Here is a 222774-nt window from a genome sequence, read left to right on the forward strand (position 1 = left end):
CGCTCGCGGCCCTCGCCGTTCTGCTGGGCGAGCTGCTTCTTTATGCCCAGGCTGTCGGTGTCGAGAATGGGGACGACGGTCACGCTGTGAACCGGTCGGAACTGGCAAGCGAGCCGCACATTGTCCGGCGCGCCGATCCGGGTCAATGTCGCCAGTTCCGCGGCCTCCGGTGCCGGCTGGCCATCCAGGCCCTGGATTACGCGGACCCGGCACGTCGAGCAGCGGCCACGTCCGCCGCAGACGGAGACATGGGGAATTCCCGCGGCGCGGCTCGCCTCGAGAACGCTGAAACCAAGACTGACTGCCGCGACACGGCCGTCGGGATAGCGGACGCGAATGCGACCGCGCGCGGGCAGGGCGCGAAGGGCGAACGTGCCGGCGATCAAACCACCGAAACCGGCGTAGAGCGCGAGGCGGATGTTTTCCATCAGGGCCGGATCGACCCGCAGTTTCGCCTCGCTCACATAAGCCTTGTCGCCATAACCGCCATGTTCGGCATAGTCGCGCTCAAGCGATCGCGCACCGTTGATGAAGCCGAGCAGCGCGAAGATCGGAACGAGCAGGGCAATCGTATAGAGCAGGATTTCATAACGCGGAAACCAGGGGCGGCCGCGCATCCAGAACCAGGCGCCGAGACATCCGTGGCCCCAGGCAAGGAGAAGCGCCACCGTTTGTCGGGTGGTGTTGATGGAACTCGACCAAAGCGATCGAAGGATTTCGGGATAAGTGGCTTCGATCCCTGAGAAGATCGGTTCCACCCGGGCGGCGACCACATGCGCCATCAGCACAAAGGGCAGGCTGAGACCGAAGACGATCTTCAACGCTTCACGGGCGGGCATTCTGAGCGTCTGCCGCCGGTAAAGGCTGTCGAGCGCCATCATGAAATGCAGGAGCAGTGCGCCGTAGAGCAGTATCGTCCCGGGCACGCTGTGCCAAAGGAGGGTGAACGTCCGCCTTCCGGCTTCCATGGCGTCGATGGAGATGAGGCCGAGCGAATGATTGAAGAAATGGCCGAGGATGAATGTGCCGAGCACGGCCCCGGAGATCAGGTGTGTCTTCTTGCGTGCATTGGTGGAAAAGATCGTCAAGCACTCTGCCCGGTGTCTGTCGGCTGCGGCCGGCTATTGCTGATTCCGTCCCTTATCAACCAGATCGCCGGTACCGACAACTTACGTTTTCGATACAAACTGTTTCGTTTTCGTGACTTGTACGAGTCGTTGGCGGCGTTACTCGAACGCGTCCGGAGCCCTTGCGCGGCAACCTCTCGGCAAGTTTGTCGATCACCACCCGGAGCTTTGGCAGCGTATGCGCGATAGACGCGGCGATCGTGCGCGCCATGAGGCGCGGATCGCGTCCGCTGAATCGTTGCGGATGGGCGGGATCGACAACGGTATTGATCGGGTTCCAGCGCACGCAAACGCGAAGGCCGCCGGGGTCTCTCCCGGCGGCCTTCCCGTTTATCGGCGCTCCGTCATTCGGCGGCCTGGCGGGCCATCGGATTGTTCGGATGCGTCGTCCAGTTGGCGTAGTTCGGATCGACAGCCTTGCCGGTGCGCCTGTCAACGGTGCCGGCGGCAAGCGGCTCCATGGTAATGCAGTTGTCGACCGGGCAGACGTTGACGCAGAGATTGCAGCCGACGCATTCCTCCTCGATCACTTCGAAATGACGCACGCCGTTGACGAACTGAGTGATCGCCTGATGCGAGGTGTCCTCGCAGGCGATGTGACAGCGGCCGCATTTGATGCAGGCATCCTGATCGATCTTCGCCTTGGCGATATAGTTGAGGTTGAGGTATTGCCAGTCGGTGACGTTGGGCACGGCGCGGCCGCAGATATCGTCGAGCGTGCGGTGGCCTTTGGCGTCCATCCAGTCGGAAAGGCCGGAGATCATTTCCTGGACGATCTTGAAGCCGTAGGTCATCGCCGCCGTGCAGACCTGCACGTTGCCGGCGCCAAGCGCCAGAAATTCTGCCGCATCGCGCCAGGTGGTGATGCCGCCGATGCCGGAGATTGGCAGCCCACGGGTTTCGGGATCGCGGGCGATCTCGGCCACCATGTTGAGCGCAATCGGCTTGACCGCCGGGCCGCAATAGCCGCCGTGGCTGCCCCGGCCGTCGATCGACGGCTCGGGCGAGAAGGTGTCGAGATTGACCGAGGTGATCGAGTTGATCGTGTTGATCAGCGACACCGCGTCGGTGCCACCGGCGTTGGCGGCGCGGGCAGGCTTGCGGATGTCGGTGATGTTCGGCGTCAGCTTGGTGATCACCGGCATGCGCGTGTACTGCTTGCACCAGCGCACCACCATCTCGATATATTCCGGCACCTGGCCAACTGCCGATCCCATGCCGCGCTCGGACATGCCGTGCGGACAGCCGAAGTTGAGTTCGATGCCGTCGGCGCCGGTTTCCTCGACGAGCGGCAGGATCGCCTTCCAGGCATTTTCCTCGCACGGCACCATGATTGAGGCGATGAGCGCCCGATCCGGCCAGTTCATCTTCACCTGCTTCATCTCGCGCAGGTTCACATAAAGGTCGCGGTCGGTGATGAGCTCGATATTGTTCAAGCCGAGCAGGCGCCGGTCCGCGCCCCAGATCGCGCCGTAGCGCGGCCCGTTGACGTTGACGACCGGCGGTCCTTCCTCGCCAAGCGTCTTCCAGACGACGCCGCCCCAGCCGGCCTTGAAGGCGCGTTCGACGTTATAGGCCTTGTCCGTCGGCGGCGCCGAAGCGAGCCAGAACGGGTTCGGGGATTTGATGCCGACAAAATTGTTGCGAAGATCAGCCATTGTTTCGTCCTCTCGATCCTGTTCCGCTCTTCACGCGACGGCACTCGCCAGCGGCTGAGCCGCGGCGAAAGCCTTGTCGATCGATTCGGCGGCATCGCGCCCCATGGCGACGGCGGAAACGGTGAGGTCCTCCCCGCCAAGCACGCAGTCGCCGCCCGCCCAGACACTGGCGAGCGACGTGCGGCCTTCCGCATCGATGACGATGCGTCCGCCCTCCAGCTGAAGCGCGCCAAGGCCAGAGGCTTCGAAGGTCTGGCCGATGGCCTTGAAAATCTGGTCGGCTGCGATGATACCCGTTTCCCCTGTTGTCGTCAGCTTGCCGTTGTCGAGCGTGGTGTACTCGAGTTCGATGCCCGCGACCTTGCCATCCTTCAGCGCGATGCGCTTCGGCTGCAGCCAGTGGCGGATGGTGACGCCCTTGGACGCCGCGAGATCCTGCTCGAACTCGGAAGCATTCATGTGCTCCTTTCCGCGGCGGTAGCAGATCGTCACTTCTTCCGCCCCGAGCAGCTTTGCCTGGACGGCCGCATCGATGGCGGTCATGCCGCCGCCGAGCACCACGACCCGGCGGCCGACCGGGATGTCGGCCTTGGTCTTCGACTGGCGCAAGGCTGCGATGAAGTCGACCGCGTCTTCGACGCCCTCGGCATTTTCGCCTTCAATCCTGAGCGCATTGACACCGGTAAGCCCGAGGCCGAGGAAGACGGCATCATATTGCTCCGTCAGGTCAGCCAGCGAGAAGTCGCGGCCGAGCGCCTGTCCGTGGCGCACCTCGATGCCGCCGATCGAAAGGACGTAATCGACCTCCTTCTGGGCGAAATCGTCCACCGACTTATAGGCGGCGATACCATATTCATTGAGGCCGCCGGATTTCTCGCGGGCATCATAGATGACGACGTCATGGCCTTTGACTGCAAGCCGATGTGCGCACGCAAGCCCCGCGGGGCCGGCACCGACCACGGCGACCTTGCGACCGGTCGAGGCGGAGCGGGCATAGAATTGCTTGTTCTCCTTCACCGCGATGTCGGTCGCGTAACGCTGCAGCCTGCCGATCTCGACCGGCCGCTCCTCGGCCGTGTTGCGCACGCAGGCCTGCTCGCAGAGCGTTTCGGTGGGACAGACGCGGGCGCACATGCCGCCGAGAATGTTCTGGTCGAAAATCGTTTTCGCCGAGCCGATCGGATTGCCTGTTGCAATCTGCCGGATGAACATCGGGATGTCGATCGAGGTGGGACAGGCCGTCATGCACGGCGCATCATGACAGAAGTAACAGCGGTCGGAAGCGACCAGAGCCTCGTGTTTGTCGAGCGGTGGATGAAGGTCGGAGAAATTGGCTTCGTATTCCTTGAGCGGCAGGCGGCCGCCAAGGATCCCAGATTGCGTCGTTCCCATTTTTTGCTCCCAATGTTTTCTCAGGATGAGAGAACGGTAACACGCTTTATTTTTTTATCAAACGGTAAAAGTTTACTTCGGGAATTCCCGAACGCCTTGAGAATTGAGGCTTTGTCTTCGCGCATCCTACTGCATGTTGCCTTAAATCGGAGTCGATCGGCGAAATACGCAGCAATTCAAAGCACTACAGCGGCCTTTGTGCGTCTGAAAAGATGCACGGCGCTGCAGTCGACCTCCACGTTTGTTTGACAGGATAGGGCAAATAGTGGCAGCAAATCGAAGGGGAAGGAGACAATCGCATGGCGCGCAGGCCGGAGACCAATAACAGGCTGGACGATGCCGCCCGGGCTGGCTGGCTATACTATGTCGCCGGTCGGACGCAGGACGAGATCGCCTCGATCATGGGCATTTCGCGGCAATCGGCGCAGCGCCTCGTCTCCCTCGCCATGGCCGAGCGGCTAATCAAGGTGCGGCTCGATCATCCGATTGCCGCCTGTCTCGAAGCCGCCGCCCGGCTTAAGGAAAAATTCGAGCTGAAGCACGTCGATGTGGTACCGAGCGATCCGGGCTCTAACTCGATGACCGTCGGTATCGCCGAGGCCGGCGCGGTGGAGATCGAGCGCTGGCTGAAATCGACGGACCCGGTGGTTCTGGCGATCGGGACGGGGCGGACGCTGAAGGCAACCATCGACCAACTGCCCTCGATGGAGTGCCCGCAGCATCGCATCGTCTCGCTGACCGGCAATATCAGGCTCGATGGCTCGGCCGCCTATTACAACGTCATCTTCAGCATGGCGGATACCATCAAGGCACGCCATTTTCCCATGCCCCTGCCGGTTCTCGTCTCATCGCCCGAAGAGCGCGAGGTTCTTCACAAGCAGAGCCTGGTGAAACTCGCGCTCAAGCTCGGCGCGGAGGCAAATGCCGCCTTCGTCGGCGTAGGCGAACTCGGGCCGGACGCACCGCTCTGCGAGGACGGCTTTCTGGCGCGCGAGGAAATGGCGCGACTGATGGCAGCCGGTGCCGCAGGCGAGATCTGCGGCTGGATGTTCGACCACGAGGGCGAACTGCTCGCCGGCAGCATCAATGAGCGCGTCGCCTCCATTCCGCTGCCGCCGCGCGACCGCGCGTCGGTCATCGGTATTGCCAAAGGCAAGCGCAAATACCAGGCGCTCCGCGCGGCGCTCAAGGGCCGCATCATCAATGGCCTTATCACCGACGAAACCACTGCCGACTTTCTGCTCGGTGCTTGAATCGGTCGAAATCGACTCGTTCGAAATCTGCCCGGGCGCGCTCGACGTTTTTAGAACGGCGCGGCGGCGCCGTCGCGGCTGGCGTTCGTACACCCGCTCGATAAAAATCCATAGCTAAAACAGTTCATTAGAATTTTGCGTGCGTCGCAGCAACGAATGCGCATTGACATTTTGCGTCAACGGGTGAGTAATTGCTCATGAGCAAGGCAAATGCTCATTTTCTTCTGGGAGGAAGTCGATGAACTTGAGAACTTTCCTGCTGGGCACATGCTCGGCAGTCGCTTTGGCGGGTCTGGCCCAAGCAGAAACCCTGACCATCGCGACCGTGAACAACGGCGACATGATCCGGATGCAGAAGCTGACGGATGATTTCACCTCTAAAAATCCGGACATTCAGCTCGAGTGGGTAACGCTCGAGGAAAACGTGCTGCGCCAGCGCGTGACGACGGACATCGCGACGAAGGGCGGCCAGTACGACATCATGACAATCGGCACGTATGAAGTGCCGATCTGGGCCAAGCAGGGCTGGCTGCTGCCGCTCGACAATCTTGGCGCCGACTACGACGTCGATGACCTGCTGCCGGCGATCCGCAGCGGACTGACGATCGATGGCAAACTCTATGCCGCGCCCTTCTATGGCGAAAGCTCGATGGTGATGTATCGCAAGGACCTGTTCGAGAAGGCCGGCCTCACCATGCCCGAAGCTCCCACCTGGGACTTCATTGCGGACGCCGCCCGCAAGATTACTGACAAGGGGAATGAAATCTACGGCATCTGCCTGCGCGGCAAGGCCGGCTGGGGCGAGAACATGGCCTTCCTGACGGCGACCGCGAATGCCTTCGGTGCGCGCTGGTTCGACGAGAAATGGACGCCGCAGTTCGACCAGCCGGAATGGAAGAACGCACTCGACTTCTACGTCAAGCTGATGAATGACGCAGGCCCGCCCGGCGCCTCCTCGAACGGCTTCAACGAAAACCTGTCGCTCTTCCAGACCGGCAAGTGCGGCATGTGGATCGACGCGACGGTTGCCGCTTCCTTCGTGACCAACCCGAAGGAATCGACGGTTGCCGACAAGGTCGGCTTCGCGCTTGCGCCCGATACCGGCCTTGGCAAGCGCGGCAACTGGCTCTGGGCCTGGAACCTGGCGATCCCTGCAGGCTCGCAGAAGACCGAGGCGGCCGAAAAGTTCATCGCCTGGGCAACCGGCAAGGACTATCTGAAGCTGGTCGCCGAGAAGGAAGGCTGGGCAAACGTTCCGCCCGGCACCCGTACCTCGCTCTACGAGAATCCGGAATACCAGAAGGCGGCGCCATTCGCGAAGATGACGCTCGACTCGATCAACGCGGCCGATCCGAAGAACCCGGCGGTCAAGCCGGTGCCTTATGTCGGCGTGCAGTTCGTGGCGATCCCGGAATTCCAGGGACTGGGTACGGCTGTCGGCCAGCAGTTCTCGGCCGCACTTGCCGGTCAGATGAGCGTCGATCAGGCGCTTGCGAGCGCGCAGCAACTGACGACCCGCGAAATGACCAAGGCAGGCTACATCAAGTAGGGCTCCCAAGGGCCGGGGCGCTGGCCGGAAACGGCTGGTGTCCCGGCAACTCCCAGGGCGGGAGGGGAAAGCGTCAGGCGGTTCTTCCGCCGGCTTCCCGCTCTGTCTTTTTTGGATCGACAGCGGGCGCGTCCGGCATGCGCGGCAAACTGCGCAAGCCCTTTCATGGAACAGCGTTGACAGTCACAGGGGAACGCCATGGCGACCTTGCACACCCGCTCCGCCGCGCGGCTGATGATCGCGCCTTCGGTGCTTTTGCTTTTGGCCTGGATGATCGTTCCGTTGGCCATGACCATCTATTTCTCGCTTCTGCGCTACAATCTGCTGATGCCGGGAATGGAAGAGTTCGCCGGCCTCTCCAACTACACTTATTTCCTGAGCGATCCGGCCTTCTTCCAGGCGATCTTCAATACGCTCGCCATCGTCCTCGGCGTGTTGTTCATCACGGTGGTCGGCGGCATCGCCCTCGCGCTTCTTCTCGACCAGCCGATGTTCGGGCAGGGGATCGTGCGTATCCTGGTGATCGCGCCCTTCCTCATCATGCCGACCGTTGCGGCGCTGGTCTGGAAGAACATGTTCATGAATCCGGTGAACGGGCTCTTTGCCTGGGTCGCCAAGCTCGTCGGCCTCCAGCCCTATGACTTCCTCGCAAATGCGCCGCTTGTCTCGGTCATCATCATCGTCGCCTGGCAGTGGCTGCCCTTCGCGACTCTCATTCTTCTGACGGCGTTGCAGTCGCTCGACGAGGAGCAGAAGGAGGCCGCGCAGATGGATGGCGCCGGCGCCTGGAGCCGCTTCTTTTACCTGGTGCTGCCGCATCTTTCTCGTGCGATCACCGTCGTGATCCTGATCCAGACGATCTTCCTGCTCTCGGTCTTCGCCGAGATCCTCGTCACTACCAATGGCGGTCCCGGTACGCAAAGCACGAATCTCACCTTCCTCGTCTATGCGCAGGCTCTCCTGCAGTTCGACGTGGGCGGCGCTTCCGCCGGCGGCATCATCGCGGTCATCCTCGCCAATATCGTCGCATTCTTCCTGATGCGCATGATCGGCAAGACATTGGAGGCTTGAGCCATGGCACGCAATGTTTCGACCCGACGCAAGCTGGTTGTCACGGTCGTCGCCTGGACGATCGGCATTCTGATCTTCTTCCCGATCCTCTGGACGTTCCTGACGAGTTTCAAGACCGAAGCGCAGGCGATCGCCTCGCCTCCGTCGCTCCTCTTCTTCGATTGGACGACCGAAAACTACCATGAGGTGCAAAGCCGTTCAGACTATTTCAAGCACTTCATGAATTCGGTCGTCGTGTCTTTCGGCTCGACGCTGCTCGGCCTCGTCATCGCCATTCCGTCGGCCTGGGCCATGGCCTTCGCGCCGACGAAACGGACCAAGGACGTGCTGATGTGGATGCTTTCCACCAAGATGATGCCGCCCGTCGGCGTGTTGGTGCCGATGTATCTGATGTTCCGCAACACTGGGCTTCTCGACACGCGCACCGGCCTGGTGATCGTCCTGACGCTGATCAACCTGCCGATCATCATCTGGATGCTCTACACCTACTTCAAGGAAATCCCCGGCGAGATTCTCGAAGCGGCACGCATGGATGGCGCCTCGCTCTCCAAGGAGATCATCTACGTGCTGACGCCGATGGCGATCCCCGGCATTGCCTCGACGCTGCTCCTCAACATCATTCTCGCCTGGAACGAGGCGTTCTGGACCCTGAACCTGAGCGCGGCGAAAGCGGCACCGCTGACCGCCTTCATCGCCTCCTATTCGAGCCCGGAAGGCCTTTTCTACGCGAAGCTCTCGGCCGCCTCGACGATGGCGATCGCCCCCATCCTCATTCTCGGCTGGTTCTCGCAGAAACAGCTTGTACGCGGCCTGACCTTCGGCGCGGTCAAATAAGGATACGACCATGGGAAACATCACACTCAAGAACGTATCGAAAGTCTTCGGCGCCCACGCCGTCATCCCTTCGATCGACCTCGACATCAATGACGGCGAATTCGTCGTCTTCGTCGGGCCGTCCGGCTGCGGCAAGTCCACGCTGCTGCGATTGATCGCGGGGCTGGAAGATGTGAGCGACGGCGAGATCGTCATCGACGGCAAGAAGGCGACCGACCTGCCGCCGGCAAAGCGCGGCCTCTCGATGGTGTTCCAGTCCTATGCGCTCTATCCGCATATGAGCGTGCGCTCCAACATCGCCTTTCCCTTGAAGATGGCGGGCGAGGACAAGACCGTCATCGACAAGAAGGTGGCGGACGCCGCCCGGGTGCTGAACCTCACCGACTACCTTGACCGCAAGCCCCGCCAGCTTTCCGGCGGGCAGCGCCAGCGCGTCGCGATCGGCCGCGCCATCGTCCGCCAGCCGGAAGCCTTCCTGTTCGACGAGCCGCTTTCGAACCTCGATGCGGCGCTGCGTGTCAACATGCGGCTCGAGATCAGCCAGCTTCACCAGCAGCTGAAGACGACGATGGTCTATGTCACCCACGACCAGGTGGAAGCCATGACAATGGCCGACAAGATCGTCGTGCTCAACCGCGGACGGATCGAGCAGGTCGGCTCGCCGCTCGATCTTTATCACAAGCCGGACAATCTCTTCGTCGCGGGCTTTATCGGCTCGCCGAAGATGAATTTCATTTCGGGGGCGCCGGCGGCTACCTATCAGGCCCATACGATCGGCATCCGCCCGGAACATCTGGTGCTTTCGAAGGACCAGGGAACGTGGAGGGGAACGGTTGGTGTGGCCGAACATCTCGGCTCCGACACCTTCCTGCACGTGAACGCCGACAGCATCGGCACATTGACGGCGCGCGTCAGCGGCGATTTCGCCGTGACACATGGCGACCAGGTCTTCCTGACGCCGGACGTTCAGCGCCTGCACAAGTTTGACGAAAAGGGATTGGCAATTCGATGAAACGTCTCGAAGGGAAAAGCGCGCTGATCACCGGATCCGCGCGGGGAATCGGCCGCGCCTTCGCAGAAGCCTATGTGCGTGAGGGCGCGACGGTCGCGATTGCCGACATCAATATCGATCGGGCGAAGCAGACGGCCGCGGAAATCGGACCGGCAGCCTACGCCGTCGAAATGGATGTGACCCGACAGGATTCGATCGATGCAGCGATCGCCGCGGTCGTCGAGCGCGCCGGCGGTCTTGATATCCTGATCAACAATGCCGCTCTCTTCGATCTGGCGCCGATCGTCGAGATCACCAGAGAAAGTTACGAAAAGCTATTCTCCATCAATGTTGCCGGCACGCTCTTCACGCTGCAGGCGGCCGCCAGGCAGATGATTGCGCAGGGGCGCGGCGGCAAGATCATCAACATGGCGAGCCAGGCGGGCCGCCGCGGAGAGGCGCTGGTGGCGGTCTATTGCGCGACCAAGGCTGCCGTCATCAGTCTCACGCAATCGGCCGGACTCGATCTCATCAAGCACCGCATCAATGTGAACGCCATTGCCCCGGGCGTCGTCGACGGCGAGCACTGGGAGGGCGTCGATGCGCTCTTTGCCAAGTACGAGAACCGTCCGTTCGGCGAAAAGAAGCGGCTGGTCGGCGAGGAGGTCCCTTACGGACGGATGGGCACAGCCGAAGATCTCACCGGCATGGCGATCTTCCTCGCCTCGCCGGAAGCAGACTACATCGTCGCACAGACCTACAACGTCGATGGCGGCAACTGGATGAGCTGAGGCTTCGTCGCAGGACGGGTTCTCGAAAGGAACGATAGGATGACGACCAAACTCTCCCTCGCCACACTCGACGCCGTCAAGGCCAAGGCTGGCGTTCCGAAGTATGATCGGCACGATCTCCGGGCCGGCATTGTCCATTTCGGTGTCGGCAACTTTCACCGCGCCCACCAGGCCGTCTATCTCGACGATCTCTTCAACCTGGGGCTCGACCACGACTGGGCGATCATCGGAGCAGGGGTGTTGCCGTCTGACGAGGTCATGCGGGCCAAGCTCGAAGCGCAGGATTTCCTGACGACGGTGGTGGAACAGGACAACAACCGCACCGGCGCGCATGTCACCGGCGCGATGATCGCCTATCTGAAGCCCGGCGATACGCCGGCCATCGTGGCGCAACTTGCAAGCCCGTTCATTCGCATCGTGTCGCTGACGATCACCGAAGGCGGCTATTTCATCGATCCGGCGTCGGGCGTTTTCAATCCGGCCCACCCGGCCATTGTCGAGGACGCGCGCAATCCGACCTCGCCGAAGACGGTCTTCGGTTTCATTGTGGCTGGCCTCGCCGAGCGCAGAGCCAGGGGCATACCGCCCTTCACCGTCATGTCCTGCGACAATATCCCGGGCAACGGCGAGGTGACGCATGCGGCCGTTTCCAGCCTCGCGCGCCTCTCGGATCCGGCATTCGCGGATTGGATCGACTCCAATGTCGCCTTTCCGAATGGCATGGTCGACCGCATCACGCCGGCGACCGGTTCCCGGGAAATCGGCATCGTCGCTTCGGACTACGGCATCGACGATGCCTGGCCGGTCTTTTGCGAAGAGTTCAAGCAATGGGTGCTGGAGGACCATTTCCCGCAAGGCCGCCCAGCATTGGAAAAGGTGGGCGTGCAATTCGTGCCGGACGTCGCGCCTTATGAGCATATGAAGATCCGCATTCTGAACGGCGGCCATGCGGCGATCGCCTATCCGGCCGCGCTGCTCGACATCCATTTCGTCCACGAGGCGATGGAGGAGCCGCTGATCCGCGCCTTTCTCTCAAAACTCGAGCACGACGAGATCATCCCGGTCATTCCGCCGGTTCCGGACACGGATCTCAAGGATTACTACAAGCTGATCGAAACCCGCTTCGCCAATCCGAAGATCGGCGACACCATCCCGCGACTGGCTCAGGACGGTTCGAACCGCCAGCCGAAATTCATTCTGCCTTCGACGGCTGATCGGCTCCGCCGCGGCGAGGACGTCGTGGGTCTTTCGCTCGTGTCCGCCCTCTGGTGCCGCTACTTCGCCGGCAAATCGGACAGCGGCAAGGATATCGTCTTCAACGATTCGAGCGCCGACCGGCTGCAGGCCGCCGCCCTTGCGGCCAAGGACGATCCGATGGCCTTTCTTGCGCTCTCCGACATCTTCGGCGATGTCGCCCGATCCGACCTTTTCCGGCGGCGCTTCGGACATGCATTGAAAACACTCTGGGAAAAGGGCACACGCGCAACGCTCCAGCTCTATCTGGATGGCAAACTCGGGGAATAGAGCCGATGGCGGACGGCCCTAGCTTGGTCATTTTCGACTGTGACGGTGTCCTGGTCGACAGCGAGCCGATCTCGCTTGCGGTTCTGGTCGAGGCGCTGGATGCGGCCGGCGTATCGATGACGACGGCGGAGGCGAGCGAACGCTTTCTGGGCCGCAGTTTGAAGACTATGTCCGCCATCCTTCGCGACGAACACGGCCTTGCGACCGACGACGCCTTTCTGGAAGGGATGCGCACGCGCCTTTATGCACGCTTCCGCGAGGAACTGAGGCCCGTTGACGGCATTCGCCGGGCGGTCGAGCAGCTCGACGGTGCCTGCTGCGTCGCTTCGTCGAGCCAGCCCGAGCGCATTCGTCTTTCCCTGACAGTGACCGGACTGATCGACCTCTTCGATCCGCACATCTTCAGCGCAAGCATGGTGACGCACGGGAAACCGGCACCCGATCTCTTCCTCTATGCGAGCGCGCAAATGGGCTACGTCCCCGCCGACTGCATCGTCGTGGAGGACAGCCCGGCCGGCATCGAAGCGGCTAAAGCGGCCGGCATGCGCGTCTTCGCCTTCGCCGGTGCAAGCCACGCGCGAAACGACCTGCACCGGCAGGCGCTGGCCAGACTGGATCCCGATGTGCTGTTTGACGACATGGGCGAATTGATACAGTTTGTCCGGCAGTAATTCAGAACAGGATCGCGGATCGTGCAGCGGTTTTCCGTCCGTATCCCGCTCTGAGCTCTCTAAAATCATCGGGACGGGGACTTCCATTGATGCGCGAATTGGTCGTTGCGGTCGATATCGGAACCGGTAGCGCCCGTGCCGGCTTTTTCGACCGGAAAGGCAAGCTTCTTGCGCGGGCCGACAGGCCGATTGCCATGAACCGGCCGGAAGAAAACCACGCCGAGCATGACTCTGAGGATATCTGGGCGGCCGTATGCGGGGCGGTCAAGGTGGCACGAGACAACGCCGGGGTCCGGCCCGAAAGCGTGGCGGCCATCGGTTTCGACGCGACCTGCTCGCTTGTCGTGCGCGACCGCGATGGCGCACCGCTTTCGGTCAATCGCGCCGGTGAAGCGCGCTGGGACACGATCGTCTGGCTCGATCACCGGGCGCTGGCGGAGGCCGATTTCTGTACGTCGACGGAGCATCCCGTTCTTCATCATTCCGGCCGCGTGATGTCGCCGGAGATGGAGATGCCGAAGCTGATGTGGCTGAAGCGGAACCTGCCGCGGCAGTGGGAGAGGGCGGGCTATTTCTTCGATCTTGCGGATTACATGTCGTGGCGCGCGACAGGCAGCGCGGCTCGCTCGCGCTGCACCCTGACGGCAAAATGGAATTATCTCGCTCACAAGGAGAGTGGCTGGCAGCAGGACTATCTCGAACGGATCGGTCTCGGGGACCTTCTCGACCGGGGAAGATTGCCTGAGGAAACCCTGCCCGTCGGAGGTGCCGTCGGGCGCTTGAGCGCGGCGGCGGCGGAGGAACTTGGGCTCGATACGGAATGCCGCGTTGCACCGGGGCTGATCGACGCCTATGCCGGCGCGCTCGGCGTGCTCGGTGGATTTGCCGCCGAGCCCGCAAATCTCGAACGGCAGCTGGCCCTCATCGGCGGCACGTCAAGCTGCATCGTCGCCTTTTCGCGCGATATGAAGCCTGGCTTCGGCATGTGGGGGCCGTATTTCGAAGCGGTGTTTCCGGGCTGCTGGTTGGTCGAGGGCGGGCAATCGGCGACGGGCGCGCTCCTCGACCATATCGTCCGCGTGCATGGTGCCGGGTGCGAGCCGACCGCGGAGACGCATGGGAAGATCATCGAGCGCGTCCAAGAATTGCGTGCGCTGCACGGCCCGAGCTTCGCCGATCGACTGCACGTCCTACCTGATTTTCACGGCAACCGGTCGCCGCTGGCCGATCCGCATGCGCTCGGCGTCATCAGCGGCCTCGCGCTCGATTCATCCTTTGACGCGCTTTGCCGTCTCTACTGGCGCACCTGTGTTGCGATTGCGCTCGGAATTCGGCACATCCTCGAGATGATGAAAGAGGCGGGATACAACCTCGATACGCTGCACGTGACCGGCGGCCATGTGCGCAATCCGTTGCTGATGGAGCTCTATTGCGACGCTACCGGTTGCCGCGTCGTTGCGCCCGAGACGCCCGATGCAGTGCTGCTCGGCACCGCGATGGCGGCGGCTGTGGCCGGCGGTCTTTATTCCGGTCTCGCACAGGCCGGATCTGGGATGGCGTCCGGCGGCGAGGTCCGTCTTCCCGATGCTGCCTCGCGCGACCTCTACGACCGCGACTATCGGCGGTTTCTCACGCTTTACCGGCATCGCGCCGAGCTGGAGGCGATGCGATAACGGTGCCGCGTCGATGTCATTTTTTATTGGAACCTTTTTTTCCTTCGCGCGTTTTTGCGTACAACCGGACGGTGGCGCACATCGCCCCCAATGTGACGCCGGAGGCATACCGCCGGTTGCCAACTCACATCCCCTCTGTGAGTTGATTCAGCTCAGCCAGTGCCCTTCCCTCGGCACTGGCTGTTTTGCGTTTGGCACTGTAGGCTTTTCAGAAAGATCTCAGGAAGATCGCCGTTCTTCGCGGCTCAGGCGGCCGCTTTCGTCGACTCGTTGAAGAAGAGTGCCTGGCTGATAAGTGCCTTGACCATATCAGGGTTGAAGGGCTTCGTAACAAGGAATGTCGGTTCGGGCCGTTCGCCGGTAAGCAGCCTTTCGGGGAATGCGGTGATGAAAATCACCGGGATGGCACTGGTCTTCAGAATCTCGTTGACGGCATCTATGCCGGAACTGCCGTCGGCCAACTGGATGTCGGCGAGCACCATGCCCGGCTTGGTTTCCTTGTAAAGAGCGATTGCCTCGTCCCGGGTGCGTGCAATGCCGGTGACGCGATGGCCAAGGCTCTTGACCATCTGTTCGATGTCGATCGCGATCAGCGGTTCGTCCTCGATAATCATGATATCGGTGGCAACCTGGCGGGAGATTTCCTGCGAGGCCCGCTCGAGAAGATCGCTCAATCTGGTTGAATCGACGTTAAGCACTTCTGCAGCCTCGGATGGGCTGAAGCCCTCGACCGACACGAGCAGGAAGGCCTGGCGTGCAAGCGGTGATACCGCCGCCAGGTTGACCGACGCCCGCTGTTCCCAGGCAAAGGGCGAAACCGGTTCCGGGATCAGGACCGAGGAAGAACCAAACAATGAAGTGTAGAGGCGAAACAAGGCGACCCTGTCGTTGCTTGCTTCTGGAAAGATCGTGGTATCGGCGATAAGAGCTTCAAGAACCGCGGCTACATAAGCATCGCCCGACGTTTGCGAGCCGGTCAGCGCGCGAGAGTAACGGCGCAGATAAGGCAGCAGTGGAGCGATCCGGTTCGACAGTGTCATGCAGGACTCCCTCGGTCATTCTTTGTATTTCTGTCACCACGCGGAAACGCCCCGCCGAAAAAAAGGTTCCGCGCCGGAACATTTCATTTTTCCTCTGCGTTATGGTGCAGGCGAACTCTCGAAGGTGACGATTGTAAAATGAGGTATAATTCAGGGGCAGGGCGGCCGATTGGCACAAGCTCGTCGACCGACGATCCGAATGCACAGATCGCGGCGAAGCTGAAAGCGCTCTATCAATCAGTACAAGAGGAGGCGATTCCAACCCGCTTTCTCGATCTGCTGGAAAAGCTGGACGCAGCGGAACAGCACTCGACTCTGCAAGGCCGATCGGTTCTGCAAGGCAGGGAGTAACCGCCGGAATGTCGTCCGAAAACCAAGAATTCAAGCGTGAGATGCTTGCTGCACTGCCAAGCCTGCGCGCATTTGCCATGTCGCTTATCGGTCGCCACGACCGTGCGGACGATCTCGTGCAAGACACGATCATGAAAGCCTGGGCCAAGCAGGATCATTTCGAGATCGGTACCAACATGAAGGCCTGGCTTTTTACGATCCTGCGCAACGAGCTCTACAGCCAGATGCGCAAGCGCGGCCGGGAGATCCAGGACAGCGACGGCCATTTCACCGATACCCTTGCCCACCACCCCGAGCAATATGGTTCGCTTGATCTTCAGGATTTCCGGCGCGCTCTGGATCAGCTGCCACCGGACCAGCGTGAAGCCATCATTCTGGTCGGCGCATCCGGCTTTTCCTACGAAGAAGCCGCCACGATCTGCGGCTGCGCACTGGGCACCATCAAGAGCCGTGTCAATCGCGCCCGCCAGCGCCTGCAGGAAATTCTCCAGGTGCAGGGCGAGAACGATTACGGCCCTGATGAGACCTCGGCGCCCATCACCTCGCGCGCCTTCGTTTCATGATATTCCCGCGCGCTCTTGACGTCAGACTGTTGCAAGTCGAAGGCGGTCCTGCTTTTTTGCTGCGAGCACCGGTCACCGCGGTGATGGCGGGAACTTCTAAACCCTGATTGGTTCTGCTGCGGTGCGCGAGTTGGAGTTGGACCGGATGCGCGAGAAGACCGAGGCGATGCTTCCAGCGGTAGCGCAGGTGCTCGACACCCCCGAAAGACTTGGCGTGCTGCATGCGGTCGTACCCGACATGGCGGTGCCGGACGGCGACTTCGATGGTCTTGCGAAGCTCGCGGCAAGCCTGTTCGGCGCGCCGATCGCGCTCGTCAGTCTTGTTGACAGTGAATGGCAATGGTTCAAGGCGGCCGTTGGAACAACGGAAACGCGACAGCGTTGCGACGAATCCTTCTGCCTCCACACAATTGCGGACCCCGGCAGCGTCCTCGTGGTGCTCGATGCTTCCCGGCATCCGTTATTTCGTCATCGGCCAAGGGTAACTGATGCGCCGTTCCTGCGGTTCTACGCAGGCGCCTGCATTCTTTTGGACGGCCAGGCAGTCGGTACCGTCTGCGTCTTCGATGTGGCACCGCGCCAGGAGATCGCCCCGAAACTGGTCGATGACCTTCGCCGGGTCGCCGATATTGCGGCCTCGCTGCTCAAGCTGAAGGACGAGGCGCGCCGACGTGCACTCAAGGAAGCGGCACTTTCGCGCGAGGAGCAGCGCCTCGCCATGGCGCTTGACGCGGCAAATGTCGGCAGTTGGCTCTGGGACATCCGTGCCGGCGTGGTTGCGGGCAACAGCGCGATGATGCGCATGTTCGGGCTTCGGGCCGAGCGTTCCGTCGGTGCCAAGACGATTTTCGCCGCCATTCATCCCGACGATCGCGTCGCGACATTTTCCAAGCTCAGGGAGGCCATGGCGGCGAACGAGGAATATGACGGCATGTTTCGCATCCGCGACAGCGGGCGCTGGCTGCTTGGCCGCGGCAGGGTGCTCGACCGCGACGGCAAGGGTGCTCCACTGACCTTCCTCGGCATGACCATCGACGTCACAGATCAGCAGGAGTCGGTGCAGCGGACGCGACTTCTGCTCAAGGAACTGAATCACCGGGTCAAGAATACCTTGGCAATGCTGCAGTCGCTGGCCCGTCAGACGCTTCGACAGACGAGCGATCCGGTGGAATTCATGGCGGCATTTGCGGGCCGGCTCCAGGCCATCTCGGACGCACACGGGTTGTTGTCCGACTACGAATGGGGCACGATCCACCTTTCCGAGCTGATATCGAAGCAGTTGCGCCCCTATGTCAGCGACTACGCTGAACAGGTCGAGATCCACAAGGACGAGATCCTGCTGGGGCCGGACCAGGCGGTTGGCCTTGGGCTGGTGCTGCACGAGTTGGCGACGAACGCCGTGAAGTACGGCTCGCTTTCGGTGCCGAAGGGCAAGGTCGTCCTGACGGCGCGCGGCGTCGTCGAAGACGGCGGTGCCGTCTTGCACCTGACCTGGACGGAGGTGGGCGGTCCCCCGGTTCGCGAACCGAGACGACGGGGCTTCGGCTCGATCCTGATCGAACGCAGCCTCGACAAGGTCATCGGCAGTTCCGTCAAGGTGGAATACCTGCCGGCCGGCGTGACCGCGCTGATCCGGCTGCCACTATAGGCATGATTGCCGTAACGTTCCCGTAGTAGGCGAGAGTGGGGAATTGAGAGACTGTGGTTTGCCGGGAGAAGGTGGCCGGCAGGCCGATTGAGGTGGCGTTTACCGCGCGAGATCATACCGCCTCGGCGCGAAATCAGCGCTCTTCGCTGCGACGGCGGCCCCTGCCGACACCAAGCAGGGCTCCCACCGCGATGGCTGTCGCGGCAGCGAGCAGCGGCTGCTTTCGCACGATGCTTCCGGCGGCAACAAGTGCCAGATTCGCCTGGAGCGCCGCGCGACGCTTGCGCGCTTCGGCGATCCGTCTATCGCGGGCACGAAGCCCTGCCATGACGCCGATAAGGATCAACGCCGTCACGAACAGAACGACGGCTATCGTCGTAGCGGCTGCCACGGGCGAATAGCGTGCCGCGAGAAACAACGCGACCGCTGCCAGCGCGAAGACGTAAGCGGTGCCGAGCAAGATCGCGATGATCGCCCATAAAAAAACGTTGCGCCTGTAGCGTGAGGCGGTGGCGGTCACGTCGACTGCGAGCAAGGCGGACAAGGCGGCCCCGAGGGTTCCCATGCAAGCTACTCCGATCACCCGTCAAGCGGTGCAGGAAACGCGGGCTTCCTGGCTGTTCACCCCTATGGAAATGTTATCGGCGTAGAAGCGCAGCCGCGATAAGACCTATCGCCGCCGCAGCGCCGAGCGTTGCGATCGGATGCTCGCGCACCGCCCTGCGGATCTCCCGTTCCGTTCCGGAATAGCGGTCGCGCAAATCCGAGAGCAGTTGCTCGCCGCTGGCCAGAAGATTTTCAAGATCGGCTTCGGCCCGATCGCGCGCGCCCATCGCCTTGGCTTTCGCGTCGTGGGAAACGGCCGCCCCGCGCTCGCTGAGAAGTCCGACGAGCGCCGCTATGTCCTCGCGAATTTCGTGGAGTTGATCTTCGATGGGGGATTCGCCATGTCCGCCGTTGCGTTTCCTGGTGCTCGAACTCGAGAAGAGGCCCGTTGCCATGATATGAAGCTCCCTTTCGCTGCAACGCCGGCCAAGACAGCCGGCGCGTGTTCAACCCCCATCGGCGAGGCACGCCTCGGCCGACATTCAGCGGAACAACGCACGAAGACGAGTTTTGTTTCGATAAATCCTGCCCTTGTCGCAAACAGCTGCCGGCAGCAGTAAAAACGGCGCGCAGGCGGCCGATCGGGATCAGATCGCCACCGATTGCGGCAGTACAAAGGGAATGTCTCTTGCCGGGGTCACATTGACCTGCATCCGGCATCCGAACACGGCCTCCATGGTTTCGTCGGTCAAGACGCTTTTTGGCGGCCCGCTTGCGCGGACACGGCCGGCCCTCATCATGACCATCTGATCCGCGAACATGGCGGTCAGATTGAGATCGTGCATGACCGCGACCACGCCGCCTCCGCGTTCACAGAATTGGCGTGCCAGCTGCATGATCGTCAGCTGGTGGCGGATGTCGAGGCTCGATACGGGCTCGTCGAGCAGGAGATAACGGGGCTCGCCATCGCTGACCGGCGCCGAGATCTGGCAAAGGACACGCGCAAGCTGGACGCGCTGCTGCTCGCCACCCGAGAGCTCCTGATAGAAGCGTCCGGCAAAGCCCGCCAGGTCCACGGCTTCGAGCGCATCATCGGCGACGCGGTCGTTGGCGGCATGGCTGCCCGTGCCGCCGGCAGAGAGGCCGAGACGGACGATTTCGCGTACCGTGAAGGGGAAGGAAATAACCGTCGATTGCGGCAGGACGCCGCGTTTCAGCGCAAGCTCCCATGGCCTGAGGCCGGCGAGATCATGCCCGTTGATGGTGACCCTGCCGGAGACGGGCGACAGTTCGCCCGAAACCGCCTTCAAGGTGGTTGTCTTGCCCGATCCGTTCGGTCCGACGATCGCGGTCATCGTACCGGCAGCGGCGGCGAACGAGACGCCGTGGAGGACCTGCCTGCCCCCAAGGCGGACGGAGATATCGGAAACGGTGATCATGACGCGCTCTCAAATTCCCATGTTCGATCGCCCGCGCAGCAGGATCCAGAGAAAGAAGGGCGCGCCAACGAAGGCGGTGATGATGCCGATCGGCAGTTCGGCGGGGGCGACGATCGTCCGGGCCAGCATGTCGGCAAAGATCAGCATCGTCCCGCCGAGGAGGGCCGAGGCGGGCAGCAGGTAGCGGTGGTCCGGACCGATGACGAGGCGCAGAAGATGCGGCACGACGATGCCGACGAAACCGATGCCGCCGCTGACCGCAACGGACGCACCGGTCGCGGCCGCAACGCTCAGGATCGCGACGTTCTTCAGGCGCTGCACGGGAACGCCCATGTGGAATGCCGCCGCTTCGCCGAGCGTGATCGCGTTCAAGCCGCGTGCCAGAAAGGGGACCACGGCAAGCGACGTGAGGATGATTGGGGCGGCGGCGAGAATTTTCGTCCAGTTGGCGCCGGCAAGCGAACCGAGCCCCCAGAAGGTCAGGTCTCGCAGTTGCTTGTCATCGGCAATAAAGACGAGGACGCCCGTGACCGCACCGGTGAGCGCGCCGAGCGCAATGCCCGCAAGCAGCATTGTCGCCACCGACGTCTGGCCGCCGCGCGTCGCAATGCGGTAGAGGAGGAGGGTCGTGACGAGGCCGCCGAAGAAAGCAGCGATCGGAAGCGCGTAGAAACCGACGAGTGCAAAGAGCGGGCCGAACAGGCTGGCGCCGAGCACGATCAGCAGAACGGCGCCAAGACTCGCGCCGGACGAAACGCCGACGAGACCGGGATCGGCGAGCGGATTGCGGAACAGGCCCTGCATGACCACGCCGGAGACGGCGAGGGACGCGCCGACCAGCAGGCCAAGCACGGCCCGCGGCAGGCGGATATCGAGGATGATGATGCGGTCGCGCGCACTCAGCGCCTGGTCGGCGCCCTCTGCACCGGAAAGCCAATCGAAGACATTGGAGAGCGAGGCGTCGGCGGCGCCGGTCATGATCGACGTGACGAATGTTGCCGCCGCAAGGACCGCGAGCACAACAATCAGCAGGCGCGCAAGCCCCGAACGGTTCCCCGCGCGCCATTCGCTGACGATATTGGCGGCGAAGGCAGGCGCGCGCATGCTGCCTTCCATCGCCTCACTGCGGGGCATTGGTCTTCTTTCCGTAAATTGCGGCATTCAGTTCACGGATCGCGCCCGCGGTGCGGGGGCCGAAGCCAAGCAAGTGCAGCCCGTCCATGCGGATCAGCGCCTTGTTTTTCGCAGCCGGCGTCAAGCTTAGGGCCGGCATGGCGAACAGCTCGTCGACGCCGGTCGAATGATCGCCGCCCCGGGTCATCATCAGGATCACATCCGGCTTGGCCTCGATGATCGCCTCGTCGGTCAGTGCCTTGTAGCCCGGAAATGCGCCAGCGGCATTGACCGCGCCAGAAAGCTCGATAATCCCGTTTGCGGCCGTGCCTGTGCCGGAAGCCAGGATCTTGCCGCCCTGGGTGCTGAGAATGAAGAGGACGCGTTTGCGGTCGCTCTCGGGGCGCTTTGACGCCTCCGCGAGCGCGGCATCGAGGTCCCGCTCCACGGATTTTGCAAGCGCCTCCGCCTTTTCCTCAACTCCGAGAAAGGCCCCTACCGCGCGGATCTTCGCGACGATACCGTTCCTGTCGAATGTCTCGGGAACGCTGGTGAAGGGAATGTTTGCCTCCTTCAGCACCGCAAGCGCCTCCGGCGGTCCGCTGCCGTCGACTGCCACGATCGCCGTCGGGTTGACGGCGATGATGCCTTCCGGCGCCAATTGCCGCATATAGCCGACATCGGGGAGCTTCGTTGCCGGTTCCGGGTAGGTGCTGGTGGAATCGCGACCGACGAGGCGGTTTTCCTCGCCGAGCGCGTAGATGATCTCGGTAACCGCACCACCGACCGACACGACGCGGGAAACGTCCGGTCGCTGCATGTCCTCGGCCATTGCCGGGGGCAGGAAGGAGGGGCCTCCGGGGGCCAGCGTCGGCAGCAGCAGCGGCGCGGAAAGCGCGAAGGCGGCAAGCGCCAGCTCCCAACGGCGAAGGCGGCGGAAATCGAGACCGGTGATCATGATCGTTCCTCAGGCTGCGGCAGTCGTGTTCAGCCGGGGCAGGCCTTCTACGAGGCTGCGCCACTCGGGCCGTTCGGCCAGACCTTCCTTGCGCTTGCCGAAGAACTGAATGACCATCTCGCCCTTGGCGTCGAGCGCCTCAAGCGAGGTCACATGCCCGTCCGTCGTCGGTTTGCGCACGGCCCACAATTCGGCGATATGATCCGTGCGCAGATGAAGATGAAACGTCGGATCCATGACGTTGAGCCACGGACCCATCACCCCGATGCGGGCAACCGGACCGGAATGGATCTGGATGACGCCGCGGTTGCCAACGAAGCACATGATCGGCAGTTCGATTTCGGCGCCGCCGCGCATCATCGTCTCGACGCCGGTCGGATCGAGGCGCCACGCCAGGTCTTCGCCGACGGTATGCAAGGCTTGGCGCCGGCCGATCTTCAGGTTGCGCAACATTCCGTGGAACTGATGAGTGTCGGTCAGCTTCGTCCAGCGCTCCCTGAGTTCCGTGGCATCGACCGCGACATCGTGCCCGTCGTCGCTCGTCGGTGCGCTCGAGTCGGCAACGAAATCCTGCGACTGGTCAGGGAGACGGAAGTCCTCGACGATCCTTTCGTAGGCGGCGAGGTTCGAGGCGGGGCGCAGGTGAACCTTGTGGACGGCATTGCCCCACTTGTCGAAGAATTGCAGGCTGCGGCGGATTTCACCGTTGGAGTCTGTCTTGCTGACGGCAAAGCCGTGAGCCCAAGCGCTGGGGAAGATGCGAAGGTCGATTTCGGACCCAAGCACCAGGGCAGCGGCCTTTCCTGCCTTGATGTTTTCGTAGACGCCGATCTTCTCGTGGACCGCACTTTCGTTTCGGGTGAGCGCCAGCACTTCGCCCAGTTCCTCGACGCGCGCGAGGAAGCGGTTGGCGTCGCTATCGATGCGGACCGTGGTGAGGCCGCATTCTGCCGCAACGAGCGCGGCTTCCGAGACGCCGAGCTGCGCTGCGATATCGCGCTCGCGCAGCTTCGGGTTTGCTGCGCGATAGGCGCGGATTTCGGAAGGGGTTGGGCGAATGCTGTCGATCATTGTCGTCTGCCTATTTATTCAGGATCAATTTGCCCTGACGGGTGATCTTCATCCGGTAGATCGTGCCGTCGTGCGAAATGAGGATCTCGCTTTCGCCGCGGAAAAGGTCGCGGCTTTCCACGACTCGCTCGGTTCGACCGGCAAGGGTCGGCTGCGAGGGGCGCGCGTTATCTGTATCGTTAGGTGTCACGGTCTCGGCCAGTTCGCGAGGGACGAACCGGCTGTTTCCCGAATTCCTCCCACGTATTCCTATTAGTATCTTGACTTCATTACTCATATTTATTTAAGGACGCAATACCGGATTATTACAGTCAAGTTATGAGCGCGAAGCCTTCGGGAATGCCGGGCAAGACGCGCAGATGTCGAGTGGTGTTATGATGACGCGTCTTTTCCGTTTCGCTTTTTCGGCCGCATTCTTGCTCCTTCCCGCTGCCGCGCCAGCCATCGCGCAGGAGGCTGCGGCTTCGGGTGGGCTCGCCATCGAGCTGAACGACGTCGCTCCATCGGAGAAGGGCTGCAAACTGACGTTCGTTGCAGGCAACGCGCTGCCGCAGTCGCTCTCGAAAGTCTCCTTTGAATTCGTCCTCTTCGATCAGCAGGGACTGGTGGAGCGCATGGCCGTGCTCGACTTCCGTGATCTGCCTGCCGGCAAGACGAAGGTGCGCCAATTCGATCTGCCGGGCACGAAATGCGAGTCGGTGAAAAGTCTCCTGATCAATGATGCACCGGCATGTGTCGGCGATGGCGTCGACAAGAACGCCTGCATGACGGGTCTCAAGACCGGTTCCAAGTCGGCGGTCGAGCTCAAGGGCTGAGGCGATGCCGGCCGGTCGGCGATGAAGGTACGCATTGATGAAGCAGACGGTGAAATGGACGGGGGCGATCGCACTGTCACTTCTTGCGCACGCAAGCGGCGCGATGCTGTTCAGCCCAGATAAGGAGGTCGTCCAAACTGCAGGCGGCGCTGCTACGGAAGTGACGCTGCTTGGCGACGCTTTCGAGCAGACGCTCCAGGCGGGTGATCCCTCTGACATCGTCGAGCCGACCGAAGACATGCCGGAAGAACTGAAACCGGACGAGATTCAGCCGACTGAGGAGCTCAGCGAGGAAGTTCCGCCGAGCACGCCGGAGGTGGCTTCGCAGCAGCCGTCCGACATCACGCCGACGGAGGCGGACGTCATTCTGCCGGCGGAGGAGATCCCCACCCTTCAGCAGGCGGAGGCCGCGGTAACAGCCAGCGTGGCGCCCGTCGAGACCGTCGTTCCGGAAGAAAAGCCGGAGCCGGAAAACGTCGAGAAGCCAAAGGCGGAAAAACCGGAGCCGAAGAAGGAACTGGTGAAGAAAAAGAAAGTCACGCGGAAAAAAGCCGGTGACGGCGGCGAGCAAGCGAAATCGCAGATCCGGGGCAAGGCCGACGGCGTCGAAAATGCCGCGGCAAGCGCCGCCGCGGGCAACAAGGGGAGCATTGCTCAGCAATCGGGCAATGCCGCAGCGTCGAACTATCCCGGCAAGGTGCGCAGCAAGCTCAATCGCGCCTTCCGCTATCCCTCCGAGGCAAAGCGCCAGCGGTTGCGCGGCGTCGCCCACGTTCGCTTCACCGTAACCTCCGGTGGTGGCGTGGCGGGCGTCAGCCTGGCAAAGAGCGCAGGTTCACCGATCCTCGATGAAGCGGCACTCGACACTGTACGCCGCGCGGCTCCCTTCCCGGCGATTCCTGCCGGTGCAGGTCGCGACAGCTGGGTTTTCACCATCCCGCTGACGTTTACCACCCGTTAAATGCCGTTCGCACGCCTGCGGAAGAGGCGAATCCCACCGTTTTTTACTTTCGCCATGCGCCCGTAATTGGCCGGCGAACGGCGGGTGTGTGGTGGCAGCGGAGGCCCGACAATGGTCTAAAAAAATATGAACTTGAAACTCATGTTTATACTTTACTCTGATTATCAAGTTTAATAGGTTGCCGCCATCACGCAACCGTTCGGTGTGTGCTCTGAATCAATCCCGGGGGTGATCGACGGCGAAGTGCCGCGTGCCACGGAAGCAAGATGGAGAGGAATGCATGCGCGGCAAGCGGCAGAACGCAGGCAAGGGCAGCAAGGGCAAAGCGGCGAACGCAGCGCCCGAACCGAGGCCTGATGCCGGCAAGGCGACGCTCGAGGGTCGCAGCTTTCTCTATGTCGGTGGCCGGGACTGCCAGGTTGCCCATCTGCGTGAGATCGCCAGTTCCTTTGGTGCAGAGTTGATCCATCACGACGGGGGCCTGCGCGAAGCGGTGTCGCGCATCGACCGCGTCCTTCCTTCAGTCGACTGCGTCTTCTGCCCCATAGATTGCATCAGCCACGACGCGTGTCTTCGCGTGAAGACCGGCTGTAAGAAGTGGGGCAAGGCCTTCGTGCCGCTGCGCAATGGCTCGAAATCCAGCCTTGAGCGGGCGCTGCAGGATCTCACCACCAGCAGCCGAGACGGCTGACTTATCCGAAGAACATGCCACGCACGCGTGCGCATGGCGCGCCGTGCCCGGAGAATTGACGATGAATGATGAGCGCCCGGATCAGATGATGATGATCGGCCTTCACAAGTTGGCCTCGCAGTTCGGCGATGGACTGGTGCCCGAACTCTATGAACTCATGACCCGCCGTGCCCGCTTGCTGGAGGAAAATGCGAATGTTGCCGAGTTTCCCACTTGGCAGGCACGGCAGCCGGGCAGAGATCCTTTCGGGCTTGTGTCACCGCTTGAGGGGGTTATCCTGCCTTTCCCGAGTGCCGGGATCGATGCCACGTTGAAAAAAGATCGTGCATAGGGAGCGATGAGATGTACTTCGCGATGAACCGTTTCCGTATTGCGATCGGCCAGGAAGAGGCTTTCGAAGCCGTCTGGAAAGGCCGGGACTCGAGCCTCGCCGAAATGCCCGGTTTCATCGCGTTCCATCTCCTTCGCGGAGAGAGCGTGCCGGAAGAGGGCTACACACCCTTCATTTCGAAATCGACCTGGGAAAGCAAGGACGCCTTCATCGCCTGGACGAAGTCGGAAAATTTCCGAGCGGCGCACAGCAGCGCCGGCGACAACAAGGCGATGTATCTCGGTCCGCCGAAATTCGAGGGTTACTCGGTGGTCGAGGGCGCCTAGATCATTCATTGAACAATGAAATGATCCGACTCTTCGAAACTACACAATTCCGGGGGGAAAGCCGTTACACACCTTCCCTGGAGTTGCTCTGAGAGGCGCCCATTCCGGCAGCCATCAGCTTGCCTTCGACGGCAGAAATATCCCGAGCGCCACGGCGAGCCAGCCGGCCATCATCGCCAGTCCGCCAAGCGGCGCCGACATCGGGAAAAGACCGTGGCCGAGAGCATGGCGGGCGGTGAGATCACCCGCGAAGAGCGCGGTGCCCGCGGCCAGCAACAATGCCGCGATCGCAGCCGTACGGAAATGCGTCCACCCCGCATGGAGCGCGACAAGCGCCGGCGCGTGGGCGAGGCACATGGCGGAAGCGCCGCCGAGAAGCCGCGGATCGGCGCCATGCGACGCCGCTGCTGCGGCGGCGACACCGGCAACCCCCATCAGCCCGGCGACGAAAAGCACCGTCCCCCGCGTTCCGCTGTTCGGCATCGAAGACTATTCCTTGTTCTGCATGTGATGGGCGAGCCGCGTGATCGGTTCGAGAATGATTGCCTGCAACTTCGGATGGGCAACCGTCTCCTCGAGCGCGCGCGTGAAGCAAAGAAGCCATTCGTCGCGCTCAGCCGGACCGATTTGCGCGATGAAATGCCGACGGCGCAGCATCGGATGACCGCGCTTTTCTATGTAGATTGGCGGTCCGCCGAGCCAGCCGGTCAGATATTCGTAAAACTTTTCCTCGCTGCCTGAGAGGTCTGGCGGATGGACGGCCCGGCACCGGGCAGCCTCCGGGAGGCTGTCCATGAGCGCATAGAAGCGTCGTGTGAGCGCGCGAACCGTGGCGTCGCCGCCGATCGCTTCATAGAGTGTCGTCGTCTTGGTTTCCGGCATATCGTCGTCCTTCATCGATCTGTTATAACGCGATCCGTCTTCCGACAATCTCTTTCACCATTTCCGTTTGCGGCCTTTCATCGCGCCGCGCACCATGACATGGGCACTTGACAAACCGTCCAGACGGTATCTTTATGAGGCATGTCAAACGCCTATCACAGAAAGAAACAGCCCGAGCGGGTTCGTCAGCAACTGCTGGATGTCGCCGCGCGCCTCTCGCTGGAGCAGGGGATCGGTGCCGTGACGCTGGACGCCGTGTCGCAGGCGGCAGGCGTCAGCAAAGGCGGGCTCCTGCACCATTTTCCGAACAAGCTCGCCCTGCTCGACGGCCTGTTCGACGAGCTCGTCGCGCGCTTCGATCGGGCGATCGAGGAGGCGATGGCGGGCGACGATGTCGAGCGGGGGCGGTTCACGCGCGCCTATCTGACCATCTGCCTTGCACTGGAGGCGGAAGCGGACGGGAAGGGATGGCAGGTGCTGACGATTGCATTGCTCGCCGAACCGCATCTCAAGGCGCGTTGGCGCGATTGGGTGGCACAGCGCGCGGCCGAGTTCGCCGAGACCGATTCCTCGCCGAACTGCCTCCTCGCCCGTTTTGCCGCCGACGGCATTTGGCTTGCGGACCTGCTTGGGAGCCATGAACTCGATGCACAGACGCGGTCATTTCTGCTCCAGAGGCTCAAGGCGCTCTCACTGCAATAGTACAGCAAAGAAGTCGGAGCAGATCGCTCTCACCTATCACCGGAGACATCCCATGAACCCCGCCATGCTCTATACGGTCCTGGTGATCGCAATCGTCTTCGAGGTTCTTGGCACCTCCGCGATGCAGGCGGCGCAGCATTTCTCGCGGCTGGCGCCCACGGTGGTCATGGTGCTGTGCTATGCCGTCGCGTTCTTTTTCCTGTCCTATACGCTGCGCTATATTCCGGTCGGCATCGCCTATGCGCTGTGGAGCGGTCTCGGCATCGTGCTGATCTCGCTCGCCGGCTACCTCGTCTTCGGCCAGAAGCTCGACTTGCCGGCGATCCTAGGGCTAACGCTCATCATCGCCGGCGTGCTGGTCCTCAATCTCTTTTCCAAGTCGACGTTTCACTGAGCGCTTGAAGGGCCGCGCAAAGGGCCGTGCTCAAGACAGTGTTCGCGCTGCCCTCAGGGCGTAACGGCTGAGCCGACCGTATTTTCCATGGATTGGCCGAAGCGGCGAACCTGGTCATCGTAGTTCTCGCGTGTGCGCGGATCGAAGATCATGATCGGCGTCGAGACCGCGATACTGGCAGCGCTGCCGACGGTCTGCGCGGTGCCGAGCGCAACGGCTCCAACACGTTCGCCGAGCCCGACATCGGAATCCGTTACCGTCTGGCCGGCAATGAGCCGATTGCCGAGGAGCTGCACGACCTCCGGGCTCTCGGCGAACTTGCCATGGTTGAGCCTGTCCCCGCCTTTAAGCGCGGTCAGATCGAGCACCGTTATGCCTGCCTTCTCGAGCTGGCTCCTGTAGGGCTCGACCGACGGGTCGATCTGCCCGAGCCTGTCGATATTACCTGAGATCCGCCGGGAGATGGTAAGTGCGCGGTCATCGCGCGAAACGAAGAGCGTGAACTTGGGCCTCGATTTGCCCATGGCCTCCAACTGCTTGGCGAAGACGTCGACGTCGAGATCGGGCGAGGCGAGGATGACATCGGTGATCTTGGGGGCGATGCGGCCGTCGCGGATCGCCATCTGCCGCAGGGCCTCGACCGTCAGCCAGGATCCCATCGAATGCGCCATCAGCGTAATTTGGCCGACCGACGGGTCCTTTGATGCGCGGTGCAGGAGCTCCTCGAGGGCGTCGCGGGAATAGTTGGTGCTTTCCTTGTCGTAGTTGTAGTCGAAGATGCTGGCCCGCGACGGCCAGGTAAAGATGATCGGAGCGACATCGGCGCCCGAATCGTGGACGATCTGGACATAACGGTAGACCGCATCCTCGAACCGGTTGTTGAAGCCGTGAACGAAGATCAGGACGCGGCGGTTCTCCGGCATTTGCGCCTTGAGCCAGCCTTGCGCTTCCGGGCCGGGCTTCAGCGGCTTGACACTGACCGTCGAGAATTCACGCGTCGGATCGGCCGGCAGCTTCTTTGGCCACTGGACCTGACCGACCTTCCGGTTGCTGGCCGGAGGAATCGAGACGACGATTTCGGTCAGCGACAGTTGAGGCGCGCGCTCGCCGGTGTAGAGAATGCCGGGATCGGCCGACGGAGCGCGCGTCGTTGCCACCAGCAGGTCGACTTCCGATGCGCCGGCCGCCGTACCCGAGGGAACCAGAACCCCGACGGGGCGACCGCCGCAGCCGGCGACCGACAGCATCAATCCCAGGCAAAGCAGCGTGCGGCGCGACCGCGTTCTCAGACTCATAAACCGGATTGACGGCAACCTCGACACTCCCCGCACAGCTTTCGACGGTCGTCGTAACCGAAGATGATCGTACGCAAGCTCGCGTTCAGCGAAAGCCATGGCAGATTTTCTGCCTGTGGACACCTTTCGAATGGCGTTTTTCTATGGCGCTCCGGTCTCGTCGGCCTTTCCGCGGTGCATTCATGCAACATTTCGCTACATGCCGCGCTGGGAAAAACCCCTGAAATTCATTGAAATGGTCGATGGGTTTCAATAGCATCGCCGCGTCCCTTCTTTGGATGAGGCATGGAAGCACTCCATCCGATCTCCCTGATAATGCGAAGGAATTCTAAGGAATGCAGGCGGTTTTCGACGGCCATAACGACGTGCTTCTGCGCCTTTGGCAGCACAGCCGCAGCGGAGGCGATCCGATAGCCGAATTCGTCGAGGGAACCGACAAGGGCCACATCGATGCGCCGCGTGCCCGCATTGGCGGCCTCGCGGGTGGTCTCTCTGCGATTTATATTCCGTCGGGCGATCTGGTGCTGAAGACGCCGGATGAAAGCGGCCACTATGCTACCCCTTTGTCCGCGCCGCTTGATCGTCTGCCTTCGCTTGCTACGGCTATGGAGCTTGCAGACATCGCGATCAGGCTCGATAGCGCCGGAGCCTGGAGGCTCTGTCGTTCGACTGCGGAAATCCGCTCGGCGATCTCCGACGGTGTCTTCGCCTCCGTCCTGCATATGGAGGGGTGCGAGGCGATCGGCCCCGATCTCTCGGCGCTTGAAACCTTCTACGCCGCCGGGCTTCGGTCGCTGGGGCCGGTTTGGAGCCGGCATAACGTCTTCGGCCACGGCGTGCCGTTCGCCTACCCGATGTCGCCGGATACAGGCCCTGGCCTCACGGAGGCCGGGTTCGAGCTGGTGCGAGCCTGCAACCGGCTCGGCATCCTGATCGATCTGGCGCACAGCACCGAGCAGGGCTTCTGGGATGTGGCCAAGACCACCGACCAGCCGCTTGTCGCCAGCCATTCCAATGCCCATGCGCTGACGCCGGTCGCGCGCAATCTCACCGACAGGCAGCTCGATGCCGTGCGCGAAGGCCGTGGGCTCGTCGGCCTCAATTATGCGACGACGATGCTGCGCCCCGACGGGCAGGAGAACGCGACAACGCCTCTTTCCGATATGGTGCGCCACGTCGACTACATGGTCGAACGCATGGGAATCGATTGCGTCGCGCTCGGATCGGATTTCGACGGTGCGACAATACCGGAGGAAATAGGCGACGCGGCGGGTAACCAGAAGCTCGTTGCCGCACTGAAAGACGCCGGATATGGTGATGCCGAACTGGCAAAGATATGCCGGGAGAACTGGCTGAGAGTTCTGGGACAGGCATGGCACGAAGCTGCCTGACCTATGAAGAAAGCCCGGAAAGGGCATAAAACGAGGGAACTGCAAAAATGATGCACAAGCTCAATGGACGTTTTCGACTGCTTGCCGCTTCGGCAGCACTTGCAATGGTAATGGGAGCCGCGCAGCCTGCATTCGCAGAGACGCCGAAGGACACGCTGGTCGAAGCCTTCGCTATCGACGACATCATCACCATGGATCCGGGCGAAGCCTTCGAGCTTTCGACCGCCGAGATGACCAGCAACACCTACAGCCTGCTTGTCCGCCTCGACCTCAACGACACGACCAAGGTCGTTGGCGACCTCGCGGAGAGCTGGACGGTCTCCGATGACGGCCTGACCTATACGTTCAAGCTGAAGTCCGGCCTGAAATTCGCTTCCGGCAATCCGATCACGGCAGAGGACGTCGCCTATTCGTTCGAGCGCGCTGTGAAGCTCGACAAGAGCCCGGCCTTCATCCTTACCCAGTTCGGCCTCAACGGCGACAACGTCACCGAAAAGGCGAAGGCAGCCGACGAAACGACCTTCGTCTTCACCGTCGACCAGCCCTATGCGCCGAGCTTCGTCCTGAACTGCCTGACCGCGACGGTTGCTTCGGTCGTCGACAAGAAGCTAGTGCTCGAGCACGTCAAGCCGGTGACGCCAACCGAGGATTACAAGTACGACAATGACTTCGGCAACGAATGGCTGAAGACCGGTTACGCCGGTTCCGGCGCGTTCAAGCTGCGCGAATGGCGGGCGAACGAAGTCGTCGTGCTGGAGCGCAACGACAACTATTACGGCGAACCGGCGAAGCTCGCCCGCGTCATCTACCGGCACATGAAGGAAAGCTCCGGCCAGCGGCTGGCACTCGAAGCCGGAGACATCGACGTCGCCCGCAACCTGGAACCGGGCGACTACGAGGCCGTGGCGAAGAACAGCGATCTGGCGACGACCAGTGCAGCGAAGGGTACCGTCTATTACATCAGCCTCAACCAGAAGAACGAAAAGCTCGCCAAGCCCGAGGTGCGCGAAGCCTTCAAGTATCTCGTCGACTACGACGCGATCGGCTCGACGCTGATCAAGGGCATCGGCGAAATTCACCAGAGCTTCCTGCCGAAGGGCGTTCTCGGCGCGCTTGACGAGAATCCCTACAGGTTCGACGTTGCCAAGGCCAAGGAATTGCTGACGAAAGCCGGTTATCCGGACGGCTTCTCCGTCACCATGGATGTTCGCAACGGTCAGCCGGTCACAGGCATTGCCGAATCCTTCCAGCAGACGCTGGGACAGGCGGGCGTGAAGCTCGAGATCATCCCCGGCGATGGCAAGCAGACGCTGACGAAATACCGCGCCCGCAACCACGACATGTATATCGGCCAGTGGGGCATGGACTATTTCGACCCGAACTCGAACGCCGAAACCTTCACCAGCAACCCGGACAATTCCGACGAAGGCAAGAACAAGACGCTTGCCTGGCGTAATGCCTGGGACGTTCCGGAGCTGACGAAGAAGACCAAGGAAGCGCTCCTCGAGCGTGATAGCGCCAAGCGCGCCGAGACCTACAAGGAACTCCAGAAGACCGTTCTCGCGGAGAGCCCGTTCGTCATCATCTTCCAGCAGACGGAAGTTGCGGGCCTTCGCGGCAACCTGAAGGGTCTCAAGCTCGGTCCGAGCTTCGACACCAACTACGTTTGGAACGTCTCCAAGGAATAGGCCGAAAGGAACGTTCCCTTGAGCATGAGCGGAATAGAACGACCGAGCGGGCGCAGACGCGCCCGTTCCCGAAAGGCTGTGGCCTCGGCGCTGCAATTCCTTGTCGTCGTGGCAACCACCTATCTCGGCCTTCTCGCCGTCACCTTCTTCATCGGCCGGGTGATTCCGATCGATCCGGTGCTCGCCGTCCTTGGCGACCGGGCGCCTTCGCATGTGGTCGAGAGAACCCGTGAGGCGATGGGGCTCAACCTGCCTCTCTACCAGCAATTCTTCATCTATGTCCGACAGGCGCTTTCCGGCGATTTCGGCGTTTCGGTGCTCACGACCAACCCGGTCATGACGGACATCCGCCGCGTTTTCCCGGCGACGATCGAGCTTGCGACCCTCGGGACGCTGATCGGCGCCTTCATCGGCGTGCCGCTTGGAGTGCTTGCAGCGGTCAAGCGCGGCAGCATCGCCGACCAGATCGTTCGTGTCATCGGCCTTGTCGGCTACTCGGTTCCGATCTTCTGGCTCGCCTTGCTGGCCCTGCTCGTCTTTTACGCGCGGCTGCAATGGGTCGCCTATCCCGGCCGTATCGATGTCGTCTACGAATATACGTTTTCGCCGATCACCGGCTTTTATCTCGTCGACGCGCTCTGGCAGGGGCAGTGGGATGTTTTCCGCGATGTCTTCCGCCACATCATTCTGCCGGCCTCGCTGCTCGGCTATTTCTCGCTCGCCTATATCAGCCGCATGACCCGCAGCTTCATGCTGAACGAGCTGCAGCAGGAATATATCGTCGCCGCGCGCGCCAAAGGCCTTTCGGAAGCGCGGATCATCTGGGGCCACGCGCTCCGCAATGCAGCCGTGCCACTCGTGACGGTGATCGCGCTTTCCTATGCGGGCCTGCTTGAAGGCTCGGTGCTCACCGAGACCGTGTTCGCCTGGCCGGGCCTCGGCCTCTACATCACCAATTCGCTGCAGAATGCCGACATGAACGCCGTGCTTGGCGGAACGATCGTTATCGGGTCGGTCTTCATCGGCATCAATCTCCTGTCCGATCTCCTCTACCGGACGCTCGATCCGAGGACGCGCGCACGATGAGCCTTGCCACCGAAACACGACCGATGACGCGCCGCGAATGGCTGCTGTCCGACCGGCCACAGTCGCGCACCCAGGCGCGTCTCGGCCGCGCCTACATGACCTGGCGCCGTTTTTCGGCCAATCGTCTTGCGGTTCTCGGCCTGATCATTCTGCTCGGGCTGGTCTTTGTGGCAGCCTTTGCCGATGTGCTGGCGCCGCATTCGCCAGTGGTCGGCAATCTTGCGGGAGCGCGGCTGTTGCCGCCCGGCAGCGAGGGATATCTGCTTGGCACGGACGACCAGGGCCGCGATATCCTGTCGCGACTGATCCACGGGTCGCGGCTGACGCTTGCGGTGGTCGTGCTCGTCGCGGTCATCGCCGCGCCGGTCGGCCTCATCGTCGGTGCTGTCGCCGGCTACTCCGGAGGCTGGATCGACGCCGTGCTGATGCGCATTACCGACATTTTTCTCGCTTTTCCAAAGCTCGTGCTGGCGCTCGCCTTCGTTGCGGCTCTTGGACCCGGCATCGAGAATGCCGTTATCGCCATCGCGATCACCTCCTGGCCGCCCTATGCGCGCATCGCCCGGGCCGAGACGCTGACGGTGCGGAACTCGGACTATATCGCCGCCGTGCAGCTTATGGGGGCATCGCCAGCGCGCATCATCTTCCGCCATGTCATGCCGATGTGCCTGTCGTCGCTCATCGTGCGCGTCACGCTCGACATGGCCGGCATCATCCTGACGGCGGCGGGTCTCGGGTTTCTCGGCCTGGGGGCGCAGCCGCCGCTGCCGGAATGGGGCGCGATGATCGCCTCCGGCCGCCGCTTCATTCTCGATCAATGGTGGGTCGCCACGATGCCCGGCATCGCCATCCTGATCGTCAGCCTCGGCTTCAACCTGCTCGGCGACGGCCTGCGTGACGCGCTTGATCCACGGGAGAGCGGCCAATGACAGCGCTCTTGACCGTTGACGACCTCAGGGTTCGCTTCCCGACGCGCACCGGTGTCATCGAGGCGGTCCGCGGCGTCTCCTTCACGCTCGGGCGCGAACGCCTCGGCATCGTCGGCGAGAGCGGGTCCGGCAAATCGCAGACGGGGAGGGCGATCATGGGGCTCACGCCCTCGCATGCCGAGGTTACTGGGACACTTTCGTTCGGCGGTATCGATTTGCTTTCCGCGCCGCCAAAAATCCGCAGGGATCTCCGCGGCAAGCGCATCGCAATGATCCTGCAGGATCCGAAATATTCGCTGAATCCGGTGATGAGTATCGGCCGGCAGATCGTCGAGACGCTGAGGCGTCACGAGAAGATCGGCCGCGCGGAGGCCCGGGAGAGGGCGCTGGATATGCTCGCGGCCGTGCAGATTCGCGACCCGGCCCGCGTCTTCGACTTGTACCCGCACGAGGTCTCGGGTGGCATGGGTCAGCGGGCGATGATCGCCATGATGCTCGTCGCCGGGCCGGAGCTTCTGATCGCCGACGAGCCGACGTCCGCTCTTGATGTCACGGTGCAGCTGGAAGTGCTGTCGATCCTCGACAAGCTGGTTGCGGATCGCGGCATGGGACTGATCTTCGTCTCGCATGATCTCAGGCTCGTCTCGTCCTTCTGCGATCGGGTGCTGGTCATGTATGCCGGCAGGATCGTCGAGGAAATCGCCGCATCGGATCTTGGCAACGCCAAGCATCCCTATACGCAGGGCCTCCTGAACTGCATGCCAGTCATCGGGGCGGATCGCCATCCCTTGCCCGTACTCGACCGCAAACCGGAGTGGGCGCTATGACGACTTCCGTTTCCGTTCGAAACCTCACGGTCAGCTTTGACGAGTTCAAGGCGCTGGACGCCGTCGACGTGGATGTGGCTCCTGGCGAGTCCTTCGGTCTCGTCGGCGAGTCCGGCTCGGGCAAATCGACTCTGCTGAGGGCGGTCGCCGGACTTGCGCCGGTAACCGAGGGTACGATCCGCGTCGAGGACCGGCAGCTTCTGGGCGCTCGCCGCGACAAAGCCTTCTACCGCTCGGTGCAGATGGTATTCCAGGATCCCTACGGCTCGCTGCATCCGCGCCAGACGGTCGACCGGCAATTGCTGGAGCCGCTGGCGATCCACCGCGTCGGCGACGGCGAACGCCGCATCCTGAAGGCGCTGGACGAGGTGGGGCTCGGTTCGGGCTTCCGCTTCCGCTATCCGCACCAGCTTTCCGGCGGCCAGCGCCAGCGCATCGCCATCGCGCGCGCGCTCATTCTCGAACCCTCGATCCTTCTGCTCGACGAGCCGACGTCGGCGCTCGATGCATCTGTCCAGGCGGAAGTGCTCAACCTTCTCGAACAGGTGCGTCGCGACCGCAAGCTGACCTTCATCATGGTCAGCCACGACCTCGGGGTCGTCACCCATATGTGCGACCGGCTGGCGGTCATGCAGAACGGACGCGTCGTCGAGCGGCTGTCGTCGGCTGATCTCGTCGCGGGACGGATCGGCGAGGACTATACGCGCAACCTGATGGTGGCGAGCAAGGGATTTCGGCGGGGCTGAATATCGATCCGGGGTTCTGGTCGCTCCTCACCCTGACTGCTTCTGAAACAACAAAAAACGCCCCGAAAAGAGCTTCGGGGCGTTGTTCTGGGTCCTTGCGGATCATTTGCGCCGCAGGAAGCCGTCGGGGGCAACGGTAATCATCAGCTTCCGATCGATGGAGCGGTCAATCTCGAATTCGCGATGCGATTCGAGATATTTCCACACGGCCGTCTTGGGGTTGTTTCCCTTGCCCCAGGGACGATCGGGATAGGCTTCTTCCGGTAGATCTTCGATGACGGTATCGAACACGACGCAATAGCTGTCCTTCGTGATCAACGGCGCGTAGGCCTCCAGTTCCGCCAATACGTGATCATGGGTGTGATTGCTGTCGAGGCAGACGAGAACGCGCGAAAACGGCTTTGCAAAGTCGTAAACCCGCTCGACGACGTTCCGCTCGATGCTCGACCCCTGGATCATGTGGATCCTGGACGACATCGGGTGAGCCTCGATGGCCTCGCGGTTGTGGGCACGGATGTCGATGTCGACGCCCAGAACCTTCCTGCGCGGAGCGCGGGGATCGAATGTCGTGCCGGCCTCGATCGCATCGCTCATGTCGAGAAGCGCCAGGATCGATGCGCTCATGATGAGCGAACCACCGTGAGCGATGCCGGTTTCGATGATGAGATCCGGCCGGGTCTGCCAGATGATCTCCTGCATCGCGACGATGTCTTGCGGATACTGGATGATGGGCCGGCCCATCCAGAAGTAGTTGTAGGAGTATTTCGGACCGATCGACTGACGCAGGAAATCGGCGGCACTCTTCCGGAATTCGCTGTTTGCCTCGATTTCGGAGATGCGCGCAGCAACCTCCTCTCGGAAATCAGTCATGATCGACCTCAATATAGGTGTATGCGTTGTTGGACATTCGCTTGATCTCTTCGAGATAGTTGCGGTTCATCACGTAGATGCTTGAACCAGGGGGCAAATCCGCCAGGACATCCTCAGGCGCGCGGACCGGTAGTCCGGTAATCGGCAGGTATTTGCCCTGCTTGGCCGGGTTGATGTCGATGACCGCCTTTACCGGCAATCCCGCACGCGTGCGGAGCAGCGAGAAGATTACGCCCTTCGACGCTCCGCCCCAGATCACAGCCGGCTCCTGGTCCGCCGTATCCAGCGCCTCGATCTTGCGGGTGAAATCCGTGGGAAGGCCCGCCCGGTCGTTCTCATCGATGGCGGGTCTGCGCAACGAATTCAGTTCCGCGACGACGAACAGATACTGGCCGCCGAAGACCCGGCCGCTCGAGATGACGTTGCCGAAGATCCGGTGAAAGTCGGAAAGTCTGAAATAATTGACGTGCTCGTAGAAGATATCGAACCAGGCCCGGCGCTCGCAGATCCAGTCGAAGCAGGGAACTTCGATATAGATCTTTCCTTGGCCGCCATTCGCCTGTTTCAATTGCTCGAGAAAGGCGACGGGATCCGGAATATGCTCGAGCACATGGCGCAGGATGAGGCCCTTGGCCTCGATGCCGGACCCGGGCTGGAAATATTCCCTGCGGACGCGCGGGTTGTCGCCCTCATAGGCCGGATCGAAACCGGTGATATCGACGCCCTGGCCGAGAAGTTTCTCAAGGAAGAAAGCCTTCCCGCATCCAACTTCAACGAGCTCCTGGCGGCCCATCGTATCGAGAATGATCCTGGTGACATCATCCAGATGACGCTGGAACGAAGGGCTGACGGCCTGCTCGTTCTGATAGCTCGTATCGTAGATCATCAGTTCCGGCCTGAAGGCCGCATTGCGCACCAGGCCCGTGCCAAGATCCTCCACCAGGCGCATCTCGCCGCGCGGAGAGGATATTGCCTCGTCGGCGCTGTCGTACATCTTGTTCTGAAAAATCGGCAACTCGCGTTGCTCGTAAAGCACCCGCGTGGCGTTTCCTGATGCCATAAGTGGTTCCTCAGCCTGTCGGTTCACCTGACGCCCACGACATGAGGTGGGTCGACGAGGTTTTCAGCTCGACCTCCGAAATTGAGCAGGTCCCGCCTACCATGTTCGTCGGCGATTCTCTCAGCAAATTCTCGGATCGTTACCGGTACGCCTGAACAGATATTGACCGCTCCTTGCGCGGTGCTGACCGAAGCGGCCACGATCATCCTGGCTGCCTCGCGAACGTCAAGAAAATCGCGGACCTGGTGACCTTGGGTCAAATCCGCCCTCTGCCCGGAGGCAAGGGATTTTCTGAGATAGGGAACGAAGCGCCGCTCGTCTTCTCCTTCGCCATAGAGATAGAACAGCCGGCACCAGGCAAATTCGACGCCTGCCTGCGGCAGCCATTGCGAAAGCGTCATGAAGGCCGCCGCCTTGGCGCCCGCATAGGGCGTCAGGGGCTTGAGCGGCGTATCGGTCGTCAGGGGGCGGCCGGTGAGTTCGTATTCGAAGCATGTGCCTATACCGACAAAGCGCCTGACGCCCGCGGCGGCAGCGCCCTTGGCGATCGCCAGAGTGCCGGTGAGACAATCGAGATTGATGGGTGACGTGAGGTATTTGCCGGGTTCGGCGTACCAGGCCAGATGGATGATCGTATCGATGCCGGCGAGTGCTTGCGCCCACCACTCCGCCGATTCGGAAAAAAGCGCGTCGGTTGAAAGAATGCGCCCGATTCCGGCCATGCCGAGGAATCTGTCCTCGCTTGCCGGGCGGACCACAGGGCACGCGACAATGCCGCGTTCGGTCAATTCGCGTAAAACATGGCGGCCGACAAAACCGGTGGCGCCGGTGAGAAGGACTTGTTTGGTCAAGCGTTTTCCAGTCGCGGGCGAGGGCGATTTTTGCAAGGCATGGCGTTCATGGGCCTGATATCAGGTTTCCGCGCAACAACGGCTTTCGATCGCACGGAAATGATGGTACCGCCCTCCAAGGTCGTCGCCCTGATGAACCCTTCGGCCAATTGAGAGGACATGCCATGCAGCGCTTCAGGCGCATCCATACGGAACTTCCCGGCCTGACGGTGGTCGAGCGCATGCAGTTCGGTGACGAGCGTGGTTTCTTCTCGCGTTTCTTCTGCCAGGAGGAGCTTTTCGGGTTCGGTTCGACCGGCGCGATTGCGCAGATCAATCACACGATGACCCGCACCAAGGGCGCTGTTCGCGGGCTGCATTTCCAACGGTCTCCCCATGAAGAGGCGAAGTTCGTGTCGTGCCTGGCCGGCGCGATTTTCGATGTCGCCGTCGACATGCGTCCGGACTCGCCGACCTATTTGCGTTGGCACGGTGAGGTTTTGAGCGCCGAGAACGCGCGGTCGATGATGATTCCGGGCGGCTTTGCCCATGGGTTCCAGACCCTCATCGAGAACTGCGAGCTGATCTATCTCCACGACAAACCCTTTGCGCCGGAGGCGGAAGGCGGATTGAACGCGCTCGATCCGCGCATGAATATCGCATGGCCCATTGAAATCACCCAGATGTCCGAGCGCGACCGAAGCTTCGCCTTCATCTGACCGCCGGCGTGAGGCGGGGGAGCGCCCGCCTCAGATCACCCGCACTTCCGGAATGGCAACCACGAAACGGCCGCCCCAGGAGCGAACATGATCGTTCGCGGCAACGATTTCGTCCGTTAGATTCCAGGGAAGGATCGCGACATAGTCCGGCTTGGCGGCCGCCAGTTCGTCTGGCGCGTGGATCGGGATATGGCTGCCGGGCGACAGCTTGCCCTGTTTCAGGTCGTTACGGTCGACAATAAAGGCTATGTCATCCGAGGTAAGGCCGCAAACATTCAGGAACGTGTTGCCCTTGGCCGCCGCACCATAAGCCGCCACGGTCTTGCCCTCAGCCTTTGCGTCCGCAAGGAAGGCCCGGAACTCTTCGCAGACTGCTGCGATCCGCTTCCCGAACGCCAGGTAGGTCTCCATGCGCATCAGTCCGGCCGCCGCTTCGTCGGAGCGCACCTTCGCGAGACCGGCGGTCTCCGGCCTTTTGCCGCCCGCCAGTTGCGCATAGACGCGAAGCGAGCCGCCATGGGTCGGCAGTTCCTCCACGTCGAAGACGTGCAAGCCGCAGGTCTTGAAAATACGCTCGACGGCGACGAGCGAGAGATAAGAATAGTGCTCGTGGTAGATCGTGTCGAACTGGATGCCTTCGATCGTGTGCAGCAGATGCGGGAATTCGAAGGTCGCCACGCCGTCCGGCTTGAGCAGGATCGGAAAGCCGCTGACGAAGTCGGCGATATCCGGCACGTGCGCCAGAACATTGTTTGCGGCCGTCAGGTCGGCGCGGATGCCGCGGGCGACCAGTTCACTCGCGGTGATCTGCCCGAAGAAGGCGACGTGGGTCGGAACGTTGCGTTCCTCGGCGATCTTGGCAGCGTTGGCTGCCGGTTCGACACCAAGCACGGGAATATTCTTCTCGGCGAAATATTGCAGCAGATAGCCATCGTTGGAGGCAACCTCCACCACCTGTGACGTGCCGTCGAGATTGAAACGACCGATCATCTTTTCGGCATAGCGGCGGGAATGGTCCAGCCAACTCGTCGAGAAAGAAGACAGGTAGTGATATTCGGCGTTGAAGATCTCGTCGGCGGGTACCGTTTCGGTGGTCTGGACGAGCAGGCATTCCGAGCAGACCATCACCTGCAAGGGAAAAGCCTGCTCCCGCGCGATCGCTTCTTCGGTCGGCTCGAGAAACGAGTTGGACCAGGGCGTCGCACCCAGGTCGGCAACCAGGGTCGCAAGCGGGGTAGAGCAGAAGCGGCAGTGATGAGGCATTATCATGGGCGACCTTTCGTAAATGCGGCGATCTGGCCGAGCGTGAGCTGGCGAGCGGTCTCGCCCCGGCGCCAGCCGTTGTACCAGTGTGCGGTCCACTCGATGGCCTGTCGCTGCGTCAGTCGCGCGCGCCAGGCGAGGGTCTCGGCTGCGAGTGCCGGATCAAGACCGAGTGTTTGCATTTCGCGCGGTTGCGCGAGCGAGGAAACATCGTCCCATTGCGGGGAGAGGCCCATTGCAGCCTGAATGGCGTTCGCCACGTCGCGCACGGCAATGGGCTGCTCGGTGGGCGAAGGGCCGAAGTTCAGTGCATCGACGCTGGCTTCGCCCTTGTAGAGCGATTCGGCGAACAGGAAATAGCCGTTGAGACAGTCAAGCACATGCTGCCACGGGCGCGTCGCCAGCGGACTGCGGATATGGAGTCTTTCACCTGAAAGCGCTGCCCGCACGATATCGGGCACCAGCCGGTCGGCAGAAAAGTCGCCGCCGCCGATGACGTTACCGCCGCGCGCCGTGGCAATGCGGATGCCGCGCCCGTTGAAATAGGAACTGCGCCAAGTCGCGACCGCAATCTCGCACGCGGCCTTCGAGCCTGAATAGGGATCATGGCCGCCGAGGGTGTCGGTTTCCCGAAAGTGGCGGCCGCTCTCGTCGTTGCGGTAGACCTTGTCCGTCGTCACCACGAGAATGGCCTTGACCGACGGAGCGGCGCGGGCGGCCTCCAGGAGCCGTACCGTGCCCATGACGTTCACGTCGAAGGTCTCAGCCGGCGCTGCATAGCTCTCACGCACGAGCGGCTGTGCCGCCATGTGCAGAACGATTTCCGGCTCGCTCGTCCGCAGGGTCTCGGCAAGTGCTTCGCGATCGCGAATGTCTCCGAATTTCCCCTCCGGCAATTCGTCCTCATGCAGCAGGGCGTAGAGCGATGGCTGCGAGGCCGGCGCCAGGGCGTAGCCGGTCACATGCGCCCCCATCTCTCGCAGCCACAGTCCGGCCCAACTGCCCTTGAAGCCCGTATGGCCCGTGAGAAGGACGCGTTTTCCCGCCCAGAACTCTGGATCAGGCAGACCGGTCATGACCAGACCTTCCAGGGTGCGCGATCCTGCTGCCAGAGTTCTTCGAGCTGGTTCTTGTCGCGCAGCGTGTCCATCGGACGCCAGAAACCGTCATGCTGGAAAGCCATCAACTGGCCGTCGCGCGCCAGGCCTTCGAGCGGCCCGTCTTCAAACGGGGTGTGGTCGCCTTCGATCCGGTCGAGCACCGAGCGGTTGAGCACGAAGAAGCCGCCATTGATGCGGCCGTTATCTCCCGCAGGCTTTTCCGTAAAGCTGTAGACTTGGCCGGAGTCGATTGCGAGCGCACCGTATCGTCCCGGCGGCACGACGCTCGTGACAGTCGCGTCCCGTCCATGTCGGCGATGGAAATCGGTCAGTGCGCGGATGTCGATGTCGGCGACGCCATCGCCGTAGGTGAGGCAGAAGCTATCGCCGAGATAATCGGCGACGCGCTTCAGGCGCCCGCCGGTCATCGACTCCGCGCCGGTTTCCACGAGGGTTACCCGCCAAGGTTCTGCTTTGCTTGTGTGAAAAATGGTCTCGCCCGTCGCCATGTTGAAGCTGACGTCCGAGGAGTGCAGGATGTAGTTGGAGAAATACTCCTTGATCATGTAGCCGCGATAGCCAAGGCAGATCACGAAATCGGAAAAGCCGAAATGGCTGTAGATCTTCATGATGTGCCAGAGGATCGGACGGCCGCCGATCTCGATCATGGGCTTGGGGCGCAGGTGGCTCTCTTCGGAGATGCGTGTGCCGTATCCACCGGCGAGAATGACGACTTTCATGCCCGATCTGCCTCCCACGTGCGCGTTGCGCTCCGTTTTTTCGTATTCCAGCCTTGCCCGGGGCTTGATTGGCGACGTTCTCCCTGGGGAATCGGCACAACCCGTGGATGAGCCCGCGCGTCGCCGGCGCTCCTTGGAGTATTTTCGGGGCAATTGCAACCATGAGGCGTCCTGAGGCTGGCCAATGCAGCCGGGCCGGCTGCTTGCGCGGGTTTGGGGAAAGGCGCAAGATGCCGCTCGCTGGGGCATGGTTCACCGCGGGAGGAGCGAATCATGGATGAAATGAGCCTCACTAATCTGCAAGCGGGAAAGACGACGATTAAGGCCGAGGCGGTCGAGGCGCTGGCGGGGCAATTGCGGGGCCGCGTGCTCACTGAGAACGACGCGGCCTACGACGAGGTGCGCGCGATCTGGAATGGGATGATCGACCGCAAGCCCGCGCTGATCGTGCAATGCGCCGGCGCCGCAGACGTCATCAACGCGGTTCGTTTCGTGGCCGAAAACGGCCTGCTCGTCGCCGTGCGTGGCGGTGGACATAACATTGCAGGCAACGCTGTCTGCGACGGCGGCCTGATGATCGATCTGTCACCGATGAAATCGGTGCGGGTGGACGCCACGGCGAAGAAGGCTTGGGTCGAGCCGGGTGCGACGCTCGCCGACGTCGACAAGGAGACCCAGGCTTTCCGACTGGTGCTGCCGACCGGGATCAATTCGACGACCGGTATTGCCGGATTGACGCTTGGCGGCGGTTTCGGATGGACCACGCGCAAGTTCGGTTTGACGCTGGACAGCCTGCTTTCGGTCGATGTCGTGACGGCGAATGGCGAGCTGGTCCGCGCAAGCCCGACTGAGCATCGCGATCTGTTCTGGGCGCTGCGCGGCGGCGGCGGGAATTTCGGCGTCGTCACAGCTTTCGAATTCCAGCTTCACGACCTTGAACCGCAGGTCCTGGCGGGGCTCGTCGTTCACCCCTTTGCGGACGCGCAAGCCGTCCTTCAGCAATACCGCCAGGCGCTCGAGACGGCGCCCGACGAACTCACCTGCTGGGCGGTAATGCGGCAGGCGCCGCCGCTGCCATTCCTTCCGGAAGAGTGGCACGGCAAGGAAATTCTCGTTCTGGCCATGTGCTACTCAGGCGATATCGCGGCCGGGGGGCAGGCGACCGCTGCCCTGCGCTCGATCGGCAATCCGATCGCCGATGTCGTCGGTCCCAGTCCCTTTGTCGGCTGGCAGCAGGCGTTCGATCCCTTGCTCACGCCCGGCGCTCGCAACTACTGGAAGAGCCACGATTTCATGGAACTGTCCGATACGACGATCGGCATCCTGCTGGAAGCCATTCGTCAATTGCCGGGACCGGAATGCGAGATCTTCATCGGCCACGTCGGCGGTGCCGCCGGTCGTATTGCAGCCGAAGAAACGGCTTTCCCGCAGCGCAGCTCGCATTTCGTCATGAATGTTCATGCCCGGTGGCGCGAACCGGAAATGGACCAGGTCTGCATCGACTGGGCGCGCCGTCTTTTCGAGGCGGCAAAGCCTTATGCGGCCGGAACAGCCTATATCAATTTCATGCCGGCCGACGAGGTCGACCGCGTCGAGAGCGCCTATGGCAGCAATTACGGACGGCTTGTCGAGGTCAAGCGGCGATACGATCCGCAAAACCTGTTCCGCATGAACCAGAACGTAAGGCCGATAGAGGAACGGGGGGCGGCATAATCTCCGCCTTGGTAGAAGGCAGGCTCCGGCCATGCGCGAACAAGCACGTGGCCGGTCGAATGCTGCAAACGGCAGAACGGGTGACCAGAGAGTTGCCATTGCGAATGGCCGAGGGCGATGTGGCGCCTTGGCAGGGAGGGGTTACATGGGGGAACGGTCGGTCGATGGCCTGTTTCGGCGCGCGGCAGAACATGCCATGCGTTTCCGGGACGGAATATCCGAGATTCCGCAAAAGCCGCAGGTTTCCTATCTCGCATCGCTCAAGGGATTTCGCGAGCCGCTGCCGATCGAGGGGTGCGCCGGTCCTGGTGTGATCGACGAGCTTGTGGCGAAGGCGGAGCCGGGACTTCACACGATGACGGGCCCGCGCTTTTTCGGCTGGGTCATTGGCGGGTCGCATCCGGTGGGCGTCGCCGCTGACTGGCTGACGAGCGCCTGGGGCCAGAACACGGGCAACCATCATGCAACGCCGGCAGCGGCCGCCGCAGAGGCGGTTGCCGGCGGCTGGCTGCTCGATCTTCTCGATCTGCCGAGAGAAAGTTCCATCGGTTTCGTTACCGGCGCGACGGTCGCCAATTTCGTCTGCCTCGCTGCAGCACGCGGCGCCGTCCTGCGAAGGGTCGGCTGGGACGTCGAAGGGCAGGGCCTGTTTGGTGCCCCGCCGATTGCGGTCCTGATTGGCGATGACGCGCACGCGACGGTCTTCTCTGCGCTGCAGTTTCTAGGCCTCGGGCATGACCGGGTCGTTCGCGTGAAGACCGATGGTGCGGGACGAATTCTCACCTCCGATTTCGCCGAGGCGGCCGGCAAGGTCTCCGGGCCGTGCATTGCCATCCTTCAGGCGGGGCAGATCAATACCGGCGCCTTCGACGATTTCGAAGGCATCATCCCCATCGCCAGAGATATCGGCGCCTGGGTTCATGTCGACGGCGCGTTCGGCCTTTGGGCGCGCGCCTGCCCGCAGAGGAGCGGACTTGCCAAGGGTGTCCACGGGGCCGATTCCTGGGCGACCGACGGACACAAATGGCTGCAAACACCCTATGACTGCGGCTATGCCATCGTTCGCAACGAAGAGGCGCATCGCCGTGCGATGACGACTGCGGCAAGCTACCTGCCGCCGAGCTTTGAGGGCGAGCGCGATCCAAGCCATTTCGTTCCGGAACTGTCGCGTCGTGCCCGTGGCTTTGCCACCTGGGGGATGATCAAGCATCTGGGGCGTGACGGGATCGCCGCCATGGTCGAGCGTCACTGCCGGGTCGCTCATGCAATGGCCGAAAGGCTGAGATCGGAAGAGGGAATAGAGGTCCTGAACGACGTCGTGCTCAATCAGTTCCTCGTGCGGTTCGGTGCGAAACACGCGGGCGATGAGGCCGACCGGCTCACGCAACGGACGATCGAGCGAATACAGACCGATGGCGTCTGCTTCTGCGGCGGCGCAACCTGGCGCGGTCGCAAGGTCATGCGCGTATCGGTGATTTCATGGCTGACCGATGATCTCGCCGGCGATGTTGCGGCAGACGCGATCATCGCGGCCTGGCGGGCGGTCCGGGCGAATGAGGCATCAGTCTCGGCTTAGGGAACGACATTCCGAGCGTTTGCGGGGCATAGCTAGGCAGGTGGAAAGTCTTATGAGTTCGCTGACACTGAAGCGTGTCTATGAGGCGCCGGAGGCAAGCGACGGCGCGCGCATCCTCGTCGACAGGCTGTGGCCACGCGGGATCGCCAAGGACAAGGCGCGGATTGATCTCTGGCTGAAAGACATCGCGCCGAGCGATGCCTTGCGCAAGCGCTTCCATGGAAACCCGGATGCATGGGACGAGTTCTGCACGGCCTATGCGGGGGAGCTGGAGGACGCGACGGCCCAGGCGGCGGTCCACGAGCTCCGCGAGCATCTCGCAAAGGGTCCCGTGACGTTGCTTTATGCGGCGCGCAACGAGGAGAGGAACAATGCCGTCGCATTGAAGGCATGGCTGGGGCGCCGTGTCTGAGGCGTCCTTAAGGCAGTAAGCGCCGTGACGACCATGCGGTTCGGGCGCGGAGGGCCTGTTTGCCGGCCCAGTTACACCCGCATCGCTTCGATCACGGCCCGCAGCCCCGCGGATATGTTCCGGCGGCTCGGGTAGTAGAGGTAGAACCAGTCCTCCGGCGGGCACCATTCGTCAAGGCAGCGGATCAGCCTGCCGTCGATGATCTCGCGTTGTGCGCGATTTTCCCAGACATAGGCGAGCGCCACGCCGGAGAGCGCCACCTGGACCATGAGGTCTTGGTCGTCGAGCGCGATCGGTCCGCTCGGGTGGAAGGCGACAGCTTCGCCGCTGTGTTCGAATTCCCAGGGGTAGCGCACGCCGCTCGGATACGTGTTCTGGACGCAGACATGGTCCTTCAACTCATGCGGCGTCTGCGGGATGCTCCGTTCGCGGAAGTAGTCCGGTGCGCCCACGACCGCGAAGCGAAGCCGAGGCCCGATCTTCACCGCCACCATGCCTTCCCGAAGGCTCTCGCCGAGGCGGATGCCGGCGTCGAAACCTTCCTCGACGATATCCACCAGCCGGTCGGTCGCCGAGATCTCGAGTTGCAGATTGGGATTGTCCCGAATGAGCGGCCCCATCACCCGCCCCAGAATGAATGGGGCAACCGAATTCGGGACATTGATGCGCACCTTGCCGAACGGCGTATCGCGAAACCTGTTGAGCGCCTCGAGCGCCGAGCCGATGTCGCCGAAGGCGGGAGTAAGATGCGCTTGAAGCATGGTGCCGGCATCAGTCAGCGAGACGCTGCGGGTCGTGCGATTGAGCAGCCGAAGTCCGATCCGCTCCTCCAGATTGCTGACGGCATGGCTGATCGCCGAGGCCGTGACCCCGCGTTCCTCGGCCGCTTTCCGGAAGCTCCGGTGTCGGGCGACGGCGTCGAAGGCCGCGAGCTCTGATAGGTCGGTTGCGCGCATAGATGAATCTTGCTCAGCATTATTGAGAGAATTTCCATTCTAATCACGCAAATCGAATTGCGCCATTCTCCCCTTGTCGTCACGGGCAAGGCAGCCCCGGCCTCGAGGATCTGATCCTCATCCGATCAAGGAAGGAGTTCGCAATGGCACAGACATGGTTCATCACAGGCTGCTCGACCGGCTTCGGCCGCGCGCTCGCACAGCACGTCATCGCGCTCGGCCATAACGTCGTCGTCACCGCTCGTGATGCGACGCAGGTTGCCGATCTATCGGCCATCGCGCCGGACCGCACGCTCGCTCTCGCGCTCGATGTGACGAAGGCAGATGACATTGCCGAGGCGACACGCGCCGCCGAGCAGCGCTTCGGCCACATCGACGTTCTCGTCAATAATGCCGGTGTCGGTTACTTCGGCGCCTTCGAGGAGAGCGACATGGATGCGGTCCGCGCCATGTTCGAGGTCAACGTCTGGGGCCTCGCCAACATGACGCGCGCGGTCCTCCCCGGCATGCGTCGACGCCGCTCGGGCACAATCGTCAACATCTCTTCGATCGGCGGCCTGCGGTCGGTACCGTCGCTCAGCTTCTACGCGGCCTCGAAATTCGCAGTCGAGGCATTGTCGGAAGGGCTGTCGAAGGAGGTCGAGCCGCTCGGCATCAAGATACTCATTGTCGAGCCCGGTCCTTTCCGCACCGATTGGGCGGGACGTTCCGCCGGCGAGGCCACCGTCTCGATCAACGACTATGAGGACACGGCAGGGGCGGTGTGGCGGAGGATCAGGGGCTACAGCGGCGAGCAGCCGGGCGATCCGGAACGGGCCGCGCGTGCGATCGTGATGGCGGTCAATGCCGCCGAACCGCCGCTGCGGCTGCTGCTCGGCCGCGAGGCTCTCGCCGGCGCCCGGGCGAAGCTCGATGCCTTGCGCAAGGATTTCGACGCCTGGGCCGAAGTGACCGAAGGGGCAGATTTTCCGGCTGCCAGTTCGACCTGATCGAACTCGAAAAGAACTTTCAACTCAACTCAACTTGACTCAAGAAAGGATACTGCCATGCGCATCTGGTTCATCACGGGCGCTTCCCGCGGTTTTGGCGCGCTCATCACGAAGGAGGCACTCAGCGCCGGAGACGCGGTGGTTGCCACAGCGCGCCGCCTCGAATCCCTCGATGTCCTCGGCCGGCACGAAAATCTCCTGACGCTGGCGCTCGACGTCACCAACGAAGAACAGGCCAGGGCGGCAGCCGCGGCAGCGGTGGAACGCTTCGGCCGGATCGACGTCCTGCTCAACAATGCCGGCTACGGCCTGCTTGGAGCCGTCGAGGAAGCAACGACAGAAGAAATCGAGAAGATCTATCGCACCAACGTGTTCGGCCTTCTTGCGGTGACCCGGGCCGTCTTGCCGCAAATGCGGCGCCAGCGGTCGGGCCATATCATCAATATCTCCTCGATCGGCGGCTATTCGGCCTTTACCGGGTGGGGCGTCTACGGGTCGACCAAATTCGCGATCGAGGGACTGACCGAGGCACTTGCCAAAGAACTTGCGCCGCTCGGCATCAAGGCGACGGTGGTCGAGCCGGGCTTCTTCCGCACCGACTTCCTCGACGAGCAATCGCTGGCGGTCAGCCCGTTGTCGATCTCGGACTATGGCGAGACCGTCGGCGCCATGCGCGAATTCGCCAAGACGGCAAATCATGCCCAGCCGGGTGATCCGGCACGGCTCGCAAAGGCCATGGTGCAACTCGCCCATGCCGACAACCCGCCGCTGCGCATGCCGTTCGGAAGCGATACGGTCGCGGCGATCGAAGCCAAGAACGCCCATGTCGCCGGTGAACTCGCCGCCTGGCGCGAACTCGCGGTCTCGACGGACTTCCCGAAGGAAAGTGCGTCCGCCCATTGACAAGGGCTCAATTGCAGAAGGCCGGTGGCTGCGCAAAGGCGGCCGCCGGCCCTCTCTTGCGACCCGAGCAAGGCACCCGAGCGCCGCCACGGGCGCCGTTCGCATCTGCCATTCGTCGTTGACTTCGCAGGTGATGAGAGGAAAATGTCTCTCCTGATACGTCACTACGCAACATCAAGGGTGCCTACGATGACGATCGCAAGAAAACTTCAAGACTATATTGAAGGCGAGGGTGTCGCCTACGACACCGTCGCTCATCACCGCACGGCAACCACCAGCCAGTCAGCGCAGGCGGCCCATGTTCCGGGCAGCAGGTTGGCCAAATCCGTGGTCGTGCATCACGAAATGGGATACGTTCTCGCCGTTGTTCCGAGTACGCATCGGATCGAACTTTCCACATTGCAGGAAGTGATGAACAGGCGCCTTGGCCTCGCCTCGGAGGAGGAGGTCAGCACGCTTTTCGCCGATTGCGACACCGGTGCGGTGCCGCCGATCGGATCGGCCTATAATGTGCCGGTGATCCTCGACGAAAGCCTCGGCAACGTCAGCGACGTCTATTTCGAAGGCGGTGACCACCGGACATTGGTGCATGTCAGCGGCCCCAACTTCCGCAACCTGATGAAGGATGCGAAGGTCGCTCGCTTCAGCCATCCGTCGTAAAAGGTCACCGTCCCCGGTGAGCCCTCGCAACCGGACGCCGAGGTGGCGTTTTCGGAAGATTGTCTGTGCGCCCCGGCATCAAAGTCGCGTCATCAGTCGATCATGACGTCCGGAAATCAAATGGGCATTTTTGAGCGCCGCCTTTCGAGGGCAGCGCCATTTCCGTCACAGCAGCAGTTCCCAGTTCTGCCCGACCAGGTCGTGCCCGAAGCTGTGGTGCTTCTCCTCCTGCACGAGATGAAAGCCTGTCGTTTGATAGATGTGCCGCGCCGCGGTCAGGATGTCGTTGGTCCAAAGAGTGATCTTGGAATATCCAGCCTGCCGCGCAAAACGGATGCATTCCTCGACGAGCCGGCGACCGATCCCGAGACCTCGAGCGCTCGGCTCCGTGTAGAGGAGACGGAGCTTGCCGACGCTCGCTGACTCTTCAACCAGGAAGATAGAACCGACGATCCCACCTTCGCGCTCCGCAATCCAGCAGCGCTCGCGGTTCGGTTTGAAGTTTTGAATGAAATCTGCCGTGATCTGGGCAACGAGAGCCTCAAAAGTCTCGTCCCATCCATACTCCTCGGAATAGAGCACGCCATGACGATGGACAATCCAACCCATGTCTCCGGGCTGATGTGTGCGCAGGATATAGGGGACGCGAGCAGGCTCGGAGGGTACACCCCCGAGCAGACGCTCGGCCTCGGCAAGCGCCACGGCGAGCTTGCGCCGTTCAGGCAGGGAGAGGCGATCGAGCATGGCGCCCACTTCTTCGCGCGAACGAGCGTCAATGACGGCGAAGCTGTCGCGGCCCGCCGGGGTCAGCGAGAGCAATACCTGCCGCCCGTCCTCGGGCGACGGACTTTTCAAGACGAGGCCGCGCTCTTCCAGGCTCCGTAGGAGACGGCTGAGATAGCCGGAATCGAGTTCGAGCTCTGCCCCGAGTTCCTTGGCCGTGGATGTTCCCCGCTGCGCGAGCTCGTAGACGAGGCGGCCTTCGGCGAGAGAAAGCGGACCTCCAAGCAAGCCTTCGTGTAGCAGACCGATCCGGCGTGTGTAGAAGCGGCTGAAACGCCGCACAGCGGCAACATGATCGTCCTGATCGACCTGCGGCATCGGTTCATTCCTTGGCCCTGCTAGATGTTGTCTGATTTTGTCATATAAATATCTGACGATGTCAACTATCTATGCGGAGACCGAGTCGGCTGGTCAGCTTCATCGATTATGAATTGGGAAGTTCCGACTTGGAACAGAGGACCTTGCAAAGCATCGACAACCGTACGGCAAGGGATTGTCACCCTTGTCTTAGGGACAAGCTGTTACCTATGTCTCCGGTATGGACATCAGTAAAATGGCGCACCCGACATCCGCCACGTTGATCGTGTAGCTTTTTATTTTCAAATAGTTAGCTTGCGTGAGTGCTGCATTTTGTGCAGCAAAATGTGCAGCAAATTTTCTGCGCCCTTCCACAATTCCGAAACGAGACGCGCCGCCCCGGAGGACGACCGGAGCGGCGCTGAAACGCAGCCGTGCGTAGGACTATTTGCCCGGGAATCCCGGATTCAGCAACTTCAGAAAGGAACCAAAGGTGCGGTACTCTGATACCACGCATTTCTTTGATGAGCAAGACGATTTGGTCGGTTCGCCGACCTTGGACCGGCCGATCCGCATGACACATTTCCCGACCATGGCCGCGACGAAGAAGAAGGATATGCGCTTGTCGCTCCGCCAGCTTGCCGCGCTGATCGAACGGACGGAAGCCGACGACAAGTCGAAGCTGCCGTGGTTCAAGATGGCCGTCTTCGGCAACGATCGCGCCGCCTCGCCGTCGGGCCATTCCTTCCGCAGCAACGGCAATGTCGTCGCCGTGAGCGGTATTGAAGCGGATTATGACGGCGAAGAGATCATGCCCGAAGACGCCCGCGACATGCTGGCCGAAGCAGGCATTGTGGCGGCCGTCTACACGACGCCTTCGCATTCGCCCGACGCGCCGCGTTGGCGCGTGTTCGCTCCCTTCAGCGAAGAGCTTCCGCCGGACGAGCGCGAACGTCACATGGCACGCCTCAACGGTATCTTCGGCGGGGCGCTCGACGACGCGTCCTTCACCTTGTCGCAGAGCTACTACGGCGGCAACGTGACCGGCCGTCCGAAGGTGCGGACCTATCTCGTGGATGGGCGGCATGTGGATACCGCTTCCGATTTAGACGCGACGGCGAAGTGGAAGCGCGGCCGCGAGAAGGGGGCGGCCAATGACAACGGCTTCGACGAGGCCGCCTATCTCGATGCCATCGCGACCGGCGAGTCCTATCATCCGGCGGCCATCGCCTTGGCTGGAAAATGGGCCACCGCTGGCGTGTCCTATATCGAGGCCATGAAGCGGCTCAGGGCGGCTTTCGACCGCGTGCCCGAAGAGGGCCGGGACTCGCGCTGGAAAGAGCGCGTTGCGTCCCTGCCGTCGATCCTCAACCATGTCTACGGCAAACAGGTCGAAGAGGACATCGCGGAAGAGAAGCGCCGCGAAGAAGCTTTTGACGAAATCCCGACTGCCGAAGAACAGGCGGAAATCGACGCCGACATTGAAGAGCTTGTCGGCGGCAATGCGAAGACCGAAACCGACGGGCTGACCTTCCTGAAGCCGTCCGAATGCGAGGCCAGCGACGCCCGCCGCTATGTGATCAAGGGCCTTGTCGCCGAAGGCGACGTGGCGTGCATCGTTGGCGCTCCGGGCGTCGGCAAGTCGCTTCTCGCGCCGCGCCTCGCCTATGCCGTTGCGCAAGGGCAAGACATCTTCGGGATGCGCGTTCGGCAAGGTGGCGTGCTCTATGTCGCGGCGGAAGACCAGCATGGAATGCGCGCCCGCGTGGCGGCGCTCCGGCGCGAACACGGCGAAGCCGACGACTTCGCTCTTGTTGCTGGCGTGTCCGATCTATTGAGCAAGGGCAGCGAGCACCTGAAGCGGCTGAAGGCGGCCGTAAAGGATCGGCGGCCGTCGCTGGTCATAATCGACACGCTCGCCATGGCGTTCCCCTGCCTTGAAGAGAACAGCGCCGAAGGCATGGGCCGCGTTGTCGCCGTCGCCCGTTCCCTGACCCAATGGGGCGCGGCCGTGATCCTGATTCACCACGACACTAAGGACGGGCAGCAAGGACTCCCGCGCGGCCACTCGCTCTTGAATGGCGCGCTCGACGTGTCGCTGCACCTGTCGCGTGGCGAGGACGGCATTGTCCGGGCAAAGCTGACCAAGAACCGCAACGGTTCGACCGAACGGGATATTGCCTTCACCATCGGCACGCAAGCGCTGGGGCTCGACGACGACGGCGACCCGATCACGGCGGCCGTTTGCCGTGAACTCGATCCCGGCAGCGCACCGGAGCGCAAGGACCACCTGTCGCCTAGCGAGAAATCCGCGTTCCGCATCCTCGCCGATCTGATCGAAGCCGAAGGCGTCGAGATCAACCGACGGCGGGGCATTCAGAAGGATAGGTGGCGAGACGTGTGTATCGCAAGCGGCGAATTGTCGGCGGCGGATGATCGCGACGGTCATAAACGCGCATTCAACCGTGCCCTGAAAAAGCTCCGGGACAAGCGCCGCATCGAGTTCATTGACGGCCACTACTGCATGGCCGTGATCGCTGGCGAGGATTCGTTCGCAACCGATAGTCACCACGGAGGCGATGATGATGACCTCGTGTAACCGGGACAAAGCGGGACTGTCCCGGGACAGTCCCGCTTTGTCCCACCGGCATATCGCATCGGAATATCGCATCGGGCTACCGGGACGGACCGGGACATATCCCTTTAGGGATGTCCCGTTGTCCCGCCCTCCGATGCACTGGTTTGTCTTCATTCGAGGCGCGCACGCGCCCGCTAACAAAGGGGTCATGCCCGTTCGCAACCGGGTCCTTTGCGGCGGGCGGCCGTCGCGGGGGACGCGGAGCCCCGGCTTTTCGATCTGCGAGGAAAAATAGAAAATGGACTCTACGATTTTATCGGACATCGAAGAGCTAGTCGGCGCTGTCAGTAAGCAACCTGCCGATAGGCTGGTCACGGCCGAAGAGCTTGCCGAATGGCTCGGCTTGACCCGCCGCCGAATCGACGAATTGACCGTGGCGGGCGTACTGACCCGCGCCGCCCGCGCCCGCTACGCGCTCCGGGCATCGATCCTCGCCTATTGCGCCGACCAGCGGTCCAAGACTTCCGGGCGTGGCCGTGGCGACCCCGCCTATACGGCGGCGAAGACCCGCGCGGCCGAAGCCCAAGCGGAGAAGCTGGAAACCGCGAATGCTGTCGCCCGCCGTGAACTTATCCCGGCCGCCGAAGTCGAGCGCGAATGGTCCACCATTCTCCGGGACGTGCGCGCCGCCATGCTCGCCCTGCCGTCGCGAATCCAGCAACGGCTTGGGCACCTGACGGCGCACGACGTGACGACCATCGATCGCGAAATCAGGGACACGCTTGAAGGAATCGGATCAGAATAGCAATCTGGGGCAGTCACTCGGAAGGGGGTACAAATGGCGGCAGGTAAGAAAACGGATAGCTCGCATAAGGATATCGATCCTCACATGCAGGAGATGCAGCATCTAATTACGCTGGGTTTAGCGGGTGGAAGCTTCGCTGGAATGTTGGCGGTGTGTTCCTTCGCGAATATTGATATGGCGAGGAAAATCGCATTAGCATTATTCTCTATATCGTTGCCAACGAGTATAACTGTTTTCTTTTTGTCGCACAAATCTACCGAAGAGATTGTTCCAAAAAACAATCTTGTTGCAAACATATTAGGGTCAGCGTTTGCAATAAGTTTCTTGTCTACGGTATTCGGTCTGGCGGCAATGTTGTTTTCTGTATCAGTGTATATCAGTGCGATTTCTGTTATTTCTAATTTAGGCATACCGATGCTTATATTGTTCATGCTTTCTAAACTGGACTCAAAAGAATGAATTATTTTAGCACGGAACGGGTGCGTCGCCGTGCGCTCCGAGCGCTTATCCCACCGCCGCACCTTCGCCTGTCCGAATGGATCGAAACGCACATGCGCCTGCCGGAAGGCGTGTCGGCACTGCCCGGCCGCGTGAGCCTGTGGCCGTACCAGCGGGAAATCGCCGACGCCATTTCCGACCCCGAGCTAGAGCGCGTGACGCTGGTCAAGCCCGTGCGTGTTGGCTTCACGACGCTGTTGACCGGGGCGCTCGCCTCCTACGTCGCCAATGAGCCGTCGCCGATCCTCGCTCTTCTGCCGACGGAAGCGGACTGCCGCGATTACGTCGTCAGCGACCTTGAACCGATCTTCGAGGCGACGCCCGCGCTCCGGGGCCTGTTATCGGCCGAAGCCGACGAAACCGGCCGCAACACGCTTCTGTCACGCCGCTTCGCGGGCGGGTCGCTGAAGATAGTCGCGGCGAAGTCGCCCCGCAATCTCCGGCGACACAACGTCCGCGTCCTGTTGATCGACGAAGCCGACGCCATGGAGCCGGGCGTTGAAGGTTCGCCAATCACGCTGGCGGAACGGCGCACGCTGTCTTTCGCAAATCGTAAGATCATCTTGGGCAGCACGCCGACAATCGAAGAGACCAGCAATGTGCTGCGGTCCTACGCCCGGTCGGATCGGCGTGTCTTTGAAGTCCCGTGCCCGGAATGCGGGCACTGGCACGAAATCACCTGGGCCGATATCCAGTGGCCGGAAGGCGCGCCGGAGCGGGCGCACTATGTTTGCCCGGAATGCGGTTCCATCGTCGAGGAACGGCACAAGGCGGCCATGGTTGAAAGCGGCCGCTGGCGGGCGACCGCGCCGCATGTGCGTGGCCATGCCGGATTCCGACTCAACGCGCTTGTCTCGATGCTGGCGAACGCCTCTTGGGGCAAACTGGCGGCGGAGTTCGTCGAGGCGAGGAAGAGCCCGGACACGCTTCAGGTCTTCGTCAACACCATCCTCGCTCAAGGCTGGCGCGAAGCTGCCGAAGAGATTGACGAAGCCGCGCTTGCCGCCCGTGCAGAGCCGTTCGGGCTCGACGCCATTCCGCCGGACGTGCTGGTCATCACGGCGGGCGTGGACGTACAGCGCGATCGGTTGGAAATCGTCTTCCTTGGCTGGTCACGCGATGAAGTTTTCGTGCTGGGGCAAAGCGTCATCTATGGCGACCCGGCGAGCGATGACGTGTGGTCGGAACTCGACGACGCTTTGCGCACCGTTTGGAAGCATCCGAAGGGCGGAATCCTGCGCGTGGACGCGGCGGGAGTGGACGCGGGCGATGGGGAGACCATGGACCGCGTGATCGCCTTCACACGGGCTCGTATGGCGAGGCGTACATACGCTTTGAAGGGTGCGACCGGGAACCGCCCGGCGATCCGGGCGAGCGACACGAAAGGGACGAAGCTTTTCATCGTCGGCGTGGACGGCCTGAAGGGGCAGCTTGCCAGCCGGTTGACGCGCGGCCGCACCGTCCGCTTCAGCGACCGTTTGGAAGCCCGGTTCTATGAGGAACTGGCGTCGGAACGCCTGATCATGCGCTATGTGCGGGGCGCGCCTGTCCGCCTATGGGAACGAATTCCCGGCCGTCGGGCCGAGTCGCTCGACTGCACCATCTACGCGATGGCCGTGCGCGGACTGGTCACGGCCAATCTGGATCGGCGGGAAGAGGAAGTCGCCAGCGCGACCATGCTCAAGAAAGCTCCGACCGTGATAAAGTCCGCGTGGCTGAATCGGTAGGGGCGGAATGATGTTCAAGGTCGGGAATCAAGTGGTCCACAAGGACAACCCCAACAAGGGGCTTATCGTTGAGGCGGATGAAAAGGACGGGACCGTGCTTTGCCGCATTCCGGGCACCGGAAAAATTGTGATGCATAAGGCGGCCGATCTTCGGAAGGTCGATTCGGGGCCTATGCGCGTTGGGTTCTAAGCAGGGACGAGCTGCGCTACACCTTGAAGGGGGCGAGGAAGTCGCCAGCGCCACCATGCCCAAGAAAGCGCCTTCTGTCATAAGGTCCGCTTGGCTGAATCGTTGATCAGCCTTCGCCGTATTTCGGCGGCAGCATGTTTCTCCCGCCGGTCGAAAAATCAGATAGCACTTTGCCGTAGCTGACCTTCGGTGGCTTGCGATCTTCTGCGGCTAGGGAGATCAGCCGGATGTAGTGTTGACCCCAATGCACCATCAATTGCCGGACAGGTAGCCACCCCTGACGCCGGAAATTGCCCGCCAGCGAACGCCGCACGGCATTGACCAATATATCAGCCGCTTCAAGCCCATATTCAGCGTCCCAAGAAAAGCGAAAGTCTTCCTTCAAAAGCAGCTTTAGGTCGAATGCGTCCCCTTTTTCAGGGTCCTTCATAAATTGCTTTTTGTACTCGCCGGGCTCGGTTCGGAACCGTTCATGAGCCCTGTAATCGCCTCCTTCGGCGGCAGCGAAGGGTTCCCTGAATGACCTCGACTCGATCATCGGCAATATGACCGTTGACCACCAGTCTTCCCAAGCCGTCACCTTATCGCGATTCTTAGCATCGATTACCCAATGGTACTCCCCAAGCTCTTTAGGACGCCGAAACGAGTAATATAGGTTCGCATGATAGATGGAATTGTATACAAGATCTGCCATCGCGCATGACTGTACATAAAGTTGTAGTGAAGTAGCTTCGAGTTGTTTTCTCAACCCCCAAACCGCATTGACGAGCGTCTCATGGTGTTCGTCCGTTAAATGCATTGTAATGTGTTCTTCTTGACCGGTCTTATGCCTTTTCACTTCATCTTCGGTGTGACAGGCGGAGTCGACCGCTACCACTTCAAATAGGCAATTTAGCTTGCGGAGGATAGCGACAACCTCGCCAATATGCTCTTCACAGAGCAGACGCCCTTTCACTTCGCCTTTTTCTTGGGGAAGCTTGCGGCGCAAGCGACCATATAGCTTTTCGAAGCCCTTGAAGTTTTGATCTGGGATGATCAGCGCCCCGACGGCAGAAATATTGTTTTGTCCGCTGAATGTGCCGGACTCATCAATGAAGATTCGCATACTATCCCGCCCCGATTCGATCGGCTGGCAGTATATCATTCCCGGAAGTTCCACTCCGCCCCTAGCGTGAGTTTACTTGCACTGTACCACGCCAGATCGGCGGGCATGTCGTATTGGATACGAAAGTCCCTGTAGCGCCGTTCCCATTGCCGTCGCACTTGCCGTGAAAGCCCTTCAGGCGGCTTCGTAAAGTCCGGCAGGTCTTCCGGCGCGACCGGGACAACCCGGCCGTCTGGCATCACGTCAAGCGCGAAAACTCTGTGCATTGCTCGTCCTTAGCAAAGAGGCCGGGGCAGTCGCCCACCCCGGCCCAGTATAAGGGAGCCTGACAGGGGACAACTCCCGCCGGGCAGACTGGAAATAAACCGACACAAAGTCTCAAGTCAAGTATAATTTCTTTAGTTCTTATGTTGTTCTGCATTGCCAACTGTTAGTTGCTTATGGCTACTGGTAGTAGCTTATTTACAATACTTTAGATTTCAGCAACTCTCCGACTCGATACAAGCCATTGGGAGTTCCTGACATGCTCGACGAAAACAATCATGCGTTCGTTTCCAAGCCGATTCCGCGCAACCCCGGTTACTTTCTCACCATCGCGGACGTGGCGGAAACCATCGCGGAGCCGGGCGAGGACAAGGTGAAGATGATCGCGGCCCTTCGGCAATTCGCTTCGCAGGGCTATCTGTGGGCACCGTTCTACGAAACCGAATCACGCGGCGCTTACCTCTACGCCCCGGCGACCTGCATCGTCTGCGCGGTCCTTCTGCGCATGATCGAAATGGGCATTCGCGACAAGAACGCCTGCCATATGGCCGCTAAGGCGCTCTACCAGTGGAATCCGAAGGACTTCAACGGCGACGCGCCCGACTACTCGCCCGGCGCGCTGGTCATCAAGCATTACGTGGAGGACGTGTCCAACTGGACCTTGGAATTGTGGTCCCTTCGGCACGATAGCGGCAAGATCGTTCACGACGCTCGTATCTATAACCCCGCCGCAGGCGGCGGCCCGTCGCTGACCTATGACCTTTCGAAATTCGCGCAACGGGCAGTTCTCGCAATCGATCTTGGCGACGTGCTCGACCGGATGCATTCGCGCGTCCGGGTGAACTGACCATGCCCGTTCGGTTGCCCAATCCCTTCAATTTCTTCCGCCGCACGACTCGGCCGCAGCACGTCCGCCGGTTCGACGGCGCGGCGGGCGGCCGTCGCGGCTGGGCCATGGGCACCTTCGGCCGGATCAACCCGGAAGTGGCGGCCGCCGGGGCGAGCCTTCGCGGCCGTGCGCGCTACCTCGCCAACAACAATCCGTGGATTGCGAACGCCGTCGGAAACTGGACCGGCGCGCTTGTCGGCTCCGGCATCATGCCGACTTCCCAGCATCCCGACGCCGCCGCCCGGAAGGCGCTGTCGACGCTCTTCAATACCTGGGCGGAAGAGTCGGACACCGACGCTCGCACGACCTTTTGGGGCCTTCAGGCGGACATCGCGCGGGGGCTGGTCGTGGATGGCGAAGCCTTCGTCCAGTTCCTCGATTCCGACGGCCTCCGCGTCCGGCTGATCCCGCCGGAATTGATCGACGAGTCCATGACGCGCGAATTAGGTAATGGCGGCGTGATCGTGCAGGGCGTCGAGTTCGACGCCGACGGCCGCCGCGTCGCCTATCACGTCTTGTCGTCGCGCCCCCACGACCAGTTCGCCACCTATGCGCCACCCGTGCGGATCGACGCTTCCGAAATCTTGCACGTCATGAAGCCACTGGCGGCCGGGCAGGTCCGGGGCGTCTCTTGGCTTGCGCCGGTCATCCTGCCCGCCAGTGAGCTAGACCAGCTTCTCGACGCTCTGCTTGTCGGTGTGAAGGTGGCGGCCATGCACGCGGGCTTTCTGATCGATCAGAACGGCACGTCGGGCGAACCGTTCGACGGCACGGGCGAGGGCGGCGTGTTGGAAGCCGGACTCGAGCCCGGCACGTTGCGCCGCCTGCCGACGGGCATGGACATCAAGTTTTCGACGCCCCAGCAGACGGCGGAAGTGGCCGCCTTCCTTCGGCTCAACCTTCAGCAGCTTGCCGCCGGGCTGGGCCTGCCGACGCATTTCGTGGACGGCGACTTGACCGGGGCGAACTATTCAAGCCTTCGCGCCGGGCTTCTGCCTTTTCGCCAGCGCGTTGAGCAAATCCAATACGGCACCTTCGTTCCGCAGTTCCTCGCTCCCGTGTGGCGGCGCGTGATCAGCTATGCAGTGCTATCCGCCGAACTCGACGCGGGCGACTTCGGCCGCGAATGGCTGGCGGTCGAATGGTTGCCGCCGAAGCCGCTTCAGGTCGATCCGCTGAAGGACACTCAAGCGACTGTCGCCGAAATCGAGGCTGGGCTTACCAGCCGCCGCAAGGCGGTGGCCGAACGCGGCTGGTCTATCGAACAGCTGGACGAAGAAATAGCCGCCGACACGCGGCCGATGCAGAAGGAGTCCACCAATGCCGAAAGCTAGGAAGCGGGAGGTATCGCCGGAATCGCAAGACGCGATGACCCGCCGCGCGGTCATCTCGCCCGAGTCGTTCGACGAAGCCGCGTTGACCGTGGAAGCGACCATCTCGACGTTTTCCGATGTCCAGCGCCGCGACCCGCGCGGGGCCTATGTCGAACGGCTGGACCCGGCCGGGCTCGACACGTCGCGGCTGATCGGCGCGCCCGTTCTCGACGGCCATCGGCAGGCCAGCGCCCGCGACACCATTGGCGTCGTGACCGCCTTCCGCACTGAAGGCAACGCGCTGATTGCCACCATTCGTTTGCTTCAGTCCGATGACGTGAAGCCGATCGTCGAGCGCATCCGGCAGGGCGTCATTCGGGGCGTTTCTGTCGGCTACCGCGTCCAACGCTGGCTCGATTCTCTCGAAAACAAGGTCCGCGTCCGCACGGCGGCGGCGTGGTCGATCTTTGAAGTTTCCGCCGTGCCGGTCCCGGCCGATCCGGGCGCAACCTTTCGGAGCGAAACCATGGAAGACGAAGTGATCGAAACCCCGAACGAAGAAACCCCGGCCGCGACCCGTGCAGCCATCCGCACTATCGCCCGCGCGGCAGGCATGACGGCGGAACAAGCGGACGACATGATCGACCGCGACCTGTCCGTCACGGAAGCCCGTGCGGAAGCATTCGAGGCGATGCAGGCACGGACTCGCAACACGCCGCGCATTCGCGTCGTGAGCCCGTTGAGCGAAGACCCGGCCATGATCCGTACGCGGCGCGAAGAGGCGCTTTACGCTCGCGTGAGCGGCACCCCGCCGACCGACGAAGCTCGCCCCTTCATAGGCGACACGCTTCGCGACCACGCCCGCGCGTTGGTCGAAGCGGCGGGCATCTCGACGCGCGGAATGGACCCGGACGCGCTCTTCCGGGCGGCGATGCACACGACCAGCGACTTCCCCCAGCTTCTGACGGGCGTCGGCCGCCGGACTTTGATGGCCGCCTATCACGTCGCAGGGTCGCCGCTGAAGACCGTGCTGGCGCGGCAGACGACGCTTCCCGACTTCCGGGCAGCGTCCAAGCTGAAGCTGTCGGACATCGGCCTTCTGGAAAAGGTCTCGGAGTCGGGTGAAATCAAGAGCACGACCCGGGGCGAGGCGACCGAGTCCTACGCACTCGATACCTACGGAACCATTTTCGCACTGTCGCGCAAGGCGCTGATCAATGACGATCTTGGCGCATTCCGGGATTGGGGCGCGACCGCCGGCCGCATGGCGGCCGAAACAGAAAACAACCTGCTCTTCGCGCTTTTCCGCCAGTCGAGCGGGGCAGGGCCGGTCATGGGCGAGGACAACAAGCGCCTCTTCCACGCGGATCACGGCAACCTTGCCGGTTCGGGCACGGCGCTGGACGAAACAAACCTGTCCGCTGCCCGCCTCGCCATGCGTGGCATGAAGGCGCTGGACGGCAAGACGCCGATCAACGCCGCCCCGAAATATCTGGTCGTCGGGCCGCAGCTTGAGACCAGCGCCGAAAAGTTGCTGGCGGCGATCTATGCGGCCACGGTTGCCACGGCGAATCCGTTCACGGGGAAGCTGGAGTTGCTGGTCGAACCGCGCATCACAGACAAGTCGTGGTACGTCTTCGCCGATCCGGCCGTCCTGCCAGTGCTTGAATATGCTTACCTGTCCAGCGCCCAAGGTCCGCAGATGGCGAGCCGCGAAGGCTGGGATGTGCTGGGGCAGGAGTTCCGCGTCGTGCTGGACTTTGGTTGTGGCGCAACCGACTTCCGGGGCGCTTACCGCAATCCGGGTCTCTGATCGTCATGGCCGCATCGCTGCAACAGCTTCAGGCTTGGCGGGACGCCCTCTTTGCAGCCCGGCTTCAGGGCGTGCGGGAGTTCCGCGATCAGAACGGCGAAGCCGTGTCCTACAAGTCCGACGCCGAAATGGCGCGGGCGCTCGCGGCCGCCGACGCGGCGATTGCGGCGGCGCAGACCAAGCCCGTCAACACCATCCTCTTCAAGACTTCGAAAGGAATCTGACCATGAAGAACTTTGTGCAGAAGGGCGAGAATCTGACCCTTCCCGCGCCCTACGCCGTGTCGAGCGGCGACGGCGTATTGAAGGGCAGCATCTTCGGTGTGGCCGCTGGCGACGCCGAGTCGGGCGCTGAAGTCGATATCGTGACCGTCGGCGTCTTCACGCTGCCCAAGGTTTCAACGGACGTGATGGCCGTCGGCGATCCGATCTATTGGGACAATACGGCGAAGCTGGTCACGACGACGGCGACCGGCAACACCAAGATTGGCGTGTCCCTCGCCACGGCCGTCAATCCTTCCGGCACGACCGACGTGCGCCTCAACGGGGCGTTCTGACCCATCCCGCAGGCGAGCGTGATCCTGACCGCTCCGCTCGCTCGCGTTCTTCAACGGGACCACGCCCTTGAGGGCGTTCCATGGAAAAGGACGAATTGGTCCGCTTGCGGGCGGCCGTCGCTAAACTCGTCGTCGAAAATCCGATCTATGCGCCGATCTTCGAACGACTCGAAATCGAAATTGCCAGCTTAGAAGCCTCCGACCCTATAGCACGGGCGCGGGCGATAGTAGCTGGTCAGAAGGCAATCGCCTGAAGGATGTCCCGCTTGTGTTCGAGAGTTGCGCCCGCCCCATACCGTTCCCGGTCAAGCCGATGGCCGAAGATGTCACGGCGGATTCGTTCGTCGACTCCGGCTGCAAGCATCCGGTCTTCAAACGAATGGCGCAAGCTGTAGAGCACATGGTCGGGCGTTTCGAGAAGCCCGTTTTCCCGCATGAATTTGTTCACCGTGGCGCTAAGGCTGGCGCTGGTCTCCTGATAGCGCTGGAATCCCTTCGGGCACTGCCGGAAGGCTTCGAGGCTGACGCCAGTGAGCGGGATGACGCGCTTCGACTGGTCAGTCTTCAGTTGCCGCCCGACCGGCTCAATCGAGATATGCGGGATATCATGTTCGAGTCGAATGTGCTCTGGCAGGAGCCCGGCCGCCTCGCTTGGGCGATAGCCCGTGTTGACCATGCCGAGCAGGATGCAGCGCGCTTCTGTATTGAGTCCATCGAGCGCGCCGGGCGCGAGCAACTTGGTCTTGATCCATTCCGTAGAGAAAGGGGGGCGCTCGCGCTTGTGCTTCTTTCCGTCCTTGAAGGACAGATTGCCGACGGGCAGCACCAGCCCGAGCCGCTTCATCTTGTTGACGGTCTTCAGCGTGTCGGCGACATGGATCAGGTCTTTGTTCGCGCTATTCGGGGCCAGTCCTTCCGACGCCACCCGGTCAACCCACCAGTCGCGGAAGTCGAGCATGTCGTCGGCCGTGATCTCGGCAATGTTCTTGTTGCCGACGACCTCAACGAAGTTGCGAATTGCCTTCATGCGTGGATTCTTCCATCGACGAAGTTGGTCTTCGCTTTTGCCGAGCGTCCGGTCCTTCGCCAGCGTCCAGAACAATTCAAGCGCCCGCTCGACCGTGATCGGCGGTTCCTTCGCCCCGCCAAGGACGGCCGCAGCTTCTATCCGATCCGGCTCACCGTCGGGCCGTACGGCGGCGCGAACCCGTTCAAGGAACTCTTCGCGCGGCAACTTGGCGACACGATCTGCCGTGAGGTAGCGGAAGCCCCGGACTTGGGCGAGTTCCCGCGCCGCCTCGAAACGGCGTTCGGCGTCGTCGCTGTCGCCCGCAAGTCGGGCTTCCCACGCCTCAACCATGTTCTGCCATGCCGTCGGGGCCTTCTGCCGTGCAACGGACTCGGAATCAGTGTGCAGGCTGATCCACACGACTTTGCGGGACTCGATTGCCTCGTAGCGTTTCGGAACGCGCTTGATCAGGTGGAAGGTCTTGTTGCGGCGCTTGATGTTCATGGCGGAACTCCCTTCGGTTCCAAAACCATGCCTGACGCTTTGATGTATAGCAATATGTGCAGCAAAAGGTGCAGCAGAATCGCAACATGCGGCGTCGGATCCCGTGCAAAATCTCTGGAAAACGTAATTAAATCAAGCGCTTGCGGGACAATTATTGGGGAGGAAAATGGCGCACCCGACAGGATTCGAACCTGTGACCTTTGGAATCGGAATCCAACACTCTATCCAGCTGAGCTACGGGTGCATCCGTTGGCGGCAGGGCCGCCGAAGCAGGCTGTGAGCGGTTCTTAGCCTAGCTTGCGCGTCGCTTCAATGGTCAATTGCAGGAGATTGTGGGGGAAATTCGTTTTCCTGGTCCGCGCTGAAGTCGCTTCGCATCGCCGATGGGCGATATGGATCCAAAGAAAGACGCCGCATCTTGAGGGATGCGGCGCCGGATTGATCGGGGCGGATGCGGTCACAGGCCTTGGTGCCGTCACGCCATCTGCATGGCGCCGGGGCCTGGGATCGCCTTCGGCGGCACCTTGCCCATGATGATCATGCCGAGCACCTCGTCCTTGGTCACGTCCTCGGTGCGGGCGTGGCCGACGACCTGGCCGTTCTTCATCACTGATACGCGATCGGCGAGGTCGAAGACGTCGTGAATGTCATGGCTGATCAGAAAGATGCCGATGCCTTCGCGCTTCAGCTGCTTGATGAGCTCGCCGACCTGGGCGGTTTCTTGCGGTCCGAGGGCCGCGGTCGGCTCGTCCATGATAAGGATGCGGGCGTTGAAGAGGATCGCCCGGGCGATCGCCACCGATTGCCGCTGGCCGCCGGAAAGCGCCTTCACCGGTTCCTTGAAGCGCTGGAAGTTCGGGTTAAGGCGGCCCATCACCTCGCGCGCCTTCGCCTCCATCGCCACATCGTCGAGCGTTCCCCAGGGGGTGCGGAGCTCCCGGCCGAGATAGAGATTGGCGGCAGCGTCGACATTGTCGGCGACGGCGAGCGTCTGGTAGATCGTCTCGATGCCGTATTTCTTGGCGTCGCGCGGATTGTGGATGTCCGCCGGTTCGCCATTGATCAGGATCTCGCCGGCATCGCGCCGGTAGGCGCCGGAAAGAATCTTGATCAGCGTCGACTTGCCGGCGCCGTTGTGGCCGAGCAGGGCGACCACTTCACCCGGATAGAGATCGACGGAAGCGTTGTCCACCGCGTGGATGCCGCCGAAGGAGATGGAAATGTTCTTCATTTCCACAAGCGGAGTGCGTTGTTCACTCATCATTCGTACTCCTGATTATTTTGCGCGGGCGCGATAGACGGTGTCGAGCCAGACGGCGGTCACCAGCACGACACCGACGACGATCCGTTGGAGCGGGCTGTCGATGCCGACGAGCACCATGCCGGACTGCAGCGACTGCATGACGAGTGCGCCGAGCATGGCGCCCGCGATCGTACCCATGCCGCCGGCAAGCGAGGTGCCGCCGATGACGGCCGCGGCGATCGTGTAGAGTTCATCGAGCTCCCCTTGCGCGTTGGTGGCGGCGTTGAGGCGCGCCGTGGAGATCGCGGCGGCAACGGCACAGAGCATGCCCATCAGCGCGAAAATCCTTACCGTCACCCAGCGCGTCTTGATGCCGGCAAGCTCGGCGGCTTCCGGATTGCCGCCGATTGCGAAGACGTAGCGGCCGAAGCGCAGACGCGTGGCGATGAAGGTCATGACGATGCCGATCAGGATGGCGATCAGCACCGGAATGGCGATGCCATGGGCGATGAAGAGGCCGCCTTCCGGCCAGGCGATGCCGTTGGCTTCGGCGTATTTACGGGCGATGTTGGCCGGCCAGGGATAGCTATTCGCGACCGCCACTGCGCCGAGGACGAGGGCGCAGCCAATTCCCGACAGGAAATACTCGGCCCAGACCGGGCGGCGCGGAAAGCCGAAGCGTTTGCGCTGCTTGCGCGAGTGGACAATGCTGGCGACGATTGCGACGCAGGCGAGAAGGCCGACGATCCAGCTGGCTGTCGCGCCGATCGACCCTTCGGTGCCGCCGCCCATCAGGCGGAAGGTGGCGTCCATCGGCGCGACGGTTCGGCCGCTCGTGACGAACCAGGTGGCACCGCGCCAGACGAGCAGCCCGCCGAGCGTGACGATGAAGGACGGGACGTTGAGGAAGGCGATGATCATGCCGTGGAGCGCACCGATTGCCGCGCCGAGCGAAAGGCCTGCAAGGAGCGTGATGATCCAGGTAGCCGGATGATTGAAGCCGAGGAGCTGTGGGAGAAGCTCCGCCTGCAACACGCCCATGATCATGCCGACGAAACCGAGGATCGAGCCGACCGACAGGTCGATGTTACGCGTGACGATGACCAGCACCATGCCCGTCGCCATGACGGCGACCGACGCGGTCTGCACCGACAGGTTCCAGAGGTTTCGCGGCGTGAGAAACAAGCCACCGGACAGGAAATTGAAGCCGATCCAGATGATCAGCATCGCGCCGACCATGCCCAAGAGGCGGGTGTCGATTTCGGTGGCGCGGAAGAAGCGCTTCACCGGATTTTCCGCCGCGCTGCGCGCGCGATTAAAATGTGCGGTATTCGTCGTGTCGGCCATGGCCGCCGTCCCCCACTGTTTCCATTTGCCTATGCGGTCGTTCTACGCGCCGCGCGTCGTACCAGACGCGCAAAGGATGCTGTAGCACGTTGAATTGCTGCATGTTTTTGTCCTTGGATCGGCTACGATTCAAGGAAACATGCAGTAGCGTCGCGTTGCCGCGATCTTATCACCCGCACGCAAGACCGTCCCGACCTCGAGCAAACGCCGCAACGGGTCACGTTGCGGCGTCTGGAGGTCAATTCAATTGCCGAGCCGTCAGTTACACGCGCCGATGGTGCCGGCAGCAACGCCCTGGCAGGCCGCGTCCTTGGAAATCCAGCCGGCGTCGATGACGACGTTCAGATTGTCCTTGGTGATGGCGAGCGGCGCCAGGAAGACCGACTTCATGGCAACACCCTTCGGTCCGCCGTTGAAGGTTTGAACGCCCTCGATCTCGTCCATCGTCTTGCCGCTGGCGAGAGCCGAAGCGATTTCAGCGGCCTTCTTGCCGAGTTCACGCGCGTCCTTCCAGACGGAGACCGTCTGGGTGCCGAGCGCGACGCGGTTGAGTGCCGCAAAGTCTCCGTCCTGACCGGAAACCGGTACGGAGCCTGCGAGACCCTGTGCCGAAAGCGCGGCGATCGCGCCACCGGCCGTGCCGTCGTTCGAAGCCACGACCGCGTCGACCTTGTTGTCGTTGGCGGTCAGGAACTGCTCCATGTTCTTCTGCGCATTTTCCGGCTTCCAGCCATCGGTGTAGGCCTCGCCGACGTTCTTGACCTTGCCGCCGTCGACCGCTTCCTTCAGCACTTCCATCTGGCCGGCAAAGAGAAAGTCGGCATTCGGGTCGGACGAGGAGCCCTTGATGAAGACGAAGTTGCCCTCAGGCTTTACCTTGAAGACTTCGCGAGCCTGCATGCGGCCCACTTCCTTGTTATCGAAGGTGATGTAGAAGGCGTCCGGGTTCTCGATCAGGCGGTCATAGCCGACGACCGGAATGCCCTCGGCGGTGGCCTTTTCGATCGCAGGGGCGATCGCATCGGAATCCTGGGCGAGCACGATCAAGGCGTTTGCGCCCTGCGCGATCAGCGACTCGATGTCGGTCAGCTGCTTGGCGGCGGAAGACTGGGCATCGGCGGAGATATATTTGTCGCCGGAAGCTTCAAGCGCGGCCTTGATGGCGGCTTCGTCGGTCTTCCAACGCTCTTCCTGAAAGTTCGACCAGGAAACGCCGACGACAAGGTCTTTGGCGATCGCGGCCGAATGCATTGACGCGATGATGGCAACCCCCGCCATCAGCTTCAAAACGGATTTCATTTCATCCTCCCAATTGGTTGCGCCGTGCGCACGAACCTCCCGCACGCCTCCTCGGCCAACCCTGAAGTGCTGTCGTAAACGGGCCGCAACCAGTGCGGACTTTTTTCTCGACAGTCGAGAAAATAAATGTCAGAGTTTTAGCAGGCTGTCAACAAGGCTCCCGGCAGCGCCGCGCGTCTTTTCCGAGGTGCTCGAAAATCGCTGTAGCACTTTGAAATGCCGCCTGTTTTCATCCTTGAATCGGCTTCGATCCAGGGAAACAAGCAGGGCGCCTTGTCTTGCCGCTCAACAGATGCTTTGGAGGAGGCATGTGGTTGAAGGATCCGCCATCGACAGGGATGTGTAATGCTGACCAAGTCCAGTACTGAACTTGTACGTCAGCAGAACAGCATGCTTGTCCTTGCGGCGCTCCGCCGGAGAGGCTCCTTGTCCCACACGGAAATCGCGTCGGAAACCGCTCTCGCCTCCGCCACCGTCTCCGCCATCACCGCTGAGCTGGAACGCGCCGGGATCATCGCCAGGAGCGAACAGCATGTCCAGGGTGGCCGTGGCCGGCCGCGCGTGCTGCTCATGCCGAGACGCGACTACGGCTATGTGATCGTCGTGCGTATCTCGTCCGATATCGTGCAGTATTCGCTCGCCGACTATGGCGGCACGCTGCTCGACCGGTTCGAAGAAGCCAGAAACCACGACCTGAAGGGTACCGCGGCCTTCGGACAGATATTTGCCGCCGCGCTTGAACGGCTGCTCCAGCGCTCGCGCATCACGAAAGAAGAGGTGCTCGCCATCTCGATCAGCAGCAAGGGTCTCGTCGCCGGCGACGGGGCGCGGCTGATCTGGTCGCCGGTCTTCGGCAGCGAGGAACTCGATTTCCAAAGTCTGCTCCGGCCGGAGTGGCGGGCCAAGATCATGCTGAGCAACGAAACGCTGCTGGTCGCCCAGGCGCTGGCAGTCCGGGCCGAGGAGGGGAGGGACGACTTCAAGGCGCTTGCGGCCATATCGCTCGGCCACAGCATTGGTCTCGGCCTGGCGCGGAAAGGGCATTTCGGCGAACTCGACGTTTCGGCGCCGAATTTCGGGCACATGCTGCACACGAGTTCCGCCGGGCTCTGCCGGTGCGGTAGCCGTGGCTGTATCGAGGCAGCCGCCGGCTTCTATGGAATCCTGCGCACGGCCTTCGAGGTGCCTTCCGACACGATCCCCGCGAAATTCGTGCCGCTTTCGGAAATGGACAAGATCGCGGCCAGTGCGCGCCAGGGCCATCGGATGGCTGGATATGCCTTCCGCCAGGCCGGGATCGCTCTCGGCAACGGCATTTCCCGCCTGCTGAGCCTTTATGAGCCGATGCCGATCCTCGTCACCGGACCGGGGACGCGCTACTTCGACCTCCTGCAGAAGGGGGTGGAGGAGGGGCTTGCCCAGTCCTTGCAGGTGCGCCTGATGGGTCCGCCGGAGATCACGGTCGTGGCCGACGAGCAGCGGCTGGTTTTCGATGGTCATCTCAATCGGGCACTGAGCACGATCGATGGCGGCCTTGCCGCCGGGCACGACTAGAGGCGAGTCCCGGTACTTTTGCAATTTACAGTTATTTAGCGACTCCTTGCCAAGCTGTCCCAGGAGGCGGGGGCAGCCATGTTTTCAGTGATTGCATGCATACGCAATGATCATGACTGGCGTCTGATCGCCGTAGCGGCGATCGTTTGTCTTGCCGGCAGCATCGCCACGATGCTGCTGTTGCTGCGTGCGCAGCGCAGCGAAGGCACCCAGCGGCGCCTTTGGACCGCGGCCTGCGCCTTTGCATCCGGTGTCGGCATCTGGTCGACGCACTTCATAGCGATGCTCGCCTATGACGGGGGTATACCGATCGCCTATGAGATCCGGGGAACGACACTCTCCGTGCTGGTGGCGATCGCGGCGTCCTGGATCGCACTTGCCGTCGCACTGACCGGGACCTCCCGTTACGCTTTCGCCGTCGGCGGTTTGCTGCTTGGCCTTGGCATCGCAGCGATGCATTTCACCGGCATGCGCGCGGTCGAAACGCAAGGCCAGGTCACCTTCGATTTTACATCGACCGTTACCGCCGTCATATTCGGCACGCTCATCGCCGGCGGTGCGCTTCATGCGTTTTGGACAATGTCCGGTGTCGGGAGGCTGGTCGTGTCGACGCTCCTGCTGGTTCTGGCGATATGCGCGATGCATTTCAAGTCGATGAGCGGTGTCAGCCTGGTGCCGGATCCGAGCATTGCGGCCGCGGATGTATTCGATCCCGCCTGGCTTGCCGGGGGCGTGATCGCCGCATCGACGACACTCATCCTCATGGCTTTCGGCGCGCTTTTTCTCGACAGGCACCTCACGGATCTTCGCGGGCTCGTCAACGCGTCGCTCGACGGCATGATGATCGTGCGCGATGACGAAATCATCGATGTGAACGAGCGCTTTGCCGATCTTTGCGGCCGGAGTGCAAGCGAATTGGCAAGAACAAGCCCAGCGGAGCTGTTCGTGCAGGATTGCGAGCGGCCGGTGGATCGCCCGGCGTTCGGCGGATCATGCGAACTCGAGCTGCTTCACGCGGATGGGAGGCGAATCCCCGTCGAATATATCTGCCGCACGATCGAATACCGGGGCCGGGAGTGCGACGTGATTTTCGTGCGCGATCTCAGTCAACGCAAGGAGGCGGAACGCACGATCGAGCACCTTGCGCATCATGATGCGCTAACGGACCTTTCGAACCGCAGTTCGTTCGACCGCCGCATGGCGCAGGCAATCGCCGTGGCGAGTGCGAGGAACGAACCACTGGCCGTTCTCTGTCTCGATCTCGATCGCTTCAAGGCCGTCAACGACATTTTCGGTCACGGAGAAGGCGATCGCATTCTGCGCAAAGTGGCCGACATCCTGCGTGCAGCATGCGGGGAAGGCGATACGATCGCGCGGCTCGGCGGCGACGAATTCGCGATCATACAGCCTTCCGTCGCGCAGCCGGAGGCCTCGCGGCAATTGTCGGACCGCATTCTCGGCCTTTTCTCCGAGGAAATGGATACCAACCGCGATCCGATGGCCGTCGGCGTCAGCATCGGTGTGGCGATCTATCCGGCCGATGGGGTCACGGCGGACCGGCTTTGCAACAATGCCGATACGGCGCTTTACCGGGCGAAGCAGACCGGCAAGGGTATAGCCTGCTTCTTCGACGCCGAGATGGACGCAGCCGTGCGCACACGCCGGCAGATTGAAAACGATCTCCGGCACGCGGTCGTCAGGCGGCAGCTTTTCCTCGAGTACCAACCGCTCGTCGACGTGCGTGACGACAGGGTTGTCGGCTACGAGGCGTTGTTGCGCTGGAGGCATCCCGATCGCGGCCTCGTCAGTCCCAGCGTTTTCATTCCGATCGCCGAGGAAAGCGGCTCGATCATCCAGATCGGTGAGTGGGTGCTCGAGCAGGCCTGTTTTGAAGCAGTCCGGTGGAACGAACCGCTGCCGATTTCAGTCAACATATCGCCGGTCCAGTTTCTGCTTCCCAACCTCTTTGATCAGATCGAAGGGATTCTGAGGCGAACCGGTCTTGAGCCGCGCCGGCTGGAGCTGGAGATCACCGAAGCAGCCTTGATGCACAACAGAGATGACGTGCTGACGACCCTCGTCCGGCTGCGGTTGCTCGGTGTGCGCATCGTCATGGACGATTTCGGAACGGGGCATTCCTCGCTCAGCAATCTGCAGACCTTCCCCTTCGACAAGCTGAAGATCGATTGTAGCTTCACCGCCGCCCTCGACAAGGATCCGGCGGCGCATGCCATCATCCGCGCGATCATCGCTCTCGGCCAGAGCCTCAACCTGCCGGTGGTGACCGAAGGCGTCGAAACCGAGCGACAGAGGCAGATCATCGTCGAAGAGGGATGTCAGCAGATACAGGGCTTCCTCTCCGGTCGCCCGGGGCGCGCGCCGAGTTCCAGCCAACAGCCCGCGCGCCACCGGTTGAAATCGGCCGAAGCGTGATTTTTCGTTGCGTGAAAACAAAGCCGGGCGTTGAGCCCGGCTGCACGTATTGTCGACGTGTCGGCCTCAGGCGATGCTGATCTGACGCTTTTCAGCAACCGACTTCACGGCCGCGTCTGCCAGCGCCAGCGCGGCGAGGCCGTCCTTGCCGGAGGGGGTGATTTCCGCACCTTTTTCGACTGCGGCGATGAAGCTCTCGATCTCGTTTGCGTAGGCTTCGGTATAGCGCGTCATGAAGAAGTCATGCAGCGGCGGGCGCGTATAGCCTTCGCCGGTAGCGATTTCGATTGAAACCGGGCGCTGGTTTTCCGCCGAGACGACACCCTTCGATCCGTGAACCTCGATGCGCTGATCGTAGCCATAGGTGGCGCGGCGCGAATTCGAGATGATCGCCTGCCTGCCTGAGGCCGTCTGCAGGATGACCGAAACGCTGTCGTAGTCGCCGGCCTCGGCGATGGCCTTGTCCACGAGCACGGCGGCGGTGGCGGTGACCGTGACGGGCTCCTCCCCGAGCAGGAAGCGCGCCATGTCGAAATCGTGGATCGTCATGTCGCGGAAGATGCCGCCGGAGCGCTTGATGTAGTCGACCGGCGGCGCACCCGGATCGCGCGAGGTGATCGTCACCATCTCGACATCGCCGATGCGGCCGTCGTCGATCGCCTTGCGCACCGCCATGAAATGCGGGTCGAAGCGGCGGTTGAAGCCGACCATCAGCTTTGCCTTGGTTTTCGACACGACCTTGAGGCAATCCTTAACCCGCTCGACATCAAGATCGATCGGCTTCTCGCAGAAGATCGCCTTGCCGGCGCGGGCGAAGCGCTCGATCAGGTCGGCATGCGTATCGGTCGGCGTGCAGATGACGACTGCATCGATATCGGCGGCGCTCTCGATCGCCTCGATCGTGCGCACCTCGCAACCATAAGTCTTGGCAATGGCGTCCGCCGCAGCCGGGAAAGCGTCGGCAACCGCCACGAGGACGGCGTCGGGATTGCCGCTGACGGCTTTCGCGTGAACCTTGCCGATACGCCCGGCGCCCAGAAGACCAAATCTCACAGTCATTTTCGTCTCTCTCGAAATCCGGTCGCAACCGGAAGGGGGCGCGATGATTGACGCTCATTGCGCAAAGGCGTCGCGGGCCGTGTGGCCCGCGTATGTGTCAAGGAGTGTAACGATGATTGAAGTCGCCGCAGACCGCGGCGAGGTGCGCCTCTCTCCCTTGCCTCCGCCCTGATTCTCCCGCTTGCGCCAATTTCGCGCGTAAAGCGGAATGAAAAGGCCAAATTCTTTAGTTACGGAATTTTTATTCTATTTCTGCTGCGGCCGTCAAGAGCTGGTTTGTGGCGGACACTTGCGGGCGCGGCCAATTTGCCCCTACAAGGGAGGCCAATTGCACGTCGGCTGAGAGACAGGATGCTCAAATTCATCGATCCGGACCACCCTTTTTATCGGCCCTTGTGGATCCGTCTGTTGATCGTCGCCTTCTGCGCCGCGTGGACGGCGGTCGAGTTCAGCAACGGACAGACGGTGTGGGGCATGATCTTCCTGGCCGTAACCGCCTATGCCGGCTGCGCCTTGCTCGTCTTCTACAAGCCGAAGCAACCAGCCGATGACAAGACCGACACGGGTGACGCCCCTAAATGAAGGTCATGTCGACCTGTTGTCGCGCGGCAATCTTCGCGACGCTTCGTCGATCAGCATGTTGGCGAGCTTCATCCGGGCGGTGGCGTTGGCCCTGAACTCCGCCGGCAACCGGTCCGGATGGTTTGCGGCGGCGAAACGCCGTCGTTTGGCAGCAAGCGTCGTCGCGGTTTCCTGCTCCTCAAACGCAAGTTCGGCCGCGACCTCGGCAAGGCTGGTGCGTTCCAGGTACTCGGGCATCACCGGTGGCTGCGTCATCTCGGCCGGTGCAATCTCACTGTAGGCATGCGCCACGGCGTCGAATGCGGCTACGGACGGCGAGGTGTCGATGACGAAACCTTGCGGGAAGCCCGCTATTCCGTGCCGGAATGCCTGTTCGCCGACGTCCTCGTCGGAGGTTCCGGCCTGCTGCTCCGCCTTCAGTCTCTCGAGCACCGACTGGAACACCGACATGCCGAACATGACGTCGCCTTCTCAAAAACACATTCATTCAAGGCGAACCGCTTTGCGGGCGCCCGGACGAAGCACCGGTTTTGGCGATCCTGCCCGATGAGGGTTATGCGGGCCTGATCACGCTCTGCTTTGTTTCAGGATGAGGTCGTAAAGCAGCTTTGCGCTCGGGGGCAGGGCGCGGCCTTCTGCGGTGATGAGCCCGTAGGGCTTGATGCGGATGGGGAATTGCGTCTGCAGCACGCGAATATCGCCGGCGGGCGTCCCGTTACCGGCCACGAGGTTCGCGACGTCGAGGGCGACAGGGGCGATCGCGTTGGTGTTTCGGACGATCGACAGCGTCAGGATGATCGACGACGTGTTGATGACGGTCGCCGGCAGCCGGACGCCGGCGGAGACGAAGCTGTCCTCCACGGCACGGCGCAACAACGTGCCCGGCGGCTGGAAAACCCAGTCGTAGCCCGGCAAGTCGTCGGCATTGGCGGATGGCTTGTCGAGCAGGGGATGGCCCTCGCGAACGATAAGGCAGACTTCCTCGAAGCCGATCTCAACCAGATTGAAGAGACGCGGATTGAGATCGTCCGGGATGCGGCCGACGACGAAGTCGTGGCGTGCCGCCAGGAGCTCGCGTGTCAGCACATTGCTGTTATCGATCTGCACATTGATCTCGATGCCGGGATAGGCGGTCGAGACCTGGCGGATGGCTGGTACGGCTAGATTGAGGGCGGGGCCGGTCACCGAGCCCAGCGATACCGAACCGCCGCTGCCGGTCTTCAATTCATTGATCTCGCGGGCGGCCTCGCGCAGTTCGAGAAAGATCGTGCGTGCCCGCCGTGCAAGCGCCTCGCCATAACGGGTCAGTTCGACGCCGCGCGCGACGCGTTCGCAGATCGGCGCCTTCATGATTGCTTCGATCTCGGCCAGCATGCGCGATGCCGCCGGTTGCGAAATGCCGAGCGAATCCGCTGCCGTGCTGATGCGACGGTGATCTTCGATCGCCAGGATGAGTCTCAGATGATTGATCTTCAGCCCGGACCGCAACAGGCCGGTATCGAGGAGCTCGTCCGCCATGCCGATGGCGTTCGCCCTGCTGTCCACTGTCACGACACGGTTCCGTTTTCATAAAGTTTCAATAATCACACTCTTTTTGCGTGGTATACCAATTATGATATGCATGCAAATCGATATTGTATTTGACAGTTATGTCGATTGATTCCAGTTTCCCTTCGATGCGCCAGTGCATGCGGGAGTATGTGGGGCCGGGAGGGCTTTCCTTCACCTTGAACCACCGCCGGGGACCAGCTCTCCGCGCCGGTGGATCGCTGCGCATAAGACGGGGCCTGCCGGCTTCAACACTTAGGGAGAGATCTGATGAAATTGATTACTTCGCTTCTCGCAGCCGCGGCGATTTCCGTCGCGTCCTTCGCTGCGCCGGTTTTCGCGCAGGACAAGGGGACGGTCGGCATCTCCATGCCGACCAAGACGTCGACGCGCTGGATCTCCGATGGCGAGACCATGGAGAAGCTTTTCAAGGAAGCCGGCTACACGCCGGACCTGCAGTTCGCCGATGACGATATTCCGAACCAGCTCGCCCAGATCGAGAACATGGTCACCAAGGGCGCCAAGGTCCTCGTGATCGGCGCCATCGACGGCACGACGCTCTCCGACATCCTGCAGAAAGCAGCCGACGCCGGCGTCAAGGTCATCGCTTACGACCGTCTGATCCGCGACTCGGGCAATGTCGATTATTACGCGACCTTCGACAACTTCCAGGTCGGCGTGCTCCAGGCGACGTCGCTCGTTGAAGGCCTGAAGCTCGACGGCGCCACCGAGCCGAAGAACATCGAACTTTTCGGCGGTTCGCCGGACGACAACAACGCCTTCTTCTTCTATGACGGCGCGATGTCGGTTCTGCAGCCGCTGATCGACAGCGGCAAGATTGTCGTGAAGTCCGGACAGGTGGGTATGGATCAGGTCGGCACCCTGCGTTGGGACGGTGCCGTTGCTCAGGCCCGCATGGAAAACCTGCTGTCGTCCACCTACACCGATGCCAAGGTCGATGGCGTTCTCTCGCCCTATGATGGCCTCTCCATCGGCATCATTTCGGCTCTGAAGGGCGTCGGCTATGGCTCCGGCGACATGCCGATGCCGATCGTCACCGGTCAGGATGCGGAACTGCCGTCGGTCAAGTCGATCCTTGCCGGTGAACAGTATTCGACCGTCTTCAAGGACACCCGCGAACTCGCCAAGGTCACGGTCAACATGGTCAACGCGATCATGGATGGCAAGGAGCCGGAAGTGAACGATACCAAGACCTATGAAAACGGTGTCAAGGTCGTTCCGTCCTACCTCTTGAAGCCTGTTTCGGTGAACAAGTCCAACGCCAAGGAAGTCCTTGTCGGCTCGGGCTATTACACCGAAGACCAGATCAACAACTGATCCCGTCGAACATGGAGGGTCCGCGATCCGTTGCGGACCCTTTTATCTGGGCGAGGGAGTATGTAATCTCTCGCAGACTGCCGCTGGAATGCTGAACATGGACAATATCATTCTCGAAATGCGGGGTATCACCAAGACGTTTCCGGGCGTCAAGGCGCTGGACAATGTCAGCTTCAAGGTCCGCGAAGGTGAAATTCACGCCCTCGTCGGAGAAAACGGTGCCGGCAAGTCGACCTTGATGAAGGTGCTGAGCGGCGTCTATCCCGCCGGAACCTACGAGGGTGACATCCACTATGACGGCGAGGTGCGCCGCTTCAGCACGATCTCGGACAGCGAGCACCTCGGCATCATCATCATCCATCAGGAACTGGCGCTCGTCCCGCTGTTGTCGATCGCCGAAAACATCTTTCTCGGCAACGAGATCGCCAGCAAAGGCGTGATCCAGTGGCCGCAGACCTTCGCCCGCACGCAGGAACTCTTGAAAAAGGTGGGCCTGAACGAGTCGCCGGCGACGCTCATCACCGACATCGGCGTCGGCAAGCAGCAACTGGTTGAGATCGCCAAGGCGCTTTCCAAAAAGGTTCGGCTGCTGATCCTCGACGAACCGACAGCCTCGCTCAACGAGAACGATTCCGACGCGCTTCTGAAGCTGCTCATGGAATTTCGCAAGCAGGGCATGACCTCGATCATCATCTCGCACAAGCTGAACGAAATTAAGAAGGTCGCGGACCAGATCACCATCCTGCGTGACGGCGGCACGGTGGAAACGCTCGACTGTCACAAGGAAGACATCAGCGAGGACCGGATCATCAAGGGCATGGTCGGTCGCGCCATGGAAGATCGCTATCCGCCGCGCGAGCCGACGATTGGCGACACGCTGCTCGAGGTCAAGAACTGGAACGTCTACCACCAACATCACCGCGACCGGCAGTTCCTGCACGATGTCAGCTTCAACGTCCGCGCCGGCGAGGTCGTCGGCATCGCCGGGCTGATGGGCGCCGGCCGCACCGAAACGGTGATGAGCATCTTCGGCAAATCGTGGGGCCACAAGATCACCGGCGAGGTGAGCATGCGCGGCAACCCGGTGGACGTGAGCACGATTCCGCGCGCTATCAAGGCGGGCCTTGCCTATGTCACCGAAGACCGCAAGCAACTCGGTCTCGTGCTGATCAACAACATCAAGGATAACACGACGCTTGCCAACCTGAGCGCGGTCGCGTCGAGCGGCGTCATCGATGAGCGCAAAGAGCGAAAGGTCGCTGCAGACTATCGCGCGAAGCTCCGGATCCGCTCGCATTCGATCTATCAGGAGACGGTCAACCTGTCGGGCGGCAACCAGCAGAAGGTGGTGCTTTCCAAGTGGCTGTTCACCAACCCCGAAGTTCTCATACTCGATGAGCCGACACGCGGTATCGACATCGGCGCCAAGTATGAAATCTACACAATTATCAACCAACTCGCGGCCGAGGGCAAAGGCATCCTGATGATCTCGTCGGAGATGCCGGAACTGCTCGGAACCTGCGATCGCATCTATGTCATGAACGAAGGGCGCATCGTGGCAGAGCTTTCCAAGGAAGAAGCAAGCCAGGAATCCATCATGCGCGCCATCATGCGTTCAGGGGAGAAACACTAATGGTCGCCGATACGAGCACCCACACCACCAAACCGTCGATCGGGGACTATCTCAGGAACAACATCCGCGAATACGGCCTCCTGGTCGCACTCGTGATCATCATGTTGTTCTTCCAGTTCGTGACCGACGGCGTTCTCTTCAGGCCTGTCAACATCACGAACCTGGTACTGCAGAACTCGTTTATCGTCATCATGGCGCTGGGCATGCTGCTGATCATCGTCGCCGGCCATATCGACCTTTCCGTCGGCTCGATCGTGGCCTTCATCGGCGCGATCTCGGCGATCATGCTGGTCAAATGGCAGGTGCATTTCGCGATCGTGGTGCCCGCCTGTCTGATCCTCGGCGGCATCATGGGGGCCGCGCAGGGCTACTGGGTCGCGTACCAGAAGATTCCATCGTTCATCGTCACGCTTGCGGGCATGCTGGTTTTCCGCGGTCTCACCTATGTCGTGCTCGGCGGACGCCCGATCGGGCCGTTCCCGAAGGAGTTCCAGCTGCTTTCGACGGGCTTCATTCCGGACTTCCTGTCGCTTTCGGATCCGGCGACCAGCCTCATCAAGAACTATGTGGCGCTGATTGCGGTCATGGCGCTGGTGGCCTATGCCATCTATGCCGGCTTCCGCAATCGCCGGATCAACGAGCAGCACGGAACCGAGAACGAGCCCTTCGTCTTCTTCGCGATCCAGATGGCGGTCATCGGCGTCGTGGCCCTGTTCCTCGGCTTCCAGCTCTCAACCTATCGCGGCCTGCCGAACGTTCTCATCGTCATGGGCGTGCTGATCGCCTTGTACACGTTCATCACGACGCGTTCGACGATCGGCCGCCGGATCTATGCCATGGGCGGCAACGAGAAGGCGGCCAAGCTCTCCGGCATCAACACCGAACGGCTGACCTTCTATGCTTTCGTGAACATGGGCGCGCTCGCTGCCCTTGCCGGCATGATCATCACGGCGCGGCTGAACTCGGCGACCCCGAAGGCCGGCGTCGGCTTCGAACTCGACGTGATCGCTGCCTGCTTCATCGGCGGGGCATCGGCATCGGGTGGCGTGGGCAAGATCACCGGTGCGGTGATCGGCGCCTTCATCATGGGTGTGATGAACAACGGCATGTCGATCATGGGCATCGGCATCGACTACCAGCAGTTGATCAAGGGCCTCGTGCTGCTCGCAGCCGTGTTCTTCGACGTCTACAACAAGAACAAAGGCAAGGGCTGACCGGGTCTCCGATCAGCCTTCACCAGAAACAGAAACGGGCGGCTCAACGCCGCTAGGTTGGGTGGCGCGAGTCACCCTCGGACAGCGCATTGCCTGCGTCATGAATGGGTGCAGCAATTCAAAGTGTCACAGCGACCCTTGTGCTTCTGGCACGGCGCTGTAGGTCGAGAGGAAGGACAGGAACGTGCTAATTTCTCAGGTCAGGAAGGAAGATGGATCGATCGCCGTCGCGGTTCGCTCGCCGGGTGAGATGGCTCGCGCCGTCAAGGGAGCGGAAAGCGTCTATGCGTTGGCAATGGAGGCGGCCAATGCCGGCAAGAGCCTCAAGGAGGTGCTCGACGCCCGCGGTTTGGGCGACGAGATCGATCTCGAGAAGGCCTATGCGGAAGGCCGGCTTCTTTCGCCGATTACACATCCCGATCCGGCGCATCTTCATCTGACCGGCACGGGCTTGACCCATCTCGGATCGGCCGCGACCCGCGACGCCATGCACAAGAAGACGACCGAGGCGGCGGAAGAGACGCTGACCGATTCGATGAAGATGTTCCGCATGGGTATCGAGGGCGGCAAACCGAAGCCTGGTGAAACGGGCATTCAACCGGAATGGTTCTACAAGGGCAACGGCACCTCGGCCGTTGCGCCCGGTCACGCCCTGGTTTCCCCGGCCTTTGCCGAAGATGGCGGCGAGGAGCCGGAAATGGCCGGCATCTACGTCATTTCCGACAAGGGTATGCCTTACCGTATCGGCTTTGCCGTCGCCAACGAGTTTTCCGACCACAAGACAGAGCGGGTCAACTATCTCTGGCTCGCCCATTCGAAGCTGCGCCAAGCGAGCTTCGGGCCGGAAATTCGCATCGGTATGGCGCCGGAGGATATCCGGGGCACGTCCCGCATCCTGCGGGGCGGCAAGGTCCTTTGGGAGAAGCCGTTCCTTTCGGGCGAGGCGAACATGTCGCACAGCTTCGCAAACCTCGAGCATCATCATTTCAAGTACGAGCTCTTCCGCGTGCCGGGCGATGTCCATGTGCATATGTTCGGAACGGCGACGCTTTCCTTCGGCGACGGTATCCGCACGGAGGAGGGGGATATTTTCGAGATCGAGGCCGCCGGTTTCGGCCTGGCGCTCCGCAATCCGCTGGCGATCGCCGGCGATAAAGAGATCACCATACATCAGCTCTGATATATCTGATATAGGAGCCCGAGACCGCGACGGGCGGTCGAACGCGACAGAAGACAAGGAGGCTTAAGGCCCATGACACTTCACCAGAACCTGATTGCCGGCGAATGGGTCGGCACGGACGGCGTTGCCAATATCAATCCGTCGAACACCAACGACGTTATCGGCGATTACGCCCGGGCGAGCGCCGACGACGCGAAGGCCGCGATCGCTGCGGCGAAGGCAGCGTTCCCGGCCTGGTCGCGCTCCGGCATCCTCGAGCGCCACGCGATCCTGAAGAAGACCGCCGATGAGATCCTGGCGCGCAAGGATGAGCTTGGCCGGTTGTTGTCGCGCGAAGAGGGCAAGACGCTTGCCGAGGGCATTGGCGAGACGGTGCGCGCCGGCCAGATCTTCGAATTCTTTGCCGGCGAGGCCTTGCGGCTTGCCGGCGAGGTACTGCCGTCGGTCAGGCCGAATATCGGCGTCGAGATCACCCGCGAGCCGGTCGGCGTCGTCGGCATCATCACCCCGTGGAACTTCCCGATCGCCATTCCCGCCTGGAAGGTCGCTCCGGCGCTCTGCTATGGCAACACGGTCGTGTTCAAGCCGGCAGAGCTGGTACCGGGCTGTTCGTGGGCGATCGTCGATATCCTCCACCGCGCGGGTCTGCCGAAGGGTGTGCTGAACCTCGTCATGGGCAAGGGCTCCGTCGTCGGGCAGGCGATGCTCGACAGCCCGGACGTTCAGGCGATCACCTTCACCGGTTCGGTCGGCACCGGCAAACGCGTGGCAGCCGCCTCGGTCGAGCACAACCGCAAATTCCAGCTCGAAATGGGTGGCAAGAACCCGTTCGTCGTGCTCGACGATGCCGATCTTTCGGTCGCCGTCGAGGCCGCGGTCAATTCCGCCTTCTTTTCGACCGGCCAGCGCTGCACCGCCTCCTCGCGGATCATCGTCACCGAGGGCATCCATGACCGGTTCGTCGCAGCCATGGGCGAGCGGATCAAGGGTCTCGTTGTCGACGACGCGCTAAAGGCCGGCACCCATATCGGCCCCGTGGTCGATCAGAGCCAGCTCAACCAGGACACCGACTATATCGCCATCGGCAAAAAGGAGGGCGCCAAGCTCGCCTTCGGCGGTGAGCTGATCTCGCGCGACACGCCCGGCTTCTATCTGCAGCCGGCGCTGTTCACCGAAGCTACGAATGAGATGCGGATCTCTCGCGAAGAAATCTTCGGGCCGGTAGCGGCGGTGATCCGGGTGAAGGACTACGATGAGGCGCTCAGCGTCGCCAACGACACGCCGTTCGGGCTCTCCTCCGGCATCGCCACCACCAGCCTCAAGCATGCGACGCATTTCAAGCGCAATGCCGAGGCCGGCATGGTGATGGTCAACCTGCCGACGGCGGGCGTCGATTTCCACGTGCCCTTCGGCGGCCGCAAGGGCTCGTCCTACGGTTCGCGCGAGCAGGGCAAATACGCCGCTGAATTCTACACAACAGTCAAGACAGCCTACACGCTGGCTTGAAGACTTAGAGCGGGATGCGGGCGGAAAACCGCGCACACTTTTCCTCATCCCGCTCTCAAGCCCACGTGATTTCGCCCGCTGACATGCGGGGTTAAAGAGGAAACGATGAAGAAGAAAGCTGAGTGGCCGCGCAAACTCCGTTCGCAGGAATGGTTCGGCGGTACGGGCAAGAATGCCATCATGCATCGCTCCTGGATGAAGAACCAGGGGCTACCCGCCGATACCTTCGATGGCCGGCCGATCATCGGCATTTGTAACACCTGGTCCGAGCTCACGCCGTGCAACGCGCATCTGCGTGACCTTGCAGAGCGCGTAAAGCGCGGCGTCTATGAGGCAGGCGGCTTCCCGGTGGAATTTCCTGTCTTCTCGACGGGGGAAAGCACACTCAGGCCGACGGCGATGATGTTCCGCAACCTCGCGGCCATGGATGTCGAAGAAGCGATCCGCGGCAACCCGGTCGATGGCGTCGTGCTGCTCGGCGGCTGCGACAAGACCACGCCCAGCCTTCTGATGGGGGCGGCGAGCGTCGACATTCCGGCGATCGTCGTCTCCGGCGGACCGATGCTCAACGGCAAATGGCGTGGCAAGGATGTCGGCTCCGGTACCGCCGTCTGGCAGTTTTCCGAAATGGTCAAGTCCGGCGAGATGTCGCTTGAGGAGTTCATGGACGCCGAGCAGGGCATGGCCCGTTCGGCGGGAAGCTGCATGACCATGGGTACGGCCTCGACCATGGCGTCGATGGCCGAAGCGCTCGGCATGACGCTCTCCGGCAACGCCGCCATCCCAGCAGTCGACGCGCGCCGTCGGGTAATTTCGCAGCTCACCGGCCGGCGCATCGTCGAGATGGTCAAGGAAGACCTGAGGCCTTCCGACATTCTGACGAAGCAGGCCTTCGAAAACGCCATCCGCGTCAATGGCGCGGTCGGCGGTTCGACCAATGCCGTGTTGCACCTGCTCGCCCTTGCCGGGCGCGTCGGCGTCGATCTTTCTCTCGATGATTGGGATCGGCTCGGCCGCGACGTGCCGACGATCGTCAACCTCCAGCCGTCGGGCAAGTACCTGATGGAGGAGTTCTATTACGCCGGCGGCCTGCCGGTCGTCATCAAGGCCGTGGCCGAGATGGGGCTTCTGCACAATGACGCAATCACGGTCAGCGGCGACACCATCTGGAACGACGTCAAGGGCGTCGTCAACTACAACGAAGACGTGATCCTGCCGCGCGAAAAGGCGCTGACGAAGTCGGGCGGCATCGCGGTGCTGCGCGGCAACCTTGCCCCGAGGGGAGCGGTGCTGAAGCCCTCCGCCGCATCGCCGAACCTCATGCAGCACAAGGGCCGCGCGGTCGTCTTCGAAAGCATCGAGGACTATCACGCGCGCATCAACCGTGAAGATCTCGACATCGACGAGAACTGCATCATGGTGCTGAAATATTGCGGTCCAAAGGGATATCCCGGCATGGCCGAGGTCGGCAACATGGGCCTGCCGCCGAAGGTCTTGAAGAAGGGCATCACGGACATGATCCGTATTTCCGATGCGCGCATGTCGGGAACGGCCTACGGCACGGTTATCCTTCACACGGCACCCGAAGCCGCGGAGGGGGGGCCGCTGGCGCTCGTCGAAAACGGCGACCTGATCGAAGTCGACATCCCGAACCGCACGCTTCACCTCGACGTTTCGGACGAGGAGCTTGCCCGCCGCCGCGCGGCCTGGGTCTCGCCGGTTCAGCCGCTGACTGGCGGTTACGGCGGGCTCTACATCAAGACCGTTATGCAGGCGGACACCGGTGCCGACCTCGACTTCCTCGTCGGCGCGCGCGGCGATCGCATCCCGATGGACCGCGACAGCCATTGATGGGCCTGCTGGCGCGTTCTGGTTTGCCCCTCACCCTAGCCCTCTCCCCGCAGGCGGGGAGAGGGGACTGGGAGGTTGCGACGAGTCTCCTTCGCCCCGCTTGCGGGGAGAAGGTGGCCGGCAGGCCGGATGAGGGGCAAACGCGGACGTCACACCCGCAATGCCTCGCCAGCTATTGGCTCTGACTCTGGCTCTGCGTCTGCACCTGCTTCTCGACCGTTACGGCCACCTTCAGCGTTTCGCTGGCCGCGCCGTGCACCAATCCGGAAATCGGCGCGGCATCCCGGTAGCATAGGCCCGAGGCGATGCGGACATAGCGGTCGTCCGGGCAGACCTTGTTTGCGGCGTCGAAGCCAACCCAACCGAGGCCGGCGAGATGGACCTCCGCCCAGGCATGACTCGCCGTCTGCTCGGGATGGCCTTCCATCATAAGATAGCCGGAGAGATAACGGGCGGGGAGGCCGAGCGAGCGTGCGGCGGAAATCAGGATATGGGCATGATCCTGACAGACACCCTTGCCGCGCTCCAGGGCCTCTTCTGCGGTGGTCTCGGTTCGCGTGTCGCCGGGCTTGTATTCGACCGTTTCGTGAATGATCGCCATCAGTGAATGCACGCGCTCGAGGTCGGTTTCGCCTTCGGCCGATTTCGCGAGATCGCGGATCAGCTTCCCCGCTCTGCTGAGCGGTGTTTCGCGCGCATAGAGCCACAGCGGCACGTAGGAGTGATGCGGACCGAAAACACCGGCGCGATCCTCCGTCTCGACCTCGCCGCTTGCGACGATCCGAATGGCCGTGCGGTCTCCTTCGATGCTGACGAGATGCGTGCGATTGCCGAAGTGGTCGTCGTAGGATACCTCGACCGCCGCGCCCTCGACGCGCGTCTGCCAGTTCAGGACCGTCTGGCCGACCTGCGTCGTCGGTGTCAGACGCAGCCGCTGCAGGGCATATTGCACCGGTTCATCGTAGTGGTATTCGGTCGTGTGGCTGATTTTCAGGTGCATCTTCTTCTCCTGAAGCTCAGTGGTAGAACCGATAACCGTCGGAGATTTCCTGCCCCAGACGGTTGTTGTCGCTGATGAACTCCTCGAGATATTCGTGCAGCCCATGGTCCATGATGTTGGTGATCGAGCGGCTGCGCAGCGACGCGAGCGTCTGTTCGGCCGTCGCGTGGGCGGCGTGCGTTTCGCCGTACTCCCGCGCAAGATAGCCGAGATTGCTGACGATCTTCTCGTAGCAATAGGCGAGCGAGCGCGGCATGCGGCCATTGGAAATCAGGAAGTCGGCGATGTTCGATGGCCGCAATTCGGCGTCGTAGACCCAGCCATAGGCGCGATGGGCCGAGACGGAACGCAGGATCGATTCCCACTGCACATTGTCCATCGAAGAGCCGACGGCGGCGACGGCCGGCAGCAGCACATAATATTTCACGTCGAGAATGCGCGCCGTATTGTCCGCCCGCTCGATGAAGGTTCCGATGCGCGAGAAGTTGAAGATCTCGTTTCTGAGCATGGTGCCATGGAAGGCCCCGCGGATGAGACCGGCGCAGCGCTTGATCGTGTCGATGATCTCCGGCAGATCGGCGGGCCGCGCCTTCTTCGCCAGCATCGCCTTCATCTCGATCCAGCATTCGTTGGTCGCCTCCCAGGTCTCGCGCGTCAGCGCCGTGCGGACCATGCGGGCGTTGTGGCGGCCCGCCTCGATGCAGGACATGACGCTCGACGAATTGGCGCGGTCGCGCAGCAGGAAGTCGATGGCATCGCTGCTCGTCAGCGTGTCGTGCACCTCGTCATAGAGTTCGCGCACACCGGCGCTCTGCAGCACGCCGTCCCAGTCATCCTCGGTCGCTTCGCTGCGGGTCAGCGACATGCGCAGGCCCGCATCGATCAGGCGGGCGCCATTCTCCGCGCGCTCGATATAGCGGAACATCCAGTAGAGGCCGTTCGCAGTTCTTCCCAGCATCGCGTCAGTCCTCCAGTACCCAGGTGTCCTTCGTGCCGCCGCCCTGGCTGGAATTCACCACCAGCGAGCCGGCCTTCAAGGCGACGCGCGTCAAGCCGCCGGGGATGATCTGCACCTTGTCGGAGACGAGCACGTAGGGACGCAGGTCGACGTGGCGAGGGGCGATTCCCTTGTTGACGAGGATCGGAACGGTGGAGAGCGACAAAGTCGGCTGGGCGATGTAATTGCCCGGGCGCGCTTTCAGCTTCTCGGCGAAGATGGTCCGCTCCTTTCTTGTCGCCGTCGGGCCGACGAGCATGCCGTAGCCGCCGGAGCCGTGGACTTCCTTGATTACGAGTTCCTCGATGTGTTCGAGCACGTATTTGAGGCTCAGCGGCTCCGAACAGCGCCAGGTCGGCACGTTTTCGAGTAAGGGCTTGCGGCCGGTATAGAATTCGACGATCTCCGGCATGTAGGAATAAATCGCCTTGTCGTCGGAAATGCCGGTACCGGGCGCATTGGCGATGGTGATGTTGCCAGCGCGATAGACGTCCATGATGCCGGGAATGCCGAGTGCGGAATCCGGGCGGAAGGCGAGGGGATCGAGGAAATCGTCGTCGACGCGGCGGTAGAGCACGTCGATCGCCTCGTAGCCGCGCGTCGTGCGCATCTTAACCTTGCCGTCGATGACACGGAGATCCGAGCCCTCAACCAGCTCGACACCCATCATGTCCGCAAGGAAGGCGTGTTCGTAGAAGGCGGAATTGTAGATGCCGGGGGTAAGCACAGCGACGCGCGGCTTTCCGCTGCAGCCGGGCGGCGCCAGCGAGGCGAGGCTTTGGCGAAGCAGATAGGGATAATTCTCGACCGGCCGCACGCGGTTCTGATGAAACAGTTCCGGGAACATCTGCATCATGGTTTCCCGGTTTTCCAGCATGTAGCTGACGCCGGACGGTGTGCGGGCGTTGTCCTCCAGGACGTAGAACTGATCTTCGCCGGTGCGCACGATATCGGTGCCGACGATGTGCGTGTAGACGCCGCCCGGCGGCCTGAAGCCGATCATTTGCGGCAGGAAGGCGTCGTTCTTTTCTATCAGTTCGCGCGGGATGCGGCCGGCGCGGACGATCTCCTGCTTGTGGTAGATGTCATCGAGGAAGGCGTTGAGGGCGATGACCCGCTGTTCGATGCCTTGCGCCAGCTTGCGCCACTCTCGGCCGGAAATGATGCGGGGGATGAGGTCGAAGGGGATGAGCTTTTCGGAGGAGTCTGCGTGTCCGTAGACCGCGAAGGTAATGCCCGTCTTGCGGAAGATGTTCTCTGCTTCCCTGGATTTCGCTATGAGCCGATTTCTGTCCTGGCTGGCATACCATTCATTGTAGGTCGAATATGGCTGGCGCGGACTGCTGTCCGCATTCATCATTTCGTCAAATGCCAAAGGCGTGGTCCCCTTATTTTTGACCATTTGAGTACAATGGTTGATGCAATGCAAGAAGCGTGCACATTCGCGGATCAAGAATTTTCGAGCTGCCTTCGATGTCTTTCCCGACGCGCTTGCCGCCGTCGCGAACGGCCGAAAATCCGCAGCCGGCGGTGGTTTTGTTCCGGGCGACTCTCCGCGAGCGTCAGGAAATCAGCAGATGCTTGAAATTTGAGCATTTCGGCGGGCAGGCGATGGGAGGAAGCGACATGGTGATATCGTTCGAAATCACGGAACGGCCGGCGCAGAGGATCACCGGTCACCTCTGGGAGGGCACCTTTGTCGAAGCGGCCGACGGCGCCGTCCGCCGCCTGATCGCCGAGACGCAGGAACGTCGCCGGCGTGCTTATCCGCACGATCATTCGGCGCTTATCGGCCTCTCCTGGAACGACCGGTCAGACGGATTCCGCTATCTTATCGGTTATGTGGGCGAAGACGACGGAACCTTCACCCAGCCGCAGCATGTGGACCTGCCGGCCATGCGTCTGGCGACGACGATCCATCGTCCTGAAAGCTCGGACGTGTTCGTGGATTACCGGAAGATGTTCGATTGGATCGCCGCCGAGGGGCACGTCGTCGATACGACGCATCTCCACTATCGCGAGGAATACGAGGCTGGTTTCGTTTCGCCCTCGACATCATCGCTGCGGCTGATGGTTCCGATCCGCTGATTTAAGCATCAGAAAAATTGCTTTGACCGATGGCGGCCTGCACTTTATCGCGACTCGCGTATCAGCATTGCGACCTTCTGCATCCGGATGATTCGTCGCGATAGTCCCCGGCCCACGGAAAAATCGATGACGCTTGCCCGTCTGGCTCCGGCCATCTTCGTTCTGCTCTGGTCCACCGGCTGGGTTGTCGCCAAATATGCGGCCTTTTTCGCCGATCCGCTCACCTTTCTTGTGCTGCGTTATGCCTTTGCGATCCTGCTGTTCATCGGCTTCTGCGTCGCGACGGGCGCGCGCTGGCCGCGCTCCTGGCCGGTGATCGGGCATGCCATCGTGTCGGGAATGTTTCTCCACGGCCTCTATCTCGGCGCCGTGTGGTGGGCGATCGGGCAGGGCGTGCCGGCGGCGATTTCCGGCATCATCGCCGGATTGCAGCCGTTGATGACCGCGGCCGTCGCGCCGCTCCTGATTGGTGAAAACTTGACGCGGCAGCAACAGATCGGGCTGGTGCTCGGCTTTTTCGGCATTGCGCTTGCTGTGCTGCCGAAGATGGTGGCGATCGATACCGCAACGACACCGATCCAGATCCTGCCCGTCGTCATCAATGTTCTGGGCATGGCGGCGGTCACCTACGGCACGCTTTACCAGAAACGGCATCTCCAAAATGGAGACATCCGTGCGATCGCGACGCTGCAATATGCCGGCGCCCTGATCGTCACCATTCCCCTTGCGCTGGCGCTTGAGGATCTGCACGTGACCTGGAACCTGCAGCTTGTCGCCGCGCTCGCCTGGTCCGTGCTCGGCCTGTCGATGGGCGCGATTGCGCTCCTCCTCTATCTCATCCGCCGCGGACAAGTATCGCGGGCCGCGTCGCTGATCTACTTGGTTCCGCCGCTTGCGGCCGTCCAGGCGGCGCTTTTCTTCGGCGAGGCGCTAACGCTGCCGATGGTTGTCGGCACGGTGATTGCCGTCGCCGGCGTCTATCTCACCAATCGCAAACAGCGGGCATAAAAAACGGCGGGCCTCAACGACCCGCCGTGCTTTATCAAATAGCGCCTTGTCGATCAGCCCTGATGGCCGCGATTGCTGCCACCGGCGCCGCGACGCATGCCTTGGCCACGGTGCTCGCCGCCCTGACCCTCGGGGCGTCCGCCCCTGTTGCGGTCACGCCATTCGCCCTGCTTCTGGCCGGGACGACCGTGGTGCTTCTTGCCTTCGTGATTGCGGTTGCCTTCCGAACGGCCGTCGCTGTGAGGCTGGCCGGCGGTACGCTGGCCACGGCGTTCCTGCTGCGGACGGTCGTCGCGCAGCAGGTCGTCGCCGGCAAAGCTGCTCGGAGCCAGCGCCGACTGGCGTGCCGGACGTTCGCGATGCGGGCGCCCTTCCTGGCGGTGACCGCCGCCGTTGCCACGATGCTGGCCATTACCGCGGCCACCGCGTCCCTTGGAAGGACGCGCCTGGTCGGCGGGTGCCTCGCCGCTGGCTACAGCAATGTTGATGCCCATCAGCTTCTCGATGTCGCGCAGAAGGCGGATCTCGTCCGGCGCGCAGAAGGCGATGGCGATGCCGTCGCGGCCGTTGCGGGCCGTTCTGCCGATGCGGTGGACATAGGCGTCCGGAACTTCCGGCAGGTCGTAGTTATAGACATGCGTGACGCCTGGAATGTCGATGCCCCGAGCGGCGACGTCGGTTGCAACGAGCACGCGGATTTCGCCGTCGCGGAAGGCTTTCAGCGCACGCTCGCGCTGGCCCTGGCTCTTGTTGCCGTGGATCGAGGCGGCCTTGAAGCCGACGTGGTCCAGATGCTTCATCAGCTTCTCGGCGCCGTGCTTGGTGCGGCTGAAGATCAGCGACAGGCCGTCGGGATTGGCCGTCAGCGTCTGCTTGAGGATTACCGTCTTCAGGTCCTTGCCCGGAACGAAATGGACATATTGCTCGACCTTGTCGGCGGCCTTGCCCGGAGGCGTGACCTCGACCTTGACCGGATCAGTCAGGTACTCGCCGGCAAGCTCTGCGATCTGCTTCGGCATGGTTGCCGAGAAGAGCAGGGTCTGGCGGTTCTTTGGCACGAGCTTCGATATCTTGCGCAGGTCGTGGATGAAGCCGAGGTCGAGCATCTGGTCGGCCTCGTCGAGGACGAGATAGCGGCCCTGCGTCAGCGTGACCGCCTTGCGGGCGACGAGATCGAGCAGGCGACCGGGGGTCGCGACCAGAATGTCGACGCCACGGGCGAGCTGTTCGGTCTGCTTGTTGATCGAGACGCCACCGACGACGACGCCGATCTTGAGCGGGCTCTTCTTTACAAAAAGCTTCAGGTTGGCGGCGATCTGGTTCACCAGTTCGCGGGTCGGTGCGAGCACGAGAGCGCGGATGTTACGCGGATCGGGACGTTTACCGTCGGCAACGAGCTTCTCGATCATCGGCAGGCCAAAAGCAGCGGTCTTGCCGGTGCCCGTCTGTGCGAGGCCGATGAGATCATGGCCTTTCAAGACCAGCGGAATGGCCTGCGCCTGGATCGGCGTCGGCTTTTCGAAACCATTGGCGGAGAGTGTCGCCAGAATATGCTCGGAAAGACCAAGCGCTTTAAAAGTGGACAATGCATATACCTTTCGGGGCGCCAAGCGCTCTCGCCGGAACAGCAGGATGCGGTTCCGGTGTCGTCTGGCGTCAAGAACCCCGCGTGAATTGGGAACTTGTGGGTTAAAGAAAAATCGTCAAGCGCCTGTGCTGCCGCCGATTTCGGCGAATGTTTGCGCTTTTCCTTCTTCACGGCTTGAAAGTGGTTGCCGAGGGCGCGCTCACGCGGCGGCCGGAAGGTGACGCTGCGACCATGTCGTTGTTTTGGCCGAAAAAGTCAAGGTCTAACTTTTCGCACGTGCGAAAAGCGGTTCGATTTCAGTCGATCACCAGTTCGAAATCGGCGTCGGCCATCGGTTGACCATTGATCAGAACGACAAGCTTGTGCGTGCCGGCATAGTAGCGCCGCGTCGTGATCGGGCGGATCGGATGGCGTTTTTCGATTTCGAAGGTCGCACCCGGTTCGAGCGTCATTGTCGCCCACTTGAATACTTTCGGTGACATCGAGCCGTTTGCCTTCTGGTGATGCACGGCGTAATCGATCATCACTCGTCGTTGGGCGATGCCGGAATTGCGTATTTCGAGATCGAATTGAAGATGCTGGCCGAAGCGGACGAGCGATGTTCCGAGCGTCAGGCCGGTATCGATGCCCGACAGAGCACCGAAACCGAAATTGGCCAGTGCTTCCGCATGCCCTTGCTTCAGCAGGGTGCGGGAAGCATGGCGGAGCAGCCTCAGGCGTTCCGGCGATGCGCCGTCAATATGCGCGGCGACGAAATGCGCGACGAGATCCGGATGATCCTTGGCGTGTCATTGAGGCTGTTGGCGACGGAGCGGCGAACGTACTCTTCCGGGTCGTCGATCAGCGCACCGAGGATCGGAAGGATAGGTTGCGGATCGCGGATGAGTTCGGGCAGTCGCATGGCCCACGGCAGGCGCGGGCGCGTGCCCTCGCTCGCCAGCCGCCGGACATGATGATTGCTGTCGCCCGTCCAGCCGGAGATCGTCGCCAGCGCTCGCTGCTGATCCCGATGGATGAAGGCGCGGATGCCGAATTCCGCAGTGAAATGCGGCGTCAGGCGGCGCAGAAGCGAGAGCGAGAGTTCGAAATGGTCGAGGCCGCGGGCGGCGATGAACTGGTTGACCGGAAGAAGTGCCCAGCCGGTCAGCCCCGGCGTGATGTCTCGCGGCAGCGCGTGTTGCAGAATCTCGGCGGCGGCAGGGAAATCTTCGGGCAGCGTTTGAAAAAGGGCGTCGCGGATCCGCAGCGATCGCTGCATTAGTTCGAGCGAATCGAGGCCGTCGCTTGCAAGCGCGATGAAGCGGTCGTGGTCGAATGCCGGCGCATACCGGCCCAGATGCTTGGCGAGTTCAAGAACGACGCCTGGATGCAGCAGGTTCTTCAGAGGGTCTGCCATAGGTCGGGGCCGTCTTCTCTGCTCAAATCTGCCGTTCGGTGACGAAGTGCTGCATCAGTCTTACCCGCGTGATCGCCGCCATATACGGAGTAAATTCCGGGTCATTCAGCACCCGCTCGCCGGCGGCCTCGGCGGCATCGAGAGTTTCCCATTCGACCAGGTCGGCGAGCAGATCGTTCATTTCGCAGGCAGTCACGGCGCGCCACGAGACGAAGCCGGGATAGCGGGATACGGCCTGCATGGCGCGGCTGCGAGCGACGAGTGCTGCCTTCTTGTCCCTCACGGTGCAGAGTGCGAGTTCGAGAACACGTTGGGCCGTCATCGTTGCCTCCTTTTTCAACACAGCTTGACTAAACCACACTCCAACTGCCAGCCTTATGGCCATAGTGTTTGTGGAGGTGAAATCATGCGGCCCGCAGATCGGCTGTTTCGCATTATTCAACTCCTGCGTGCGTCTGGCAAGGCTATGACGGCGCGGGAGATCGCTGAAAAAATGGAAGTCGCGCCGCGCACCATCTATCGCGACATGGAACACCTGATGGCATCGGGGGCGCCGATCGATGGTGAGCGCGGCGTGGGTTACCTGCTGCGCGAGGCTTTTGATGCGCCGCCGCTCACCTTCACCTTCGAGCAACTGGAGGCAATCGCATTTGGCGCCCGCGCCGTTCAGATGCTTGGGGACAGGCGTCTGGCGCAGGCCGCCCGTGAAGCGATAGAAAAGATCGGACATGGATTACCGCCAGATCATGCAAAAAGGTTGAGGGAAGCACCGTTGAGGGCCTTCCGCTCGGCAGTGCAGCCCGATCCGCCTCTGCTGCTCGGCGAAATACGTCAGGCGGTTGCGACCAGGCGGAAGCTGCACGTGACGTACGAAAGCCTTGCAGAACTTACGTCGGAGCGTACAATTTGGCCGCTCGGCCTTAGCGTTTTCGGGCACAACTGGCTGCTCACGGGTTGGTGCGAATTGCGCCAGGACTTCCGTGATTTTCGGGTTGATAGGATCACTTCGCTCACGATCGAGCGGGAGCAATACGAACCAACACCGGAGCGCAGCTTCGACGCCTATCTTGCCCGAATATAGTCCGGTCGCGCGCACTGCGTGTGAAAGATTTCAGCAGAAGGGAACTTGGAACGGCTTCGGTCGTTCTGCCCTGATGACCTTCACCGACCTATCTGCCATCGACGACACGGGGAGAAAAGAGTGCGGAACCGGATTTGGATACTGGCAGCCGACGGAAACACGGCGCGCATCGTCAAGGATGTGAACCTGCTGAAGGACGGACGACAGCAACCGGAAGTGGAGATGTTTCAGATCGAAACCAAGCGTGCCAAGGACATTATGGCCGATAAACCCGGCCGCAGCCATTCGTCGGTTGGCTATGGTCGTTCGGCGATGGAATACAGCAGCGATCCGGTCCGCGAGGAGCAGCACCGATTCGCCATGGAGATCGCCGGGAAACTCGACCACTATGCGCTCGAGCACGCCTTCGAGAACCTCGTGATCTGCGCCGCGCCCAAGACGCTGGGCGACCTCAGGAAGCTGCTTTCCCACCAAGTCAAGGAAAAAACCCTTGCGGAGATCGATCGCAACTGCGTCGCCGTGCCGACGGACCAACTGATCGCGACCGTCCGTTCAGTGGTATTTCCTTAGATCATTTCATTGTCTCGTTGAAACATTGAAATGACTTAAGTTACTGAAACTGCGCAGTTCCGGAGGGAAACCGTTAGACACTTTTCCTGAAGCTGGATCAGCGCAGCCTGCCGGTAGTTCTGCCACCGCGGCGTTCCGTCAGAAATCCGTCGGGACGCCGCCTTCCTGCTTGCGCCTGGCGACGAAAGCATCGAGCTCTTCTTCTATCGCCGGATCGAGCGGCGGGCGCTCGTATTCGTTGAGCTTCTGCTTGAAGACACGGTTGGCATGGTCGTAGGTGGTCGGTCGGCCCGCTTCCGTCCAGGTCTCGAAATTCCGCCAATCGGAAAGGATCGGCGAGTAGAACGCCGTTTCGTAGCGCTGAAGCGTATGCATCGTGCCAAAGTAATGTCCGCCTGGGCCGACGTCGCGTACGGCATCGAGACCGAGCGCATCGTCGCTGACGTCGAGCGGCTGGAGGAATTCGGCAACCATCTGCAGCATGTCGACATCAAGAATGAACTTCTCGAACGAGGCCGTCAGGCCGCCCTCGGTCCAACCGGCGGCGTGCATGACGAAATTGCCGCCGCCCTGTGTCAGCGCCCAGAGGGAAAGCGCCGATTCATAGGCCGCCTGCGCGTCGAGCGTGTTCGCGGCGTTGGTGTTGGATGTACGGTAGGGAATGTTGTATTTGCGGGCGAGCTGCCCGCCGGCGATAACGGCTTTCATGTATTCCGGTGTTCCGAATGCCGGTGCACCGGTCTTCATGTCGACGTTCGAGGTGAAGCCGCCATACATGACGGGCGCGCCTTTGCGCACCATCTGGGTAAAGGCGATGCCGCAAAGCGCCTCGGCGTTCTGCTGCACCAGCGCCCCGGCAATGGTGACCGGGGCCATGGCTCCGGCAAGTGTGAAGGGAGTGACGACGACCACCTGGTTGCGCGACGACATCTCGATGATACCCTGGAGCATCGGGCCGTCGAGGCGAAGCGGCGAAGATGTGTTGATGATGGTGAAGAGCGACGGCTCCCGCTCCATCTGCTCCATGGAGACGCCGCGGCCGATGCGGGCGATTTCGATCCCGTCGGTGTTGCGCTGGCGACCGAGCGAATAGACATGAAAGACCTTGTCAGTCAGCTTCACCATGTCCGAGAGGCAGTCCAGGTGACGGACCGAGGCATGGAGGTCGACCGGCTCGACCGGATAGCCGCCGGTGGTGTGGACGATGTCGTAGGACTGCGCCAGCTTCACCAGTTTGCGGAAGTCCTCTTGGTTGCCGGTCCGCCGGCCGCCCTCGCGATCGGCAACGAAAGGGGCGCTGGCGATCTGCGCGAAAACGAGGTTGTTTCCGCCGATCTCGACATTGCGCGCGGGATTGCGTGCATGCATGGTGAACGCGGCGGGAGCCGAGGCGACCATCTCCATGATCAGACCGCGATCGAAGCGGACGCGATCGGTGCCCGGCGTCACATCCGCGCCGGCGGCTTTCATGCGATCGCGCGCCTCAGGCAGGATGATGTCCATGCCGATTTCTTCGAGGATGGTCAGGGAAGCGTCGTGCACCGATTCGAGTGCATCTTCCGAGAGCACCGTCGACTTTGCCAGCGTATTGACAAGGTTGAGATATTTCGTGGCCGCCGGCTTTCGTGTCCGTTCCGCGCCGCGGCCGCCGGGCCGACGCCGCCGCTCCAACGGTGAAGTGTCGCCTGCCGCAGCATCCCGGACGTGATTGTCGGTCATGAAAGATCCATCCCGCGTTTCCGATGAATCTCTGTCGCAGATTTTTGTGCTTCGTGCCCCCGCCATTTGCGACAGTTCACTTCGTCGGACGGGGCCAAGGCTGAAAAACACGGCTGCCGCCGGCGTGGCCGCGATCAGCGCTTGTCGCCGCGCAGCATCTCGCGTTTGCCAGCAAAGCCCGGCCGACGTTCCACGATGAAGCCGGCTGCCTCGAGGTTCCTTCGGACGAAGCCGGCCGCGGCATAGGTCGCGAAGGTGCCGCCGGACGCGGTCCTGTCGAACACCATCTGCATCAACTCCTGTGACCACATGTCCGGATTGCGGGAGGGCGCGAAGCCGTCGAGATACCACGCGTCGAAAGTGTGTTCCGATGCGCCGAGACTCTCGAGCGCCGGCCCGCAGACCACCGTCAATAGCACCCCATCCGAGAAGTCGAGATCGACGCGGCCTCCTGGCGTTTGCGGCCAGTTGGCGACGAGCGCCCGTCTTTCCTCGGAAATTTCCGGCCAGTGAGAAAGGGCGCGATCGGTATCGGCCGCTCGCATCGGAAATCGCTCGAAGGAGATGAAGTGGAGGCGCTTGCCCGCGGCCGGCGCCTTTTTCCACCGCCGCCAGGTTTCGCAGAAATTGAGACCGGTGCCGAAGCCGAGCTCGCCGATCGTGAAGGCGCTGCCCGCGTGCCAGCGCGCGGGCAGTCGGTTGCCGTCAAGGAAGACATGGCCGCATTCGAGCCGCCCGTCCGTTCGGCAATAAAAGTGATCGCCAAATTCCTTTGAATAGGGCATATCGCCGTCATGCCATTCGAGGCTTTGCTGCGATGGCGGATGGCTCTGGCGGAGTTCGGTTCCAGTCATGAGATGCCGATAGTTCTCCGACCCGAAAAGGTCAACCGATGAGCGAAGTTTTGATAGTCGGCGGCGGCATCATGGGGCTTTGGGCCGCATTGACGGCTGGTCGGGCCGGCATCGCAACTTGCCTGGTCGAACGCAAGAGCATGGGCGCTGGCGCAAGCGGCGGCCTGCTCGGCGCCCTGATGCCGCATATGCCCGACCGATGGAACGCAAAGAAACAATTCCAGTTCGATGCGCTGGTGTCCCTCGAAGACGAGATCGCCGAATTGCAGGAAACGACGGGTCTCTCCGCGGGTTACCGGCGCTGTGGCCGGGTCATGCCGCTCGGCAAGCCACATTTGAGAGAGATCGCTCTCGGTCACGAGCAGGACGCTGCGAGGCACTGGGTTTCAGGTGAGCGCCGGTTCCACTGGCACATCGGGGATGTGGACGCTGGCTGCGACTGGCCGGCGGCGGAGGCGGCGCCTTTCGGTATCGTCCACGACACGCTCGCCGCGAGAGTGGCGCCGCGACGCCTCCTGCGGGCGCTCGAAGCAGCGCTTACGCGTTTGCCCCATATTCGGGTGGAACAGGGGGCCGAGATTGCATCGCTCGATCCTCGTCGCAGGCGGCTCTCGCTCGCTGACGGCAGAGCAGTATCCTTCGGCCATTGCATTCTCGCCGCCGGGGCCGAAAGCTTTGGCTTGATCGACCGCCTGGCGCTTTCGGCACAGGCGCCGAGCGGCAACGCAGTCAAGGGGCAGGCGGCGTTGCTCGGCGCAGACGTAGATCCCGCCATGCCGATCATCTTCACCGATGGGCTCTACATCGTTCCGCATGAAGATGGTCATGTGGCGGTCGGCAGCACCAGCGAGAACCGGTTCGACGAGCCGTTCTCGACCGATGCTCAACTGGATGCGCTGATACGGCGCGCCGAAGCCTTGGCGCCCGCCTTGCGCGGCGCGCAGGTGATCGAGCGTTGGGCCGGGCTGCGCCCGAGGGCGACGGGACGTGAGCCGATGGTCGGTCGCCATCCGGATTATGACAATCTCTCCGTGCTGACCGGCGGCTTCAAGGTCAGCTTCGGTATGGCGCATGTCCTGGCGCGGATCGTGGTCGACGAGATGCTGGGACGGCCGACCAACGATCTCCCGGAATCGTTTACGTGCGCCCAGCACATCACAGCGCTGCGGCAGCTTGTATAAAATGCTCTTAACCCATTGCTCGCCGTATGGTTTTTGACAGCGCAGTCAGGAACGCGGGGCGGGATGATGCAACGAGCTTCCAGGAGAGCACCGATGTCGCCGCCTGCCGTGGAAGCAGGCCGACTGCAAGGAACCAAAGCGCTTCGACAGCGCGCCTGCGGATCGAGTAATTCATCGCAAGACTGGCAGTTGCCCCGGCTGTCGCCAGGCGCAGCCGAGAGTCGCCTCTGACCGGGTGCCGAGTCTGCTCGATGCACAAGGACGCAAGCCGCTCTTCAAGGTGGGTCGGGTCGTGCAATGCGATTCCGGGCTGCAATTGCGATCCGGCGGCCGCGGCCTGAGTAGAAAGAGCCTCGAGGCGGCAGAAATCATGTTGCACGCGCCAACGGGCACGTTCGGCCAGTTTTTCGGCGAAAAGCGAGTGATTGGAACCATGCATGCGGTACGCGCCGAGACAGACGTCGGTGGCCTGAACCCGCCCATGCAGCGGCGCCACAGTTGCAAGATAGCCATCGGCTCCCTGCCTGAATTTCGCTTCGGGCATCGGCATGACCGCTTCCAGGGCGGAACGGGCAAAGGCAAGGCCGCTTGTCACCGTCGTCTGATAACGCCCGCGATGAAACAGCTTCGGCGTCACGTCGCCCGTATCGAACGGCTGCTCCGGTGGCGGGAAGATATCCATGATCTTTTCTCGTTCATCAACGAGATGGAGCCTGAACTGAAATTGCGCGGTCGAAGCCTCCCAAGCGTTGACGACCTCCGACACGGCGTTCGGGTAAAGATAATCGTCGGCATCCAGGAAGAACACGATGTCGCCAACGCTCGCGGCGAAACCGGTGTTAAAGGCGGCCGCATGTCCGCCGTTTGCCGCTCTGAGACAGGGACGGATCCTGCTGCCGTATGACCTGATGACATCGGGCGATTCATCCGACGAGGCATCGTCGACGACAATTACCTCCGTGCGCGGATAATCCTGAGCCAGGGCACTGTCGACACAGCGCCTGAGAAAGCGCGAATAGTTATAGTTGGAGATGATGATTGATACAGAAGTTTGGTCCAGCAAAGCTTGCCCTCGCTCTGATCCCCGCTTTTCGCTTCGGTTACTCATGCCTGAGTGTAAGCGGTCGGTCGCCGGGATCTCGCCTGGAGACTACAAGGCATTGGTCCTCCCACGGGCGGCCGGTGCCAACCTTCAAAGGAAACCGCGGGTGGATTTCCTTCGGCGCGGCGGTGCTATGAACGGCAGGCTGCTGCCTTGCACCATTTGCGCGATTTTTCCGCGCTTCAAAGTACGCGCTGCTTAGTAACTGCACTCATTGTGTTTACAATAGGGCCCCCCGCGCATTGGCGCCGGACACGGGTGCTGCTTGAGCGGGTCCGACGCCGCGTGTTCCATTGTTCGTCTTGCCCTGCATAACAGGTGCCGCAGAACGCCAGCTTGTTTCCTCGGCCGCTTTTGAACGACCGATTCACGACCTCGTGCCGAACCTCCAACTTCGTCAATCTGTCACGCAAATCACCTAATAGGCGGGCCATCGACGGACTTCCGGAGCTTGCGCCATGCGTTACGCCATTTGTTTCACCCCGCCTATAGGGGACCCGCTGTCGGCAGTTGCCGCCAGTTGGCTCGGGCGTAACGTCTATTCGGATGAGCCGACGGAACTGCCTTCCGTCGCCGGATTGAGCGTCTCGGAGATCGCCTTCCACACGGCGGTGCCGCGCCGTTTCGGCTTTCATGCGGTGGTCATGGCACCGTTCTGCCTCAACCCGGATACTGACGAAACCGAGTTGCTGAAGGCGCTGATGCACTTCGCCGGCGCCGAGGCGCCTTTGGAAATCGCGGGGATGGAGGTCGCGCGCTTCAGCCAATGCTGGGGACTGGTGCCGCAGGTGCCGAGCCAAGAGATGCACCTGCTCGCCGCCCGCGTCGTGCAGGCGTTCGACAGGTTCCGCGCGCCGATGAGCGAGGACGAGATCGAGCGGTGCGACCCGGATCGCCTGACGGCGCCGCAATTCACCAACCTTCATCGCTGGGGCGATCCCTATGTTATGGACGAGTATCGCTTTCACATAAAGCTGACCGGCGCCTTGAACCCGGAGACTGCCCGGCGCATGGAAGCGCCGCTCCGGGAACTTTTCCAGCCGCATCTCGAAAGGCCGCTGGCGATCGGCAGTCTTGCCTTGTTCGTCGAACAGGGTCCCGGCGCGCCGATGCGGGTCCATTCGCAACATCCGCTCGGCAAGATCTCCGCCCGTTCGCGCGACGGCGGGGCGAAACGGCCGGTGGTGGAAAGCCTGGCCGAAGGGCGCGCTGTCGCACCGATCCCCTTCATCATGGCCTCCTTGCTCGCGGGGCGCTAGGCGCCTCTTGCGGACGTCAAATTCATCTCGACAATCCGGTTCGCGGTGCTACCGTTCCGGAAAAGTCGAAGGGTGATTTGATGGCAGAGACTTCCTATCCGCGCGATCTTGTAGGCTACGGACGCACGCCGCCGCAGCCACGCTGGCCGGGCGATGCGCACATCGCCGTGCAGTTCGTCCTGAACTACGAGGAGGGCGGCGAAAGTTGCATTCTCGATGGCGACCCGGCCTCCGAATGCCTGCTGTCGGAGATCGTCGGAGCGCAGCCCTGGCAAGGGCAGCGCAATCTCAACATGGAGTCGATCTATGAATATGGCTCCCGTGCCGGCTTCTGGCGGCTGTGGCGCATGTTCACGAGCCGCGGTGTGCCGCTCACTGTCTATGGCGTGACGCTTGCAATGGCGCGCAATCCGGAAGCGGTCGCGGCGATGAAGGAGGCAGGCTGGGAGATCGCCAGCCACGGGCTGCGCTGGCTCGAATATAGGGATTTCCCGGAAGAGGTGGAGCGCGAACATATCCGGGAGGTGGTTCGCCTGCACACGGAGCTGACCGGCGAGAGGCCGCTCGGCATCTATCAGGGCAAGCCGTCGGTCAACACATTGAAACTCGTGCTGGAGGAGGGTGGTTTTCTCTATTCCTGCGATTCCTATGCGGACGAGCTTCCCTATTGGGTTCCCGGATTGGCCGCCGACAAGCCGCATCTCATCATTCCCTATACGCTCGACGCCAACGACATGCGCTTTGCGACCAATCAGGGATTCAATTCCGGCGACCAGTTCTTCACCTATCTGAAGGACACGTTCGACGTGCTCTATGCGGAGGGCAGGGAAGGCAGCCCGAAGATGATGAACATCGGCCTGCATTGCCGCCTCGTCGGCCGGCCCGGCCGCGCCGCCGCGCTCGCGCGCTTCATCGATTACGTGATATCTCACGAGAAGGTCTGGGTGCCGCGCCGCATCGACATCGCGCGTCACTGGTACGATCACCACAAGCCGGAAAGCCCATGCTGATGTCCGAAAGGGAGGCCTTCGTCAGCCGCTTCGGCGGTGTCTTCGAGCATTCGCCGTGGGTGGCGGAGCGTGCCTATGACCGCGCGGCCTCCGTCGGGTTGACGGCCGGCAACGTCCACTCGGCGCTGTGCAACGCATTCCGCGCGGCGTCTCCGGCTGAGCGCCTTGCGGTTCTGCGAGCCCACCCGGATCTTGCCGGCAAGCTCGCAATTGCCGGCAAGCTCACCGCCGATTCGCGGGCCGAGCAGGCGTCCGCCGGACTGGACCGGCTTTTACCCGAGGAGCATGCGCGGTTCACCGCGCTCAACAAGGCCTATACGAAGAAATTCGGCTTCCCCTTCATCATTGCGGTCAAGGGGCTGACGAAGGACGATATTCTCGCCGCCTTCGAAACGCGGATTGACAACTCGGCGGAAGAGGAATTTGAAATCGCCTGCGCGCAGGTGGAGCAGATCGCCCGGCTGCGGCTCAGATCCATGCTGCCCGGAGATGAAAATGCCTGAGCGTGCCGTTGCTGTCTTGTCCGTCTGCGCGTGGGCGTCGTGCCACCCGCCTGTACGCTTCGGAGCCGAAGCCTGATGGCGCGCCTGCTTTCGATCGAGCCCCTGACGAAACAGACTTTCGCCCCGTTCGGGAGCGTCATCGAGGCCGATCCGGCCTCCATGCGCTACATCAATGGCGGCAACACCGAGCGGTTTCATGCCCTCGCGCGGGCCGAGGTGACGGGCGAGGGCGCCGGAGTAATCATCAACATCTTTCGCGGCCAGCCGCGCGCCTTCCCCTATGCCGTCACGATGATGGAGCGCCACCCACTCGGCAGTCAGAGCTTTTCGCCGCTCGATGATCGGCCCTGGCTCGCGGTGGTGGCGGAGGATGAAGGCGGGCGTCCGGGCCGGCCGCGTGTTTTTCTGGCGAGCGGGCGACAGGGCGTCAATTACGGCCGCGATGTCTGGCATCATCCACTGATGTCGGTCGGAGCGGCGAGTGATTTCATCGTCGTCGACCGCGAAGGGCCGGGCAACAATCTGGAAGAATTCTTCTACGACGAGCCCTTCGTCATCCCCGATCCCTTCTGAAGGAACCGAATCGATGAGCAAGACCGGGCGACTTACCACCCACGTGCTCGATACCGCGCTCGGCAAGCCGGCAGAGGGCCTCAGGATCGATCTCTATTGGCTGGAAGGCGAGGAGCGGCAACTGATCCGCACGGTCCACACGAACAGCGACGGGCGCGTCGACGGGCCAATGGTCGAGGGCATCGGCTTCATGCCGGGCAATTATGAACTGGTCTTCCACGCCGGCGACTATCTCAGGACAACCGGCGTCGTGCTTCCGAGGCCGGCCTTCCTTGACCTCATCCCACTGCGTTTCGGGATCGCCGACCCCGAAAGCCACTATCATGTGCCGCTGCTGCTCTCGCCCTACGGCTATTCCACCTACCGCGGAAGCTGATCACTCGGCGAGAATGTCGCGGCTCACGTCGGTGATGTTGCGCTTGCCGCAGAGTGCCATGGTGACGTCCATCTCCTTGCGGATGATGTCGAGCGCGAGTGTCACGCCCGCCTTGCCCATGGCACCGAGGCCGTAGAGGAAGGGGCGGCCGATAAAGGTGCCCTTCGCGCCGAGGGCAATGGCCTTCAACACATCCTGGCCGGAACGGATGCCGCCGTCGATATGGACTTCGATGTGATGCCCGACCGCATCGACGATGCGCGGCAGCATGCTGATCGACGACGGCGCGCCGTCGAGCTGGCGGCCGCCGTGGTTCGAGACGACGATCGCGTCGGCACCGGTCTTGGCGGCCATCTTCGCATCCTCGGGATCCAGAATCCCCTTGAGGATCAGCGGGCCGCCCCAGCGCTCCTTGATCCACTCGACATCCTTCCAGGAGAGCTGCGGATCGAACTGCTCGTTGGTCCAGGCGCCCAGCGAGGAAAGATCGGTCACGCTTTTGGCGTGGCCGACGATATTGCGGAAGGTGCGCCGCTTGGTGCCGAGCATCTTCATGCACCAGCGCGGCCGCGTCGCCATCTGCCAGAGGTGCTTCGGCGTCATCCGCGGCGGCGCCGAAAGGCCATTGCGCAGGTCCTTGTGGCGCTGGCCGAGGATCTGCAGATCGAGTGTCAGGACCAGCGCCGAGCATTTGGCGGCCTTTGCGCGGTCGATCAGGTTCAGCACGAATTCGCGCTCGCGCATCACGTAGAGCTGGAACCAGAAGGGCTTGGTCGTGACCGAGGCGACATCCTCGATGGAGCAGATGCTCATGGTCGAAAGCGTGAAGGGGATGCCATAGGCCTCCGCCGCCTGTGCGGCCAGCATCTCGCCGTCGGCGTGCTGCATGCCGGTGAGGCCGGTCGGGGCAAGCGCAACCGGCATCGACACCTTGTGGCCGATCATCGTCGTTTCCAGCGAGCGGTTGCTCATGTCGACCAGAACCCGCTGACGCAGCTTGATCTTGGCGAAATCCTCCTCGTTGGCGCGATAGGTTCCCTCCGTCCAGGCGCCGCTGTCGGCATAGTCGAAGAAAAGCTTCGGAACACGCCGCTTGGCGAGCGCCTTGAGATCGCGGATTTCCAGGATTTGCGTCATGGGAACAGCCTTCATCAATGCATGATTGTGCAGCCATTATCATGTTTTGGAGAGGCTTGTAATAGCTGCCACGGAGAAGAGGTCAAAAAAATTGACCTCTTCTCGAAGAGCTTTTTTGCTCAGTTTGCGTCGAGCGACGACTTGACTGGCTTGCCCGCAACATAGGTTTCAACGATCGCCCGATCGTCGCCCATTGTCTGGAGCAGGAAGAGCTCATCGGCCAGCGAATTGACCACTTCGGCACGCAGCGCCATCGCCGGCGTCGCCGCCATGTTCAGCACTGTCAGGTCGGCATCGGTGCCCGGCTCCAGCGTGCCGATGCGATCGACGAGCGACAGCGCTTCGGCATTGCCGCGGGTCATCATGTAGAAGCTGTCGAACGGGTTCAGCCGCTCGCCCTGCAATTGAAGGATCTTGTACGCCTCGTCGAGCGTCTTCAGCATCGAGTAACTGGTGCCGCCGCCGATATCGGAGGCGACCGAAACCCGCACCGGCCTCTGCCGCCGCGTGAGCGCCCGCAGCGGGAACAGGCCGGAGCCGAGGAAGAGGTTCGACGTCGGGCAGAAGACCGCGACGGAGCCGCTCTCGCTCATGGCATCGGCCTCGCGATCGGAAAGATGGATGCAATGGCCGAAAAGGCTTTTCGGCCCGAGCAGGCCGTAGCGGGCATAGACGTCGGTGTAGTCCTTCGCTTCCGGATAGAGTTCGCAGGTGAAAGTGATTTCGTCGCGGTTTTCGGAAAGATGCGTCTGGATATGCAAGTCGGGGAATTCGCCGGCGAGCGATTTCGCGACCTCCATCTGCTCCGGGGTCGATGTGATGGCAAAGCGCGGCGTGATGGCGACGTGGTTGCGGCCCTTGCCGTGCCAGTCGGCGATGACCGCGCGCGTCTCGTCGTAGCTCATCTGGGGCGTGTCGAGCAGGCCCTGCGGTGCGTTGCGGTCCATCATCACCTTGCCGGCGATCATGCGCATGTCGCGCTTCAGGCTTTCGGCGAAAAAGGCATCGGCGGAGGCCTTGTGGACAGAGCAATAGGCCGTCGCCGTCGTCGTCCCGTGGCGGATCATCTCATCGAAGAAATGAATGGCGATCCGTTCGGCATGCGCAGTTTCGACGAAGCGGCATTCCTCGGGAAAGGTGTAGGTGTTCAACCATTCGAGCAGGTTGGCCGCATAGGAGGCCATCACCTGCATCTGCGGGAAGTGAAGATGCGTGTCGATGAAGCCGGGCGTGATCAGGTGCGGACGGTGGTCGATCTCCGTGACACCGTCGGGCGCTGCGGCCTTGACTACCCCGTACGGGCCGGACGCCTTGATCACTCCGTCCCCGATGAGCAGCGCGCCATCGCTCTCGTAGGAATAGGCAGCGCTGTCGTCGATGGCGTGCGGGGCACGGGTGAAGCTTAGCAGGCGGCCGCGAATGAGGGTGGATGTCATCGTGTCTCCCCGACGGCGCTTTCGAACCAGGCAGTCAACAGCCTGCGTTCGTCCGCCGTCATATCGGTTATGTTGCCGGGCGGCATGGCATGGCTGCGCCCGGCCTGGATATAGATTTCGCGGGCACGGGCGGCAATCTCGGCGTCGCTTTCGAGTATGACGCCGTTCGGCGCCCGGGCAATGCCTTCGTAGACGGGTTCGGCCGCGTGACACATGCTGCAGCGGGTCGAGATCGTATCCTTCACCGCCGGAAAATGCGCGTTGTCGGCGAAGCGCTTGAAGGCCGGCGCGGCCTCGGCCCGGTCCTCGCCGGTCAACACCTTAGGCACCGTCGAGAGCCACATAATCAGGATGAAGAGGATCACGGTGACGATCCAGGTCCAGGTCGGCTCGCCTTTGCGCGCATGGGTGGTGTTGAACCAGTGGCGGATGGTCACGCCCATCAGGAAGACGAGCGCTGCGATGATCCAGTTGAAGGCCGTCGCGAAGGCGAGGGGGTAGTGGTTCGACAGCATGAAGAAGATGACGGGGAGTGTCAGATAGTTGTTGTGGAGCGAGCGCTGCTTGGCCTGGGCGCCGAGCTTCGGATCCGGCGTGCGGCCGGCGATCAGGTCGGCGACGACGATCTTCTGGTTGGGAATGATGATGAAGAACACGTTCGCCGACATGATGGTCGCGGTGAACGCGCCAAGGTGCAGGAAGGCGGCGCGGCCGGTGAATACCTGCGTATAGCCCCAGGCCATGGCGACCAGCACGACGTACAGCAGCGCCATCAGCCCCCACGTGTTCTTGCCGATCGGCGATTTGCAGAGCAGATCGTAAAGGACCCAGCCAATCCCGAGCGAGGCGAGCGAGATCACGATCGCCGTGGTCGCCGAGATATCCAGCACATGGCGGTCGATCAGGAAGAGATCGGCGCCGCCGTAATAGACGATGCAGAGCATGGCGAAGCCGGAGAGCCACGTCATGTAGGATTCCCATTTGAACCAGGTGAGATGCTCCGGCATCGTCGTCGGTGCGACGAGGTATTTCTGGATATGGTAGAAGCCGCCGCCATGCACCTGCCATTCCTCCCCATAAGCGCCTGGCGGCAGGTGGTCGCGCTTCACCAGGCCAAGATCGAGCGCGATGAAATAGAAGGATGAGCCGATCCAGGCGATCGCCGTCACGACGTGCAGCCAGCGAGCGGCGAAGGCCAGCCATTCCCAGGCAATGGCGAATTCGTACATTCAGGTCCCCTTTTTTCTCTCCGTTGACGTACCTTGCGAAAAAAAGCGGAAACGGGGAAGGGGCGTTCTCGGCGATCCAGCGAGCCTTTGCGAAGGTCGACCTCAATGCTCGTCGTGCATTAAGTGTGCATTCCGAAAATATGTATGAAAACAATGTCCCAACATCCGCGCGTGAATTCCTTGCCGCGACAGGCTTTAGGCGCCGCCATCCTGTTTGAACTCCGCGAGGATCCAGTCGCGAAAGTTGCGGATCTTTGCGACGTTGCGCCGTGCATGCGGGTAGACCAGCCAGTAGTCGTGACCATCGCTGCCGCGCAGGTCGAAAGGCTGATAAAGCCGACCGAGCGCGACGTCATCGGTGTAGAACTGGGGAGTGAGGATCGCCACGCCTTGCCCCGCGATTGCAGCGCCCGCCTCGAAGGCCTGGGCGCCGAGCCGTGTCGGAACCCGGCTCTTGAGATCCGGATCGGGGACGCCGGCAGCGCGAAACCACTGTGGCCACCAACGATCTTGAGGGTCGATGATGCGAAGCTTCAAGAGGTCTCTCGGTTTGTTCACTCCGCCGATCGTCGAAGCGAGCGCCGGACTGAGCATCGGCGTAAACTCCACTTTCATCAGTCTATGGCTGACGAGACCCGGCCAATCGCCCAACCCGGACCGGATCGCCAAGTCCACTGCCTCTTTGCTGAAATCGATCATCGCATCGTTCGCCGACAGGCGGACGGCAATGTTGGGATGGGCGAGTTGGAACGTGCCGATATGGCGGGCGAGCCATTGCGATGCGAAGGTCGCGGTCGAACTGATGAGCAGGGCGGACGCTGCATCGCCGCGTGCCGTGGCAACCGCCTCCTGCAGCATCTCGAACGCCTCCGTCAACCTGGGCGCCAGCCGTTGGCCGACTTCCGTCAGCGTGATTTGGCGCGGGCGTCTCAGAAACAGCGGCTCGCCGATATTCTCCTCGATGAGCTTGATCTGATAGCTGACGGCCGTCTGGGTCATGCCGAGCTCGTCGCCCGCTTTGGTGAAGCTGCCGAGGCGGGCGGCCGCCTCAAAGACCCTCAGCGCATTGAGCGGGAACTGCTTGGACATCTTCATGGATAAGTTCTCTTGATGCATACAGACGGATGTTCGATTGGAATTCGAGCATCTTTGGCGCCATGCTGCAAGTCAAATTCAGCAATTCCTAAGGTGCCAAAATGACTTGTGACGCATTGGAACATCCTGAAAGAAAAGTGTTTCTTTCCATCGACCCGATTTCGCGACTGGCTTCGGTCCTCTTTCGCCCGAATCCGGAACTGGACATCAGGATCTTATCCGATCACATGAAAAGAGACATGGGTTTCATGGATTGGGGCGCGCCCCGACGGGAGGACGAGATGCTCCGGTAGGAGCAAGATTGGTCGCCCCTCATCCGGCCTGCCGGCCACCTTCTCCCCGCAAGCGGGCGAAGGGGACTCGCGGGGCCGCCTTAGTTCCCTCTCCCCGTCAGGACGGGGAGAGGGTTAGGGTGAGGGGCCGTCTTCGGACGCCTCACATCCGTCTCAGCCGTTCTACCGCCATCAAAATCCGTTCCGGCGTCGCCGGCGTATCGAGGCGCGGGCACTCGCGGTAATCGGCGACGCTGGCGACTGCCATGGATAGCGCCTCGAGCACAGAGATCGGCAGCATGAAGGGCGGTTCGCCCACAGCCTTCGATCGCCCGATGGTCTTTTCGGCATTCTCGGACCAATCGGCGAGACGGACGTTGAAGATCTTGGGCCGGTCCGAGGCGAGCGGAATCTTGTATGTCGAGGGCGCATGCGTCCTCAAACGTCCCTTTTCGTCCCACCAGAGCTCTTCCGTGGTCAGCCAGCCCATGCCCTGGACGAAACCGCCCTCGATCTGACCGAGATCGATCGCGGGATTGAGCGAGCGGCCGACATCGTGCAGCACATCGACGCGGTCGACGAGGTATTCGCCAGTCAGCGTGTCGATCGAGACCTCGGAGACAGCGGCGCCGTAGGCGAAATAATAGAAGGGCGTGCCGCGCCCGGTGGCGCGATCCCAGTGGATCTTCGGCGTCTTGTAGAAGCCGGCAGCAGATAGCTGGATGCGTGCCATGTAGGCCTGGCGGATGAAGTCCGCGAAGGGCACGAGCTCTTCGCCGATCTTCACGTGGTTCGCCACGAAGGTGACCCGTTCGGCGGTCGTCTGCCAGCGCTCGGCGGCGAAGGCGACGAGGCGGTCCTTGATCTGGCGGGCCGCGTCGAAGGCAGCCATGCCGTTCAGGTCCGAGCCGGAAGAGGCGGCGGTTGCCGACGTGTTCGGCACCTTGCCTGTCGTCGTCGCGGTGATTTTCACCCGGTCGATATCGATCTGGAAACTGTCGGCAAGGACCTGGGCCACCTTGGTGTAAAGGCCCTGGCCCATTTCTGTGCCGCCGTGATTGAGGTGAACGGAGCCGTCCTGATAGATGTGGACAAGGGCGCCAGCCTGATTGAAGGCAGTCATGGTGAAGGAGATGCCGAATTTCACCGGAGTGAGGGCAATGCCTTTTCGGATCACCCGGCTCGATTTGTTGAAGTCGATGATCGCTGCCCGGCGCGCCTGATAGTCGGCGCTGGTCTCCAACTCGCCGACGATCCGGTGGATAATATTGTCTTCGATCTTCTGGTGGTAGGGCGTGACGTCGCGGCCCGAGCCCTTTTCTCCGTAGAAGTTGAGCTTGCGGATTTCGAGCGGATCCTTGCCAAGGGCATAGGCGATCTCCTCGATGATGCGCTCGGCGCCGACCATGCCCTGTGGCCCGCCGAAACCGCGATAGGCGGTGTTGGACACCGTATTGGTTTTAAGCGGCTGCGACGTCAGCTTCACATGCGGATAGAAATAAGAGCTGTCCGCATGGAAGAGCGCCCGGTCGGTCACCGGACCGGAGAGATCGGAAGAGTAGCCGCAACGGGCGGCATAGTTCGCATGGACGGCATGGATGCGCCCTTCGTCATCAAAGCCGACATCGTAATCGACGAGGAAGTCGTGGCGTTTGCCGGTCGCCATCATGTCGTCGTCGCGGTCCGGACGGAATTTCACGGCGCGGCGGAGCTTCCGCGCAGCAACGGCAGCGAGTGCGGCGAACTGGTTGCCCTGCGTTTCCTTGCCGCCGAAGCCACCGCCCATGCGGCGGACGTTCACCGTCACGGCATTCGACGGCACGCCAAGCACATGCGCGACCATGTGCTGGATTTCGCTTGGATGCTGCGTCGAGGACCAGACGGCCATCTCGTCGTCTTCGCCGGGAATGGCCAGGGCTATGTGACCTTCCAGATAGAAGTGCTCCTGGCCGCCGATCCGCATCTGCCCCTTCAGCCGGCGCGTTGCGCGCTCCAGTTCCGCTTCCGCGTCGCCGCGCTGTAACGTCAGCGGCTGAGTCACAAGCTCGCCACCCTGGGCCATGGCGTCGGTAACGTCGATCAGGTGCGGCAGGTCGCGATAAGTGATCTTGGCAAGTCGTGCGGCGCGCCGCGCGATGTCGCGCGTTTCGGCGATCACGGCGAAGGCCGGCTGGCCATGAAACTGCACGCGTCCGTCGGCCAGCACCGGCTCGTCATGCAGGTGGCTCGGGCTGATGTCGTTCGAATGCGGCATGTCGCTTGCGGTCAGCACGCAGACGACACCGGGCAACGCGGCGACCGCCGAGAGGTCCATCTCCAGGATCTCGGCATGAGCGCGATCGGTGAGGCCCAACGCACCATGCAGCGTGCCGGCTGGCTCCGGCATGTCATCGATATAGTCCGCCGTTCCCGCGACGTGCTTGTGGGCGCTGTCGTGGCGCAGCCGTGTGTGCATCGGGCCCGCGATGGTGGTCTGCTCTTCGAAGGTGGACTTATCCATGCCTCGGCCTCCGTTCGAAGCGCTCGCCCCTCATCCGCCTGCCGGCACCTTCTGCCCGTAAGACGGGGAGAAGGGACATCCCGGCAGCTCCGTCATCCCTCTCTCGTATCAAGGAGCAGGCGGCAAAACTCGCGTCCCCTCTCCCCGCGAGCGGGGAGAGGGCTAGGGTGAGGGGCAACCCCAGCCCAGAAAAATCGAAGCTAGCACTCATGCCACCTCCTCGAACCGCCGCAACTGAGCCTTCTCGCCGGTGCTTTCGAGGAAGAAGCGCATCAGCAGGTTCTTTGCCGCCAGCATGCGATAGGCGCTCGTGGCGCGCCAGTCGTTAATCGGCTGGTAGTCGGTATCGAGAGCCGCCTGTGCAGCGCGAATGGTTTCCTCGCTCCAGCGCTGCCCGATGAGGGCAGCTTCCGCGGCCTTCGCGCGCTTCGGCGTGGCGGCCATGCCTCCGTAGGCGATGAGGGCGGTGCGGACGTGATTGTTCTCGTCAAGCGCGACGCGGAAGGCGCCGAGCAGTGCGGAGATGTCCTCGTCGCGGCGCTTGGAGAGCTTGTAGGCGGCGAAGTGGTCACCGTGCAACGCAGGAACGAAGATGCTTTCGACGAATTCGCCCGGCTTGCGATCCTGCCTGCCGTAGGCGATGAAGAAATCCTCGAGCGGCAGCGTGCGTGTGCCGTCCTTCGAACCCAACGTGACCGCTGCCCCGAGGACGATCAGCGGCGGCGGGCTGTCGCCGATCGGCGAGCCGTTGGCGATGTTGCCGCCGATCGTGCCCATGTTGCGGACCTGTTCGCCGCCGATGCGGTCGATGAGTCTGCCGAAGGCTGGGTAGGCGCTGGAGAGGGCGTCGAACGCGGCCGTATAGCTCACGCCGGCGCCGATCGTCAGGCCGGCTTCCGTGCGGTCGATCCGTTGCAGCTCGGCGATGCCGTTGATGAACACCGCCGGATTCAGCGTTCGCATCTGCTTGGTCACCCAGAGACCGACGTCGGTTGCGCCTGCGACGATCGTCGCGGTAGGATGTTCCGAGAGAACGGTGGCGAGACTGGCAGCGTCGGCGGGCACGATTAGACAGTCTTCGCCCTTACCGACAACGATCGTTTCCTGCGGCTGCAAAGCCTTCAGCCGCGCGGTGACCGCTTCCCGGGTGCGCATGATCGGATCGAAAATCGCGGATGGGTGTTCGCGCGCCGCGGCTTCCGCCGCGCGCACGATCGGCTCATAGCCGGTGCAACGACAGAGATTGCCTTGCAGCGCCTTCTCGATCGCGGCTCGGCTCGGGTTGTCGTTCGTCAGCCACAGGCCATAGAGCGACATGACGAAGCCCGGCGTGCAGAAGCCGCATTGTGAGCCGTGAAGATCGACCATTGCCTGCTGCACTGGATGGAGCGTGCCGTCCTTGGCCGCGAGGTGCTCGACGGTCACGACATGCGTCGCGTTCAGCGAACCGACGAAGCGGATGCAGGCGTTGACGCTTTCATAGACGAGCCTTTCGCCGCCCTGGCCGTCCTTCGCGAGGCGGCCGACGAGCACGGTACAAGCGCCACAATCGCCTTCGGCGCAACCTTCCTTGGTCCCGGTCAGCCGGCGCTCCAGCCTGAGAAAGTCGAGCAATGTCGCGGTCGGCGCGACTTCCGAAACGGCGACTTCCGTGTCGTTCAGGATGAAGCGGATGCTGTCGGCTGCCTGTGCCATGCCTGTCATTCCGTGGCTACTGCATGTTTTCTCAATCGTATAACCGATTTAAGGATAAAACATGCAGCAATTCAAAGTGCTGCAGCGTCCTTTGCGCTTCCGATAAGAAGTGCGGCGCTGTAGACCGGCGGAGCGGGGTGCGAGCCGAAAACCGCCCACACTTTTCATCCCGCTCTATTGCGCGGTCCAGCCGCCATCCATCGAGACATGCGTGCCGGTGATCTGCGCGGCATCATCGCTCGCAAGATAGAGCGCCAGCGATGCCACCTGCTCGACGGTGATGAATTTCTTGGTCGGCTGGCCCTTGAGCATCACGTCGTTCACCACCTGCGCCTCGGTAATGCCGCGCGTCCTCGCCTGGTCCGGAATCTGCTTCTCGACAAGCGGTGTCAGTACGTAGCCGGGGCAGATCGAGTTCGCGGTGATGCCGTTTTCCGCGACTTCCAGCGCGACCGTCTTCGTCAAGCCCATGACACCATGCTTGGCCGCCACATAGGCGGACTTGAACGGCGAGGCGACGAGCCCATGCGCGGAGGCGATATTGATGATACGCCCCCAGCCTTTCGCCTTCATGCCCGGGAGAGCGGCGCGGATTGTGTGGAAGGAGGAAGAGAGATTGATGGCAATGATCCGGTCCCATTGTTCGACCGGAAAATCCTCGACCTTCTCGACGTATTGCACGCCGGCATTGTTGACGAGGATATCGACGCCGCCGAAGCGTGCCGCCGCAGTCGCCATCAGATCGGCTATCTCGTCCGGTTTGGTCATGTCAGCCGGATGGTAGATGGCGGTGCCGCTTCCGAGACCGGCGACCTCGTCCGTCACCGCCCTGATCTCGTCCGGCGCCCCGAAGCCGTTCAACACGATATTGGCGCCGGTTTTCGCGAAAGTCTTGGCAATCGCCAGCCCGATGCCGCTCGTCGAACCCGTTATGACCGCAGTTTTCGTCATTCTCGTTCTCTCCCTCGCGATGCCGCCCGATCTCATCGGTTCGAGCGGTTGCGGGCGGAGGCCGCTGCGCCTTCCTCGTTCCGCCCTCGGCCCGGTTCTGCAATGCAACAGCGTCAACCTACGCGGAAAAATATGGGAGTGACAATTGTGTTTTTCAGATTGCCGACGCAGATTTGGCACCGTTCGCAGGGGCGATGAAGTTGCGTTTCGTTTTCGTTTGACATTCGTTTTTTCATCGTATTGAAGTTTTGCGAATGTCGGCTTTGAGGAAGGCGCGACGTCGAGGTAAGGCCGGGGAGGGGCGCATGGGCGAATATATTCTCGCGATCGATCAGGGCACGACATCGAGCCGGGCGATCGTTTTCGACCGCAAGCAGAAGGTCGCCGGCGTCGGCCAGAAGGAATTCAGGCAGCATTTCCCGAAGTCGGGCTGGGTCGAGCACGACCCGGAAGAAATCTGGCAAACGGTTCTCTTCACCGTCAAGGAGGCGATCGGAAACGCGGGTATTTCCGCAAGCGAGATCGCCGCGATCGGCATCACGAACCAGCGCGAGACGGTGGTCGTCTGGGAGCGGGAGACCGGCAAGCCGATCCACAATGCGATCGTCTGGCAGGATCGCCGCACGGCGCCTTTCTGTGAAAAGCTGAAGAAGCAGGGACTCGAAAAGACCTTTGCGAAGAAGACGGGTTTGCTGCTCGATCCCTATTTCTCAGGCACGAAGCTCAACTGGCTGCTTTCGAACGTGAAGGGGGCGCGGGTGCGCGCGGCAAAGGGCGAGCTTTGCTTCGGCACGATCGACACTTTCCTCATCTGGCGGCTCACCGGCGGTAAGTCCTTCGCCACGGACGCGACCAACGCATCGCGCACGCTCCTCTACAACATCGCCGACAATGCCTGGGACGACGACCTGCTCGATATTCTGCGCGTTCCGCGGGCGATGCTGCCAGAGGTCAAGGATTGCGCCGCCGACTTCGGCGTGGCTGATGCAGCGCTCTTCGGGGCGGCGATCCCGATCCTCGGCGTTGCCGGCGACCAGCAGGCGGCGACGATCGGTCAGGCCTGCTTCATGCCCGGCATGCTGAAATCGACCTATGGCACCGGCTGCTTCGCCCTGCTCAACACCGGCAGCGACATCGTCCGCTCAAAGAACCGCCTGCTTACCACCATCGCCTATCGTCTCGATGGCGAAACCACCTACGCGCTCGAGGGTTCGATCTTCGTTGCCGGTGCGGCCGTGCAATGGCTGCGCGATGGTCTCAAGGTGATCAAGGCGGCCCCGGACACCGGCACGCTTGCCGAGAGTGCAGATCCCTCGCAGGACGTCTATCTCGTTCCGGCCTTTACCGGCCTCGGCGCGCCGCACTGGGATCCGGACGCGCGCGGCGCGATCTTCGGCATGACCCGGAACACGGGCCCGGCGGAGTTTGCCCGGGCCGCGCTCGAAGCTGTCTGCTACCAGACCCGAGATCTGCTCGAGGCCATGCACAAGGACTGGCGTAACGGCGGCAAGGAAACGGTGCTGCGGGTCGACGGAGGCATGGTCGCGTCCGACTGGACGATGCAGCGCCTCTCCGATCTGCTCGACGCGCCGGTTGATCGTCCCGTGATTCTCGAGACGACGGCGCTTGGTGTTGCCTGGCTCGCCGGAAGCCGTGCCGGTATTTGGCCAAGCCAGGAGGAGTTCGCGAGGTCCTGGGCGCGCGACCGGCGCTTCGAGCCGACGATGGACGAGGTGACACGCAAGGGGAAGCTCAAGGGCTGGCGCAGCGCGGTCAAGAGGACGTTGATCGCGGCTTAGGTGGCAGCGTTTCGCCTGTGCTTCTGCCGGGCTCGTTTACAAAACGCGTAACGCGGACATCTGCGGATGGCAGCAATAAGGCGCTGCTGCCGAGCATTGATGATTCGATGCATCTCCGATGGGATATGGGAATTTCAAGAATGCCCTTGGTGCTGCTTGCGCAATCCGAACTCCCGGGCATTGCGCGAGAAGGCGCGCCAGGTCTCGGTAACGCCGGCCTGTAGACGGTCGCTTGCTCTATCGAACATCGTCACGTCGGCGGTTGGGACTTGACTCACGTATAGCTCGATAGCTATACGTTGATCAATAGCCAGCAGGGTATCGATCCCAGATGTCGAACACTCACGACATGCTCTTTAGAACGCTTGCCGATCCGACTCGGCGGGCTCTCTTTGAACGCCTATGCCGCGAAGGGGAAAGGACCGTCGGAGCCCTGACGGCGCGGGCCGGGGTCTCGCAACCGGTCGTCTCAAAGCATCTCGGGGTCCTGAAGCAGGCCGGATTGGTGCGCGACCGCCACGAAGGTCGCCACACATACTACAGCGCCCAACTCGGCGCGCTTGCCCCTCTGGTCGACTGGACGAGCCAGATGGCCGGTTTCTGGCAAAGCCGCTTCGACGACCTCGAAGACCTACTGAAAAGGATGGACCAATGAACGAAACGTCCGAAACGCGCTCTGTCGTGGTCGAACGCGAGATCCCTCATCCGCCGGAAAAGATCTGGCGTGCGCTCACCCAGCCACACCTGGTCGAGGAGTGGCTGATGAAGAACGATTTCAAACCTGTCGTGGGCCACCGTTTCAATCTTCGCGGAGACTGGGGTGGAGTATTGGACTGCGAGGTCCTTGCCGTGGAGCCGAACAAAAAGCTGACCTACACCTGGAATTTCGCCCACGAGGATCCGGCTTACGATTTGAAGAGCGTGGTTACTTTCACACTCATCCCAACGAGCACGGGGACCCAGCTGCGCATGGAGCAGTCGGGCTTCCGACCGGAACAGCGGCAGGCGTACGGAGGCGCCAACGCGGGATGGCAGCAGTTCCTTGCGAATCTGGAGCAGGTCCTGGCGAGGATGGATTGAAGTCTGCCGCACCGTCCGAAATGGGCCCGTGAGGCCCGATTCACTGCGCTTCATGCTAGTGGGAGGTCTCAATGAACTGGAATATGTGGATTCGGCAAATCCACCGCTGGTTGTCCATCGCCTTCACGGTGACCGTGATCGCCAACTTCGTCACCATGGGCCTGGGGGAGCCTCCTGTCTGGGTGGTCTATTCGCCACTGCTCCCGCTCTTCCTGCTGCTGTTCACCGGCCTCTACATGTTCATGTTGCCGTACGCTATGAAGTGGCGTGGCGGTCGGCCTACTGCTGCAATGAAGTGAACACTCCCGTTGGAAACGGTGCGTTTCCTCAACGCGCATTTGCGGCTCGATGTGATGCCAACTATTTCTGTGCAAACAGCAACAGGAAGGCATCATGGAACTCGGGCTTTACACATTCGCGGACGTCGATCCCAATGCGATCGACAAGGGTGCCGAAGGACGGAGACGCCTCGCCAACCTCCTTGAAGAGATTGAGCTTGCCGACCAGGTCGGGCTCGATGTCTTCGGGCTCGGCGAGCATCACCGGCCGGACTATGCGGCCTCGGCGCCGGCAGTCATCCTGGCAGCCGCTGCGTCCCGCACAGCCAAGATCCGGTTGAGCAGCGCGGTAACGGTGCTGAGCTCGGACGATCCGGTACGGGTCTTCCAGCAGTTTTCAACGCTCGACCTCCTCTCCAACGGCCGCGCCGAGATCATGGCGGGCCGAGGCTCCTTCATCGAGTCCTTCCCGCTCTTCGGCCAGTCGCTCGACGACTATGACCAGCTCTTCTCCGAAAAGCTGGATTTGCTGCTGGCGATCCGGGAGACCGAGAAAGTCACCTGGTCGGGCGAGTTGCGTCCGCCGATCAACGACCGTGGCGTCTATCCGCGTCCGCTGCAGGATCCGCTGCCGCTCTGGATCGCCGTCGGCGGCACGCCGCAGTCGGTCGCTCGGGCCGGCGCGCTCGGCTTGCCGATGGCGCTTGCCATCATCGGCGGCGAACCCCGCCGTTTCGCGCCGCTCTTCGATCTCTATCGCGAGGCGGCGCGCCGCGCCGGTCAGGACGTCGCGAAGCTGAAGACGAGCATCAATGTTCACGGCTTCATCGCCGACACGACGGAGAAGGCGGCTGACCAGTTCTACGGACCGCAGGCGGAAGTCATGAACCGGATCGGCCGTGAACGTGGCTGGGGACCGACGAACCGCGCCCACTTCGACCAGGCGCGCAGCGCGACCGGCAATCTCTTCCTCGGCGATCCCGAAACCGTGGCCGAGAAGATCGTCGCGCACCAGAAGCTGTTCCGCAACGACCGCTTCCTGCTGCAGATGGCAATCGGTCCGATGCCGCATGACCAGATCATGCGTGGCATCGAGCTTTATGGAACCAGGGTGGCGCCGCTGGTCAGGAAGGCGTTGGCCGAGGAAGGCGAGCGGTCTCAACCAGCGAGCGCGTGAGTGCGCACCGCCGACGCTGGAATATTCGGCTTCGACACGCTACATCTACGCGCGAAAGCGAGACACCATGACCCTCAACAATGATGAAGACCTGCTCCGATTGAAGGAGATCGGCCGCATCTGCGCCAATGCGCTCCAGGCAATGGGCGAGGCGCTTGAACCCGGCATCACGACGGCGGAACTCGATGCGATCGGCCGCAAGGTTCTGGAGGATGCCGGCGCGCGCTCGGCGCCGGAGCTCTGCTACCGCTTTCCCGGCGCGACCTGCATCAGCGTCAACGAGGAGATCGCCCATGGCATTCCGGGCACCCGCGTGATCCGCGCCGGCGACCTCGTCAACATCGATGTTTCGGCCGAGAAGGACGGCATCTTCGCCGATACCGGCGCTTCCTTTCCGGTGTCGCCGGTGACCGCAGCAGTCGACAGGCTTTGCCGTGATGGCAGGCGCGCCATGTGGGTCGGATTGAAGCAGGTACGTCCGGGTCAATCCCTGGCGGCGATCGGCAATGCCATCGGCGACTTTGCCCGTAAGAACCGCTATTCGCTCGTGACCAACCTTGCGAGCCACGGCATCGGCCGTTCGCTGCATGAAGAGCCGGGCGAGATCGCCACCTGGCCGGACCCGTCCGAGCGGCGACACATGACCGATGGCATGGTTTTCACCGTGGAGCCGTTCTTGTCGACGGGCGCCCACTGGGCGGAAGGCGGAGACGATGACTGGACGCTCTACAGCGAGCCGCGCGCTCCGACGGTGCAGTATGAACATACCGTCGTCGTCACGCGCGGCGGGCCGCTGGTCGTGACTTTGCCGGGCTGACGCTCGCCCGATCCCGTGGACCGTTCGATTCCTTCAATAGGACCTTCAATTATAGTCATTTGTCGTCTTCTTGCTGCGGTGCAATAAGAGACCATGAGCACGCTTCACAAAATGCCGGACCGCGATCATCTCTCTGCGAAGCAAACCGGTGGCGGCTTTCATGACGTGAAGCACCGCGGGGGCGAAGAGACGCCGTCGTCCATCGCGTATCCAGCCCCAAGCGGCAACCTCGCGGCAACGGCGGTTGCCGGCGCCATTGCCATGGCGGTTGCCATGGGCTTCGGCCGGTTTTCCTACACGCCGATTCTCCCGGCGATGATGGCGGATGCGGGGCTCTCGCCGCGGGACGCTGGGCTGATTGCGTCGGCGAATTTCGTTGGCTATCTCGCTGGCGCCGTGCTTGCGGCCTATGGCTGGGCTCATGGTCGCGAACGGTGGATCGGCCTCGCCGCGCTCGCGGCGACGACGCTGTTGCTCGCCGCCATGGGGATGACATCCTCCGTGCTCGCTTACTCGGTCATTCGTTTCATCGCCGGCCTCGCCAGCGCCTTTGCGATGATCTTCATATCGGGAATCGTGCTGGGCGAGGGGCTGCGCGCCAGATCGGAGCATGTGCCGTCGGTGCATTTCGGTGGCGTCGGCCTCGGCATCGCCCTTTCCTCGATCTGTGTCTGGGCCGCGCCGCTTGCGGCCGCCGGCTTCTCCACGTCGCAAGGAGACTGGTTCACCGGTGCGCTGGTCGCGCTTGTGGGCACGATCGTCGTGGGGGCGCTGCTGCCGCGCGGTCATCTCGCTGCGAGCGGGGGGAAACGCGAAGGGCCGCTGACGTGGACGCGGCCGTTGACGGTCGTGACGCTCAGCTACGGCTTCTTCGGCTTTGGCTATGTGATCACCGCCACGTTTCTCGTCGCCATGGCCCGGGATGCCAGCGGCGGTCACAGCGTCGAATTCCTCGCTTGGCTGCTGACGGGCGCGAGTGCCGCAGTCTCGATTTACCTCTGGCGCTTTGCCGTGCCGCGCTTCGGGCTTGCGGGCGTCTACGCCATCGGCCTGCTGGTGGAAGCCGCCGGGCTGGTTCTGACCGTGTCGTTGCCCTTGCCCTTCGCTCCGCTCGTAGGCGGCTTGATGCTCGGCGCTACCTTCATGATGATCACAGCTTACGGCCTGCAGATCGGCCGGCGCCTTGCCCCGGAAAGCCCGCGCCGGGCGCTTGCCTTGATGACCGCAGCCTTCGGCATCGGCCAGATCGTCGGGCCGCTCGTCGCCGGTTGGCTTGCCGAACGGACCGGCGATTTTACCTTGCCGACGCTGGTCGCGGCCGTAGTGCTGTTTTGCTGCGGAACCGTAGTCGTGCTTGAACTTCGCAAGATCAGCGCCGCCCTGGAACGCTGATATTCGCCGCCGTTCGGTTGATTTTGCGGAAAATTGTGAACAAGCGCAGCTTGATGAAATAACAGTAACATTCACATTACCTAATTGTTGCCTAGGGCGATTTGCCCTAGTTTCGGCACATCAGGGGGCAAGTCATTGTCCCTCATCAGAAGCGAGAGTGCCGCACCTTGTTCCAATCCTTTTTCCCCAAGCCGAAGCAATTCTTCATTTCCGTCACCGTATGGTCGCTGTTAACCATTGCCTTCTGGTATAGCTGGGGCGAAAGCATGGGAGCAGCTTTTGGGCTCCCGCCATTGGCGATTGACGCGCCGCCCATTGTCGGCATTTCCGCGTTCTGGTCGCCGGCCTTCCTGTGGTTTTACATCTACTTTGCCGTCATCGTCGGGCTTTTCACCGCGTTCTGGTACGTCTATTCGCCGCATCGTTGGCAGACCTGGTCTATCCTGGGGTCGGCTCTGATCCTTTTCGTCACCTATTTCCAGGTTCAGGTGAGTGTCGCGATCAACAACTGGTACGGCCCCTTCTGGGACCTGGTGCAGGCAGCGGTTTCGAAGTCGGCAGTGGTGACCGCCGAGCAGTTCTACGGCGAGATCGCCACCTTCCTGGCGATTGCAATGGTGGCCGTCGCTGTTGCGGTCATGACGCGCTTCTTCGTCAGCCATTACATCTTCCGCTGGCGCACCGCGATGAACGAATATTACATGGACAACTGGGGCAGGCTTCGCCATATCGAAGGTGCCTCGCAGCGCGTCCAGGAAGACACGATGCGTTTCTCGACCACCGTCGAGGGGCTCGGCGTCAGCCTGATCGACAGCGTCATGACGCTGATCGCGTTTACGCCGGTGCTGATCCGACTGTCGGCCAACGTCACGGAGCTTCCGATCGTCGGCATCATTCCCTATCCGCTGGTAACGGCCGCCGTGCTCTGGTCGCTGTTCGGCACGGTGTTCCTGGCTCTCGTCGGCATCAAGCTGCCGGGGCTGGAGTTCCGCAATCAGCGCGTGGAGGCCGCCTATCGTAAGGAACTCGTCTACGGCGAGGATCACGCCGACCGCGCCCAGCCGCCGACGGTCGCCGATCTGTTCGACAATGTCCGCCGGAACTATTTCCGGCTTTACTTCCACTATCTCTATTTCAATATCGCCCGCATCTTCTACCTGCAGATCAACAACATCTTCTCGTTGCTGATCCTGGCTCCGTCGATCATCGCCGGCAAGATTTCCCTCGGCGCCCTGAACCAGATTTCCGGTGCATTCGGCCAGGTAACGTCTTCGTTCCAGTATCTCGTCAACTCGTGGCCGACGATTGTCGAACTGCTCTCGATCTACAAGCGCTTGCGCGCCTTCGAAGCGATCCTCGACGAGGAGCCGCTGCCGGAGATCGATCAGCAGTTCATCGAGGTCGGCGGCAAGGAAGAACTGGCGCTCTGAAGGACGGCAATCAGAAGGCGGAGCGATCCGCCTTCTTTTTTGCGTCCTCGATAAGGGGATGCGCCTCCGCGTAGCTGACGCAGGCGACATCCGGCTTGCCGCAGGTCTCGGTCAGGAACCGGTCAAGCGCGCGCCAATAGGCGCCGCCATTCATCTCGACGAAATGGAAGCCGAGCTGAAGTGGAACGCGGCCGCCGTCATATTCCTTGCGGAAAGCCTCGCGGTAGGCCGCAAGCGTCCGTTCTTCGAAGACCGCGCTGTTCTTCTTGTTTTCGACGCCCATCGAATGACGGACGAAGAGATTGTAATCCATGCCGATCACCGGCCGATGCGACGGGCCTTCGGGAATGAGGGGCAGGCCGAAACGCGGCAGGCCGTCCTGCACCGACGGCCAGCCGGGGCCTTTGGTGACGAGGCTTGCGTCATAGGTGAAGCCGAACGCCTTCAGCGCCGGCAGCAGACCGTCGCTCAATGAGAGATAGGGCGCGCGGAAGCCCTTGATGCCGGTTCGCGCAAAGTCCGCCCAGCCTTGCGGCTCGGCTTCCGCCTTGCCGGCCTTCTTCCAGGCGCCGGCCACTGCCTCGCGGAACGCAGTGAATTCGCGCTGCCAATCGGTCTCGCTCCAGCCCTTCCCGTCGAAATGGCCGCATGCGTGGCTGCCGATATCGTGTCCTTCGAGGCGAGCATGCCAGATATGGCCGGCGCGAACAGCGATCTCCTCGCGGCTTTGCGCAAAGCCGACATTGGAGCGTCCCGCCTTCTGCCCCGGCGCCTTGTAGATCTCTTTTCCGTCGGCCTTCGTCATCAGGAAGGTGCAGGAAAGGAAATAGGTGAAGTGGGCGCCGGTGCGCTTTGCCAGGGCGAGGCTCTTCTCCCAGAGCGCATTGTCATGCGCGCCGTCGAACGAGACGATCACGAGCTGCTTGTTCGCCGGCGCCGCTGCCTCGGGTGTCGGAGGCGGGGCGGCTGCTGCGAGGACGGGAAAGAGACAAAGGGAGAGCGTAAGGGCGTTGCGGGTCATTTCCGGGGCATCTTGGGAGAATCAGTAAAGGATTTGTTCGTGTCGTCCCTTCTTCAACAATGCGGCAATCCTTTGATCCATCTGGCAATTCGCGATCGATACCGCTATGCCTTGGTAAACAAATGGATAATTGCGGCGGGTAAAACATGGCGCTTCTGGTTCTAGGCATTGTGATCTTTATGGGCATCCACCTCGTTCGAAGCTTCGCGCCCGGCGTTCGCGCAGCGGTGATCGAGCGAAGCGGTGTCGGAACCTGGCACGCGATCCACGCGATCTCGGCGATCGTCGGCCTCGGTCTTATCGCCGTTGGCTTCGACCAGGCGCGCGCGACGACCGGTGTCCTCTACACGCCGCCGGTCTTCCTTGCTCATATCGCCCTGACACTGATGCTGATCGCCTGCATCTCTCTCGCCGCCGCCTTCCTGCCGCCCGGCAAGATCCGCGTCGTAACCAAGCACCCGGCCATTCTCGCCATCAAGATCTGGGCGCTTGCTCATTTGCTTGCCAACGGCGAGACGTCCTCGGTCCTGCTCTTCGGCGCCTTCCTGGCCTGGGGCGTCATTCTCCGGATATCGATGAAGAAGCGCTGGCGGGCCGGCGAGATCAGCTATCCGACCTTTGTTTCCTATCGCTACGATGTCGGCGCGATCCTGATCGGCGCGGCGCTCTTCGTTGCAATTGTCTGGAAGCTGCACGAACTGGTGATCGGCGTAGCACCCATCGCCATCGGCTAAATGATCTTCTCCCCCTTACAAGCGGCGCAAAATCGGGTAGAAGGCGCAAAATTCTCAGCATGAAGGCCGGGCAGCCGGAACACAGGACATGGCGAACCAAGACGACAGCTTTATCCGCGAGGTCAATGAGGAACTCCGTTCGGACCAGATGAAAGCCATCTGGACGCGCTTCGGCGGGCTGATCGTTGCGCTGGCCGCCCTGATCGTTCTGGGCACCGTCGGCAAGGTCGGCTACGATTACTGGCAGGAAACGTCCTCGTCGCGGTCCGGCGATGCTTTCCTCGCCGCGCTCAATCTCGCCCGCGAGAACAAGTCGGACGAGGCCTTTGCGGCGCTGACCACTCTGGAGAAGGACGGCTACGGCTCCTATCCCGTACTAGCGCGGCTCAGGACCGCAACCCTGCAGGCGCAGAAGGGCGAGACCGATGCGGCGATCGCCGCCTTCTCCGACATCGGCAAGGATACCCGCATTCCGCCGGCGCTGCGCGATGCGGCGCGCCTGCGCGCGGCCTATCTGCTCGTCGACAACGGAACCTACGAGCAGGTGTCGTCCGAGGTCGAGCAACTGGCAGTTCCGCAAAACACGATGCGCCATTCTGCCCGCGAAGCGCTCGGTCTTGCCGCTTACAAGGCAGGCGACTTCGCCAGGGCGAAGAGCTGGTTCCAGCAAATCACAGACGACAAGGAGAGCCCGCGCGGCGTCATGGGTCGTGCGCAGATGCTGCTTGACGTAATCGCTGCGGGCGGCAAAGCCTAGCGCATCGGCCCGAAAATCGGACCCGATTTTCGGAAAGCACGATGCGTAGACTCAAAGAGTTACAGCGTCCTTTGTGCGTCCTAAAGGACGCACGGCGCTGTAAGAGCGGAAACGGATATTTCAAGATGAGCTTTACCGTCGCCATCGTCGGGCGCCCCAATGTCGGCAAGTCCACCTTGTTCAACCGCCTGGTTGGCAAGAAGCTGGCGCTCGTCGACGATACGCCGGGCGTCACCCGCGACCGCCGTCCAGGCGACGCCAAGCTCGTCGATCTCAAGTTTCGTATCATCGATACGGCCGGTCTCGAACAGTCGGCGCCCGAGAGCCTGCAGGGCCGCATGTGGGCGCAGACCGAGGCGGCGATCGACGAGGCCGACCTTTCGCTTTTCGTGATCGATGCGAAGGCTGGATTGACGCCCGCCGACGAAACGCTCGCCGAAATGCTGCGTCGCCGCGGCAAGCCGGTCATCGTCGTCGCCAACAAGGCCGAAGCGCGCGGCTCCGATGGCGGCTTCTACGACGCCTTCACGCTCGGTCTCGGCGATCCTTGCCCGATCTCGGCCGAACATGGCGAGGGCATGCTCGACCTGCGCGACGCGATCGTTGCCGCGCTCGGCGAGGAGAGGGCATTTCCGCCGAAGGACGACGTGGCGGTAACCGACGTCGATATCCGCCCGACCGCTCCGGGCGAGGGGGCGGAGGACGAGGACGCAGAGCCCGCCTACGACGAAACGAAGCCGCTGCGCGTGGCGATCGTCGGCCGGCCGAATGCCGGCAAGTCGACGCTGATCAACCGCTTCCTCGGCGAGGACCGGCTGCTGACCGGGCCAGAGGCAGGCATCACCCGCGATTCGATCTCCGTCGAATGGCAATGGCGCGGCCGGACGATCAAGATGTTCGATACGGCCGGCATGCGCCGTAAGGCAAAGGTCCAGGAAAAGCTCGAAAAGCTCTCGGTCGCCGATGCGCTGAGGGCGATCCGCTTTGCCGAGACCGTCGTCGTCGTTTTCGACGCCACGATCCCATTCGAGAAGCAGGACCTGCAGATCGTCGACTTGGTGCTTCGCGAAGGGCGGGCGGCTGTGCTCGCCTTCAACAAATGGGATCTGGTCGAGGATTGGCAGGCGGTTCTGGCCGATCTTCGTGAAAAGACCGAGCGCCTCTTGCCGCAGGCACGCGGCATCCGCGCGGTACCGATTTCCGGCCATACGGGCTATGGCCTCGACCGGCTGATGCAGGCGATCATCGACACCGACAAGGTGTGGAACCGGCGCATCTCCACGGCGCGGCTCAACCGCTGGCTCGAAGCGCAACAGGTACAGCATCCGCCGCCGGCCGTTTCCGGCCGCCGGCTCAAGCTCAAATACATGACGCAGGTGAAGGCCCGTCCGCCGGGCTTCATGATTTCCTGCACGCGTCCCGATGCGCTGCCGGAATCCTACACCCGATATCTCATCAACGGGCTTCGTAACGATTTCGACTTGCCCGGTGTGCCGATCCGCGTGCATTTCCGAGCGTCGGAGAATCCTTACGAATCGAAGGCACGCAAGAAGCGCTGACCGCCTGACCGGTCATCGAAACGGTGGATTGTCTTGCCGGCGGCGAACGGGACGATCGTCGTTTACTCGAAGAATTCCCAAATATACATCTGCATGGGGACAGCCGAAACGAGGGGATTCGCCGATGGCGACAGCATCGAGGTCAGGTGACGACTGGTGGCGCGGCGCGGTGATCTACCAGGTCTATCCGCGCTCCTTCCAGGACACCGACGGCGACGGCATTGGTGATCTTCGCGGCGTCACGCGGCGACTTCCGCATATCGCCTCGCTCGGCGTCGACGCGATCTGGCTGTCGCCCTTCTTCACCTCGCCGCAGGCCGACATGGGCTATGATGTCTCCGACTATTGCGGCGTCGATCCGATGTTCGGCACGCTTGCCGATTTCGACGCCATGCTGGCCGAAGCGCATCGCCTCGGGCTGAAAGTGATCATCGATCAGGTCATTTCGCACAGCTCGGACCGCCATCCTTGGTTCGTCGAGAGCCGGTCGAGCAGAAGCAATTCCAAGGCTGACTGGTACGTCTGGGCGGATCCGAAGCCGGATGGGACGGCGCCGAACAACTGGCTTTCGATTTTCGGCGGCCCGGCCTGGGAATGGGACGGCGTGCGCAAGCAATATTACATGCACAATTTCCTCTCGTCGCAGCCGGATCTGAATTTCCACAATCCGGAGGTCCAGGAAGCCCTGCTGTCGACCGTCCGCTTCTGGCTGGACCGGGGCGTCGACGGCTTCCGACTCGATACCGTGAACTTCTATTTCCACGACCGGCATCTGCGCGACAATCCTCCGCTCGTTCCCGATCCCGAGGCGACCAGCAACGATGCGCCGGACGTCAACCCCTACGGCATGCAGGACCATCTCCACGATAAGAGCCAGCCGGAAAACATCGCCTTCCTCACGAGGCTGCGGGCGTTGCTCGATGAATATGGCGGCCGCACCACGGTGGGCGAAGTGGGGGACGGTGCCCGTTCGCTGAAGACGGTCGCCGCCTATACCAGCGGCGGCGACAAGCTGCACATGTGCTACACCTTCGATCTTCTCGGACCGGAGTTCACCGCAACGCATATCCGCCGATGCGTCGAGAACTTCCAGGCCGTGGTGACCGACGGCTGGGTCTGTTGGGCCTTCTCCAACCACGATGTCATGCGCCATGTCAGCCGCTTCGTGCGGGATGAGGCGGAGAGGGAGCGGGTGGCGAAACTGGCGATCTCGCTGCTTTCGGCCCTGCGCGGCTCCATCTGTCTCTATCAGGGCGAGGAACTGGGCCTGCCGGAGGCAGAACTTGCCTTCGAGGAACTGCGCGATCCCTACGGAATCCGCTTCTGGCCGGCCTTTAAAGGCCGTGACGGTTGCCGCACGCCGATGGTCTGGGAGGGGGATCTCGCCAACGCCGGATTTTCCGCTGGGATCCCCTGGCTGCCGGTGCGCGGCGAACAGCGGATGCTGGCCGTCGATGCGCAGGAAAACATCTCGGGATCGGTCCTGGAACATTATCGCTCTACGCTCGCCTTCCGGCGCCTGCACGCACCGCTTCTCGACGGCGACATGGGGTTTGTTGCCTCCAATCAGGACATTCTGGCCTTCATACGGGAGAAGGACGGTGAGCGGCTGCTCTTCGTCTTCAATCTCACACGGGAGCCGCAGACCGTTCAGCTTTCGACCGGAACGACTGTCGCAGAGGTGCTGCCGATGCCCGGATTTGCGCCCGCCTTCGCAGAGAGCGCAATCATGCTCTCCGGCCTCGACGTCTTTTGTGGCAGGCTGCGAGCCTGAGGCTCACCCGATCAGCGTGAACTTATCCACGTCGACCAGCCCACGATCCGAAATCTTCAGGTGCGGGATCACCGGCAGCGGCAGGAAGGCAAGTTGCAGGAACGGTTCCTCGAGTGTGGCGCCGAGCGCGAAGGCGGCATGGCGCAGGTGATGCAGGATGTCGCGCACCCGTTCGTAGCATTCGAGGCTCATCAGGCCGGCAATCGGCAGCGCGATCTCGCCGGTGACCCTGCCGTCCTCGACAACGACGAAGCCGCCCTTGATCTCGCCGAGGCGGTTTGCGGCGAGCGCCATGTCCTCTTCGTTGACGCCGACCACGCAGATATTGTGGCTGTCGTGACCGACCGTCGAGGCAATTGCGCCCTTCTTCAGGCCGAAGCCCTGGACGAAGCCGTTCGCGTGGTTGCCGTTGACGCCGTGGCGCTCGATGACGGCGACCTTGATGATATCTCGGCCGAGGTCGACTCCGGTTTGGTTTCCTTCGGCGGGCAGGTGGAAGCGCCGGTGTTCCGTGATGATCTTGCCGGGCAGGACGCCGATCACCGAGGTGTGACCTTCAGCATAGGGAACCGCGAAGACGGCCGCCTTGACCTCACCCGCCTTGACACTGTCGAGCCCGACCGGCTCGACCGGCTTGCGCGTGGCGAAGAGCGCATCCGTTACCCGCCTCCCGGCGGAAAACACGATCTCGGCCTTGCAGTTTTCGAGGCTGTCGATGACGACGAGGTCGGCGCGCCAGCCCGGCGCGACGAGGCCCCGATCCATAAGGCCGAAGGCGCGAGCGGCGGAAATCGAGGCGGCGCGATAGATCGCCAGAGGCTCGACGCCGGCCGCGATCGCGGTGCGGATCATGTGGTCGAGATGGCCCTGTTCGGCGATATCGAGTGGGTTACGGTCATCTGTGCAAAGCGCAAGGTAGGGCGACAGCCGCTCGGTGATGATCGGCATCAGGGCATTGAGGTCCTTGGAGACGGACCCTTCGCGCACGAGAATGTGCATGCCCTTGCGGATCTTTTCGAGCGCCTCTTCCGCGGACGTGCATTCATGATCGGTGCGGATGCCGGTTGCGAGATAGCCGTTCAGTTCCTTGCCGGAGAGAAGCGGCGCGTGGCCGTCGATGTGGCCTCCCTGGAATGCATCGAGCTTCGCCAGGCAGACCGGATCCTTATGGACGACGCCTGGAAAGTTCATGAACTCGGCCAGGCCGATAACCTTCGGATGATGGCGAAAGGGCACGAGACGCTCGATCGGCAGGTCGGCGCCGGCCGTTTCGAGATGTGTCGCCGGCACGCAGGACGAAAGCTGGACGCGGATGTCCATGATCGTTTCCACCGCTGAATCCAGAAAGAACTGGATGCCGTCTGTGCCAAGCACGTTGGCGATCTCATGCGGGTCGCAGATGGCCGTCGTGATGCCGAGCGGTAGAACGCAGCGGTCGAATTCGTGCGGGGTGACGAGCGAGGATTCGATGTGCAGATGCGTATCGATGAAACCCGGAACGACGATGCGCCCGGTGATGTCGATTTCCTCGCGTCCCTGATAATCGCCGTAGGTGCCGACGATGCGATCGCCGCAAATGGCGATGTCGGAGGCAACGAGTTCACCGGTGACGAGATCGAAGAAGCGCCCGCCCTTGAGCACCACGTCTGCCGGGGCGCGGCCCACGCCCTGATCGATGATACGTTCCAACATCTCGGACATGCGCGCGCTCCGCTTCTTTGCTTCGATCATAAGAATAGCCCTCTCCCCGCGCCGGGGGAAAGGGTCGAGAAAGCATGATGTCGAAGCTCAGATGTTGTTCTTCAGAACGTCTCGCAGCTTGTCGAACAATTCGTCGATCTGCTGCTTCTCGATGATGAGCGGCGGTGACAGCGCGATGATGTCGCCGGTCGTGCGGATCAGCAGCCCCTTCTCATAGGCTTTCAGGAAGGCGGAGAATGCCCGCTTCGTCGGCTCTCCTGCGATCGGTTCCAGTTCGATCGCGCCGATCAGGCCGATGTTGCGGATGTCGATGACATGCGGGCAGTCCTTGAGCGAATGCAGCGCTTCTTCCCAATAGGAGGCGAGCTCAGCGGCGCGTGTCAGCAGGCCTTCTTCCTTGTAGGTATCGAGCGTGCCGAGCGCCGCGGCGGAGGCGATCGGGTTGCCGGAATAGGTATAGCCGTGGAAGAACTCGATCAGATGTTCCGGCCCGGTCATGAAGGCATCGTGGATCTCCGACGTCACGAAGACGGCACCCATCGGGATCACCCCGTTGGTGAGACCTTTCGCGGTGGTGATGATGTCCGGCTTCACGTCGAAGTACTGCGCGGCAAAAGGCGTGCCGAGGCGGCCATATCCGGTGATGACCTCGTCGAAAATCAGGAGGATGCCGTGCTTGGTGCAGATTTCGCGCAGCTTCTGCAGATAGCCCTTCGGTGGGATGAGGACGCCGGTGGATCCCGCAACGGGCTCGACGATGACGGCGGCGATCGTCGAGGCGTCATGCAGGGTGACGATCCGCTCCAGTTCGGTTGCGAGATCGGCGCCATGCTCCGGTTCTCCACGGGTGAAAGCATTCTTGGCCGGAAGATGGGTATGCGACAGGTGGTCGACGCCGGTCAGAAGCGTGCCGAACATCTTGCGGTTGGCGACGATGCCGCCGACCGAAATACCGCCGAAATTGACGCCGTGATAGCCGCGCTCGCGGCCGATCAGCCGGAAACGGGAGCCGTTGCCTTTCGCGCGATGGTAGGCAAGCGCGACCTTCAGGGCCGTATCGACCGATTCGGAACCCGAGTTCGTGTAGAGAACATGGTTCATGCCTTCGGGCGCGATGTCTACGAGCCGGTTGGCAAGCTCGAAAGCTTTCGGATGGCCAAGCTGGAAAGCGGGCGCATAGTCGAGTTCGCCGGCCTGCGCGCGGATAGCTTCGGTGATTTTCGGGCGGCAGTGGCCCGCATTGACGCACCAGAGTCCCGCCGTCCCGTCCAGCACCGTGCGACCGTCATGGGTCGTGTAGTACATGTCCTTGGCGCCGACGAAGAGGCGCGGCTCTTTCTTGAATTGCCGGTTGGCCGTGAACGGCATCCAGAAGGCGCGCAGATCGTTCGGCGTGGTGTTCAATCGGTTCGACATGTCCTGTTCTCCTCGGCGGATCTGATTGCTGGCGGTGCCCAATGACGGCCAGGTCGGATTCTTTTACCCGTTGGTCAAACTATCAGCGCGCCCGATAGCGTCAAGCCTGCGGCTTTTGCGTCCCGGCGCCAAGTTTTTCGAGAGAACGATGGGCGGCGCCTCCCGGCTCGCCAAAATATAAGCCCCCCGCGTGATTGTTCGTGGGGGGCTTCTCAGAATGTCCAGCGTGGCGGACGTATTGGGAGTTTACGCCGATTTGCGGACGAGGATTTTTTCTTCCACGGCATTGTTGTCTTCACCGTAGATCTCTGCGAGGGCGCCCAAAATCTTCATGACCGCGCCAGAGGAACTCGAATAATAGATCGTCTGGGCGTCACGACGGGTGCTTACCAGATTCTGGGCACGCAATTTCGAAAGATGCTGAGAAAGAGCCGACTGGCTCAGCCCAACCTTGTTGGCCAATGCGCCGACCGCCAGCTCTTCCTTTGTGAGAGAGTCGAGGATGAGGAGGCGTTTCGGATTTGCCATGGCCGAAAGGAAACCGGCTGCTATTTCGGCTTCCTCGTGTTTTTCAGGCGGAAGAGGCTGCATTGCGTGCTCCATGCGAAAATTACATCACACGTAGTTATGATTGACGAAGCACGATAATTAGCCGTGATGCATAAAAGGGCAACCACCCAGTGCGAAAAATGGGGGTAGCTTGGCGCCGATTAACCGTAAAGTTTTTTCAGAAGCGGCCGCAATTCCCCCGGATACTGGATAGATGCCTCGAATTCGAGGCGCCTCAGCCGCTCCCCGTCGGAAAGGTCGAGGCCGGCTGCGTCGAGGCCAACGATCTTCCAGTCGCCGTCCGGCGCGCGGCAATGGACGGTCGCGTAGTGCTTCACGGCGCCGGCATGGTCGGCATTCATGTGCTCGATCGCGCTCTCCTCCATTTCGGCGAGCGCGGCCGCGGCCGGTGAAGCGATGGCGAGATCTTCGGCCGTCAGCACATAGGCGCGGCCGAAGCCGCCGTTAAGGCTTGCCCTGAGCGGCTGCAGGCGGAAGAAGCCGAAATCGGGAAAGTCGACATAGAGCTTGGCCTTGGGGTGGCGGCGGACGAAGCGCGCGCGAATGCGGGCATGAGCCTCGGAATCGTGCGGAACCTCTTCGGCTTCGCATTGGACGGTAAGGCGCGGGTGGGCGAGCGGATCGCCCTTGCCGGGCTCGCCCGCCAGTAGCGACGCGCGCCGGTCGGCGAGCAGCGCCTGCGTGTGCGTTGCAAGCCGCGAGACGAGTACCACCGGCGCGCCATCGATGTCGATGCCGATCAGGATGCGGCTTACGAAGGGGAAGCCGCTGCTTTCGGGCTCGATGACGGCGAGCGCGCCACTTTTCGCCGAGCGAAGCAGTACCCGGGCAAGCTTGCGCGCCTCATCGTCGGTTTCGCGCAATACGTTAGGTTTGTCGCTCATGACTCGCCTCCTTTCGCTGCCTGCCACCCCGAACAATGAAAAGCCCGGAGCGGTCGCTCCGGGCTTTATTGGCCGTTCGGCGCGTTGCGTCAACTTTTGTTGCGGTGACGCGTCAGGCCCTCGACGACGTTTTGCGCATCGATCGTGCCGACCACCGAGCCGTTGTCGACGACGCCGATGCTGCCCGGCTGTCGGGACATGGCATCCAGAATGTCGACGAGTGGAGTGGTCAGCTTCGCCGTTGCAGTCACGCCGGCAATTGTGGCGCCTCGTTCGACGCCGGTTCGCATGACGTCTTTCGCCGTCAGCATGGTGATCGGGTTCATATGCTGGACGAAGTCGGCCACGTATTGGTTCGCCGGGTTTTTCACGATCTCCTGAGGCGTGCCGCACTGGATGATGCGCCCGCCCTCCATAATGGCTATGCGGTTGCCGATGCGGAAGGCTTCATCGAGATCGTGGCTCACGAAGATGATCGTCTTCTTCAGTCGCCGCTGGAATTCGAGCAGTTCATCCTGCAGGCGGGTGCGGATCAAGGGATCGAGCGCCGAGAATGGCTCGTCCATCAGAAGGATGGGTGCACCGGTCGCAAAGGCGCGGGCAAGTCCGACGCGCTGCTGCATGCCGCCTGAAAGCTCGTTGACTTTGCGGTCCGCCCATTTCGTCAGATTGACCAGATCGAGCTGTTCGCCAACGCGTTTTTTTCGCTCCGCCTCCGGCATGCCTGCGAGTTCGAGACCGAAGCCGACATTGTCGGCGACGGTCCGCCAGGGAAGAAGAGCGAACTGCTGGAACACCATCGAGACCGTATGCATGCGGAAGTCGCGCAGCAACTTCGCGGTACAGCGATAGGGGTTCAGCGAACCGTTCCCGGTCTTGATCTCGACTTCGCCACGCACGACGGGCGCAAGGCCGTTGACGGCTCTAAGCAGGGTCGACTTGCCGGATCCGGAGAGGCCCATCAGGACCAGGATCTCGCCTTCGTTGATCGTCAGCGAAGCGCCGGCGACGCCGAGCACCAAGCCTGTGGCCGCGCCGATTTCGTCGCGACTTTTCCCCTGGTCGACCATCTGCAGGGCGGCTTGCGGGCTCTTGCCGAAGATGATGTCGACATTCTTGAAAACGACGGCGTCGGTCATGCGCCTTCTCCTTCGTCGGACGAGCGGAACAGACGATCGAGAACGATGGCGAGGATGACGATGCAGAGGCCGGATTCGAAACCCCGGGCGATATTCACCGTGTTCAGCGCCCTGAGGACCGGCACGCCGAGGCCGTCGGCACCCACCAGGGCGGCGATCACGACCATCGAGAGTGACAGCATGATTGTCTGGGTAAGTCCGGCCATGATCTGCGGCATAGCGAAAGGCAGTTCCACCTTGCGCAGCACCTGCCATGGCGTGGCGCCGAAGGACTCGGCTGCCTCGACCAGGGACGGCGGCGTGGAGATGATGCCGAGGCGGGTCAGCCGGATCGGTGCGGGGATGGCGAAGATGACCGTGGCGATCAGGCCCGGCACCATGCCGAGCCCGAAGAGGATCAGCGCCGGAATGAGATAGACGAAGGTCGGGATGGTCTGCATGAGATCGAGGATCGGACGCATGATCGAGTAGATCCAGGCGCGCCGCGCCGCCGCAATGCCGAGAGGAACGCCGACAGCCATGCTGACGAAGCTCGCCGCGAGCACCAGCGCCAGCGTTTCAGTCGTCTCCTGCCAATAGCCCTGGTTGATGATCAGCAGCAGCCCGAGACAGGTGAAGAGAGCAATGCCGATCGAGCGGCGGAACCACCAGGCAAGCGCCGTGACGACGACGACAACGATGAGCGGGTGAGGCGTCTGGAGGATATAGAGCAGGACGGCCACGACGGCCGACAGGAAGTTTGCGAGCTGATCGAAGAACAGTTCGAAATTCGTTGTCAGCCAATCGACGAACGCCTTGGCCCAGCCCCCGATGGGGATGCGGTATTCAGTCAGAAATTCCACGAACTTGGATCCCTCTCGTCAGGGTCAAAAACCGGATCGCGCTAAGCGGTGAAAAAAGGCGGGGTGGTCCCCGCCCGCTGCATGTTTCGGTAATCGGAGCCGACAAAAACACGCAACAATTTTAAACTGCTACAGCGACCTTTGTGCGCCGCCGGAACGCATGGGTGCTCCAGCCGATCACAGACCAAGAGCGGTCTTCACCGCGGCCAGTCCGTCGCCGCCATCCTTGGTGGTGACACCGGCAAGCCAGGTATCGAGAGCCGTCGGATTGGCCTTGAGCCATGCCGCCGCAGCTGCCTCCGGCTCTTCGCCGTCGTTCAGGATCTTGCCCATGATCTCGTTCTCCATCTGGAGCGAGAATTTCAGGTTCTTCAGCAGGGCACCGACGTTGGGGCATTCGGTCGTGTAGCCGGCGCGCACGTTGGTGTGCACCGTCGCTCCGCCGAAGTTCGGGCCGAAGATGTCATCGCCGCCGGACAGATAGCTGAGCTTGAAATTGGCGTTCATCGGATGCGGCTCCCACCCGAGGAAGACGATCGGCTCGCCGTCCTTTTCGGCGCGGGCGACCTGCGCCAGCATGCCTTGCTCGGAGGATTCGACCACTTCGAAACTCTTGAGATCGAAGGTTCCCTTTTCGACCATGTCGATGATGAGACGGTTGCCGTCATTGCCCGGTTCGATCCCGTAGATCTTGCCTTCCAGCGCGTCCTTATGCGCCGCGATATCCTTGAAATCCTTGATGCCGAGTTCCGCGCCCTTGGCGTTGGTCGCGAGCGTGTACTTGGCGCCTTCGAGGTTCTCGCGCACGGTTTCGACCGACTTGTCCTCGCGATAGGGCGCGAGGTCGGCTTCCATCGTCGGCATCCAGTTGCCGAGGAAGACGTCGATGTCCTTGTTCTTCAGCGAAGTATAGGTAACGGGAACCGACAGGACCTTCACATCCGTCTCGTAGCCGAGGCCCTTGAGGATAGTCGTCGCAGTTGCGGTCGTTGCCGTAATGTCGGTCCAGCCCACGTCGGAGAAACGGACGGTGCTGCAGCTTTCCGGTTCGGCCGCGGCCACATTTCCGGCGGTCAGGGCGGCCATGCAAACGGCACCAGCCAGCATGAATTTGATCGAGTGCATCCTTATCATCATTGTCGTTCCCCTGCCTCTGATTATTGTTTTAGCCAAACACCAATGGAGCCTGAATTCAAGCGCCTTGATGTCGAAGGAAGTGTATTGCGTCAATACATTGAGGGGATGCACAATGCGACGCCGGATGTCGCAATGTTCATGAAATAGGAGCCTTTTGGCGTCGCGCGCTTGCGTCAACACGCGGGCGTTTCGCTTGGCTGCCCGGTTTGGGGAACCACGTGGGAGATGAAAATCTGTGGGTCACGCCGACGTGCTCTGGTCATCGGCCACAAGCCCCGTCATGAAGCGGATTATGAAGTCCGGAGACGGGAAACATGGCCAAACTCTATTTCAGCTATGCGACGATGAATGCGGGCAAGAGCACGCTGTTGCTGCAGGCCTCCTACAATTATCAGGAGCGCGGCATGCGCGTGGTGATGCTCATCGCCGCCTTCGACGACCGCGCCGGCGCCGGCCGCATCTCTTCACGCATCGGGTTGACATCGGAGGCGATCCCGTTCAACGCGGATGACGACCTCTACGCGCTTGTGGAGAGGCTGAACGTCGACGGTTCCGGCGAGATCGCCTGTGTTTTCGTGGATGAGGCACAATTCCTTGGCGAGAACCAGGTCTGGCAACTCGCGCGCGTCGCCGACCGTCTCAGCATCCCGGTTATGGCCTACGGCCTCAGAACCGACTTCCAGGGCAAGCTCTTTCCCGGTTCAATGGCGCTGCTTGCAATCGCGGACGAGTTACGCGAAGTCAGGACGATCTGCCATTGCGGGCGCAAGGCGACGATGGTCGTGCGCCTCGATGGCGCCGGTAACCTCGTGCGCGAAGGCGCGCAGGTGGATGTCGGCGGCAACGAAAAGTACGTTTCCTATTGCCGCCGTCACTGGGAAGACCGGATGCATGACGGTTGACGCTGTCCGTTGTCTGCGCGCTGAGCGCCGTAGTCACGCGCGTTTGCTTCCTACAGCGCCGCGCGCCTAGTCAGACGCGCAAAGGTCGCTGTAGAACTTTGAGTTTTTGCATGATTTTGTCCTTATCGATCCGATTTAAGGAATCATGCAGGAGGGAATTCAAGCTCATGCATCGGTTTGGCGTTGTCGCCTTTCTTCTTTTTTATCTCGGCGCATCAGATGGGTTCGCTGGCGGGGATGCAAAAGCGGGAGCGGCGGTCTTCAAGAAGTGCGCCGCCTGCCACACGGCAACCGAGCCCGCACACCGCGTCGGCCCCACGCTGATGGGCGTGGTCGGTCGTCCGGCGGGCTCGCTCGCCAACTACGACTATTCCGACGCGATGAAGGCGCTTGGCGCCGAAGGCAAGGTGTGGGACGAGGCGACGCTTTCAGAATATCTCCTCAGTCCCAAAGCCATGGTTCGCGGCACGAAGATGAGCTTTCCGGGCCTGAGAAAGCCCGCCGAAATCGCCGACGTGATCGCCTATCTCAGGGACCCTTCGGCTGCACGATAGACGGTCGCTGCCATCGCCTGTCCTTTCTTCGGCAGTTTGGGTGAAAAAGCCTGCCTGCGACACTTGTTCTGACCGGCTAAACATCCTTTATATAACTGCAATCGAAGGCTGAATAATCCGGCATGCCGATGCGGCTGCCCGTCCCGATCGAAGGGAGGCCGGATTAAAGGGGGATGGAATGGCAACTCTTCAGAATTTTGACGCGGAAATCGAAAAGACGAGGGGTGTCGTCGAAGAGATGCGCGGCAAGCTCGAACAATCTGGCGTTGTCCTCGAGCAGTTCGCCAAGGCCGACACCAAACTCGGCGACGTCAACTTCGATATCGAAAACGCCCGCATCCAGGATGTGATCAACCAGCAGAAGGTGATGGAAGCCAACATCGCGGATCTTATCATCGGGCTGGAGGATGCGACCAACGTCTTTGGCTCCGAATTCGAAAGCATGAAGAGCTATACCGGCTACGAGAAATTCATCGGCATGTTCTCCAAGCAGAAGATGCAGCGATTGCGGACCGATCGCGTGCGCAACATGTCGCTTGCAGGCAACCTGCAGGAACTTCTCGTCAAATCCGATACCATCGTCGGTATCCTCAAGGACCAGAGAGCGATCCTCGACCAGCGCTACAAGACGTCCGAGCAGAGCCTCATCAAGGTGATCGACCGCCGCAAGGGCACGATGGCGGCGCTTGAGCAGGTTCAGAAGCGCATCGAGGAACTCAACCCGCTATTGCTCGACATCGAGAACCGGATCGCCGCTTCGACTGACCAGAAGACGAGAACGGAGCTGGAAGGTGAGCGGTCGACGCTTGCGACGGAATATAACGAGAAGCAGGCGAAGGAGCAGGAACTGCTCGCCGAGAGCCAGACGCTCGAGCGCTACACCTCGATGTTCCAGACCTTCGTCGATTCCCTCAACAACCAGATCGCGGCCCAGAACACGTTGATCAACAAGCTGACGATCGATACCGAACAGCGCATCGTGCTTTACAAGTCGCTGGAGGATTCGTTGAAGACCGCGGCTCAGCAGGATGTCGCGCACAAGATCAACACGCTCGGAAGCCAGGTCGATACCGCCGCCGAAGAGACCATGGCCGGCATCGGTGCGGCGGCGCAGCGTCACATCGGCGACCTGCTCGAAATGCATGAAAAGAACATGCTCGCCACGCAGGATATCCAGCGGCGCAAGAAACTGGCCGACGATGCCTTCGCCCGTCGCTTCCAAACGGTGATGGACAAGCACAATGCGGCAAACTACGTGAAGCAGTGATCGGCAAGGCGGCAATGACCAGATTTCCGACCGCCTTTCGGCGCCTGCCGAGGGATTAGGCATGAACACCGCCGCATCCGTAGCCGTACGGCAATATTTCACCTCCATCCGGTCCGCGCTCGCGGGGCTCGAGCTGTTTCTCGGCGACCGCAATTCACCGCTTTACCGCAACACGGTGGTGGGCGAGGTCATCGTTCCCTATCTCGCCCGGTTGAAGTCCTCGATCGCCTGCTGGGAGAATCGCATCGGTTTCGTCGAACGGTTCCGGATTTCACGCGCTGAAAGCGGCTTCCCGGTGTTCCAGAATGTGCTGGAGCTGGAAAACGACCGGCAGAGTGCGGAAAAGCGTCTGGCGAGCATTCCTCCTGCCGATGCGCTCCGCGAGGAGATGGCCGACTTCATACTCAGGCAGAAGGCGTTTCCGGAGGTGCTGCAAGCCCGCATGGCCGAAAGGCTCTACCTCGAGCAGATCGGCAAGGGCGATATATTCTCGCCCTTCATCCTGCCGGAGACGATCCGGGTCGCGGTCAACCCTAAGACGATGAGGCCCTATTACGTCGTCTCCTGGGGCGCCTTCGACGGCACCCAGACGCTCCCCATGGTTTACATGGCGACGATCGAGGATTCGTCGGAAAAGATCGTCGAGATGTTGGTTACGCGTGACGGCAAGCTCAATCCGGACATCGAGATTCCACTGCCGGTCGGCGGTCTGCTCAACCCGGAACTTGCGAGCCGCTTCGATGACTTCGCCTCGAAGAACAGCGCCTATTCGCTGACGCCGGTGACGATCGCCACGAATCTCGACAAGGATTTCCCGGAACTCCATCCGAAACAGCTTCGGCGCATCGTGCTCGGCCCCTTCTATTCGGCCGGGATCACCGAGAATAATGCCAGGATCAACGACATCCTTTCCAAAGTGCGCAAGACGGAAAATGCCTGGCTTTTGACCTGGACGGTGCAGGAGGTTTTCTCCAAGGCCGAGCGTCCGGCGGAGCGCGGCTTCTGGTCCTCGACGCCGGCGCAGGAGGAGTTTCACATCGATACGGACAATCTCGAGGCTGCCCGGATGGGCGTCAGCTCTTACGAAAAGCATGCGCTCGTGCCGCACGATGCCTATCAGGCGCTCTACGCCGCGGGCGAAGCCGGTGAGGTTTTCGGGGACTACAAGGTGCACGTGATTTCCGGCAACCAGGTGGTGAGCGAGGTTTGACCATGACGCTGAATACCGGCCTGACGACGCTGCACGAGGACGATATCGCGAAGCATCAGGCGACAGCCCAGAGCCTTGTCACCAAGCTGGTCATCCTCGAACGGGACGACGCATCCGGGGGAACGCCGCTCGCCGGCACCGGCCGTCGCTTTGTCTCGACCGTTTCGACCGGCGGGCAGCGCCGCACGCGCGAGATCGAGCTTCAGCGCACGATCCAGTCGGTGCGCGGTGCCGATCCGCTCTTTTCGCCGGCCCAGCATGCCGTCCTTTACCGGACGCGCCGGGGCATTCAGGTCGCGCTTGCCGTCGCCGACGTCTTCGGGCGGCAGACGAATCTCGAGCAATTGCAGGCGCGCAACGCCACTGCGCCGCTCGGCGGCGAGGAGGCGAGCCAATTCAAGCGGTTGCTTTCGGCCGCCGCCTATGTCGCCGCCTTCACGCTCGCGGCCTATCTGGGCGCGACGCTGCAGGGAGAAGGCGAGCCTGTCGATGATGCGTCAGAGCCGGATTTTCTCTTCGATACACCACAGGATGCGCTGAAGAGCATGGTTGCGGGGCTCGACCGCAGCATTGCCGGCGCCCCGGACGATCTTGCCTTGACCGCACGGACGCGCGCCTTTTCACGCGTCGCCATCGAAGGACTGATCGCCCGCAAGGCGCGGTTCACCGGTCTCCAGAGCTTTGAAAACGTCCATATCCGGCTCGACCAGGATGACTTCACCCTGAACGGTTTCGATGTCGCGCCGGGACAGAAGCGCAAGCCGTTGGTGATGACCTTCAAAAAACCGGAGGAAATCATCGGCAACCACATCGCCAAGTATCAGGCGCTGAAGCTTGCCAAGATGCTGATGGCCTATGATTTCGACCGGCAGATGAATCCCTTCGTCGAACTCGGCGGCTTTCTCTTCACCTTCATCGGCGACGGCATGCCCGGCACCGGCAAGACGATCCTGATACAGATGCTGGCCGGAATGCTCCACGATTACTGCGGTGTCGCCGGTTATGCCTTCCACTACGAGAATTTCGGCGTCGACCAGATTTCGTCCTACCAGGGCAAGTCCGGCCAGAACTGCAAGGAGTTCGTCAACAATGTCATGAATCCTCGGGCGATCGGCTTCGGCACGATCGACGATGTCGACCAGGTGGCGGCCAGGCGTTCCGATGACCGGGCGTCGGCCGGTCAGCATGAGGTGACGGCGGTTCTGATGGAGAGTTTCGCGGGTGCCTCGACCGTCGTGCGCGGCAACTGCACCTTCGGCATGTTCTCGAACTACCCCGAGAATGTCGACGATGCGCTGCGTCAGCGCGCCGGTGCCCGCTGGCTCGTCGATGGGCCGCAGACGGAAGGCGATTACATCGACATTTTCGCGCTGCTCGTCGGCAAGAACCACAAGATCCCGCTGGGCGAGCACGATCTCTATGCCGGTCAGGAGATCAAGCGCGCGGTCTCGCAGTCCTATGAGGCCCATTCACGGCCAAAGGAGGAGGGGCTTACCGCCGTTTGGGCGCGCTACGAGAAAGAAAAGGGCAAGATCGCCACGCTCGCCGACGTCGGCGCCTACCTGCACATGATCAAGGAAGCCGAACCGCGGTTCACCGGCCGGGCGATCAGGAACATCACCGACGCGATCAAGATGCGGGCGATGGACGTCGAACTGCCCGACGACTGGTTCAAGGATGCGGGCGCTTTCATGCACAAGTCCTACGACGAGAAGAAGTCGATGATCGAGGACTTGCGCGGCCCGATCACGATCGAGATGGTGCTGCAGGAGATCAATCGGTATGCCGACAGCGAATTCCGCTACACCGACAAGTCGGACGATGCCGCCGTCAGCGACATCATTCGCCGCGAGCGCCAGCGCGAAAAGGCGATCCGCGAAATCGAGACGATGAAGCGCGAGGGCAGGTGGCAGGCATGACCGGTGAGCATAGAGAGTGCTCAAGTGCCGCAGCGAGGAGCATTCTCGCATGAAACGCCTCCTCGAAGCCGAGCTGATCTATGGTCGGCTGCTCGACATTTCGGAGCCACATCTCGTGGCGCGTTACAACAAGGCGTTGGAGGGCTTCGGCCTGAAGCCGACGGCGCTCGATCGCTTCAGCATCGACATGACGGGTTTTTCGCCGGAAATCGCCGATGAACTCGGGGATCGCGACTATCTCGACCCGAACCGGGTCAACCGACGCTTCATCGTCCTGACCCCTGCACAGGTGGACCTTCCCGTCGTCCATACGAGTTTTTCCAATACTGCGGCGCTGATGCATGAATTCTTCAACGCCAACAGCCGGGCGATCAACGCCGTGACGATCAAGGATGCGCTTTACGGCGAGATCGAGGACTCGGTTTCGGTGGTCGAGGACATCGACGACCTCCTGTCGATCAACGAGGTTCGTTTTCGAGTCCTTTCGGCGGAAGACATGCTCGGCAAGGCAACTGAACTCAGGGAACTGGTGGACCGGTTGAAGAAGGTACCAACGGCCTGGGCCGACGACGCCATGCTGAACCGGATGGTGGAGCTCGCGAAAGTGACCGGCGACATCCGGCAGAACGCGCTGGTGCCGAACGAACTCGTTTTCCGCCATGAGGCCTTCTGGGCCAATCACTTCGGCGGCGTGTATGTCTTCCTCGACGAGAAGACGACGACGGTGATCTGCGATCCCTCGGTACCCGGTTTCAGGCGGTCGCGGCCGTGGCAGGTGAGCTACATCGCCATCAACGATCACGCCCGTATCTACGAGTTTCTCGCCCGGACCAGCCGGCTGCAACTGCCACAGGCTTCCTGGGTGCAGGAATCCGGCCTGTTCCAGCACCGCGCGGATATGATCATTCGCGGACTGATCAACGATACCGATCCGACTGCCGACCTCATGAATGCCGACCGGATCTGGCTGCAGACCTGGATCCACCGCAACGCAGCGCTTGTGTCGCGCGACGGAACCTACCCCTTTCTCCAGGAAATGACCCGGACGATTGCCGCGACGGGCACGATCACCATGGCGGAGGTGCCGCCGGAAAATCGCTTCCTGCTGGTGCGCGCCGCACCGATGCACCCGGATCAATGGCTGGTGAATCGTCTCATCTCACAGCTCGTTCCCCGCGATTTCGTCTCCCGCTTCGTGTTCGACAAGCAGGGATTCTATGACGCTTACGAGCGCTACAGCGAAAAGTTCCGGGAATATGTTGTGGCGACATTGACCAGTACGTATCTCAAGGACAAGGCCGCCTTCCGGCACAAGCTCTACGGCCTCAAAGAGGAATAGGACATGTTCGATCCGATCGTTGCGTTCTTCCAGCGGGTTTTCACGGCGATCGGCCGTGGCATCGGCCTTGCTGTTGCCTGGCTCCTCTGGCCTTTCGTGGCAATGGGCAACTGGTACCGGCAGCGAAGCTGGATCATCAAGGGTCCGATCGGCCTTATCCTGCTCGGTCTGATCCTGTTCTACGGCTATTTCGTCTGGCAGACCCAGGCATGGACCAATTTCAATCCTGACTATGTCGACCGCTACAAGCTTGCCGACCGCAAGGTGCCGGCCGGTTCGCCGGTCAGCGGTCCCGGTGCCGCCACGACAGGGCAGGTCGGTGCCGCAGGCGCCACGAACCAGGCAACCGCGGCCGCCCCGCCGGCTGAAGGCGAGTCCACGGAGGCACTTGCGGCAGCGCAATTGCCCGCTGGAACCGTGTGTCAGACCTCGGCGATCGTCGATGTCGCGGCCGATCTCATCGATGTCAGTGTTAACCAGAATGCCTGGATATCGTCGATGCTGCTCTACAAACTGGGCTTTTTCGGGCTCGATTGGGACGACACGCCCTGGCTTGACAACAAGGCATCATTCCAGCGCGGCATCAACCAGGCCGTGCGCCGTACCGCGGTCGAGCTCGTCGATTCGCTTGGCCGCGTTCGTGGGACGTCAGGCGTCAACAATGATCTGCAGAGCGCGCGCGGCAACATCCAGTTCGACGAGGAGACCTGGTATTTCGGTATCAATCCGTTCGGGCCCAAGACCCCGACACCGAGCTTCTATCGCGCGGCCATGCGCGATCTCAGGAAATTCAACGTTTCGCTCGGCAAATGCGAGGCGATCTTCGACGGCCGGTCGGACAACATGGTCGAATTCCTCGACCGCGTCGCTAACGATCTCGGCAACACCTCGGCCATCATCCGCGAGCGCTCCGAATTCCACAATGGCGGCTGGTTCGACACGCGCGCCGACGACCGCTTCTGGTTCGCCTTCGGCCAGCTCTACGGTTACTATGGCATTCTCTCGGCGGCCGGTGCCGATTTCGAGAATGTCGTCGCGCAGCGCGGGCTGACGCCGATCTGGACTGAAACGATGAAGCAGCTTCGCGCCGCGTTGAACATCCAGCCACTCATCATCTCGAACGGCCGCGAGGATGGCTGGATCATGCCGACGCATCTGGCGACGATGGGCTTCTACATTCTTCGCGTGCGGTCAAACCTCGTGGAAGTGCGCGACATTCTCGCCCGCTAGGCATTTCACCGTTCCATTGAAACAGTGAAATGCTCTAACTCTTTGAAACTACCCAATTCCGGACCGAAAACCGTTACACTTTCCTGGAATTGCTCTAACGGGCGGAACATTCGGAACAGACTTTACATGCGCTCCGCCAAGAGGAGGGCGGAGTGGAAAAACATAAGCTGAGGGGGAGCAGCCATGGCGGAGATAAGGTCCGATATCGAGATCGCGCGTGCCGCGACGAAGAAGCCGATCCTTGAGATCGGCGCCAGACTCGGCATTCCGCCGGAGGCGCTTCTGCCCTACGGCCATGACAAGGCGAAGGTCGGCGCCGATTTCATTGCCGCGCAGAAGGAGAAGAAGAACGGCCGGCTGATCCTGGTGACGGCGATCAACCCGACGCCGGCCGGCGAGGGCAAGACGACAACCACGGTCGGTCTCGGTGACGGTCTCAACCGCATCGGCAAGAAGACGATCGTCTGCATTCGGGAAGCGTCGCTTGGTCCCTGCTTCGGCATCAAGGGAGGGGCGGCCGGCGGCGGCTATGCGCAGGTCGTGCCGATGGAGGATATAAACCTCCATTTCACCGGCGATTTCCACGCCATTACCTCGGCGCATAACCTGCTCGCGGCGTTGATCGACAATCATATCTATTGGGGCAACGAACAGAACATCGATGTCCGCCGTATCGCCTGGCGGCGGGTGATGGATATGAACGACAGGGCCCTGCGCCATATCGTCGGATCGCTCGGCGGTGTCGCCAACGGCTATCCGCGGGAAACCGGCTTCGACATCACCGTCGCATCCGAGGTGATGGCGATTCTCTGTCTTGCGCAGGACCTCAAGGATCTCGAGACGCGTCTCGGCAATATCATCATCGGCTATCGGCGCGACAAGAGCCCGGTCCACGCCCGCGACATCAAGGCGGACGGGGCAATGACCGTGCTCCTCAAGGACGCCATGCAGCCGAATCTCGTACAGACTCTCGAGAACAACCCGGCCTTCGTTCATGGCGGCCCCTTCGCCAATATCGCTCATGGCTGCAATTCGGTCATCGCCACCACGACGGCTCTGAAGCTTGCGGATTATGTCGTGACCGAGGCCGGTTTCGGCGCCGATCTCGGCGCGGAAAAATTCTTCGACATCAAGTGCCGCAAGGCCGGATTGAAACCGGATGCAGCGGTCGTCGTCGCCACGGTGCGAGCGATCAAGATGAATGGTGGCGTAAAGAAGGACGATCTCGGCAAGGAGAACATCGACGCCCTCAGGAAGGGGTGCGCCAATCTCGGACGCCATGTGCAGAACGTCAAGAAATTCGGCGTCCCGGTGCTTGTCGCGATCAACCATTTCACCTCCGACACGGAAGCGGAAATCCAGGTGATCAAGGACTATGTCGCGACGCTCGGCTCCGAGGCGATCCTCTGCAAGCACTGGGCTGAAGGCTCCGCAGGGATCGAAGATCTCGCCCGGAAAGTCGTCGAACTGGCCAATGCCGGCCACTCGCAGTTCTCACCGCTCTATCCCGACGACATGCCGCTCTTCCACAAGATCGAGACGATCGCCAAGGATATCTATCACGCGAGCGAGGTCATCGCCGACAAGCTGGTTCGGGACCAACTGAGGACCTGGGAGGACCAGGGTTACGGCCGCCTCCCGATCTGTATGGCGAAGACGCAATATTCCTTTTCGACGGACCCGAATCTCCGCGGCGCGCCGACCGGTCACGCCGTGCCGATCCGCGAAGTCCGGCTCGCCGCCGGCGCCGGCTTCATCGTCGTCATCACCGGCGAGATCATGACCATGCCGGGCCTGCCGAAGGCGCCCTCGTCGGAGAGGATCTACCTCAACGAGCAGGGTTATATCGAGGGCCTGTTTTGAAAGTGGTGCAACGGGCGATGCGCGTCTGTCGCCCGCCGCATCCTCGACGATCTCAGCCGAGGCCGCCGATGTAATCGCCCTTGCCGATCGGAACGCCCTTGTGGCGGAGAATGTCGTAGGCGGTCGTGATGTGGAAATAGAAGTTCGGCAGCACGAATTGCAGCAGGTAATCCTCGCCGGTGAACGTCACTTTGAGCTTGGGGAAGTTAAGCGTCACTTCGCGGTTTTCGCTGCCTTCGAGATCGCCGGGCCGGATCGTCCCAAGGAAGGCGACCGTCTTGGCGATCCGCTCGCGTAATTCGGCGAAGCTTCGTTCCTCGTCCGGAAAGCGCGGCGGCTCGATTGTCGTCAGCCGCCCGATCGCGTTCTTGCTGGTGTCGCTCGCCCGTTGGATCTGTCCGGCGAGCGGCAGCATATCCGGCGCAAGCCGTGCCTCGAAGAGTTCCGTGAGCGGTATGCCCTTCTCCGAAGCGAAGGCTTCGGCTTTGTCGAGCATGCCGCCAAGGGCGGAAAAGCCGCGGATGAAGGCGGGTACGGAAAGCTTGTACATGGTCAGCGGCATGGATTGTTCCTTGAACGGTGGCGGGCAATGGTGCGGCACAGTTATACTGTTCGCCATAGATCGTGCCTGGGAGGAACGATTTCAATCGCGGCGCTCCTGCGAGCGTCGCTTGGCCCCAATAATCAACCGGCGCCGACCCGGCTTGATCGCCGCCTATCGACAGTAGCGATAGCCGTTCTTGCGTTCGATGACATCGAGATGCAGGTGCGTCTCGTGGGCTGGATCGCTGCCTGGATCGAGGACGGTGGTGAAATAGAGGCAGGCGGTTGCCGTGACGGCGCGCTGGAACGCGCCGGTCAGGGTGCCGTCCTCGTCGCGCGGCTGAATGGCGATGGTCCTGCCGTCGGCGAGCGTAAAGGAAGCGATGTCGACCGCGTTGCCATGGGCGTGTTCCGATATCTTGCCGGTCGTTGCGTTGTTGCGCCGGCGGCAGACATAGGCCGAGGCCTGGTTCAACGCGGTGATCCGGGTGTCCGGTCCGAAAGCCGCACCGGCGGTGGGGATCGCCGACTCCCTGGTCCAGCGGGCAAGTGCCAGTGCCGTTGCGCAGCGCATCGTTCCCTCGGGCTTCAATGCGACGCCCGGCAAGACCGCGCTCACGCGAAGCGGTTTGTCGATGCCGCAGCCCTTGCCGTCGTCGATGCGCTTAGCGTCAACAAACGTGCCGCCGAGCGCCTTGAGGGCGGCGAGGCAGGATGCGTGCGCCTCGGGGTTTTCGTCTTGCACCGGGATGATGGGTTCTTCTGCGTCTTCGCCAGCCGGGGCTCCGTCCTGGGAGACACCGTCTTTCTCTTCCTGGTCAGGCTCGGCACTTGTCTCGCCCCGCTCATCAGCGTCGCCTTCGTCGTCCCTGGGCGGCGGGGCAGGCTTTGGCTCCGGTGTCGCCTGCTCGCCGGCGACTCCGGGTTTCTCGGCCGGTATTGGCCCCTTCTTGGGAAGGCTTACGCCCGAAAGAATCAAGACGGACAGCAGTATGATACCGGCGGAGTGGCGCATGCAGGTCCTTCCCATCCGTTGCGGCCGAAGCACTCAAAACGCATGAGAAGCAATCCTGTTTCAAATTGTGCTGAAACTGAGGACGAGGCCGGCCGAAAGCTTGAGTGGGACGCGCGCCGGCACCCCTAGATTTATATTGACAATTACACTCATGTTTTTTTATGTGGCCTAAATGAGGCGACGCACCGACACGTCGCAGGCATCCAAACCGCCCAGCCAGCCCCTTGAGTTTGCCGCTCAACAGCAAGCCCGGCCAACATCTCAAAGGACTGGTCCATGCTCAACCGGCATCATCGCCTGGCTCTTCTCGCGTGCACGGCGTTTGTCACTCTGGCGGGCGCCGCCGCTTCCCATGCACAATCGATCACAAGCAACGAAACAGCGGCTGCCGAGAAGCAGGGGCGCGTAACGCCGCTGAAGACGCTGACGGTCAGGACAGGAGAGCAGGAGGGTGTGGCCGATACGCCGCTGGCCTCGCAGGTAACCGAACAAGAACTCGACGACAATCAGATATCGAGCTTCGAAGATCTCGGCAGAACGCTCGAGCCGGGCGTGTATTTCAACCGGGACAACGGCAGCGTCAACATTCGCGGCCTGGACGGGCCGCGGGTATTGACGCTTATTGACGGTATCGCGATCCCCTATCTCGACGATGGCGCGAGGGATGCGGACGGCGGCATCGACAGTTTCGATTTCAGCGAATTGTCGACCGTCGACATTGTTCGCGGGGCGGATTCGAGCCGTGCCGGCGGTGGCGCGCTGGGCGGGGCAGTGGTGTTGCGCACGCTCGATCCTGAAGATCTGATAGGCGAGGGCAGGACCTGGGGCGGCATATTCAAGTTTGCCTATGACGGCGAAGACGAAAGCCTTGGCGGTTCCGCTGCCGTGGCGGCGCGCTATGACAACACGGCCGTCCTCTTTCAGGGCGGCTACAAGAAGGGGCACGAACGCCAGACCGGCGGCGACAACGGCGCCTACGGCACCGGTCGGACCGAGGCCAATCCGGCCGATTTCGACCAGAACAACGTTCTCGTCAAAGTCAAGCAATACACCGACAGCGGGCATGGCTTCACGCTGACCGGCGAGCGTTTCGATCGCGACGAAGACACCGATCTTCGGCATGCGCAGACCGGCGCGACCTATCGGCCGGGCGAGTGGGATGGCACGGAAGTCAACAAACGTGATCGAATCTCGCTGAACTACGAGTTCGAAGCGACCGACGACGACGCGCTCTTCGACGCGGCGAACGCCGTGTTCTACTGGCAGGACCTCATCCGTGAGAGCGGTACGCACGGGGTGCGCTATGCTACTCCGGCAGGTGATTACCAGCGTCTGAGCGAAGTCGAGGATCGCGGTTTTGGTAGCGCGGGTTATGTCGAGAAGGGGTTCGACGCCGGTTACTTCCACCATACGGTGACGCTCGGCGGCGACTTCTACGTCAACACCACGACGCAATATTCGTCGGGCAAGGATAGCTGCGGGCCGGGACCCTATCCGCCTTTCAGCTCGTGCAACTTCCTGCATTCCAACCAGTCGGACATGCCGGACGTCGAGAGCAAGCGCTTCGGCATATTTGTTCAGGATGAGATCGCCTTCGGAGAAACCGGTTTCTCGCTTACGCCGGGTCTCCGCTACGACTGGTACGAGCATTCTCCGCAGGAAACGGCCGCCTATACGCGTAATCCGAACTACAATGGTCTGCCGGATGGGCAGGACGGGGATGCCTTGTCTCCGAAGTTGCTCGCCAAGTATCAGGCAACGGACAATATCGAACTGTTTGCCCAGTGGGCTATGGCGTTCCGCGCTCCGACCGCAACCGAGCTCTATCTCGACTACGGTGCCCCCGGCACCTATCTCCGTCTCGGCAATCCGGATCTGAAACCGGAAACGAGCAGCGGTGTCGAGATCGGCGCCAATCTCGGCGATACGGATTTCGGAGGCCGTATCACGGGCTTCTACAACCGCTACCGCAACTTCATCGATTCCGTGGACGCGCCGGTCCAAGATCCGATCAATTATCCCTTCGGCGTCACGCAGTACATGAACCGCAACCGCGTGCAGATCTCCGGCGTCGAGCTCGCGGCTCACAAGATCTTCGATTCCGGCGTTACGCTCCGCGGTTCGGTCACCTATGCGCTCGGCAAGGATCTCGACACCAACGAGCGCCTCGGTTCGGTTGCGCCTCTCAAGGGCGTGCTTGCCGTCGGCTACGAGACCGAAACCTGGGGAACGGAGCTGGCGATGATCGCGGCGAAGGACGTGTCCGAAAAGTCCGATGCCAGCTTCAAGGCTCCGGGTTACGGCATCTTCGACCTCACCGGTTGGTGGAAGCCGGAGAAGGTCGAGGGCCTGACGATGCGCGCGGGCATCTATAACCTGTTCGATAAGGAATACTACGACGCGATCTCCGTTCGCGACGTCACCCTGACGTCTACGGGTCCCGGCAGGGCGTTCTATTCGGAGCCTGGAAGAACCTTCAAGTTTTCGCTGACACAGCGTTTCTAGCCGGTTCTCCATCGCAAAGAGGAAGGGCGGCGGCAAAGCGGTGCCCTTCCTCGCGTGATTGGCAAACAGCGCGCCGTTTTCCCGCTTGCTAAGCCCCGCAAGCCGCGCTAACACTTTCGCCCATGATGAACGCACGCAACATCTCGATCTGGTGGTGGGCTCGCTGAGGCGGCCTTGACCAGTCATGCGTGATTGAGACATGAAGCCGCCCGGAGATTTCGAGGCGGCTTTTTCGTATTCAGAGCCGTGTGGAAAGACCGGGCTTTTACGGAGCGAGGCGAATGGCAACGGTAATTCTGGAAGACGGCGCGGAGAGCTACACCACCGAAGGCGGCATTGTCGTCACGCGCAGGCGGCGCGATGCGTCCTACACGGACGCGATCTCGTCCTGCGTCGACAAGCTCGACGAGCGGCGCGGCGCGGTTTTCTCCTCAAACTACGAGTATCCCGGCCGTTATACCCGCTGGGATACCGCCGTCGTCGATCCTCCGCTCGCCATCTCTTCCTTCGGTCGCTCGCTCTGGATCGAAGCCTATAACGGTCGCGGCGAGGTGCTGCTCGCGGTCATCGGCGAGCATCTGAAAACCGTGGCGGATATCACGCTTGGCACGTCGACGGCCCGTCGGCTCGATCTCGTCATCAACGAGCCGGACCGCATCTTCACCGAGGAGGAGCGCTCGAAGATGCCGACCGTCTTCACGGTCCTTCGCGCAGTGACCAGCCTCTTCCATTCGGCCGAGGATGCCAATCTCGGCTTCTATGGCGCCTTCGGCTACGACCTTGCCTTCCAGTTCGACGCGATCGACCTCAAATTGCAGCGGCCAGACGACCAGCGCGACATGGTCCTCTTCCTGCCCGACGAAATCCTCGTCGTCGACCACTATGCGGCGAAGGCATGGATCGACCGCTACGACTTTGCCAAGGATGGCCTTTCGACCGAGGGCAAGGCGGCGGACATCGCGCCGGAGCCGTTCCGCACGGTCGACAGCATTCCGCCGCATGGCGATCATCGGCCGGGCGAATATGCGGAGCTCGTGGTCAAGGCCAAGGAAAGCTTCCGTCGTGGCGATCTTTTCGAAGTCGTGCCGGGACAGAAATTCTACGAGCGCTGCGAGAGCCGCCCTTCGGAGATTTCCAAGCGGCTGAAGGCGATAAACCCGTCTCCCTATTCCTTTTTCATCAACCTCGGAAACCAGGAATATCTCGTCGGCGCCTCGCCGGAAATGTTCGTCCGGGTCTCCGGTCGCCGCATCGAGACCTGCCCTATCTCCGGCACGATCAAGCGGGGTGACGACCCGATCGCCGACAGCGAGCAGATCCTGAAGCTCCTGAATTCGAAGAAGGACGAATCCGAACTCACCATGTGCTCGGACGTCGACCGCAACGACAAGAGCCGCGTCTGCGTTCCGGGTTCGGTGAAGGTGATCGGCCGGCGCCAGATCGAGATGTATTCGCGGCTGATCCACACGGTTGACCATATAGAGGGCCGCTTGCGTGACGACATGGACGCCTTCGATGGCTTCCTCAGTCATGCCTGGGCGGTGACGGTCACCGGCGCGCCGAAGCTCTGGGCGATGCGCTTCATCGAGAGCCATGAGAAGAGCCCGCGCGCATGGTATGGTGGCGCAATCGGCATGGTCGGCTTCAATGGCGACATGAATACCGGCCTGACCTTGCGAACCATCCGCATCAAGGACGGGATCGCCGAGGTGAGGGCGGGCGCTACGCTGCTCTACGATTCCAATCCGGAAGAAGAAGAAGCCGAAACCGAACTGAAGGCATCCGCCATGATTGCAGCCATCCGCGACGCCAAATCCGCCAACAGCGCCAAGGTCGGGCGTGACGTTGCGCCGGTCGGCGCGGGCGTCAATATCCTGCTCGTCGACCACGAGGACAGCTTCGTCCATACGCTGGCGAACTATTTCCGGCAGACGGGCGCGACCGTCACCACCGTTCGCACGCCGGTTGCCGACGAGATCCTCGACCGCGTCAAGCCGGACCTCGTCGTGCTCTCGCCCGGTCCGGGCACCCCGAAGGACTTCGACTGCAAGGCGACGATCAAGAAGGCGAGGGCGCGCGAGCTGCCGATCTTCGGCGTCTGCCTCGGCCTGCAGGCACTTGCCGAGGCCTATGGCGGCGATCTCAGGCAACTGGCGATCCCGATGCACGGCAAGCCTTCGCGCATCCGCGTGCTGGAACCCGGCATCGTCTTCTCCGGTCTCGGCAGGGAAGTGACGGTCGGACGCTACCATTCGATCTTTGCCGATCCCTCCAGCCTGCCGCGCGAGTTCATGATCACGGCAGAGAGCGAGGACGGCACGATCATGGGCATCGAGCACATGAAAGAGCCGGTGGCGGCGGTGCAGTTCCATCCGGAATCGATCATGACCCTTGGCGGTGACGCCGGCATGCGGATGATTGAAAACGTGGTGGCGCATCTCGCCAAGCGGGCGAAGACCAAGGCCGCCTGACGCCCTTTGAACGGCGTTGGCGCTACAGCGCCGCGCAGCCCTTTGACAAGAGGGTCGTTATTGCCCATATGGTCTTTGGAACCCGCCTGCGCGAAAATTCGCGTGGGCGGTTTTGCGTTTGAATGGGCTTGCATTTGCAACTCGTTTGCATCTGCACGAGGAATGAAGATGACCGCATCCGACAATCGAAGCGTCCAGAGGCTCGCCTTTTGGGGCATACCGCTGTCCCTAGGCGTCATGGGGCTGAAGATGTTCGCCTGGTGGGTGACCGGTTCGGTGGCGCTTCTGTCCGACGGGCTGGAATCTTCCGTCAACGTGATCGCTGCGGTGATCGCCTATGCGATGATCGGCTACGCCGCAAAACCGGCGGATGCTGGCCATCCGTTCGGGCATCACAAGGCGGAGTATTTTTCCGCGGTCATCGAAGGCGTGCTGATCGTCGTGGCAGCGCTTCTGATCATATGGGAGGCCGTACCCGAGATGATGGCGCCCGTCCTGCTGAATGCGCCGGCGCTCGGCCTTGCCATCAACTTCGTCGCCGGTATCATCAATGCGATCTGGGCCTACCTGCTGATCCGCGCCGGCACGCGACATCGCTCGCCGGCGCTGAGCGCCGACGGACACCATATTCTCTCCGACGTCGTTACATCGGCGGGCGTGCTCGCCGGCCTTCTTCTTGCCATCGCCACCGGCTACGCGATCCTCGATCCGCTGCTGGCGGTGATCGTCGCCGGGAACATCCTCTTCCAGGGTTGGAAGGTCATCTCGCGTTCGGTCGACGGATTGATGGACAAGGCCGTGCCAGCGGAGGAGGAAGAGGCGATCAAGCAGGCAATCGCGGCAAATGCCGGCGGCTCGCTCGGCGTTCACGATCTGAAGACGCGGCAGGCGGGCCCGGCGATCTTCGTCGATTTCCACATGGTCGTACCGGAAGCCATGCCCGTCGGCGACGCCCATGACATTTGCGACCGTATGGAGGACGCTATCCGCGTCGTTCATCCGGGCGCGAGAATAGCCATACATGTCGAGCCGGAAGGCGAGAAGGCGCACGGCGTGCGCGTGAAAATCAGTGGAGCAGTAAGGAAATGACAAAAACGGACGTATCGGGACTTTCACAACTCGGGGCAAAGGTCGACCTGCCGCAGAGCCCGGACGAGGCGGTGCTCGAAAGGGTACCGAGCAATCATGCGGGCACGGACTTCGTCGTCCGCTTCACAGCGCCGGAGTTCACTTCACTTTGCCCGATGACCGGGCAGCCGGATTTCGCGCATATCGTCATCGACTATCTACCGGACGGTTGGCTCGTGGAGTCGAAGTCACTCAAGCTCTTCCTGCACTCCTTCCGCAATCACGGCGCTTTCCACGAGGATTGCACCATCGACATCGCCAAGCGGCTGGTGTCGCTGCTTTCGCCGAAGTGGCTCAGGATCGGCGCCTATTGGTATCCGCGCGGCGGCATTCCGATCGACGTCTTCTGGCAGACCGGCGCGCCGCCGGAGGGCGTCTGGTTGCCGGATCAGGGTGTGCCGACCTATCGCGGCCGCGGGTGAATTCACTAAAGCGCGTCGCATTCAATTGGAGTCACGCGACGCGCTTCAAGTCTTCGTTTGCATGCATGTCGTTGTCCCGAAACCGCTGCACACTTGCGGGCGACATGTATTAGAGGGACTTCGACAGGCCGATCTTCTCCAGATCGGTCTCCAGTATGGGATCGAAAGTGATCTTCTTCCAAAGCTGTCGATATCCAAGGTTCTGATAGAGCCGAAGGGCTCGTTCGTTTGCTGCAGCCACGTGGATCCGCGCCTCAGTGTGTCCCCGCTCAGCGATTTGCGCCTCAAGCGCAGCTATGAGGGCTGATCCGGCGCCTCGCCCTTCGAAGGCGGGGGCTACCCAGATGTCGCTGATGGTGTCGTCTGCGTGCTCGCAAGCGCCGATGCCGGCCGGTTCTCCATCGATCTCAGCGATCAACACGCGCGGGCCGAGCTCCCGGAGGAACGGAACGAACGGATTGCCGTGCTCGATCTTCGCCGTAACGGGCTTTGGAACAAGCGGCTTTATTCCCTTGCGCCACGCAGATAGACCGATCTGAGCAAGAGCTTCCAGCTCGTGCGGCATGGCGGTGCGGATCACCAGCATTCAGATTTCCTTTGTACAACGGTCATGGTCGGTTCGGCTGAAAGCCAAGCCGCATGTCCCTACGCCGTTCTCATGACGTACTGATCTTATTGGGCTTTCGCGCGCTATCCAACCAGCGTTTGCAGCTCCAACATTTACCATGGCGGCAGCGCCTGCCATCCGAACCCATCTTCGAGTGCCTGTTGCATTGTCTTCGCCGTCGAGTCGCATTATCTGACTTAAAGACATTTCATGAGGAGTCCGAAGAATGCGGAACGACGACGAACAGGAAGAAAAGAAGACCGAATTGCCGCTCGGCAAGGAAACGGAGGCGAACCTTTTCAAGTCGCGTTCGATTTTCATCTACGGCACGATCACCCAGGAACTGGCGCAGAAGGTTTGCTCGCAGCTCGTGGCGCTCGCTTCCGCCAGCGATGACGATATCCGCATTTTCGTCAATTCTCCCGGCGGTCACGTCGAATCCGGCGACAGCATTCATGACATGATCAAGTTCGTGAAGCCGAAGGTCTGGACGATCGGGACCGGGTGGGTCGCTTCCGCCGGCGCCCTGATCTATGTCGGTCCGCCGAAGGAACGGCGGCTCTGCCTGCCCAACACGCGCTTCCTGCTTCACCAACCGTCCGGTGGCACACGCGGCATGGCGTCCGATATCGAGATCCAGGCTCGCGAAATCCTCAAGATGAACGAGCGCCTGAACAAGATCTTCTCCGAAGCAACCGGCCAACCGGTCGAGAAGATCGCCAAAGATACCGATCGCGACTACTGGCTTTCGGCCGAGGAAGCGCAATCCTACGGCCTCGTTTCGCGGATCATCACGTCGATCGCCGACGTCTGAGCCCGGCAAGGCCAAAAGCATCGAGGGCATCGGCCGCGCGCCGGTGCCTTTTTCTTTGCTTCCTTTTTCGCTTTCTCGGATGAAGCGGCTTCGGCGCGATGTCTCCCTTGCCCTGTTTCGGCAAGCCGTGTATAGGCTTTCCCCATGACTGGCGCGAACGTACATAAGATCGCAGCGATCTTCTCCGGACACGATGACAATCGTGCGCCGTCCCGCGCCTTTGCCTCGCTTCTTCTTCTCGGCCTTATTCGCGGTTGCCGGGTTCGCTGAGGAGCGCCCGGCGGCCGAAAAGCCTCGCCGGCAGATGCTCCTCGAATCCCTAAAAGAGCTGAAACAAAAGGCGCGGCCGCGCGGCGTTAGCGATCGCAATGACTTCGATGATCGGCTATTGCATACGGCAAGCCACGCCCAGTGACGAAGAGAAGCTGCACATGATTCTGAAATCGCATTCCATCAAGGCCGGCATGCCCGACGCGGCGGTGAAATATCAGCCTTACCCGCAGATCGCGCTGCCTGACCGGACCTGGCCGTCCAAAACCATCGCTCAAGCGCCGATCTGGTGCTCGGTGGATCTGCGCGATGGCAACCAGGCGCTGGTCGATCCAATGGGCCACGACCGCAAGGCGCGCATGTTCCATCTGCTGCTGGACATGGGCTTCAAGGAAATCGAGATCGGCTTCCCGTCCGCCTCGCAGACCGATTTCGACTTCGCACGCTGGTGCGTGGAGGAGGGCAATGTCCCCGCCGACGTGTCCTTGCAGGTGCTGGTGCAATGCCGGCCGGAATTGATCGCCCGCACATTCGAGGCGCTCGAGGGCGCGCACAAGCCGATCGTCCACTTCTACAATTCGACGAGCGAATTGCAGCGCCGCGTGGTGTTCGGCAAGGACGTCGCCGGCATCAAGCAGATCGCGACCGATGCGGCCAAGATGATCACCGACATGGCGGCGAAGGCGGGCGGCGGCTACCGTTTCCAGTATTCGCCGGAGAGCTTCACCGGCACGGAACTCGAAGTGGCGCTGGAGATCTGCAACGCCGTCACCGAAATCGTCAAACCGACGCCGGACAACAAGCTGATCATCAATTTGCCCTCAACCGTCGAGATGGCGACGCCGAACATCTATGCCGACCAGATCGAGTGGATGTGCCGAAATCTCGACAACCGCGAGAACCTGATCATCTCGCTGCATCCGCACAACGACCGCGGCACCGGCATCGCCGCGACCGAGCTGGGCCTGATGGCGGGCGCCGACCGCGTCGAGGGGACGCTCTTCGGCAACGGCGAGCGCACCGGCAACGTCGATGTGGTGACGCTGGCCCTGAACATGTTCACGCAGGGCGTCGACCCGAAGCTCGACTGCTCGGACATCGAGCGGATCAAAGAAGTCTACGAATATTCCAACCAGATGGTCATTCCGGAACGCCATCCTTATGTCGGCGAACTGGTCTACACCGCCTTTTCCGGATCGCACCAGGACGCGATCAACAAGGGCATGAAGGCGATCAAGCAGGCAAACAAGCCGCTCTGGGAGGTGCCCTATCTGCCGATCGACCCGCGCGACGTCGGTCGCAGCTACGAGGCGATCATCCGCATCAATTCCCAGTCGGGCAAGGGCGGCATTGCCTATATCCTGCAGGAGGACTACGGCATCAACCTGCCGCGCAACCTGCAGGTCGAGTTCCGCGAGGACATCCAGCGCATAACCGACGAGGAGGGGAAGGAACTCCCGTCGAAGCGGATCCATGCCCGTTTCCTCGAACGTTACGTGGAGCAGCCCCACGCGCGGCTCAAATTCGTCGACCACCAGACCTATCCCGCCGGAGAGCACAAGGGCGGCCTGCGTGTCGTTGCCGCGGAGATCACCGACAAAGGCGAGACCAAGCGGATCGAGGGCAAGGGTACCGGCCCGATCGATGGCTTCATCAACGCACTGTCGATCTATCTCGGCATCGAGCTTTCGGTGGCGGACTACTCGGAGCATTCGCTGCAGCATGGTTCGAATGCCGCGGCCATTGCCTATGTCGAGGTCGAATATCCCGGCGGCACGCTGTTCGGCGTTGGCATCAACACCAACATCGTCGCCGCCTCGCTGGAGGCTATCGTGTCAGCGGCCAACCGGGTGCTGGAGATGAAGGCGGCATAAGGACCGCCAACATCAGCCTATGCAGAAAAGCCGCGCCGGTTCTTCGGACCGCGCGGCTTTTTCATTTTGCAAACCCGTGCCTTACAGCGCCGCTGTAGTGGTCAGATGCTCGCCGCCACAGCTTCTGCGAGCTCGCGGAGCCCTGCATCCGCGGACGGGCCGACGAGCACCAGGGATGCATCGCCTTTCTGCCAGGAGATCAGTCCGAGGTTGTCGCGTATATCCTCGCGGAACTGATCCGTTTGCGGTTTGTCTCCGCCCTTGAGGAAGCAGATCGCGTAGATATCGCCCTCGCGGTCACGGTAGACGAGCTGGCCGACGGGCTTGCCATCAACCACCAACAGCCTTGCACCCTCGAAGGCGAGGCCCTTGCTTGCGAGATCCGGGGTCTTGAAGCCGATGCCGACGCTGGAGGCGAGCCAGGTCTCGATCTTCGGCCCGTCCGACGCAGGCGCCTCGACAAGGTGCTCCTTCTGCCGGGAATAGATGCGATGGTAGTCGGCGATCTCATCGATCCATGGACGCGTGGAGGCGCTGCCTTCGGGTTCGGCCACGTACTGCGTGCTACCAACGATGAAGCCGACAGCGCCGCCGAGAAGCAATAGTGCCACGGCCGCGGCCATGACCCGCGGCCAGACGCGAATGGTGGGAGCCGGCAGGTTGGCCGTTGCTACGCGCTCGGACCTCGGATTGATGCCGGGCCCCTGCTTGATCTGGCGCACCAGCGCCAACGGCACTGGATCATGAAGGAAATCCTCGAAGGCCTTGTTGCCAAAGGCGCTGCCGGCTTTGAGCTTCTCGAGCATGACCTTGGCGTCCTCATCACGCGCCAGCAACGCGTCGAGTTCGGCCCTCTCGGCCTCGCCGAGCTCGCCGTCGATATAGGCGGATAACCGAACCTCAAGCGCTTGACCTGTCGTCTGCTGCAATGGTCAGGCCCTCCTTTCGGTATTCTCGGACAGCATGGCGGCGAGCCTCAGGCGGGCGGTGGACAGCCTGCTCATCACGGTCCCGATCGGCACGCCGAGAATATCTGCGGTCTCGCGGTAGCTGTGCCCTTCGACATTGATCAGGAGGAAGACGCTGGCGAGGCCTTCCGGCATGGACAAGATCATCTTCTGCAGTTGGTTAGCATAGACCGCCTTTTCGGCAACGGCTTCCACACGCAGTTCGCTCTGATCGAAAATGTCGACCGCGCCGCCGCCGGTGCGGACCTTGCGCTTGCGGACTTCGTCGACCCAGAGATTGCGCGTCATGGCATAGACCCAGCTTTCCAGCCGGCCTTCCCCGTTCCATAGATGGCTGCGCGCGATGGCCCGCTCGCAAGCCTCCTGGACAAGGTCATCGGCGTCGTTGGCGTTGCGCGTCAGCGTCATCGCGAAACGGCGCAATTTGGGCAGCAGGCTGACCAAATCCCGTCTGAAGTCTTTCGTCTCTGCCGCTGGGCGCATTGCTCTTCCAATGAGACGTACCGGATCGGGCATCTATTCACCGTGCGAAACGCACTGCCCAATGATATGAAACATTTGATCCGAAGTCTGCAAGGGAAGAGCCGGAACGGAAACAGGTTTTTGCATTCCGGCGTCGTTTCCGGCTGCCTGCTCCCTTCCGCCGCAGGCGGGCGGCGGCAGAAGGCGGTGCTACACGGCGTAGAAAGTGGGCCGTCGCGGTCAGTAATGATGGCGGGTGCCACCGAGGGATTGGAGCAGAGCCTTGTAGGCCCAGGTATTTTCACCGCCGCGATCACGAATCTCGACGAGTTGCACCTTTGCTTCCTCGATCCGGCCTTGCTCGACCAGGGCCAGGCCGAGGTAGGATCGGGCGAGGATGTAGTTCTCGTCGGCCTGAAGGGCGCGTTTGTAGAATTGCATGCCGAGTTCAATGCGCCCGGCCTTGCGATTGGCGTAGCCGAGATAGTTGAGGACGCGGGCACCGCGCTGATCGCTTACCGCGCCGAGCACCTTGATCGCATTCTCGTACTGGCCGGCATAGGCAAGTTCGCGCGCGGCCTCGAACAGAATATCGTCGCTGAGACCGCTTTTCTTCGCGTTGACGCACTGGCCCTTGCGCGCATCCCAGATCTTGCCGTTCTTGCACTGGGTGGTCGTCTTGGTCTTGCGCGGCGGCTCGCTGGTATCTTCACCGATGGCCATGGCCGACTGGCTCGCGATCGAAGCCATGAATGCAGCAAGGACAAGGAAAGTCGTTTTTCGATACATCGTGCCTGTCTCCCTCGAACGTCGCGCAGCACGGCCGGTGACCCCACCGACGCACGTGCGTCTCGCAGGCTGCCGCACCCGAACCGCAATATGACGCACAGGCATGACGAATTATTCGTCCCCGTAGGATTTTTCTTTGACGTTGGTCCTTATCGCGGACGGCCGAGCCTAGAAACGGGTGGTTTCGGCGAGTTCGACGCCGGTCGCGTCGGCATTGAGCGTGTAGCGCTCGCGGCTGAGCTGCCAGTTGCCCGGCTCGCCTGCTATCGAGAAGAGATTATAGGCGGCTGCCGGCTTGCTGCCGCCCGGCCCCTGCGACGCCGAGGCAATGCCGACGACCGGGACCGGCGCAGTCGGCCCTTTCAACCAGTAAACCGTGTTGAGATGGGTATGGCCGTGAAGTACCAGTTCGGCGCCGCCCGACGAGATGGTCGCCGCAAAACGGCGAATGCCGATCATGCGCTTGTGCATGGAAGTCGCGCCACGGATCGGCGGGTGGTGGATCAGCACGACTCGGAAGAGCCCAGCCTCGCCTGCCGCCCGCAACAGGTTGACCGTGGCGCGCGCCTGCCGCTGGCCGAAGTAGCCGCTTGCGGCGAAGGGCGGCGTCGCGACGGCTGTCGAGCAGCCGATAAGTGCCACCGAGCCGCGCACGCGCACATAAGGAAAGCAGTGATGACTGCGGGCCCAGCCGGGCGGATCCTCGTCACCCCGCATGTAAGCGTACCAGGCGCGCGTCGTCTTCTCGTAGGCTCCTGGCACATAGGCATCGTGATTGCCCGGTACGATGGAGATATCCCCGGGGTCGCCCGCTTGCGAAAGCCACGCCGTCATAGCCTCGATCTCCAGGGATGAAGCGAGGTTCACGAGATCTCCCGTGATGGCGAGATGGTCGGGATTGCGCTTCTCGATGTCGTCCATCAGGCACGCGAGCGTGCCGGGAAAGAGATGGCGCGCCCGGTTTCTGTGCCAGTTGACGAAGCCGGTGATCCGCTTGGAAGCAAGTTCCCTCAGGGACAGATCCGGCAAGGGTCCGAGATGAACGTCCGAAATATGCGCGAGTTTGAACATCGCCCCCGTCTAGCGCATATTCCGCCAGAGTGGAATCACCAGTTCGTAACGATTTCGCGTGAGAACCGCGGCCCACAGGAGGACGTGTTTGGAGCAGGACCGACCGGCGGAATTGCGCAACTGGCGAATTCGCCTGCTGACGCGGTTCGCACATGTCTATTTCGCGCTCTCGCGCGGCATGACACTTGGCGTGCGCGCCGCCTGCTTCGACGGCGAAGGGCGGATCTTCCTCGTCAGGCATTCCTATCTTCCCGGATGGCACCTGCCGGGTGGCGGCCTCGACCGCCATGAGACCGCGGTGGAGGGGCTCGCACGCGAACTGAGGGAAGAAGGCAATCTGGAACTGACGTCGCCGCCGCTACTGGTGCAGGTCTATTACAACCGGGGCACCAGCAAGCGCGATCACGTCATCTTCTTCCGTTGCGACAATGTCCGCCAGCAACAACCGAAGGTTCCTGATCTGGAGATAGCCGCTGCCGGCTTCTTCGCGCTCGACGAACTGCCGGCGGACACGACGCCCGCGACGCGCCGGCGGATTGCAGAACTCGCGGGAACGGAGGAGCAGGACACGTTCTGGTGAGCGTCAATGCGTGCCGGCGGCCGCTCGCCTTGCGGTCTCGCTTGTACGTCTCGCATCGTCAAGGCGATCGCGTCCGTGCGGCGTCGTAAGGTCCACCACCGGGCCGGCCGGCACGACGCCCGTCGGGTTGATCATCGTGTGGCTGCGGTAATAGTGCTCCTTGATATGGCGCATGTTCACCGTGTCGGACACGCCCGGCACCTGGTAGAGGTCGCGCAGGTATCCGTAGAGATTCGGATAGTCGGCAATGCGCCGGATGTTGCATTTGAAATGGCCGACATATACCGGGTCGAACCGCACCAGCGTCGTGAACAGGCGCCAGTCAGCCTCCGTGGTGCGATTTCCGGTGAGATACCGCTGTGAGGCGAGGCGATCCTCCAGTTCATCCAACATGGCGAACAAGGCCGTCACGCTCTCGTCATAGGCCTGCTGGCTGGTCGCGAAGCCGGCCTTGTAGACGCCGTTGTTGACGGCGTCATAAATGCGCGCGTTGAGTTCGTCGATTTCACCGCGCAGTTCCGCTGGGCAGAAATCCTCGGTCGACCCGGTGAGATGATCGAAGGCCGAATTGAACATGCGGATAATTTCGGCCGATTCATTGGAGACGATCGTGTTCGTCTTCTTGTCCCAGAGCACGGGCACGGTCACTCGGCCGGAATAACCGGGGTCGGCGCGAACATAAATCTGCCAAAGGGTCTCGGAACCGAAGAGATGGTCGACCGTGCCGCCATTCTCGCCTTTGAACTCCCAGCCGTTGGACAGCATCAAAGGATCGACGACGGAGACCGAGATGATGTTCTCAAGCTTCTTGAGCTTACGGAAAATCAGTGTGCGGTGAGCCCAGGGGCATGCAAGCGAGACATCAAGATGATAACGGTTCGGCTCGGCCACGAAGCCGCCTGCGCCGGAGGGGCCAGGCGATCCGTCGGCGGTGATCCAGTTGCGGAACTGCGCCTCGCTGCGCTTGAAATGGCCTTTCGTCGCCTTGGTGTCGTACCAGACGTCCTGCCAGACTCCGTTCACCAGTCTGCCCATACAACCAACTCCTTCACGTTTTCTCTCATCGTTTATAGATAACGCAGCAGTGGAACGGTAATAGGCGTCAATTTTTGAACAGTGCGTTTTGGGCTTTGACAGGCGGCGATTTTCTGCTATCGCGAGTCCGGAAATTTTTCGTGTTCGGAACGACCGTAACCATGATCCTGTCGGGAAACCTGCGACGACGCTGATGCTGCCACACGCCCTTTTCGGGGCGAGCCATCCTTATTGTCCGTTCGCATGCTTGGTTCCCGATATCCATGAAAAAGCACGACATCGTCTATCTGACTGAAGACGCGTCACACGACGCAGCCATCGAAATCATCAACGAAGAAGCCTTTGGCCCCGGGCGGTTCGTGCGCGCCGCTGCCCGTATTCGCGAGCAGGGTCCCCATGATCGTTCGCTGTCCTTCATCTGTGCCGACGATGGCGAGACGATCGCCTCCGTGCGGATGACGCCGGTCACGGCCGGGCCTGTGAAAGGACACCTGCTTGGCCCGCTCGCGGTGCGGCCGTCGCACAAGAACCGGGGCATCGGTCGCGAACTCGTGCGCATTGCCGTCGAGGCTGCGCGGCGGAAGGGCTCCGAGGCGGTGATCCTCGTCGGCGATCCGCCCTATTATCAGCCGCTCGGGTTCGAGAAGGTCCACTACGGTGCGCTCGAATTTCCAGGGCCGGTGGATCCAGCGAGAGTTCTCGTCGTGCCGATGGCGGCGGACGTCCACGCGCGGCTCAGCGGCGTAATCCGCTGGCGGAACGACAGCGCCGCTCCGGTGGCCGAACTCGCCGTAGAGGCGCAGGCCGAAGGTGCTGCCGCCTGATTTGACAGACAGGCAATCAGATCGGCTTGAGCGTGAACACGTCGAGCCGGTGGTCTCCCACATCCTGCTCATGCAACGACCAGCCAAGTCCTTGGTAGAAGGCACTTTTTGCTGGCACGGCGCAGAGGTAGGCGATATCGGCGCCCGCTGCGAAGGCGGCGCGCGCGGCATGGCCGACGATGATGCCGCCGATGCCTTGCCGCCGAAACGTCGGGTCCACCCAAACGGCGGCGACCCAGGGTGTATATTGAGGCCGCTCCTCCATGTCGGATGCGATAACCGAGGCGGTTCCGACGAAGGTTGAACCCCGATGGGCGACGATCGCCAGGGGTAGCGGACCGCTTCCGAGATTCTCGCGGACCAAACCGGCGACATGCTCCAGAGGGAATCCTTTCGGTTTCCACCAAGCTCGCCAGACGCGATCGGCAATCGCATCCGCAAAGTGCGGGACGGCGCGAAGATCTGAAATTACGATGTTTCCGTCGGTCACCGGTCCTCGCATTTTCAACTGACAGTATCCGAAGAAAATTGGTGTCATCAGAAGCGGCAACAGCGATCCGGTGGTGCCACCGGATCGCTGTCTGAGACTGCAAGCGCAAGCTTGCACTCTTTCCGTTTTTGGATCAATCAGCCGCGTAGTTGACCGGTACCCAGTCGTAATTCGTGTCGTCGGTGCGCAGGTGACCGATACCGGGGAAGGCAATATGCGCGCCGGCGACCCAATAACGTTCCGATGCTGCTTCGACGAATGCGGCTCGGCGTGACTCGACAGCCTTCTGCTGATCGACATCGAATTCGATGGCGACGCCCGGTTCGTCGAACTGCAGCACATCGCCGTGCGTAATATCTCCCCAGAAGACCATCTTCTCTCCTTCGCTTTCGATCACCAGCGAGCTATGGCCCGGCGTGTGGCCCGAGCGCAGGATGGAACCGATGCCCGCGACCGGCGCGGCATCGTCGTCGAAGGTCTCCAGTCTACCTGCGTCCAGATAGGGCGCGAGGCTTTGCTGCGCTTCGACAAACTGGTTCTTAAGCGGACCGGTTGCGCCTTCCCGTTTGGCGGGGTCGAGCCAGAAATCGGCGTCGCGCTTGTTGACGCGCACAATGGCGTTCGTGAAGAGCCGCTCGCCGTCAGCGGAAAGACCTCCAGAGTGGTCGGTGTGGATATGCGTGAGGATCACGTCATCGACATCACTTGCCTTGTAGCCTGATGCCTCGATGTTCCGGATCAGCTTGCCAAGCTTCGGGCCGAGATAGCTGCCTGTCCCCGCGTCGATCAGGACGAGACGTTCGCCGGTGTTGATCAGAAATGCGTTCACGGACGTTTCGGTCTCCGTGCCCTGAAAGGCTGCGGCAAGCGCGGATTGCGCATGTTCGTCGGTCGTATTGGTGTAAAGGCTGGCAAGCGGAATCGGGATCGTGCCGTCGGAAACCGCCGTCACCTCGATCGAGCCCACCTTCATGCGATAGAAAGCGGGAGCCTGGACCTTTGCGAAGGGCGCTTTGGCCGCGGCGCGGGTCGAGATAACCGGCATCGAACTCGCCGCGACGAGAGCAGAGGCGGTTCCCTTGAGGATCGATCGGCGCGTATGCATAGGTTCAACTCCTGATAAGTTGGAGCGGGATGCGGGCGGGAGACCGCTCACATTTTCCTCATTCCGCTCTGATTGCTGATCTGGCTCTTGCAAGACCTCAGGCAGAAGCTATGTATGGAGCAGTCAGCAATCAAATCGATACGAGTCATGGAAGTCATCGATCATTTCAATCTGCGCTCCTTCGACCTCAATCTGTTGATCGCCTTCGATGCGATGATGGAGGAGGGCAGCGTGACCAAGGCGGCTCGCCGCCTCAAAATCCAGCAGCCGGCCATGAGCCACAACCTGTCTACGTTGAGGGTTCTGTTTCAGGACGATCTTTTCGTGAGGATTGGCCAGGTTATGCAGCCGACCGCGCGGGCGCGGGCATTGGCCGGGCCGATCCGCCTGGCACTGAAGCAGGCGCAGGCCGCACTCCTCGCTGCCGACGTGTTTGATCCGGCAACGGAACGGCGAATTTTCCGCCTGGGCCTATCCTGCGAGGCCGAGCTTCTGCTGCTTCCGGATTTAACGGCGCTGTTGCGACGCATGGCCCCCGGTATCCGGCTTCTGGTGCGGACGTGCACTCCGGACGAGGTGGATGCGATGCTGAGCGCAGGTACGATCGACATGGCCGTCGGCTGCACTTACGCGCCCACCTCACGCTACATCTCCGAAGTGCTCTACGAGGCGGAGGTGCTTTGCTGCTTCAATCGCGGTCTGTTGCCCTTGCCGAATCCGGTGACCCTCGATACCTATCTCCAGGCCGACCATGTGGTGATCTCGCAATCGGAAAGCCTTCATGGGTGCGTGAAAGATGCACTTGAACATGCCGGGACCGAGCTGAACGTGGTCGCCGCCGCCCCTGATTTCATGTCCGTCCTGGCGACCGCGAGCTTGTCGCCCGTGATTGCAACGGTGTCTTCGCGCATTGCCGAGCGTTATGGTCCGTTGCTGGGGCTGGAGGTTAGTCCGGTCCCTTTGGCGCTGCGGTTTCCGCCGGTTACCATGGTCTGGCCGCTGCATTCCGACAATGATCCGGCCGGCGTCTGGCTGCGGCAGCACATTCGCGCGTGTCTCTCCGCCAGTGTCCCGCAGCTTCCGCATCCGCTCGCTGCGGAATAGGCATCATCGGTGTGGCCGAAGCGTCGATCGGTTCTAATAAGTTAGAGCGGAGTCCGGGCGGAAAACCGCTCACACTTTTCCTCACCCCGCTCTATCGACCCTCGCGATACCAGGTGGAGGAGATCAGGAAGAGCAGGGCGGCGAGCCCGAAGAGGCTGGAGAACAGAGACAGCGAATTGATGCCCTTCAGCACGGTCTCGTCGGTCATGCGCAACGAAAGGCGCTCGTTGTCCGCCACCCGGACAGCGCCATGAACCGGCAGGATCGAAGGAAGGTCGACCGGGCCGTCCGCATCCGCCAGCCGCCGCACGAGTCCCTTGGTTTTTTCCGCCCAGGGACGGAGCTTTTCCTCCGTGGAGATTGCCGCCTTGAACTCCGGCGCATCGACGTTGCCGACATGGACAAGCGTCGTCAGCTCGTCGTTGGCGACTTCGAAGAGGCCGGTTTCGGTCGTCTTGACCTCGGCCTTGTAGAGACCCGGTTCGCGTTCTGTGAGTGTGACCTCCTCGGTCTTGCCCGATGGATAGGTGAGCGTCGCCTGGCCGGGGTCTCCTTCGATCGTCTGCCGGGTAATTTCCAGCGTACGGCCGGAGGCGCGCGCCGTCAGCGCCTCTTCCTCGAGCGCCGGTTCCTGCATCAGCCAATGGGCCGTGCGACGATAGAGCGAAACATGCGGTCCGCCGCCTTCGAAGCCGCGCGCCCACAGCCAACCTTGGTCGGACAAAAGCATCGCGACACGCCCCTTGCCGACGCGGTTGAGGACGAGCAACGGCTTTCCGTCTGCCGCTTCCATTACCGTCTGCCCGAGGGGGCGGTCGACGTCGACCGTGCGGAACCATCGACCCCAGCCCGGAGGTTCGCTCGCTGCGCCTTCGAGACCGCGCGTCACCGGATGCTTCTTTCCCTCCTCGGAAAGGCGGGGGAAGAAAGCCTTCTCATTCATGGCACCGGTGGGGCTCGCGGGAAGAACCGCCGAAAGCGGCGTGGCGGCAATCGAGTCGTCGCCGGCGTGTTCCGGGCCGGCGGCGATCAGCAGGGCGCCGCCGTTCTGCACATATTGCGCGATGTTGTCGTAGTAGAGGATCGGCAGCACGCCGCGATGCTGGTAGCGATCGAAGATGATCAGATCGAACTCGCTGATCTTGTCGACGAAGAGCTCGCGCGTCGGGAAGGCGATCAGCGAAAGTTCGTTGATCGGCGTACCGTCCTGTTTTTCCGGCGGACGCAGAATGGTGAAGTGGACGAGGTCCACCGCTGCATCGGATTTCAGCAGATTGCGCCAAGCGCGCTCGCCCGCGTGCGGCTCACCGGAAACCAGCAGTACGCGTAGGTTCTCCCGGATCCCGTCGAGCACGTGGACGGCGCGGTTGTTGACCTCCGTCACTTCGCCCGCGATGGGGTTCACCGCGAATTCGAGGATGTTGTTGCCGCCGCGCGGGACGGTGAAGCTGAAGGGCACATCCGTGCCCGGCTCGGCTTGCTCGGTGGCGATCTCGTTGCCATTGAGGCGGATCGTCACTTCGGCGCCACCCTCGGGAGCCGCTCCGTCGTCAACGACGCGGAAGGTCATTTTCTGCTGTTCGCCGACGATGCCGAACCGCGGTGCGCTGACGATTTCGATACGCCGGTCGAATTCATCCGGCTTGCCGCTGATCAAGCCATGGATGGGCGCATCCAAACCGAGCTTCTGATTGACATCGGGAACGTCATGGATCTGGCCGTCGGTTATGAAGACGGCGCCACCGACGCGGGCCGGCGGCACGTCGGCAAGCGCTGTTGTCAATGCACCGAAGAGCTTCGTCGACGGCGCTTCGCTTTCGGCGTCGTCTGCGGCCTCGACGATGCGGGTCTCTATCTGCGGAAAGTGGGCGAGGCGATCCTTGAGGTCGGCAAGCGCCCTGTCGGTCTGTTCTCGCCGATCGGCATTGTCCTGGCTTTGGCTGCGATCGACGACGATCGCAACGATGGTCGAGAGCGGCTCGCGCTCCTCCTGGAAAACAGACGGATTGGCAATCGCCAGGCAGAACGCTGCTAGCGCGGCCGTCCGCAACCAGGCGCCGCGAACGCGACGCCAGAGGCCGAGCGCCGCGAGCGCGGCCGCGACGAGCGTCAGCGCCGCGAAATAGGGCCAGGGAAGAAACGGTGCAAAGTCGACGGTCATCGAACGATCCTCACTGACCGAGCCGCTCGAGCAGGGCGGGCACGTGCACCTGGTCGGCCTTGTAGTTGCCGGTCAGCATATACATCATGATGTTGACGCCGGAGCGGAAGGCATATTCGCGCTGCATCTCGTCCGGCGGAACCGTCGGCAGGAGCGCGACGCCATTCGTATCCACGGCCCAGGCGCCGGCAAAGTCGTTACCGGTGATCATGATCGGCGTGACGCCGTCCGCGGACCTGGCTGGGCGGTCGCTTACCTCTTCACGGTTGTCGAGCTGCGCCTCGATCCAGAGCGGACTGCCGGTGTAGCGCCCTGGAAAATTCGAGAGCAGATAGAAGGCCTTGGTCAGCACATGATCACCCGGAACGGGCTCCAGCGGCGGAATGTCGAGATTGCCCAGAATCGCCTGCAGCCGTTCGGTGTTCGCGCTCGTCCCGCTCGAAGAGGCGCCCAACGAGGAAAACTGGTCGCGCGTATCGAAGAGCACCGTGCCGCCCGCGCGCATATAGGCGTCGATGCGGCTTACAGCCTGCGGACTCGGCATCGGCGCATTGGCGGAAATCGGCCAGTAGATGATCGGGTAAAGGCTGAGCTCGTCCTTGGAAATGTCGAGCCCGACGGGCGCGCCCGGCTCGAGCGTCGTGCGATAGGTGAGGAAATCCGTGAGGCCGATGAGGCCGCGTTCGGAGAGGCGGTCGACCTCGTCTTCGCCGGTGACGACATAGGCGAGATGGGTCGTGTCGAGGCGTTCGAGGACGCGTTGGTCATCCGGACGCGCGTCATCCGCGAACGCCTGCGGTGGAAGGAGGACAAGGGTGCCGCACAGCACGAAGAGTATTGTGGCAGCGGTCCTTGCTATTCGAACGCGCGAAAAGGCACCGCTCATGAAGAGGACGACGACGGCGTCGGCAAGGAGCAGCAGCAGTGCCAGCGTCAGGAGAGCAGGCTTCAGCGACCAGCTTTCCGCGCCAGTCAGCCGTTCGGAGGTATGCGGGCCTGCAGCCACCATGTCGATCTTTTTGAGTTCGGCATCGCGGGGGAGCAGGTTCAACGCCGTGAAGCCGTCTTCGGAGCCGTAAAGCCCCGGCGGGTTTTCCGGAGTTGCAAGCGGTGCCTTGCCCGGGACGATGTCGAGCGGCCGCGCATTGCCGGTTTCGGCGACGAGGACACCGTCGGCGTTCAGCAGCCGGTAGGGCGCCAATGTCTGCGCCTGTGTCTTGCCTTCGCTCGCGACGCCGCCGCTGCGCGAAAGCTGCACGCTGCGGCGAAGCATTTCCACGAAATGCCCGGAAATCGGCAGGTTCGACCAGGTTGCCTCGGCGCTGACATGGAACAGGATGATGCGTCCGGCCCCTTGTCCGGCCGTCGTCACCAAAGGCGTTCCGTCGGCGAGGTTTGCCCAGGTCCGCTCGACCAGATCCGCTGTCGGTTCGGCCAGGACCTGCCGCTTGATCAAGATGTCGGTGGGACGGGCCATGCCGGCAAAGGGGCTGTTGCCAGGATAGGCGGCGAGCGGCTGCGGCTCCGACCAGGAAAGCGCGCCGCCAAGCGCCCGCTCGCCCTGCCTCAGCGTCACGGGCACCAGCGGGTCGTCGGCCGGTGCTGCTGCAAGGCGCGGCCCGGCAAAGCGGATCAGGGTGCCGCCGTTGTCGATCCACTTCTTCATCAGCGGGTACATCTCTTCCGGCAGGCGGCCGATATCGGCCATGATCAGGACCGAAGGTCGTTGTTCCAAAAGTTCCGGAATGGCGACGGCAAGGTCGGTCTCGCGGGGTTCGACGAGATCGGCATAAGGGGCGAGCGCCCGGTTGATGTAGTAGAGCGGCGAGAGCAGCGGTTGGGAAAGGTCTCGGGCCTCGCCGCTCAAGAGGGCGACACGGCGGCGGCGGAAGCCGTCGTCGAGCAGGTGGACGCCGCCGGCGGTCGCGGCACCCTCGATGCCGATGCGCGCGAAATCGTTGCGCAGCTCGAAAGGCGCGGTGATCGTTCCCTTTGCAACCGCTTCATTGGGCGCGAAATCGATCGTGCCGTCCGCGATCGCGCGGCCACGCGTATCGTAAGCGACGATCGACACGGAACGGCGATCATCGGTTTTCAACCGGCTCGCCGTCACCGACATGCCTGCGGATTCGTTGCTGCTGTTGGTGAGGGCAATTGCTTGACTGCCGTCGGCCTCGATCAACCGAAGGTTGGCGGCGCGAATTCCCGCGAGCGCCTCCATCGTCTTGCCTTCCGTCGCTTCTATGCCGTCGGTGACGAAGGCGAGCGTTCCGGGTGCGGCGCTTTCGAAGGCCGTTTGCATTGCCGCGATCGCGGAGCGACGGTCGGCCGGAAGCGGTTCAGGCGATGCGGCGGCGAGGCGGTTGCGCGCGGCCCCTGCCGATCCCGGCGTCGCATCGTGCTGCCGATCGCCGGTGAAGACGATCGAGACCGCAAGGTCTCTTGCCTCCGCGTCGTCGATCAGCGCCGAGGCGGCTTCGATGCGGCGCTCCCAATCGGGCGCCGTCGCCCAGCTGTTGTCGATCAAGAGCGCGAGAGGGCCGGAGGAGGCGAGCGTATTGCTGCGCGGGTTGAAGACCGGGTCGGCAATTGCAAAAATGACGGCGGCCGCCATCAGCATCCTGAGAAGCGTCAGCCACCAGGGGCTTTTCGAGGGGGTCTCCTCGCGCTTCAGAACCGAGGCGAGAATGCGCAGCGGCGGAAAGACCTCGGCCGCCGGCCGCGGCGGCGTCATCCGCAAAAGCCACCAGATGACCGGCAGCGCTACAAGCGCGGCCAGCATGGCGGGATTGGCGAAGACGAAGGCGAGACCGCCGATCATAGCAGGCCTCCATGCGTTGCCCTTCCGGGCATTCCTGAAAGATACATGTGCACGGCTACCAGTGCCTCGGACGCGGGGCGGTCGGTCCGATGCGGAATGAAGGTCCAGCCGAGGTGCCGGAGGCTCGAGCCGAGGCTGTCGCGGCGGGCGAGATAGGCGCGCTGATAATCTTCTTGCAAAATCTCGGCGCGCCCCGCAGTCAGTTTTTCCCCGGTTTCCGGGTCGGTGAATTCGGTTCGCCCGGCATAGGGGAAGACCTCTTCCGCAGGATCGGCGATCTCGACCATATGTCCGCGGAAGCCGCGGCGCGCGAGCGGCGCAAGGCGCTCCATCACCTTTTCGGCGGGGTCGAGAAAATCTCCGATCAGCACCAGATCACTGGCGTTGCGGATCATGCCGGTCTCAGGAAGTCCCTCGGCGAGCGGGCTCAGCATGATCGCGGTTGCCAGCCGTTCGGCGGCGTTGCGCGCCGACACCGGTTCCATGACGCCGGGGCAGCCGATCCGTTCGCCGGAGCGGGCGAGAATTTCGGCAAGCGCCAGCATCAGCACCAGCGCACGGCTTTCCTTGGAAACGGCGCCGAGCGTCGACTTGTACATCATCGAGGGCGAGAGATCGGCCCAGAGCCATATGGTATGGGCGGCCTCCCATTCGCGATCGCGCACATAGGTATGGTCGTCGCGGGCCGAGCGCCGCCAGTCGATACGCGACAGGCTTTCGCCTTCGCTATAGGGGCGGAACTGCCAGAAATTTTCGCCGATGCCGCGTTTGCGCCGGCCATGCCAGCCTGAAATCACCGTGTTGGCAATCCTGCGCGCCTCGACGAGGCAATCCGGAACGAGCATTGCGCGCTGCTGCGCGCGCGACAGGACCTCGCCGGAAGGGGTACGCGCGACTATGTGCCCGATGGCGGCCATGCATTAACCCTTGGCTCGTTTCACCAGGCCGGCGATGACGTCGCGCACGGTCATGCCCTCCGCACGGGCCGCGAAGGTGAGCGCCATGCGGTGCTGCAGCACGGGTTCGGCAAGCGCCAGAATATCGTCGACAGAAGGCGCCAGCCGGCCGTCATAAAGCGCCCGCGCCCGAGCACACAGCATCAGCGCCTGGCCCGCACGCGGACCGGGCCCCCAGGCGACATTCTTGTCGGTCGTCGAATTGCCGTTGCCGGGGCGGGCGGAACGCACGAGCGACAGGATGGCATCGACCACCTTTTCGCCGACCGGCATCTGGCGGATCAGGCTCTGGATCTGCAGGAGGCGCTGTGCGTCGATCACCGGCCGGGCCTCGGTCTCGACCACGCCGGTCGTCTCCAGCAGGATTTGCCGTTCGGCCCCAAGCTCGGGGTAGCCGACATCGACCTGCATCAGGAAACGGTCGAGCTGCGCCTCTGGGAGCGGGTATGTTCCCTCCTGCTCGAGCGGGTTTTGGGTCGCCAGCACATGGAATGGCTGGGGCAGGTCCTTGCGGGCGCCGGCGACGGTGATGTGATATTCCTGCATGGCCTGCAACAGTGCCGATTGGGTTCGCGGCGACGCACGGTTGATCTCGTCCGCCATCAGCAGCTGCGTGAAGATCGGGCCGGGGATGAACCGGAACGATCGGTAGCCCGCCGCGTCCTGATCCATCACCTCGGAGCCGAGAATATCTGATGGCATCAGGTCGGGTGTGAACTGGATCCGGCTGTTGTCGAGCCCGAGGACTGTACCGAGGGTGGCGACGAGCTTGGTCTTGGCGAGGCCCGGTACGCCGACAAGCAGTGCATGACCGCCGGACAGCACGGCAAGCAGCGTCTGCTCGACCACGCTTTCCTGACCGAAGATCACCTTGCCGACTTCGGCGCGTATAAGCGCGATCTCCCCAAGCGCGGCTTCCGCGGCCGCGACGATCGCCTTCTCGTCGGCCGCATCGACCGCGCTTTTCATAACACTCATCGCCATTCTCTCCGATCGTCGCTGCTGAACCGAATCAGCCATTGCGCAGTATTCAGTTCCTGTTTTTCAATTTAGACCCTGGCGGACGGCTGACAAGCCGGCGCCAACGCACTATGTCGTGAGCTTGCAGGACGCTCGCCGTGCATCCCGCATTCTCATCGATGCGGACGGAATGCCCAAAACCGAAGGCTGGCGCATCCCTCGCACGTCGTCTGAACGCGTTATGCTTCAGAAGCAAGATCGGGACCAAACAGGACAGAACGATGGCAGAGGCCAAGATTCAGCAAACGGGCGACGCGGCGGGCCTTGCCGCGCTGATCGCCCGCGCCGCGGGCGAAAGGGGCGGTGAAGCGAAGGGACTGCCGCCGGTAGACCGTTGGAATCCGCCGTTTTGCGGCGATATCGACATGGAAATCCGTGGCGATGGAACCTGGTTCTACATGGGCACGCCGATCGGCCGTCAGCCACTCGTCCGATTGTTTTCCACCGTCCTGCGCAAGGACGAGGACGGCAAGACCTATCTGGTTACGCCGGTGGAAAAGGTCGGTATCCGCGTCGCCGATGCCCCGTTCATCGCCGTCGAAATGAACGTTACTTCCAAGGAAGGCGGAAATGTCCTGACGTTCCGCACCAATGTCGGCGACGTCGTGGAGGCGGGGCCGGAGCATTCGCTGCACTTCGTCGTCCACGGCGAAAATCGCGAGCTGAAGCCCTATCTCCACGTGCGTGGGCGACTTGAGGCGCTCGTATCGAGGCCCGTCATGTACGACCTTGTCGAACTGGGCGAAACGGTCGAGATCGACGGCATCGATATGTTCTGCGTAAAGTCGGCCGGCGCGGTGTTTCCGATCATGCCGGCGGCTGAACTGGAAGCCCTGTCGCAATGACAAATCATCCCTATTCCGCCGACGAGTTTCGCCGCCGGGCGCTTACCCAGACGGGCGGGCCGATTGAGACGTCCTGGCGCGATCACGGCGATTTTTTGCTTAATCCGGGTATCGTTCCCTATCTCGAGTCCCTGCATCTGAAAGATGCGGCGGTGCTCGTCCCCGTGGTCGACGACGGCGAGGATGCGAGCGTCATCTTCACGCAGCGCACCTCGACATTGCGCAAGCACTCGGGTCAGGTCGCCTTTCCGGGCGGGGCCGTTGATCCCGAAGACCGGTCCATCGAAGTTGCGGCCCTGCGCGAAGCCCAGGAAGAGATCGGCCTTGATCCCCGCTTCGTCGAGACGATCGGCCGTCTGCCGCATTATATGGCCATGTCGGGCTTCCGCATCACACCGGTGCTCGCGGTGGTGCAGCCTGGATTCGAGCTCATGCCCAATCCGGAAGAGGTGGAAAGCGTCTTCGAAGTGCCGCTCTCCTTCCTGATGAACCCCGTCAATCACGGGCGCGGGCGCAGCCATTGGCAGGGCGCGGAGCGGCAGTTCTATCGCATGCCCTATGGCGAACGGAATATCTGGGGGATTACGGCGGGCATCGTCCGCATGCTCTATGAAAGGCTTTATGCATGACTTCCGTTGCCGCTGAGGCCTGGTTTCAGGCTCCTTCGCTCCGGCGCGTTTTCGATGTTCTGAACGCCGATGGTCGCGAGGTGCGCGTTGTCGGCGGCGCGATCCGCAACAGCCTCATGGGTCTGCCTGCCGGCGACGTCGACATGGCGACCACCTGGCGGCCGGAGGACGTTGCCGAACGGGCGAAGGCTGCGGGTATCAAGGTCGTGCCGACCGGCGTCGACCATGGAACGATCACGCTCGTTATCGACGGAACGCCCTATGAAGTGACGACGCTTCGCCGCGATGTCGCAACGGACGGGCGCCGCGCCGAAGTGGCCTTCGGGACCGATTGGCGGGCGGATGCGGAGCGCCGCGACTTCACGATCAATGCCCTCTATGCGGACAGCGACGGTAAGGTCTTCGATTATGTCGGCGGCCTCGCCGACATAGAGAGCCAGACATTGCGGTTCATCGGCGATGCCGCCGAGCGCGTCCGGGAGGATTATCTGCGCATTCTGCGTTTCTTCCGTTTCTTCGCCTATTACGGCGCCGGCCGTCCGGACGCCGACGGGCTCAAGGCGTGTGCTCAGGCGCGCGCAAAGCTCTCCACGCTTTCGGCGGAACGGGTCTGGTCCGAGACGAAGAAATTGCTTGCCGCCGACGATCCAGGCCGCGCGCTCCTGTGGATGCGCCAGGCAGGCGTGCTCACCGAAATCCTGCCGGAAACCGAGAAATGGGGTATCGATACCATTCCCGGCCTGATTGCCGCCGAGAAGGCCTTTTCCTGGAAGCCGGATCCGCTGCTGAGGTTGGCGGCGATCGTCCCCCCGGATTCGGAACGGCTTGCGGCCATGGCAGCGCGCCTGCGCTTGTCGAAGGCGGAGGCAGCTTATTTTGCACGCTTTGCGGGCGCTCCAGCAGTCCCCGCGACGCTTGCGGATGCGGCTCTCGACCGCCAGCTTTACCGGCATGGCGTCGAGGGGATTACCACTCGCCTGCGGCTCTCCCTGGCGTCCGCGCGCCGTCTGTCCGAAAACGATCCGTCGCTTCTTTCTGAAACCGCGGCGCTTCAGCGGCTACTGTCGCGCGCGGAGAAGTGGCATCGCCCGGCATTTCCCTTGACCGGCGCCGATGTCCTGAAGGCCGGCGTTCCGGCCGGCCCGAAAGTCGGGGAAGTGCTTTCCGAACTCGAAAATTTCTGGATCGAGCGCAATTTCGCCCCCGACCGGGCAGCGCTCGCGGCCCGGCTCGAGTTGATGGTGCCCAAGTGATCAGGGATGGCGGGAACTGCTGTTTGCCTTTCCTCATCCCGCTCGACCTGAAAGCGGCAAAGACGGCCTTGCCCCGCTCCGGTCAGGCGGCCTTGCTTTCGTCGACGATCCGAACCTTGATATTGTCGATCATGTTCTCGCGTATCGTCGTTTCGCCATGGGTCACGCGCATGTGTTCCACAACGCGACGGACGATTTCTGCATCATTGTCAGCGCGGGTGTGCCATTCACAACCCGGGACGAGCGAACCGCATTCAAACAGGCGCATGGCCTCCTCCTTCCTCTTGCTGCTGGCTCCTGGAGCCTCCCGCTTTCACATGGAACCACTGAAAGCGGATAAGACGCTAGAATCAAAGTGCTAAGTCCGTTTGTGCGTTCATTTGAACACACGGCGCTTTGGTGCAGTAACGCCCCAATTGGCTGCCCTGCAAAATTCAAGTTTAACACAACACCTGGCAAGCCAAATTGTTCCCGCGCACCTGCGGAGATTTCAAAGGATTGCCGCGGGTGCGGTGGGAAGCCCGGCCTTGTGACTGCAGTGCGAAGAAAATTCTATAGAATTGCACGTCGTTGATGTTATGGCTTTGGCTTCATTGAGACTCGCAGAGGCTGTTTTCCCATCATGACCGCGACCGTTCAATCGGAACTGATTTCCGCCATCCGGAGCATTCCGGATTACCCGAAGCCAAGCGTCATGTTTCGCGATATAACGACCTTGCTCGGCAATCCGAAGGCTTTCCGCCGGGCGATCGACGAGCTTGTCCACCCCTATGCCGGCACCAAGGTGGACAAGATCGCGGGCATCGAGGCGCGCGGTTTCATCCTGGGCGGCGCGATCGCCCACCAGCTTTCGGCCGGCTTCGTCCCGATCCGAAAAAAGGGCAAGCTGCCGCACGATACCGTCCGCATCGCCTACAGCCTCGAATACGGCGTGGACGAGATGGAAATGCACAGGGACGCGATCCAGCCGGGCGAGAAGGTGATCCTGGTCGACGACCTGATCGCCACCGGCGGAACCGCAGAAGGCGCCGTCAAGCTTCTGAAGCAAATGGGGGCGGACATTGTGGCCGCCTGCTTCATCATAGATCTGCCCGAACTCGGCGGTCGCAGGAAACTCGAAGCTCTCGGCGTCAATGTGCGCACACTGATCGAGTTCGAAGGGCATTAACCGCCCGGCGGTTTCGCGCGCTATCTCAGGTGAATTCGATAACCTTACTTTCGAACTGGATGACGGTCTCGCCGTGCTGGTTCTCGCCCTCGCAGAAGATGGTGTTGATCCGCCACCCCGGTCTCGACGCGACGACCCGTGCCTCCAGAAAGGTGACCGCGTAGGTTATCGTGTCCCCGGCATAGACCGGCTTCAGCCATTTTAATTCGCGAAAGCCGGGTGAGGGGCCGAGTTTCGGCGCATGCAGCCCTTCGGCCGCCAGGCGTCGAATTTCATCCTTCCAGAACCGCACGAAGCATTGCATCCAGCCGGCGCTCGTGTGCCAACCGGAAGCGCAAAGGCCGCCGAACAGCGAGTGCTTGGCGTCCTCCTCGTCGAGGTGGAATGGTTGCGGGTCGAAGTCGCGTGCAAAGCGAATGATGTCGTCCGCTGAGAATGTCAGACTGCCGATCACCGTTTTTCGGCCGGCCGCGTAGATTTCGCCCAAGGTCATCATCGCCGCAGCCCCCAGTCGCGGCGGCGGAAAAGCACGGAACATTCCGAAACCGCGATCGCCTCGCCCGTCTGGTTGTCGATCTCGTTGCGGAACTTGACGATGCCGACGCCAGGTTTCGAATTCGATTGCCGCGCTCCGAGCACTACGCTGAAGCCTGTCAGCACATCGCCGGCGAGCACCGGCTTCTTCCAATCCATGAAGTCGATGCCGGGCGAACCCTGAGAGGAGGAATCGCCAAGAAAGGCGTCGATCATCATGCGCATGCCGATCGCGCTCGTGTGCCAGCCGGAGGCAGAGAGCCCGCCAAGAATGCTGCGCTTCCCGGCTTCCTCATCCAGATGCATCGGCTGCGGGTCGAACTCACTGGCGAAGGCGATGATGTCAGGCGCCTGCATTACGACCGGCTGATAGTCGAAGCGCCGGCCTGGCGTGAAATCCTCGAAATATAGCATGCCGGCCTCCCTCGCTGCCGGAGATGTTTAGCTATGCGGCTCTGCTACATGCAGAGCCGCCACCGCATCAGGTGTTGAAGCGGAAATGGATGACGTCGCCGTCCTGGACGACATACTCCTTGCCTTCGTCGCGCGCCTTGCCGGCTTCCTTCGCGCCGGTTTCGCCGCCGAGCGAAATATAGTCATCATAAGCGATGGTGTTCGCGCGGATAAAGCCCCGCTCGAAATCCGTGTGGATGACGCCCGCGGCTTGCGGCGCCTTGGTGCCGCGCGGGATGGTCCAGGCGCGCGTTTCCTTCGGGCCGACCGTGAAGTAGGTGATGAGGTCCAGCAGCTTGTAGCCGGCGCGGATCAGCCGGTCGAGACCAGCCTCCTCGAGGCCGAGCGCGGCAAGAAATTCCTTGGCTTCCTCTTCGGGCAGCTGCGCCACTTCGGATTCGATCGCGGCCGAGATGACAACGGATTCGGCGCCTTGGGCCTTTGCCATTTCGGCAACGGCGCGAGTGTGTTCATTGCCGGTAGCTGCGTCGCTTTCCGCGACGTTGCAAACGTAGAGCACGGGATGGGAGGTGAGGAGGTTGAGGCCCTGGAGGATGCGCAGTTCTTCGGCGTCGAGCTTCGACAGGAGCGTGCGTACCGGCTTGCCTTCCTGCAAGAGCTTCAACGAGGCTTCCATTACGGGAAGCTGCGCCATCGAATCCTTGTCCTTGCCGACGGCGCGTTTGCGCGTCTGTTCCGTACGGCGCTCCAGGCTTTCGAGATCGGCAAGCATCAATTCAGTCTCGATCGTCTCGGCGTCGGCAACCGGGTGGATGCGGCCTTCCACATGGGTGATGTCGTCGTCCTCGAAACAACGCAGCACGTGCACCACGGCATCCACCTCGCGAATATTGGCGAGGAACTGGTTGCCGAGACCTTCGCCCTTGGATGCGCCGCGCACAAGGCCGGCGATGTCGACGAAGGAGATGCGCGTCGGGATGATTTCCTTCGACTTCGCGATATCGGCGAGCTTGCGCATGCGCGGATCCGGGACCGCAACTTCACCGGTGTTCGGCTCGATCGTGCAGAAGGGATAGTTTGCCGCTTGCGCTGCCGCGGTCTTGGTGAGCGCGTTGAAAAGTGTGGACTTGCCGACATTCGGCAGCCCGACGATACCGCATTTGAAGCCCATGGCTGAAACCTGTCGTTCTCGGAATTGCTTGGCGGTGGCTATGGGATAAAGGAGAGGAGCGGTCAAGGTCTTCGCGCGCTTCTGCGCGTTATGACACGGCTTTCCCTTGAATGCCGATGCCCGACGCGCAATATTGTTCAGCGACCCTGCTGCATGTTTTTGTTCTTAAATCATTGTCGATTTAAGGACAAAAGACGCACCAGTTCAAAGCGCTACCGCGTTCTTTTGCGCGTCCTATAAGACGCGCGGGCGCTGTAGTTCCTTTTTTCATGTCATCAACGGGTGGATTCCGATGAGTGACAATGATGTTGCCGCAAAACCGAAGATCAAGTCGAAGCCGAAACTGGAGCGGCCGAAGCTCTACAAGGTAATGCTCGTCAACGACGACTACACGCCGCGCGAATTCGTCGTCGTGGTGCTCAAGGCCGTGTTCCGCATGAGCGAGGAAGCCGGCTACAGGGTGATGATGACGGCACACAAATTCGGGACTTCGGTCGTGGTCGTCTGCGCCAGGGACATCGCCGAGACCAAGGCCAAGGAGGCGACCGATCTCGGCAAGGAAGCGGGCTATCCGCTGATGTTCACCACCGAGCCGGAGGAATGACGCAGCAACGCTGCCTGATCTGAAAGCCGGTCGGGATCTAATCGCCTTTCGAGCCGAACATCTTCTTCAGCATCTCGGCCATCGGTCCGGTGGCGGGAAGCTTCTTCGGTTGCGCGGCGTTGCGGGCTTGGTGAATATGGGATTGCGCGGCCTGCTTCTTCGCCGCCTGGGGCTTTTCCTCGCTCGCCTTGCCGCCGGTCGCAAGCGCGATCTTGTTCATGAGTTGCGAATCCTCGCCCTTCACCAGCATGTCCGCATTATCGGCGATGGCGTCGAGAAGCGGTGACACCCAGACCTGATCCGCCTTGGCGAAATCACCGAGCACATGGGCATGCACCAGGTCCTTCACACCCGGATGGCCGATGCCGAGACGCAGGCGGCGATAGTCCTTGCCGCAGTGAGCGTCGATCGATTTGATGCCGTTGTGGCCGCCATGGCCGCCGCCGGTCTTGATCCGCGCCTTGCCCGCCGGAAGATCGAGCTCGTCGTAGATCACGACGATATCCTTCGGCCCGAGCTTATAGAAGCGCATGGCGTCGCCCACAGCTTCGCCCGACAGGTTCATGAAGGTCTGCGGCTTCATCAGGAGCACGCGCTCGCCGGCGATCTCGCCTTCGGAGATTTCCGCCTTGAACTTCTTCGACCACGAGGAAAAGCTCGGGCGCCGCTGTATGGCGTCGACGGCCATGAAGCCGATATTGTGGCGGTTGCCGGCATATTTCGAACCTGGATTGCCAAGTCCCGCGATAATCAGCATGTCGCCATTCTCCTTGGGCTTCCGCCAGCGTCCTTAAATCGATTCCGATTTAAGGAATCATGCAGTAGCGGGGCGAAGTGACAAGCGGCGCCCCTTCTCGTCCGCTCTCCTGCGAGCGGCGAGACGGCTAGGTTGAGGGGCATCCAAATCCCGCTGACAAACCCAAAATCACTGAGGCCGCGGCAAGTCAATCCTTATTTCGCCGCCTGCTCGATGCGGTTCGGACGCAGGCCGTAGCGTTCGAATATCCGGTCCTGCGTGCCGTCGGCGATCAGGCGGTCGAGTTCGGCTTGCATGCGGGCAACGATGTCGTCCGGCATGTCCCGGTGGCAGGCGATCCCGTACTGCTTGCCTTCGAGCACCAGTGCCGCCTCGACCGGTTTGCCGCCGGCCCGCATGCTCTCGAAGGTCTTTTCCGACGTTATGAGCAGATCGATGCGCCCGGCGGCGAGCTTCTTCATTGTGGAATCGAGATTGGCGGCATAGTCGATCCGCTCGAAGCCATGCGACTTCAGATAGGTTGCGGAGAAATCCTCCCGCTGTGTTCCGACGACGAACCGGGTCGCCTCATCGATCGTTTGCGGCGCGATTGCCGAACCCTTGCGTCGCAGCAGGATCATATGATCGACGAGCAGTGGCTCGACCCATTTGAAGTTCTCGTGTCGCTCGGCGTCGTGACCGGTGGTGAAAACGCAATGGAAAGGCTGGCTTTCGGCAAGGGCGAGGGCGCGCGCCCAAGGCAGGAACTCGATATCGTGAGGGAGATCGACCGCCTCCATGATCAGCGCGATCTGTTCGACCGACGCGCCGTTCGGACCGCTGCTGGTCGAGAAGTTGTAGGGCGGATATTCCTCGGTTACGAAATGGATCGTCTCGGCGCGGGCAGTGGCGGAAAGACCTAGGAGGAATGCCAGGATCAGATGCTTCACGCCCATTTCTCCTTTTCGACGGCACTATGCCGGGTTGGCCGCCTTGGCTTCTGAATCGTTTTCCAGGAGGGCCAGCATGCCGTCGATGGGCATGGGGCGGCTGAAGAGATACCCCTGGCCATTATCCACGCCGAGCTTGCGCAGAAGCTGCCATTGCTCCTTCGTCTCGATGCCTTCGGCGACAACCGTGCATCCCATCTGATGCGAAATGGTGCGGATGCCCTTGATGAGCATGCGGCTCTTGCGTCTGACGTCGGCGGTCCCGGAACTCAGCGATCGGGTGAAGGACTGGTCGACCTTGACGATATCGACGGGGAAACGGTTGAGATAGCTGAGCGACGAATAACCGGTGCCGAAATCGTCCAGCGCGATGCGGCAGCCGAACTCGTTGAGCTGTTTCAGGACGGCGTGGACCTCGGGATTGTCGAGCATCAACACCGCCTCGGTGATCTCGATGACGATCCGTTGCGGCGAAATATGATGCTTGAGCAGCAGGGCGGCGAGCTTATGGGGCAGGGACAACTCGAACTGCAGCGGCGAGAAGTTGATTGCCAGATAAGTGTTCTGTGTTCCGTCCAGCTTGGAGATCGCGGCGAGATGGCGGATTGCCTTGTCCAGCACGCGGTCGCCGATACGGCCGATCGTGCCCGTCTCCTCGGCAATCCCGATGATCTTGCCGGGCGGCATCAGCCCTTTTTCCGGGTGATCGAGCCGCATCAGTGCTTCGAAGCCGACAATCTGGCCATCGCCGAGACCGACGATCGGCTGCAGCCAGGCCTCGAACCGATCCTCTTTCAGACCGGCTTCTATGCATTGCTCGATCTCGTGGCGCTCGCGTGCAGTGTCGAGCATGCTGGCGTCGAAGATTCGCAGGCCGTTCTTGCCGTCGCGCTTGCGCGCATACATCGCCATGTCCGCATTCAAGAGCAGGTCGGAGGCGTTTGCGGCATGGGTCGGGTAGACGGAAACGCCGACACTCGCGCTGACCGACAGCTCGTTGCCGGCAATCGGCATCGGCTCGCGCAGTGCGGCGACGATGCGCTCGCCAATCTCGCTGGCGAGAGCGGCGACATCCGTCGCCGCAACGAGAATGGCAAACTCGTCGCCGCCGAGCCTCGACATCACGTCATCGGCACCGAGCGTCGTGCGGATCAGTTCGACGGTCCGGCGCAGAACGGCGTCGCCGGCGGCGTGGCCGAAATTGTCGTTGATCCATTTGAAGCGATCGAGATCGATGAACAGGCAGGCAAGCTGCATGCCGCACGCGTCGGCGTTGCGGATCGCGTCATCGAGAGCGCTTTCAAAGCCCTGGCGATTGAGCAGTCCAGTCAGGTGATCGGTGATCGCCTGGGCATGGTTGCGGCTCTCCGCCTGCTTGAGCGCGGTGACATCGGTCATGACGGACAGCGAGAGCTCGCCGCCATGGGTCGTTTCGGTTTCGAGGATCAGGACAGTCATGAACTCGCCGTCGGCCTTGCGGAACGGCAGCGTCACTTCACTGATATTGTCATTGTCGATCGCGGTCGTCTTTGCGCGAAGGCGATAGGCTTCGTGCCACAGCGGGTCGATGAAATCGGTGAAATTCCGGCCGATGACTTCTTCGCGGGCATAGCCCGTCGCAAGCAGCCAATAGTCGCTGACAGCGCTCAGCCGGTTTGCCGCGTCGAGCGAGAAGAGCATCGCCGGCGTGAGATTGTAAATCTCGGTTGCGCGATCATGCGCGATCTTGAGTTCGGTTTCCTCCCGTTCCAGCCGATCCTGCATTTCGTTGAAGTTCGCGGCGAGCGCGCCCATTTCATCGTCCGAGGTCCAGTCGACCCGGTGGCGCGAACCCAGCCGCCGCGTCGCCTCGATCGCGGCGGTCAACCGCATCAGCGGGCGGATCACGGTGAAACGATTGCCGACGAAGGCCGCCGCAAAGACGATCGTGACTGCAAAAAGAAGGATGGCGAGGACGGTCCATTCGTCCTTGCTGAAGCGCGAAAGGATGCCGGGAGTCGGAACGACCACCTCAAGCGCTCCGACTTCCTTGACACCATCGATGCTGTCAAAGGCGATAGCGGTTTTCAAGGAGCGGTTTGCGGTCGTGCCGGCGATGCCTCCCACAGGGAGTTGAGCAAGGATATTTCCGCCGGCGTCGCGGACGGTAACGGCGCGGATCTCGGTGGCGTTCATCAGGGATCGGGCGATGCGGTCGATGCCTTGCTGATCGAAGTCCCAGATCGGCTTGCCGAGCGCTTCGCCGCTTGCCTCCATCAGAAGCTCGATGTTCTGCAGGCGCTCGCGCGCCACACGTTCGCTCGATATCGTGAGGAAGAGTGCGAGCAACGGAGCGACGAATACAAACATCGCGCCGCAGATGATGGCAATAAACCGGTTTTCCACCGAGTGCATCACCGCATGCCCCCCTCGGCAGTCGTTGCCACTTCATTCATCGTCAATTCTCTTCGACTGCCACCGATAGGCTCCCCGGTCGGCAGGACATCATCTAATCCTTAAATGTTACTGAAACTGCACGCCGAGATTTCATGATGGTGCGGGGAAGACCTGGCTTGCATGGGGCGATGATGCGTTCTGATGAGGGCCAAGTCCGGGCGTCGGGAAATGAGCCGTGGGTCGCCGGCCGAAATGAAAAAACCCGCCCCATGCGACATGGAGCGGGTTTGTCATGTAGGCGTCGACGTGGCTGGCGGGCCGGCCCAAGGAATGAGCCCTGATCCGCGTCCCGCGCCCGTCGCCGGCCGATTGACGAAAAGCAGATTATTCTTCTGCTTCGCCCTCGGCTTCTTCCTCTTCGCCTTCTTCCTGAAGGCCGCCGGCCGGAGCCGCGATCGTCGCGATGGTGAAATCGCGATCGGTGATGACCGGGGTCGCGTTCTTCGGCAGCTTGATGTTGGAGATGTGGATGGTTTCGCCGGCCTTCAGGCCAGTGAGGTCCACGGTCAGGAATTCCGGAATGTCGTCGGCCGGAACGTTCAGCTCGACATCGTGGCGAACGATGTTGAGAACGCCGCCCTGCTTCAGACCCGGGGACTTCTCTTCATTCTCGAAGTGAACCGGAATGGCAACGGAAACCTGGCTGTCCTTGGAGACGCGCAGGAAGTCGACGTGCATGGTGAAGTCGCGGACCGGATCCAGCTGGTAGTCCTTCGGCAGGACGCGGATCTTCTCGCCGTTGACGTCGATGATCGCGACGGTGGTCATGAAACCGCCGGCGTGGATCTTCATCGTCACGTCCTTGGTGGAGAGCGCGATGGAAAGGGGGGGCTGCTTGTCACCATAGATGACAGCCGGGATAAGACCGTTGCGGCGAAGTTCACGGGAGGACCCCTTACCAACCCGTTCGCGCGTCTCGGCCTTGAGCTCGTAAGTTGCGTGGCTCATGGATAGACCTTTCTGGTTATTTGGAGAGTTTGTCCGTCAAGAAGCGGAGAAACCTGAAGCTGATGGCAGCTTCATCCGCGTTGCCTCCAAGGGTGTCTGCGCGGACGCGGGGTCCATAGCGGAGAATGGGTGGAAATGCAAGGCAGGCGCGGCCGTTCACGCCTTTCGCTTGGAAAACCGGGCGAGCGCGAGCATGAGGCCTCCGGCGATCAGGCCCCAGAAGGCGCCGGAGACGCCAGCGAAACCGACACCCGATGCTGTTACCAGAAAGGTGATAGCGGCAGCTTCGCGCGTCTGCGCTTCGCTGAAGGCGGCCATGGCCGAGCTTGCAAAGGCGCCGACCAGCGCCAGACCGGCGACGGCCTCGATCAGCACCGGCGGCGCAAGACTGACGAAGGTTGTGACAGCGCCGGCGAGAAGCCCGAAGAGGATATAGGCAATGCCGGCATTGATCGCCGACCAATAGCGGCGGGCACGGTCGGGGTGGGAATCGACGCCAGCGCACATGGCCGCGGTAATCGCCGCCAGATTGACCGCGTGGCCGCCGAAGGGCGCGCTCAGCATCGAAAAAAGGCCGGTCGCTGCAAACAGCGGACCGGGATTGGGATGGTAGTCGTTGACCTTCAGCACGGCGATGCCGGGAATGTTCTGCGACGCCATCGTCACAATGAAAAGCGGCAGGGCGATGCTGACCATGGCGGCGGCGCTGAAAACAGGGAAGACGAATTCCGCCTTGGGCGCAAGGGCCGACGAGAGCTTTGCAAAGGTGCCGTCGGGCATGTCAATGCCGAAGGCGATAACGAGGACGAAGGCCAGAAGGGCGGCGGGAACGGCATAGAGCTTGTTGACGCTGCCGACCAGTGCCCAGGCGAGAACGATCGGCAGGCCGAAGAGAGGGTTGAAGGCGATCGCCTTGACCGGCGCGAAGCACAGCCCGATGAGCACGCCGGCAAGCATCGCATTCGCCAGGGCCGAAGGAATGGAAGAGACCATCCTGCCCAGCGGTTTCCAAAGCCCGGCAATGACGATCAGCACGCCGCAGACGAGAAAGGCGCCGACCGCGGCATTGAAGCCGCCCTCGACGGCGCTCGAACTCGCCAGCAATGCCGCACCTGGCGTCGACCAGGCGATGCTGACCGGTAGCCGCGTCACCATGCTGATGACGATCGCGCACACGCCCATCGAAATCGACAGCGCCATCAGGCCGGAGGCGGCCTGGGTTTCGGTAGCGCCCACGCCGGCAAGTCCGTTAAGGATGACGGCGAAAGAGCTCGCAAAACCGACAAAGGCAATCAACAGGCCCATGAACAGGCTTTGAAGGGAAAAGTCGCGAAGCATAGTGGACAACCGGGTGTTGCGGGGCGTGGCGCGAAGTGAAGTAGCATATCCTGCTGCATGTTTCCTCAAATCGTAGCTGGTTCAAGGATAAAAACATGCAGCAATTCTGAGTGCTGCAGCGTCCTTTGCGCGTCTGACAGGACGGGGCGCTGTAGGCCGATGTCGATACCGCCCGGCTGAAGGCATTCGATGGCGCGACCTTCGTCTGGCTGGACCCGCTGCGCAATCGATGCCTATAGTGCGCCAGCCGCAGGTATGCCGACCGGAGATCCGGCAAACCTGTCTCCGCCGGAGGACGCTTTCAGGGAGGGGGCGGATGCCTGCTGTCAGGGATCATACCGAACACGTCTACAAGATTGCGCATCAATCGTCGGCTGCGGCGAGTTCGCCGGTCGCAGCATCATGGCGCCGCTGCATGACGCTTCACGGGTTGGCTCCAGAGGAGGCGCGTACGCCTTGGCGACTCGCGGAAAGCGAATTCCGGCAGGCGCGCGAGCGTTCCGGCGTGTTGATTGCGGAGGCGGCCGGAGAACTCGACCGGCTGTTCGCTGTGATCGGTAGGGCCGGGTGCTGCCTTCTGCTCACGGACGACAAGGGCGTCGCGCTCGAGCGCCGCGGCGCGGTCGGCGACGATGCCGATTTTCGCGATGTCGGTCTCTGGTCGGGAACCGTGTGGAGCGAGGCGAGCGTCGGCACGAATGGCATCGGCACGGCAATCGCCGATGAGCGCGCCGTCGTCATCCAGCGCGATCAGCATTTCCTGAGCCGCAATATTGGCCTCAGTTGCGCCACCGCGCCGATCCGGGACGAGGCCGGGCGCCTTGCGGCGGCGATCGATATTTCCACCTGCCGTGACGATGCGTCCGAGGTAACGCTGTCGATCCTCTCCCAGGCCGTGCGCGACGCTGCCTCGCGGATCGAGGCGAACCTTTTCCGGCGGGCCTTTGCCGGGGCCCGGATCGTGCTCGTGCCCGCCGATCGGGCAGGGCCGGCACTGCTTGCGGTCGACCGTGACGACCTCGTCCTTGGCGCGACTCGGGCCGCGCGGCAACGGCTCGGCCTCGACGACGCGCGCATTGCCGCGGGCGTTCCGGCGTCCGACCTGCTTCAGGAAGACGCGCCAGGTGAGGGCGGCGAACTGCCGGATGCCGAGAGGGCGGCCTTGCGGCGCGTGCTCTCGCGCGCCAATGGCAATGTTTCGATGGCCGCCGACCTGCTCGGCATCAGCCGCGCCACGCTTTATCGCAAGATGAAGCGGCTTTCGCTCAACTGAGCAGCGTCGCCTGGCCCCTCCTGCAGGTCGGGCGAGGGAACTGGGAGGTTTTACTCCTCCTTCACCCGCGCTTGCGGGAGAAGGTGCCTGCCAGGCAGGCCGGATCAGGGGCGCTTTCGAGCCTCATTGCTGCGCTGCAGCACGCCGAGGCTGGCCGACGTGTCTCAATTCTGAAACAGATCGCGCTGCCGGCTGCCGCGGCCGGCTATCGGAAATCCGCATTCGGCCGCACCCTTCCTCGCACAGCAATCGGACTGCTGTTCGAAGGGAGGAAATCATGCTGCATCAGAAGATCATCGAGAACCCATACAAGCAGAAATACGGAAACTTCATCGGCGGCGAATGGCGGGAGCCGGTCGCGGGCCGTTATTTCGACAACACGACACCGGTCACCGGCGGCACGCTTTGCCAGATCGCGCGCTCGGATGCCGCGGATATCGAAGCCGCGCTCGATGCGGCGCATGCGGCACGGGAAAAGTGGGGGCAGACGTCGACGACGGAGCGCTCCAACATCCTGATGAAGATAGCCGATCGGATGGAGGAGAATCTCGAGCTTCTCGCGCGGGCGGAAACCTTCGACAACGGCAAGCCGATCCGCGAGACGATGGCCGCCGACATTCCGCTGGCGATCGATCATTTTCGCTATTTCGCCGCCTGCATCCGGGCCCAGGAAGGCTCGATCGGCGAGGTCGACCACGATACGGTTGCCTATCATTTTCACGAGCCTCTCGGGGTCGTCGGCCAGATCATTCCCTGGAACTTTCCGATCCTGATGGCCGCGTGGAAGCTCGCGCCGGCGCTTGCGGCCGGGAACTGCGTGGTGTTGAAGCCGGCGGAACAGACGCCTGCCTCCATCCTTGTCTGGACGGAACTCGTCGGCGATCTCCTTCCGCCGGGCGTGCTGAACATCGTCAACGGCTTCGGCCTTGAAGCCGGCAAGCCGCTCGCCACCAGCCCTCGCATCGCCAAGATTGCCTTCACCGGCGAGACGACGACCGGACGGCTGATCATGCAATACGCCAGCCAGAACCTCATACCGGTCACGCTCGAGCTCGGCGGCAAGTCGCCGAACATTTTCTTCGCCGATGTGCTGAACGAAGACGACGACTATTTCGACAAGGCGCTCGAAGGTTTCGCGATGTTTGCGCTTAACCAAGGCGAGGTCTGCACCTGCCCGAGCCGCGCGCTGATCCAGGAAAGCGTCTATGACCGTTTCATGGAGCGGGCGCTGAAGCGGGTCGAGGCGATCCGCCAGGGTAACCCGCTCGACCAGGCGACAATGATCGGCGCACAGGCGTCGAGCGAGCAGCTCGAGAAAATCCTCGCCTATATCGAGATCGGCAAGGAGGAGGGCGCCGAGGTGCTGACCGGCGGTGGGCGCAACGTGCTCGAAGGCGAACTTTCCGAGGGGTACTACGTCAAACCGACCGTGTTCCACGGGCACAACAGGATGCGGATCTTCCAGGAGGAGATCTTCGGACCCGTCGTTTCGGTGACGACCTTCAAGACTGAGGCGGAGGCGCTGGAGATCGCCAATGACACGCTCTATGGCCTCGGTGCCGGCGTGTGGAGCCGGGATGCCAACCGTTGCTACCGCTTTGGTCGCGCCATCCAGGCGGGTCGCGTCTGGACGAATTGCTACCATGCCTATCCGGCGCATGCCGCCTTTGGCGGCTACAAGCAGTCCGGCATCGGCCGCGAGACGCACAAGATGATGCTCGACCATTACCAGCAGACCAAGAACATGCTGGTAAGCTACAGTCCGAAAGCGCTCGGCTTCTTCTGATCCCGCGCCGGCCTTGCCGGCGTCCTCCCGGCGGGCTCCCGATCATTCATCGGGAGCTTGCTGGTTTATCGCATGTTTCTTTAAATCGTTGCCGATTGAAAACAAAAACATGCAGTAATTCAAAGTGCTACAGCGACCCTGCGCGTCCGATTGGACGCGCGGCGCTGTAGGTGTGAAGCTGGAGGCTGTGATGACGGATGAAGAAAAGGAGCCGCGCGTGCTTGCGACCGATGCGGCAATCGACCTCATCCGCGAAATCCGGCGCGATCATCCGGATATCCTGTTTCATCAATCGGGCGGCTGCTGCGACGGCTCCTCGCCGATGTGTTATCCGGCCGGCGAATATATCGTCGGTGACAATGATGTGAGGCTCGGTGAGATCGATGGCGTGCCGGTCTATATCAGCGCCAGCCAGTACGAGGTCTGGAAGCACACCCAGCTCATCATCGATGTCGTGCCGGGCAGGGGCGGGATGTTCTCGCTCGATAACGGTCGGGAGAAGCGTTTCCTGACGCGCTCGCGCCTCTTCGGCGGCGGTGAGGCCTGCGCCGTAACGGGCAGATAGCGCGGCCCTCCAGTCATTTCCGCCTTACGCGGGCCGGGCTTTCACCGTTCGATTTACACTCCAGAGACGAAATACTTTTCATCAACGTATTGAGGTTCTTGTATCCGTAATTTCGGGAATCGAAGCCCGATATCCGTTTTCCGAGTGCGGTCCCGACTGCGCTGAGGTGGGCCCAGCCATCCCCTCGCGCTACCTCCTTGATCGTCGCGAGAATTTCTGCCTCAGGCAGCTTCAGCTTCTGCTCCGATGTTTCCTGAACAAGGTGGTCGCAATAAAAGAATTTATCGCAAGCTTTCACATAGGGATCAGGCGCCTTCTTCTCCCCAAAGCCGTAAACGGGCAGACCATCCTCTCGGATGCGACCTGCGAGAGAGGTGAAATCGCTGTCGCTCGACGCAATGCAGAAGCCGTCGACTTGCCGTCGATGCAGGATATCCATTGCATCGACCGCCAGCTTCAGATCGGTGGTGTTCTTGCTCTTTGCAGCCGGTACGACGTGGACCGGCGACAGCGCATGTTTATGCACGAGCGGCTGCCAGCCTGTCATCGCAGCACAGCCAAAATTGCCGTAAACGCGTTTGATGATGACTGTGCCGATAGCCGACGCTTCGCGAATGACAAGTGGTACAAAGTCCGGGCGAATATTATCGGCGTCTATCAATATCGCGAGGCGATCACTCTTCCTCCCAGAGCTAATTCCCATTTTACATACGCCTATACATCTAAAATCCAGAAATTTCTCGAACTATGCAGTGTACGCCTCAAAATTGTCAATCTTGGTGGACTTTAGGCTTGGTTGTGGGCACGGGCTTTATTTCGCCGCGCGTCCGATCTTTGTTGCCAAATCGAACCGGCACGCCGCTGACGCAGGCTGGACTCTCTCGCCGCCACATTCTCTGGTCTGTGGACCGGATCCTGAAGCGCCCGGCACCGATTGGGTCGACGTCTACGTCGTTCACAAGGAAGGATCCCTGCACGCCGCTCGGCGCCCAAGCGGCATCAGCTTAAAGACGATCCTAGCGGCGCCGAGCTTGCGTTGAACGAAGGCGAGGGCGCGGCACGCGATGCCGACACTATGCCAGCGGCGGTCTATCCGAACTGGTTCATCGACAATCTTGCCGACGAGCCGGTGGTGCAGGTGCTGGAGAAAAGTCGATAAGCTGAAACAAGAACGCCGGCGCCTCGGGACGCCGGCGTTGAACGGGTTCACGTTCGGATTGGGCGACCTCAGTCGAAGAGGCTCGAAACCGACTCTTCCTGGCTGGTGCGGCTGATCGCTTCGCCGATGAGAGCCGCGGTCGAGATCACGCGGATATTGTGCGCGGACTGGACGGCGGTGGTCGGCTGGATGGAATCGGTGATGACCAGTTCCTTCAGCATCGATGAGGCGACACGGGTAACCGCACCGCCGGAGAGAACGCCGTGGGTGATGTAGGCGGTGACGCTGGTGGCGCCATTCTTCAAAAGTGCCTCGGCGGCGTTGCAGAGCGTGCCGCCCGAGTCGACGATGTCGTCGATCAGGATGCAGTCCTTGCCGCTGACATCGCCGATGACGTTCATGACTTCCGATTCACCGGGGCGATCGCGGCGCTTGTCGACGATCGCCAGCAGACAGTCGAGCCGCTTCGCAAGTGCGCGCGCACGCACGACGCCGCCGACGTCCGGGGAAACGACCATGACGTTCCTCAGGTCGTAGTTCTCCTTGACGTCGCGCGCCAGGATCGGAACGGCGTAAAGATTGTCGGTCGGGATGTCGAAGAAGCCCTGAATCTGGCCGGCGTGAAGGTCGAGGGTGAGAACGCGGTCGGCGCCTGCCCTGGTGATGAGGTTGGCGACCAGCTTGGCCGAGATCGGCGTGCGCGGCCCGGGTTTGCGGTCCTGTCGGGCGTAGCCGAAATAGGGGAGAACAGCGGTGATGCGGCGGGCGGAAGAGCGGCGCACCGCGTCGATCATGATGAGCAGTTCCATCAGGTGATCGTTGGTGGGAAAGGAGGTGGACTGGACGATGAACACATCCTCGCCGCGCACGTTTTCCCCTATTTCGACGAAGATTTCCTGATCGGCGAACCGCCTGACTGTGGCTTTGCCGAGGGGCAGATTTAGATAGTTGCAGATCGCTTCGGCAAGCAGCCGGTTCGAATTGCCTGCGAAAACCTTCATTGACGGTCCGCCTTGAGCTGGCGCGGCCACCGTCCGGGTGCAGTCCGGGGCGGCTTTTTCCGCGCGAAATCCGTGAGCCATTCCGATCGCGGGCAATCTTTACGGACGGCCGCTATTCAGAGCTGATCGGCCGCTTTTTAGCGCCCCTGAACTCGAATGCAAGTGGGAATGCTGCGGCGCAAAGGCCATTATCCTAAAAACTTTGCGTCATCAGGCCAAGATCACGATGATTATGGGTCGACCGACCCATGATCATAGATCGTGATCGGTTCTCGCAAGTCGGAGCTGCATGCGGGCGGAAAACCGCGCGCACTTTTCCTCATCCCGCTTTAGATTGGCGCCAATCAAGATAGGCCCTGATCGTTTTGGTGGCGATTGCTTGCATGATTTCCGGCGGAATCGCGCTCCAGGGCTCGGCCGCGGTGCTCCTGACGGTATCCTGTCCCTGGATACGGTGCAGGCGGTTGCCGCTGCCATCGAGAATGTCCCAGACATAGACGACCGTCGTTTTTCCGCCGTCGTTGAGCGCCGAAAAATAGCCCTTGAGGATATGCTCGCTGGTCGCGTCCCCGGAGCCTTTGATCGCCAGCCCCTGCGCGCGGGCATCGGCGCCGAGCTGCTTCGAAAGCGGGGTCACCGCCTGGACCGGTGCGCCGATGATCGGCAGGAAGCGAATGCCGCCCGAGCCGGACGTTGCCGCGGCGGGCGGCACGGCGGCCTGCTCTGGCTCTTCCGGAGTCGCAGTGGCAGTTTCAGCCGGCGCCGATTGCTGCCGGACCTCCTCGGCTTCAGGCATCGCGGTGGCATCAGGCATCGCGTTGGCGTGAGGCATTGTATTCTGAATCGGCGTTTCGCCTTGGGCGAGGCGGTTTGCCTGGGCGTCGAGCGTGCCGGCTGGATCCGTATAGGTGGCGTCGCCCGTTACATATTGCGTCGGCGGGCTGGAGACGTTCGGCTGTGCGGAGAAGGCGGCCGTGCGGCTTGGCGGCACGCTTTGTATCGGAACGATGGCCGTTTGTGTGGACATCGTGTCGAGATCGGATTGCGTCACCGGCGGGGAACGGAAGGTCCCTCCGCCCACGTCCACCTGGGGTATCAGCACATCCGTGCTGTTGCAGGCTGCAAGTGCTGTTGCAAGACCAAGGCTTGCGATAGGCATGATCGGTTTACGCATCGTTCCCACCGTCCGTCTCGACTCTACAGTTGGAGCGGGATGGGTCGGAAAACCGCTTTCGCACTTCCTCATCCCGTTCCGGCTCGCGGCGGTTCTATGAAACCGTCGCCGTTCGTCCGTCTCGGGCGGGGATCATAGGCCGATTTTCTTACGCAGAAATGAAGTCCAGTCCGTAGCGTGAGAGCGCGCGCGGCGTATCCGGTGTCGTAAGATAGGTCTGGCCGAGGGTCATGGCCGTGCCGGTGTCTGAATCCATGATGATCATGTGCACGAACAGTGACATGTCCGACTCGATCTCCTGGGGGTTGCCGACATGGAACATCTGGTGCTCCATCCAGGAGGGCGAAAAGCGCGCGCCGAGCGAATATCCGCACGCGTTCAGCCGGTGGCGGGCGAGGCCGCGTTCGTCCATGATCCTGGCGTGGACGTCGAAGACAGTGCCAAAAGTATTGCCGGGCCGGAGCACCATTTCTATCGCCTGGATCGTCTCGCGGCAGGCGCTGTAGAGCTCGCGGTGGCGATTGCTCGGCTCGCCGATCACAACTGTGCGCATCATCGCCGCATGGTAATGGGCGCTGACGCCCGCCCATTCGAGGGTCAGCTGGTCGTTGGCGTCGAGTGTGCGCCGGCCCGATTTGTAGCGGCAGAGCAGGGCGTCGGCACCCGAGCCGATGATGAACTCGTTGGCCGGATAATCGCCGCCGCCGGCAAAGATCGCGCCCTGCATGGCCGCGAGAATATCGGCCTCGCTGCCGCCGGGGCGGATCAGCGGCAGGGCCGCCTCAAGCGCGTCGTCCGCGAGGCTCGCGGCCGTTTCGACATAGGCGATTTCCGCCGGGCTCTTGATCAGGCGAAGGCGGCTTACAAGCAACGAGGCATCGATCATTTCGCCGAAGTTGGCGAGTTGATGGTCGAGAAGCCGGGCTGTCCGGCCGGTCATGCCATGGGTGTCGTATTCGACGCCGATGCGGCAGCCGAGAAGATCGAGTTCGCTGAGGAGATTCTTGAGGTCCATGGCCGGATCGGCGTTGACCCGGTCCACCCAGATCTCGATGCGTTCTATATTTGAGGTATGGCGGGCCTGGCGCAGGTCGGCCGAGCGGGTGAGCAGCACCATCGAGCCGTCCTTCTTGACGACCAGCGTCTGGAAGAAGCAATAGCCGAAGGTGTCGTATCCGGTCAGCCAATACATGCTCTCCTGGGCAAAGAGCAGCAGGGCGTCGAGCTTCTCTTCCTGCATCCTCGCCGTAAGCCGCGCAAGGCGGGCCGCATATTCCTCTGCCGCAAAGTGAAGCGCCATCTCAAACCTCCCGTATGCAGATCGCCGACATCTGCCGGCCGTAGTCTGGCTCCTGTCTGTGCGTCGTGCGCCGATAGGAAAAGAAACGGTCCTCGTCCGCATAGGTGCAGATGTCGAGGTTTTCCGCCGTCACGCCGGCTTCCGCCAGTCGTTGGATGGTCAGCCCCGGCAGGTCGAACATGGCATGACCGTTCCGTCCGGAAGGGCTGAAGAAAGATGTGTTGTCCTTGTCGGCGGCAAGGAACCGCTCGACGAATTCGGCTCCCACCTCATAATGTGTCCGGCTGATCGACGGACCGAGGCAGGCGATGATCCGCTCACGGCGCGCGCCGAGCGAAATCATCGCCTCGATGGTGCTTTCAAGAATGCCGCCGAGGGCGCCTTTCCAGCCGGCATGGGCCGCCCCGATCACGCCGGCTTGCGGATCGCTGAAGAGGACAGGCCCGCAATCGGCCGATAGAACGCCGAGCACAATGCCGGGGGTCGCGGTCACCAGCGCGTCGGCGTCGGGACGCGCGCCGTCATAACTGTTGTCGACGACGACGACCTCCGGCGAGTGGATCTGGTGGACGGTTGCAAGGCGCCGCGGTTCGGCACCAAACCAACGCGCGACCCGGGCCCTGTTCTCGCCGACGCGCTCGCGGTCGTCATTCGAGCCGAGGCCGACATTGAGGCCGCGATAGATACCTTCGGAAACGCCGCCCTTGCGCGTGAAATAGCCATGTGCAATCGCCGGTCCCGCCTTGGCGCTGAAGAGCGGACTCTGAACCGGGGAAAGCGAGGCATCGTCCTGCATCGGTGTTCTCGCCCTTGTTATTTTAAGGTTTCATTGGAATTGAGGGCGCGTCGCGGCCCGGTGACTTGCGGCTGATTTGCCGGCGCGATGTTGACCCGGCATGCCGATACTGTCAATCGCCGAACCGCTGCCGGCTTGCTCCATATTCCCTTACATCGAAACCGATATTCGGATGAAACATACAGCAATTCAACGTGCTACGGCGAGCTTCGGGCGTCTGAAAAGCTGGGCGCCGCAGAAAGCGGATCGTCATTGCGCCTTTTTCTGGAAGGGTGCCAGCCTGACTTCGGGACTGCTGACTGCCAGCACCTTGAACAGCTCGCCCATCTTGCCGGAGCCTGAGCCCGCGAGCCGTTCGACGGCGGAGCGAATACCTTCCTGCATCAGCGTGTCCTTGGCGCTGCCGAGTGCCGCGGCGCGCTCGAGCAGGCCGAGGCCGACGAGGAAATCCCCCTGGTGGGCAAGACCGTTGACCTGCACTCCCTCCATTTTGGCGCGATGGGCAAGCTGCTCGAAATCGACATGGCTCGTGAGATCCGCCCGGCCGGGATTGGCGAGCGGAGGATCGTAGCGATGTTCGCGGACCGCCTGCAGCGTGTCCCCATAGCCGGTCGCCAGATGTCCATAGTCGATGATGATCGCCGTGCCGCCGCCCGCGCGGAGGCGCTCGCAGAGTGCGGCCATGACGGCATCGCGCGCGGGGGCGATCTCGAAAATCGTGCCTTCGCTCACCGATTGCGCCGGCGACGGCAGAAACGACGGATCAATGCCGGCGACCCCCGCTGCAAAGGTCAATTCGCCACCTGCGTCGAGGCCTACCATGCGCTCGCGGAATCCCTGCGTGGTGCGCACGAATTGCCGGATGGGGATAGCGTCGAAAAGCTCGTTTGCCGCGAGCAGGAGAAAGCCTGCGGGCAAGGTTTCGAAGCTCGCGTGCCAATGAACCTTGCCTTTGTGGTCCGCGAGCGTTTCGGCCTGCACCTTCTGCAGGCGCTCGCTTGTCTCGACGAGATGCACGCTTCCAGACTGATAAAGATCTGGCGCAAGGCGACGGATGACGCGCAGCATATCGGACATCATCGTGCCTCGGCCGGGGCCGATCTCGGCGATGATCGCGGGCTCGGGGCAACCGTGCTGCTGCCACGCATGCACCAGGAAGATGCCGATCATCTCGCCGAAAAGCTGGCTGATCTCGGGCGCGGTGGTGAAATCGCCGGCCCGGCCGAAGGGCTCGCGCGTGCGATAGTAGCCGTGCTGCGGGTCGGCGAGGCAGAGGGAAAAATAGTCGGTGACGCTGATCGGCCCGTTGGCCTTGATCAGCGCCTTGATCTTGTCGGCGAGAGGATTCGTCATGCACTCGTCCAGTTATGCGGTGGCTGCCGCCGCCCGGCGTGCGCGCGCAATCGCCCATATGCCTGCGAGCGCCATCGGCAGTGAAAGCACCATGCCCATGGTCAGCCAGCCGCCGGCCAGATAGCCGATCTGAGCGTCCGGTTCGCGGAAGAATTCGACAAAAATGCGGCTTGCGGCGTAGCCGCAGACGAATATGCCGCAGATTAGGCCGGGTATCTTCAACGCCTTGCGGCGATAGACGAAATAGCCAAGCACCAGAAGGAGCAGAACGCCTTCGAGCGCCGCCTCGTAGAGTTGGCTCGGATGGCGGGCGAAGGGACCGCCAGTCGGAAAGGCCATTGCCCAGGGCATCGAGGACAGGCGTCCCCAGAGCTCGCCATTGATGAAGTTGGCGATGCGGCCGAAGAAGAGCCCGATCGGCACTACGGTGGCGACGACGTCGAACAGGCTCCAGACCGCGATGTCGTTTCGCCGAGCGAAGACGATGATTGCGAGCGTCGTACCGAGAAGCCCGCCATGGAACGACATGCCGCCGTTCCAGATTTCGATGGCGCGGATCGGATTCTGCAGGACAGAGCCCAGGTCGTAGAAGAGGATGTAGCCGATGCGCCCGCCAAGCACGATGCCGGCCGCGGCCCAGAGCAGAAAATCGTCGAGCTGCGTCAGGTTGAAGGCCGGGGTATCGTTGCGCCAAAGCGAAGCGTTCTGGATGATGCGGCGCGCATAGAGCCAGCCGAGGAGTATGCCCGCGACATAGGCGAGGCCATACCAGTGGATGGCAAGCGGCCCGATCGTGAAGATGACGGGGTCGATTTCCGGGAAAGGGAGGATGGCGAGGCGGGTTGCGATTGTTTCCAAGGTCTTGTCTCGTGCCGGCCGGTTGTTTTGGCGGAACATGGCGATCGAAATCGGGCGGGTCAAGCTGGCAGGTGCCGGTCCGTCATCTCCTTGCCGTCTTATTTTTCTTGCATCCTTCCGCCGACGATCCTACCTGAATTTCAAGACCGCGCTGCTACGCGCGATGCTGAAATGGAGATCTGGACGATGAGCACTGGAGCCAACCGCATTCTGGACGATTTTGCCAAGCTGATGACCGATGCGGCGGGCGCTGCCCAGGGCGTGCGACGCGAGGTCGAAACGGCTTTCCGCGCACAGGCCGAAAGCTGGCTGAATTCGCTCGATGTCGTCAAGCGCGAGGAATTCGAGGCCATCAAGGAGATGGCTGTCAAGGCGCGCGAGGAAAACGACACGCTGCTTGCCCGCATCGAAGCGCTGGAAGCGCGCCTCGCGGAGGCCGGCGAGAAAAAGTAGCGGCCGAAGGGGGTAGCGCTCGCCGCGGCTCGGCTCGCCCCGCTTCGCCCACTTGATTGGAGCGAACCGCGAGCGTCGCATCGCTTCCTGCGGGGATTTCGCTCGCAGGTGAGTGATTCCATCAATCGTTTCCCGATTTGAAGCAACGGCCGTTCAAAGTGCTACGGCGACCTTTGTAGGTCCGAAAAGATGCACGGCGCGATAGGGTTAATAAAATCTCGAAAGTTTTCCACCTGTGGACACTGCCAAAAAATCCTTATGGCAGAGTCGTTTATGCATCTGCGCTGAATCAAAATCACAACGCGGCCCTGGTTCTTCGCCGCAATTTTTCGCCTGAGGGGCTGGCAGGCTGACTCTGCCGTTATACACTGATTTTAAATGATGATTCGAAACGGATCACGTAAGCTCCGGGCAGGGTAAGTAAGCCAGGATGGCCGTGCGTCCAGCAATCATAGTGTGTCCGTATCTGGTATTGGGTTTGCAGCGTTGCGTTTTGTGAACGCGATCATGCGCGCCTGTGCCGCACCGTTAGGGTGATGCATGAGCCTTTTGGAAATGGAAGTCGAGCGCCAATCCAACCCGGTCGATATGATCGAGTTCGTGGCCGCAAACAACGACTGGTCGTTCGAGCGATCCGGCGAAGACGAGATCGCCATGACGGTCGAAGGTAAATGGGCGGACTATCACGTTTCCTTCTCCTGGATGGAGGAGTTCGAGGCGCTGCATCTGGCCTGCGCCTTTGACATCAAGGTGCCGGAAGGTCGCGTCAACGAGGTGATCCGGCTCCTCTCCCACATCAACGGTCAGGTGCTGATGGGGCATTTCGACCTCTGGCGCCAAGAAGAAGTCATCATCTTCCGTCAATCTCTCTTGCTCGCGGGCGGCGCGGAGCCGACGAACCAGCAGGTCGAGGTGCTGTTGTCGAGTGCGCTCGATGCTTGCGAATCCTATTTCCAGGCGTTCCAGTTCGTCGTCTGGTCCGGAATGGATGCGCAGCGTGCAGTCGATGCGGTGCTGTTCGAAACCGTCGGGGAGGCGTGAGGTGGCTGTAGCCGTTTCCGGTCCAATCGTTCTCATCGGTGCCGGCAATATGGGCGGCGCGATGCTCGGCGGCTGGCTGAAGAGCGGCGTCAAGGGCGCCGACGTCCTCGTCATCGATCCGGGCCCCCAGCCGGCGATGGCCAAGCTTATCGCCGACAATGGCGTCAGCCACGCCACGTCCGCGCCGGAAGGCGTCAAGGCAGGCGTGATCTTCCTGGCTGTCAAACCCCAGGTCATGGATGCGGTATTGCCGCCGCTCAAAGGGCTCGTCGGTCCCGAAACGGTCATCGTTTCCGTCGCCGCCGGCAAGACGCTCGGTTTCATCGAAAGCCATCTGGGCGAAGCTGCAACCGTGCGGGCCATGCCGAACACGCCGGCGATGATCGGCCGCGGCGTGACGGGCGCATACGCGAATGCTCACGTGACGGACGCGCAGCGTGCGCTGGTTCACGACCTTCTTAAGGTCAGCGGCCCTGTCGAATGGGTCGAGACCGAAGCCGACATCGATGCCGTCACGGCCGTTTCCGGCAGCGGACCGGCCTATGTGTTCTATCTCGTCGAGTGCATGGCGGAGGCCGGGCGCAAAGCCGGTCTCAAGGCGGACCTCGCCATGCGACTCGCTCGGGAAACCGTCGCGGGGGCTGGTGAACTCCTGCATCAGTCCCCCGACGAAGCCGCGCGGTTGCGCCAGAATGTGACCTCTCCCGGTGGAACCACCGCTGCCGCGCTTGCTGTTCTTATGGCGGACGACGGAATGCAGCCGCTCTTCGACAAGGCGATTGCCGCTGGGCGCAAACGCGCCGAGGAACTGGCCGGATAATTCAGAGTGCAATCATGACCGAAACGATCTCCTTCGCCGATTTCGAGCGCGTCGACATTCGCGTCGGCACCATTATCGAAGCCGAACCGTTTCCGGAGGCGCGCAAGCCCGCCCTTAAACTGAAAATCGATTTCGGCCCGGAAATCGGCATAAAACGGTCATCCGCACAAATTACGGCGCATTACAAACCGGAGGATCTCGTCGGAAGACAGGTGCTGGGCGTGGTCAATTTTCCGCCACGTCAGATCGGTCCCGTTCGCTCCGAAGTGCTGACCCTCGGTTTTGAAGACGAGGCCGGCGCGATCGTGCTGGCGGCGACCGACAGGCCGGTTCCGAACGGCAAGAAGCTGATGTGAGTGTGATGATATTGAGCGGCGATCTGATCCATGAACGCGTCAAGGTCTCCTGCCTCTGGAGGGCGGCGGACGCAGCGCGAGAATGGCGGGCGAGCCACGTGCTTTCGCTTCTCGATCCGGAACTGCCGGAAGTGGATGTGCCGGTCATCTCCGAAGTCGCCCACCGCGTCGTGCGCATGCGTGATCAGGAAAATGCCGGTGCGACGCAGCATTTCCCCGATCTCGTTCAGGAAGTCTTCGCCGCGATGAGGCCGGTGGCCGACGATCGATCGAGCCGCATCCTTGTCCATTGCCATGCCGGCGTCAGCCGCTCGACGGCCTTCGCCTACGGCCTCATTGCCCATCAGTTGGGAGAGGGCAGGGAAGAGGAAGCCTTCGCCGCGCTGCTGACGATCACGCGCAAGCCCTGGCCGAACCGCCGAATAATCGAAATCCTCGATGCGTCCCTTGGGCGTGAGGGCAGGCTCCTTGCCCCGCTCGATGCGATGCGTGCTCGTTATCCGCTCCGGATCGAGGCTTGGCATCGCTTCAACCGTCGGCGCGGCCTGACCTCTACCTATTCGCGGTAATCCGGATCCAGAGACGACGCTTCTAAGCGGCTGCTATCCGGCGCGGCGCGGTGACTGATCACGTCGGCACGCGTACCGTTGCGCGCAAGCCACCGAGCGGGCTGTCGCCAAGAATGACGTTTCCGCCATGGCTTCGCGCGATATCGCGGGCGATCGCGAGACCGAGCCCGGTGCCGGAGCTGTCGAGATTGCGCGCCTCGTCGAGGCGGAAGAACGGCTTGAAAACATCCTCCCTGGAGCGCTCGGGGATACCCGGGCCGTCGTCGTCGACTGTGATCGTCAGCCATTTGGCACTGTGGCGCGCCTCAATTCGCACCGAGTTCGCATAGCGATAGGCATTCGAGGCCAGATTGGCGATGAGACGCGTAAAGGCCGCAGGCCTCACGCGGATGTCGTCTTCGCCTTCGATGGAGGTCGTCAGTGTCTTGCCGTATAGCTCCGCCTCGGCCGCGAGACGGGCCATGAGATCGCTGAGTTTCAGCTGGCCGACGTCCTCTTCTGCTTCGCCACGCGCGAAGGACAGGTAGCCTTCCAGCATGTTCTGCATGTCCTCGACGTCCTGGTTGAGACTTTCGAGGTCCGGATTGTTGCCGGCGAGCGCGAGCTGCAGCTTGAAGCGCGTGAGGATCGTGCGCAGATCGTGGCTGACGCCTGTCAGCATTGCAGTCCGCTGCTCGATCTGGCGCTCGATGCGCTCGCGCATCAGGATGAAGGCAAGACCGGCGCGACGGATCTCCTCGGCACCGCGCGGCGCGAAGTCGTCGATCTTCTGGCCTTTACCGAAATTTTCGGCGGCGCTCGCCAGCGCCAGGATCGGCCTGATCTGCCCGCGCAGGAAGAGGATCGCGATCGTCAGCAGCACGAGCGAGGCGCCGACCATCCAGACCAGGAAGATATGGGTGTTGGATGCATAGGCCTGGTTGCGCCGCGCATAGACCCTGAGGATACGGCCATCATCGAGCTTGATACGGATCTCGACGATCTTCGAGTTGCCGACGGTGTCGATCCAGAAGGGGCGGCGGATCTTGTCCGAAATCTCCTCGCTGAGGATCTGGTCGAGTATTTCGAAGAAGGGCTTGGGGCGTGGCGGCGGCAAATCACCGCCAGGCTCGACGGCAATGTTGAGATTGAGCTGTTCACGGGCGATGCGCACGACCTGGTCGATATCGCCATCGCGCGGAAAGGTCGTGATCAGATCGACGATTGCGGCTATGTCGCTGGTCACGGCGGCCGAGAGGCGTTGCGTGACGAGCTGCCAGTGGCGCTCCATGAAGACAAAGGCGACGACCGACTGCAGCAGCACCATCGGAATGATGACGATCAGCAGCGAGCGGGCGTAAAGGCCGATCGGCAGGCGGCGGCGCAACCACCGCGTCAGGCGTTTCCAGGCGCCGTCGCCGGGGCCCGTTCTTTCGCGCCTGATGCTGTCAAAGCTCGCCATGATTCTTTGCCGCGCTTGCCGGAATATTCCGCATGTCAGTCCACACTCAGCCGGTAGCCGATGCCGCGCACCGTCTGAAGCCAGACGGGGTTGGACGGGTCGTCCTCGATCTTGCGCCTCAGCCGGTTGATTTGCACGTCGATCGTCCGCTCGCCAACCTCGGCATCGTCTCCGATCAGTTCATGCCGGGGGATGGTTTCGCCGGCGCGCTGGGAAAACAGGGTCATGATTTCCTGCTCGCGATCGGTCAGCCGGATATGGTCGGCGCCGCGGCGAAGCTCCTTGCGGACCACGGAAAAGGTGTAGGGTCCGAAAATGACCTGATCGACCTTCGGTGCCTGGGTTGGCTGGTTGCGGCGCAGGATGTTGTTGATCCTAAGCACGAGTTCGCGCGGCTCAAAAGGCTTCGGCAGATAGTCGTCCGCACCGGCCTCGAGGCCTTCAATGCGCGAATTCGATTCCGCCAGCGCCGTCAGCATGATGATCGGCACTGTCTTGATCTGCCTCAGGCTCTGCGTCAGTTGAATGCCGCTCTCGCCGGGCATCATGACGTCGACGATCAGAAGGTCGAAATCGATGCCGATCAGCTTGCGCCGCGCCTCGTCGGCATCTGCTGCAGTCGTCACCCGAAAACCCTGCTCGACCAGGTAGCGGTTGAGCAGGTCGCGAATCCGCCTGTCGTCATCGACGATCAGGAGATGCGCCGCATCATCGGAGACTTTCGCTTTTACTGTCATGGCTCGACTACCCTCATTTTCCGCAAAGCCTGGCTGGCTGGATCACGCATTTCACGCGGAAGCGCGGCGGCCGCCCACCAATTCCCCGATTCCAGGGGTCTGCCTGCTTCGCTCGGAAGCTCAAAGCGCAGGCCCCATGAAGATCAGTCCGCGGCGGCATTCTTCATGTTGGCGAGAAAACGCTTCACGGTTTCACGCGCGCCGGGACCCGTTTTTGCCAATGCCTCGGCTATGCGGCGGGACTGTGGCTCCGCAAGCGCCCGCGCCAGTGCTTTGCCTTCCTCGGTGGTGTAGAGCATTCGCTGCCGCCTGTCCTCAGGACCGGTTACCTGCCGAATATAGCCGGAATCGATGAGCTGCTTCAGCACGCGCGCGAGGCTCTGCTTGGTGATCTTCAGTGTATCGAGAAGATCGGCAACGGTCATGCCGGGCTCACGGTTGACGAAGTGCACCACGCGGTGATGCGCGCGGCCGAAGCCGCTCTTTTCGAGTATTGCGTCCGGGTCGCCGGTGAAGTCGCGATAGGCAAAGAACAGCAGTTCGATGATCTCGAAATCTATCGTGTCTTCGTCCTCACCGACAACTTCGGTCAGGTAATCGGTGTTGTCCTTGGGTCGGCCGGGCACGCAGTCATTTCCTTTCAACCAAATTGCACTTCGCGAAATATATCGCAAAATATGTCAGTTTTGTTGACATATTTTTACCGCGTTGATAGCGGTCGGTTCGTCGGGCGAGATATCGGACCCGTTGGAGGATATGCCGCGCGTTTCGGTTCGCAAATCCAAAATCGTGAAATTGAATTTTCCCTCAGTCTGTTTGCCGATAAACTGGAAACAGCAAGATAATCAACAGTAGATATGGTGCATAGGCGCCGGAGGATAACACCATGGCAGCTATTCCTTTTGATCAGTTGGACGGTGAAATCTGGTTCAACGGCGAGTTCGTGCCCTGGAAGGATGCCAAGATACATGTGCTGACACATGGGCTGCATTACGCAAGCGCCGTATTCGAAGGCGAACGCGCCTATGGCGGGCGCATCTTCAAGCTCACGGAACACAATCAGCGGCTCCACCAGTCGGCGGACATCCTGGGTTTCAAGATTCCCTATTCGGTCGAGGAACTCGACAGCGCCAGCAAGGAGTTGCTGACGCGCCAGGCTTTTTCCGAGGCTTACGTGCGTCCGATCGCCTGGCGCGGCAGCGAGCAGATGGGCGTCTCCGCGCAGAACAGCCGCATCAACGTCGCCATCGCCATTTGGCAATGGGGCAGCTATTTCAACCCCGCGGAAAAGTTGAAGGGCATTCGTCTCGATATCGCCGAGTATCGCCGTCCCGATCCCAGAACCGCTCCGTCGAAGTCGAAGGCGGCGGGCCTCTACATGATCTGCACGATCTCCAAGCACGCGGCCGAAGCCAAGGGTTATGCGGATGCGCTGATGCTCGACTGGCGCGGCCAGGTGGCCGAGGCGACAGGCGCCAACGTCTTCTTCGTCAGGGACGGCGTTCTGCATACGCCTGTGCCGGACTGCTTCCTCGACGGTATCACGCGGCGAACCGTCATCGAGCTTGCCAAGCGCCGAGGCTATGAGGTGGTTGAACGGGTGATCATGCCGGAAGAGCTTTCCGGTTTTTCGGAATGCTTCCTGACCGGCTCGGCCGCCGAGGTCACGCCGGTATCCGAGATCGGCCCCTATCGCTTCACGCCGGCCGCGATCACCGAAACGCTGATGAACGACTATACGAAGGAAGTTCATCCGGTCGCCGCCGCAGCGGAATAGAAGCATCGGAAACAGAAAAGGCGGCCCGCGGCCGCCTTTTGTCTTGCTACGGATATTGTTCGCGAGACTTCATGCTGTTTTGCCGAGGAATTGTCCTACGAGGCCGCTCAACACGCCGCCGCCGACAACGCCGCCAATTGCCTGCATGACAAGGCCGGTGGCGGCTGCTTCCCCGCCGAGCATCTGGATCAGGAACCCGCCGCCAAGGCCCCCGATGGCTCCGACGATCGTGCGTGCGACGACCCCGAATGCCTGCTGCTTCAGCATGGCGCTGGCCGCGTTGCCACCAGCCGCCCCCGCGATCAACTGGGTAATGATAGGCATTAATGCTTCCATTGATCCCTCCGTCTTGCGGCCCTCGTCCGAGAGTCGCGATGCGCCGATGATCCGGCACGGTCAGGTTGAGACCGAAACTGGAAGCTTGTCAATTTTGCCGTCGCGGCTGTGCGGGGCGGTCGTTGCGGATAGTGCCTGGCAGAGTGCCGGAGTCCCTATAAGACTCTGATCTATATCACTAGTTCTTCTTTTTATCGTCGCTTGGCTGTTGAAGGATGCAGTTTGCAGAAGTCAAGGATTTCTTCCGCCGCAGAGGCGCATATGCGCGCGTGATTCGGCGCATCACTGGTCTCCAGCGCGCCTAACGTGGCGCGCTGTGTCCTGTTGGGAGGGGAGGCTAGCGGAGCCCGGATCCTCGGCCGTGTCAGCGATAGACGTAGACGATGCGCCGTGTCGCAGGTTCTACCAGAACGGGCTGTCCGTTCACGCTGACATATTGGTAATCGTAGTCCGGGATCTGCTGGACGGCGACCGTGTTCGGCAATGCGGCGCCGACCACGACCTCACCATCGAGATAGACCGTATCGGCAGGATTTTGGGTGATGTAGGTGCGCACCGCCGGTGGCGGCGTGATGGCATCAACCTCCTCGACCGGCCCGATCAGTTCAAGTGGTTCCGGGCTGGTGGCAATCACCGGATCCCCAGGCTGCACTTCATAGGTCACGGCGGGGATGGGGAGATCCGCGCGCCGCTGCTCGATGACGACGGTGGACCCGCCCATATCGGTTGCGAGATATCTGGCATAGGCCCAGCCGCGCATACCGTTGACGCTGATCCGGCACCAATTGCTGCCTTGGATGCATCCGTCAAGAACCGCGGGGCTGCCGCGCGTCGCAAGACCGATCGCCGGATATTGCGGCCCCGGGCCTGCGCGGATGTTCAGATCCGTAACCGCGGTTGCGCTCATTGCTGCATAACCCGTCGACGCGCCGGCGGCGAGCATCAAACCCGCTGCCGCGACCGCTCGAAACAGGTGGGGGGAAGGGGTTTTCATCGTCTTGCTCCTCTTACGTGATGGAGGCGAAACGCCTCGTGCAGCCGGGATGTTCCCCCTGTGACATCACTAAATGTGAGGATGAGACACATTGCTTTCAGAGGAGCGATCAGGTCGAGAAGGCCGGCCGTCGCGATCCTCGAACGGCCGCTTGAAGCGCCGGTACTTTCCCGTCCCGGAATGGGGGGCGGTCTGTTGCAATCCGGGGGCGATGAAATGAAGCAGGGACTCATCGACGAAAGCAGGACCACGGCCCAGCGGCTTCGCCCGCTGGTGATCGTCGTAGTGGCATCGGAACTGGCGGTATCGGCCCTGCTGCTGACGACAGTGCAATTCCCTTCGCCAACACCTGCACCGGAAATCGCCGCGCTGCGCTGAATTGGGCTGTCATCCCACCCATATGACGCTATAGGTGGCGCGAAACAGGTCCAGATCGGAACGGGAAGCGTGGAGGTACGCCTGCATCAACCCTGAAAACGATCCAGCAGCGAGGCGCGGTTGCATGTTACAGGCGGGCATTATCCCGGTTACGCATTTCGAGCAGAACTGTACGGTGCTGTTCGACAGTGAAACCAAAGAGGGCGTGATCGTCGATCCGGGCGGCGACGTCGATATCATCCTGCAGACCATTCGTGAGAACGGTATCACGCTGAAAGCGATATGGCTTACGCATGGCCACATCGATCACGCCGGCGGCGCCAAGGAGCTGAAGGAGGCGCTCGGGCTCGAGATCATCGGCCCGCACAAGGACGACCAGCCCCTGCTTGAGCGATTGGAGAGCCAGGCGGAGCGCTTCGGCCTGACGATGAAGGTGCAGAATGTCCTGCCCGACAGGTGGCTCGAAGATGGCGATACGGTCTCCTTCGGCGATCATGTTTTCGAAGTGCTGCATTGCCCGGGTCATGCGCCGGGCCACGTGGTTTACTTCAACCGGGTGCAGAACTTCGCCCATGTCGGTGACGTGCTCTTCCACGGTTCGATCGGGCGCACCGATTTGCCGGGCGGCAACCACCAGCAACTGCTTGCCTCGATTCGCGACAAGATCCTGCCGCTCGGTGACAATGTCGGATTCATTTGCGGCCACGGCCCGGGCGGACAGATCGGCGAGGAGCGCCGCAGCAATCCTTATCTCAGGGGTCTCTGATATTGCTGGATGTTTCCTTCGTGAACGATCGAAGGAAACATGCAGTGGCTACAGGTGGCCGGGAGAAACAAGAAGGCACATGCCTCGCGCGAGGCATGTGCCTTCTCGTTTAAGCCTATTGCGTTCAAATGAGATCAGCCGGCGCTGCAGAAATGCCGGAGACCGTCATAGCCGACGAAGGTGCCGGAGTCCGGATCGAACGAGCGGTAGCGCTGCGAGCAATAGCGGTACCAGGCCGGCGTCCAGGGCTCGAGGTCATAGCTATCGACAACGACTTGGCGATAGACCGGGCGGGCCTGATAGACCGGGCGCGGCTGGTAAACGGGGCGAGGCTGATAGACCGGGCGCGGTTCATAATATTCGGGTTCCGGATCGACATAGACCGGCTCGTTGTAGTAGCGCGGCTGCGAGGCGATCGCGCCGCCGATGAGCGTGCCTGCGACCAGGCCCACGGCGCCCGCCGCCCACGCGTCATCGTGATCGCGACCTCCTGCTTGGGCGGTACCGACGGTCGGGAGAACCATGGTGGCTGCGGCAACCGAGAGAACGGCGGCTTTGAAGAACTTGTTCATGGGCTTCAATCCTATGCATGGGGCCGGAATCAGTTCCGGTTTTCATGATGGCCGGACTCTATGGCGCCCAAACTGAACGGAGCCTGAATGAAAAAACCCGGCAAGATTGCCGGGCTCCAACTTGAATCTGTCAACAGGCGCCGTATCAGCCGGCGATCTGCAGGTTGACCGCCTTCGGGCCTTTGCCGCGGCGATCGGGTTCGGTGTCGAAGCTTACTTTCTGATTTTCCGTGAGACCGCTCAGGCCCGAAGCCTGCACGGCAGAAATATGTACGAAGATGTCTGCACCACCGTTGTCAGGCTTGATGAAACCAAAGCCCTTGTCGGTGTTGAAGAATTTTACAGTGCCAGTTTCGGCCATGCGTCAGGTCCTTTTCTCTCCACCCGCTTGACGGCGCGGGCAGCATTGCAGTTTTGCCCAAAATGGGCGTGGGGGCAGGCAGTTCTCGACATTTGAGGAAAGGGTCCTGTTCTCGCAGCCAGCCATAGGAAGGGAAAATAAGCCTCCCCCCGGTCTGGCCGCCCGGAGTGGTTTGCGTCTCCGGCCCGCTTATATTCAAGATCTTCCCGTGTTCGCAGATTGCCCGAACAGAGTAAGAGTGATGGGTTTATTTTGAATTGGCAAGCAAAACTTTTCTGACGAGGTATTGCCGCTTCCCATTGCTCAAAAACCGGTCAGTTGCGGTTTAGGCGTGGAATATTCGGAATGCATCGCAAGCTGTTGAAATCACAGCTTTTTGAACAAAGCTGCGATTTGGCTGGACTGTTTGCGCCATATTCTGTCGCTCTCGATCATGCCGCTGCTTTGTGCAGCCTCGCCGAAAAATCGCAAGCGTCTGATATGTCTCATGTTCCGCACGCGATCAAAGCGGAGCCGCAAATTTTGCAGAAAAACTGCAAGGAATACTACGGTGCTCTCGCGCGGCGCGCCAGAGCGTCTCGATTTGAAGCAAAAGCGGCGCTGTTGGACAGTAATAAGTAATACGGTAAGTTCAGCTTGCCAGCAGTGCAGAAGATCTTGCCGCGGCACGCCGCTTCAAGCGGCTGCTTCCGCCTCCTGGCGCCTTCTCGCCAGTTCCGGAACAAGCTCGACCGCCAGCATCGCGACGAAGATGACGGCACAGCCGACGTAACCGATCGGCGTGATGACTTCGTCAAGCAGCAGTACGCCGAAAAGGGCGGCGAACAGGGCTTCGCTCGACAGGAAGATCGCCGCCTGTGGCGCCGTCGTGTAGCGTTGGCCGACAACCTGGCAGATGAAGGCAACGCCGCTCGAAAAAACTCCGGCGTAAAGGATCTGGGGCAGGGCGTTCCTGATCACATCGAGGCTGAGGGGTTCGGAGAAGGCTGCGAACAGGCAACCGAGTGCGGCGCAGACGGCGAATTGCACCATCGACAGCAGCATCGGCCGACCGGTATGGGAGGCGAAGATGCCGACGAGCAGCATCTGGATCGCCCAGAAGACGGCGCAGACGATTGTCAGAAGGTCTCCGCCGGTCAGGCTCGACAGAGCTCCGCCGCTCAACAGGTAGATGCCGAAGCTCGCAAGCAAGGCACCCGGCCAGATGACCCAGTGCGGCTTGCGGCGCAGGAACACGACGGTCAGTATCGGCACGAAGACGACGTAGAGGCCCGTCAGAAAGCCGGAGTTGGTGACGCTGGTGGTCAGCAGCCCGAACTGCTGCGTCACCGCGCCGCCGAAGAGCGCCAGGCCGATGAAAACGAAGTTGCGGATCGACTTGCGCGGAAGCGGAGCCGTGGAGAGCCTCGTTTCGACCAGCGCCAGCGGCAGCGCGACGATCGTCGCGATCGCGAAGCGAAGGCCGATGAACCAGAGCGGACCGATTGCCTCCATCGCCGTCGACTGGGCGACGAAACCAGCGCCCCAGATCGCGCCGGAAAACAGCAGGAAGAGATTGGCCTGGAGGCGAGTCACGGCTGTGCTCCCGGATCGTAACGGTTTTTGGATCGAAGCAATCCAAAGCCATGCCGCTCCGGTAATTGCCTTGCCGCTCTATCAGTTGCGTTTTTGCCGGGCAAGCCTCATCCTCGCGCTTTCGTTGTGGCTAAAAAACCGGCGACGCTACGATGACGCTCGACAAATCGGGGCCTGCAGCCACGGAGGAAACGGCAATGAGCAGCGCCGGCTATTCCGGAACGCCGCTGGCAAAAAAGCTCGGCCTGCGCGACGGGCAGGCCGCGCTCCTTCTCGCCGTTCCGGCCGAACTTCCCGAGATTGCAGCCTTCCCCGGTCTTGCGCTCGTCGAGACGTCGCTCATGGATCTCTCGATCGACCGCGTCGCCTCGCGCCGCTATGACTACATCCATGTCTTCGAAACCGAGCGTACCGCGCTCGAAGCCCGGGCCGTGCTGCTCGCAGCGCGGCTGAAGGCCGATGGAATGTTCTGGGTTTCTTGGCCGAAGAGGGCCTCGGGTGTTGCGACGACCCTGACCGAGGATGCCTTGCGCGAGATATTTCTGCCGCTCGATCTCGTCGACGTGAAGGTCTGTGCCGTCGATTTGACCTGGTCGGGGCTCAAGTTCATGTTTCGCAAGGAAGTGCGGGCGTCGCTTCGGACATGATCCAACGCTTCGGACCCCGAAATTCCGGACTGAAAACCTCTCGTTTCTGGAATTGCTCCAGACGCTGTTATTGCGTCGGGGCCTTGGAGACCCGGAGTACGGCGCCATTTTCTTCGTCGGTCACCATCAGAAGCGCGCCGTCCGGTGCGACGATCACGTCCCGAATGCGGCCGAATTCGCCATCGAACAGCCGCTCCTCGGAGGTGATCGCGCCATTTTCGTCCCGCTCCAGACGGGCGAGCAGCTTGTATTTCAGCGCCGCGATCAGCAGGTCGCCGTCCCATTCCGGAAACATGCTGCCGCGGTAAACCGCAAGCGCTCCCGGGGCGATCGACGGATCCCAATAGTAGAGCGGCTGTTCATAGCCCTCCTTGGCCGTGCCTTCGCCGATCTCCGCGCCGGAGTAATCCTTGCCGTAGGTGACCACCGGCCAGCCGTAGTTCTTGCCCGGCTGTGGATTGTTCACTTCATCGCCGCCGCGCGCGCCATGCTCGACCGTCAAAAGCCTGCCGTCGCCCTGGTCGAAAGTGATGCCTTGCGGATTGCGGTGCCCCTTCGACCAGATCTCCGCCCGACCCTCGGTGCCACCGCGGTAGGGGTTGGATGCCGGAATGCTGCCGTCGGGGTTGATGTGCAGAATGGCGCCGGCATGATCCCGCGGGTCCTGGGCGCGGTCACGCTGACCCCGATCGCCGATACCGAAGAACAGGCTGCCGTCCTTGTCGATGGCGATGCGCGAGCCGAAATGCTGGCCCCTGCCGGTGAACTTGCTCATCCGGAACAGTTCCTTCACATCGGTCAAGCTGCGCTGGTCGTCGGAGAGTTCCGCTCGGACGAGGACCGTGCCGTAGCCGCCGTCGCCGCGAGCGGAATAGGTCAGATAAAGCACGCGGTTGGTGGCGAACTTTGGATCCAGGGCGACATCGAGCAATCCGCCCTGGCCGCGTGCGGCCACGTCGGGCACACCCTCGATCGGAGGCGACAGATTGCCGCCCTGCAGAATTCGCAATCGTCCCGGGCGCTCGGTGACGATGAGCCCGCCGTCCGGCATCACCTCGACTGCCCAGGGATGGCTGAGCCCGGTTGCGAGCGTCTCGACGAGCACGGTGCCGGACTGGGTCGAAAATTCCTGCGCCCGCTGCGCGGAGACTGGCTGCGGGGCAGCGAGGCAGAGAAACCCGGAAAGCAGAGCGGCCGTGGACCGCGCCAAGCCGGCCTGGATATTGGTCAAACCTGCTTTCAAGAGCCAGCGCTGCATGGCATTCTCCGGTTTGCGTTTTCGGCCTCGCATGTTTCCTTAAATCGCAGTCGATTTAAGGAAACATGCGGCAATTCAAAGTACTACGGCGTCTTTGCGCGTCTAATGAGACGCGCGTCGCTGTAGCGTAAGCTGGGACGCAGCGGGGTGCCTTTCAAGTCAAATCGGATCAAAACGGCTTTATCGGGCGATCGAACCGGTGGTGAGCGGAACAGCGCGCTGTTCGCCGGCGAGCTCGGCCTTGGCCTTCATGTAGAAACCCTTGCCGATGAGCAGCAGACCGGCAAGGGCAACGAGGGCGATGATCGCCACGACGATCGTTTCGATTGCCGATAGTCGGGCGAGGAAGCCGGCGCGCTGTTCGGGCAGATCGTCGTCAGCCATGGTGGTGAACCCTTGCGACAACGAAGGCGGCGATCTGCTGCCGCCAGAGGGCGAAGGTCGTGCCGGACATCAGCGCCATGGCAAGCAACATCAAGCCGATCAGGATCTGCCGGTCGGCCGCAGTTGCCATCTGCGGCAGGTTCACCTGGCTGTTCGCCTCGGCGATCAGGCTTGCGGCATGCGCCGTCGGCGCGTCCGCGATGTGGTCCGCGACCACCATGGCGCGTTCGTTGCGATTCCCGACTGCCGCTTCAAACATGTTCGGTGGCTGTTGCTCGAGAAACGTGACCAGCCGCTGCGGTTCGGCCTCGGCCGTTTGCGCCGAAGCCTGTGCCATCAGACCGAGTATCATCACGATGCAGGCTGCAAGTGCTGCGAGCGCCAGGTAGAAGCCCCAGCGCACCTCGTTGCGCCGCGTGCGCGCGGCGGCGATTTCGTCATCGAGAAACATTGCATACCCCCACGATGTCAATGCATTCGCGTCAGGGTAGAAAAGACCCGGAAATCGGCTGTTGCTGGACTAAATTGCGGCGCTCTGCGACAGTTGTTGTGACCAAATTAAGGCGTTGCGGAAAAGGGCGAAACGCGCTGATTTTTTTGAGAAAATCCGGACCTAGGGCGGCATCGCCTGGTGCTCTCATTTTCACGATCGTGCGGACCGCCTGGCTGTTTTGAAAACCGGTCTCGTCAGAAGCTGTGGGTGTCGAAGGCGTGGCCTAGCGATCGATCGCCTCGATGGCATTCATGAAACTTTGTCATGGTGACGCATTTTGAGCCGTCTTGGCGGCGTTTTTCCCGCTCGAGTGCTTGCAAGACCGGGCTTCTTTCGACATAGACCTAACCGCTATGGAGCCTGACTTCCCGTTCCGTAGCGCTTCACGCTGTTTCGAAACGATCAGGACCTCACACCATGGCCTTCCTTGCCGATGCCCTTTCCCGTGTAAAGCCTTCCGCCACCATCGCCGTTTCGCAGAAAGCCCGTGAGCTGAAAGCGAAAGGCCGTGACGTCATCGGCCTCGGTGCAGGGGAGCCGGATTTCGATACGCCGGACAACATCAAGAAGGCCGCGATCGATGCGATCAACCGCGGCGAGACGAAGTACACGCCCGTTTCCGGCATCCCGGAACTGCGCGAGGCCATCGCGAAGAAGTTCAAGCGTGAGAACAATCTCGATTACACCGCGGCGCAGACGATCGTCGGCACCGGCGGAAAGCAGATTCTTTTCAACGCCTTCATGGCCACGCTCAACCCGGGAGATGAAGTCGTGATCCCGGCGCCTTACTGGGTCTCCTATCCGGAGATGGTGGCGCTTTGCGGCGGCACCCCGGTCTTCGTCTCGACGGAGCAGGAAAACAATTTCAAGCTTAAGGCCGAGGACCTTGAAAAGGCGATCACGCCGAAGACCAAGTGGTTCGTGTTCAACTCGCCGTCCAACCCTTCGGGCGCTGCCTATTCGCACGACGAACTGAAGGCGCTGACGGACGTGCTGATGAAGCATCCGCATGTCTGGGTTCTGACGGACGACATGTACGAGCACCTGACCTATGGTGACTTCAAGTTCGCAACGCCGGTCGAGGTCGAGCCCGGCCTCTACGACCGTACGCTGACGATGAACGGCGTCTCCAAGGCCTATGCCATGACCGGCTGGCGCATCGGCTATGCCGCAGGCCCGCTGCAGCTCATCAAGGCGATGGACATGATCCAGGGTCAGCAGACCTCGGGCGCGACCTCGATCGCACAGTGGGCCGCCGTCGAGGCGCTGAACGGTCAGCAGGATTTCATCCCGCGCAACAAGGAGATTTTCCAGGGCCGGCGCGATCTCGTCGTCTCGATGTTGAACCAGGCCAAGGGCATTTCCTGCCCGACGCCGGAAGGTGCCTTCTACGTCTATCCGTCTTGCGCCGGCCTCATCGGCAAGACCGCGCCGTCCGGCAAGGTCATCGAGACGGATGAGGACTTCGTGTCGGAGCTTCTGGAGGCGGAAGGCGTGGCGGTTGTCCATGGTTCGGCCTTCGGTCTCGGTCCGAACTTCCGCATCTCCTACGCGACGTCCGAGGCGCTCCTCGAAGAGGCTTGCCGGCGCATTCAGCGCTTCTGCGCCGCCTGCAGGTAACAGCAACGATCCTCGACGACGGAAAAGCCCGCCAGCACTGGCGGGCTTTGTTGTTCAGAAGTCGATTCAACGGCCTGAGAATTCGATTCACGCAACGGACCTATCGCGTTGAAAACGGATTCACTTTTGCTTCCGGATCAGTTCGACCACGCCAGAGATATCGTCGCCGCCATGACCTCGATCGACCCGAGCGGCGGCGAGCTGTCGCATGGGTTCGATGAAGTCGGGCGAAATGTGCCTCTCCTGGCTCGCTCTGACGATGTTCTCAAGAGCGATCGTCTGCATGGCGAGGTTGGAGACGACATTGCGGCTATGCAAGCCGCTGTCGATCTTCTCGGCAAGGTCGGGAAGGGTGCCGTTCATCGCTTCGAGCCAAGGCAGGAGGAGCGACAGGAAGTCGGCCACCTTGCCGCCGCTGCTTGCCACCAGCGCGCCGGCATGCAGGAAGCCTGAGAAGAGACCGTACATTGCGGAAAGCAGCGCGAGGTCATAGAGCGCCGCAAGGGCTGGGTCCTCGCCGAGCAGACGGCAGGTAGCGAGCGCGCCGAGCGCTGCCTTATGTTTTTCGAGAAGGGCACCCGAGCCACTGTAGAGGATCAAGGCACCGGCCTCGCCGATCATCGGCGGGATCGCCATGATGCCGCCGTCGAGGTAACGCGCGCCCTTTGCCTCCACCCATGCGGCGAGATTCTTCGCATCGTCGGGCGTGCCATTGGTGAGATTGACAACATCGCGGCCACGGAGCGCATCTCCCGCCGGCGCCAGAACCGCACGGGCGGCGGCGTAGTCGAGGACGCACACGATCGCAAGCTCGCTGGCCGCGACCGCCTCGGCGGGGCTCGCCGCAACAGTCGCACCGATGGCGGCCAGCGGCTCGGTCCGTGACAATGTCCGGTTCCAGATCGTGACCTCGTGGCCCTTTCGAATGAGCGTTGCCGCCAGCGCCGAACCCATCGCGCCAAGGCCGAGAACGGAAATCCTGCTCATGATCTTTCTCCCGAGTGTCAGGCTGGCGTGGACAGCTTCTGGCCAAGGCCACCGTCGACGGCGAGCTTTGCGCCGGTGGTGAAGGTGGCGTCGAAGGCCAGGAACAGCACGGCGCGCGCCACTTCGTCGGCGGTGCCGTTGCGTTTCATCGGCGTCACCGCGTCGCCGAGCGCCTTGAATTCGGCGCGTTCAGCATCCGTAAGGCCCGCGGCACCCTTTGTCGGTGTGTCGATGAAACCTGGGCTGACCGTGTTGACGCGGATGCCGCGCGGCAAAAGCTCGGCAGCGAATACGGAGGCGAAGGAGACGAGCGCCGCCTTGGTGGCGCTGTAGACGCTCATGCCCTGATACCCGCCTTCGTCGGCAACCGATGAGGTGAAGACGATGGAACCGCCGTCGCGGATCAGCGGCGCCAGCCGCTGGACAGTGAAGAACGCGCCTTTGGTGTTGATGGCGAACTGACGATCGTAGGAGGCCTCGGTTACCTTGTCGAACGCCTCAAGTTCCGAAATGCCGGCGTTGATGTGGAGAAGGTCGATCGTGCCGAGCTTCTGACCAACGGCCGCACCGAGAACCGCGATGTCGTTGAGATCGGCGATGTCAGAGCGCAGGGCGTGGACGCGCGCGCCAAACGTCTCTCTGATCGTTGCGATATTGCCTTCGTTGCGTCCGGTCAGCAGCACGTCCGCGCCGCCATCGAGCAACCGTGCGACCGTCGCCAGTCCCATGCCGTGGGTGCCGCCGATCACGGCGGCCTTTTTTCCTTGATAGATGGTCAAGATGTCTTCCTCTTGGTTTCGAATGAACGATGAGGAAGAGATGCATTTGTGGACGAACTTGTGCTAGATGGGCAGATGTGGACTTATCATCTGTGAATGTGGACGATAGATCGGGCCCATGGCGAACCTCAACGACTTCATGCTCTTCGTTCACGTTGTGGATCACGGGGGCTTCGCTCCGGCGGCTCGCGCGCTCAACGTACCGAAATCCACGCTTAGCAAGCGTGTGGCGGAACTTGAAAAAGCCCTAGGCGTTCGGCTCATCAACCGCACGTCGCGCCGTTTCTCGGTGACCGAAACGGGAGAGGATTTCTATCGTCACGCGGCGGCAATGCTCATCGAAGCGGAAGCGGCCGAAAGCGTGGTCAAGGGCAGGCTTGCCGAGCCAACCGGCACGGTCAGGATCACGGCATCCGTTCCGACGACACAGCTCTCGCTCGCACCGCTTCTGCCGCAATTGGCGGTCGCCTATCCGAAGATCCGCGTCGTGATGCATGCGACGGACCGGTTCGTCGACCTCATTCAGGAAGGCTTCGACATCGCTGTACGCGACCATTTCTCGCCACTTCCGGATTCCGGCCTTGTGCAGCGCCGTGTCGCTTCTGAAACCATTTGGCTGGTGGCGTCGCCGGCCTATCTCGATCGGCGCAGCGCACCCGAAAATCCTCAAGATCTCGAGCATCACGACGGCTTGTTGACATCGCTGGCATCGGCGGGGTGGACGTTGGAGCATGCGGACGGAACGATTGTCGCCGTGTCACCGAAGCCGCGCTTCGTGGCGGATGAATCGCATGTCCTGCGAGAGGCTGCGGTGGCGGGGCTCGGCATTACTGCGTCGCCCGGCAAGCTTTGCCGCAACGAGATCGCCCGCGGCGCGCTCGTACGCATCCTGCCGGAGTGGACTGCGGGCCGTGTGACAACGACGATCCTGATGCCGCACCGGCGCGGGCAGTTGCCGTCCGTGCGTGCCGCCGTCGATTTCATCGCGGCGCGGTTCGGCGACATTTGATGCTGCGGCAGACGTCGAAAAAATAAAGGCCCGCGGAAGCGGGCCTTTAAGAAGCGGATTGTGTTTCTCAGCGTTCGGCAAGCGCCGGTTCGCCCTTCTTCTCGCGCACGAGGTTGAGGAAGCGGCGGAAGAGATAGTGGCTGTCCTGCGGACCCGGCGAGGCTTCCGGATGGTGCTGGACCGAGAAGACGGGCTTGCCGGTCACGCGCAGGCCGCAGTTGCTGCCATCGAAAAGCGAAATGTGAGTCTCTTCAACACCTTTCGGCAGGGACTTCGAATCGACTGCGAAGCCGTGGTTCATCGAGACGATCTCGACCTTACCGGTGGTGTGATCCTTGACCGGATGGTTGGCGCCGTGGTGCCCCTGATGCATCTTCTCGGTCTTGGCGCCGAGCGCCAGCGCCAGCATCTGGTGACCCAGGCAGATGCCGAAGACCGGAATGCCGGTCTTCAGCAGGTCCTGGATCACCGGTACGGCGTATTCGCCGGTCGCGGCCGGGTCGCCTGGGCCGTTCGAGAGGAAGATGCCGTCCGGATTGAGGGCGAGCACTTCCTCGGCGCTTGACTGAGCCGGCAGAACCGTGACCCGGCAGTTGAGGCCGGCAAAGAGCCGGAGGATGTTGCGCTTGACGCCATAGTCGAGGGCCACGACGTGATAGGCGGCGTCGGTTTCGCTGAGCGTCGAAAAGCCCCCGTCCCAGACCCAGGGCTTTTCGTTCCAGCGGTAGGACTGACCGGAGGTCGCGACCTTGGCGAGGTCGAGGCCTTCAAGGCCGCTCCAGGCCTTGGCCTCGGCCTTCAACGCATCGACGTCGAAGACGCCGGCGGGGTCGTGGGCGATGACTGCGTTCGGCATGCCGTTTTCGCGGATCCAGGCGGTCAGAGCGCGCGTGTCGATGCCGCAGAGGCCGATGATGCCGCGCGCCTTCAGCCAGGCGTCGAGGTGCTTGGCGGCGCGGTAGTTCGACGGTTCGGTGATGTCGGCCTTGAAGATCACGCCGACGGCACCGTGGCGGGCGGCGGGCGTCAGGTCTTCGATATCCTCGTCATTGGTGCCGATGTTGCCGATATGCGGGAAAGTGAAGGTGACGATCTGGCCGAGATAGGAAGGGTCCGTCAGGATCTCCTGGTATCCGGTCAGCGCCGTGTTGAAACAGACTTCGGCCTGAACCTTGCCGGTCGCGCCGATGCCCTTGCCTTCAATCACGGTACCATCGGCCAGAACGAGAAGGGCGGTGGGTTTTTGAGTTGTCCATGCGGGTGTCGCGGTCATCGTTCCTATCCCGTTGCGGCGGAAAACGCGGCTTGAAAGCCGGTCGGTTCATCGCCATTTCAAATGCATGCGGCATGGCGCGCGGGAACCCCGCGAGAAAAGGTTTCATGCCGATGTCGTGCAGGTGCCGGAAAATAGCCAAAGGCGTCGATCGGGTCAACCGGCCGCCTTGAATTGTGAGGAAATAAAATTCCTTATAATTCAATTGGTTGCGTAATCCGTTTGATTGTACCTGCCGCACTGGTTTAAGACGACGACAACAACGACGTAATCGAGCCGGTTCCGGGCACAAGCACCGCGGGCCGGTTTCGACATGGAGTAAAGACATGCGCGACCAACTCGCGAACGCATTGAAAGACGCACTCAAAGCTAAGGACACGCGGCGCACATCGACCGTCCGGTTGATCCAGGCGGCGATCAAGGATCGTGACATTGCCAATCGCGGCCAGGGCAAGGACCCGGTCGGCGATGACGAGATTATGCAGATCCTTGCCAAGATGATCAAACAGCGCGAAGAATCCGCCCGCATTTATGACGAGGGCGGACGCCCCGAGCTCGCGGAGCAGGAACGCCAGGAAATTGCTGTCATCAATCAGTTCCTGCCCGAACAGCTTTCCGAGGACAAGGTGAAGCAGGCCTGCGCCGCCGTCGTCCAGGAGACGGGCGCCCACGGCCTTCGGGACATGGGCAAGTGCATGAACGCGCTGAAGGAGCGCTATCCCGGCCAGATGGATTTCGCCAAGGCGTCCGGCCTCGTCAAAGAACTGCTCAAGTAAGCTTCGGTCCGCTCGACCTCGTCGGGCGGACTGCTGTTGCATTCTGTGTCAGAAACGTTTCGCGGCGGTGCCGATCGGCGCGATTCCTTGGCAAGCCCGCCTCACTGACCTGTGAATAGCGGGCAAGGCGGGCTGCGGCTGTGGCATCCTGTGGCCGTGCTGCTTATATGGAAATCGGCCAGAGTGGGACGGGTGAGCTGTTTTCCGCCCCCATCCCCTCTAACTCTTGAAGAGTCGATTACGTTATGACTTTGGATCGAATCGACCCAAGATCATCGTGATCCAGGGGAATCCATGCGCCTTTCACCGTCCTTCCTTGACGAGATACGCGATCGCGTTCCGATTTCGGACGTGATCGGCAAGCGTGTCACCTGGGATCGGCGCAAGACCAATGTTTCGCGTGGCGACTACTGGGCCTGCTGCCCGTTCCATGGTGAAAAGTCGCCGAGCTTCCACTGTGAGGACCGGAAGGGCCGCTATCATTGCTTCGGCTGCGGCGTTTCCGGCGACCATTTCCGTTTCCTGACCGACCTTGAAGGACTGAGCTTCCCCGAAGCCGTGCAGCAGATCGCTGATATGGCCGGTGTCGCCATGCCGCAACCCGATCCCCAGGCCGAGCGGCGCGAAAAGGAGCGCACCAGCCTGCTCGATGTCATGGAAATGGCGACGCAGTTCTTCCAGGACCAGCTCCAGACGGCGAACGGCGCGAAGGCGCGGGCCTATCTGCGCGAGCGGGGGCTGACCGGCCGTACCATCGAGACCTTTCGCCTGGGCTTCGCGCCCGACAGCCGCAACGCGCTGAAGGAATTTCTCGCCGGCAAGGGTGTCGGCAAGGAGCAGATCGAGGCCTGCGGCCTGGTGGTCCATGGACCCGACGTGCCGGTCTCCTACGATCGCTTCCGCGACCGCATCATGTTTCCGATCCTTTCGGCACGCGAGAAGGTAATCGCCTTCGGCGGCCGCGCCATGTCGCCCGACGCTCCGGCCAAATATCTGAACTCGAACGAGACCGAGCTCTTCCACAAGGGCAATGTGCTCTTCAATTTCGCGCGCGCCAGGCGGGCTTCGCAGGGGGCGGACGGGGCGGGAACGATCATCGCCGTCGAGGGCTATATGGACGTGATCGCGCTTCATCAGGTAGGCATCGAGAATGCCGTTGCGCCGCTCGGAACCGCGCTCACCGGTAATCAGCTCGATCTTCTCTGGAAGATGACGCCGCAGCCGGTGCTCTGCTTCGACGGCGACGGCGCGGGCATTCGTGCCGCCAATCGCGCCGTCGATCTGGCGCTGCCGCATCTGAAGCCCGGACGGTCCGTCCGCTTCGCCATGCTGCCGGACGGCAAGGACCCGGACGACCTGGTGCGCCATGACGGGCGCGAGCCTTTCGACAAGGTGCTTGGCAATGCCCGCTCGCTTGCGGAGATGGTGTGGCTGCGCGAGATCCAGGGCGGCGCGTTCGACACGCCGGAAAAACGTGCCGAACTCGAAGCACGGCTGAGGCAGGTGACGTCCGTCGTCGTCGACGAAAGCGTGCGCCGGCACTATGGCCAGGATATGCGCGATCGGCTGCATGCCTTTCTGCAGGGCAGTGCGCCGTTCAAGTACGAACGGCGGCAGTTCGAGCGGGGCGGACGCCAGGGTGGCAGAAGGACAGCGGCTCCCGATCCTGTTATGGGCGCCGTCGTCGAGGCCGGCACTGCCGCCAGTTCGAAGCTTAACCAGTTGTTGAAGGCGGATCGCTCGGTTCGACCGCCAGTATTGCGCGAAAGCGTGTTGGCGCTCACCATCGTCAACCATCCGCAATTGCTCTTCGATGAGTACGACGAGATCTCGACCATCGAGTTCGACCACCACGATCTGCAGCGCTGCTGGGCGGCGGTGCTGAATGCCGCAGCAGCAAACGGGCCGCGACTGACGCGGGAAACCCTCATTGAGCAACTGGAGGCGGAGGGTTTTGGGACGCTGATCGGCGGGCTCGACCAGCAGGTCCGTTTTACGCGCCTCTGGACTGCGACGACCGCGGCGGCGCCGGAAGATGCGCGCGAAGGCTACCTTCAGGCGCTTGCCCTGCACCGGCGCAGCAAAGCGCTCCATTGGCAACGTCGCGAACTGGAGCGTGAATTGGCTCATGCCACCGAGGAGGGGGATATGGAAGTGGTGCCGCAACTCCTGCGCACGCTCCAGGAGGTCCAGCTCGAAGTGACGCGGCTTGAGAACCAGGAAGCCATCATCGAAGGCTTCGGCGTGCTTTCCGGCCGGGTGAAGGGTCCGGCGGCGCGGTAGAGCTTTTCTTCTCGCAAACGCGGGCGATTTGCGTCCCACCTGACCAAACCCCATACTCAGCGCCTGACGAAAGCGATTCCATGCCTCACCGCCACGACACCACCTCCGCACGCCTCTTCGAAAGCGAAGGCGTCGCCAATCCTCTTGATGTCTTGAAGCGCGTCTACGGTTACTCCGCTTTCCGCGGCAAACAGCAGGATGTGGTCGAGCATATGGTTGCGGGCGGTGATGCTGTGGTGCTCTTCCCGACGGGGGCGGGCAAATCGGTCTGCTTCCAGATTCCGGCGCATTGCCGCCGCGGTGTCGGCATCGTCGTCTCGCCGTTGATCGCCTTGATGCGCGACCAGGTCGAGGCGCTGAAGCAGCTCGGCATTCGTGCTGCCGCGCTCAATTCCTCTCTGACGCGCGACGAGGCGATCGCGGTGCGGCGCGCACTTTCGACAGGCGCGTTGGACCTGCTTTACGTGACGCCGGAGCGCGCCGTCACCGATGGTTTCGCCGAGATGATCGGTGATATGGAGATCGCGCTCTTCGCGATCGATGAAGCGCACTGCGTCTCGCAATGGGGACACGACTTCCGGCCGGAATATCGGGGCCTTGACTGTCTCTCATCGCGCTTTCCCGGCGTGCCGCGGATCGCGCTTACCGCCACCGCAGATCCGCATACGCGCGACGACATCGTCGAGCGATTGGCGCTCACCGGAGCGAGGGTCTTCACGACCAGCTTCGACCGGCCGAACATTGCCTACGAGATCGTCGAGCGCGACCAGCCGCGCCAGCAGTTGCTCCGTTTTCTCTCCCGCTTCAAGGGCTCGAGCGGCATTGTCTATTGCCTATCACGCGCCAAGGTCGAGGACACGGCGGAATGGCTGAACGCACAAGGCGTGCGCGCGCTTCCCTATCATGCCGGCATGGACCGCACTCTGCGCGACGCCCATCAGGATGCCTTTCTGAAGGAAGAGGATCTTTGCCTGGTCGCGACGGTCGCTTTCGGCATGGGCATCGACAAGCCGGATGTGCGCTATGTCGCTCATCTCGATCTGCCGGGCTCGGTCGAGGCTTATTACCAGGAGACCGGACGGGCGGGTCGTGACGGGCTGCCGTCCGAGGTCTGGATGGCCTACGGCATGGCCGACGTCATCCAGCGCCGGAGGATGATCGACGAGGGTGGTGCGGCAGAGGAGATCAAGCGCATCGAGCGGTCGAAGCTCAATGCGCTGCTTGCGATCTGCGAGACGGCAGGTTGCCGGCGGCAGGCGATCCTTGCGCATTTCGGCGAGGTGCACCCCGGCCGCTGCGGCCACTGCGACACCTGCCTGAAGCCGGTCGAGACCTGGGATGGTACCGAGGCCGCGATCAAGGCCCTTGCCGCCGTCTATCGGACCGGCGAGCGTTTCGGCGCGGGCCACGTCATCGATGTGCTCATGGGAACGACCAACGAGAAGACTGAGCGCTTCGGCCACGTCGATATGCCGGTCTTCGGAGCGGGCAAGGATCTGCCGGCACGCACGTGGCAGTCCGTGTTCCGGCAGTTGCTCGCCGCAGGCCTCGTCAGGGTCGATCAATCCGCCTTCGGGGCGATCCAGCTCGAGCCGGAGGCGCGCGCAGTGTTCAAACGCGAGCGCCAGGTGTTCTTCCGCAAAGACAGGCCGACCTCGGGCAAGGCCGCCCGAGCGGCGAAGTCCGGTGCGCGGCGCGAGAGAGCCGATCTCGCCGGCTCCGATCTCGAGCTTTTCGAACGCCTGCGCGCCGAGCGGTTCTCGATCGCCAAGGAATTGAACGTGCCGCCCTATGTCGTCTTCCCGGACACGACCTTGATCGCGCTCGCCAAGCAGCGTCCGCGCGACTTCGACGATCTCCTCGATATTCCCGGCATCGGCGAGAGCAAGCGCGAACGCTACGGCGAGGCATTCCTGGCCGTCATCGACGGCTATCTCGACGGATAGGCAGCCTCGGACGATGCCGCCCGCACTGCATCTCGCGAATGAAAATGTCGCCTGAGGCGCTCCGCCGGACAGAAAGTATCCGCAGGCGGCTCCCTGCGTGAAAGCCCCTGTCGTTTTCATCGATCTCTGCGTTCCGGCCTTCCTGAGGCGTTGGAAATTGCTGCAGGAGACGGCCCGCCGTGCTAGTCGTCTAGCGTTCCGAAGTTCGAAATCGACCTTCGTCAGAGCCGGTGCGCAGATCCAGGAGCGAGGGTGACCGCAGCATGTGCGAAAGGCGCGGTGCCTTGGCTTGAAACGTCCTTCTTACAGCGAGAGTGGCCAACCATGACCTCAGCCTTTCTGTCCCATCTTCGTTCTGAACTCGAAGGCCTGAAATCGGCCGGCCTCTATAAATCCGAGCGCGTCATCACCTCGAAGCAGGCGGGTGAAATCGAGGTGGCGTCCGGCGATCGCGTGCTGAACTTCTGCGCCAACAACTATCTCGGCCTTGCCGACAACGAAGAGCTTGCCACGGCCGGCAAGCAGGCGCTCGATCGCTACGGCTACGGCATGGCCTCCGTGCGCTTCATCTGCGGTACGCAGGAGGAGCACAAGCAGCTCGAAGCGCGCATCTCCTCTTTCCTCGGAATGGAAGATACGATTCTTTATTCCTCCTGCTTCGATGCCAATGGCGGCCTGTTCGAGACATTGCTTGGCGAGGAAGACGCGGTCATCTCAGATGCGCTGAACCATGCCTCGATCATCGACGGCGTACGCCTCTCCAAGGCGAAGCGCTTTCGTTACGCCAACAACGACATGGCGGCGCTCGAGGAGGAGTTGAAGAAGGCCGAAGGCAGTCGCTTCAAGCTGATCGCCACCGATGGTGTCTTCTCGATGGACGGCATCATCGCCAACCTTGAGGGCGTGTGCGACCTCGCCGAGAAATACGATGCGATGGTCATGGTCGATGACAGCCATGCGGTCGGTTTCGTCGGCAGGCACGGACGCGGCTCCGCCGAGCATTGCGGCGTCGAGGGCAGGGTCGATATCATCACCGGCACGCTCGGCAAGGCCCTCGGCGGTGCCTCGGGCGGCTACACCTCGGCCAAGGCCGAAATCGTCGATTGGCTGCGGCAGCGCTCGCGTCCCTATCTTTTCTCCAACACGCTGGCCCCCGTCATCGCCGCCGCC

216 protein-coding genes, 1 tRNA gene and 1 pseudogene (2 of these 218 cut by a window edge) are annotated in these 222774 nt (G+C 61.9%); 118 read left to right on the plus strand and 100 right to left on the minus strand.

The annotated features are described in order from the left end of the window. The 3 genes from ILFOPFJJ_RS05005 to ILFOPFJJ_RS05015 form a co-directional block, all read right to left on the minus strand. Positions 1-1088, minus strand: the 5' portion of a protein-coding gene (locus ILFOPFJJ_RS05005; protein WP_173509429.1) for an adenylate/guanylate cyclase domain-containing protein. 589 nt of this gene lie to the left of the window's left edge; 1088 of the gene's 1677 nt are visible here — the first part of the coding sequence; it begins with the start codon at positions 1086-1088; its stop codon lies beyond the left edge, outside the window. 383 nt (positions 1089-1471) lie between these two features. Further along, positions 1472-2785, minus strand: a complete 1314-nt coding sequence (gene preA, locus ILFOPFJJ_RS05010) for an NAD-dependent dihydropyrimidine dehydrogenase subunit PreA (RefSeq protein WP_173509430.1) — start codon at positions 2783-2785, stop codon at positions 1472-1474. A 30-nt stretch (positions 2786-2815) separates the two neighbouring features. Then, positions 2816-4177: an NAD(P)-dependent oxidoreductase gene (locus ILFOPFJJ_RS05015; RefSeq protein WP_173509431.1), complete on the minus strand. Its 1362-nt coding sequence runs from the start codon at positions 4175-4177 to the stop codon at positions 2816-2818. 299 nt (positions 4178-4476) lie between these two features. On the opposite strand from ILFOPFJJ_RS05015, the gene ILFOPFJJ_RS05020 reads away from it, so the two are divergent. The 9 genes from ILFOPFJJ_RS05020 to ILFOPFJJ_RS05060 all read left to right on the plus strand — a co-directional run bounded on the left by ILFOPFJJ_RS05020 (position 4477) and on the right by ILFOPFJJ_RS05060 (position 14534). Further along, positions 4477-5430 carry a sugar-binding transcriptional regulator gene (locus tag ILFOPFJJ_RS05020; RefSeq protein WP_173509432.1) on the plus strand — a complete coding sequence of 318 codons (954 nt, stop codon included), beginning with the start codon at positions 4477-4479 and terminating at the stop codon, positions 5428-5430. Positions 5431-5668: 238 nt separating this feature from the next. Continuing rightward, entirely contained in the window at positions 5669-6979 is a 1311-nt protein-coding gene (locus ILFOPFJJ_RS05025; RefSeq protein ID WP_173509433.1) for an ABC transporter substrate-binding protein, read from the plus strand. 198 nt (positions 6980-7177) lie between these two features. Then, positions 7178-8050, plus strand: coding sequence for a carbohydrate ABC transporter permease (locus ILFOPFJJ_RS05030; RefSeq protein ID WP_173509434.1), 873 nt, complete (start codon positions 7178-7180; stop codon positions 8048-8050). A gap of 3 nt (positions 8051-8053) precedes the next feature. Then, positions 8054-8884, plus strand: coding sequence for a carbohydrate ABC transporter permease (locus ILFOPFJJ_RS05035; RefSeq protein WP_173509435.1), 831 nt, complete (start codon positions 8054-8056; stop codon positions 8882-8884). Positions 8885-8894: 10 nt separating this feature from the next. Continuing rightward, positions 8895-9896, plus strand: a complete 1002-nt coding sequence (locus ILFOPFJJ_RS05040; RefSeq protein WP_173509436.1) for an ABC transporter ATP-binding protein — start codon at positions 8895-8897, stop codon at positions 9894-9896. Beyond that, positions 9893-10666, plus strand: coding sequence for an L-iditol 2-dehydrogenase (locus ILFOPFJJ_RS05045; RefSeq protein ID WP_173509437.1), 774 nt, complete (start codon positions 9893-9895; stop codon positions 10664-10666). The genes ILFOPFJJ_RS05040 and ILFOPFJJ_RS05045 overlap by 4 nt, the downstream gene beginning before the upstream one ends. 39 nt (positions 10667-10705) lie before the next feature. Then, positions 10706-12190, plus strand: coding sequence for a mannitol dehydrogenase family protein (locus ILFOPFJJ_RS05050; RefSeq protein ID WP_173509438.1), 1485 nt, complete (start codon positions 10706-10708; stop codon positions 12188-12190). Positions 12191-12195: 5 nt separating this feature from the next. Next, complete coding sequence (locus tag ILFOPFJJ_RS05055; RefSeq protein WP_173509439.1) at positions 12196-12861, plus strand: HAD family hydrolase; 666 nt, start codon at positions 12196-12198, stop codon at positions 12859-12861. Between the two features lie 89 nt (positions 12862-12950). Further along, positions 12951-14534, plus strand: coding sequence for an FGGY-family carbohydrate kinase (locus tag ILFOPFJJ_RS05060; RefSeq protein WP_173509440.1), 1584 nt, complete (start codon positions 12951-12953; stop codon positions 14532-14534). Between the two features lie 245 nt (positions 14535-14779). On the opposite strand, the gene ILFOPFJJ_RS05065 is transcribed toward ILFOPFJJ_RS05060, so the two are convergent. Beyond that, positions 14780-15574, minus strand: a complete 795-nt coding sequence (locus ILFOPFJJ_RS05065) for a response regulator (protein WP_173509441.1) — start codon at positions 15572-15574, stop codon at positions 14780-14782. A gap of 138 nt (positions 15575-15712) precedes the next feature. On the opposite strand from ILFOPFJJ_RS05065, the gene ILFOPFJJ_RS05070 reads away from it, so the two are divergent. From ILFOPFJJ_RS05070 to ILFOPFJJ_RS05080, 3 genes are all read left to right on the plus strand, one after another. Then, positions 15713-15925 carry a NepR family anti-sigma factor gene (locus ILFOPFJJ_RS05070; RefSeq protein ID WP_173509442.1) on the plus strand — a complete coding sequence of 71 codons (213 nt, stop codon included), beginning with the start codon at positions 15713-15715 and terminating at the stop codon, positions 15923-15925. Positions 15926-15933: 8 nt separating this feature from the next. Beyond that, positions 15934-16488, plus strand: coding sequence for an RNA polymerase sigma factor (locus ILFOPFJJ_RS05075; protein ID WP_173509443.1), 555 nt, complete (start codon positions 15934-15936; stop codon positions 16486-16488). Positions 16489-16633: 145 nt separating this feature from the next. Next, positions 16634-18136 carry a sensor histidine kinase gene (locus tag ILFOPFJJ_RS05080; protein ID WP_173509444.1) on the plus strand — a complete coding sequence of 501 codons (1503 nt, stop codon included), beginning with the start codon at positions 16634-16636 and terminating at the stop codon, positions 18134-18136. Positions 18137-18269: 133 nt separating this feature from the next. Here the strand turns inward: ILFOPFJJ_RS05080 and ILFOPFJJ_RS05085 are convergent, their stop codons facing one another. The 7 genes from ILFOPFJJ_RS05085 to hemP all read right to left on the minus strand — a co-directional run bounded on the left by ILFOPFJJ_RS05085 (position 18270) and on the right by hemP (position 23384). Next, positions 18270-18701 (minus strand): hypothetical protein, encoded by a 432-nt coding sequence (locus ILFOPFJJ_RS05085; RefSeq protein ID WP_173509445.1) that lies wholly within the window; start codon positions 18699-18701, stop codon positions 18270-18272. Between the two features lie 73 nt (positions 18702-18774). Further along, positions 18775-19137, minus strand: coding sequence for a DUF883 family protein (locus ILFOPFJJ_RS05090; protein WP_173509446.1), 363 nt, complete (start codon positions 19135-19137; stop codon positions 18775-18777). A 192-nt stretch (positions 19138-19329) separates the two neighbouring features. Then, complete coding sequence (locus tag ILFOPFJJ_RS05095; RefSeq protein WP_173509447.1) at positions 19330-20121, minus strand: heme ABC transporter ATP-binding protein; 792 nt, start codon at positions 20119-20121, stop codon at positions 19330-19332. Positions 20122-20130: 9 nt separating this feature from the next. Then, complete coding sequence (locus ILFOPFJJ_RS05100; RefSeq protein WP_173509448.1) at positions 20131-21255, minus strand: FecCD family ABC transporter permease; 1125 nt, start codon at positions 21253-21255, stop codon at positions 20131-20133. Beyond that, positions 21242-22192, minus strand: a complete 951-nt coding sequence (locus ILFOPFJJ_RS05105) for a heme/hemin ABC transporter substrate-binding protein (RefSeq protein ID WP_173509449.1) — start codon at positions 22190-22192, stop codon at positions 21242-21244. Before ILFOPFJJ_RS05105 ends, ILFOPFJJ_RS05100 begins: the two co-directional genes overlap by 14 nt. Positions 22193-22201: 9 nt before the next feature. After that, positions 22202-23263, minus strand: a complete 1062-nt coding sequence (locus ILFOPFJJ_RS05110) for a hemin-degrading factor (protein ID WP_173509450.1) — start codon at positions 23261-23263, stop codon at positions 22202-22204. A gap of 10 nt (positions 23264-23273) precedes the next feature. Beyond that, positions 23274-23384 carry a hemin uptake protein HemP gene (hemP, locus tag ILFOPFJJ_RS36185; RefSeq protein ID WP_246299465.1) on the minus strand — a complete coding sequence of 37 codons (111 nt, stop codon included), beginning with the start codon at positions 23382-23384 and terminating at the stop codon, positions 23274-23276. A 256-nt stretch (positions 23385-23640) separates the two neighbouring features. Here hemP and ILFOPFJJ_RS05120 point away from each other — a divergent pair, with 256 nt between their 5' ends. The 5 genes from ILFOPFJJ_RS05120 (at position 23641) to hmuQ (ending at position 26387) form a co-directional block, all read left to right on the plus strand. Next, positions 23641-24078, plus strand: a complete 438-nt coding sequence (locus ILFOPFJJ_RS05120; protein ID WP_173510158.1) for a hypothetical protein — start codon at positions 23641-23643, stop codon at positions 24076-24078. Between the two features lie 37 nt (positions 24079-24115). Continuing rightward, positions 24116-25039: an energy transducer TonB gene (locus tag ILFOPFJJ_RS05125; RefSeq protein ID WP_173509452.1), complete on the plus strand. Its 924-nt coding sequence runs from the start codon at positions 24116-24118 to the stop codon at positions 25037-25039. A gap of 280 nt (positions 25040-25319) precedes the next feature. After that, positions 25320-25730: a DUF2325 domain-containing protein gene (locus ILFOPFJJ_RS05130; protein WP_173509453.1), complete on the plus strand. Its 411-nt coding sequence runs from the start codon at positions 25320-25322 to the stop codon at positions 25728-25730. A gap of 61 nt (positions 25731-25791) precedes the next feature. Further along, a complete protein-coding gene (locus tag ILFOPFJJ_RS05135) occupies positions 25792-26061 on the plus strand; it encodes a hypothetical protein (protein WP_173509454.1) in 270 nt (89 codons plus the stop codon). 11 nt (positions 26062-26072) lie between these two features. Then, positions 26073-26387 (plus strand): heme-degrading protein HmuQ, encoded by a 315-nt coding sequence (gene hmuQ / locus ILFOPFJJ_RS05140; RefSeq protein WP_173509455.1) that lies wholly within the window; start codon positions 26073-26075, stop codon positions 26385-26387. A gap of 114 nt (positions 26388-26501) precedes the next feature. Here hmuQ and ILFOPFJJ_RS05145 read toward each other — a convergent pair whose 3' ends face one another. Then, positions 26502-26870: a DUF423 domain-containing protein gene (locus ILFOPFJJ_RS05145; protein ID WP_173509456.1), complete on the minus strand. Its 369-nt coding sequence runs from the start codon at positions 26868-26870 to the stop codon at positions 26502-26504. A 6-nt stretch (positions 26871-26876) separates the two neighbouring features. Beyond that, positions 26877-27269 carry a globin domain-containing protein gene (locus ILFOPFJJ_RS05150; protein WP_173509457.1) on the minus strand — a complete coding sequence of 131 codons (393 nt, stop codon included), beginning with the start codon at positions 27267-27269 and terminating at the stop codon, positions 26877-26879. A gap of 141 nt (positions 27270-27410) precedes the next feature. Here ILFOPFJJ_RS05150 and ILFOPFJJ_RS05155 point away from each other — a divergent pair, with 141 nt between their 5' ends. Continuing rightward, positions 27411-27971: a TetR/AcrR family transcriptional regulator gene (locus ILFOPFJJ_RS05155; protein ID WP_173509458.1), complete on the plus strand. Its 561-nt coding sequence runs from the start codon at positions 27411-27413 to the stop codon at positions 27969-27971. A gap of 52 nt (positions 27972-28023) precedes the next feature. Next, a complete protein-coding gene (locus tag ILFOPFJJ_RS05160) occupies positions 28024-28365 on the plus strand; it encodes an SMR family transporter (protein WP_173509459.1) in 342 nt (113 codons plus the stop codon). Positions 28366-28418: 53 nt separating this feature from the next. On the opposite strand, the gene ILFOPFJJ_RS05165 is transcribed toward ILFOPFJJ_RS05160, so the two are convergent. Further along, positions 28419-29660, minus strand: a complete 1242-nt coding sequence (locus tag ILFOPFJJ_RS05165; protein WP_173509460.1) for an alpha/beta hydrolase — start codon at positions 29658-29660, stop codon at positions 28419-28421. Between the two features lie 335 nt (positions 29661-29995). Here ILFOPFJJ_RS05165 and ILFOPFJJ_RS05170 point away from each other — a divergent pair, with 335 nt between their 5' ends. The 6 genes from ILFOPFJJ_RS05170 to ILFOPFJJ_RS05195 are packed head-to-tail and all read left to right on the plus strand — an operon-like array spanning position 29996 to position 36327. Then, positions 29996-31051: a dipeptidase gene (locus ILFOPFJJ_RS05170; protein WP_173509461.1), complete on the plus strand. Its 1056-nt coding sequence runs from the start codon at positions 29996-29998 to the stop codon at positions 31049-31051. Between the two features lie 47 nt (positions 31052-31098). Next, positions 31099-32739 carry an ABC transporter substrate-binding protein gene (locus tag ILFOPFJJ_RS05175; protein ID WP_173509462.1) on the plus strand — a complete coding sequence of 547 codons (1641 nt, stop codon included), beginning with the start codon at positions 31099-31101 and terminating at the stop codon, positions 32737-32739. Positions 32740-32763: 24 nt separating this feature from the next. Next, positions 32764-33825: an ABC transporter permease gene (locus ILFOPFJJ_RS05180; protein WP_173509463.1), complete on the plus strand. Its 1062-nt coding sequence runs from the start codon at positions 32764-32766 to the stop codon at positions 33823-33825. Further along, on the plus strand, positions 33822-34754 hold the full coding sequence (locus ILFOPFJJ_RS05185) for an ABC transporter permease (RefSeq protein WP_173509464.1): 933 nt from the start codon (positions 33822-33824) through the stop codon (positions 34752-34754). Before ILFOPFJJ_RS05180 ends, ILFOPFJJ_RS05185 begins: the two co-directional genes overlap by 4 nt. Further along, on the plus strand, positions 34751-35581 hold the full coding sequence (locus tag ILFOPFJJ_RS05190; protein WP_173509465.1) for an ABC transporter ATP-binding protein: 831 nt from the start codon (positions 34751-34753) through the stop codon (positions 35579-35581). The genes ILFOPFJJ_RS05185 and ILFOPFJJ_RS05190 overlap by 4 nt, the downstream gene beginning before the upstream one ends. Next, a complete protein-coding gene (locus ILFOPFJJ_RS05195; RefSeq protein WP_173509466.1) occupies positions 35578-36327 on the plus strand; it encodes an ABC transporter ATP-binding protein in 750 nt (249 codons plus the stop codon). Before ILFOPFJJ_RS05190 ends, ILFOPFJJ_RS05195 begins: the two co-directional genes overlap by 4 nt. A gap of 102 nt (positions 36328-36429) precedes the next feature. On the opposite strand, the gene ILFOPFJJ_RS05200 is transcribed toward ILFOPFJJ_RS05195, so the two are convergent. From ILFOPFJJ_RS05200 to ILFOPFJJ_RS05210, 3 genes are read right to left on the minus strand one after another with little or no spacing between them, the layout of a single operon-like run. Then, positions 36430-37197 (minus strand): cephalosporin hydroxylase family protein, encoded by a 768-nt coding sequence (locus ILFOPFJJ_RS05200; protein WP_173509467.1) that lies wholly within the window; start codon positions 37195-37197, stop codon positions 36430-36432. Then, entirely contained in the window at positions 37190-38257 is a 1068-nt protein-coding gene (locus ILFOPFJJ_RS05205) for a class I SAM-dependent methyltransferase (protein WP_246299466.1), read from the minus strand. Before ILFOPFJJ_RS05205 ends, ILFOPFJJ_RS05200 begins: the two co-directional genes overlap by 8 nt. A gap of 23 nt (positions 38258-38280) precedes the next feature. After that, positions 38281-39108, minus strand: coding sequence for an NAD-dependent epimerase/dehydratase family protein (locus ILFOPFJJ_RS05210; protein ID WP_173509468.1), 828 nt, complete (start codon positions 39106-39108; stop codon positions 38281-38283). Positions 39109-39272: 164 nt separating this feature from the next. On the opposite strand from ILFOPFJJ_RS05210, the gene rfbC reads away from it, so the two are divergent. Continuing rightward, positions 39273-39806: a dTDP-4-dehydrorhamnose 3,5-epimerase gene (rfbC, locus tag ILFOPFJJ_RS05215; protein WP_173509469.1), complete on the plus strand. Its 534-nt coding sequence runs from the start codon at positions 39273-39275 to the stop codon at positions 39804-39806. 30 nt (positions 39807-39836) lie between these two features. Here the strand turns inward: rfbC and ILFOPFJJ_RS05220 are convergent, their stop codons facing one another. The 3 genes from ILFOPFJJ_RS05220 to rfbF are packed head-to-tail and all read right to left on the minus strand — an operon-like array spanning position 39837 to position 42909. Continuing rightward, the gene (locus ILFOPFJJ_RS05220) at positions 39837-41069 is read right to left on the minus strand and encodes a class I SAM-dependent methyltransferase (protein ID WP_173510160.1); all 1233 of its coding nucleotides are present in this window, start codon (positions 41067-41069) and stop codon (positions 39837-39839) included. Positions 41070-41071: 2 nt separating this feature from the next. Further along, on the minus strand, positions 41072-42145 hold the full coding sequence (gene rfbG, locus ILFOPFJJ_RS05225) for a CDP-glucose 4,6-dehydratase (protein WP_173509470.1): 1074 nt from the start codon (positions 42143-42145) through the stop codon (positions 41072-41074). Further along, entirely contained in the window at positions 42142-42909 is a 768-nt protein-coding gene (rfbF, locus tag ILFOPFJJ_RS05230; RefSeq protein ID WP_173509471.1) for a glucose-1-phosphate cytidylyltransferase, read from the minus strand. The genes rfbG and rfbF overlap by 4 nt, the downstream gene beginning before the upstream one ends. 273 nt (positions 42910-43182) lie before the next feature. Here rfbF and ILFOPFJJ_RS05235 point away from each other — a divergent pair, with 273 nt between their 5' ends. From ILFOPFJJ_RS05235 to ILFOPFJJ_RS05245, 3 genes are all read left to right on the plus strand, one after another. Further along, a complete protein-coding gene (locus ILFOPFJJ_RS05235; protein WP_173509472.1) occupies positions 43183-44622 on the plus strand; it encodes an FAD-binding oxidoreductase in 1440 nt (479 codons plus the stop codon). Between the two features lie 145 nt (positions 44623-44767). Continuing rightward, on the plus strand, positions 44768-46198 hold the full coding sequence (locus ILFOPFJJ_RS05240) for a pyridoxal phosphate-dependent decarboxylase family protein (RefSeq protein WP_173509473.1): 1431 nt from the start codon (positions 44768-44770) through the stop codon (positions 46196-46198). A gap of 52 nt (positions 46199-46250) precedes the next feature. Continuing rightward, a complete protein-coding gene (locus ILFOPFJJ_RS05245; RefSeq protein WP_173509474.1) occupies positions 46251-46610 on the plus strand; it encodes a DUF488 domain-containing protein in 360 nt (119 codons plus the stop codon). Positions 46611-46681: 71 nt separating this feature from the next. Here the strand turns inward: ILFOPFJJ_RS05245 and ILFOPFJJ_RS05250 are convergent, their stop codons facing one another. After that, entirely contained in the window at positions 46682-47566 is an 885-nt protein-coding gene (locus ILFOPFJJ_RS05250; protein WP_173509475.1) for a LysR family transcriptional regulator, read from the minus strand. Between the two features lie 143 nt (positions 47567-47709). Between ILFOPFJJ_RS05250 and ILFOPFJJ_RS05255 the strand changes: the two genes are divergently transcribed. The 3 genes from ILFOPFJJ_RS05255 to ILFOPFJJ_RS05265 all read left to right on the plus strand — a co-directional run bounded on the left by ILFOPFJJ_RS05255 (position 47710) and on the right by ILFOPFJJ_RS05265 (position 50118). Further along, positions 47710-48555 (plus strand): oxidoreductase, encoded by an 846-nt coding sequence (locus tag ILFOPFJJ_RS05255; protein ID WP_173509476.1) that lies wholly within the window; start codon positions 47710-47712, stop codon positions 48553-48555. Positions 48556-48612: 57 nt separating this feature from the next. Further along, entirely contained in the window at positions 48613-49458 is an 846-nt protein-coding gene (locus ILFOPFJJ_RS05260; protein WP_173509477.1) for an oxidoreductase, read from the plus strand. A 189-nt stretch (positions 49459-49647) separates the two neighbouring features. After that, entirely contained in the window at positions 49648-50118 is a 471-nt protein-coding gene (locus ILFOPFJJ_RS05265) for an aminoacyl-tRNA deacylase (RefSeq protein ID WP_173509478.1), read from the plus strand. 165 nt (positions 50119-50283) lie between these two features. On the opposite strand, the gene ILFOPFJJ_RS05270 is transcribed toward ILFOPFJJ_RS05265, so the two are convergent. Beyond that, positions 50284-51219 (minus strand): bifunctional helix-turn-helix transcriptional regulator/GNAT family N-acetyltransferase, encoded by a 936-nt coding sequence (locus tag ILFOPFJJ_RS05270; protein ID WP_173509479.1) that lies wholly within the window; start codon positions 51217-51219, stop codon positions 50284-50286. A gap of 553 nt (positions 51220-51772) precedes the next feature. On the opposite strand from ILFOPFJJ_RS05270, the gene ILFOPFJJ_RS05275 reads away from it, so the two are divergent. The 5 genes from ILFOPFJJ_RS05275 (at position 51773) to ILFOPFJJ_RS05295 (ending at position 56996) form a co-directional block, all read left to right on the plus strand. Then, positions 51773-53797, plus strand: a complete 2025-nt coding sequence (locus tag ILFOPFJJ_RS05275) for an AAA family ATPase (RefSeq protein WP_173509480.1) — start codon at positions 51773-51775, stop codon at positions 53795-53797. Positions 53798-54074: 277 nt separating this feature from the next. Beyond that, positions 54075-54581, plus strand: coding sequence for a DUF1441 family protein (locus tag ILFOPFJJ_RS05280; protein ID WP_173509481.1), 507 nt, complete (start codon positions 54075-54077; stop codon positions 54579-54581). A gap of 33 nt (positions 54582-54614) precedes the next feature. Further along, positions 54615-55040, plus strand: a complete 426-nt coding sequence (locus ILFOPFJJ_RS05285) for a hypothetical protein (RefSeq protein WP_173509482.1) — start codon at positions 54615-54617, stop codon at positions 55038-55040. Beyond that, a complete protein-coding gene (locus ILFOPFJJ_RS05290; RefSeq protein WP_173509483.1) occupies positions 55037-56806 on the plus strand; it encodes a phage terminase large subunit family protein in 1770 nt (589 codons plus the stop codon). The genes ILFOPFJJ_RS05285 and ILFOPFJJ_RS05290 overlap by 4 nt, the downstream gene beginning before the upstream one ends. 10 nt (positions 56807-56816) lie before the next feature. Then, positions 56817-56996 (plus strand): hypothetical protein, encoded by a 180-nt coding sequence (locus tag ILFOPFJJ_RS05295; RefSeq protein ID WP_173509484.1) that lies wholly within the window; start codon positions 56817-56819, stop codon positions 56994-56996. 106 nt (positions 56997-57102) lie between these two features. Here ILFOPFJJ_RS05295 and ILFOPFJJ_RS05300 read toward each other — a convergent pair whose 3' ends face one another. Continuing rightward, positions 57103-58101, minus strand: coding sequence for a hypothetical protein (locus ILFOPFJJ_RS05300; protein WP_173509485.1), 999 nt, complete (start codon positions 58099-58101; stop codon positions 57103-57105). A 35-nt stretch (positions 58102-58136) separates the two neighbouring features. Continuing rightward, entirely contained in the window at positions 58137-58367 is a 231-nt protein-coding gene (locus tag ILFOPFJJ_RS05305; protein ID WP_173509486.1) for a hypothetical protein, read from the minus strand. A gap of 257 nt (positions 58368-58624) precedes the next feature. Here ILFOPFJJ_RS05305 and ILFOPFJJ_RS05310 point away from each other — a divergent pair, with 257 nt between their 5' ends. The 6 genes from ILFOPFJJ_RS05310 (at position 58625) to ILFOPFJJ_RS05335 (ending at position 63190) form a co-directional block, all read left to right on the plus strand. Next, positions 58625-59212 carry a hypothetical protein gene (locus ILFOPFJJ_RS05310; RefSeq protein WP_173509487.1) on the plus strand — a complete coding sequence of 196 codons (588 nt, stop codon included), beginning with the start codon at positions 58625-58627 and terminating at the stop codon, positions 59210-59212. A 2-nt stretch (positions 59213-59214) separates the two neighbouring features. Then, the gene (locus ILFOPFJJ_RS05315; protein WP_173509488.1) at positions 59215-60588 is read left to right on the plus strand and encodes a phage portal protein; all 1374 of its coding nucleotides are present in this window, start codon (positions 59215-59217) and stop codon (positions 60586-60588) included. Next, positions 60575-62380, plus strand: coding sequence for a prohead protease/major capsid protein fusion protein (locus tag ILFOPFJJ_RS05320; protein ID WP_173509489.1), 1806 nt, complete (start codon positions 60575-60577; stop codon positions 62378-62380). The genes ILFOPFJJ_RS05315 and ILFOPFJJ_RS05320 overlap by 14 nt, the downstream gene beginning before the upstream one ends. A gap of 5 nt (positions 62381-62385) precedes the next feature. Then, on the plus strand, positions 62386-62604 hold the full coding sequence (locus ILFOPFJJ_RS05325) for a phage head-tail joining protein (protein ID WP_173509490.1): 219 nt from the start codon (positions 62386-62388) through the stop codon (positions 62602-62604). A 2-nt stretch (positions 62605-62606) separates the two neighbouring features. Then, entirely contained in the window at positions 62607-62936 is a 330-nt protein-coding gene (locus ILFOPFJJ_RS05330; protein ID WP_173509491.1) for a DUF2190 family protein, read from the plus strand. An 80-nt stretch (positions 62937-63016) separates the two neighbouring features. Next, the gene (locus tag ILFOPFJJ_RS05335; RefSeq protein ID WP_173509492.1) at positions 63017-63190 is read left to right on the plus strand and encodes a hypothetical protein; all 174 of its coding nucleotides are present in this window, start codon (positions 63017-63019) and stop codon (positions 63188-63190) included. Here the strand turns inward: ILFOPFJJ_RS05335 and ILFOPFJJ_RS05340 are convergent. From ILFOPFJJ_RS05340 to xylF, 5 genes are all read right to left on the minus strand, one after another. Continuing rightward, positions 63172-64449: a tyrosine-type recombinase/integrase gene (locus ILFOPFJJ_RS05340; RefSeq protein ID WP_173509493.1), complete on the minus strand. Its 1278-nt coding sequence runs from the start codon at positions 64447-64449 to the stop codon at positions 63172-63174. The genes ILFOPFJJ_RS05335 and ILFOPFJJ_RS05340 overlap by 19 nt on opposite strands. A gap of 167 nt (positions 64450-64616) precedes the next feature. Continuing rightward, a tRNA-Arg gene (locus ILFOPFJJ_RS05345) sits at positions 64617-64693 on the minus strand. 231 nt (positions 64694-64924) lie between these two features. Further along, positions 64925-65710, minus strand: a complete 786-nt coding sequence (locus ILFOPFJJ_RS05350; RefSeq protein WP_173509494.1) for an ATP-binding cassette domain-containing protein — start codon at positions 65708-65710, stop codon at positions 64925-64927. A gap of 15 nt (positions 65711-65725) precedes the next feature. Then, complete coding sequence (locus ILFOPFJJ_RS05355; RefSeq protein WP_173509495.1) at positions 65726-67039, minus strand: sugar ABC transporter permease; 1314 nt, start codon at positions 67037-67039, stop codon at positions 65726-65728. A 258-nt stretch (positions 67040-67297) separates the two neighbouring features. Continuing rightward, positions 67298-68338, minus strand: a complete 1041-nt coding sequence (gene xylF, locus ILFOPFJJ_RS05360; protein ID WP_173509496.1) for a D-xylose ABC transporter substrate-binding protein — start codon at positions 68336-68338, stop codon at positions 67298-67300. Positions 68339-68683: 345 nt separating this feature from the next. Between xylF and ILFOPFJJ_RS05365 the strand changes: the two genes are divergently transcribed. After that, entirely contained in the window at positions 68684-69892 is a 1209-nt protein-coding gene (locus ILFOPFJJ_RS05365) for an ROK family transcriptional regulator (RefSeq protein WP_173509497.1), read from the plus strand. Between the two features lie 78 nt (positions 69893-69970). Further along, a complete protein-coding gene (locus ILFOPFJJ_RS05370) occupies positions 69971-72325 on the plus strand; it encodes a bifunctional diguanylate cyclase/phosphodiesterase (protein ID WP_173509498.1) in 2355 nt (784 codons plus the stop codon). Between the two features lie 66 nt (positions 72326-72391). On the opposite strand, the gene iolG is transcribed toward ILFOPFJJ_RS05370, so the two are convergent. Then, positions 72392-73384: an inositol 2-dehydrogenase gene (iolG, locus tag ILFOPFJJ_RS05375; protein ID WP_173509499.1), complete on the minus strand. Its 993-nt coding sequence runs from the start codon at positions 73382-73384 to the stop codon at positions 72392-72394. A 351-nt stretch (positions 73385-73735) separates the two neighbouring features. Here iolG and ILFOPFJJ_RS05380 point away from each other — a divergent pair, with 351 nt between their 5' ends. Beyond that, positions 73736-73966 (plus strand): hypothetical protein, encoded by a 231-nt coding sequence (locus ILFOPFJJ_RS05380; RefSeq protein ID WP_173509500.1) that lies wholly within the window; start codon positions 73736-73738, stop codon positions 73964-73966. 3 nt (positions 73967-73969) lie between these two features. On the opposite strand, the gene ILFOPFJJ_RS05385 is transcribed toward ILFOPFJJ_RS05380, so the two are convergent. Together ILFOPFJJ_RS05385 and ILFOPFJJ_RS05390 are read right to left on the minus strand one after the other, a co-directional pair. Then, the gene (locus ILFOPFJJ_RS05385; RefSeq protein ID WP_173509501.1) at positions 73970-74425 is read right to left on the minus strand and encodes a hypothetical protein; all 456 of its coding nucleotides are present in this window, start codon (positions 74423-74425) and stop codon (positions 73970-73972) included. Between the two features lie 108 nt (positions 74426-74533). Continuing rightward, complete coding sequence (locus tag ILFOPFJJ_RS05390; RefSeq protein WP_173510161.1) at positions 74534-75484, minus strand: LysR family transcriptional regulator; 951 nt, start codon at positions 75482-75484, stop codon at positions 74534-74536. 300 nt (positions 75485-75784) lie between these two features. On the opposite strand from ILFOPFJJ_RS05390, the gene chvE reads away from it, so the two are divergent. The 6 genes from chvE to araD all read left to right on the plus strand — a co-directional run bounded on the left by chvE (position 75785) and on the right by araD (position 84236). Continuing rightward, positions 75785-76852, plus strand: coding sequence for a multiple monosaccharide ABC transporter substrate-binding protein (chvE, locus tag ILFOPFJJ_RS05395; RefSeq protein ID WP_173509502.1), 1068 nt, complete (start codon positions 75785-75787; stop codon positions 76850-76852). Between the two features lie 97 nt (positions 76853-76949). Further along, positions 76950-78485 (plus strand): multiple monosaccharide ABC transporter ATP-binding protein, encoded by a 1536-nt coding sequence (gene mmsA, locus ILFOPFJJ_RS05400; protein ID WP_173509503.1) that lies wholly within the window; start codon positions 76950-76952, stop codon positions 78483-78485. After that, entirely contained in the window at positions 78485-79699 is a 1215-nt protein-coding gene (mmsB, locus tag ILFOPFJJ_RS05405) for a multiple monosaccharide ABC transporter permease (RefSeq protein WP_173509504.1), read from the plus strand. Before mmsA ends, mmsB begins: the two co-directional genes overlap by 1 nt. A gap of 184 nt (positions 79700-79883) precedes the next feature. Next, positions 79884-80879, plus strand: coding sequence for an AraD1 family protein (gene araD1, locus ILFOPFJJ_RS05410; protein WP_173509505.1), 996 nt, complete (start codon positions 79884-79886; stop codon positions 80877-80879). Positions 80880-80951: 72 nt separating this feature from the next. Continuing rightward, positions 80952-82385, plus strand: a complete 1434-nt coding sequence (locus ILFOPFJJ_RS05415) for an aldehyde dehydrogenase family protein (protein ID WP_173509506.1) — start codon at positions 80952-80954, stop codon at positions 82383-82385. Between the two features lie 105 nt (positions 82386-82490). Next, positions 82491-84236 (plus strand): L-arabinonate dehydratase, encoded by a 1746-nt coding sequence (gene araD, locus ILFOPFJJ_RS05420; protein ID WP_173509507.1) that lies wholly within the window; start codon positions 82491-82493, stop codon positions 84234-84236. 172 nt (positions 84237-84408) lie between these two features. Here araD and ILFOPFJJ_RS05425 read toward each other — a convergent pair whose 3' ends face one another. From ILFOPFJJ_RS05425 to ILFOPFJJ_RS05435, 3 genes are read right to left on the minus strand one after another with little or no spacing between them, the layout of a single operon-like run. Further along, on the minus strand, positions 84409-85236 hold the full coding sequence (locus ILFOPFJJ_RS05425; protein WP_173509508.1) for a transglutaminase family protein: 828 nt from the start codon (positions 85234-85236) through the stop codon (positions 84409-84411). 16 nt (positions 85237-85252) lie between these two features. Then, the gene (locus tag ILFOPFJJ_RS05430) at positions 85253-86194 is read right to left on the minus strand and encodes an alpha-E domain-containing protein (RefSeq protein ID WP_173509509.1); all 942 of its coding nucleotides are present in this window, start codon (positions 86192-86194) and stop codon (positions 85253-85255) included. 4 nt (positions 86195-86198) lie between these two features. Next, positions 86199-87593 carry a circularly permuted type 2 ATP-grasp protein gene (locus tag ILFOPFJJ_RS05435; RefSeq protein ID WP_173510162.1) on the minus strand — a complete coding sequence of 465 codons (1395 nt, stop codon included), beginning with the start codon at positions 87591-87593 and terminating at the stop codon, positions 86199-86201. 266 nt (positions 87594-87859) lie between these two features. On the opposite strand from ILFOPFJJ_RS05435, the gene ILFOPFJJ_RS05440 reads away from it, so the two are divergent. Continuing rightward, positions 87860-88321, plus strand: coding sequence for a GyrI-like domain-containing protein (locus tag ILFOPFJJ_RS05440; protein ID WP_173509510.1), 462 nt, complete (start codon positions 87860-87862; stop codon positions 88319-88321). 126 nt (positions 88322-88447) lie between these two features. Beyond that, positions 88448-89329 carry a DMT family transporter gene (locus ILFOPFJJ_RS05445; RefSeq protein ID WP_173509511.1) on the plus strand — a complete coding sequence of 294 codons (882 nt, stop codon included), beginning with the start codon at positions 88448-88450 and terminating at the stop codon, positions 89327-89329. Between the two features lie 53 nt (positions 89330-89382). Here the strand turns inward: ILFOPFJJ_RS05445 and ILFOPFJJ_RS05450 are convergent, their stop codons facing one another. The 3 genes and pseudogenes from ILFOPFJJ_RS05450 to ILFOPFJJ_RS05460 form a co-directional block, all read right to left on the minus strand. Beyond that, positions 89383-90915, minus strand: coding sequence for a DEAD/DEAH box helicase (locus tag ILFOPFJJ_RS05450; protein ID WP_173509512.1), 1533 nt, complete (start codon positions 90913-90915; stop codon positions 89383-89385). A 298-nt stretch (positions 90916-91213) separates the two neighbouring features. Then, positions 91214-92313 (minus strand): annotated as a pseudogene (locus ILFOPFJJ_RS05455) (DNA alkylation repair protein). A 22-nt stretch (positions 92314-92335) separates the two neighbouring features. After that, positions 92336-92635 carry a hypothetical protein gene (locus ILFOPFJJ_RS05460; RefSeq protein ID WP_173509513.1) on the minus strand — a complete coding sequence of 100 codons (300 nt, stop codon included), beginning with the start codon at positions 92633-92635 and terminating at the stop codon, positions 92336-92338. A gap of 84 nt (positions 92636-92719) precedes the next feature. Here ILFOPFJJ_RS05460 and ILFOPFJJ_RS05465 point away from each other — a divergent pair, with 84 nt between their 5' ends. Both ILFOPFJJ_RS05465 and ILFOPFJJ_RS05470 read left to right on the plus strand, forming a co-directional pair. Then, positions 92720-93394 (plus strand): helix-turn-helix transcriptional regulator, encoded by a 675-nt coding sequence (locus ILFOPFJJ_RS05465; RefSeq protein ID WP_173510163.1) that lies wholly within the window; start codon positions 92720-92722, stop codon positions 93392-93394. Positions 93395-93514: 120 nt separating this feature from the next. Further along, positions 93515-93964: a host attachment protein gene (locus ILFOPFJJ_RS05470; RefSeq protein ID WP_173509514.1), complete on the plus strand. Its 450-nt coding sequence runs from the start codon at positions 93515-93517 to the stop codon at positions 93962-93964. Between the two features lie 138 nt (positions 93965-94102). Here ILFOPFJJ_RS05470 and ILFOPFJJ_RS05475 read toward each other — a convergent pair whose 3' ends face one another. Next, entirely contained in the window at positions 94103-95683 is a 1581-nt protein-coding gene (locus tag ILFOPFJJ_RS05475) for a trimethylamine methyltransferase family protein (protein WP_173509515.1), read from the minus strand. 134 nt (positions 95684-95817) lie between these two features. After that, the gene (mnmC2, locus tag ILFOPFJJ_RS05480; RefSeq protein WP_173509516.1) at positions 95818-96537 is read right to left on the minus strand and encodes a tRNA (5-methylaminomethyl-2-thiouridine)(34)-methyltransferase MnmC2; all 720 of its coding nucleotides are present in this window, start codon (positions 96535-96537) and stop codon (positions 95818-95820) included. Positions 96538-96575: 38 nt separating this feature from the next. Between mnmC2 and ILFOPFJJ_RS05485 the strand changes: the two genes are divergently transcribed. After that, positions 96576-97718, plus strand: a complete 1143-nt coding sequence (locus tag ILFOPFJJ_RS05485) for an NAD(P)/FAD-dependent oxidoreductase (protein WP_173509517.1) — start codon at positions 96576-96578, stop codon at positions 97716-97718. Between the two features lie 7 nt (positions 97719-97725). Here the strand turns inward: ILFOPFJJ_RS05485 and ILFOPFJJ_RS05490 are convergent, their stop codons facing one another. Further along, the gene (locus ILFOPFJJ_RS05490; RefSeq protein ID WP_376741384.1) at positions 97726-98781 is read right to left on the minus strand and encodes a glycosyltransferase family 2 protein; all 1056 of its coding nucleotides are present in this window, start codon (positions 98779-98781) and stop codon (positions 97726-97728) included. Between the two features lie 497 nt (positions 98782-99278). Here ILFOPFJJ_RS05490 and ILFOPFJJ_RS05495 point away from each other — a divergent pair, with 497 nt between their 5' ends. The 5 genes from ILFOPFJJ_RS05495 (at position 99279) to uraH (ending at position 102541) form a co-directional block, all read left to right on the plus strand. Next, positions 99279-100079 (plus strand): DUF1045 domain-containing protein, encoded by an 801-nt coding sequence (locus ILFOPFJJ_RS05495; protein ID WP_173509519.1) that lies wholly within the window; start codon positions 99279-99281, stop codon positions 100077-100079. Positions 100080-100159: 80 nt separating this feature from the next. After that, positions 100160-101089: an allantoinase PuuE gene (gene puuE / locus ILFOPFJJ_RS05500; RefSeq protein WP_173509520.1), complete on the plus strand. Its 930-nt coding sequence runs from the start codon at positions 100160-100162 to the stop codon at positions 101087-101089. Continuing rightward, positions 101089-101592 carry a 2-oxo-4-hydroxy-4-carboxy-5-ureidoimidazoline decarboxylase gene (gene uraD, locus ILFOPFJJ_RS05505; RefSeq protein ID WP_173510164.1) on the plus strand — a complete coding sequence of 168 codons (504 nt, stop codon included), beginning with the start codon at positions 101089-101091 and terminating at the stop codon, positions 101590-101592. Before puuE ends, uraD begins: the two co-directional genes overlap by 1 nt. Positions 101593-101667: 75 nt before the next feature. Then, positions 101668-102165 carry an ureidoglycolate lyase gene (locus tag ILFOPFJJ_RS05510; RefSeq protein ID WP_173509521.1) on the plus strand — a complete coding sequence of 166 codons (498 nt, stop codon included), beginning with the start codon at positions 101668-101670 and terminating at the stop codon, positions 102163-102165. A gap of 13 nt (positions 102166-102178) precedes the next feature. Next, positions 102179-102541 carry a hydroxyisourate hydrolase gene (uraH, locus tag ILFOPFJJ_RS05515; protein ID WP_173509522.1) on the plus strand — a complete coding sequence of 121 codons (363 nt, stop codon included), beginning with the start codon at positions 102179-102181 and terminating at the stop codon, positions 102539-102541. Here uraH and ILFOPFJJ_RS05520 read toward each other — a convergent pair whose 3' ends face one another. The 7 genes from ILFOPFJJ_RS05520 to ILFOPFJJ_RS05550 form a co-directional block, all read right to left on the minus strand. Beyond that, entirely contained in the window at positions 102542-103678 is a 1137-nt protein-coding gene (locus tag ILFOPFJJ_RS05520) for an alpha-hydroxy acid oxidase (protein WP_173509523.1), read from the minus strand. It lies immediately after the preceding gene. Positions 103679-103797: 119 nt separating this feature from the next. Further along, the gene (gene guaD, locus ILFOPFJJ_RS05525) at positions 103798-105114 is read right to left on the minus strand and encodes a guanine deaminase (RefSeq protein ID WP_173509524.1); all 1317 of its coding nucleotides are present in this window, start codon (positions 105112-105114) and stop codon (positions 103798-103800) included. Continuing rightward, positions 105111-106343, minus strand: a complete 1233-nt coding sequence (gene puuD / locus ILFOPFJJ_RS05530) for a urate hydroxylase PuuD (RefSeq protein WP_173509525.1) — start codon at positions 106341-106343, stop codon at positions 105111-105113. The genes guaD and puuD overlap by 4 nt, the downstream gene beginning before the upstream one ends. 195 nt (positions 106344-106538) lie before the next feature. Next, entirely contained in the window at positions 106539-107438 is a 900-nt protein-coding gene (locus ILFOPFJJ_RS05535) for a LysR substrate-binding domain-containing protein (protein ID WP_173509526.1), read from the minus strand. Positions 107439-107873: 435 nt separating this feature from the next. Further along, on the minus strand, positions 107874-110210 hold the full coding sequence (xdhB, locus tag ILFOPFJJ_RS05540) for a xanthine dehydrogenase molybdopterin binding subunit (RefSeq protein ID WP_173509527.1): 2337 nt from the start codon (positions 110208-110210) through the stop codon (positions 107874-107876). A 207-nt stretch (positions 110211-110417) separates the two neighbouring features. Next, positions 110418-111905: a xanthine dehydrogenase small subunit gene (xdhA, locus tag ILFOPFJJ_RS05545; RefSeq protein WP_173509528.1), complete on the minus strand. Its 1488-nt coding sequence runs from the start codon at positions 111903-111905 to the stop codon at positions 110418-110420. 174 nt (positions 111906-112079) lie between these two features. After that, positions 112080-112856 (minus strand): 3-hydroxybutyrate dehydrogenase, encoded by a 777-nt coding sequence (locus ILFOPFJJ_RS05550; RefSeq protein ID WP_173509529.1) that lies wholly within the window; start codon positions 112854-112856, stop codon positions 112080-112082. 305 nt (positions 112857-113161) lie between these two features. Here ILFOPFJJ_RS05550 and glpK point away from each other — a divergent pair, with 305 nt between their 5' ends. The 8 genes from glpK to sbmA all read left to right on the plus strand — a co-directional run bounded on the left by glpK (position 113162) and on the right by sbmA (position 120829). After that, positions 113162-114655, plus strand: a complete 1494-nt coding sequence (gene glpK / locus ILFOPFJJ_RS05555; protein ID WP_173509530.1) for a glycerol kinase GlpK — start codon at positions 113162-113164, stop codon at positions 114653-114655. Between the two features lie 331 nt (positions 114656-114986). Further along, positions 114987-115310, plus strand: a complete 324-nt coding sequence (locus ILFOPFJJ_RS05560) for an ArsR/SmtB family transcription factor (protein WP_173509531.1) — start codon at positions 114987-114989, stop codon at positions 115308-115310. Beyond that, entirely contained in the window at positions 115307-115735 is a 429-nt protein-coding gene (locus tag ILFOPFJJ_RS05565; protein WP_173509532.1) for an SRPBCC family protein, read from the plus strand. The genes ILFOPFJJ_RS05560 and ILFOPFJJ_RS05565 overlap by 4 nt, the downstream gene beginning before the upstream one ends. A 71-nt stretch (positions 115736-115806) precedes the next feature. Further along, positions 115807-116034: a hypothetical protein gene (locus tag ILFOPFJJ_RS05570; protein ID WP_173509533.1), complete on the plus strand. Its 228-nt coding sequence runs from the start codon at positions 115807-115809 to the stop codon at positions 116032-116034. 94 nt (positions 116035-116128) lie between these two features. Then, on the plus strand, positions 116129-117190 hold the full coding sequence (locus ILFOPFJJ_RS05575; RefSeq protein ID WP_173509534.1) for an LLM class flavin-dependent oxidoreductase: 1062 nt from the start codon (positions 116129-116131) through the stop codon (positions 117188-117190). A 67-nt stretch (positions 117191-117257) separates the two neighbouring features. Further along, positions 117258-118007, plus strand: coding sequence for a type I methionyl aminopeptidase (gene map / locus ILFOPFJJ_RS05580; RefSeq protein ID WP_173509535.1), 750 nt, complete (start codon positions 117258-117260; stop codon positions 118005-118007). A 261-nt stretch (positions 118008-118268) separates the two neighbouring features. Further along, positions 118269-119399 carry an MFS transporter gene (locus ILFOPFJJ_RS05585; RefSeq protein ID WP_246299536.1) on the plus strand — a complete coding sequence of 377 codons (1131 nt, stop codon included), beginning with the start codon at positions 118269-118271 and terminating at the stop codon, positions 119397-119399. 167 nt (positions 119400-119566) lie between these two features. Further along, entirely contained in the window at positions 119567-120829 is a 1263-nt protein-coding gene (gene sbmA / locus ILFOPFJJ_RS05590; RefSeq protein WP_173509537.1) for a peptide antibiotic transporter SbmA, read from the plus strand. Positions 120830-120839: 10 nt separating this feature from the next. On the opposite strand, the gene ILFOPFJJ_RS05595 is transcribed toward sbmA, so the two are convergent. Further along, positions 120840-121850, minus strand: coding sequence for a polysaccharide deacetylase family protein (locus ILFOPFJJ_RS05595; RefSeq protein ID WP_173509538.1), 1011 nt, complete (start codon positions 121848-121850; stop codon positions 120840-120842). Between the two features lie 146 nt (positions 121851-121996). Here ILFOPFJJ_RS05595 and ILFOPFJJ_RS05600 point away from each other — a divergent pair, with 146 nt between their 5' ends. The 4 genes from ILFOPFJJ_RS05600 to bglA all read left to right on the plus strand — a co-directional run bounded on the left by ILFOPFJJ_RS05600 (position 121997) and on the right by bglA (position 126674). Further along, positions 121997-122584, plus strand: coding sequence for an NnrU family protein (locus ILFOPFJJ_RS05600; RefSeq protein ID WP_173509539.1), 588 nt, complete (start codon positions 121997-121999; stop codon positions 122582-122584). Between the two features lie 88 nt (positions 122585-122672). After that, a complete protein-coding gene (locus tag ILFOPFJJ_RS05605; RefSeq protein WP_173509540.1) occupies positions 122673-123341 on the plus strand; it encodes a tetratricopeptide repeat protein in 669 nt (222 codons plus the stop codon). A 125-nt stretch (positions 123342-123466) separates the two neighbouring features. Next, complete coding sequence (der, locus tag ILFOPFJJ_RS05610) at positions 123467-124900, plus strand: ribosome biogenesis GTPase Der (RefSeq protein WP_173509541.1); 1434 nt, start codon at positions 123467-123469, stop codon at positions 124898-124900. A gap of 124 nt (positions 124901-125024) precedes the next feature. Further along, positions 125025-126674 (plus strand): beta-galactosidase BglA, encoded by a 1650-nt coding sequence (bglA, locus tag ILFOPFJJ_RS05615; RefSeq protein WP_173509542.1) that lies wholly within the window; start codon positions 125025-125027, stop codon positions 126672-126674. Between the two features lie 3 nt (positions 126675-126677). Here the strand turns inward: bglA and ade are convergent, their stop codons facing one another. The 7 genes from ade to ILFOPFJJ_RS05650 all read right to left on the minus strand — a co-directional run bounded on the left by ade (position 126678) and on the right by ILFOPFJJ_RS05650 (position 134360). Beyond that, complete coding sequence (ade, locus tag ILFOPFJJ_RS05620) at positions 126678-128375, minus strand: adenine deaminase (RefSeq protein WP_173509543.1); 1698 nt, start codon at positions 128373-128375, stop codon at positions 126678-126680. A gap of 87 nt (positions 128376-128462) precedes the next feature. Further along, on the minus strand, positions 128463-129791 hold the full coding sequence (gene aptA, locus ILFOPFJJ_RS05625) for an omega-aminotransferase AptA (RefSeq protein ID WP_173509544.1): 1329 nt from the start codon (positions 129789-129791) through the stop codon (positions 128463-128465). Positions 129792-130037: 246 nt separating this feature from the next. Further along, on the minus strand, positions 130038-130382 hold the full coding sequence (locus ILFOPFJJ_RS05630) for an ArsR/SmtB family transcription factor (protein WP_173509545.1): 345 nt from the start codon (positions 130380-130382) through the stop codon (positions 130038-130040). Positions 130383-130501: 119 nt separating this feature from the next. Then, on the minus strand, positions 130502-131245 hold the full coding sequence (locus ILFOPFJJ_RS05635) for a HugZ family pyridoxamine 5'-phosphate oxidase (protein ID WP_173509546.1): 744 nt from the start codon (positions 131243-131245) through the stop codon (positions 130502-130504). 89 nt (positions 131246-131334) lie between these two features. Beyond that, a complete protein-coding gene (choV, locus tag ILFOPFJJ_RS05640) occupies positions 131335-132384 on the minus strand; it encodes a choline ABC transporter ATP-binding protein (RefSeq protein WP_173509547.1) in 1050 nt (349 codons plus the stop codon). Further along, a complete protein-coding gene (gene choW, locus ILFOPFJJ_RS05645) occupies positions 132381-133226 on the minus strand; it encodes a choline ABC transporter permease subunit (RefSeq protein WP_173509548.1) in 846 nt (281 codons plus the stop codon). The genes choV and choW overlap by 4 nt, the downstream gene beginning before the upstream one ends. Positions 133227-133403: 177 nt before the next feature. Further along, positions 133404-134360: a choline ABC transporter substrate-binding protein gene (locus ILFOPFJJ_RS05650; RefSeq protein ID WP_173510165.1), complete on the minus strand. Its 957-nt coding sequence runs from the start codon at positions 134358-134360 to the stop codon at positions 133404-133406. A gap of 317 nt (positions 134361-134677) precedes the next feature. Between ILFOPFJJ_RS05650 and ILFOPFJJ_RS05655 the strand changes: the two genes are divergently transcribed. The 8 genes from ILFOPFJJ_RS05655 (at position 134678) to ILFOPFJJ_RS05690 (ending at position 144647) form a co-directional block, all read left to right on the plus strand. Then, positions 134678-135265, plus strand: coding sequence for a thymidine kinase (locus ILFOPFJJ_RS05655; protein ID WP_173509549.1), 588 nt, complete (start codon positions 134678-134680; stop codon positions 135263-135265). Positions 135266-135432: 167 nt separating this feature from the next. After that, positions 135433-135819 (plus strand): c-type cytochrome, encoded by a 387-nt coding sequence (locus tag ILFOPFJJ_RS05660; protein WP_173509550.1) that lies wholly within the window; start codon positions 135433-135435, stop codon positions 135817-135819. 178 nt (positions 135820-135997) lie between these two features. Further along, on the plus strand, positions 135998-137086 hold the full coding sequence (locus ILFOPFJJ_RS05665; protein WP_173509551.1) for a coiled-coil domain-containing protein: 1089 nt from the start codon (positions 135998-136000) through the stop codon (positions 137084-137086). A 61-nt stretch (positions 137087-137147) separates the two neighbouring features. Beyond that, positions 137148-138296, plus strand: a complete 1149-nt coding sequence (locus ILFOPFJJ_RS05670; RefSeq protein WP_173509552.1) for a hypothetical protein — start codon at positions 137148-137150, stop codon at positions 138294-138296. 2 nt (positions 138297-138298) lie between these two features. Then, on the plus strand, positions 138299-140215 hold the full coding sequence (locus ILFOPFJJ_RS05675) for an AAA family ATPase (protein WP_173509553.1): 1917 nt from the start codon (positions 138299-138301) through the stop codon (positions 140213-140215). A 49-nt stretch (positions 140216-140264) separates the two neighbouring features. Then, a complete protein-coding gene (locus ILFOPFJJ_RS05680) occupies positions 140265-141554 on the plus strand; it encodes a DUF6638 family protein (RefSeq protein WP_173509554.1) in 1290 nt (429 codons plus the stop codon). A gap of 3 nt (positions 141555-141557) precedes the next feature. After that, positions 141558-142784 (plus strand): DUF2333 family protein, encoded by a 1227-nt coding sequence (locus ILFOPFJJ_RS05685; RefSeq protein WP_173509555.1) that lies wholly within the window; start codon positions 141558-141560, stop codon positions 142782-142784. Between the two features lie 183 nt (positions 142785-142967). After that, a complete protein-coding gene (locus tag ILFOPFJJ_RS05690; protein WP_173509556.1) occupies positions 142968-144647 on the plus strand; it encodes a formate--tetrahydrofolate ligase in 1680 nt (559 codons plus the stop codon). 52 nt (positions 144648-144699) lie between these two features. Here the strand turns inward: ILFOPFJJ_RS05690 and ILFOPFJJ_RS05695 are convergent, their stop codons facing one another. Both ILFOPFJJ_RS05695 and ILFOPFJJ_RS05700 read right to left on the minus strand, forming a co-directional pair. Beyond that, complete coding sequence (locus ILFOPFJJ_RS05695; protein ID WP_173509557.1) at positions 144700-145209, minus strand: DUF1993 domain-containing protein; 510 nt, start codon at positions 145207-145209, stop codon at positions 144700-144702. Between the two features lie 153 nt (positions 145210-145362). Beyond that, positions 145363-146205, minus strand: a complete 843-nt coding sequence (locus ILFOPFJJ_RS05700; RefSeq protein ID WP_173509558.1) for an extensin-like domain-containing protein — start codon at positions 146203-146205, stop codon at positions 145363-145365. A gap of 276 nt (positions 146206-146481) precedes the next feature. Here ILFOPFJJ_RS05700 and ILFOPFJJ_RS05705 point away from each other — a divergent pair, with 276 nt between their 5' ends. From ILFOPFJJ_RS05705 to queF, 5 genes are all read left to right on the plus strand, one after another. Further along, positions 146482-148710, plus strand: a complete 2229-nt coding sequence (locus ILFOPFJJ_RS05705; RefSeq protein WP_173509559.1) for a TonB-dependent hemoglobin/transferrin/lactoferrin family receptor — start codon at positions 146482-146484, stop codon at positions 148708-148710. A gap of 122 nt (positions 148711-148832) precedes the next feature. Continuing rightward, the gene (trpLE, locus tag ILFOPFJJ_RS34660) at positions 148833-148877 is read left to right on the plus strand and encodes a trpE operon leader peptide TrpLE (protein ID WP_184108869.1); all 45 of its coding nucleotides are present in this window, start codon (positions 148833-148835) and stop codon (positions 148875-148877) included. A 114-nt stretch (positions 148878-148991) separates the two neighbouring features. After that, a complete protein-coding gene (locus tag ILFOPFJJ_RS05710) occupies positions 148992-151181 on the plus strand; it encodes an anthranilate synthase (RefSeq protein ID WP_173509560.1) in 2190 nt (729 codons plus the stop codon). Positions 151182-151349: 168 nt separating this feature from the next. Continuing rightward, positions 151350-152270 (plus strand): cation diffusion facilitator family transporter, encoded by a 921-nt coding sequence (locus ILFOPFJJ_RS05715; protein WP_173509561.1) that lies wholly within the window; start codon positions 151350-151352, stop codon positions 152268-152270. Then, positions 152267-152731: a preQ(1) synthase gene (queF, locus tag ILFOPFJJ_RS05720; RefSeq protein ID WP_173509562.1), complete on the plus strand. Its 465-nt coding sequence runs from the start codon at positions 152267-152269 to the stop codon at positions 152729-152731. Before ILFOPFJJ_RS05715 ends, queF begins: the two co-directional genes overlap by 4 nt. A gap of 109 nt (positions 152732-152840) precedes the next feature. Here queF and ILFOPFJJ_RS05725 read toward each other — a convergent pair whose 3' ends face one another. Continuing rightward, positions 152841-153317, minus strand: a complete 477-nt coding sequence (locus tag ILFOPFJJ_RS05725) for a GNAT family N-acetyltransferase (RefSeq protein WP_173509563.1) — start codon at positions 153315-153317, stop codon at positions 152841-152843. 247 nt (positions 153318-153564) lie between these two features. On the opposite strand from ILFOPFJJ_RS05725, the gene ILFOPFJJ_RS05730 reads away from it, so the two are divergent. The 3 genes from ILFOPFJJ_RS05730 to leuA all read left to right on the plus strand — a co-directional run bounded on the left by ILFOPFJJ_RS05730 (position 153565) and on the right by leuA (position 156296). After that, positions 153565-154152 (plus strand): ATP-dependent Clp protease proteolytic subunit, encoded by a 588-nt coding sequence (locus tag ILFOPFJJ_RS05730; RefSeq protein WP_173509564.1) that lies wholly within the window; start codon positions 153565-153567, stop codon positions 154150-154152. A 193-nt stretch (positions 154153-154345) separates the two neighbouring features. Then, a complete protein-coding gene (locus ILFOPFJJ_RS05735) occupies positions 154346-154567 on the plus strand; it encodes a hypothetical protein (protein WP_173508538.1) in 222 nt (73 codons plus the stop codon). Between the two features lie 16 nt (positions 154568-154583). Then, positions 154584-156296, plus strand: coding sequence for a 2-isopropylmalate synthase (gene leuA / locus ILFOPFJJ_RS05740; RefSeq protein WP_173509565.1), 1713 nt, complete (start codon positions 154584-154586; stop codon positions 156294-156296). A gap of 101 nt (positions 156297-156397) precedes the next feature. On the opposite strand, the gene ILFOPFJJ_RS05745 is transcribed toward leuA, so the two are convergent. From ILFOPFJJ_RS05745 to ILFOPFJJ_RS05760, 4 genes are all read right to left on the minus strand, one after another. After that, on the minus strand, positions 156398-157225 hold the full coding sequence (locus ILFOPFJJ_RS05745; RefSeq protein WP_173509566.1) for an anti-sigma factor family protein: 828 nt from the start codon (positions 157223-157225) through the stop codon (positions 156398-156400). A 3-nt stretch (positions 157226-157228) separates the two neighbouring features. Continuing rightward, on the minus strand, positions 157229-157747 hold the full coding sequence (locus ILFOPFJJ_RS05750; RefSeq protein ID WP_173509567.1) for an RNA polymerase sigma factor: 519 nt from the start codon (positions 157745-157747) through the stop codon (positions 157229-157231). A gap of 219 nt (positions 157748-157966) precedes the next feature. Beyond that, complete coding sequence (locus tag ILFOPFJJ_RS05755) at positions 157967-158515, minus strand: tetratricopeptide repeat protein (protein ID WP_173509568.1); 549 nt, start codon at positions 158513-158515, stop codon at positions 157967-157969. Positions 158516-158683: 168 nt separating this feature from the next. Beyond that, positions 158684-159586: a metallophosphoesterase family protein gene (locus ILFOPFJJ_RS05760; RefSeq protein ID WP_173509569.1), complete on the minus strand. Its 903-nt coding sequence runs from the start codon at positions 159584-159586 to the stop codon at positions 158684-158686. Positions 159587-159674: 88 nt separating this feature from the next. Between ILFOPFJJ_RS05760 and ILFOPFJJ_RS05765 the strand changes: the two genes are divergently transcribed. Next, on the plus strand, positions 159675-160166 hold the full coding sequence (locus ILFOPFJJ_RS05765; RefSeq protein ID WP_173509570.1) for an NUDIX domain-containing protein: 492 nt from the start codon (positions 159675-159677) through the stop codon (positions 160164-160166). Positions 160167-160169: 3 nt separating this feature from the next. On the opposite strand, the gene ILFOPFJJ_RS05770 is transcribed toward ILFOPFJJ_RS05765, so the two are convergent. Next, the gene (locus ILFOPFJJ_RS05770; protein WP_173509571.1) at positions 160170-161201 is read right to left on the minus strand and encodes a glutathione S-transferase family protein; all 1032 of its coding nucleotides are present in this window, start codon (positions 161199-161201) and stop codon (positions 160170-160172) included. Positions 161202-161464: 263 nt separating this feature from the next. Here ILFOPFJJ_RS05770 and ILFOPFJJ_RS05775 point away from each other — a divergent pair, with 263 nt between their 5' ends. Further along, positions 161465-162025 carry a GNAT family N-acetyltransferase gene (locus ILFOPFJJ_RS05775; RefSeq protein ID WP_173509572.1) on the plus strand — a complete coding sequence of 187 codons (561 nt, stop codon included), beginning with the start codon at positions 161465-161467 and terminating at the stop codon, positions 162023-162025. Positions 162026-162041: 16 nt separating this feature from the next. Here ILFOPFJJ_RS05775 and ILFOPFJJ_RS05780 read toward each other — a convergent pair whose 3' ends face one another. Then, complete coding sequence (locus tag ILFOPFJJ_RS05780; RefSeq protein WP_173510166.1) at positions 162042-162527, minus strand: GNAT family N-acetyltransferase; 486 nt, start codon at positions 162525-162527, stop codon at positions 162042-162044. Between the two features lie 121 nt (positions 162528-162648). Next, a complete protein-coding gene (locus ILFOPFJJ_RS05785) occupies positions 162649-163620 on the minus strand; it encodes an MBL fold metallo-hydrolase (protein WP_173509573.1) in 972 nt (323 codons plus the stop codon). Between the two features lie 147 nt (positions 163621-163767). On the opposite strand from ILFOPFJJ_RS05785, the gene ILFOPFJJ_RS05790 reads away from it, so the two are divergent. Next, a complete protein-coding gene (locus ILFOPFJJ_RS05790) occupies positions 163768-164724 on the plus strand; it encodes a LysR family transcriptional regulator (protein WP_173509574.1) in 957 nt (318 codons plus the stop codon). A 91-nt stretch (positions 164725-164815) separates the two neighbouring features. On the opposite strand, the gene ILFOPFJJ_RS05795 is transcribed toward ILFOPFJJ_RS05790, so the two are convergent. From ILFOPFJJ_RS05795 to ILFOPFJJ_RS05810, 4 genes are read right to left on the minus strand one after another with little or no spacing between them, the layout of a single operon-like run. Continuing rightward, positions 164816-166885 carry a hypothetical protein gene (locus ILFOPFJJ_RS05795; RefSeq protein ID WP_173509575.1) on the minus strand — a complete coding sequence of 690 codons (2070 nt, stop codon included), beginning with the start codon at positions 166883-166885 and terminating at the stop codon, positions 164816-164818. 10 nt (positions 166886-166895) lie between these two features. Next, positions 166896-169706, minus strand: a complete 2811-nt coding sequence (locus ILFOPFJJ_RS05800; protein WP_173509576.1) for a DUF4159 domain-containing protein — start codon at positions 169704-169706, stop codon at positions 166896-166898. Beyond that, positions 169703-170623 (minus strand): DUF58 domain-containing protein, encoded by a 921-nt coding sequence (locus tag ILFOPFJJ_RS05805; protein WP_173509577.1) that lies wholly within the window; start codon positions 170621-170623, stop codon positions 169703-169705. The genes ILFOPFJJ_RS05800 and ILFOPFJJ_RS05805 overlap by 4 nt, the downstream gene beginning before the upstream one ends. A gap of 3 nt (positions 170624-170626) precedes the next feature. Then, complete coding sequence (locus ILFOPFJJ_RS05810) at positions 170627-171640, minus strand: AAA family ATPase (protein WP_173509578.1); 1014 nt, start codon at positions 171638-171640, stop codon at positions 170627-170629. Between the two features lie 263 nt (positions 171641-171903). Here ILFOPFJJ_RS05810 and ILFOPFJJ_RS05815 point away from each other — a divergent pair, with 263 nt between their 5' ends. Genes ILFOPFJJ_RS05815 through ILFOPFJJ_RS05825 form a run of 3 tightly spaced genes read left to right on the plus strand, consistent with a single transcriptional unit; the run spans position 171904 to position 174409 of the window. After that, the gene (locus tag ILFOPFJJ_RS05815; RefSeq protein ID WP_173509579.1) at positions 171904-172527 is read left to right on the plus strand and encodes a DUF1285 domain-containing protein; all 624 of its coding nucleotides are present in this window, start codon (positions 171904-171906) and stop codon (positions 172525-172527) included. Next, on the plus strand, positions 172524-173156 hold the full coding sequence (locus tag ILFOPFJJ_RS05820; RefSeq protein ID WP_173509580.1) for a CoA pyrophosphatase: 633 nt from the start codon (positions 172524-172526) through the stop codon (positions 173154-173156). The genes ILFOPFJJ_RS05815 and ILFOPFJJ_RS05820 overlap by 4 nt, the downstream gene beginning before the upstream one ends. Next, the gene (locus ILFOPFJJ_RS05825) at positions 173153-174409 is read left to right on the plus strand and encodes a CCA tRNA nucleotidyltransferase (RefSeq protein ID WP_173509581.1); all 1257 of its coding nucleotides are present in this window, start codon (positions 173153-173155) and stop codon (positions 174407-174409) included. The genes ILFOPFJJ_RS05820 and ILFOPFJJ_RS05825 overlap by 4 nt, the downstream gene beginning before the upstream one ends. A gap of 82 nt (positions 174410-174491) precedes the next feature. Here ILFOPFJJ_RS05825 and ILFOPFJJ_RS05830 read toward each other — a convergent pair whose 3' ends face one another. Continuing rightward, on the minus strand, positions 174492-174677 hold the full coding sequence (locus ILFOPFJJ_RS05830) for a DUF1059 domain-containing protein (protein ID WP_173509582.1): 186 nt from the start codon (positions 174675-174677) through the stop codon (positions 174492-174494). Positions 174678-175031: 354 nt separating this feature from the next. Here ILFOPFJJ_RS05830 and ILFOPFJJ_RS05835 point away from each other — a divergent pair, with 354 nt between their 5' ends. Then, on the plus strand, positions 175032-175577 hold the full coding sequence (locus ILFOPFJJ_RS05835; RefSeq protein WP_173509583.1) for an adenine phosphoribosyltransferase: 546 nt from the start codon (positions 175032-175034) through the stop codon (positions 175575-175577). A gap of 25 nt (positions 175578-175602) precedes the next feature. On the opposite strand, the gene ILFOPFJJ_RS05840 is transcribed toward ILFOPFJJ_RS05835, so the two are convergent. The 3 genes from ILFOPFJJ_RS05840 to ychF all read right to left on the minus strand — a co-directional run bounded on the left by ILFOPFJJ_RS05840 (position 175603) and on the right by ychF (position 177696). Continuing rightward, positions 175603-176073, minus strand: a complete 471-nt coding sequence (locus tag ILFOPFJJ_RS05840; RefSeq protein WP_173509584.1) for a MaoC family dehydratase — start codon at positions 176071-176073, stop codon at positions 175603-175605. Beyond that, positions 176070-176525, minus strand: a complete 456-nt coding sequence (locus tag ILFOPFJJ_RS05845; RefSeq protein ID WP_173509585.1) for a MaoC family dehydratase — start codon at positions 176523-176525, stop codon at positions 176070-176072. The genes ILFOPFJJ_RS05840 and ILFOPFJJ_RS05845 overlap by 4 nt, the downstream gene beginning before the upstream one ends. Positions 176526-176592: 67 nt before the next feature. Further along, positions 176593-177696 carry a redox-regulated ATPase YchF gene (ychF, locus tag ILFOPFJJ_RS05850; protein ID WP_173509586.1) on the minus strand — a complete coding sequence of 368 codons (1104 nt, stop codon included), beginning with the start codon at positions 177694-177696 and terminating at the stop codon, positions 176593-176595. A gap of 292 nt (positions 177697-177988) precedes the next feature. On the opposite strand from ychF, the gene clpS reads away from it, so the two are divergent. Further along, the gene (clpS, locus tag ILFOPFJJ_RS05855; protein WP_173509587.1) at positions 177989-178300 is read left to right on the plus strand and encodes an ATP-dependent Clp protease adapter ClpS; all 312 of its coding nucleotides are present in this window, start codon (positions 177989-177991) and stop codon (positions 178298-178300) included. Positions 178301-178337: 37 nt separating this feature from the next. Here the strand turns inward: clpS and pth are convergent, their stop codons facing one another. From pth to ILFOPFJJ_RS05880, 5 genes are all read right to left on the minus strand, one after another. Further along, a complete protein-coding gene (gene pth / locus ILFOPFJJ_RS05860; RefSeq protein ID WP_173509588.1) occupies positions 178338-179057 on the minus strand; it encodes an aminoacyl-tRNA hydrolase in 720 nt (239 codons plus the stop codon). A 194-nt stretch (positions 179058-179251) separates the two neighbouring features. Next, positions 179252-179986 carry a substrate-binding periplasmic protein gene (locus ILFOPFJJ_RS05865; RefSeq protein WP_173509589.1) on the minus strand — a complete coding sequence of 245 codons (735 nt, stop codon included), beginning with the start codon at positions 179984-179986 and terminating at the stop codon, positions 179252-179254. Between the two features lie 24 nt (positions 179987-180010). Beyond that, complete coding sequence (locus ILFOPFJJ_RS05870) at positions 180011-182383, minus strand: putative bifunctional diguanylate cyclase/phosphodiesterase (protein ID WP_173509590.1); 2373 nt, start codon at positions 182381-182383, stop codon at positions 180011-180013. 363 nt (positions 182384-182746) lie between these two features. Next, on the minus strand, positions 182747-183370 hold the full coding sequence (locus tag ILFOPFJJ_RS05875; protein ID WP_173509591.1) for a 50S ribosomal protein L25/general stress protein Ctc: 624 nt from the start codon (positions 183368-183370) through the stop codon (positions 182747-182749). Between the two features lie 156 nt (positions 183371-183526). Further along, a complete protein-coding gene (locus ILFOPFJJ_RS05880) occupies positions 183527-184708 on the minus strand; it encodes a benzoate/H(+) symporter BenE family transporter (RefSeq protein ID WP_173509592.1) in 1182 nt (393 codons plus the stop codon). Positions 184709-185024: 316 nt separating this feature from the next. Between ILFOPFJJ_RS05880 and ILFOPFJJ_RS05885 the strand changes: the two genes are divergently transcribed. The 3 genes from ILFOPFJJ_RS05885 (at position 185025) to ILFOPFJJ_RS05895 (ending at position 188332) form a co-directional block, all read left to right on the plus strand. Then, entirely contained in the window at positions 185025-185981 is a 957-nt protein-coding gene (locus ILFOPFJJ_RS05885) for a helix-turn-helix domain-containing protein (RefSeq protein ID WP_173509593.1), read from the plus strand. A gap of 277 nt (positions 185982-186258) precedes the next feature. Then, positions 186259-187767 (plus strand): aldehyde dehydrogenase, encoded by a 1509-nt coding sequence (adh, locus tag ILFOPFJJ_RS05890; RefSeq protein ID WP_173509594.1) that lies wholly within the window; start codon positions 186259-186261, stop codon positions 187765-187767. A 190-nt stretch (positions 187768-187957) separates the two neighbouring features. Continuing rightward, positions 187958-188332 (plus strand): DUF779 domain-containing protein, encoded by a 375-nt coding sequence (locus tag ILFOPFJJ_RS05895; RefSeq protein ID WP_173509595.1) that lies wholly within the window; start codon positions 187958-187960, stop codon positions 188330-188332. Between the two features lie 13 nt (positions 188333-188345). On the opposite strand, the gene ILFOPFJJ_RS05900 is transcribed toward ILFOPFJJ_RS05895, so the two are convergent. Continuing rightward, positions 188346-189035 (minus strand): NYN domain-containing protein, encoded by a 690-nt coding sequence (locus ILFOPFJJ_RS05900; RefSeq protein ID WP_173509596.1) that lies wholly within the window; start codon positions 189033-189035, stop codon positions 188346-188348. 333 nt (positions 189036-189368) lie between these two features. On the opposite strand from ILFOPFJJ_RS05900, the gene ILFOPFJJ_RS35950 reads away from it, so the two are divergent. Then, the gene (locus ILFOPFJJ_RS35950) at positions 189369-189491 is read left to right on the plus strand and encodes a hypothetical protein (protein WP_282438547.1); all 123 of its coding nucleotides are present in this window, start codon (positions 189369-189371) and stop codon (positions 189489-189491) included. A 68-nt stretch (positions 189492-189559) separates the two neighbouring features. On the opposite strand, the gene ILFOPFJJ_RS05905 is transcribed toward ILFOPFJJ_RS35950, so the two are convergent. The 6 genes from ILFOPFJJ_RS05905 to lgt all read right to left on the minus strand — a co-directional run bounded on the left by ILFOPFJJ_RS05905 (position 189560) and on the right by lgt (position 195973). Further along, positions 189560-190492, minus strand: coding sequence for a ribose-phosphate pyrophosphokinase (locus ILFOPFJJ_RS05905; protein ID WP_173509597.1), 933 nt, complete (start codon positions 190490-190492; stop codon positions 189560-189562). A gap of 319 nt (positions 190493-190811) precedes the next feature. Further along, the gene (locus ILFOPFJJ_RS05910; protein ID WP_173509598.1) at positions 190812-191666 is read right to left on the minus strand and encodes a hypothetical protein; all 855 of its coding nucleotides are present in this window, start codon (positions 191664-191666) and stop codon (positions 190812-190814) included. Positions 191667-191814: 148 nt separating this feature from the next. After that, positions 191815-192966, minus strand: coding sequence for a M24 family metallopeptidase (locus ILFOPFJJ_RS05915; RefSeq protein ID WP_173509599.1), 1152 nt, complete (start codon positions 192964-192966; stop codon positions 191815-191817). Between the two features lies 1 nt (position 192967). After that, entirely contained in the window at positions 192968-193762 is a 795-nt protein-coding gene (gene pgeF, locus ILFOPFJJ_RS05920) for a peptidoglycan editing factor PgeF (protein WP_173509600.1), read from the minus strand. Positions 193763-194011: 249 nt separating this feature from the next. Continuing rightward, on the minus strand, positions 194012-195115 hold the full coding sequence (locus tag ILFOPFJJ_RS05925) for a class I SAM-dependent methyltransferase (protein ID WP_173509601.1): 1104 nt from the start codon (positions 195113-195115) through the stop codon (positions 194012-194014). Between the two features lie 12 nt (positions 195116-195127). Further along, positions 195128-195973, minus strand: coding sequence for a prolipoprotein diacylglyceryl transferase (gene lgt / locus ILFOPFJJ_RS05930; protein WP_246299471.1), 846 nt, complete (start codon positions 195971-195973; stop codon positions 195128-195130). A gap of 186 nt (positions 195974-196159) precedes the next feature. On the opposite strand from lgt, the gene ILFOPFJJ_RS05935 reads away from it, so the two are divergent. From ILFOPFJJ_RS05935 to ILFOPFJJ_RS05955, 5 genes are all read left to right on the plus strand, one after another. Further along, positions 196160-196426: an accessory factor UbiK family protein gene (locus tag ILFOPFJJ_RS05935; protein WP_173509602.1), complete on the plus strand. Its 267-nt coding sequence runs from the start codon at positions 196160-196162 to the stop codon at positions 196424-196426. 540 nt (positions 196427-196966) lie between these two features. Further along, entirely contained in the window at positions 196967-197467 is a 501-nt protein-coding gene (locus ILFOPFJJ_RS05940) for a type III secretion system chaperone family protein (protein ID WP_173509603.1), read from the plus strand. A 1-nt stretch (position 197468) separates the two neighbouring features. Further along, the gene (gene proC / locus ILFOPFJJ_RS05945) at positions 197469-198287 is read left to right on the plus strand and encodes a pyrroline-5-carboxylate reductase (RefSeq protein ID WP_173509604.1); all 819 of its coding nucleotides are present in this window, start codon (positions 197469-197471) and stop codon (positions 198285-198287) included. A gap of 14 nt (positions 198288-198301) precedes the next feature. Further along, positions 198302-198643, plus strand: coding sequence for a tRNA-binding protein (locus ILFOPFJJ_RS05950; RefSeq protein WP_173509605.1), 342 nt, complete (start codon positions 198302-198304; stop codon positions 198641-198643). Positions 198644-198648: 5 nt separating this feature from the next. After that, positions 198649-199212: a dual specificity protein phosphatase family protein gene (locus ILFOPFJJ_RS05955; RefSeq protein WP_173510168.1), complete on the plus strand. Its 564-nt coding sequence runs from the start codon at positions 198649-198651 to the stop codon at positions 199210-199212. 58 nt (positions 199213-199270) lie between these two features. On the opposite strand, the gene ILFOPFJJ_RS05960 is transcribed toward ILFOPFJJ_RS05955, so the two are convergent. The 3 genes from ILFOPFJJ_RS05960 to ILFOPFJJ_RS05970 all read right to left on the minus strand — a co-directional run bounded on the left by ILFOPFJJ_RS05960 (position 199271) and on the right by ILFOPFJJ_RS05970 (position 202016). Further along, positions 199271-200653 carry an ATP-binding protein gene (locus tag ILFOPFJJ_RS05960; RefSeq protein WP_173509606.1) on the minus strand — a complete coding sequence of 461 codons (1383 nt, stop codon included), beginning with the start codon at positions 200651-200653 and terminating at the stop codon, positions 199271-199273. Between the two features lie 35 nt (positions 200654-200688). Next, entirely contained in the window at positions 200689-201390 is a 702-nt protein-coding gene (locus tag ILFOPFJJ_RS05965) for a response regulator (RefSeq protein WP_173509607.1), read from the minus strand. 143 nt (positions 201391-201533) lie between these two features. Next, positions 201534-202016: a MarR family winged helix-turn-helix transcriptional regulator gene (locus ILFOPFJJ_RS05970; protein ID WP_173509608.1), complete on the minus strand. Its 483-nt coding sequence runs from the start codon at positions 202014-202016 to the stop codon at positions 201534-201536. Positions 202017-202276: 260 nt separating this feature from the next. On the opposite strand from ILFOPFJJ_RS05970, the gene ILFOPFJJ_RS05975 reads away from it, so the two are divergent. Continuing rightward, positions 202277-203167, plus strand: a complete 891-nt coding sequence (locus ILFOPFJJ_RS05975; protein ID WP_173509609.1) for a branched-chain amino acid aminotransferase — start codon at positions 202277-202279, stop codon at positions 203165-203167. 69 nt (positions 203168-203236) lie between these two features. Here ILFOPFJJ_RS05975 and ILFOPFJJ_RS05980 read toward each other — a convergent pair whose 3' ends face one another. Next, positions 203237-203503: a hypothetical protein gene (locus ILFOPFJJ_RS05980; protein ID WP_173509610.1), complete on the minus strand. Its 267-nt coding sequence runs from the start codon at positions 203501-203503 to the stop codon at positions 203237-203239. 364 nt (positions 203504-203867) lie between these two features. Beyond that, positions 203868-204497, minus strand: coding sequence for a DUF1236 domain-containing protein (locus tag ILFOPFJJ_RS05985; RefSeq protein WP_173509611.1), 630 nt, complete (start codon positions 204495-204497; stop codon positions 203868-203870). A 216-nt stretch (positions 204498-204713) separates the two neighbouring features. On the opposite strand from ILFOPFJJ_RS05985, the gene ILFOPFJJ_RS05990 reads away from it, so the two are divergent. Both ILFOPFJJ_RS05990 and ILFOPFJJ_RS05995 read left to right on the plus strand, forming a co-directional pair. Further along, positions 204714-204875 carry a hypothetical protein gene (locus ILFOPFJJ_RS05990; protein WP_173509612.1) on the plus strand — a complete coding sequence of 54 codons (162 nt, stop codon included), beginning with the start codon at positions 204714-204716 and terminating at the stop codon, positions 204873-204875. 124 nt (positions 204876-204999) lie between these two features. Further along, positions 205000-205641 (plus strand): MBL fold metallo-hydrolase, encoded by a 642-nt coding sequence (locus tag ILFOPFJJ_RS05995; RefSeq protein ID WP_173509613.1) that lies wholly within the window; start codon positions 205000-205002, stop codon positions 205639-205641. A gap of 134 nt (positions 205642-205775) precedes the next feature. Here ILFOPFJJ_RS05995 and ILFOPFJJ_RS06000 read toward each other — a convergent pair whose 3' ends face one another. Both ILFOPFJJ_RS06000 and ILFOPFJJ_RS06005 read right to left on the minus strand, forming a co-directional pair. Beyond that, a complete protein-coding gene (locus ILFOPFJJ_RS06000) occupies positions 205776-206213 on the minus strand; it encodes a BA14K family protein (RefSeq protein WP_173509614.1) in 438 nt (145 codons plus the stop codon). Positions 206214-206358: 145 nt separating this feature from the next. Then, complete coding sequence (locus ILFOPFJJ_RS06005; RefSeq protein ID WP_128442587.1) at positions 206359-206574, minus strand: cold-shock protein; 216 nt, start codon at positions 206572-206574, stop codon at positions 206359-206361. A 345-nt stretch (positions 206575-206919) separates the two neighbouring features. Here ILFOPFJJ_RS06005 and ILFOPFJJ_RS06010 point away from each other — a divergent pair, with 345 nt between their 5' ends. Beyond that, positions 206920-207195 (plus strand): hypothetical protein, encoded by a 276-nt coding sequence (locus ILFOPFJJ_RS06010; protein ID WP_173509615.1) that lies wholly within the window; start codon positions 206920-206922, stop codon positions 207193-207195. Positions 207196-207249: 54 nt separating this feature from the next. Here ILFOPFJJ_RS06010 and ILFOPFJJ_RS06015 read toward each other — a convergent pair whose 3' ends face one another. Beyond that, positions 207250-208149 (minus strand): EamA family transporter, encoded by a 900-nt coding sequence (locus tag ILFOPFJJ_RS06015; protein ID WP_173509616.1) that lies wholly within the window; start codon positions 208147-208149, stop codon positions 207250-207252. A gap of 197 nt (positions 208150-208346) precedes the next feature. Here ILFOPFJJ_RS06015 and ILFOPFJJ_RS06020 point away from each other — a divergent pair, with 197 nt between their 5' ends. After that, on the plus strand, positions 208347-208796 hold the full coding sequence (locus ILFOPFJJ_RS06020) for a hypothetical protein (protein WP_173509617.1): 450 nt from the start codon (positions 208347-208349) through the stop codon (positions 208794-208796). 67 nt (positions 208797-208863) lie between these two features. On the opposite strand, the gene ILFOPFJJ_RS06025 is transcribed toward ILFOPFJJ_RS06020, so the two are convergent. From ILFOPFJJ_RS06025 to ILFOPFJJ_RS06035, 3 genes are all read right to left on the minus strand, one after another. Beyond that, positions 208864-210054 carry a PQQ-dependent sugar dehydrogenase gene (locus ILFOPFJJ_RS06025; protein WP_173509618.1) on the minus strand — a complete coding sequence of 397 codons (1191 nt, stop codon included), beginning with the start codon at positions 210052-210054 and terminating at the stop codon, positions 208864-208866. Between the two features lie 180 nt (positions 210055-210234). Next, on the minus strand, positions 210235-210438 hold the full coding sequence (locus ILFOPFJJ_RS06030) for a hypothetical protein (RefSeq protein WP_173509619.1): 204 nt from the start codon (positions 210436-210438) through the stop codon (positions 210235-210237). Further along, a complete protein-coding gene (locus ILFOPFJJ_RS06035; RefSeq protein ID WP_173509620.1) occupies positions 210431-210889 on the minus strand; it encodes a hypothetical protein in 459 nt (152 codons plus the stop codon). Before ILFOPFJJ_RS06035 ends, ILFOPFJJ_RS06030 begins: the two co-directional genes overlap by 8 nt. Before the next feature lie 459 nt (positions 210890-211348). On the opposite strand from ILFOPFJJ_RS06035, the gene ILFOPFJJ_RS06040 reads away from it, so the two are divergent. Next, complete coding sequence (locus tag ILFOPFJJ_RS06040) at positions 211349-212551, plus strand: pyridoxal phosphate-dependent aminotransferase (protein ID WP_173509621.1); 1203 nt, start codon at positions 211349-211351, stop codon at positions 212549-212551. Positions 212552-212671: 120 nt separating this feature from the next. Here the strand turns inward: ILFOPFJJ_RS06040 and ILFOPFJJ_RS06045 are convergent, their stop codons facing one another. Together ILFOPFJJ_RS06045 and ILFOPFJJ_RS06050 are read right to left on the minus strand one after the other, a co-directional pair. After that, entirely contained in the window at positions 212672-213538 is an 867-nt protein-coding gene (locus ILFOPFJJ_RS06045) for an NAD(P)-dependent oxidoreductase (RefSeq protein ID WP_173509622.1), read from the minus strand. Between the two features lie 17 nt (positions 213539-213555). Further along, on the minus strand, positions 213556-214317 hold the full coding sequence (locus ILFOPFJJ_RS06050) for an SDR family oxidoreductase (protein WP_173509623.1): 762 nt from the start codon (positions 214315-214317) through the stop codon (positions 213556-213558). A gap of 118 nt (positions 214318-214435) precedes the next feature. Between ILFOPFJJ_RS06050 and ILFOPFJJ_RS06055 the strand changes: the two genes are divergently transcribed. Beyond that, positions 214436-215326: a LysR substrate-binding domain-containing protein gene (locus ILFOPFJJ_RS06055; RefSeq protein ID WP_173509624.1), complete on the plus strand. Its 891-nt coding sequence runs from the start codon at positions 214436-214438 to the stop codon at positions 215324-215326. Between the two features lie 67 nt (positions 215327-215393). On the opposite strand, the gene carA is transcribed toward ILFOPFJJ_RS06055, so the two are convergent. Then, on the minus strand, positions 215394-216599 hold the full coding sequence (gene carA / locus ILFOPFJJ_RS06060; protein WP_173509625.1) for a glutamine-hydrolyzing carbamoyl-phosphate synthase small subunit: 1206 nt from the start codon (positions 216597-216599) through the stop codon (positions 215394-215396). Positions 216600-216925: 326 nt separating this feature from the next. On the opposite strand from carA, the gene ILFOPFJJ_RS06065 reads away from it, so the two are divergent. The 4 genes from ILFOPFJJ_RS06065 to ILFOPFJJ_RS06080 form a co-directional block, all read left to right on the plus strand. Then, positions 216926-217375: a GatB/YqeY domain-containing protein gene (locus tag ILFOPFJJ_RS06065; protein ID WP_173509626.1), complete on the plus strand. Its 450-nt coding sequence runs from the start codon at positions 216926-216928 to the stop codon at positions 217373-217375. 294 nt (positions 217376-217669) lie between these two features. Continuing rightward, positions 217670-219658 (plus strand): DNA primase, encoded by a 1989-nt coding sequence (gene dnaG, locus ILFOPFJJ_RS06070; RefSeq protein WP_173509627.1) that lies wholly within the window; start codon positions 217670-217672, stop codon positions 219656-219658. 80 nt (positions 219659-219738) lie between these two features. Further along, on the plus strand, positions 219739-221604 hold the full coding sequence (gene recQ, locus ILFOPFJJ_RS06075) for a DNA helicase RecQ (protein ID WP_173509628.1): 1866 nt from the start codon (positions 219739-219741) through the stop codon (positions 221602-221604). A gap of 324 nt (positions 221605-221928) precedes the next feature. Beyond that, positions 221929-222774 carry the 5' portion of a glycine C-acetyltransferase gene (locus ILFOPFJJ_RS06080; protein WP_173509629.1) on the plus strand. The gene runs 342 nt beyond the window's last position, so only the first 846 of its 1188 coding nucleotides appear in the window; its start codon is at positions 221929-221931; its stop codon lies off the right edge, out of view.

It is taken from the genome of Sinorhizobium psoraleae (genome assembly GCF_013283645.1).
Classification (GTDB): domain Bacteria; phylum Pseudomonadota; class Alphaproteobacteria; order Rhizobiales; family Rhizobiaceae; genus Sinorhizobium; species Sinorhizobium psoraleae.

Excerpts from the sequence above, each read along its gene's own strand:
- preA (WP_173509430.1), bottom strand. The coding sequence starts at position 2,785 with ATGGCTGATCTTCGCAACAATTTTGTCGGCATCAAATCCCCGAACCCG.
- ILFOPFJJ_RS05015 (WP_173509431.1), bottom strand. The coding sequence starts at position 4,177 with ATGGGAACGACGCAATCTGGGATCCTTGGCGGCCGCCTGCCGCTCAAG.
- ILFOPFJJ_RS05020 (WP_173509432.1), top strand. The coding sequence starts at position 4,477 with ATGGCGCGCAGGCCGGAGACCAATAACAGGCTGGACGATGCCGCCCGG.
- ILFOPFJJ_RS05025 (WP_173509433.1), top strand. The coding sequence starts at position 5,669 with ATGAACTTGAGAACTTTCCTGCTGGGCACATGCTCGGCAGTCGCTTTG.
- ILFOPFJJ_RS05030 (WP_173509434.1), top strand. The coding sequence starts at position 7,178 with ATGGCGACCTTGCACACCCGCTCCGCCGCGCGGCTGATGATCGCGCCT.
- ILFOPFJJ_RS05035 (WP_173509435.1), top strand. The coding sequence starts at position 8,054 with ATGGCACGCAATGTTTCGACCCGACGCAAGCTGGTTGTCACGGTCGTC.
- ILFOPFJJ_RS05040 (WP_173509436.1), top strand. The coding sequence starts at position 8,895 with ATGGGAAACATCACACTCAAGAACGTATCGAAAGTCTTCGGCGCCCAC.
- ILFOPFJJ_RS05045 (WP_173509437.1), top strand. The coding sequence starts at position 9,893 with ATGAAACGTCTCGAAGGGAAAAGCGCGCTGATCACCGGATCCGCGCGG.
- ILFOPFJJ_RS05050 (WP_173509438.1), top strand. The coding sequence starts at position 10,706 with ATGACGACCAAACTCTCCCTCGCCACACTCGACGCCGTCAAGGCCAAG.
- ILFOPFJJ_RS05055 (WP_173509439.1), top strand. The coding sequence starts at position 12,196 with ATGGCGGACGGCCCTAGCTTGGTCATTTTCGACTGTGACGGTGTCCTG.
- ILFOPFJJ_RS05060 (WP_173509440.1), top strand. The coding sequence starts at position 12,951 with ATGCGCGAATTGGTCGTTGCGGTCGATATCGGAACCGGTAGCGCCCGT.
- ILFOPFJJ_RS05065 (WP_173509441.1), bottom strand. The coding sequence starts at position 15,574 with ATGACACTGTCGAACCGGATCGCTCCACTGCTGCCTTATCTGCGCCGT.
- ILFOPFJJ_RS05070 (WP_173509442.1), top strand. The coding sequence starts at position 15,713 with ATGAGGTATAATTCAGGGGCAGGGCGGCCGATTGGCACAAGCTCGTCG.
- ILFOPFJJ_RS05075 (WP_173509443.1), top strand. The coding sequence starts at position 15,934 with ATGTCGTCCGAAAACCAAGAATTCAAGCGTGAGATGCTTGCTGCACTG.
- ILFOPFJJ_RS05080 (WP_173509444.1), top strand. The coding sequence starts at position 16,634 with ATGCGCGAGAAGACCGAGGCGATGCTTCCAGCGGTAGCGCAGGTGCTC.
- ILFOPFJJ_RS05085 (WP_173509445.1), bottom strand. The coding sequence starts at position 18,701 with ATGGGAACCCTCGGGGCCGCCTTGTCCGCCTTGCTCGCAGTCGACGTG.
- ILFOPFJJ_RS05090 (WP_173509446.1), bottom strand. The coding sequence starts at position 19,137 with ATGGCAACGGGCCTCTTCTCGAGTTCGAGCACCAGGAAACGCAACGGC.
- ILFOPFJJ_RS05095 (WP_173509447.1), bottom strand. The coding sequence starts at position 20,121 with ATGATCACCGTTTCCGATATCTCCGTCCGCCTTGGGGGCAGGCAGGTC.
- ILFOPFJJ_RS05100 (WP_173509448.1), bottom strand. The coding sequence starts at position 21,255 with ATGCCCCGCAGTGAGGCGATGGAAGGCAGCATGCGCGCGCCTGCCTTC.
- ILFOPFJJ_RS05105 (WP_173509449.1), bottom strand. The coding sequence starts at position 22,192 with ATGATCACCGGTCTCGATTTCCGCCGCCTTCGCCGTTGGGAGCTGGCG.
- ILFOPFJJ_RS05110 (WP_173509450.1), bottom strand. The coding sequence starts at position 23,263 with ATGATCGACAGCATTCGCCCAACCCCTTCCGAAATCCGCGCCTATCGC.
- ILFOPFJJ_RS05120 (WP_173510158.1), top strand. The coding sequence starts at position 23,641 with ATGACGCGTCTTTTCCGTTTCGCTTTTTCGGCCGCATTCTTGCTCCTT.
- ILFOPFJJ_RS05125 (WP_173509452.1), top strand. The coding sequence starts at position 24,116 with ATGAAGCAGACGGTGAAATGGACGGGGGCGATCGCACTGTCACTTCTT.
- ILFOPFJJ_RS05130 (WP_173509453.1), top strand. The coding sequence starts at position 25,320 with ATGCGCGGCAAGCGGCAGAACGCAGGCAAGGGCAGCAAGGGCAAAGCG.
- ILFOPFJJ_RS05135 (WP_173509454.1), top strand. The coding sequence starts at position 25,792 with ATGAATGATGAGCGCCCGGATCAGATGATGATGATCGGCCTTCACAAG.
- hmuQ (WP_173509455.1), top strand. The coding sequence starts at position 26,073 with ATGTACTTCGCGATGAACCGTTTCCGTATTGCGATCGGCCAGGAAGAG.
- ILFOPFJJ_RS05145 (WP_173509456.1), bottom strand. The coding sequence starts at position 26,870 with ATGCCGAACAGCGGAACGCGGGGGACGGTGCTTTTCGTCGCCGGGCTG.
- ILFOPFJJ_RS05150 (WP_173509457.1), bottom strand. The coding sequence starts at position 27,269 with ATGCCGGAAACCAAGACGACGACACTCTATGAAGCGATCGGCGGCGAC.
- ILFOPFJJ_RS05155 (WP_173509458.1), top strand. The coding sequence starts at position 27,411 with ATGTCAAACGCCTATCACAGAAAGAAACAGCCCGAGCGGGTTCGTCAG.
- ILFOPFJJ_RS05160 (WP_173509459.1), top strand. The coding sequence starts at position 28,024 with ATGAACCCCGCCATGCTCTATACGGTCCTGGTGATCGCAATCGTCTTC.
- ILFOPFJJ_RS05165 (WP_173509460.1), bottom strand. The coding sequence starts at position 29,660 with ATGAGTCTGAGAACGCGGTCGCGCCGCACGCTGCTTTGCCTGGGATTG.
- ILFOPFJJ_RS05170 (WP_173509461.1), top strand. The coding sequence starts at position 29,996 with ATGCAGGCGGTTTTCGACGGCCATAACGACGTGCTTCTGCGCCTTTGG.
- ILFOPFJJ_RS05175 (WP_173509462.1), top strand. The coding sequence starts at position 31,099 with ATGATGCACAAGCTCAATGGACGTTTTCGACTGCTTGCCGCTTCGGCA.
- ILFOPFJJ_RS05180 (WP_173509463.1), top strand. The coding sequence starts at position 32,764 with ATGAGCGGAATAGAACGACCGAGCGGGCGCAGACGCGCCCGTTCCCGA.
- ILFOPFJJ_RS05185 (WP_173509464.1), top strand. The coding sequence starts at position 33,822 with ATGAGCCTTGCCACCGAAACACGACCGATGACGCGCCGCGAATGGCTG.
- ILFOPFJJ_RS05190 (WP_173509465.1), top strand. The coding sequence starts at position 34,751 with ATGACAGCGCTCTTGACCGTTGACGACCTCAGGGTTCGCTTCCCGACG.
- ILFOPFJJ_RS05195 (WP_173509466.1), top strand. The coding sequence starts at position 35,578 with ATGACGACTTCCGTTTCCGTTCGAAACCTCACGGTCAGCTTTGACGAG.
- ILFOPFJJ_RS05200 (WP_173509467.1), bottom strand. The coding sequence starts at position 37,197 with ATGACTGATTTCCGAGAGGAGGTTGCTGCGCGCATCTCCGAAATCGAG.
- ILFOPFJJ_RS05205 (WP_246299466.1), bottom strand. The coding sequence starts at position 38,257 with ATGGCATCAGGAAACGCCACGCGGGTGCTTTACGAGCAACGCGAGTTG.
- rfbC (WP_173509469.1), top strand. The coding sequence starts at position 39,273 with ATGCAGCGCTTCAGGCGCATCCATACGGAACTTCCCGGCCTGACGGTG.
- ILFOPFJJ_RS05220 (WP_173510160.1), bottom strand. The coding sequence starts at position 41,069 with ATGCCTCATCACTGCCGCTTCTGCTCTACCCCGCTTGCGACCCTGGTT.
- rfbG (WP_173509470.1), bottom strand. The coding sequence starts at position 42,145 with ATGACCGGTCTGCCTGATCCAGAGTTCTGGGCGGGAAAACGCGTCCTT.
- rfbF (WP_173509471.1), bottom strand. The coding sequence starts at position 42,909 with ATGAAAGTCGTCATTCTCGCCGGTGGATACGGCACACGCATCTCCGAA.
- ILFOPFJJ_RS05235 (WP_173509472.1), top strand. The coding sequence starts at position 43,183 with ATGGATGAAATGAGCCTCACTAATCTGCAAGCGGGAAAGACGACGATT.
- ILFOPFJJ_RS05240 (WP_173509473.1), top strand. The coding sequence starts at position 44,768 with ATGGGGGAACGGTCGGTCGATGGCCTGTTTCGGCGCGCGGCAGAACAT.
- ILFOPFJJ_RS05245 (WP_173509474.1), top strand. The coding sequence starts at position 46,251 with ATGAGTTCGCTGACACTGAAGCGTGTCTATGAGGCGCCGGAGGCAAGC.
- ILFOPFJJ_RS05250 (WP_173509475.1), bottom strand. The coding sequence starts at position 47,566 with ATGCGCGCAACCGACCTATCAGAGCTCGCGGCCTTCGACGCCGTCGCC.
- ILFOPFJJ_RS05255 (WP_173509476.1), top strand. The coding sequence starts at position 47,710 with ATGGCACAGACATGGTTCATCACAGGCTGCTCGACCGGCTTCGGCCGC.
- ILFOPFJJ_RS05260 (WP_173509477.1), top strand. The coding sequence starts at position 48,613 with ATGCGCATCTGGTTCATCACGGGCGCTTCCCGCGGTTTTGGCGCGCTC.
- ILFOPFJJ_RS05265 (WP_173509478.1), top strand. The coding sequence starts at position 49,648 with ATGACGATCGCAAGAAAACTTCAAGACTATATTGAAGGCGAGGGTGTC.
- ILFOPFJJ_RS05270 (WP_173509479.1), bottom strand. The coding sequence starts at position 51,219 with ATGCCGCAGGTCGATCAGGACGATCATGTTGCCGCTGTGCGGCGTTTC.
- ILFOPFJJ_RS05275 (WP_173509480.1), top strand. The coding sequence starts at position 51,773 with ATGACACATTTCCCGACCATGGCCGCGACGAAGAAGAAGGATATGCGC.
- ILFOPFJJ_RS05280 (WP_173509481.1), top strand. The coding sequence starts at position 54,075 with ATGGACTCTACGATTTTATCGGACATCGAAGAGCTAGTCGGCGCTGTC.
- ILFOPFJJ_RS05285 (WP_173509482.1), top strand. The coding sequence starts at position 54,615 with ATGGCGGCAGGTAAGAAAACGGATAGCTCGCATAAGGATATCGATCCT.
- ILFOPFJJ_RS05290 (WP_173509483.1), top strand. The coding sequence starts at position 55,037 with ATGAATTATTTTAGCACGGAACGGGTGCGTCGCCGTGCGCTCCGAGCG.
- ILFOPFJJ_RS05295 (WP_173509484.1), top strand. The coding sequence starts at position 56,817 with ATGTTCAAGGTCGGGAATCAAGTGGTCCACAAGGACAACCCCAACAAG.
- ILFOPFJJ_RS05300 (WP_173509485.1), bottom strand. The coding sequence starts at position 58,101 with ATGCGAATCTTCATTGATGAGTCCGGCACATTCAGCGGACAAAACAAT.
- ILFOPFJJ_RS05305 (WP_173509486.1), bottom strand. The coding sequence starts at position 58,367 with ATGCACAGAGTTTTCGCGCTTGACGTGATGCCAGACGGCCGGGTTGTC.
- ILFOPFJJ_RS05310 (WP_173509487.1), top strand. The coding sequence starts at position 58,625 with ATGCTCGACGAAAACAATCATGCGTTCGTTTCCAAGCCGATTCCGCGC.
- ILFOPFJJ_RS05315 (WP_173509488.1), top strand. The coding sequence starts at position 59,215 with ATGCCCGTTCGGTTGCCCAATCCCTTCAATTTCTTCCGCCGCACGACT.
- ILFOPFJJ_RS05320 (WP_173509489.1), top strand. The coding sequence starts at position 60,575 with ATGCCGAAAGCTAGGAAGCGGGAGGTATCGCCGGAATCGCAAGACGCG.
- ILFOPFJJ_RS05325 (WP_173509490.1), top strand. The coding sequence starts at position 62,386 with ATGGCCGCATCGCTGCAACAGCTTCAGGCTTGGCGGGACGCCCTCTTT.
- ILFOPFJJ_RS05330 (WP_173509491.1), top strand. The coding sequence starts at position 62,607 with ATGAAGAACTTTGTGCAGAAGGGCGAGAATCTGACCCTTCCCGCGCCC.
- ILFOPFJJ_RS05335 (WP_173509492.1), top strand. The coding sequence starts at position 63,017 with ATGGAAAAGGACGAATTGGTCCGCTTGCGGGCGGCCGTCGCTAAACTC.
- ILFOPFJJ_RS05340 (WP_173509493.1), bottom strand. The coding sequence starts at position 64,449 with ATGAACATCAAGCGCCGCAACAAGACCTTCCACCTGATCAAGCGCGTT.
- ILFOPFJJ_RS05350 (WP_173509494.1), bottom strand. The coding sequence starts at position 65,710 with ATGAGTGAACAACGCACTCCGCTTGTGGAAATGAAGAACATTTCCATC.
- ILFOPFJJ_RS05355 (WP_173509495.1), bottom strand. The coding sequence starts at position 67,039 with ATGGCCGACACGACGAATACCGCACATTTTAATCGCGCGCGCAGCGCG.
- xylF (WP_173509496.1), bottom strand. The coding sequence starts at position 68,338 with ATGAAATCCGTTTTGAAGCTGATGGCGGGGGTTGCCATCATCGCGTCA.
- ILFOPFJJ_RS05365 (WP_173509497.1), top strand. The coding sequence starts at position 68,684 with ATGCTGACCAAGTCCAGTACTGAACTTGTACGTCAGCAGAACAGCATG.
- ILFOPFJJ_RS05370 (WP_173509498.1), top strand. The coding sequence starts at position 69,971 with ATGTTTTCAGTGATTGCATGCATACGCAATGATCATGACTGGCGTCTG.
- iolG (WP_173509499.1), bottom strand. The coding sequence starts at position 73,384 with ATGACTGTGAGATTTGGTCTTCTGGGCGCCGGGCGTATCGGCAAGGTT.
- ILFOPFJJ_RS05380 (WP_173509500.1), top strand. The coding sequence starts at position 73,736 with ATGCTCAAATTCATCGATCCGGACCACCCTTTTTATCGGCCCTTGTGG.
- ILFOPFJJ_RS05385 (WP_173509501.1), bottom strand. The coding sequence starts at position 74,425 with ATGTTCGGCATGTCGGTGTTCCAGTCGGTGCTCGAGAGACTGAAGGCG.
- ILFOPFJJ_RS05390 (WP_173510161.1), bottom strand. The coding sequence starts at position 75,484 with ATGGCGGACGAGCTCCTCGATACCGGCCTGTTGCGGTCCGGGCTGAAG.
- chvE (WP_173509502.1), top strand. The coding sequence starts at position 75,785 with ATGAAATTGATTACTTCGCTTCTCGCAGCCGCGGCGATTTCCGTCGCG.
- mmsA (WP_173509503.1), top strand. The coding sequence starts at position 76,950 with ATGGACAATATCATTCTCGAAATGCGGGGTATCACCAAGACGTTTCCG.
- mmsB (WP_173509504.1), top strand. The coding sequence starts at position 78,485 with ATGGTCGCCGATACGAGCACCCACACCACCAAACCGTCGATCGGGGAC.
- ILFOPFJJ_RS05415 (WP_173509506.1), top strand. The coding sequence starts at position 80,952 with ATGACACTTCACCAGAACCTGATTGCCGGCGAATGGGTCGGCACGGAC.
- araD (WP_173509507.1), top strand. The coding sequence starts at position 82,491 with ATGAAGAAGAAAGCTGAGTGGCCGCGCAAACTCCGTTCGCAGGAATGG.
- ILFOPFJJ_RS05425 (WP_173509508.1), bottom strand. The coding sequence starts at position 85,236 with ATGCACCTGAAAATCAGCCACACGACCGAATACCACTACGATGAACCG.
- ILFOPFJJ_RS05430 (WP_173509509.1), bottom strand. The coding sequence starts at position 86,194 with ATGCTGGGAAGAACTGCGAACGGCCTCTACTGGATGTTCCGCTATATC.
- ILFOPFJJ_RS05435 (WP_173510162.1), bottom strand. The coding sequence starts at position 87,593 with ATGATGAATGCGGACAGCAGTCCGCGCCAGCCATATTCGACCTACAAT.
- ILFOPFJJ_RS05440 (WP_173509510.1), top strand. The coding sequence starts at position 87,860 with ATGGTGATATCGTTCGAAATCACGGAACGGCCGGCGCAGAGGATCACC.
- ILFOPFJJ_RS05445 (WP_173509511.1), top strand. The coding sequence starts at position 88,448 with ATGACGCTTGCCCGTCTGGCTCCGGCCATCTTCGTTCTGCTCTGGTCC.
- ILFOPFJJ_RS05460 (WP_173509513.1), bottom strand. The coding sequence starts at position 92,635 with ATGACGGCCCAACGTGTTCTCGAACTCGCACTCTGCACCGTGAGGGAC.
- ILFOPFJJ_RS05465 (WP_173510163.1), top strand. The coding sequence starts at position 92,720 with ATGCGGCCCGCAGATCGGCTGTTTCGCATTATTCAACTCCTGCGTGCG.
- ILFOPFJJ_RS05475 (WP_173509515.1), bottom strand. The coding sequence starts at position 95,683 with ATGACCGACAATCACGTCCGGGATGCTGCGGCAGGCGACACTTCACCG.
- mnmC2 (WP_173509516.1), bottom strand. The coding sequence starts at position 96,537 with ATGACTGGAACCGAACTCCGCCAGAGCCATCCGCCATCGCAGCAAAGC.
- ILFOPFJJ_RS05485 (WP_173509517.1), top strand. The coding sequence starts at position 96,576 with ATGAGCGAAGTTTTGATAGTCGGCGGCGGCATCATGGGGCTTTGGGCC.
- ILFOPFJJ_RS05495 (WP_173509519.1), top strand. The coding sequence starts at position 99,279 with ATGCGTTACGCCATTTGTTTCACCCCGCCTATAGGGGACCCGCTGTCG.
- puuE (WP_173509520.1), top strand. The coding sequence starts at position 100,160 with ATGGCAGAGACTTCCTATCCGCGCGATCTTGTAGGCTACGGACGCACG.
- uraD (WP_173510164.1), top strand. The coding sequence starts at position 101,089 with ATGTCCGAAAGGGAGGCCTTCGTCAGCCGCTTCGGCGGTGTCTTCGAG.
- ILFOPFJJ_RS05510 (WP_173509521.1), top strand. The coding sequence starts at position 101,668 with ATGGCGCGCCTGCTTTCGATCGAGCCCCTGACGAAACAGACTTTCGCC.
- uraH (WP_173509522.1), top strand. The coding sequence starts at position 102,179 with ATGAGCAAGACCGGGCGACTTACCACCCACGTGCTCGATACCGCGCTC.
- ILFOPFJJ_RS05520 (WP_173509523.1), bottom strand. The coding sequence starts at position 103,678 with ATGACGCAAATCCTGGAAATCCGCGATCTCAAGGCGCTCGCCAAGCGG.
- guaD (WP_173509524.1), bottom strand. The coding sequence starts at position 105,114 with ATGACATCCACCCTCATTCGCGGCCGCCTGCTAAGCTTCACCCGTGCC.
- puuD (WP_173509525.1), bottom strand. The coding sequence starts at position 106,343 with ATGTACGAATTCGCCATTGCCTGGGAATGGCTGGCCTTCGCCGCTCGC.
- ILFOPFJJ_RS05535 (WP_173509526.1), bottom strand. The coding sequence starts at position 107,438 with ATGAAGATGTCCAAGCAGTTCCCGCTCAATGCGCTGAGGGTCTTTGAG.
- xdhB (WP_173509527.1), bottom strand. The coding sequence starts at position 110,210 with ATGGATAAGTCCACCTTCGAAGAGCAGACCACCATCGCGGGCCCGATG.
- xdhA (WP_173509528.1), bottom strand. The coding sequence starts at position 111,905 with ATGGCACAGGCAGCCGACAGCATCCGCTTCATCCTGAACGACACGGAA.
- ILFOPFJJ_RS05550 (WP_173509529.1), bottom strand. The coding sequence starts at position 112,856 with ATGACGAAAACTGCGGTCATAACGGGTTCGACGAGCGGCATCGGGCTG.
- glpK (WP_173509530.1), top strand. The coding sequence starts at position 113,162 with ATGGGCGAATATATTCTCGCGATCGATCAGGGCACGACATCGAGCCGG.
- ILFOPFJJ_RS05560 (WP_173509531.1), top strand. The coding sequence starts at position 114,987 with ATGTCGAACACTCACGACATGCTCTTTAGAACGCTTGCCGATCCGACT.
- ILFOPFJJ_RS05565 (WP_173509532.1), top strand. The coding sequence starts at position 115,307 with ATGAACGAAACGTCCGAAACGCGCTCTGTCGTGGTCGAACGCGAGATC.
- ILFOPFJJ_RS05570 (WP_173509533.1), top strand. The coding sequence starts at position 115,807 with ATGAACTGGAATATGTGGATTCGGCAAATCCACCGCTGGTTGTCCATC.
- ILFOPFJJ_RS05575 (WP_173509534.1), top strand. The coding sequence starts at position 116,129 with ATGGAACTCGGGCTTTACACATTCGCGGACGTCGATCCCAATGCGATC.
- map (WP_173509535.1), top strand. The coding sequence starts at position 117,258 with ATGACCCTCAACAATGATGAAGACCTGCTCCGATTGAAGGAGATCGGC.
- ILFOPFJJ_RS05585 (WP_246299536.1), top strand. The coding sequence starts at position 118,269 with ATGGCGGTTGCCATGGGCTTCGGCCGGTTTTCCTACACGCCGATTCTC.
- ILFOPFJJ_RS05595 (WP_173509538.1), bottom strand. The coding sequence starts at position 121,850 with ATGACCCGCAACGCCCTTACGCTCTCCCTTTGTCTCTTTCCCGTCCTC.
- ILFOPFJJ_RS05600 (WP_173509539.1), top strand. The coding sequence starts at position 121,997 with ATGGCGCTTCTGGTTCTAGGCATTGTGATCTTTATGGGCATCCACCTC.
- ILFOPFJJ_RS05605 (WP_173509540.1), top strand. The coding sequence starts at position 122,673 with ATGGCGAACCAAGACGACAGCTTTATCCGCGAGGTCAATGAGGAACTC.
- der (WP_173509541.1), top strand. The coding sequence starts at position 123,467 with ATGAGCTTTACCGTCGCCATCGTCGGGCGCCCCAATGTCGGCAAGTCC.
- bglA (WP_173509542.1), top strand. The coding sequence starts at position 125,025 with ATGGCGACAGCATCGAGGTCAGGTGACGACTGGTGGCGCGGCGCGGTG.
- ade (WP_173509543.1), bottom strand. The coding sequence starts at position 128,375 with ATGTCCGAGATGTTGGAACGTATCATCGATCAGGGCGTGGGCCGCGCC.
- aptA (WP_173509544.1), bottom strand. The coding sequence starts at position 129,791 with ATGTCGAACCGATTGAACACCACGCCGAACGATCTGCGCGCCTTCTGG.
- ILFOPFJJ_RS05630 (WP_173509545.1), bottom strand. The coding sequence starts at position 130,382 with ATGCAGCCTCTTCCGCCTGAAAAACACGAGGAAGCCGAAATAGCAGCC.
- ILFOPFJJ_RS05635 (WP_173509546.1), bottom strand. The coding sequence starts at position 131,245 with ATGAGCGACAAACCTAACGTATTGCGCGAAACCGACGATGAGGCGCGC.
- choV (WP_173509547.1), bottom strand. The coding sequence starts at position 132,384 with ATGACCGACGCCGTCGTTTTCAAGAATGTCGACATCATCTTCGGCAAG.
- ILFOPFJJ_RS05650 (WP_173510165.1), bottom strand. The coding sequence starts at position 134,360 with ATGATAAGGATGCACTCGATCAAATTCATGCTGGCTGGTGCCGTTTGC.
- ILFOPFJJ_RS05655 (WP_173509549.1), top strand. The coding sequence starts at position 134,678 with ATGGCCAAACTCTATTTCAGCTATGCGACGATGAATGCGGGCAAGAGC.
- ILFOPFJJ_RS05660 (WP_173509550.1), top strand. The coding sequence starts at position 135,433 with ATGCATCGGTTTGGCGTTGTCGCCTTTCTTCTTTTTTATCTCGGCGCA.
- ILFOPFJJ_RS05665 (WP_173509551.1), top strand. The coding sequence starts at position 135,998 with ATGGCAACTCTTCAGAATTTTGACGCGGAAATCGAAAAGACGAGGGGT.
- ILFOPFJJ_RS05670 (WP_173509552.1), top strand. The coding sequence starts at position 137,148 with ATGAACACCGCCGCATCCGTAGCCGTACGGCAATATTTCACCTCCATC.
- ILFOPFJJ_RS05675 (WP_173509553.1), top strand. The coding sequence starts at position 138,299 with ATGACGCTGAATACCGGCCTGACGACGCTGCACGAGGACGATATCGCG.
- ILFOPFJJ_RS05680 (WP_173509554.1), top strand. The coding sequence starts at position 140,265 with ATGAAACGCCTCCTCGAAGCCGAGCTGATCTATGGTCGGCTGCTCGAC.
- ILFOPFJJ_RS05685 (WP_173509555.1), top strand. The coding sequence starts at position 141,558 with ATGTTCGATCCGATCGTTGCGTTCTTCCAGCGGGTTTTCACGGCGATC.
- ILFOPFJJ_RS05690 (WP_173509556.1), top strand. The coding sequence starts at position 142,968 with ATGGCGGAGATAAGGTCCGATATCGAGATCGCGCGTGCCGCGACGAAG.
- ILFOPFJJ_RS05695 (WP_173509557.1), bottom strand. The coding sequence starts at position 145,209 with ATGCCGCTGACCATGTACAAGCTTTCCGTACCCGCCTTCATCCGCGGC.
- ILFOPFJJ_RS05700 (WP_173509558.1), bottom strand. The coding sequence starts at position 146,205 with ATGCGCCACTCCGCCGGTATCATACTGCTGTCCGTCTTGATTCTTTCG.
- ILFOPFJJ_RS05705 (WP_173509559.1), top strand. The coding sequence starts at position 146,482 with ATGCTCAACCGGCATCATCGCCTGGCTCTTCTCGCGTGCACGGCGTTT.
- ILFOPFJJ_RS05710 (WP_173509560.1), top strand. The coding sequence starts at position 148,992 with ATGGCAACGGTAATTCTGGAAGACGGCGCGGAGAGCTACACCACCGAA.
- ILFOPFJJ_RS05715 (WP_173509561.1), top strand. The coding sequence starts at position 151,350 with ATGACCGCATCCGACAATCGAAGCGTCCAGAGGCTCGCCTTTTGGGGC.
- queF (WP_173509562.1), top strand. The coding sequence starts at position 152,267 with ATGACAAAAACGGACGTATCGGGACTTTCACAACTCGGGGCAAAGGTC.
- ILFOPFJJ_RS05725 (WP_173509563.1), bottom strand. The coding sequence starts at position 153,317 with ATGCTGGTGATCCGCACCGCCATGCCGCACGAGCTGGAAGCTCTTGCT.
- ILFOPFJJ_RS05730 (WP_173509564.1), top strand. The coding sequence starts at position 153,565 with ATGCGGAACGACGACGAACAGGAAGAAAAGAAGACCGAATTGCCGCTC.
- ILFOPFJJ_RS05735 (WP_173508538.1), top strand. The coding sequence starts at position 154,346 with ATGACAATCGTGCGCCGTCCCGCGCCTTTGCCTCGCTTCTTCTTCTCG.
- leuA (WP_173509565.1), top strand. The coding sequence starts at position 154,584 with ATGATTCTGAAATCGCATTCCATCAAGGCCGGCATGCCCGACGCGGCG.
- ILFOPFJJ_RS05750 (WP_173509567.1), bottom strand. The coding sequence starts at position 157,747 with ATGCGCCCAGCGGCAGAGACGAAAGACTTCAGACGGGATTTGGTCAGC.
- ILFOPFJJ_RS05755 (WP_173509568.1), bottom strand. The coding sequence starts at position 158,515 with ATGTATCGAAAAACGACTTTCCTTGTCCTTGCTGCATTCATGGCTTCG.
- ILFOPFJJ_RS05760 (WP_173509569.1), bottom strand. The coding sequence starts at position 159,586 with ATGTTCAAACTCGCGCATATTTCGGACGTTCATCTCGGACCCTTGCCG.
- ILFOPFJJ_RS05770 (WP_173509571.1), bottom strand. The coding sequence starts at position 161,201 with ATGGGCAGACTGGTGAACGGAGTCTGGCAGGACGTCTGGTACGACACC.
- ILFOPFJJ_RS05775 (WP_173509572.1), top strand. The coding sequence starts at position 161,465 with ATGAAAAAGCACGACATCGTCTATCTGACTGAAGACGCGTCACACGAC.
- ILFOPFJJ_RS05780 (WP_173510166.1), bottom strand. The coding sequence starts at position 162,527 with ATGCGAGGACCGGTGACCGACGGAAACATCGTAATTTCAGATCTTCGC.
- ILFOPFJJ_RS05785 (WP_173509573.1), bottom strand. The coding sequence starts at position 163,620 with ATGCATACGCGCCGATCGATCCTCAAGGGAACCGCCTCTGCTCTCGTC.
- ILFOPFJJ_RS05790 (WP_173509574.1), top strand. The coding sequence starts at position 163,768 with ATGGAAGTCATCGATCATTTCAATCTGCGCTCCTTCGACCTCAATCTG.
- ILFOPFJJ_RS05795 (WP_173509575.1), bottom strand. The coding sequence starts at position 166,885 with ATGACCGTCGACTTTGCACCGTTTCTTCCCTGGCCCTATTTCGCGGCG.
- ILFOPFJJ_RS05800 (WP_173509576.1), bottom strand. The coding sequence starts at position 169,706 with ATGATCGGCGGTCTCGCCTTCGTCTTCGCCAATCCCGCCATGCTGGCC.
- ILFOPFJJ_RS05805 (WP_173509577.1), bottom strand. The coding sequence starts at position 170,623 with ATGGCCGCCATCGGGCACATAGTCGCGCGTACCCCTTCCGGCGAGGTC.
- ILFOPFJJ_RS05810 (WP_173509578.1), bottom strand. The coding sequence starts at position 171,640 with ATGAGTGTTATGAAAAGCGCGGTCGATGCGGCCGACGAGAAGGCGATC.
- ILFOPFJJ_RS05815 (WP_173509579.1), top strand. The coding sequence starts at position 171,904 with ATGGCAGAGGCCAAGATTCAGCAAACGGGCGACGCGGCGGGCCTTGCC.
- ILFOPFJJ_RS05820 (WP_173509580.1), top strand. The coding sequence starts at position 172,524 with ATGACAAATCATCCCTATTCCGCCGACGAGTTTCGCCGCCGGGCGCTT.
- ILFOPFJJ_RS05825 (WP_173509581.1), top strand. The coding sequence starts at position 173,153 with ATGACTTCCGTTGCCGCTGAGGCCTGGTTTCAGGCTCCTTCGCTCCGG.
- ILFOPFJJ_RS05830 (WP_173509582.1), bottom strand. The coding sequence starts at position 174,677 with ATGCGCCTGTTTGAATGCGGTTCGCTCGTCCCGGGTTGTGAATGGCAC.
- ILFOPFJJ_RS05835 (WP_173509583.1), top strand. The coding sequence starts at position 175,032 with ATGACCGCGACCGTTCAATCGGAACTGATTTCCGCCATCCGGAGCATT.
- ILFOPFJJ_RS05840 (WP_173509584.1), bottom strand. The coding sequence starts at position 176,073 with ATGATGACCTTGGGCGAAATCTACGCGGCCGGCCGAAAAACGGTGATC.
- ILFOPFJJ_RS05845 (WP_173509585.1), bottom strand. The coding sequence starts at position 176,525 with ATGCTATATTTCGAGGATTTCACGCCAGGCCGGCGCTTCGACTATCAG.
- ychF (WP_173509586.1), bottom strand. The coding sequence starts at position 177,696 with ATGGGCTTCAAATGCGGTATCGTCGGGCTGCCGAATGTCGGCAAGTCC.
- clpS (WP_173509587.1), top strand. The coding sequence starts at position 177,989 with ATGAGTGACAATGATGTTGCCGCAAAACCGAAGATCAAGTCGAAGCCG.
- pth (WP_173509588.1), bottom strand. The coding sequence starts at position 179,057 with ATGCTGATTATCGCGGGACTTGGCAATCCAGGTTCGAAATATGCCGGC.
- ILFOPFJJ_RS05875 (WP_173509591.1), bottom strand. The coding sequence starts at position 183,370 with ATGAGCCACGCAACTTACGAGCTCAAGGCCGAGACGCGCGAACGGGTT.
- ILFOPFJJ_RS05880 (WP_173509592.1), bottom strand. The coding sequence starts at position 184,708 with ATGCTTCGCGACTTTTCCCTTCAAAGCCTGTTCATGGGCCTGTTGATT.
- ILFOPFJJ_RS05885 (WP_173509593.1), top strand. The coding sequence starts at position 185,025 with ATGCCTGCTGTCAGGGATCATACCGAACACGTCTACAAGATTGCGCAT.
- adh (WP_173509594.1), top strand. The coding sequence starts at position 186,259 with ATGCTGCATCAGAAGATCATCGAGAACCCATACAAGCAGAAATACGGA.
- ILFOPFJJ_RS05895 (WP_173509595.1), top strand. The coding sequence starts at position 187,958 with ATGACGGATGAAGAAAAGGAGCCGCGCGTGCTTGCGACCGATGCGGCA.
- ILFOPFJJ_RS05900 (WP_173509596.1), bottom strand. The coding sequence starts at position 189,035 with ATGGGAATTAGCTCTGGGAGGAAGAGTGATCGCCTCGCGATATTGATA.
- ILFOPFJJ_RS05905 (WP_173509597.1), bottom strand. The coding sequence starts at position 190,492 with ATGAAGGTTTTCGCAGGCAATTCGAACCGGCTGCTTGCCGAAGCGATC.
- ILFOPFJJ_RS05910 (WP_173509598.1), bottom strand. The coding sequence starts at position 191,666 with ATGCGTAAACCGATCATGCCTATCGCAAGCCTTGGTCTTGCAACAGCA.
- ILFOPFJJ_RS05915 (WP_173509599.1), bottom strand. The coding sequence starts at position 192,966 with ATGGCGCTTCACTTTGCGGCAGAGGAATATGCGGCCCGCCTTGCGCGG.
- pgeF (WP_173509600.1), bottom strand. The coding sequence starts at position 193,762 with ATGCAGGACGATGCCTCGCTTTCCCCGGTTCAGAGTCCGCTCTTCAGC.
- ILFOPFJJ_RS05925 (WP_173509601.1), bottom strand. The coding sequence starts at position 195,115 with ATGACGAATCCTCTCGCCGACAAGATCAAGGCGCTGATCAAGGCCAAC.
- ILFOPFJJ_RS05935 (WP_173509602.1), top strand. The coding sequence starts at position 196,160 with ATGAGCACTGGAGCCAACCGCATTCTGGACGATTTTGCCAAGCTGATG.
- ILFOPFJJ_RS05940 (WP_173509603.1), top strand. The coding sequence starts at position 196,967 with ATGAGCCTTTTGGAAATGGAAGTCGAGCGCCAATCCAACCCGGTCGAT.
- ILFOPFJJ_RS05950 (WP_173509605.1), top strand. The coding sequence starts at position 198,302 with ATGACCGAAACGATCTCCTTCGCCGATTTCGAGCGCGTCGACATTCGC.
- ILFOPFJJ_RS05955 (WP_173510168.1), top strand. The coding sequence starts at position 198,649 with ATGATATTGAGCGGCGATCTGATCCATGAACGCGTCAAGGTCTCCTGC.
- ILFOPFJJ_RS05960 (WP_173509606.1), bottom strand. The coding sequence starts at position 200,653 with ATGGCGAGCTTTGACAGCATCAGGCGCGAAAGAACGGGCCCCGGCGAC.
- ILFOPFJJ_RS05965 (WP_173509607.1), bottom strand. The coding sequence starts at position 201,390 with ATGACAGTAAAAGCGAAAGTCTCCGATGATGCGGCGCATCTCCTGATC.
- ILFOPFJJ_RS05975 (WP_173509609.1), top strand. The coding sequence starts at position 202,277 with ATGGCAGCTATTCCTTTTGATCAGTTGGACGGTGAAATCTGGTTCAAC.
- ILFOPFJJ_RS05980 (WP_173509610.1), bottom strand. The coding sequence starts at position 203,503 with ATGGAAGCATTAATGCCTATCATTACCCAGTTGATCGCGGGGGCGGCT.
- ILFOPFJJ_RS05985 (WP_173509611.1), bottom strand. The coding sequence starts at position 204,497 with ATGAAAACCCCTTCCCCCCACCTGTTTCGAGCGGTCGCGGCAGCGGGT.
- ILFOPFJJ_RS05990 (WP_173509612.1), top strand. The coding sequence starts at position 204,714 with ATGAAGCAGGGACTCATCGACGAAAGCAGGACCACGGCCCAGCGGCTT.
- ILFOPFJJ_RS05995 (WP_173509613.1), top strand. The coding sequence starts at position 205,000 with ATGTTACAGGCGGGCATTATCCCGGTTACGCATTTCGAGCAGAACTGT.
- ILFOPFJJ_RS06000 (WP_173509614.1), bottom strand. The coding sequence starts at position 206,213 with ATGAACAAGTTCTTCAAAGCCGCCGTTCTCTCGGTTGCCGCAGCCACC.
- ILFOPFJJ_RS06005 (WP_128442587.1), bottom strand. The coding sequence starts at position 206,574 with ATGGCCGAAACTGGCACTGTAAAATTCTTCAACACCGACAAGGGCTTT.
- ILFOPFJJ_RS06010 (WP_173509615.1), top strand. The coding sequence starts at position 206,920 with ATGCATCGCAAGCTGTTGAAATCACAGCTTTTTGAACAAAGCTGCGAT.
- ILFOPFJJ_RS06020 (WP_173509617.1), top strand. The coding sequence starts at position 208,347 with ATGAGCAGCGCCGGCTATTCCGGAACGCCGCTGGCAAAAAAGCTCGGC.
- ILFOPFJJ_RS06025 (WP_173509618.1), bottom strand. The coding sequence starts at position 210,054 with ATGCAGCGCTGGCTCTTGAAAGCAGGTTTGACCAATATCCAGGCCGGC.
- ILFOPFJJ_RS06030 (WP_173509619.1), bottom strand. The coding sequence starts at position 210,438 with ATGGCTGACGACGATCTGCCCGAACAGCGCGCCGGCTTCCTCGCCCGA.
- ILFOPFJJ_RS06035 (WP_173509620.1), bottom strand. The coding sequence starts at position 210,889 with ATGTTTCTCGATGACGAAATCGCCGCCGCGCGCACGCGGCGCAACGAG.
- ILFOPFJJ_RS06040 (WP_173509621.1), top strand. The coding sequence starts at position 211,349 with ATGGCCTTCCTTGCCGATGCCCTTTCCCGTGTAAAGCCTTCCGCCACC.
- ILFOPFJJ_RS06045 (WP_173509622.1), bottom strand. The coding sequence starts at position 213,538 with ATGAGCAGGATTTCCGTTCTCGGCCTTGGCGCGATGGGTTCGGCGCTG.
- ILFOPFJJ_RS06055 (WP_173509624.1), top strand. The coding sequence starts at position 214,436 with ATGGCGAACCTCAACGACTTCATGCTCTTCGTTCACGTTGTGGATCAC.
- carA (WP_173509625.1), bottom strand. The coding sequence starts at position 216,599 with ATGACCGCGACACCCGCATGGACAACTCAAAAACCCACCGCCCTTCTC.
- ILFOPFJJ_RS06065 (WP_173509626.1), top strand. The coding sequence starts at position 216,926 with ATGCGCGACCAACTCGCGAACGCATTGAAAGACGCACTCAAAGCTAAG.
- dnaG (WP_173509627.1), top strand. The coding sequence starts at position 217,670 with ATGCGCCTTTCACCGTCCTTCCTTGACGAGATACGCGATCGCGTTCCG.
- recQ (WP_173509628.1), top strand. The coding sequence starts at position 219,739 with ATGCCTCACCGCCACGACACCACCTCCGCACGCCTCTTCGAAAGCGAA.